The sequence below is a fragment of the Lentzea sp. NPDC004789 genome (assembly GCF_053601075.1).
This window is the reverse complement of the sequence record NZ_JBSGBE010000022.1, coordinates 1-170,528: the sequence shown is the minus strand read 5'-3', so window position 1 is coordinate 170,528 and position 170,528 is coordinate 1. Positions and strand designations below refer to the sequence as shown.

The following is a 170,528-nucleotide window of genomic DNA, read 5'->3' as shown; positions in this document are numbered from 1 at the left end:
GACGACGGCAAGGACTCCGACGCCGACCCGGCCACCGGATGCACCCACGTCGTCAAACTCGGCAAGGACAAACGCGTCGACCTCACCCTCGACGCCGGTCTGCTGCCCCAGCCACCGGCACCGCCGCTGGCCTGGACCGGTGCGTCGGTGTGGGCCTGGCTGGCCACGGGTCTGGCCATGTTGCTCGGTGGCGCGTTCCTGTTCCTGACGGGACGACGCCGCAGGGCCTGAGTTGAGTGACGAGGGGAGCTTTCCTCCGCTGTGGAGGGAGGCTCCCCTCGTCGTTGGGCCGTGAAGGCTTGACGTACGAGAGTCGAAGCGCTTCGATTCCGATGGCATGAGCACGTTCCGGGAAGTGCCCCGCGGCATCGAGTGGCGAGACGGTCACCAGGTCGTCCTGGTCGAGGCGTGGGGCGAGAGCAGCGTCCGCGTCCGGGTCGGTCTGAACGGCGTCCGGGATGACGTGCGGGGCGCGTTGCTCGACCCTCCGGTCGACGTGACGGAGTGCGAGCTCGGCGTGGACAGGGCGGTGCTGGTCAACGGGAACCTGCGGGTCGAGCTGGGCGGCGGCGTCGTGCGGTTCGTCCGCGACGACACCGGAGAGGAGCTGCTTGCCGAGGAGCCGATCCACTTCTGGTGGCCCGGGCCGCGGTTGTTCACCTCGACCGGCAACGGCTACCACCGCGTCGAGCAGAACTTCCGCGCCTACGAGGGCGAACGTCTCTTCGGGCTCGGCCAGCACCAGCACGGCCTGCTGGACCAGAAGGGCTCCGTCGTGGAACTGGTGCAGCGCAACGCCGAGGTGAGCATTCCGCTGCTCGTCTCGAACCGCGGCTACGCCCTGCTCTGGAACTCGCCCGCGGTCGGCCGGGTGGAGCTGGGCCGCACCGCGACCCGCTGGGTGTCCGACAGCGCGCGGCAGATCGACTACTGGTTCAGCGCGGGGGAGCCGGCCGCGTTGTTGTCGCGCTATGCCGACGTGACCGGCCACGCACCGGAGTTCCCGGAGTGGGCGGCCGGGTTCTGGCAGAGCAAGCTGCGCTACCGGTCCCAGGAGGAACTGCTGGAGGTGGCGCGCGAGTACCGGCGGCGTGGGCTGCCGCTGTCGGTGATCGTGTGCGACTTCTTCCACTGGACCCATCTGGGCGAGTGGCGGTTCGACCCGCAGGAGTGGCCCGATCCGGCCGCGGCGGTGCGGGAGCTCGACGAGCTCGGCGTGAAGCTGATGGTCTCCGTGTGGCCGTCGGTCAGCCCGTTGTCCGAGCACTACCGCACGATGCTGGAACGCGGTCTGTTCATCGCGACCGAGCAGGGACCGCCGGTGCACGCCGACTGGCCGGACAAGGGCGTGGCCGCCGAGATCGGGGTGTCGTTCTACGACGCCGCCAACCCCGAGGCCCGCGCGTTCGTCTGGCAGCAGGTGCGCGAGAACTACTACCGCCACGGCATCCGCGTCTGGTGGCTGGACGCGTGCGAGCCGGAGATCAGGCCCGGCACGTTCGCGAACCTGCTGACGCACGACGGGCCCGGCCTGGAAGTGATCAACGCTTATCCCGCCGACCACGCCCGCGCCTTCTACGACGGCATGCGGCAGGAGGGCGAGACCGAGATCATCTCGCTGTGCCGCTCGGCGTGGGCGGGCAGCCAGCGCTACGGCGCCGCCCTGTGGTCCGGTGACATCGACTCGACGTTCGACGCGCTGGGCCGCCAGATCCGCGCCGGCCTGAACGTCGCGCTGAGCGGCATTCCCTGGTGGACCACGGACATCGGCGGTTTCACCGGTGGCGACCCCGACTCGCCGGAGTTCCGCGAGCTGATGGTGCGGTGGTTCCAGTACGGCGCTTTCTGCCCGTTGTTCCGCCTGCACGGCACCCGCCTGCCCTGGATGCCGTTCACGCCCGCGAAGACCGGCGGTCCCAACGAGGTCTGGTCGTACGGCGACGAGGCCTACGAGCACATCACCGCGATGCTGCGGCTGCGGGAGAGGCTGCGCCCGTACGTGCTGGCGCAGATGCGGGTCGCGAGCCGGAGCGGGATCCCGCCGATGCGGCCGCTGTTCGTCGACTTCCCGGACGACGAGAGCGCCTGGGAAGCCGACGACCAGTTCCTGTTCGGGCCGGACCTGCTGGTCGCGCCGGTGTACGCGTACGGCGCGAGGCAACGTCAGGTGCGGCTGCCCAGCGGTCCGCAGTGGACCGACGCGTGGACCGGCCAGGTGCACGAGGGCGGCCGGACGGTCACCGTCGCGGCGCCGCTCAGCCGCATTCCCGTGTTCCTGCGCGAGGGCGCGGACCTGCCTGCGGACTGCTGGGTCAACGCGCGCTGAGCAGGTTCTCGACGCGTTCGGCGTCGGCGGTGCGGCGCTGCGAGCGGAACAGCTCCAGCGCCGCCAGCCACGCCCTGCGCGCCCCGGCGAGATCACCCGAAGCGGCGAGGGCGCTGCCCAGCGCTTCCTGAGGTTCGGCGCACAGGCCCGGTGAGCCGAGTTCCTCGTACAGCTCAACCGATTCCTCGTAGTAGCGCACGCACGCCGGCAGGTCGCCCAGTTCCATCGCGATGAAGCCGAGACTGTCCAACGAGGACGCGGCACCGGGCCGGCAGTCGATCGCCCGGTGCTCGGCCAGCGACGCCTCGCAGTGCTCCCGTGCCCCGGCGAGGTCGCCGGTGCGGGCCAGGCACCAGCCCAGCGCGTTCTTCGCGTGCGCCCGCTCCACCGGCAGGTCGAGTCCCTCGTAGGCGCGCAACGTCTCCCGCGCGTGCCGCAACGCGGACTCGCGGTCGTCGAGCACGTCGTAGCTCTGCGTCAGCGCGTAGTGCGAGTGCGCGACGTCGATGGTCTCGGTGGCCAGCGCGAGCGCCTGGTGCAGGTGCGAAATGGCGTCCTGGTGGGACTTCAGCTGCGCGAGCGTCAGGCCCAGGTAGCGGTGCGCCATCGACCGCGCGGACCGGCTGCCGGAGGCGTTCGCCGCGACGAGGCCCAGCTGCCAGGTGTCGTGGTTCTCGTGGAAACTGCCCGTCTTGCGGTGGAAGTTGTGCATCACCCACGCGAGCTGCCAGGCGTGGTCGTACATCCCGTGGTCGACCGCACCGCGTTGGGCGGCGTGGAGGTTCGGCAGCTCGTCGGTGAACCACCTGATCGCGGCCGCCTCGTCCGGCAGCACGCTCGGCACGCAGTCCGGTTCCGGCACGAGCCGCGTGATCGTCGGCCGGTGCGCGTCCAGCAACCGGTCCGCACCGAACGCCGTGTGCAGGTAGAAGTCCACCAGCCGGCGCACCGCCGCCACCGCTTCCGCTCGCGGCGTCTGCTCCTGGCAGTACAACCGGATCAGGTCGTGCACCCGGTACCGGCCGGGCAGCTCCTGCCGCACGAGGTGCGCCGACTCCACCACGCGCAACCGGGTGCGCACCTCGCGCACCGGCAGCGCGGTGAGGTTCGCGGCCGCGTCCAGCGTGATGTCCGGGCCGCAGACGCCGAGCAACCGGAACACGAACGCGGTCTCGGCGGGCAGCGCGTGGTGCGACGAGTCGAACACCGCACGCAGATCCGCGGTCATGTCACCGGTCTCCAGCACGTCCAGCCGCGCCGAGGCGTCCCGCAGCTCGCCGGCGAGCTCCGTGAGGTCGTGCGACGAACCGGTCAGCACACGGGCGGCCAGGATGCTGACGGCCAGCGGCAGCCCGCACGCGTGGTGCGCCACCACGGCCGCCGCGTGCGGCTCGGCGGTGACGAGCTGCTGCCCGAGCGCGCTCGCCAGCAGCTCACCCGACGACGTCGCGTCGAGCAGCCCGACCGGCACCGGCCGCGCGTGGTGCGTGGTGACCAGCCCCGCGAGCCGGTCGCGGCTGGTGATCAGCACCGCCACCGACGGCGTGCCCGGCACCAGGTCGGCGACCTGCGCCGAGTCACGTGCGTTGTCCAGCACCACGAGCATCCGGCGGTCGGCGATGGTCGACCGGTACAGCGCCACCTGGCCGTCCAGGTCGGCGGGCACGGCGCGGCCGGTGATGCCGAGGCCCTGCAGCAACGCGCGCAGCACCGACGACGGCGTGGCCGGCTGCTCGCCCTTGGTGTAGCCGCGCAGGTTCACGTACAGCTGCCCGTCCGGGAACCGCGCCACGTGGTCGTGCGCCCAGCGCAACGCGAGCCACGTCTTGCCCACGCCACCGGGCCCGACGACGGTGCCGATGAACACGCCGTCGTCGTGCCGGTCGAACGCCTCGGTCAGCCCGTCCAGCTCGTCCGACCGGCCGACGAACCCGCTCGGCGCGGGCGGCAGCTGCCGCGGCACGACACGCGGCGGTTCCTGCGCCGGTTCGGTCCGCAGAATCCGCTGGTGCACGCCGGTGAGCTCGGCGCAGGGATCGACGCCCAGCTCCTCGCGCAGCAGCCGCCTGATCCGTTCGTAGCCGCGCAACGCCTCGGCCTGCCTGCCGCTGCGGTACAGCGCGAGCAGGTGCTGGGCGGCCAGGCGTTCGTCCAGCGGGTGTTCCTCGACCAGCGCGGCGAGGCCGGGCAGCAGCTCGGTGTGCTTGCCCCGGCGCAGCTGCACGTCGTGGTGGTCGAGCCGGGCGGCGAGGTGCTCGGCGTGCAACGACTGCCGCAGCGCCTCGCTCCACTCGGTGTCCAAACCGGACAGCGGCTCGCCGCGCCACAGCGCGAACGCCTCGCCGAACAGCCGGGCGGCCTGCTCGTCGTCCGCCGCGCGGGCCGACGCGACCAGCTCGCGGAACAGGTGGACGTCCACACCGGACTGATCGGTGATCAGCACGTACCCGGCCGACCGGTGCTCGATGGACCAGCCGTCGGCGTCGCGCAACGCGACGCGCAGCCTGGCCAGGTACGTGCGCAGGGTGTTCCCCGCGCGCAACGGCGGCCGGTCACCCCACACGCGGGTGCGCAGCTGTCCGGCGGGCACCACCTCGTTCACGTTCATCAGCAGCGCCCCGAGCACGGCCCGCTGCCGCGCCGGTCCCAGATCCAGCGCCGATCCGTTCATCCGGGCGTCGACCGCGCCCAGCACACCAAACGAGACCATCCCCAGTGACCCCCTAAGTCATCAGAGGTATACCGCCTCTGACCTGCGGATTCAACGCTTTCGCAACGTTTGGTGGGCGGAGGTGTGTGAAGGATTGCCCGGTCCGTGTTCAGCTGGGGGAAACATGCTGAGAAGACCAGCCCTGACAGTGCTGGCGTTGCTCGCCGGTGTGCTCGTTCCGGTGCCGGCCGCGCAGGCGGCTCCGGCCGAGCTGCCGACGGAGACCGCCGCGCTCGCCGCGGCCAAGCGGTTCGGCAGGCCGGTCGAGGTGGCCGGCCTGCGTTCCGAGACGACCGAGGTGGTCGCGAACCCGTCCGGCACGCTCACCGCCAAGATCAACTCGCAACCGGTGCGCATGCGGGTCAACGGCGAATGGCGCGCCATCGACACCACGCTGCGGCGCACCGACAAGGGCGTCGAGCCGGTCGCCGTGCCCAAGGCCACGCGGCTGTCCGCGGGCGGCGACGGCCCGCTCTACGCCGTCGGTGCCACGTTGCTGAACGCGCCCGGGACGCTGCCGGAGCCGGTGCTCAGCGGTGACACCGCCACCTACCGCGACGTGCGGCCCGGCGTCGACCTGATCGCCAAGGTCGGCCCGGAAGGCGTCAGCACCACCTACGTGCCGACCTCTCCGGCCGGTGAGAAGGCGTTGACCAGCGGCGAGGTCGCGGTCATGGCCGCGCCGCCCGGCACCGACGTCGGCCCGGCGAACTGGACGATGATCAACGAGCGGCACGTCACCACGCCGTACTGGACCCGCGACCGCGACCAGGGCGCCAAGGTGGGCTACGTCGAGGACTCGAACGACGGCTGGGAGCGGTACCGGTCGATGTTCACCTTCCAGCTGGGCCAGTTCCGCGGCAAGCACATCCTGCGGTCGTGGTTCAGCAGCTACCTCAAGCACACCTACTCGTGCTCGGCGAGCTGGACCGACCTGTACGTGGTGGGCGCGGTCGACGCCGGCACCACCTGGCAGAACCACTCGGGCAGCTGGAACCGCTACCTCGCGGGCGTCAACAACAGCGACTGCCGCAACACCGGCGTCTACGGCGAGTGGAACAACGACGCCGTCGCGGTCGCGGCCCGTGAGGGCGCGAGCTCCGGCACGCTGACGCTCGGGCTGCGGGCCAACGGCGACGGCGAGCGGCTCATCAACACCGCCTGGAAGAAGTTCGACGAGAAGCGCACGGCGCTGACCGTCGAGTACAACTCCATCCCCGAGGTGCCTGACGAGCTCAGCGTCGAGGGCAAGGCGTGCAACGGGCAGACGCAGTACATCGGCACGGCGACGCCGACTCTGCGGGCCCGGCCGCGTGACGCCGACGGTCACGTGCACAAGGTCTGGTTCGGCTACGGCGAGCGCTGGTCGCCCGGTGGCGAGTTCAAGTCGTGGAACTGGGTGAACGTGCCGAACATCCCGTCGGGTGCGATTGCGCAGTACGACGTGCCGCAAGCGCTTGCCGAGGGTGCGCCGCTCGCGTTCCACAGCCAGTCGGAGGATCCGTGGGACACCGGCGGCAAGTCGGCGTTCTGCGAGTTCGTCGTCGACCTGACCAAACCGGTGCCGCCCGCCATCCGCACCGAGGACGGCCGGTACCCGGCGGACGGGCAGATCCACGGCGGTGTCGGCATCTCCGGTTCCTTCACGTTCGCCGACGCTGACGCGGATGTCGTCGGCTACTACTACGGTGTCGCGAATCCACCCGCGGACTTCGTGCCCGCCAATGCGGTCGGTGGTACCGCCACGGCCGGTGTGACGCCGGAATCGCGGGGCAGCAACACCGTCTACGTCCAGGCGGTCGACCGCGCGGGCAACCGGTCCGAGGTGGCGCACTACGACTTCCGCGCCGGTTCGGGCCTGCCGCCCGCCGGCGTGTGGAAGCTCGACGAGAAGTCCGGCCCCGATTTCCACAGCTCGGTGGGGCACTGGGACGGAAGTGTCCACAACGGAACGTTCGGCAGTGCGGGTCGCATCTACGACGGCCCCACCGCGCTCAGCCTCACCGGTGCGCAGGACTCCGAAGCGGTGATCTCCTCGGTGATCAACACCGCGGAGAGCTTCAGCGTGTCCGCGTGGGTCAAGAAGACGGCGCAGGGCGGCACCGCCACCGCGGTCGCGCACGAGGGCACGCGGGTCGGCGGGTTCGCGCTCGGCTACGACGCGGGCCGATGGGCGTTCAGCATGCCGCAGAGCGACACGGACAACGCGCCGGTGACGCTCGTGACCGCGCCCGACGAGCCGAGGATGCAGGTGTGGACGCACCTCGCGGGCACCTACGACGCGGCGACGCACAAGCTCTCGTTGTACGTCAACGGACGGCTGGCGGGGGAGAAGACCGCGCCGAACGCGCCGTGGACGGCCGCGCGCTGGCTGGTGTTCGGCCGCAACAAGTGGAACGGCGTCAACGCGCAGAACTGGGCCGGCGAGATCGCCGACGTCCAGGTGTGGAACCGCCGCGTCTACCTCAGTGAGGTCACGGAGCTCGCGAACCAGCTCACCATGGTGGGGGAGTACACGTTCGACGAGCCGTCCGGCAGCACGATGACGGACACCACGGACTTCCACCGAGACGTCACGTTCGGCGCGGGACAGTGGCAGCGCACCACGCGCGGGTCCGGCGGTGCGCTCAACGCCAACGGTTCCTTCGGCACGACGACGGGACCGGCGGTGCGCACCACGACGGGCTTCGCAGTGTCGGCGTGGGTGCGCATGGACCAGGCGAGTTGGATCTGGCAGGCGGCCGTGACGCAGGAGGCCGATCGCAGCAGTCCCTTCTGGCTCCAGTACGCCGGTGACCGGAACAAGTGGGCGTTCGCGGTGATGGACTCCGACCGGGACGTGCCACCGCAGTACCGCACGTTCTCGCAGAACGAGGTGGCACTGGGGCAGTGGACGCACCTCGTCGGCGTGTACGACCCCGGCGCGAAACAGGTGCGGCTCTACGTGAACGGCCAGCTGGAGTCCACGGCCAGCGCGCCGATGACGTTCGAGTCGGTCAAGCCGCTCGTGATCGGCCGCGGCAAGTGGGTCGGTGAGAACTACGACTTCTTCAGCGGCGGGATCGACGACGTCCGCGTCTTCGCCGGGGTGCCGACCGATCTCGACGTGGCAGCGCTCTACCAGAACTGATCGAGAACAGGGGAACTCGATGTCCAGATGGAAACTCGCCCTGGCACTCGGCCTCGTGCCGGTGCTCATGGCAGGCACGGCTGCGGCCTCGTCCGCGGCACCGGGCTATCAACGTCAGACCGCACAACAACACCCGCTCGTGCAGGGCAGGGACGCGACGCCGTTGCCGTTCAAGGACGGCGCGGATGACGAAGCCGCGCGGACGGCCGTGCCGGCGCCGGTGTGGCCGGGCACGGAGGCGGTGACCGCGCGGGCCGGTCTCGTGCCGGTCGGCGCGCAGGTGCTGGGGCGCAGGGGAAGCTTCCCGCTGGTGGTGAAACTGGGCGCCGCCAAGGAGAAGACCTCCACCGTCACGCTCGACTACGCCAAGTTCCGCACGGCGTTCGGCGCCGACTACGGCAACCGGCTGCGCCTGGTGTCGCTGCCTGACTGCGCACTGTCCACTCCGGACAAGGCGGAGTGCGCCGCGGTGCCGCTGGCCTCGTCCAACGACGGCACGCGCGTCACCGGTGAGGCGCCGTCCGGTGCCATGGTCGCGCTGGCGTCCGCGCCAGAGGGCGGCACGGGTGACTTCAAGGCCACGGACGTGAAGGCGTCGAGCAAGTGGGAGGCGGGTGGCTCGTCCGGCGACTTCACCTGGAGCTACCCGTTGCGCGTGCCGCCGTCGATCGAGGGACCGGCGCCGTCGCTGGCGCTGGGCTACTCGGCGCAGTCCGTGGACGGGATGACCGCGGCGACGAACAACCAGCCGTCGTGGATCGGCGAGGGCTTCGACCTGTCCACCGGTTACATCGAGCGTTCGTACCGCACGTGCGCCGACGACATGGGCAACGGTGCGCTGAACACCACCAAGAGCAGCGATCTCTGCTGGTTCTCCGACAACGCGGTGTTGTCGCTGGGCGGCAGGACGACCGAGCTGATCAAGGACGCGCAGGGCGGCTACCACGCCAAGTCCGAGTCCGGCATGCGGATCGAGAAGAAGACCGGTGCCGCGAACGGCGACGACAACGGCGAGCACTGGGTCGTCACCGACCAGGACGGCGTGCAGCACTGGTTCGGCCGCCAGCGCATCCCCGGCTGGACGGAGGGCAAGCCGGAGACGCAGTCGGTGTTCACCGTGCCGGTGTACGGCAACCACGCGGACGAACCGTGCCGGCAGGCGACCTGGGCCGCGTCCTCGTGCAACCAGGCGTGGCGGTGGAACTTCGACTACGTGGTCGACCCGCACGGCAACTCGATGTCCCTGTGGTACACCAAGGAGACCAACAAGTACGCCAAGAGCAACGACGTCAACAACGCCGTCGACTACGTGCGCGCCGGTTACCTCACGCGCATCGACTACGGCACGCGCACCGAGTCGGAGTTCGGCGCGGTGCCGGCGCAGGTGACGTTCGAGACCGCGGACCGCTGCGACGCGAACTGCGGCACGAAGGACGCCACCACGTGGAAGGACGTGCCGTGGGACCTGGAGTGCACCAAGACCCCGTGTCTCGTGGGCGCGCCGACGTTCTGGGGCACCAAGCGCCTCGGCCGGGTCACCACGCTCTCCGGTGGCCGCAAGGTCGACGAGTGGACGTTGCAGCACAGCTACCCGGTGCCCGGTGACAACACGCGGGCGGGCCTGTGGCTGGAGCGGATCAAGCACGCCGGCCTGCTCGGCGACCGGGTCGACCTGCCGGACGTGCGGTTCTCCGGTGTCGCGATGCCGAACCGGGTGGCGGGCTTCGACTCGTCCGCGCCGCTGATGAAGTGGTTCCGGGTCAACGACATCCGCACCGAGCTGGGCGGCGAGATCTCGGTGACCTACTCCGACCCGGAGTGCGTGGCCGGCTCGAAGATGCCGGGCGCGCCGGAGAACAACACCCTGCGCTGCCACCCCGCGTACTGGACCAGGGCGGGCCAGACCGAGCCGGCGATCGACTACTTCCACAAGTACGTCGCGACGGCGGTGTCCGAAGTGGACCACACCGGCCTCGCGCCGGTGAAGACCACGACCTACGACTACCTCGGTCCCGGTGCCTGGCACTTCGCCGAGGACGACGGCCTCGCGCCGGAGAAGTACAAGACGTGGAGCTCGTGGCGCGGCTACGAGAAGGTGCGTGCGACCGAGGGCACCGGCGAGAGCGCGCGGTACAGCGAGACCACGTACTTCCGCGGTATGGACGGCGACCGGCTGCCCGGTGACAACAAGCGCACGGGCGTCGTGATCACCGACGCCACCGGTGGCAAGGTCGCCGACACCGCGGGCCTGGAAGGCATCGCGCGGGAGAAGCGCACGCTGACCGGACCGGGCGGTACGGAGATCTCCGCCGAGCTGTTCGAACCGTGGCAGTCGAACCCGACCGCCTCGCGCACGGTGAAGGGCATCACGACGAACGCGGCGTTCGTGGCCGAAGGCGTCGTCCGGCACCGCGTCGCGCTCGACGGCGGCCGCGGCTACCAGCGCACGTTGCGCAGGACCGAGTACGACGACAAGACCGGCGTGACGCTGCTGCAGAACGACCTCGGCGACGAGGCCAGGACCGACGACGACCAGTGCACGCGCTGGGAGCACGTGAGCAACACCGGCGTGTGGCTGATCGGCCTGGAGGCACGCGAGCGCGTCTACTCGTTGTCCTGCGACAAGGAGCCGACCAGCGAGGACGAGATCGTCAGCGACGTGCGTACGTACTACGACGACGGCACACCGACCAAGGGTGACGTGACGCGCACGGAGGAGATCTCCGCGTTCAAGGGCGGCGTCTACAGCTACGAGACGATCGAACGCGCCACTTACGACGCGCACGGCAGGGAGAAGGAGGCCTGGGACGCCCGCGGCGCCAAGACGACCACCGCCTACAGCCCGGAGGTCGGCGGCCCGGTCACGAAGGTGACCGAGACGAACGCGCTGGGCCACACCACGGCCACGGCGCTGGAACCGGCGTGGGCCGGCGCCGAACTGTCCACAACGGACGCCAACGGCAAGGTCACCTCGCAGGCCTACGACGGGCTCGGCAGGCTGACGGCGGTGTGGAAGCCGGGCCGGGAGAAGGGCAAGGCCGATCCGCACGCGAGGTTCGGCTACCAGATCCGCGAGGGCGCGCCGGTCGCCGTGACCAGCGAGTCACTGCACCCCGACGACGTCCGGTACGTGACGACGACCGCGTTGTTCGACGGCTTCGCGCGGCCGCGGCAGACGCAGCAGCCGGGCCCGACCGGCGTGCGGATCATCGGCGACACCATCTACGACGACGCCGGACGCGTGACCAAGCAGAACCCCGGCTACCCGGTCAGCGGCGCGCCGAACACCAGCCTGTTCGTGGCGTTGGCGGACAACAGCATCATCAACCAGAAGGTGACGACGTTCGACGCGGCCGACCGCCCGGTGGTGCAGATCGTGAACACCTACGGCAAGGAGCAGTCCCGCACCACGACGCGCTACGGCGGCGACCGGGTCGACGTGACGCCGCCCAAGGGTGGCATCGCGACCTCCACGGTCACCGACAACCGCGACCGCAAGGTCGAGCTCCGCCAGTACAAGGGCGGCCAGCCGACCGGTGCCTACGAGAGCACCAAGTACACCTACACCAAGAAGAACCAGCAGGAGACCGTGGTCGACCCGGCGGGCAACACCTGGCGCTACGGCTACGACGTGCGCGGCCGCCGGACGTCCGAGACCGACCCGGACTCGGGCACGACCGTCGTGACGTACAACAACGCCGCCGACAAGACCTCGGTGACCGACTCGCTGGGCCGCAAGCTGGTCCACACCTACGACGAGCTCGGCCGCAAGAAGGGCGTCTTCGAGGGCAGCGAGACCGGACCGCAGCGCTCGGCGGTCACCTACGACACCGTCGCCAACGGCCAGGTCGCGAGCACCACGCGGTTCCAGGACGGCAAGGCGTTCAAGACCGAGATCACCGGGTACGACGGCCGGTACCAGCCGACCGGAACCAAGATCACGGTTCCGGAGACGCCGGCCACCCCGCTGGGCAAGCTCGCGGGCACCTACGAGTTCAAGAACACGTACAAGTCCAACGGCAGCCTCGCCACCAGCACCTACCCGAAGGCCGGCAAGCTCGACACCGAGGTGATCGAGTACGGCTACGACGACCAGGGTCAGCCGAAGGTGCTCAAGTCGAAGATCGGTCTCACCGGCGGCGAGACCACCTACGTCGCGGGCACCCAGTACACGAACCTCGGACAGCCGGGCGTGTACACGATGGCGACGAGCGACACCGCCAAGATGGTGGAGACCGGCTTCACCTACGCCGACGACGGCAGGCTCTCGGTCACCAAGACCACCAAGGAGACCGGTGATCCGCTGGTGTCGCAGGTGCGCAACTCGTTCGACGCGGCGGGCAACGTCACCAAGACCCAGGACGGCGCCGACACGCAGTGCTTCCAGTACGACCACCTGCAGCGGATGACCGAGGCGTGGACGCCGAAGTCCGGCGACTGCACCACCGCGGTCAGCGCCGCCGTGCTCGGTGGACCGGCGCCGTACTGGCAGTCGTTCGGCTACGACCCGGTGGGCAACCGCACGTCCCGCGTGCAGCACGCCACGACGAAGGGCGACGTGAAGACGACGTACGCCTATCCGTTGCCGGGCAAGGAGAAGCCGCACGCGTTGACGTCCACCACGACGGAGGACGACACCGGCAAGCGCACGGCGTCGTACTCCTACGACGGCGTGGGCAACACGAAGACCAGGCCTGGTGCGCAGGGCGAGCAGACGCTCACCTACGACGTCGAGGGCAACCTCGCCGCGTCCGCCGACACCGCCGGAACCTCGTCCTTCGTGGACGACGCGGACGGCAACCGGCTCGTCAGCGCGGACGCCGCCGGCACGACGCTGCACCTGTCGAACATGCAGCTGCGGTTCGTCAAGGCGACGGGCACGGTCGAGCCGGTGCGGTTCTACAGCTACGGCGGTTCCGTTGTCGCGCAACGCAACCTCGGCGGCGTCACGTGGCTCGTCACCGACGAGCAGGGCACCGCGAACGTGGCGATCACCGAGTCCGACCAGTCCGTCACCCAACGGCGGCAGACCCCGTTCGGCGAGGTGCGGTCGGCGTCGGCGACGTGGCCGAACAACCAGGGCTTCCTGTTCGGCGCGCAGACCACCACCGGTCTGACCGACGTCGGCGTGCGGCAGTACGACGCGGACGCCGGCCGGTTCACCACGGTCGACCCGATCGTGAACCCCGACGAGCCGCAGGCGTTGAACGCCTACGCCTACGCCAACAACAGCCCGGTCAGCTTCACCGACCCGACGGGCCTGTCGTGGAACCCGATGGGCGACGAGGGCGACGCGCAGCAGGCTGCGATCCAGCGTGCGGCGCAGCTCAAGGCGCAGGCCAGGGTTCGTGCCGCGGCGGCGAAGGCGGCCATGCAGCGGATGATCGCGGCCAAGGCGCGGGCGGAGGCGGCGAAGAACCGGGCGATCGCGGCGGCCAAGGCGGCCCGTGCGCGGGCGATCCAGGCCATGCAGGACAGGCTCGCGGCCGCGAAGAAGGCCGCCGCGCAGGCCAGGGCCATGGCGGCGAAGATCTCGATGGCGAGGACCCGGCGCCCGTTCGCGTCACTGGACGAGATGCGGCGCAACCCGGACTTCAACACGTACGTCAACGACGTGGGCGAGACGTTCGGTTCGTACCTCTTCGGCCACACCCTCGCGGGATGCCTGGAGGTTCCGATCATGGGTGTGGGGTGCGCGATCCTCTCGGAGATGACGCACCGCGGGAAGGAGTACAAGGTCTACGTCCGCGAGCAGTTCGTCAGGTTCGGCCAATGGGCCTCGCACCGGGTGGTCCTGCCGGTGGCGTACGGCATCGCGAAGGGGCTTTACGACCTGGCCGGGGTGCCGCAGGACTTCTACGCCATGGCCCCGTTGCACAAGCCGTTCAACGACGCGGTGAACACGATCCAGGACTTCGGCCACTGGCTGGGCGGCATCCCCGACCGGCTCGGCCTGCCACCGGGTCTCGGCGGGAGGTGTCACAGCAGAGACGCCTGCTGACCCGTTCTTCGCCCGGCCAGGAGCCGCCCCGCACCTCTCGCGCGGGGCGGCTCCGCCGTTGGGATCAGACCTTGGTCCACTTCTGGTTGGTCTGGCCGTTGCAGTCCCAGATCACGACCTTGGCGCCGTTGGTGGTGCCGTTGGCGTCGAGGCACTTGCCCGCTCCGACGGCCCGGACCGTGCCATCGGTGTTGACGGTGAACTGCTGGTTCGAACCGCCGTTGCAGTCCCAGATCTCGACCGCGGTGCCGTTGGCGGTGGCGGCGCCGGTGACGTCGAGGCACTTGGTGTTGTTGTAGACGCGCAGCTCGCCGGAGGAGGTGCTGGTGAACGTCTGGTTGGCTTGGCCGTGGCAGTCCCAGATCTCGGCGAGGGTGCCGCTGGTCTGCGCCGCGCCGGTGATGTCCAGGCACCGGTTGGACGCCGTGCCGCGCAGGCTGAAGGTCGACCCGCCGGGGTTGCCGCTGCCGCCGCTGACCACGTACATCGCCGCGCCGTGTGCGGGGACGGAGGCGCTGATCGTGCCGGTGGTGCTGCCGGTGGTGTGCGCCCACAGGTCGCGCACCGAGTAGCTGCTCGCGGAGCCCAGGCCGATCTGCGACGCCGTGGTCGACACGGTCGCGGCGGAGGAGTTGCGGTTGAGCAGGACGACCGCGACCGAACCGTTGGCCATGGGCTTGGTCCACACCTCGGTGTTGCCGTTGTCCACGATCCGGTTGCCCTGGCGGCCTCCCCAGTCCTGGTTGACCGCGATGACCTCGGTGTTGGTCAGAACGGCCTTCGTGGCCGCGCTCATGGTGCGCAGGTCGTTGCCTGCGATCAACGGCGCGTTGAGCAGCGCCCACAGGCTGAAGTGCGCCTGCGATTCCGTGTCGCTCAGGCCGTGGCCGACCTCCAGCATGTCCGGGTCGTTCCAGGCGCCGGGCCGGGAGGCGCCCGCCCAGCCGGGCTGGAGGTCCAGGATGCTCATCACCGAGTTCCAGTTCCCCTGGATGTCACCGGTGGTGCGCCAGGAGTTGCCGGTCGCGGCGCCCCACTGCTGGACGTTGTCGTTGCCCCAGTTGCAGATCGCGAAGAAGATCTGCCGGCCGGTCTTCGCCAGCGCGTCGCGCATCGCGATGTAGCGGTTCTGGCCGCTGATGCCCCGGTGGTCGCCGCAGTTGTCGTACTTGAGGTAGTCGATCCCCCACGAGGCCCACAGGTCGGCGTCGCGCTGCTCGTTGCCGAGGCTCGCCGGGTACCCGGCGCAGGTGGTGGTGCCGGCCGAGGAGTAGATGCCGAGCTTCAGGCCCTTGCCGTGAACGTAGTCGGCGACCGCCTTGATGCCGTTGGGGAACTTGGTCCGCGACGGGACCAGGTTTCCGCTGCCGTCACGGGACATCTCCGACCAGCAGTCGTCGATGTTGACGTAGGTGTAGCCGGCGGCGGCCATACCGCTGCTCACCATCGTGTCGGCGGTCTGCCGGACCAGGCTGTCGTTGACGTTGCAGCCGAAGCTGTTCCAGTCGTTCCAGCCCAGCTGCGGAGTGCGGCCCAGGCCGTTGTCGAGGGCCTGGGCCGAGGGAGCCAGCGACAGCACGACGGGTGTGACCGCGGCGATGAGCACCGCTGACAGCGCTGTTCGCAGTGTTCTCTTCACAGGGATCTCCTTACCGACTTTCGCGGATGTCGGAGCAGCGGCGGACTTCTGCGGCTTGCTTCTGTGCCTGCTGTTTTTTTATGTTGGAAGTTGCTCGAACTTGTCATACGCATTACCAGGGTGTCAACGGTGCGCCTGACTCCTGGCAACTCTTGGAGATGGGCTTTTTCCTGCACCTCTGGAGCATGCGTTCGACATTTACGGGCTGAGGAATGCTCGCCTTTCGCGAATCGGTCTGTCGAATCTTGCCTCTTTGTGTTCGATTGGCCATCGACTGGCACGATCTACTATCGGCCATAGTAGATACGGATGGGATGGTGCTGATGTCAGTGCACGCTCGTCGGCTCCGGGAGCTGGTTCTTCAGCTCGACCTTCAGGATCTCGCCCCGCCGGACCCGGATCTCCCGGCCCGGCAACTGACCGCCGTAGGTCCACGTGTGCGCCTGGACGCCACCGAGGTCCACCTGGGCGGTGACCGCGTTGAGCGTGACCGACGTGCTGCGGGCGGCCGAGAGCCGCCGCGTTCGCTCGGCATCGCGCTGCGCAACGACATGGACGGCGTGCCCGGGCTCACCCAGGACGGCGTCCGAGCCGACGGGCCGCGCAAGGACACCGTGCTGGTGTTGCCGGGCCGCTCGGTCGAGGTGGACTTCCGCGCGGACAACCCCGGCCAGTGGCTGGCCCACTGCCACAACGTCTACCACGGTGAAGAGGGCATGATGAGCGTTGTGTCCTATGTGGAGCGACGTGCTCACATGGGGATCGGGCCGCCCACATGGTACTAGCGGCGATAGTAGGTTCTAGCCGGACGGGCAGGCCAGCAGCATCAGTGCCGTCAACGCGCCGGCGGCCGCGAGGGCGGGCAGAACCATGGCCGCGGCGCCTGCGAGGCCGCACGACAACAGCCGTCGAACCGTGCTCGGGGCACTGTGCCGCTGCAGGCGCGCCAGCCTCGTCTCCACCGCGTCCCTGCTCATCGCCAGCGCCGCGCCAGGGGCGCCGTGCCCGGCCACCCGCAGCAACGCGGCTCGCACGTTCTCCGCGCCGTGTGCGCGCACGGCGGCGGTGTCGGCCGCCATCTCGACGAGCTCCCGGACCGCGACCGCCGCGCGCTTGAACAGCGGCAGGAACGGCAGCGTGGCCGCGACGACGTCGCCGATGGTCACCAGGAGGTGGTGGTGCCCGTCGAGGTGTGCCCGCTCATGGGTCAGCACGGCCTCGACCTGGGGCGGGGTCAGGTGGCGGTGCAGGCCGTCCGTGGCGACGACCACGCCGGGCCTGCCCGCGAGGCTGAAGGCGAGCGGACGGTCGTGCTCCAGCCAGAGCGTCGGGTGAGGACCTGCTTCGCGGCGTGCCGCGATCCGCAGGACGTCCAGGTGCCGCAGGCCCTCCTGCGCGCGCTGACGTGCGGTGCGGCGGCCCACGACGGCGACGCGGACGAGCAGGGCCGTGAGCAGGGCGGCGCCCGTCAGACCGCTGGCCGCCTCGACCGCCGGAGTCGTGCCGTGCTGCAGCGAGTGCCAGCAGTGGTGCACCGCCTCCACCACACCGAGTCCGTGATCGGGCAGGATCAGCAGGAAGCTGGCGCCGGCCACTGTGGCGATCACGGCGACGACGGAGGTCAGCCACGCGACCAGTGCCACCACGGGATCCGCGAGCCGCACCAGCCGGCGTGGTGCCAGCCAGCCGACCAGCGCGGATCCCAGCAACAGCGCCAGGGCCACGGTCATTTCCGCGAGCCCTTCCTCCGCAACGCCTTGCGCAGCAGGTCGGACTCCTCTTCCGAGGCCGTCCGGGCGAAGTGCAGGAGGGCGGCCTGCGGGTCACCGGAGGCGCTGAGGATCTCGCGCACGGCGTTCGCGGCGGCCTCGGCACGGGTCACCGTCGCCTCGTAGAGGTAGGCCTTGCCGTCCAGCTCCCGGGTCAGCCAGTTCTTGCGGTGCAGGTTGTCCATCACCGTCATCACGGTGGTGTAGGCGAGAGCCTTGCCGGTGTCCAGGCGTTCGAGCACCTGTCGCACCCGCAGCGGCTCGCCGGCGTGCCACAGCACGTCCATCACCGCTGCTTCCAGTTCACCCAGTCCGCGCATCGCCCACCCTTTCAGCAGGTCAAGGGTACGGGATGGGCGTAGTCGGCCTGCCGGGGCGACATGGCGGCCGGGTGGACGTCGTGCTCGGTCGCCCACCCCGCCGCCGCTCACCGGGTCAGACCGCCTTCAGCAGGCCCTGCATCTCGGTGATCTCCTTCTGCTGGGCGTCGATGATGGCCTGGGCCAGCTTCTTGGCGTCGGCACTGCCGCCCTTCTGCAGCTCGGTCTTCGCCATCGCGACCGCACCCTCGTGGTGCTTGATCATCATGTCGAGCCACATCTTGTCGAACGCCGCGCCCTTGGACTGGTCGAGCATCTTCATGTCCTCGGCGCTCATCATGCCCGACATGCCCGGCATCGAGCCGTGGTCCATGCCCGGCATCGAGGTGGACGCGCCCCACTCCTCCAGCCACCCGTTCATCTTCTTGATCTCGGGGTCCTGCGCGCCCTCGATCCGCTTGGCGAGGTCGAGCACCTTCGCGTTGGTGCTGCGCGACGGCACGAGCTTCGCCATGTCCAGCGCCTGCTGGTGGTGCGGCACCATGCCCTGCGCGAACGCCACGTCGTCGGCGTTGTTGCCCGCGGCCTTGCCGCTGCCCGTCGGCGCGGGAGCGGTGGGCGACGAGCTGTGGTCCATGGCGGTCATGTCCTTCCCGCCGCCGCAGCCGGCGACGAGTGCGACGACGGCGGCCCCGGCGGCGGCGATCCCGATCAAGGACTTCTTCATGCCCGATGTTCCTTCTCTGTGCTTTGTGGACTGTGATCGCGCGGAACCGGGCGGATCACAACCTCAACACGCAGACGGAGCTGAGCAACGCACGGCCGCCAACGGGTGGCGGATGGACGGGTGCGCGTGACCACGCCGACGAGCCCAGGGCTCTGCCGGTGCGCGGAGGCGTTGTGCGAACCAGCAACCAGGCCAGCAGAAGCAGGGACACGACCGCGCAGAGCACCGCGACGCACAGATGCAGCACGTCGTGCTCGGGGGAGGGCGTGGGCTCCTCGGGTGAGCGCTCGTGGTGTGCGGTCACCCGGGTCATGTTGTCGACGGAGGCCATCTCGCCGCTCGTGGCGACGTGATGCATGCCGACCACGCCCAGGAACAGCGCGCACAGCAGCAGCCACTGCGTGACTGCGCGACGCGTGCTGCCGGTCATGCAACTACCGTACCTAGTAGGTTTCATCACCGTGTTCTACGGGTGCGCGACCCGGATCGGTTCAATTCAGTGATCTACTAATCATCATAGTAGACAGTGCCATCGGGGCCGGGACCGACGTGGCCATCGAGACCGCCGACGTGGTGCTGATGCGCTCCGACCCGCTCGACGTCCCGATCGCACTGCGCATCGGCCGCGGCACCCTGCGCAAGATGCGGCAGAACCTCGGCTGGGCGATCGGCTACAACGCCATCGCGCTGCCGATCGCGGCCGGGGTGTTCGAACCCGCGTTCGGACTCGTGCTCCGGCCTGAGATCGCCGCTCTGCCGACGTCCGGGTCGAGCGTCGTCGTCGCCCTCAACGCACTCGCCCTCAAGCGACTGCGGCTGCCGGCCGGCTGAGCGAGGCCACCACCCGTGTGACTGAGGAAATCGTCAGAAACTCTTGACTGACGACCGACTCGGAAGTGACGATATCGTCAATTACACGGGAGGGGCGATGATCGATCACCACGATCCCCACGCTGACCTGCACAGCGAGCAGGGTGCGTTACCCGGCGAACACCGGGGGAGGGCGGCCGACCCGGTCATCAAGGTGCACGACCTGGCGTGGCTGGAGTTCGAGAAGCCGGACCTGCGCAAGGCCGAGCTGTTCGCGCACGCCTTCGGTTTCACCACGTCGTTGCGCACCGCGGACGAACTGCAGCTGCGCGGCACCGACCCCGGCGCGCCCTGCGTCCTGATCCGCCGCGGCCGGCGCTCGCGGTTCACCGGACCGGCGTTCCTGGCCGCCGACCCGGCGGACGTGCTCCGCCTGGCGGACGCCACCGGGCATCGGGTCGCCCGCCTGCCGGAGAGCCTCGGCGGCGTGACCGCGGACCTGCACGACCCGAGCGGTGCCCGCGTGCGCGTCGTGTCCGGCACGCACGTGCTCCCGGCGTTGCCGGGGCAGGAGCCGTTGCCGCTGAACTTCGGGCACGACGTCGCGCGGGTGAACGCCACCCAGCGGCCGCGGCGGGAGCCGGTCAAGGTGCAGCGGCTCGGCCACGTCGTGCTGCAGACCACGAAGTACCGCGAAACGCTCGACTGGTACCTCGGCCACCTGGGCCTGATCGTGAGCGACTTCCTCTACTACCCCGGTCAGCGCGGACGGGGCCCGGTGATGAGCTTCATCCGCTGCGACCGCGGCGACACCCCGGCCGACCACCACACCCTCGCGCTGGTGCTCGGACCGGCGAACCGGTACGTGCACTCGGCCTACCAGGTGCCCGACCTCGACTCGCTCGCCGCCGGTGGCGAGTACCTGCTCGACCAGGGCTACCGGCGGTCGTGGGGGATCGGCAGGCACGTCCAGGGCAGCCAATTGTTCGACTACTGGCGCGACCCCGACGGGTTCCTCGTCGAGCACTTCAGCGACGGCGACCTGTTCGACTGCTCGCTCGAACCGGGATGGGCGCCCATGACCGCGTCGGGCCTGGCCCAGTGGGGCCCGCCCGCCACCAAGGACTTCCTCGGCGTCAAACCCGGCCGGGAGGCGTTCGGCGAGCTGCGCGCCATCATCGGCGGGCTGCGCGAGGAGAACGAGTTCGACTTCGACCGCCTTCGCGGCCTGTTGAAAGCAGCTGTGTCATGAGCATTTCCGTCCTGCGCACCGCCGACGCCTGGTGGGTGGTCACCCCGGCCGGTGCGGCCGAGGTCGCCACCCGTGCCACGACCACCGCACAACTGCTGGCCGACCGCCAGGCCCTCGACCTGGCGGCGGCGAGCGGGCACACGGTCGCCGTGGAGACCCTTGAGCTCGTCTCGCCGGTCACCGCGCCGTGCCGGCTGGTCGCTCAGATGACCAACTTCGCCTCGCACGTCAGGGACACCGGCGGGAACCCGGACACCGTGCCGCTGACGTTCTTCCGCAAGTCGTCCGGCTCGATCAGCGGTCCGCACGACGACGTGGTGCGGCCCGCCCACGTGCGGCTGCTGGACTACGAGGTCGAGATCGGTCTCGTCATCGGCGCGGAGATCCCGGTCGGCACGGAGATCGGTGACGACGTCTCCGGGTACGTCGCGGGTCTCGTGGTGACCAACGACATCTCCGCGCGCGACCTCCAGCTGCCGCAGACCCAGTTCTACGAGGCCAAGTCCTATCCGACGTTCACCCCCACCGGGCCCGCGCTGGTCCTGCTCGACGCCGACGAGCTCAAGCGGTTCACCGACCTGCGGCTGACGCTGACCGTCAACGGCGAAACCCGCCAGGACCGGTCGGTCGCCGACATGATCTACCGGCCCGCCGAAGCCCTCCGGGCCCTCGCGCGTTTCCAGCGGCTCGATCCGGGCGACCTCGTCCTGACCGGTACCCCCGTCGGCACGGCGTTGTCCGCACCGCCGAAGCCGATGGAGATCATCGGTTCCCTCCTGCCGCCGGCGCTCAAGTGGAAGCTGTTCTTCCGCGGCCAGGAGCGGAATCCCCGGTACCTCCAGGACGGCGACGTCATCGAGGCCGCTGTGTCCACTCGCGACGGTGCGATCGACCTGGGCACCCAGCGCACGGTGGTGAGGCACGCCCGATGACCGAGAACCTGTTGTGGCCGGAGTACTCCGCCCCCTCCGACATCGCCGCGATCGAAGCCGTGCCGCTGGCGGCACGCGGCCTTCCCGCGTCCACCTACGCCCTCCTGGCCCGCGCCGCCACCACATGGCCGGACCGCACCGCGATCACCGTGCTGCCGGAGGCCGCGCGCTGGCGCGAACCCGAACAGCGCACCTTCGCCGGACTGCTCGGTGACGTGCACCGGTACGCGAATCTGCTGCACGAGCTCGGGGTCCGCCGGCGGGACGCGGTTGCGCTGATGTCGCCCAACACCTCCGAGCTGGTGCCCGCCACCCTGGCCGCGCAGCTCGCCGGGATCGCGGCGCCTCTCAACGGTGGCCTGTCGCACCGGCACCTCGCCGAGCTCCTGCGTCGGTGCGGCGCAAGGGTTCTCGTCACCGCCGGTCCCGAGCTGTCCCCGGCCGTCTGGGAGGCCGCGCAGGCCCTCGCCCAGGACGGGCGGCTCGACACCCTCCTGGTGTTGCGGCCCACCGGCGCCGCCGAGCCGGCCCCGGAGCTGCCGAGCCTGCCCGGAACGCGCGTCGGCTACCTGAGCGAACTGGCGGCTGGACAGGACTCGTCGGCGTTCGCCGGTGAACCGCCCCGCCCGGAGGACCTGGCGGCGCTCTTCCCGACCGGCGGCACCACCGGCGCGCCGAAACTGGCCGCGCACAGGCATGCCGCCGAGGTCGCCGACGCCTGGATGCTGGCCGCCAACTCGTTGCTCGACGAGCACGCCACCCTCTTCGCCGCGCTGCCGTTGTTCCACGTCAACGCGCTGATCGTCACCCTGCTCGCGCCGCTGTTCAAGGGGCAGCACGTGGTGTGGGCCGGGCCGCTGGGCTATCGCGACCTCTCGCTCTACGGCGAGTTCTGGAAGATCGTCGAGCACCACCGGATCTCCTCGATGAGCGCGGTTCCCACCGTGTACGCGGTGCTCGCGCAGTGCCCGGTCGACGCGGACATCAGCAGCCTGCGCTTCGCGATGGTGGGGGCCTCTCCGCTGCCGGCCGCCGTTCGCGAGAACTTCCAGTCCCACACCGGCATCACGCTCGTCGAGGGCTACGGCCTGACCGAGGCGACCTGTGCCAGCGCGCGCAGCTTCCCCGACGCACCCCGGCCCGGCTCGGTCGGCCAGCGGTTGCCGTACCAGCGGATGAAAACCGTCCGCGTCGGCGAGGACGGCACGTGGGAAGACCTCCCGCCCGGTCACACCGGCGTGCTCGCGATCAGCGGCCCCACCGTGTTCTCCGGTTACGTCACCGGCCAGAACGAGCACGGTCACGTCCTCGACGGCCTGGGCAAGCTCGTCGACGGCTGGCTGGACACCGGCGACCTCGCCCGCCTCGACCACGACGGGTTCGTGCACCTCGCCGGCCGTGCCAAGGACCTCATCATCCGCGGTGGCCACAACATCGACCCCGCGCTCGTCGAGGACACCCTGCTCGCCCACCCGGCGGTGACCGCCGCCGGCGTGGTGGGCCGGCCGGACGCCCACTCCGGCGAGGTGCCCGTCGCCTACGTGACGCTCGCTGCCGGCTCCGCGGTCACCGAGCGGGAACTGTGCGAGTGGGCAAGCGAGCACGCCCCCGAGTCCGCGGCCGCGCCGAAGACCGTCACGGTGCTCGACGCCCTGCCGCTCACCGACCTCGGCAAGCCGTACAAACCCGCCCTGCGCGCCGACGCCACCCGTCGTGAGCTCACCGAAGCCCTCGCGGACCTGTCCGGCGTGCTCGACGTCGACGCCGAGGTCGACGACGGCTCGGTCATCGCGGTGGTGCGGACCTCGAACGACGCCGACGAGCCCGCGGTCAAGGCGGTCCTCGGCCGTTACGCGCTCGGCTGGCGCCTGGCAGGTGCCCCGTGACCGACGTCCCCGTGGTGATCATCGGCGCGGGCCCCACCGGCCTCACCGCCGCCACCCTGCTGGCCCAGCACGGCATCGAGTCCCTCGTCCTCGACCGGTGGGAGACGATCTACCCCCAGCCCCGCGCCGTCCACCTCGACGACGAGATCTGCCGCATCCTCGGCCGGCTCGGCCTCTTCGCGGAGTTCTCGGAGATCTCCTGGCGCTGCAACGGTTTGCGGCTCGTGGACCGGAACATGCGCGTGCTGGCGGAGTTCGAGCGCGACGCCGCGCACGGCAGGCACGGCTACCCCGAGGCCAGCATGTTCGACCAGCCCGAGCTGGAAGCGCTGCTGCGCTCGGGGCTCGAACGGCACCGCGCGGCCACGATGCGCGGTGGCGTGGAGGTCACCTCTCTCGCCCAGGAGGCCGACGGCGTGCGGGTCGCGTTCACCGACTCGACCGGGCCGAACTCGGTGCGCGCGCGGTACGTGCTCGGCTGCGACGGGGCGAACAGCCTGACCCGCACCTCGATCGGCGCCGTCATGCGCGACCTCGGGTTCACCCAGCGCTGGCTCGTGGCCGACCTCCGCACCGACGCCGACCTCGGCGCCTGGGAAGGGGTGCACCAGGTCTCCGACCCGTCCCGGGCCGCCACCTACATGCGCGTCGGCGAGAACCGCTACCGCTGGGAGTTCCAGCTGGCCGACGGCGAAAGGGCGGACGACTACCGCGAACCGGCCGCACTGCTCCCGTTGATCAGGCCGTGGACCGGCGCGACACCGGCCGAGGAGTTCGAGATCGTCCGCGTCGCCGGCTACACCTTCCGCGCCCAGGTCGCCGACCGCTGGCGCGACCGGCGGATCTTCCTCCTCGGCGACGCCGCCCACCTCACCCCGCCGTTCATCGGCCAGGGCATGGGCGCCGGCATGCGCGATGCCGCGAACCTCGCCTGGAAGCTCGCCGGCGTGCTCGGCGGAACACTCGCCGAAACCGTCCTCGGCAGCTACGAGACGGAACGCAAACCCCACGCCACCACCATGATCCGGCTCGCCAAGCTGATGGGCACCGTCATGACCGAAGGCGGCGAGCTCGGCAACCTCCTCCGCCGCGTCGCCGCACCCCGCCTGCACCTCGTGCCCGGACTGCGCGAGCGCGTGCTCGCAACCGAAACCCCGGCCCTGCACCGCTCCGCTCTGGTGGTGCGCCCGCGCCTGCGGCCTTCACTGGCCGGCCGCCAGTGCCCCAACGCACCGGTCGACGGCGGCCGACGCCTCGACGACGTGACCGCCGGCCGGTTCGCCGTCATCACCACCGCCGAGCCGCCGCCCGCACAGCGCGCGGAGGTCGAACGACGCGGAGCGGTGCTCGTGGTGGCCCGGCCGGGAAGCCCGCTGCACCACTGGCTGCGCCGCGGCCGGGCCCGCGCCGCCGTCGTCCGTCCTGATGCGACAGTCCACAGCGCGGGCCGCGACCTGGCCGCCCTCTGCGCGGCGATACCCGAGCACCGGGCAAGGAAATCTCCGTGAGTCTTGGCCGCGTCCTCCCAGAGGGGCCAGTCAGAGGCGATCTGCGCCGTGTGTCATGTCGAGGAGGGCGTCGTGCAGGACACCGTTGGTGGCCAGCACGACGTCCTCGGTGATCGTGACGCGCCCGCCCGCCTCCTCCACGAGCACCGGCAGGCACGCGAGGTCGAACTCGTCCAGCCGCGCGCTGACGACCAGCACCGCGTCCACCTCGCCGGTCACCAGCTTCAGCACCGAGGCGTCGTTCTCCACCACCACGCAACCGTCCAGCGCCGGTTCGCCCTTGCCGTGCAGGCACACTCGCGCGCCGACCACTGAATGCTTTGTGGACACCCGTGCGACGGGATCGCGCCCTCCGCCGAACACCCGGCACCCCGCACCGCGCTCCGCCGCCATCGTGAGACCGAGCGACGGCAGCGCCGACACCGCGAGCACCGGGCCGTGCTCGTCCGTCATCGCCAGGTCCACCGAGTAGGTCGGGCGTCCCCGGACGAAGTCCGCGGTGCCGCTGATCGGGTCGACGAGCCACCGCCTGCCCGACGTCCCGTGCCGCTCCGGCCGTTCCTCGCCGGCGACCCCGTCGTCCGGGACGGCCTCGGCCAGCCTCCTCCGCACGAGGTCCTCGATCGCGAGGTCGACGGCGGTGACCTCGCTGCCGTCCGCCTTGTGCCGCACGAGCAGCGTGTCGGAGTTGAACGCGGCCACGGCCAGTTCCGCGGCCTCGCGCACGATTCGCAGTGCCAGGTCCAGGTGCATGGCGTGAAGGTTGTCGGGCCCCTTCGCCATGCGTAACTGATGTAGCGTTCTGCTACATGATTGAGTTCGTGCTCGGCGAGTCCGACCTCGCGGACGTGCGGTTCGCCGTGTCACCGCTGAACGAACTCACGCTCAGCCTGCGCGTGCTGAAGGACCCCGCCAAGTACCCGCTGCACCTGCCGTGGGTGCGCCGGATCCGCGGCGTCGACACCGAGGTGCTGCTGGCCCTGTCCAACGACCGCGGCTGGACCCCGGACTTCCTGAGCCCGCGCCCGGCGGGCCCGTTCACGCGGATCGAGGACGAGCTCGCCGCACTCCAGGAGGTCTCCACCCGCACCATGCGACGCGACCTGCGCGCGGTGCTCGGCGAGGTGCCCGCGGTCCTGCGCGACCGCGGCAGGACGCTCGCGGCGCTCGAGTCCTACTGGCAGGTCGCGCTGGCCGGGCACTGGGACCGGATGCGCGCGGTGCTCGAAGCGGACATCGCCCACCGGGGCCGGGAGACGGCCCAGCGCGGCCTCGCGGCCATGTTCTCCGGCATCTCCGAGCGAATCACGTTCGCGAGCCCCGTCGTCCGGGTGCGGATCGCGGGCGTGCCACCGCGGCGGATCGAGACGGGCGGGCAGGGGCTCACCCTGGTGCCCAGCGTGTTCGCCCGGCGCACCGCGGTGCCCGTCGACACCGACGCGCCTCCGTCGTTGATCTACGCGGCTCGCGGCACCGGCACCGTGTGGGAGACCGGCCGGACCGCCGGACCCGCCGCACTGGCCGGCGTGCTCGGTCAGGTGCGCGCCGACCTGCTGACCGGCCTGGCGGAACCGCGATCGTCCACCGACGTCGCTCGCCGCACCGGCGTCACGACCTCGGCGGTGAACCAGCACCTGCGGGCACTGCGCGACGCCGGTCTGCTGGCCTCGCAACGGCACGGCCGCAGCGTCGTGTACGCGCGCACCGAACTCGGCGACGCCCTGGTGTCCCACTCCTCGGCACAGGGGAGCTAGGCCGTGGTCAGCCGGCGGACGACCACCCCGCGCACCTCGCGCGCGTCGAACGGGCCGGCCTGCCGGGAGTCGTAGCTCATGTCCTCGTTGTCGCCGGTGACCACGATCTCGTCCGCGGAGAGGACCGCCGAGCCGCCCGGCAGCGGATCGCCGGGCACCGCCACCGCACGCTTGATCATCAGCGTGCGTTCCTCGTTCGTCGCGCCCGCCATGAAGTCGGCGGGCGCGACGCCGCGGCCGGGCATCCTCGGCCCCAGGAGCACGACGATGTCGCCGCGCCGCACCGAGCCGGCCGCGCAGCGGCGCACCAGCACCCGGTCGCCGTCGCGCAGGGCGGGGGCCATGCTCGGGCCGGCCACCGTGACCACCATGAACCGCCTGGCCAGTGCGACCACGCCGAACACGCACGCCAGCACGACCCCCGCCAGCACCGCCACGGCGGTCACCGCGCCGCCCTGGGCACGAGGATCTCGGCGACATCGTCGAACCTGATCACCACGGCGGCGGCGAAGACCGCCGTCACCGCGCCGACCAGGACGTCGACGAACCCCTGCGGCGCGGTGCCGACCCCGGCCAGCCCGACGACGGCCACGGCCGCCAGAAGACCGTTGCGCACCAGGTGCCTGCGGTTCAACAGGTCCGCCGACGCACCGAAACACGGGCAGGCCACGCGGATGTCCCTGCGCACCGACGACTCGATGACCGCGCAGAACAGCACGCACAGCAGGATCACCAGCGTGAAGCCGGCGACCGCGACGCGGGCCGGCAGCAGGAGCAGGCCGGCGGCCGCCGCTTCCGCCGCGACGACCAGCCGGGCGACCGGTCGCGGCCACGCGTCGGGCACCAGGCGCAGCGCGCGGATCGCGGCCGCGAAACCGCCGAAGTCGCCCAGCTTCCCGATGGCGGACGCCGCGAACACCAGCACCAGCACGCCACGGCACGCCAAGTCCACTGTGGACACGATTCGCTCCCTTCAGCCGACCGCGGTCGGTTCCTGATATCCCTTGGCCTGCAACGCGAACAGCCGGGCGTACGCGCCACCGGCCGCGACGAGCGAGGCGTGCGAGCCCTCTTCCGACACCACGCCGTCCTCGATGACGAACACGTGGTCGGCGTCCCTGGTCGCCCCGAGCCGGTGCGAGATCAGCACTCTGGTCGTGCCGGCGGCGTACGACCGCAGCGTCTCGTGCACCTCGTGCTCGGCCTCCGGGTCGAGGCCCGAGCTCGGCTCGTCGAGGATGAGCAGGTCCCGCCTGCCGCGGAACAGGCCGCGCGCCAGTGCGAGCCGCTGCCACTGCCCGGTCGACAGCGTGACCCCGACGCTCGACCCGTCGTCGCCGTTCAGCCAGGCGAGAGCGGCCGACTCGGCCGACGCCGAACCGGAGGCGCTGAACGTCCGGCTCAGCAGCGTGTCGTACCCGGCGGGCAGCCGCGCCAGCGTCTTGTGCACGCCGGCCAGCCGCGCCGCCTCCTCGACCCGGGACCGGTCATCGCGCCACTCGGCGTCGCCGACCCCGACGTTCTCGGCGGCGGTCAGGTCGTACTCCATGAAGTCCTGGAACACCGCGCCGATCCGCGCCCGCAGGTCGGCGGGCGCCATGTCACGCAGGTCGACGCCGTCCCACAGCACCGAGCCGCGGGTCGGGTCGTAGAACCGGCACAGCAGCTTCACGATCGTGCTCTTGCCCGCGCCGTTGCGCCCGACGATCGCCACCGCCCGGCCGACCGGGATGGTCATGTTCACCCCGCGCAGCACCCACGGATGCGCTGGGGAGTAACGGAACCACACGTCGCGGAGCTCGATGCAGCCGCGCAGCTCGGGCACCACCGCCGGCGACGTCGCGACCGGCAGGTCGGAGTCCGACCGCAGCAGGGCGAGGTAGTGCTCGAACGTCACCAGCGACCTGCTGGCCATCGCGTACGAGCTGACCAGCATCGACAGCGACGTCTGCACCCCGGCGACGGCCGCGACGAACATCGACACGTCGCCGACGGAGAGCTGCCCCCGGCTCGCCGCCACGATCGCCGCGACGAGACCCCCGCCGGCCACCACCGAGGACAGCAACGCCAACCCGCCCTGCACGCGCAGCTCGTTCCGGTCGACCCGGCGTTCCGCCGCGTTGGCCGTCACGCGTTCGGCCAGCATCCGCTGCCGGAAGAACCCGCCGATCCCGAACAACCGCACCTCCTTGGCGGCGCGGACATCGGTGAGCAGCCGCGCGTAGAACAGCTCGCGCCGGATCGACGGGCTCATCTCGAGGAACACCGCCGCGCGCCGGCGGGCGAGCGCGCGCTCGGCCAGCACCGCCGGCACCCCCGCCGCCAGCACCACCACCGTGATCAGCGGATCGAGCACGGCGAGCGAGCCGATGAACCCCGCGACCGTCACCAGCGCCCGGCCGACCCCGACGAACCCGTTGACGACGTTGCTCGGCGCGGACCGCCCGGACTCCTGCGCCACCCGCAACGTGTCCTGGAAGTCGGGGTCCTCGAACCGGCTGAGCCCGACGAACCGCTCGGTCGCGCCGTAGAGCCGGTCCTCGCTCAGCAACGCGACCCGCCGGTCCGCCTCGACCCGCACGTACTCCTTCACCTGCGGCACGACACCCGCGACGACCCCCACCACCGCGAGGATGCCGACCAGCCACAGCAGCGGGTACAGCGGCGTGCCGCGCAGGACGGCGTCGAGGATGAGCTTGACCAGCCACGCGGAGGCCACCGGGACGGCCGCGCCGAGCACGTTCAGGGGCACGTACACGGAGAACAGCCCCGGTGCGGCCCGCCACGCCAGGCCGACCGCCGCGACCGCACCCGCGAACCGCGAGCTCACTTGACGACCGCCGCCATCGGGCCGAGCAGCTGGTCGATCTCGTACGACGTCGCGGCCACCGTCCCGTCTCCCTTCAGGACGAAGATGACCGGCATCGCGGTCACCTTGAACGCCGCGGCCAGCGGCCCGTTCAGGTGCTCGACCACGACCTGCGCGACCGGCTCCAGCCGGGCGGCCATCGGCCTCGACTCGACCTCCTCGCCCATCACCACCGCGATGACCTGCCGCCTGCCCTCCGGCATCACGCCGACGTGCTCGACGAAGTTCGACAGGTTGGCGACACACGATTTGCAGTGCGGCGACATGAACGCCACCACCGTGCCGTCGACCAGGTCGTCCAACGACACCAAGCCGCCGTCGGTCGTCGTCGCGGTGAACGGGTCCGGCCGCGAACCCTGCATGAGCGAACTCGCCAGGTTGTCCGGCACGTTGTAGTCGGGGGCCTTCTCCAGGCGGGCCTCGTGTTCGCGAAGCCGCCTGAGCACGCCCAGCGTGAGCAAAAGGTCGAACAGGCAGAGAAAACACAGCACCATCACGGAAACGACCAGCACCGCCACCGCGAAACCTCCTGTCTTCCGGTAGTGGACCAGCGCCCCGGCGGGCGGACCGCCGGGGACGCCAGGTCAAATCAGCAGGACACGCACCGGGTGCTGCAGACGGCCGTGTTCGGGCCGGTCTGGCAACAGCGGAACGCCCACGCCCCCGTGCACTGGTCGCACCAGCACCCCGGCGGCGGCACGGCCGCCGCCGTCGCCTTCGGCACCACTCGTGCCAGCACCCGGTCACCGAGCTTCTCGATCAGACGGACCATTTGACACATTCCCTTCTGCTGGAACAGAAACCAGGGCGTGCTCCACGGTCACGCCGTGGCCGCCGACCACCTTTCCGGCCGCCGTTCACAGCTCGATGACATCTCGATGACCTCGGGTAGGCTCGCTGTCGGGGGTCACATTGTCCGAAGGGTGGAGCTTCCGGCTGCTCGGCGAGCTGGCCGCGATCAACGGGACGACGCCGGTGCCGCTGGGCAGCGGTCGGCTGCGGGTGGTGCTCGCGACGCTGTTGTTGCGTGCCGGGCAGACCGTCTCGCGGGACGAGCTCATCGACCGGTTGTGGGGAGACGCGCCGCCGGGCCGTGCCAGGTCCACCGTGCCGACCCACGTCATGCGCCTGCGGCAGGCACTGGGCGACCCGGACCTGATCACGACCCGGCCGAGCGGCTACCGGATCGACATCGCACCCGACCGGCTCGACCTGACCCGGTTCCGCGCCGTGGTGGAGCGTGCGGGGCAGCTGGACCCGGTCGCCGCGGTGGCGGAGCTGCGGCAGGCGTTGGCGCTCTGGCGTGGCCCGGCGCTGGCCGACGTGCCGTCGGAGTCGTTGCGGCGCGACGAGGCGCCCCGGCTCGACGAGGAGCGGTGGCAGGCGCTGGAGCGGCGCACCGAGCTGGAGCTGGAGCTCGGCGGCCACGGCGACCTGATCGGCGAGCTCACCGCGCTGACCGCGCAGCACCCGTACCGCGAGCGGTTCTGGCACCAGCTGATGCGGGCGTTGTCGGGAGCCGGGCGGCAGGCCGACGCGTTGGCGGCCTACCAGGAGATCCGCACGCGCCTCGACGAGGACCTCGGCGTCCAGCCGGGAGCCGCGTTGCGCCGGCTGCACGCCGCGATCCTCAGCAACGACGAACAGGTGCTTCCCGTGCGCCGGCCCGCGCCGGCGGCCTCGCCGGTGCCCCGGCAGCTGCCCGCCGACGCGGCGTCCCTGACCGGACGGGACACCGACCTCGCCGAGCTGGACAAGATCACGGCCAACCGTGGCAGCGTGGTGGCGGTGATCCACGGCACCGCGGGCGTCGGCAAGACCGCGCTGGCCGTGCACTGGTCCCACCAGGCAGCCGAGCGGTTCCCGGACGGCCAGCTCTACGTCGACCTCCACGGCTTCGACCCCGACCGCGCGCCGACCGATCCCGGCACGGTCCTCGCGCGGTTGCTGCGCTCGCTCGACGTCGAGGCGGGGCGCATTCCCGTTGACAACGAGGAGAAAGCCGCGCTCTACCGGTCGGTGACCGCGGACCGGCGGCTGCTCGTGCTGCTGGACAACGCGGCGGACGAGGAGCAGGTCCGGCCGCTGTTGCCGGGCACGCCCTCGTGCCTGGCGCTGGTGACCAGCCGCAACCAGCTCACCGGTCTCGTCGCCGTCGACGGCGCGCACAGCCTGCGCCTCGACGTGCTCGACCGGCCGGAGGCCTTGCTGCTGCTGGCGAACGTCCTCGGCCACGAGCGGGTCGCGGCGCAGGCGCGGGCGGCGGACGAGCTCGTCGGCCTGTGCGGGCGGCTTCCGCTCGCGCTGCGGCTCGCGGCGGGGAAGCTGCGGATGAGCGCGGGCCAGAGCATCGCGTCGGTCGTCGCGGACCTGCGCGCCGCCGGTCCGATCACGGCGCTGGAGGTGACGGGGGACTCGCGTGCCGCCGTCCGGCCCGCCTTCGCCGTGTCCTGCGGCGCGTTGCGGCCCGACGAACGCCGCCTCTTCCGGCACCTCGGTCTCCTTCCCGGCCCGGACTTCACGCCGGCCGCCGTGGCCGCGCTCCTCGGCGCGCCCGAGGCGGACGTGACCCGGCTGCTCGACGGCATCGTCCGGTCGAACCTCGTGGAGTCGCCCGAACCCGGCCGGTACCGGCTGCACGACCTCGTCCTGCTCTACGCCCGCGAAGTGTCCGAAGTGGACAGTCGGGAACCGTTGCGGCGCCTGTACGACTGGTACGTGACGGTGGCCGAGACCGCCGCGCGGGTGCTCTACCCGCACGTGCCGATGCTGTCCGGCCCGGCGACCCAGGAGGTGTTCGCGGACGCCGCGAGCGCGTGGACCTGGCTGGAGAACGAGCTGTCCAACCTCGGCGCGATCATCGAGAGCGCGCCCGCGCACGGCATGCCGGCGGTGGCGTGGCGGCTGGCGGACGCGACCCGCGGGTTCTTCCTCGCCCGCACCTACCACAACGACATGTGGTGGGCGTTCGCGCGAGGCGGCCTGTCCGCCGCGGCAGCGGAGGGCGACCGGCAGGCCCAGGCCGCGATGCACACCAACCTGGCCGCGGCGTCCTGGAGCGTCGGCGACAACCAGGGATTTCTGGACCACAGCGAGAAAGCGGCGACGCTCGCCCACGACATCGGCTGGCGCGCCGGCGAGGCCAAGGCACTGGGCAACGCGGCCCACGCACTCGTCGGCCTCGGCCGCCGGCGCGAAGCGCTCGGGTACAGCGAGCGGTCCATCCAGATGTGGCGTGCCGAAGGGGCGCCGGAGGGGATGGTCCACGCGTTGCGGATTCTGGCCCACATGCACAACGAGTCGGGCGACCTCGGCGCGGCGGAGCGCAACTTCGGCGAGGCACTCGACCTCGCCAGGCGCAACGGCTCGGTCCTCGGCGAACTGGACGCGCTCGCCGGCCTCGCATGGGCCGCCTGGCTGCGCGGTGACCTGCACGACGCGAAGAACCTGTACAGCCAGACCCTCGCGATGGCGCGGAAACTGGGCTCGCGCTTCCGCGAGGCCCAGGGTCTCGGCAAGCTGGCCGAGATCGCGTCCGCCGAGGGCCACCCGGCGCGGGCAGCGGACCTCGGACAGCAGGCACTGGCACTCGTGCGCACCGCGGGCCGCGCCCAGAACGAGGTCGACATCCTCAACGCGGTAGGCCGCATCGCCGTCCACTCGCGACAGCCGAGGGCGGCGGTCCCGCACCACCGCCAGGCGACCGACCTGGCCGACGGCCCGAACCCGTACCACTACGGCCTCACCGACGCACTGGTAGGACTGGCCGACGCACACCTCGCACTGGCCGAACACGACGAGGCCACGCTGGCGGCGAAGCGCGCGTACGACCGGGCACGGGGACTCGGCTACCGGATCCAGCAGGGCAAGGCGGCGATCATCCTCGCCGAGGCCGAACTGGCGCGGGACGACCACGCGCGGGCCGCGGCGTATGCGGGCGAGGCACTCGAACTCCACCAGGCGACCGGCCACCGCCCAGGCGCCGAACGCGCGTCGAGGACGGCACGCGCCATCGCGACCCGGATGTTCAACCCGCAGACCGGTGCGATTGATCGAGCAGCGAACGGCTTCGGTGTTGTTCAATCGCCGCCGTGGGTGGAACGACCTTGAGCGTCTTGACGCCGTACACGGCCGAGCACGTCGAGCCGGTGGTGGCGGCGGCGATGACGGCAGAAGGCTTGAACCGGGATGCCGCCAACCCGGGCGATTGGTACTCCGCCGACGGCCTGCCGTACGGCTACACCCTCGACCGGCCGGACAACGAGACCGACCCGGCGGAACTCGAGCTCGTCGAGCGGGCGGCCGGCAAGCCGATGCGCTGCGACATCGGGCTCCACATCTTCGTCAGCACTCCCGCGGGCCGACCGGTGCTGGGCCGGTTGGCACAGCGCGTCGCCGAGCAGGTCGAAGGCCAGGTCCTCGTCGAGTTCCAGGCTCCGCCTTCCGCGGACCTGCTGAGCCACCTGGAGAACGCGGGCCGCTGCATCACCGTCGGCGGCTACCTCTACCTCGACGCACCGGCGATGGCGGCGTGGTACGCCCACCCGGACTTCCACGTGATCAAGTAGATGCCGCGGCTATCGGCGAACCCAGCGGTGATAGGCGTCCAGGTCCACGTTGCCGCCGCAGATCACGGTGACGATGTGCCGACCGGCGAAACGGTCGCGGTCCTCCAGAACGGCAGCGACGCCGAGGGCGGCTGACGGCTCGACGACCTGGCCCGTGTGCTCCAGCAGCAGCTGCATGCCCGTGACGATCGACGACTCGCGGACGAGGACGGCGTCGTCGGCCACCGCGAGGAGGTCGTCCAGGACCTCGGGGATGGGGAATCGTCCGGCGACACCGTCGGCGATCGTGTCGGCCGATTCGGTGGTGATGACGCGGCGTTCGTGCCAGGAGCGGGTCAACGCCGGCGCACCCGCGGGCTGCACGCAGATCACCTCGGTTCCGGGTGCCGAGGTCTTCACGACGTAGCCCACGCCGGTGGCCATCGCACCGCCACCGAGGGCGATCAGAACAGCGTCGAACGTCGATTCCCCGCCCGCCAGCTCGAGACCGATCGTCGCCGCGCCCTCACAGGTCTCGATGTCCAGACTGTCCTCGAGCAGCCGGATGCCGCGCTCCCGCGCGATGCGCACCGCTCGCTCACGGGCCAGTTCGAAGTCGCCGTCCACCAGTTCCAGTTCCGCGCCCAGCGCGCGGATCCGATCGAGCTTGGCGACAGGTGCCCGCACCGACGCCACCACCGTCACGTCGAGGCCACGACGGCGACCTGACCACGCCAGCGCCTGGCCGAGATTGCCGGCGCTGGCGCACACCACGGCGGTCCGGCCCTGCTGGGTCAGCAGGTCAGCGACGAGCTCGGTGCCCCGGGCCTTGAAGCTGCGCACCGGGTTCGCGGTTTCGAGCTTGATGCTCACGGTGCAGCCGAGCCTGCGTCCCAGCGCATCGCACCGGTACATCGGGGTGTTCAGGTACACGGGGTCGATCACACGGCGGGCCGCCTGGATCCGGCCGAGATCAAGACGGGTCCTGAGCACGGCCAGATGATATCCAGCGGATTCAGGCCCAACGGTCCCCGACTCGACCAGGCCGGAGCCGGCTGCGGGAAACCGGTTCAGCCGCCGCGGTGACGCGGAGTCATCGGGCCGCCACGGATTTCGTACACTGCTCGCGTGGGCAGGGGGCGAGTCGTGGCCGGTCGTTACCGGTTGGAGGAGGAGCTCGGCCGCGGTGGCATGGGCGTCGTCTGGCGGGCGGTCGATCTCGAGCTCGGCAGACAGGTGACGCTCAAGCGGGCGCTGGGCGAGGACTCCGGGCAGATCCGGCGTGAGGCGCGGATCGGTGCCGGGCTGCTGCACTCGAACGTCGTCACGGTGTTCGACACGGTCGCCGACGGGGATGTGCAGTGGCTCGTCACGGAGTACCTGGCCGCCCGGAGCCTCGAGGAGCTCGTCGACGACGGCGGGCCGATGCCCGAGGAGCGGGTCCGGCGGATCGGCGCGCAGCTCGCCTCGGCGCTCGCGGACATGCACTCGCGCGGCATCGTCCACCGCGACATCAAGCCGGGCAACGTCCTGGTGACCGCGGACGACGTCGCCAAGCTGACCGATCTGGGCATCGCCCGCTGGACCGAGGTGACCCGCACCGGAGGCGCCCAGCTCACCGGCACGCTCGGGTACGTCGCACCGGAGGTGGCCGACGGTGCCGAAGCCGGGCCCGCCTCGGACGTCTTCTCGCTGGGGGCCACCCTCTACGCCGCGATCGAGGGCCGGTCGCCGTGGGGCTCGGGTGAGGACGGCCCGTTCGCGCAGATGCGCCGCGCCGCTGCCGGGCAGCTCGTGCCCGCCGAGCGCGCCGGACGGTTCGCACCGGTGCTCGCCGCGCTGATGGCCCGGCACCCGGCCGACCGGCCCGGCGCCGCAGAGGCGGTCACGCTGCTCGCGGCGGACGCTCCGGTGCCGCGACGGCCACTGCGGCGTCTGCGCCGCCGGCTGCTCGCCGGCGCCGTGGTGGCGGTGGTGGCCGCGCTGGTGGCCGGGTTCTACCTGGCCTGGCCGTTCTCGGCCGACCAGGCCGCGGGCGGGCCGAACACCCTGGGCCCGGACCCGGCCGCGGTCGACCCGTGCGCGGCGATCTCGACCGACTCGCTCGTCCCGTACGGAGAGCCGTTCGTGGACCCGGAGGTGATGAACTTCAACGGCTGCGTGGTCACGACCACCCTTTCCGGCAAGGCCGGGCAGGCGCAGAGCACCCTCGTGCTGACCGGCCGGTTGCGGTACCCGGCCCGGCCGGTCGTGCCCGGCAAGATGGGTGAGGTCGAGCGGACCGAGGTCCGCAACGGTGCGTGCGAGCGCGCCATCTCCCTCGCTGACACCAACCGGGTCGTCATCTCCACGCGCGCGCTCGACGGCGCACGGGACGTGCCGCTGTGCGCGATGTCGGAGTCGGTGATGTCCGGTGTCCTGCAAAAGCTCGCCAACGGGTCCCTGCCCCGGCGAGAGCGGCCGTTCCCGGAGTGGTCCCTGGCCCGCGTCGACGCCTGCGGCCTGCTCGACGACGCCACGACGACCGGTGTGCTGGGCCGGGCCAAGCCTGCGGACCGCGCGTTCGGCGGCTGGGGCTGCACCTGGGAGCACGACCCCCGCACGATCTCCGTCGAGTACAGCCGGGAATGGCCGATCGAGAACGACCAGGACGTGGCGGGCGACCGGATCCGCGTGGGTGACCGCAACGCCGTCGTGGCACCGGTACCCGGCGGGCACCCGGAGTGCGCCGTGAAGATCGTGCACCACTCCTACACGCCGGTCCTGCCGGTGTTGCGCGGCACCGAGCCGAACCGGGAGGAGATCGCCGTGGTGTCCGTCGAGGACACCACGGCAGCCGACGGGAACGCGCTGTGCGCGACCGCACGCTCGCTGGCGGAGGTCGCCGTCCGGCGGCTGCCGTGAACCCGGGACCGGTCCCCGGCGCCCCCGGCTAGAAAGAGCGGGGCTGAGAACGGCCGGAGGAGACGGGACGAGAAATGGTGACACCGGTACTGGCCGGCGTGGCTCTTCTGGCTGCGGCCACTGCCGGTCCGGCGGCGCAGGGGGCCGCCGGACCGGCGCCGCAGACCCTGCGCGTCGGACCACACGGGGAATACGCCACCGTTCAGGCCGCGGCCGACGCGGCGCGCCCCGGGGACACGGTCGCGATCGAGGCCGGCACCTATCCGGGTGGGTTGACCGTCCGCCGCGACGGCGCGCCGGGCAGCCCGATCAGGTTCACCGGCATCGGCGGCACCGCTGTGCTGACCGACGGCGGTCTGGCGGTGGGCGGACACGGCTGGCTGGAGTTCACCGACGTGACGGTGGCCGGCGCGCCCGGCTTCGGCGTGTACGCAGAGGGCGCGCACGACCTCGTGTTCGACCGCTTCGGCGTCGACGGCTCCCGCGACGGCGGACTCGTGCTGGTCGGCACCACGCGGGTGCGGATCACCGGCTGCGACATCCGCGGCACCAACGCCCGCGGCACCGCGGCCGACCACGAAGCGCTGACCATCGCCTCCGGCTCGTCGGACGTCGAGGTGTCCGGCTGCCGCGTGCACGGCAACGGCGAGGAAGGCATCGACGTCAAGTACGACGACACCGCACGCGTGAAGATCCACCACAACGTCGTGACCGGCAACCGCGGCCCGAACATCTACGTCGACTCCTCGTCCGACGTGGACGTCTACGCCAACGTCGTCGGCGGTGCGCGTCAGGCGACCAAGGCCGGGATCGGGCTCGCCGTCGAGGACTACTCGGAAACCCGGCTGCTGTCGGACGTGCGGGTCTTCGACAACCTGTCCACCGGCAACGCGCAGGCCGGGCTGAGCCTGTGGGTCGAGTCGACCGGGACCATGCAGAACCTGGAGATCGTCAACAACACCTTCGCCGGCAACGCCCGCGGCTCGCTGTGGATCGACGCCGACCGGTTCAGCGGCACGAACATCTTGCGCAACAACGTCTTCGGGGACGGACCGGTCGCCGCCGGGCCGTTCGTCTCCGATCACAACTTCGCCGGGGACCCGGGATTCGCCGATCCGGCCCGCGGCGACTACCACCTCTCCGCATGCTCCGCCGCGGTCGACGCGGGCAGCCCCGAGCACGCGCCCGCGTTCGACCTCGACGCCGTTCCCCGGCCCACCGGCGCGGGCTTCGACATCGGCGCCTACGAGTGGAGGACCCCGTGACCGCCGGACGCCTCGACCCGTACCGCCAGCGCAGCCTGCGCCACGGCGTCGCCGACGCCGTGGCGGGCACGTTGAGCGCGCTCACCGTCACCGGCGGCGTCGCGGTGCCGCCGTCGCCCGGCAGGCGGGTCACCTTCGGGCGCAACCGGCTGGAGGTCGACGTCTGCGTCGGCGAGGAGGACCTGCGGATCAGCCGGATCCACGGGCAACTCGTGCGCGAGCGCGACCGCTGGTGGCTCAGCAACACCGGCCGCTCGCCGATCCGCCTGTCCAACAGCGTCCTGCTCCACGTCGACAGCGAACCGCTGCCGCTGGCCGAGGGCTACACCGCGCTGTTCCTGCGCGGCGTCCGCGAGCACGTGCTGGAGCTGCTGGTCTCCGACGGCGAGGCCGGCATCACCACGCGCCGGCCAACGCACCCGACAGCGCCGCCGAAACGCTGGCGGCTGTCCCAGGCGGAGCACCTCGCACTGGCCGTGCTGGGGCAGCGCTACCTCGGCTACGACCCCCAGCCGCTGCCGCTGTCCCGGCAGCAGGCGGCCGCCGAGCTCGCCGAGCGGCGACCGCACGAGAACTGGACCGCCAAGCGCGTCGAACACCTCGTTTCCCAAGTCCGCCAACGGCTTTCCGACGCCGGGGTGCACGGGCTGCGACGGGAGGAGGTCGGGGAGCCGGTGGGGCTGACGCTGACCGTGAACCTGCTGCGGGAACTGGTGTTGTCGACGACGCTGGTGCCAATGGACCTGGAGTGGCTGGAGCTTCCCGAGCCACCCGCGCCCCTCGAATGACGGTGGTCGTCCTTTGTGGACTCACGGCTGCCGCGGGCCCGTGACGGCTCAGCGCTGAGCAGCGGCCGGGAGGGGTCCCGTGCGGCCGGTGGGATCGTCCTTTCTGGTTGGTCTTGTGCCTCGGAGTACGGGGAGGTTCCGGTGGAGTTCCGACTGCTGGGCGGACTTGAGCTGCGTGACGGCGACCGCGTTCATCACCTGGGTGGTCCGATGCAACGTGCCTTGCTGGTCCACCTGTTGCTGACCGCCGGACGCGCTGTGCCGGCCAACGAGCTGATCGACCGATTGTGGGGTGGGGCGGCTTCCGAGGGGTCGCGCAGCACGTTGCACGTGCACGTGCTGCGCGTGCGGCGCCTGCTGGCCGAGACCGGGTGCTCGGCGCGGATCGAGACCGTAGCGGGCGCGTACCGACTGGAACTCGGCACTGACGAACTCGACGCGATGGCGTTCCGGCATCTGACGGGCGAGGCCGTGAAGGCGCGCGAGGTCGGTGACGCGTTCGGGGAGCTCGCGTTGCTGGACCGCGCGTTGAAGCTGTGGCAGGGGGACGTGCTGAGCGGCGTGTGCGGCGACTGGCCGCGGTTCCCCGAGGTGCGGGCGCTCACCGAGGCGCGATCGGCTGCCCGTGAACAACGCGCGCTCGTTCTGCTCGCACTGCACAGGCCCGCCGAGGCGGTCGACGACCTGCGCCTGCTCGTCGCCGAGCACCCGGATCGCGAGTCCGTGCGGCTGCAGCTGATGCTCGCGCTGCACCGGTGCGGGCGGCGCGCGGAAGCGCTTGCCTGCTACGAGGACGCCTACCGCTACGCCTCCGAGCGGCTCGGGCTGGAACCTGGCGAGGACATGCGCGAGCTGCACAGCGAGGTCCTGCGCGGCGAGGTCCGCGTCGAGCCGGCGAGTCCCAGCCCGCGCACGTTGCCCGCTCGGCCCGCGACGTTCGTCGGCCGGTTCCTCGAACTCGCCGCGTTGACCGGCGGGGGTGTCCGCGTGATCACGGGCCTGCCCGGCTCCGGCAAGACGGCGCTGGCGCTCCGGCTCGCGCACGAGTTGCGCGACGACCACCCGGACGGCCAGCTGTACGCGAGCCTCGGCACGTCCGCTGATCCTTCCGGCGTGCTCGGGCGGTTCCTGCGGCTGCTCGGCGTGCGGGCCGTCCCGTCGGACGAGGTGGAGCGCGCCGAGATGTTCCGTGCGTGCACACGCGGAAAGCGTTTGCTCGTGCTGCTCGACGACGCCGTGTCGACGAGCCAGGTGCGGGCGCTGACACCCGGTGAGGGACCGGCCGCGGTGATCGTGACCGGCCGGGGTTCGCTCGGCACGCTCGACGGCACGCGCTGCCGGCTCGGTCCGCTCACCCAGGACGAGTCCGTGGCCTTGCTCGCCGGTGTCGCCGGCGCCCGTCGGGTCGGCATGGAACCGGACGCGGCCGTTGCCGTCGCGCGGCTCTGCGGCCACCTGCCGCTCGCGTTGCGCATCGCGGCCGGGCGTTTGGTGGCGCGTCCGGAGTGGCCGTTGGCCTCGCTCGCCGCGTTCCTGGCGGACGAGCGGACTCGGCTGGACCGCCTCGTCTGCGACGACAGCTCCGTGCGCGCGTCCTTCGACGCGGCGTGCGCGGTGTTGAGCCAGGACGAGCTCGCGGCGTTCCACCGGCTCGGCGATCTCGGCCCAGGTCCGTTCCGCGCCGCCGCGATCGGCACGTGGGAGCAGGCCGAAGCGTTGGTGGACGCGGGTCTGATCAGCGCGGCCCCGGACGGCTACCGGGTCCACGACCTGATCGTGCTGCACGCACGGAGCAAGCGAACCCATCTCGACCCCGTTCACGCACAGGGAGGAACGCATGGCACGCGAGTACGACAGCCAGTTGCTCGAATCGGTCGCGGTGCGCAGGCGCAGAGTGCGTGACTCCTTGCTGTGGGGTGGGCTGCGGCAGCAACGGTCCACTTCGGACAACATCGGGCGGTTCGTCGCGGGTTGCGTGCTGGCGGCCGTGGTGTGCGCGGGATGCGTGGGCTGGGCGTTCCTGTCGGACGTGCTGGTGCAGCAGAAGCAGAAGGTGTCGACGCGATGACCGGTCAGACGCGGGTGACCCTGATCGGGGCCCGCAGGCGGCTCGACGTGGTGGTGCCGTCGGCAGAGCCGCTCGGCGTGCTGCTGCCGGAGTTCCTGCACATGACCGGAGAACCGCGTGGAACCCCACCGGGCGGGTACCGCCTCGTGACCACCGACGGCACCACGCTCGCCCCCGACCGCAGCCTGGACGACGCGGAGGTGTCCGACGGCGCGATGGTCCGCCTGCTGCGCCGGGAGGACGCGCCGTCCGACCCGGTGGTGCACGACGTGGCCGACGCGGTCACCGACGACCTCGGCAAGCGTCCGTGGCGGTGGAACGACACGGCGAAACGCTGGTCCCGCATGGTTCCATGTCGTGGAAGTCCTGCACCGCGGTCTGGGTGCGGCTGACGACACCTCCCACGCCGGGGAGGTCGAGATCCCACTTCACGGTGTCACCCGATGGAAGCGACGGCGTTCGCCGCCCGTCCCTGCGCGGAGGTGGCGCTCTCGTCGTTGCGCGTCATCGTCTGCTTGACCAGGTCGATGATCGCCCGCACCTCGGTGGCCGCGCGGTTCCAGCGCACCTCGACGTGCCGGTACTCCTCCGAGACGCCGTCGGCCTGGAAGTCGGCCATCGCCTGCGCGACCTGGTGATCCCGCTGCGAGATCAACGTCTCCAGCCGCCCGATGATCCCCATCAGGTCGCCCTGCACCTGCTGCGACACCGACGTGTCGAAGCTCCTGCGATCGGTGCTCCCCATGACAATCCCCCGGTCAGGCCACGCTGCGGGCGCCGAAGTTGGCGGAACCCTGCGTCGTGGTGGCGTTGTCCGCCATCTCCTCGTCGCCCTGCACGAACGCCATGTCCATGCCGCTCTGTCCGGTGACGATCGCGCCGAGCGCGGCGTTGAGGTCGGCCGCGACCTGGTCCGACCGGGACTTGAAGTGGTCGAACATCGACCGGCCGTTGCCGTTGAACGTGCCTTCGAGCGGCGCGGCGGCCGCGATGAGCTGCCGGATCACGCCCGCCAGGTCGTCACTCGATCCCTGGCTTTGCTGGGTGAGCGTGGACAGGGTCGTCCACCCCATGTCGAACTTCATGCGCTTGTCCCTCTCCGTCGAGATGGAAAGAGAGTCGCGAGAACACGCCTGCTGACCGCTTCAGGTGAGGTAAGCGCGCGGGCGGGACGCTCGAGTTCGTCGACGCCGGGTTGGCCGGTTGGAGCACGGTCTGGGGCGTGATCTTGTTAGTCTCTTTGCGTGACACTCAAAACGCGCACGGTAGTCGCCAACGGGGTGGAGTTCGGCATCATCGAGGCGGGGGAGGGGCCGCTGGCGCTGTGTTTGCACGGCTTTCCCGACACGGCGCACACCTGGCGGCACCTGCTGCCGGTGCTGGCGGAGCGCGGGTTTCGGGCGGTGGCACCGTTTCAGCGGGGGTATGCGCCGACGGCTGTGCCCGCGGACGGGAGTTATCAGACCGGGGCGCTGGCTTCGGACGTGGTGGCGTTGCACGAGGCGTTGGGTGGGCGGGACGACGCGGTGCTGATCGGGCACGACTGGGGTGCGGTCGCCGCGTACGGGGCGTCGGCGCTGGCGCCGGAGAGGTGGCGGCGGATGGTCGCTGTCTCGGTGCCGCCGGCCACCCTGCAGATCGCGGACTACGAGCAGTACAAGCGCTGGTTCTACATGTACCTGTTTCAGACGCCGTTGGCCGAGCGGGTGGTCGCGGCGGACAAGATGGCTTTTCTCGACGGCTTGTGGCGGGACTGGGCGCCTGGCTACGACGCTTCCGAGGATCTCGCGCACGTGAAGGAGGCGCTGGGCGATCCGAAACGGCTCGGCGCCGCCATCGGGTACTACCGGGCGTTGTTCGACCCGGCGAGGCACGTGCGGCAGTACGCGGCGGCGCAGTCGGCTGTGCTGCGCAAGGCTTCCACGCCGACGCTGTACCTGCACGGTGATGAGGACGGGTGTCTGCGGTTGCCCGACGTGGGAGCCGTCGTGCCGCATTTGGCTGACGGCTCCCACGCGGTGATGCTCACGGGTGTTGGGCACTTTCCCCAGCTGGAGGCTCCGGACGAGGTCGCGAAGCTGGTGTCCGACTGGATCGGCTGATCACAACAGCTCGGCGAGCCTGGCGGGCGTCCTGCGTTCGAACAGGTCCCTGATCGTCACGGTCAGTTCGAGTGAGGACAGTTCCCGCACGCACAGCCCGGCGGTGAGGGAGTCGCCCCCGAGGGCGAAGAAGTCGTCCTCGGGGAGCACCGTCGTGCGCAGTGATCGCGAGAACACCTCCATCACCACGGCGAGCGGGGTCTGCTCGGCCGTCTGCGCGGTGGTGCGCCGGTGGTTCGTCGCGCCGACGCGGCGTGGGCGGGCCAGCCGGGCCGTGTCCACCTTGCCGCCCGCGTTCCTGGGCAGCTCGGGCACGAACACCACGTCGGCAGGCACCATGTAGTCCGGCAGCGCGCGGCGGACGCCTTCGGTGAGCCGATCCTCCAAAGTGGACTGCAGCAGTGGTGGGAACAGGGGGTCGGCGGTCGCCTTGCCCGCTGTGCCGCTGGTGATCGGCTCGGCCAGCTCGTAGTGCGTGCTCTCGGGGGCGAACGAGACGTCGACCGCTCCCGAGTCGTCACCGGTCCAGCTGATCCTGGTCTGCCAGCCGTAGCGGGTTCCCAGGCGCCACAACGCTTCCAGGTCCAGCGCGGTGGCGCGGCTGGTCGCGTTCGACGGTGTGCAGCCGTATTCGTCGCGCAGGCTGAGCGCCTCGGTGAGGCGTGCGTTGCCCACCCCGCGGTAGCCGAACGGCGCGTCGGCCGTGGCCAGCCGGCGTTCGATCACGCCTGGCGTGAGCTGGTCGTCGTGCTCCCAGCGCGTCGGATCGGCTTCGACCGGGCAGCCGACGTGCAGCACCACGTCGTAGCGGAACAGCGTCATCTCGTTGCCGAACTCGCCGCGCCGCGGGCTGATCTCGACCGCGGTGATCGCCGGGAACCGGTCGAGCAGCCGGCGCACCGCGACGGGGTCGACGCTCAGCTCGCCGTCGGCCCGCAGCTCGCGCGTGATCAGCTCGACCAGCCGGGCCCGGTCGGCGCCCGCGTGCAGCACGTGGTGCTTCAACGCCGCGAACGCCTCGATCAACGCCGCGTTGCGCAGGTCGCCCAGGAAGACGTGACCACCGGGGGACACGACGTCCAGCGCTTTCTCGATCGTTCGCACGAGGTAGGACATCGACGGGAAGTACTGCGCGACGGAGTTGATCACGACGGTGTCGTGCGAGCCGGGGAACAGGCCCGGCGCGTGCACCGCCTCGGCCTGACCGACCAGCACGTCGGCCCTGGTGCCGATCTCGTCGAGCGTCCTGCGCAGCACGTCGAGCACGGGCCCGGAGAAGTCCGTCGCGACGTAACGCTCGATGTTCGTGCGCTCCAGCAACGGTTTCATCAGCAGACCGGTGCCCGCGCCGATCTCCAGCACCCGCCGCGGCCGCAGGCGCAGGATCCGATCGATCGTGGTGTCCACCCACTCGCGCATCTGCGGAGCGGGGATCGCCTTGCCGCTGAAGCTGTCCGTCCAGCCGAGGATCGCGGCGTCCGCGCTGTCCGAGGCGTTGACGGCCTCATGGGCGTCCTCGAACACGGTCTGCCACGACGCCACGAGGTCCGCGCGCAGCTCGGAGTCGTCGAAGCCCTCGTCCACGACCACGTGCGCCACGAGCCGCGACCGGTCCTGCTCGGTCACCGCGCTGACCACGGCGTCGCGCACGTGCGGCTGGCTCAGCAGCACGGACTCGATCTCGCCGGGCTCGATCCGGTACCCGCGGACCTTCAGCTGCCGGTCGGCGCGGCCGAGGAACTCCACGGCGCCGTCCGCGGTGAACCTGCCGAGGTCACCGGTGCGGTACAGCCGGTCGTGGCCGCCGGACGGGTCCGGGACGAACCGCCGCGCCGTCAGGTCCGGGTCGTCCAGGTAGCCCCTCGCCAGGTGCGGGCCGCCGAGGTGGATCTCGCCGACGACACCCGGTGGCACCGGCCGCATCGCGCGGTCCAGCACGCGGACCGACGTGTTCGGAATCGGCGTGCCCACCACCGGCCGTTCGCTGTCGCGCAGCCGGGCGATCAACGCGTCCACCGTGCACTCGGTCGGGCCGTAGCAGTTGATCGCCTCGATGCCGGGTTCGGCCCGCAGCCGTGCCCACAGCGACGGGCGGACCGCCTCGCCGCCGAGCACCAGGAACGACGGCCGGCCGTCGCCCTGCTCCAGCAGTCCGTCGTGGACGAGCTGCTCCATGAACGACGGTGTCGTGTTGAGGACGTCGATCCGTTGCTCCGCGAGCAACGCCACCAACGCCGTGCTGTCCTTGCGGACGTCGTCGTCCACCACGTGCAGCTCGTGGCCGGCGATCATCCACAGGATCTGGTCCCACGCCGCATCGAACGCGATCGAGCTGGTGTGCGCCACCTTGAGCCGCGGCTTTCCCGCCGCCGCGATCGCGGCGGGGTACTGGGTTTCCCGGTGGCCGAGCACCAGGTTCGCCAGCCCGCGGTGCTCGACGAGCACGCCCTTGGGCGTGCCGGTGGAGCCCGAGGTGAACACGACGTAGGCGAGGTCGGCACCGGTCGGTGCGGCACCGTCGAACGACGCGGCGGGCAGCACCGTGACGTCGAGCGCGGGCAGCCCGAACTCGTCGGCCAGCCCCGCGGTCGTGCCGTCCACGACCAGGCAGACCGGCTTGGCCGCGGCGAGCACGGCGCGCAGCCGGTCGACCGGCTGGCCGTGGTCGAGCGGCACGAGCACGGCGCCGGCCCGCAGCACGCCCAGCACGCCCGCGACGAGCATCGGGGTGCGGGCGGCGGCGAGTGCGACGTGGTCACCGTGCCGCACGCCCCGGCGGCGCAACTGCGCGGCGATCAGGTTCGCCCGCTCGTCCAGCTCCGCGAAGGTGAGCCGATCGTCGCGTCCGGACACCGCGATCGCGTCCGGACGGGCGGCGACCTGCTCCGCGAAGAGGTCGAGGATCGTCTCGATCCCGTTGGCGGGCACCGAGATCCCGTCGCCGAGCCGCAGCAGCGACTCGTGCTCGCGTTCGGCGGCGAGCGGCAGCTCGGACACGTGGCGACGCGCGTTGCCCGCGATCTCGGCCAGGAGCGTCTGGTAGCTCTGGGCGATCCGGTCCGCGGCCTGCTGGCTGAGCAGGTCGCGGCGGAAGTACAGCGAGCAGTGCATGCCCTCGCCGACGCGGTACAGGTCGAGCGAGAGGTCGAACCGCGCGGTGTCGTTGAACGCGGGGAAGTACTCCGACGTCGTGCCGTCCAGGTCGAGACCGGTGATCAGCTCGTCCTCGAACAGCTGGCAGGTCGCCTGCACCAGCGGGTTGCTGCCGAGCACGCGCTCCGGGTTGACCGCCTCGACCAGCCGCTCGAACGGCAGCTCCTGGTGCGCGAAGCCCATCAGCACGCCGTCGCGGGTCCGGCCGACCAGGTCGGTGAACACGGGGTCGTCGCCGAGGTCCGAGCGGATCGGCAGGGTGTTGATGAAGAACCCCACCACGTCCTCGACCTCGGGCCGGGTACGTCCCCCTACCGGTACACCGACCAGCAGGTCCGGTTCCCCGGTCAGCCTCGACAGCAGGACCTGGAACGCCGACAGCACCACCATGAACAACGTGGCGTCGCAGCCGGAGGCGAGGTCGCGCAACCGGCCGACGAGATCGGGATCGAGGTCGAACCCGGCCGCGCCGCCCTCGGTGCTCGGGGTCTCGACCGGCGGCTGGTCCGACGGCAGCCGCAGCACCTGCGGAGCGCCCGCAACGTGCTCGGTCCAGTACGCGAGGTGCCGGTCGAGCAGCTCGCCTTGCAGCACGTTCCGCTGCCACGCCGCGAAGTCCGCGTAACGCACCGGCAGCTCGGGCAGTTCGGCGCGGGCACCGGTCAGTGCCGCGTTGTAGAACGCCGAGAGGTCGGACAGCAACACGGTCATCGATCGGCCGTCGCTCAGGATGTGGTGCATCGACAGCGTCAGCAGGTGATCGTCGTCGGCGATCCGCAGCACGTCGGCCTGGAACAGCGGACCGCGTTCGAGGTCGAACGGCCGGTCGATCAGTTCCTCCAGCCACGGCCGGATCTCCTGGCCGGACGCGAACTCCACGCGGCCGCTCCACTCGTCGTCGACCACCTGGCAGAGCACGCCGTCCACCTCGGTGAACCGGGTGCGCAGCGCTTCGTGCCTGCGGGCCAGCCGGTCGACGGCGGTCAGCAGCGCCGCCCGGTCCAGCCGGCCGTGCACCCGGATCGGCGAGTACATGTTGTAGGCGGTGCTCTCGGATTCCAGCTGCTGCATGAACCACAGCCGCTGCTGGGCGAACGAGACGGGAGCGGGGTCCGGCGCCAGTCCCGCCCGCAGTGGCGGCGTCGTCAGCTGGGCGGCTTCGGCCACGGCCGCGGCGAGCGTGTCGACGGTGGGATTCTCGAACACCGTCAGCACGTTCACCTCGACCTGCAGCACGGACTGCAGGCGGGCGGCCAGCTGCACCGCGCGCAGCGAATGCCCGCCCAGCACGAAGAAGTCGTCGAACCGGCCGACCTGGCCGGCTCCGAGCACCTCGCCCATGATCCCGGCCACCACCTGCTCGGCGGGGCCGAGCGGCGCGGCGAACTCGTCGCGCACCGGCCGGCGCACACCCGTGGCCACCGGTGCCGTCACGACGTGCGCGAAGTCGACCGGGAACGCCGAGACCGGGCGATCCGGGCCGGAGAGCACCGCGATCAGCAGCTCGCGGTAGCAGTCGGCGATCCGTTGCGCGGTCGCGTGGGTGAACATGTCCGTGCGGTAGTACAGGCTTCCGCTGAGTCCCTGCCCGATCCGGAACAGGTCCAGCGCCAGGTCGAAGCGCGCCGTCCGGTTGAACGCCTCGACCGGCTCGCACTCGGCCCCCGGCAGCCGCAGGCCCCCGGTGAGGTCGTCCTCGAACAGGTGGAAAGTCACCTGCACCAGCGGGTTCGTGCCGACCACGCGCTCGGGGTTGACCGCCTCGACCAGCCGCTCGAACGGCAGTTCCTGGTGGGCGAAGCCGGCGAGCACCCGGTCCCTGGTCTCCTCGACCAGCTCGGTGAAGGTCGGGTCGGCCCGCAGGTCCGCGCGCACCGCGAGCGTGTTGACGAAGAAGCCGATCAGATCTTCCAGCTCCGGCTGCGTGCGACCGGCGACCGGGACGCCGACGAGGAAGTTCGGCTGCCCGCTGATCCTCGCCAGCAGCACCTCGAACGCGGCGAGCGTCAGCATGAACAGAGTCGCGCCCTGCCCGCGGGCACGCTCGCGCAACCTCGCCGTCACCTCGGCCGGCAGCTCGAACCGCGCGACGCCGCCCTCGATGCTCGGCGGACCGTCCGGTGCGTGGTCGGCGGGCAACGGCAGCCGGTGCGGTGCGTCGCCGATCTGGTTGGTCCAGTACGACAGCTGGGCGTCCAGCAGCTCGTCGCGCAGGACGTCGCGCTGCCACGTCGCGTAGTCGGCGTAACGGACCGGGAGCACGGGCAGCTGGGGCTCGGCGCCGGTGAGGGCCGCGTCGTAGAGCTTCGCGAGGTCCGACATCAGCACGGTGATCGAGTGCCCGTCGCTCACGATGTGGTGCATCGACGGCGCGAACAGGTGGTCCTCCGGCCCGATCCGGAACAGGTTCGCCCGGAACAGCGGCCCGTGGACGAGGTCGAACGGGGTGTCTACGAGCTCGGCCAGCCGCCGCCGCGCGTGGCCGGCGTCCTCGACGTCCTCGATCTCGAGCGCGCCTGCCCAGGTGTCGTCGACGACCTGCAGCAGCTCGCCGCCGTCCTCGGTGAACCGGGTGCGCAACGACTCGTGCCTGGCCACGAGCTGCTCGACGGCGGCGGCGAGCGCGGTGACGTCGAGCGATCCGGTGATCCGCACCGGCTCGTACATGTTGTAGGCGGTGCTCGTCGTGTCGAGCTGGTGGATGAACCAGAGCCGCTGCTGCGCGAACGAGACGGGCGCGCGTTCGGGGGCCTGGCCGGCCCTCGGCGGCGAAGCGGGCAGGTGCGCGGTCTCGGCGAGTGCGGCGGCGAGGCCGGCGACGGTCGGGTTCTCGAACACCATCCGCACCGAGATGTCGGCCTGCAGCATCGACCGGAGCCGGGCGACGAGCTGCATGGCGAGCACCGAGTGGCCACCGCGTTCGAAGAAGTGGTCGTGGCGGCTCAGCTGGTCGCGGCCGAGCACGTGCCCCATGACCGCGGCGACGAGGTGTTCCGCACCGCCGCGGGGAGCGGCGAACTCGGTCTCGCTCGAATCGCTCGGGTGGTCCGTGGCGGTGAGCAGGTGGACGGTGCCGGCCGGGGTCAGGCGCGCCCGTGCTCCGGTGTGCACCAGTCGCTTGGGCGACAACGGATCCGGGCGGAAGCGGGCGGCGGTCAGCGCGGTGTCGCCCAGGTAGCCGAGCGCGATGTGGTCGCCGCCCACCCAGAGGTCGCCCGCCACGCCGGCGGGGACCGGCTGGCCTGCCGGGTCGAGGACGCGGACGGTGACGCCGGCGGCCGGTACCGCGTGGTGCGGATCGCCGTCGGGACGGACGAGGGCGTGGCCGAGGCATTCGGCCGGGCCGTAGCGGGCCGGGAACTCGGCCGGCGCGGTGACGGTGCGGAGGTTGGCGGCGGCGGACTCGTGCACGTCCACTTCGGACGGTCCCGCACCGGGCGACTCGGTGGCCGTCGGCAGGTGCACCTCGGAGCCGGACAGCAGCCACACCAGCGCGCGCCACGGCGCGACGTCCCAGATGTCCTCGGCGAGGAACACGCGCGGTTCCCCTGCCACCTCACGATGTGCCGCCAGCAGCGCGGCGAACGCGCCGTGCGTCACGACGGCGTTGGCCGAGTCGCCGGGCACGAGCAGTGCCGGCGCTTCGGCACGTGGTGCCTGCACGGCGGGCGGCTCGCTGTCGGGGATCTCGCCGCTGAACACCAGATCGGCTTCGGTGTGGCCGGCCGTCAGCACGACCGCCCCCGCCGACCACGCGCCCAGCACGCCGGTCAGCGCGTGGTACGACAGCGGGCCGGGCACACCGACCACCGCGTCGTGCGGCAGCGTGCCCGCCACCGCCCGCACGTCCCGGCGCAGCTGTGCCGCGGTCCACCTGTGTTCGCCGTGCACCAGCACGACGTGATCCGCGTCCAGCTCGGCGAGCCGGTCGAGTGCGAGCACCGCTTCCGCGGTCACGGGGAGGGCGGCGGGCTGCTCGGCGGCGGGCAGGGACAGCATGGACACGGGGGTGTCCGGCGAGGTCACCGCCGCGCGCAGCACCGCGAGGAAGATGCTGATGATCTGGTCGGCCATCTGCTCGTCGAACGCCGCCTGGCGGTGGTACAGCACGCCGCGCAGCCGGCCCTCGACGTGGTACAGGTCGACGGAGAGGTCGAACGGCACCTCGCGCACCGGTACCGGCAGCGCGACGGCGTCGAGGCCGGCCAGGGACAGTTCCGTGCCGACGGCTTCCTCGAAGAGCTGGAAGGTGGCCTGGATCAACGGGTTCACGCCGACCTGGCGCGGCGGGTTGACCGCCTCCACGATGCGGTCGATCGGCACGTCCTGGTTCATGAACGCTTCCAGCGCGCTGGTGCGCACCGCGGTGACCAGCTCGGTGAACGCGGGATCGGCGCGCAGGTCGGCGCGGATCGGGAGGGTGTTGACGAAGAAGCCGACGACGTCCTCGCTGCCGGGGGCCGTCCTGCCCGCGATCGGCATGCCCACCAACAGGTCCTGCTCGCCGCTGAGCCGCGACAGCAGCACCTGGTACGCGGCGAACGCCACCATGTGCAAAGTGGCCGAGCTCGCCCTCGCGAAGGTCTTCAGCTCGTTCGTGAGGTCGTCGGGGACGTCGAAGTCGACGTAGCGCCCGAGGAACGACTCGTCGCCGCGCACGGCGTCACGGGTCGGCAGCGGCAACACCGTCGGGGCACCGTCGATGTGCTCCAGCCAGTGGTCGAGATCCCCGTCCTCCGCGACGAGGTCCGTGTACTGGGTGGTGACCTCGTCGAGCTCGCCTCCGCCGTACAGCGTGGCCAGGTCGCGCAGCACGATGTTGGCCGACACGCCGTCGGTGACGATGTGGTGCGCGGTGATCGCGAGCACGTGCCGGTCGGCGGACTCGCGGAGGACGTCCACCCGCAGCAGCGGACCTGCCGACAGGTCGAACGGGCGGATGAAGACCGCGCGCACGAACTCGTCGGCGGATCCCTGCCCGGTCACGACGACCTCGCCCCGCCACACCGGGTCGACGATCTGCACCGGCACGCCGTCGCGTTCGGCGAACCTGGTGCGCAGGCCGCGATGCCGGTCCGCGAGGGCGATCACCGCCTTCTCCAGCGCGGGCAGGTCGAGCGGCCCGGTCAGCCGGAAGACGTGGCCGAGCGTGTAGGCACAGCTCTCCGGGTGCAGCTGCTGCGTGAACCACAGCCGCCGCTGGGCGGAGGAAACCGGGTAGACGTTCTCCGTGGCCGACATGTCAGCCCGTCACCTCCACTGGCAGGTGCTTGATCCCGAGCATGAAGTTGGAGCGCAACCGCTCCGGTGGACCGGCGGCCACGAGGCGCTTGCCGGTGGTGCGCAACGCGTGCAGGAGCTCGGTCAGCTCCGGTCGTGCGGTGCCTGCGCCGATGCAGTGGTGCACGCCGCTGCCGAACGAGATGTGCTGGTTGGGTTTGCGCGCGACGTCGAACCGGTGTGCCTGCGGGAACTTCTCCTCGTCGCGGTTCGCGGAAGCGTTCCACAGCAGGACCAGATCGCCCTCGGCCAGTGACACGCCGTGCATCTCGACCGGCTTCGTCACGACGCGCTGCACGTAGGCGTTGGTGGACGTCCACCGCAGCACCTCGTCGACCGCGGTCGGCACGACCTCCGGATCCGCCATCAGCCGATCCCACTGGCCGGGGTTCTCCATCAACGCGTGCAAGCCGCCGCTGGCGCTGTGCGGGGTCGTCTCGTTGCCGCCCACCGCGAGGTTCATCAGGTTGAACAGCAACGTTTCCTCGTCGAGCGGCCGCTCACCCGGCTCGTGGGCCATCAGGACGCTCACGGCGTCCTCGCCCGGGGCACCCGCGCGGCGGGCCACGAGGTCGGTGAAGAAGTCGAAGACGTCGGCCTGCGCCGCCGCGAGACGCAGCGCGGTGTTCTCGATGCCGCCGGTGTGCGCCGGATCGCGGTAGCCGATCATGGCCCTGGTCAGGCCGAGCAGCTCCATCGCCTCGTCCTGGTCGATGCCGAACATCGCCATCAGGGCGCCGCGCGGCAGTTCCAGCGCCACGTCGGTCGCGAAGTCGCCACCTCCTGCCGTCACGAGCGCGCGCAGTGCGCCGTCGATCCGGATCCGCACCTGAGCGCGCACCCGCTCGACCATCGCGGTGGCGAACACGCGCTGCATGCGCTTGCGCAGCAGGCGGTGCTGCGGCGGGTCGGCGGCGACCAGCATGCGCCCGGAGGCGGTGTCCACGCCGCTGCGGTAGGAGCCGCCCAGGATCGCGCCGTGCGCGGAGCTGAACGTGGTGTGGTCGCGGTAGGCGGCCATCACGTCGGCGTACCTGGTCAGCGACCAGAACCCGCCGTCCTCGGTGGGGTTGAAGTACACCGGCGCTTCGCGGCGCAGCAGGGCCCACGCCGCGTGCGGGTCGCCGGTGACGAAGAGCTCGGTGTCGGTCAGGTCGACGCTCAGCACGGCGGTCATGACACGGACTCCACGACCTCGGCACGGGCACGGTCCATCGTGGACGCGAGCTCGCTCAGCACGGTGGCTTCGAGCATGTCCTCCAGCCCGATCGTGATGCCGAGCTCGCGCTGGATCCGCTTGCGCACGCGAAAGGCGAGCATCGAGTGCCCGCCCAGGGCGAAGAAGTCGTCGTCCGCACCGACGTTCTCCATGCCCAGCAACGACTCCCACAGCTTGGTGAGGTACCGCTCGCTGTCGGTCGCCGGTTCGCGGAACGTGCCGCGCCTGCGTTCACGGTCGGCGAGCACGCCGAGCAGCCGGGCGTTGTCGCGCTTGCCGTGACTGGTCGCCGGGATCTCCGGCACGACCACGATCTCGGCGGGCACCTGGTAGTCCGGCATCGTCCGTTCCGCGTGGGCGCGCACCTCGTGCGGACCGGTCGCGGGGCCGGCCACCACGAACGCGACCAGCCTGCGGTCCTGCCCGTCGCCGACGGCGAGCACCGCGACCTCGAGCACGCCCGTGCAGCCCAGCAGCGTGCGCTCCACCTCGCGTGGCTCCACCCGGTAGCCGCGGATCTTCACCTGGTCGTCCGCGCGGCCGAGGTACTCGAGCGCGCCGTCACCGCGGTCGCGCACGAGGTCGCCGGTGGCGTACATGACCGCGCCGCCGCCCGCGAACGGGTCGGGCAGGAAACGTTCTGCCGTGCGCGCGGGATCGCGCAGATATCCGCGTGCCACACCGGTTCCGCCGATGTGCAGCTCACCCGGCTGTCCGGCGGGCACCGGCTCCAGCAGGTCGTCGAGGACGTACAGCGAGGCGCCCGCGACGGCCGAGCCGATCGGCACGCTCACCGCCTCGTCCGTCACCTCGACGATCTCGTGCACGGTCACCGCGGTGGCCGCTTCGGTTGGGCCGTAAAGGTTGCACAGCGTGCCGTCGAACCCCGCGGCGAGCAGGTCGCGGCACGCGGACGGGCGCACCACGTCGCCGCCGGTGTGCAGCACGCGCACCCCGCCGAAGGCGTCCGGGTCCTCGCTGATGATGTGGTTGAACGCCATCGTCGGCGCCAGCATCGCGGTGATCCGCCGGCGGCGCAGTTCCCGGCGCAGGTCGGACTGCACGAGATCGGGCAGCGACGGCATGACGACGAGCTCGGCGCCGACGCCCAGCGCACCCCACATCTCGAAGTGCACGGCGTCGAACGAGACGTTCGCGATCTGCGCGACCCGGTCCGCGGGCAGCAGCCGGGGCAGTGCGGGGTTCACCGCGAACGCCGCCACGTTGCGGTGCTCCAGCACCACTCCCTTGGGCGTGCCGGTCGACCCGGAGGTGAACAGGACGCAGGCCGCGTCCTGCGGTGAGGGTTCGGGGAGTTCGGCCGCGACGATCTCCGCGGGCTCTTCGGAACTCCACCCGAGCGTCTCGCACACGCCGTCGAGGCGGTCGGTCCAGTCGGGGTCCACCACCGCGAGCCGGCAGCCGGCGGCGGTCAGCATCAGGTCGCGCCGGGCGTCGAGGTAGCGGTCGTCGACGGCGACGTAGGCGGCGCCCGCACGCAGCACCGCGAGCACGGACACGACGAAGTCCACGCCACGGCGCCGATACACGCCGACGCGGTCTTCACGCCGCACACCGGAACCCACCAGCACCCCGGCGAGCCGCGTGGCGGCCTCGTCCAGTTCCGCGTAGGTCATCCGCAACCCGGTCTCGTCGGTGACCGCGACCCGGTCGCCGAACTCGGCGACCGAGCGGGCGACCAGACCGGTCAGGGTCTGCACCCGCACGTCGGCCGGGGAAACATCGATGATCGTCATCGCACGCTCGCTTCCAGTGTCAGTTCGGCCTCGAGCAGGCGGTGCAGCCGCTCCGGCATGGCCCTGAAGGAGAACTCGTCGCCGTCCAGCACCACGTGCCGGATCTCGCCGTAAGGCCCCCACTCCGTCATGGCACCGGGATCGACGTCGGTGTCGCCGGTCCAGCCGATGGTCGTGATGGCGAGCGGATCCCCGGCCGGTCCGGGCGGGGCGTAACCGCAGGACAGCTCGACGTCCACGCGCAGCACCCGGACGGCCAGCGCCAGCAGCTCGTCCGGCGGTACGACCTCGCCCCGGCGCTCGCAGCCGCGGCGCAGTTCCGCGAGGTACTCGTCGTCGGTCATCTCCGGCAGGAACGGCCCGAACCGCCCGCCCTGGTGCGGCGCCAGGCAGGACGACGCGAACAACCGCTGCGGCGGTGGCGCGCCCCGTTCGGCCAGGGCGACGGCCAGCGCGTAGCCCAGCCTGCCGCCGAGGCAGTGGCCGAACAGCGCGTAGGGCCGGTCGAGCACGGGCAGCAGCTCGTCGGCGGCTGCGGCGGCGAACTCCGCCATGGTGGTGTGCGGGCGTTCCCTCGTGCGGTTCTCCCTGCCGGGAGGCTGAACCGGGACCACGTCGGTGGTTCCGATGTGCGCCGGCCAGTCGCGATAGGTCGTGGCGCCCAGCCCGGAGACGGGGAGGCAGAGCAGCAGCCGTTCGGCCGCGGGGTCGGGTGCGCGCAGCAGCCAGCGGGTGCTCATCGGTGCGCCGCCCCCACCCCGGCCGGCCGTTCGTCGGTCCAGCGCTCGGCGATCCAGGCGAGGCACTCCGACCTGTCGCCCGTGCGGCCCGCCGCCGTCCAGCCGTCCGGGACCTGCCTGGTGGCCGGCCAGACGCTGTACCGGCCGGACCGGGTGCTCACCACCTGCCAGCGCGGCTGCGCCGTTGTGTCGATCACGTCTTCTCCTCGGGAACTAGAGCCGGCGCCGGCTCTTCGGCGCCGTTCGGTGCTTTCCTGCTCGCACGCATAAGGGTCGGCATTGCGACGACCGCCGCGAGCGCGACCGCACCCGCGGAGCAGGCGAAGGCGAGTACCGGTCCGGCCAGCCCGGCGACGATGCCGCCCGCGGCGAGACCGGCTGTCTGACCGGCGGTGTTGGCGACGGTGCCCCAGCCCTGCGTCTGCATCCACGCCGACGGCGGCGCGAGCCGGTCGAGCGTCTGACTGGCGAGGCTCGCCAGCGGCGACAGGAACAGGCCCGCCACCGCGATCACGACGTAGAAGACGCCGAACGCGGGCAACGTGGTCAGCACCGCGAGCAGGGCGGCGTTGCCGGTGGCGAGCAGCACGTACTGCGTCGCCAGCGGGCTCTTCCACTTCAGCGCGCCGAAGACCAGCCCGCCGGTCAGGCTGCCGATGCTCATCGCGGAGAACGCGATGCCGACCGGTTCCAGTGATCCCTGCCGGACGGTGGCCAGCTCCGTGATGCCGAGCGAGAGGAACCCGGACGACGTCGAGACGAACGCCATCGCGAGCAGGAACACCGCGATGTACAACGTGGGCCGTGCGTGATCACTCTGAGCGTCCACAGTGGACTTGACCGGTTTCGGTGCCGGCACCAGCAGGTCCGGCGCCGCGGTCCGCAGGAAGATCCCGGTACCGACCAGAATGCAGACGGCACAACCGAACAGCGCGGGCGAGGGTCCGAACAGCGAAGTCACCACTGCCGCCGCGGAAGGGCCGATCACGAACAGGAACTGCAGGACGACGGTGTCCAGGGTGAACGCGGCCGGCAGTTCGTCCTCCGTCACGACCGACCGCATCAGCCACCGCGTCGTCGCGGTCAGCGAAGGCACCGAAAGCCCGAACAGCAGGGCCAGTCCGGCCAGCAGCACCAGCGGAGCCTTGGCCGACGTGGCGACGGCGAGCAGGCACAGCGCCACGATCTGCACGCAGGCGAACGACGCGAGAACCGCCTTGCGCGGCAACCTGTCCAGCATCCTGCCCTGCACGACCGCGCCGGCCGCCACACCGACGGTCGCCGCCGCCGTGACGATCCCGGACGCCTCCGTCGATCCGGTCGCGGCCTGCACGCCGAGCAGCAGCGCGACCGTCGCCACCCCGAGCGGGACGCGGCCGATCAGTGAACCGAGCAGGGGGAGCCGGATCTGCGGGTGCCGCAGCACCAGTCCGGCGGAACCGAGTTTCATCCTGTGACCGTCCTCAACCTGGTCTCCTGCACCGCTTCCAGCCGCGACGCGATGTCGTCGATCAAAGCAAAGGCGGAGGTCTGGTAGAAGAAGTGGTCACCGGGAATGGTGATCTGCTCGCTCCAGGCGGTGGTGTGCCGCTCCCACGTGTGGCCGGGGAGCTGCTCCTGCGTGCCGAAGTAGGACAGGATCGGGCACGACAGCGGCTCGGCGGGGGCCGTCCACACGTTGGCCAGCGCGATGTCCCCCTGCATGATCGGCACGCACGCCGTGGCCAGCTGCTCGGCGATGCCGGGATCGGTGATCCCGTTGGCGATCATCAGTGCCTTGGTGAACTCGTGGTCGTCCTCGTGGGTCGACACGATCCGCGGAATCGGCTCGCCGGGCGTCGGCGCGTAGGCGCCGGCGGTGACCAGCGCCACGGGGTTCAGCTTCGCCGCGGCCTCCAGCGCCCAGAACGCGCCCAGGCTGTGTCCGAAGAGGACGGTCGGGGCGGTGATCCGCCGCTGGATCTCGGTGACCACCTCGTCGATCAACGGCGCGGGGTCGGTGCCGATCGGGTCGCCGAACCTGGTGCCGCGGCCGGGAAAGCACACCGCGTGCAGGCGCCAGCGCAGGGGCAGCAGGGTCCGCCAGCACGCGACGGACGCGGGGCCCGCGCCCGCGCCGGGGAACACCACCACGTCGAGGTCGGGATCATCGGTACCCGCCATGCGGGTCAACACGTTCTCGGTCATCGTTCCTCACTCCCCCACGCAGAAACGGCCGCACTCCGGGCCGTGCACGTGCAGCGCCTGCTTCGCCCGCCTGGCCAGCTCGACGCGGTCGAACTTGCCGTTGGCCGTCACCGGGATGTGCCGCAACGGGATCAGCGAGCTCGGAATCATGTACTCCGGCAACAGCTTCGCGACGTGTGCGCGCAGTTCGCCCGGTGCGACGGCGCCCGTCCGGCAGGCGTAGTAGCCGACCAGTCCGCGTGCACCGGCCACGTCGACCGCGACCACCGCCGCGGCGCCGACCGCGGGGTGGGTGGCCAGCGCGGCCTGCACGTCACCGAGCTCGATGCGGTAGCCGCGCACCTTCACCTGGTCGTCCAGCCTGCCCAGGAACTCGAGGTTGCCGTCCGGCAGCCAGCGGGCGCGGTCCCCGGTGTGGTACATCCGGCCGCCGGGCAGCGGGGAGTGCGGATCCGGCAGGAACTTGGCCGCGGTGAGCGCGCGGTCGCCGAAGTAACCCTCGGACAGGCACTCCCCGGCGATGTAGAGGTCTCCCGGTTCGCCGATCGGCTGGTGGTCGTAGTTCTCGTCCAGCACGTAGTAGCGGGAGTTCTGCAGCGGTGTGCCGTACGGGATGCTCGGCCAGCCGGGATCCACCTCGCGGATCCGGTAGAAGTTCGACCAGATCGTCGCTTCGGTCGCCCCTCCGGCGGAGACCACCTCGGCGCGCGGGAAGCGCTCGCGGATCGCGTCGGGCATGCTCACCGGAATCCAGTCGCCGCCGGTCAGCACCAGCCGCAGCGACGGCGCCGGCCCACCGGCCCGCGGTCCGGCACTGGACAGGATCAGCGACATCGCGGCCGGGCCCGCGGTCAGGCAGGTGATCTCCTCGGTGTCCAGGATCCTGGCCAGCACACCGGGGTTCACGAGGTCGTCGTCGGGGACGGTGCGCACGGACCCGCCGGCGCTCAGCACCCCCATGGTGTCGTGCACGGACAGGTCGAAGGCCCACGACGTCACCAGCAGCTGACGGTCCGACGCGGTCACCGCGAACTCGCGGTTGACCCACTCGAAGGCGTTCACGACGGTGCGGTGCCGGACCATGACGCCCTTGGGCTGGCCGGTGGAGCCGGAGGTGAAGATGACGTACGCGAGGTCTTCCGGTCCACAGCCCACCGCGGCGTGCGGCAGCGGCTCGGCCGCGTCGGCGGCATCGGTGCCCCACACGTGCGCGCCCGGCACGTCGGTGGACGGGCCGTCCAGGCACACCAGCTGGTGCAGCGTCGGAACGCGCGAAACGAGCTCCGCGGCACGGGCGAGGTTCGCCCGGTCGACGAGCAGCCGGTCGCACCCGACCTGGTTCAGCACCCGTGCCATCCGGTCGGCCGGCCAGCGCGGATCGACCGGCACGTAGGCGGCTCCCGCCCGCAGCGTCCCGATGATGCCGCGCACGGCCTCGGGGTGGTGATCGGACAGCAGGCCGACCAAGCTGCCGGGTCCCGCGCCGAGCTCACGCAGCAGGGTGGCCGTCCGTCCGGTCGCCGCGAACAGCTCGGCGTGCGTGTACGCCGTGCCCTGTGCCGTCACGAGAGCCGGGCGCGTGCCGTGCCGTTGTGCGGCCTCCGCGAGCAGCTCGGGCACCACCACGTCCCGGCGCCACGGTCGTGCCGTGTCGAACCATTCCTCGGGTGGCCGGGCGAGCCCGGTGACAACTGCCGTCATCGTTCGTTCCTCACGTCGCCGAGTTCCGCAATGTGTGCGAGGCAGTGCTCGCGAGTTCCGCTGAATCCGTGGTCGTGCCATCCCGGTGCCTGCGCACGTGCGGCCGGCCAGACGGAGATGTGTCCGAACTCGTTGCGCACCACCTTGAACCCGGTTTCTCCGCTCACCTGCGACACACCCCTGTCGTCGTCGAAACCCGATGCCGGAAACGCTAGATGGCAGCGCATCGGGTCGCACTGGGCGCTTGTTGCCATGACAGTTCCCTGCCACCCCTGGAACCGGTGCGGATGCGGTTGTGCGGATCTACGCTCGGCGGCAGGAGACAACGCGTACACCGACCGGAAAGAGAATTCACGCAATGAGCTCAGCCGCACAGATCCACGCGCTGATCGAGTCGCACGCAGCCGGCTCGTTCACGGATTCGACCACACTCGTCGACGCCGGGGTGGTGTCGCTCTCGATTTTCCGCATGATCGCCGAACTGCGCCCGGACCCCGGTGCCGAGCTGGACATCGAGGGCCTGGCGCACGTGCACACCGTCGCGGACCTCAAGCGGTGGCTCGGTGCCATCGCCGGTGCGTCGGCGCAGCTGGGGAGGGTGAGCTGATGACGCTGGCACCGGCGCTCGACCTGCCCTCCGCGCCCGGACTCCCGTCCGCGCCGGGTGATCGGCACGCACCGCCGCGGCGGAGGGAGTGCGCGGCGCCGGTGGCGTGGCCGGGAGCGTCCAGCCACGCGGTGGCCGTGGCGGCCTTCGCGGAGGTGCTGCACGCGTGGAGCAGGAGCCCGCGGTTCTCCGTCCGGCTGCCCGGCGGCACCGCGCTCGTCTTCGACGACGGGGGTGACTTCGCCGAGCGGCTCGCCTCCGTGCACGCCCAGCTGGAGCTCGGTGCGCGGCCGGCAGCGGGCGGAGATCTTCCGGTCGCGGTCACGTTCGAGGCCGGCTCGGTGCCCGACGCCGATCTCGAACTGCGGCTCGTCGGCGACCGCTGCGAGTGGCACTCGCGCGACACGGCGTTCCCGGCCGGCATGGTCGACGACATGTTCGAGGCGTTCGACCGGCTGCTGGCCGAGCTGCGCGACCCCGGCGACGTCGCGTCCCGCACCCGGTTCGACCTGCTGCCGCAGTGGCAGCTCGACCGGCGGGCCGAGGTCAACGACACGGCCGCGCCCGCGCCGGAAGGCCTGCTGCACACCGCGGTCGCCGAGCACGCGCGGCTGCGTCCCGACGCGCCCGCCGTCATCACCGCGCACCGGCAGATCACCTATCGCGAGTTCACCAGCAGGGTGAACCAGGTCGGCAGGAAGCTGCGTGAGCTGGGCGTGCGGCCGAACCAGCTGGTGGCCGTCGCGATGGAGAAGGGCTGGGAGCAGATCGTCGCGGTGCACGGCGTGCTCGCGGCCGGCGCCGCCTACCTGCCGGTCGACGTCACGCTCCCCACCGAACGCATGCACGTGGTGCTGGAACGCGGTGAGGTCTCGCACGTGCTCACCCAGGCGGTCGTCGACGAGCGGCTGCACTGGCCGGAGCAGGTGAACCGGCTGCGGGTCGACACCGACTTCGACGGGCTCGACGACACGCCGCTGGAGCCGGTCGCGACGCCGGCCGACCTCGCCTACGTGATCTTCACGTCCGGCTCGACCGGGGTGCCGAAGGGCGTGATGGTCGACCACCGCGGCGCCCTCAACACCATCGCCGACATCAACCGCCGCTTCGGCATCGGGGCAGGCGACCGCGTGATCGCGATGTCCGGCCTGCAGTTCGACCTGTCCGTGCTCGACTCGTTCGGCCTGCTCTCCGTGGGCGCCGCGGTCGTGGTGCCGGACCCCTCACCCAAGCCGGACCCCGCGCACTGGGCCGAGCTCGTCGCCGACCACGGCGTGACGTTCTGGCACTCGGTGCCCGCGCTGCTGGAAATGCTGGTGCTCTACACGGAGGTGACCCGCCGCCCCGACCGGCTGCGGTCGCTGCGGCTCGCGCTCATCGGCGGCGACTGGATCCCGGTCGCGCTGCCCGGCCGCCTGCGCGCGCTCAACGGCGACGTCGAGGTGGTGTCCGGCGGTGGACCGGCGGAGGCGTGCGTGTGGTCGACCCTGTACGCGATCGGCGAGGTCGACCCCGGCTGGCCGAGCATCCCCTACGGAACCGCGCTCACCAACCAGCAGGTGCACGTGCTGGACGAGGAGCTGCGCCCGTGCCCGGTCTGGGTGCCGGGGGAGATGTACCTGGTCAGCGACATCGGGCTGGCGCACGGCTACTGGCGCGACGCCGAACGCACGGCGCGGCAGTTCGTCGTGCTGCCCTCCGGCCGGCGCGCCTACGCCACCGGCGACCTCGGCCGGTTCCTGCCGGACGGCAACGTCGAACTGCTGGGGCGCAAGGACTTCCAGGTGAAGATCCAGGGCGTGCGGATCGAGCTGGGCGACATCGAGTCCGCGATCACCGCGCACCCCGCCGTGCACGCCGCCGTGGTGGTCGCCGCACGGACCGGGCAGGGCATCCCGGTGCTGCGCGGGTACCTGGTCGCGCGGGACGGCGGGGTCGACACCGGGCGGCTGCGGGAGTTCCTGGAGGCGAAGCTGCCGAAGTACATGGTGCCTGCGGGGTTCACCGTGCTGGACGAACTGCCGTTGACCGGCAACGGGAAAGTCGACCGCCGTGCGCTGATGGAGGCGGGCTGACCGGCACGGGCTGACCGGGTCGCGTGGGGGAGTTCGCCCGCGCGACCTGGGGCAACGTCGCCGGCTCGCGTGGTGGTGGGCCGCTTCGACGCTGGTGTGGGATCGGTTTGGTGCTGCGAGATCCGCGGCGCTTCTCCGCGACGTGGTTAGTTCGTGTGGTCCTGCTGTGCGGGGGCGCTTCGACGCTGGTGTGGGATCGGTTTGGTGCTGCGAGATCCGCGGCGTTCCTCCGCGACGTGGTCAGTTCGTGTGGTCCTGCTGTGCGGGGTCGCTTCCACGCCGGTGTGGGATCGGCTTGGTGCCGCGAGACCCGCGGCGCTTCTCCGCGACGTGGTCAGCTCGCGTGGTCCCGCTGTGCCGCGTCGAGCCAGCCGCGCCGGGTCGCCTCGACCCCGGCCTGGAACCGGCTCTGCGCTCCCAGCCGCGCCGCGAGACCCGCGACGATCCGCCGGCCGGTGCGCACCGACACGCCGAGTTTGCGCGCCACCGCCTCGTCGGTGTTGCCCTGGGCCAGCAGCCTGAGCACCGCCAGTTCCTGCGGGGTCAACCCGTCGTCGGTGGACCCGGCCGCCACGCCCAGCGGCGTGGCCGAGGCCCACACCTGCTCGAACAGCTCGCACAGCGCCGTGACGACGCCCGCCCCGCGCAGCAGCACGGCACCGGCCGTGCTGCTCTCCGGGTCCATCGGCAGCATCGCCACCTGGCGGTCGTAGATGATCATCCGCAGTGGCAGCACCGGCATCGAGCGGATTTCGCCGCCCTGCTCCACCAGCCACTGGGCGTAGGACATGGAGAGACTGTCCTTGGTGATGCTGTTCAGGTAGATCGTGCGCAGCCGCACGCCGCGACGCATGATCTCGGCGTCCAGCGGCTTGCTGGCCGCCATGTTCTCCGGGGTCTGCGCACCTTCCGGCGCGAAACCCATGATCTCCGACCGGGCCTCGTGCGCGAGCGCCTCGATCCTGCCCCTGATCGAGTCGATGCCGAGCAGCTGCTCCACGCCCTCGTACTGCTGGCGCCGCTGGACCTCGGCGTACTCCTCGATGGCGTGCTCGAGCGCGACCTTGCTGGCGGTGACCTGGCCCTGGCGCTCGCGCAGCTCGGCCTCCTGGCGCGAGAGCAGCGCGGCCAGCCCCACCTGGGGCGCCACCGCCTGGTACTTGCCGGGAACCTCCCACGACGGGCGGACGAGCGACAGCCTGCTCAGCTCGTCCAGCGCCTGCCGGACCTGGTCGACGTGCCAACCCAGCCGGCCGGCCACCTCCGGCACTCCGGCGGCCGGATCCCGCAACATCGTGCGGTAGACCGCGTCCGCATCAGCGCCCAGGCCGAACAGAGTCAGCACTTCCACAGAGCCCCCCGGGTGCTCACAGTACGCACGTACTTGCTGTCGGTGAGGCTACCTCGCGCCCCGCGACGTGGACCAGCTTCTCCGCAAACCAGCTGCGGGCTACCGGAGTCGTGGCACACACCTGCCATGACAGCTCCCTGAAGCCCCATCAGTGATGACAAGCCCGCTTGGCGCGGAAAGAATCGAGTCATCGCAGCAAGGCGCCTCACCGGGACGACCCGGAGGTCGCGCACTGATTCTTCTGGAACTGGGGAGCACATTCATGTACACGACGACTTCGGCTGCCGCCAAGAAGTTCTCGACGATTGCCTGCATTGCGATGTTCGCGATTGCGGGTGCATTGACTCTCACTCCGGCCGCAACCGCCTCGACGGCATTCACGACGATCGGTGTCAATTCCGACAACAACGGCTGGCAGTGAGCTGATCCGTTTCCCTCGACGTTGGGGTAAATGTTGTGCACGGCGTCCGGCTCACCTTCGAACACGATTCCGGCTGTCTGCCTCCGTCACTGGAGGTGCTGAGGCAGACCGTGCTGGACGCCGCGGCGGACGCCGCGATATCCGTGGAGCACATCTGGCTCGGCACGGAGGCCCCGCTGTCGCACGTCGTCGTTTTCCTCGCGGGTCCTTCCAACGATCACGCGCTGTCGGCCAGTCTGCGGATCGGCCACTACGTCGAGGGCGAAAGCAAGGCCCTCCGGTTCACCGGTTGCACCCCGTTGCAGCCGTGACCTCCGGTCCCTCACCCCCGCACTCAGGAGGCAGGCAGTGCCATGCCCGATTTCGGATCGGTACCGATGACCGGCCCGCTGGCGGTGGTCAGCGGCGGTACCCGCGGCATCGGCCGCGCGCTCAGCGAACGGCTGCTCAAGCTCGGTCACCGCGTTGTCGCGCTGTACCACGCGAACGAGGAGGAAGCCGCGGCCGCGCGGTCCGCGCTCGGCCCCGGCTTCACCGCCCTCGCGTGCGACGTGTCGGCGAGCGCGGAGGTGACGGCGGCCGTGCGAACGCTGGCCGCGAACCACGGGCCGGTGCGGGTGCTGGTGAACAACGCCGGCCTCAACGTCGACAAGCCGTTCCTCGACCTGACCGACGACGACTGGCACACCGTGCTCGGCACCAACCTCACCGGAGCGTTCCTGCTCACCAGGGCGCTCGTGCCGCACATGCGCGCGCAGCCGGACCCGGTCATCGTCAACATCGGTGCCACGACGGGCATCCGGCCGCGCGTCAACGGTGCGAACTACTGCGCCAGCAAGGCCGGGTTGATGCAGCTGACCAAGTGCCTCGCTCTCGAACTGGCGCCGGACATCCGGGTCAACTGCCTGGTGCCCGGCATGATCGAGACCGAGGAACTGGTCACGCGTTTCCACCTGCGCGACCCGGTTGCGCGCGAGCGCGTCGTCGAGGAGATCCCGCAGCGCAGGCTCGGGCACACCGACGACATCGCGGCCGCACTCGAATTCCTAGTCAGCTCAGCAGGTTCGTACGTCAACGGTCAGCGCCTGATCGTCGACGGCGGCCAGTTCATGTGGTAGGAGCCCCGTTGACTGACCAGATGCTCGAACAGGTGCGCGCCGCACTGCGGACCGCACCGCCGATCGGTTCCGCCGCGTACCTGCGGTACTGCGACGAGCTCGCCGGCGCACTACGGCGCGAGTGGAAGACCGTCCGCGAGGCCAACGACGCCGACCTGCGCGCGATGCGCGCCCAGGGGCAGCCGGACGTGCTCGTCGAGCGGGTCCGGCTGGCCGATCCCCAGCTCGACGCGGTGCTCGCGCTGATCGACTCCGTGCGCCAGGCCCTGATTGAACCTCATGAGAGCGCGGAGGTGGGCCCGTTGCGCGCCCGCCGGATCCGCAAGCCGCTCGGCGTGGTTTTCATGATCTACGAGGCGCGGCCGACCGTGACCGTCGAGGGCGCGCTGCTGCCGGTGGTCATGGGCAACGCGGTGATCCTGCGCGGTGGCAAGGAGATCAGCGCGACCAACCGCGCGCTGGCACCGGTCGTGGCGGACGCGTTGCGCGCTGCCGGTCTGCCCGAGTCGATGGTGACGATCCTCGACGACATCGACCGCGCCCAGCTGCGTGCGCTGCTCAAGCGGCCGGACGCCATCGACGTGGTGCTGCCGCGCGGCGGCCCGAGTCTCGTCGACTTCTGCCGCCGCGGCTCGACCATCCCGGTCATCGCGAGCGGCGGTGGGGTCAACCACCTCTACGTGCACGCCAGCGCGGACGTCCGGCTGGCCGCCCGGATCGTGCTGGACAGCAAGCTGCCGGAGCCGACCGCGTGCAACACGCTGGAGACGGTGCTGTGCGACGACCGGATTCTGTCCGCGGTGGTCGCTTCGGTGATCGCGGAGGCGACGGCCCAGCGGCAGCCGTGCACCCTCAAGCTGCCCGCCGCGAACCTGGTGCCCGGCACCGAGTTCGTCACCCTCACCGCGCTCACCGAGCACGACCGCGGCCGGGAGTTCCTGGACCGGACCGTCGCGATCCGGCCGGTCGCCGGTCTCGACGAGGCCGTGGACTTCGTGCGTGCCAACGGTTCCGGCCACACCGAGGGTGTGGTCGCCACCGACCGCGAGGTGGTCGGGCAGTTCTGTTCGCGCGTGGACGCGGCGGCGATCGTCTGCAACGGATCGCTGCGCCTGCACGACGGTCCGACGATGGGGCTCGGACCGGAGATCTCCATCAGCACCGGCCGGTTGCACGTGCGCGGGCCGGTCGCGCTCGACGCTCTCACCACCAGCGCCTGGGTGATCGAAGCGGACGGCGCGTTGCGTGAGAAGCCCGGCCATCAGGGGAGGAACTGACCGATGCCTGCCACCGACATCGACGACACCGCGGTCGCGACCGCGGTGAAGGAGATGCTCATCGCCGAGTCCAGGCTCACCATGAGCCCCGGCGAGCTGTCCGACGACGAGCCGCTGAACGGCGAGGTGCTGCGGGTCAGCTCGCTCGGGTTCCTCGGCATGCTGATCCGGCTGGAGGACGCGCTCGACGTCACCCTGCCCGACGACCTGTTCACCGGCAAGCGGTTCCACGTGGTGTCCGACGTCGTGGACGTGGTGCTGCGAGGCTGCCGATGAGCTCGCTCGTGAAGCAGTGGCACAGCGTCCTGCCACACCTGGGTCACGACCTTCCGGCCGACCAGCCGCCCGCGGCGGGCACAGCGGGCGGCGTGGCGGTGAACCTGCCGCTGCAGCTGGCCCGGCAGAGCCTGTCCCGCCAGGAGTTCTGGGACATCCCCGAACCCGTCCTCGACCAGTACCGCCGCTACCGGCCCACGCCGCTGTGGCACGCCAAGGACTTCGGCGAGGCGATCGGCGCGAAGGTGCCGATCTACGTCAAGTACGAGGGCGGCAACGTCTCAGGCAGTCACAAGCTCAACACCGCTCTCGCTCAGGCGCACTACTACCGGCAGGCGGGTGTGCGTGAGCTGGTGACCGGCACCGGCGCGGGGCAGTGGGGTACCGCGCTCGCCGCCGCCTGTGCCGTGTTCTCCTTGCGCTGCACGGTGTTCATGGTCGGCGACAGCCTCACCCGCAAGCCCTACCGCGGCACCCTCATGCGCATGCTCGGCGCCGAGCTGCACGCGAGCCCGAGCGGCCGGACGGCCATCGGGTCGCGCCCGGCCGGCGATGGCAACAGCCTCGCGCTCGCCATCGGCGAGGCGGTGGAGTACGCGCGGGACGCCGACGGCCGGGCGTTCGCCATCGGCAGCGGGGAGACCTACAGCATCCTGCACCAGTCCGTGATCGGCGTTGAGGCCGCCGAGCAGCTCGGTGACCTGGAAGCCGAGGTCGACGCGGTCGTGGGCTGCGTCGGCGCGGGTTCCAACTTCGGCGGCATCGCGTTGCCGATGTTCGCCGCCGCCGCGAACGCCGCGCGGCCCCAGCCGCTGCTGCTGGCGGCCGAGTCCACGGCCACCCCGAAGCTCACAAAGGGTGTGTACGCCTACGACCGGACCGACGCCACCGGCTTCGGCCCCAGTGAAGCGATGTACACGGTGGGCAGCGACTTCACCATTCCCGGCTCGCACTCGGCGGGTCTGCGCTTCCACGGTTCCGCCAAGCTGCTCTCCGCCATGCGCCACCACGGCCAGATCGCCGCCACCGCGGTGGGTCAGCAGGAGGCGCTCACGGCCGCGCGCACTTTCGTCCAGCACGAAGGCGTGTTGCCCGCGCCGGAGTCAGGGCACGCGCTGGCCGCCGCCGCCCGGCTCGCCACGACCGGTGTGACCGACCGCGGGGAGCACCTCGGTGCGCGCGACGGAATCCTGGTCTGCGTCAGCGGTCACGGCTACCTCGACCTCGGGGCCTACGAACAGCACCTCGCCGGGCAGCTGCACGACGAGCACGCGGACGACGATCTGATCGAGCTGGCCACCGCCACCCTCCGGCCGGTGGGAGGCAAGCCGTGACACCGGAAGACGTCCTCTCCGGCATCCACGCCGAGGCGATGGACTGCCTGCAGGTCAACCTGGCCGTGCTCGCCGACACCGCGCACGGCCCCGGCACCCATCTGCGGCTCGGCGCCACCACGTGTTTCGCTCCGAAGTGGATGGATCCGCCAACGGTCTCCTCCACAGTGGACGAACGGCTGGGTGAGGCGGAGTCCCTGCTGGGACTGGTCGTCACCGAACGGCACCACGACACCGACCGGCTGCTGGCGGACCGGCGCACGCACTACGTGGTGGCCGACGCGTACACGTTGCCGTGGACGCCGTACTTCCGGCAGCGCCACATGGATCACAGCTTCCTGGTGGCCGCCGGCGCGGACGAGGTCGTGGTGACCGACGCCTACCACAACGACACCTCGTGGGGCGCGGCCCGGCCGGCGGTCCTGACGCTGCGCCGGGACGAACTGCGCGCGATCCTGGCCGATCAGCGAGTCACCTGTCTGCTGGTGCGACCGGGTCCGTTGCCGAGTGCCGTGCCGGATCCGGTTCCCGCCGACCCCGAGGTGGTGCGCCGGTACGTCGCGGCCTACCGCGAACTGCCCGACCGGGCGGAGGCCTGGGATCGGCTGACGCTGGAGACCTGGCTGCTGGCCAGGCAGCACCTGCTGCACGCCGTCGCGACGGGTGCCCCCGAAGCGGCCGATCCCTGGCGGCGACTCGCGCAACAGGCCTTCGTCGGCGGCCGGCGGCTCGCGGCCGGGCGTGCGGAACCGGTCGAGCTGTTCACCACCCTGGAAGAACTCCTGCTCGGTCGCGAACGCGCACAGTCCACCCGGCAGTCCACTGTGGACAGGGCGTTGCGCGACCAGGTCGTCGCGACGCTCGCGAACGTGCTGCGGCTGCCGCGGGAGGTGGTGTCGGGCTCGGCCCGGCTCGCCGACCTGCCCCAGTTCAACTCGTTCCGGCTGGTCGACGTGCTCGGCAGGCTGGAAGCCACGACCGGTGTCGTCGTGCCCGGCACCGAGCTGACCGCCGAAACCCTGACCAGTGTCGAGTCACTCACCGCGCTGCTCGCCCGGTGCACCGAGCGTGAGGTTTCCCATGCCTGAACCGAAGTTCCTGCACGACCTCGCGGACACCGCCGCCGAGCGGTTCGGCTCCGCCCCGGCGATCTCGCACGGCGCCGCCACCACGACGCACCGGCAGGTGGCGGAGGAGAGCAGGAGGCTCGCCGGGTGGTTGCTGGGCCGAGGGCTGGTGCGCGGCGACCGGCTGGTGCTGCACGCGTCCACCCACCTGAGCGTCCCGTCGCTGGTGTACGCGGCGTCCAGGGCCGGCGTGGTCGTGGCGATCGTGCACGACCAGGTGCGCGACCACGCGCTGCGCCACGTGCTGACCGACTGCACGCCGAAGCTGGTGATCACCTCGGACCTGGCGCACGTGGCGCCGATCGCCGAGAGCGCCGGCGTCGCCGCCGTGGACTTCGACGCCTGCGCGACCGGTGGCGACGCCGTGCACGGCCCGGCCGGCACCGCGGCGGACGCCTGCTGCCTGATCTACACCTCCGGCAGCACGTCGATGCCGAAGGCCGTGGTCTGCACGCACCAGCAGATGGTCTTCGCGGCGAGCGCCGTGCAGGCCGAGCTGGCCTACCAGGCGGACGACCGGGTGTTCACGCCGTTGCCGCTGTCCTTCGACTACGGCCTCTACCAGGTCCTTCTCGGCGCGCTCAGCGGTGCCGAGGTGCACATGGGCACCGCGGCGGAGGCGAGCGCGGGACTGCTCGCCGCCCTGCACCGCACCGGTGCCACCGTGCTGGCGGGCGTGCCGTCCGTCGCGGAGACGCTGATCCGGCTGGTCCGGCGCAAGCCGGGGGAGACGCCGCGGCTGAGGCTGATCACGAACACCGGTGCCGCGCTGTCCGAGGCGACGGTCGCGGACCTGCGCGCCGCCGTGCCGTCGGCGCGGCTGCAGCTCATGTTCGGTCTCACCGAGTGCAAGCGGGTCTCGATCATGCCACCGGACGGTGACCTGCTGCGTCCCGGCAGCTGCGGACGTCCGTTGCCGGGCACCGAGGTCGTCGTGCTGGACGACGAGGGCCGCGCGCTGGCGCCCGGCGAGGTCGGCGAGTTCGTCGTCCGCGGGCCGCACGTGATGGCCGGCTACTGGCGCCGGCCGGAGCTCACCGGGCAGCGGTTCCCGCGCCGGGACGGCCTGTTCCCCGAGCTGCGCACCGGTGACTACGGCTGGCTGGACGAGGACGGCTACCTGTACTTCGCCGGTCGCCGGGACGACATCTACAAGGAACGCGGGTTCCGGGTGAGCGGGACCGAGGTCGAGGCGGCCGCCCGCCGGGTGGCCGGTGTCGGCGAGGCGGTGCTGCTGGCGCCGGCCGCCGGACGTGAGCAGGCGGTGCTCTTCGCCGTCACCACGCTGACCCCGGCGGGCGTGCTCACCGCGATGAAGGGCCAGATCGAGGAGTTCAAGATCCCGGCGCGCTGCGTCGTGCTGGAGCGGTTGCCGTTGACCCAGCACGGAAAGCCCGATCGCAACGCCCTGGCCGCGCACCTCGTGCCCGCACCGAGCGGAGGCGGCCGTGCGAGCTGATGAGGTGCCGACTCCGGCGTACGTCTACGACCTCGCCGAGATCAGGCGCAGTCACGCGCTGCTCGCCGCCGCGTTGCCCGCGCCGTCGGTGGTGCACTACTCGCTCAAGGCGAACCCTCATCCCGACGTGCTCACGGCGTTGCGCGGGCTCGGCGTGCGGGCCGAGGTGTGCTCGACCGGTGAGCTCGACGCCGCGCTGGCCGCGGGATGGGCGCCGGACGAGATCATCTGCGGCGGTCCCGGCAAGCAGGACACCGAGATCGGGCAAGCGCTTGCGCGCGGCGTCCGGGAGTTCTCCGTGGACTCGCCGGCCGCGATCGACCAGCTCGACCGCACCGGTACCCGGACGCGGTGCCTGCTGCGGGTCAACGACGACCAGCCGGTGCCCGGCCAGGGTCTCGTGATGACCGGGGTGACGTCGCAGTTCGGTGCCGACCTCGGCTGGATCGAGTCGCGGCCGGACCTGTTCGCGTCCAGGGAGCACGCGCGGGTCACCGGGCTGCACCTGTACATGGGCACGAACATCGGGGACACCGAGGCGTTGCTCGGTCAGTTCGCGCAGGCGCTCGACACCGCGGTGCGCCTGCGCAAGGTGCTGCGCACCGAGTTCGAGGTCCTCGACCTCGGCGGTGGCTTCGGCGCGCCGTTCGCCCGCGACGGCGACCTGCCGCACTTCACCGGTCTGGCCGAAGGACTCGCCGCGCTGCTGGACGACTCGTTCCCGGGCTGGCGGGAAGGCGGTCCCCGCATCGTCTTCGAGTCCGGCCGCTATCTGACCGCCACGTGCGGACAGCTGCTCGTGCGCGTGCTCGACGTCAAGGAGTCGCACGGGAAACGCGTCGTGGTGCTGGAGTCCGGGATCAACCACCTCGGCGGCATGTCCGGGTTGCGCCGGCTGCCCGTGATCACTCCCGCGCTGCGCTCCTCTGCCGCCGGGCCGGTGTCACCCGCGCTGGTGACGGGTCCACTTTGCACTCCGCTCGACGTGTGGGCGCGTGGTGCGGAGATCCCGCCCGTCGCGCCCGGTGACGTGCTGACCGTGCCCAACGTCGGGGCGTACGGGCTCACCGCGAGCCTCGTCGCCTTCCTCGGTCACGACCTGCCCACCGAGGTCGTCGTGGACGACGGCCAGTTCCGTTCGGCGTCCCGGCTGGCCCTGCACCGCCGGCCGGTGACCATCTCATGAGGAAGGACACCGCAGTGGAAACCGCGTTCACCGACATTCTCCGCCCGTTCCTGAAGTTCGCGGGCGACGGCGAGCTCACCGCGCAGTCGCGGCTGCGCGAGCTGGGCCTCGACTCGATGCAGGCCATCCAGCTGCTGTTCGCGATCGAGGACAACTTCGACGTCTCGTTGCCCGACGAGCTGCTCTCCGACGCCACCTTCGAGACCGCGGGCAGTCTCTGGGAGGCCGTCACGCAGCTCACCGCGGGGGTGCGGTCGTGACCGCGCTCGCCGAGCCGCTGCTCCTGCTCGACGCGGCCGTGGACGAGGTCGCCGCGGTGACCCGTGAGCACGCGCGGGCCACCGACGACGCCGCCGCGTTCCCGGTGGCGGCGCTGGAAGCCATGCGCCGCACCGGTTTGCTGGGTCTGCTGGTGCCGCGCTCGTACGGCGGCCGCGGCGGAGGCCTCCGCGACCTCGTGGCGGTGAGCGAACGGATCGCCCGCGAGGACATGTCCGCCGCGATGATCTTCGCGATGCACTGCCAGCAGGTCGCCGCCGTGATCAGCCACGCGGGCCCGGCCTTGCGCGAGTCGTTGTTGCCGAGGATCGCCCGCGGCGAGGTCTACCTCGCGTCGGTCACCACCGAGCGCGGCAAGGGCGGTCACCTGCTGACGTCGGACTCGGCCCTGGACACCGCGGGCGACCGGCTGGTGGTCGACCGGGACGCCCCGATCGTGACCGGAGGCGAGCACGCGGACGGGTTCCTGATCACCATGCGCGCACTCGGCGCGACCTCGCCGACGCAGGTGTCGCTGGTGTACGCCGACCGCGCGGACCTCGACGTGACCGCCACCGGCAGCTGGAACCCGCTGGGCATGCGCGCGAGCCACAGCCTGCCGGTGCGGCTGACCGGAACCGTGCCCGGCCACCACGTCGTCGGTGCGCACGGCGGCTTCCACGAGCTGACCGTGCAGGTGTTCGCGCCGCTCGCGCACATCGGTTGGTCGGCGTGCTGGCTGGGAGCCGCGACGGGCGCGTTGTCCCGCGTGGTGACGAAGCTGCGCAGCCCGTCCGGCCGCAAGTCCGCCGACCTCGGCTCCGAGCTGTTGCTGAGCCGGCTCGGCCGGGTGCGCAACCGGCTGGAGCTGGTCGACGCGAGCCTGCGCCAGTGCGTCGCGCTGGTGTCCGGCGGCGGCGACCTGTCGGTCCCGTCGGCCCAGCTGCGGTTGAACGCGCTCAAGACCGAGGCCGCCGAGCAGTGCTTCGCCGCGGTGAACGACCTCGTCGAGCTGACCGGTCTGCGCGACGGCTACATGCGCGACTCGCCGCTGCGCCTGGAACGCACCCTGCGCGACCTCAGGTCGGCGTCGCTGAACTACAGCAACGACCGCTTGCTGCTGGCCAACGGCCGGCTGGCCCTGCTCGACCCCGAGGTGCGCCTTGGCAGGACATGACCTCTGGCGCGAGCTGGGCGCCACCGGCGTGATCGCCGGCCTGTACCCGGAACCGGGCGCCGCGCCCTCGCCGCGCAGGCTCCGTGCGCTGGTCGAGGAGCTCGACCACCCGCTCGGCGACGTGCTGTCGTTGTGCCCGCAGCTCGCGGTCGTGATCCCGGTGCTGGCCACGGACGAGTCCGTGCGCACGGTCTGGCAGGACGCTCTGCACGGCCGCGCGGTGGTGGCCCTGGCGGCAACCGACGCGGGCGCCGCCGGCTCCGATCTCACCGCCATGACGACCTCCGTGCGCATCGCCGACGACGAGGTGGTCGTGCGCGGCGGCAAACGCTGGATCACCGCGGCCTGCTTCGCCGACCACGCCCTGGTCCTGGCCCGGCACCGCGAGGGCACGCACTTCACCAGCTTCACGTGGGTGCTCGTGCCGACCTGTGCTGATGGCGTGTCCGTCGAGCCTGCGCGGACACCGTTCTTCGAGGGCGCGGGCCTCGGTCACTTCACGTTCGACGACGTCCGGCTGCCGCGGACGCACGTCGTGGGCCGCGTCGGATTCGGCATGGCGGGATTCGCCCGGCACATCACCACCGAGCGTTTCCTCTCCGGCGCGTGGGCGAATGCGTTGTGCCGCAAGGCTATTGGTGACGCATCCGCCCGTCTGGCCGGCACCGCGCTGTGGGAGAGCGACGCGGTACGGCAGCGGCTCGCGGAGTGCCTGGTCGACCAGCTCGCGCTGGACGCGTTGTGCGCGCGTACGGCGGAGGGCTTGACGCCGGCCAGCGCGATGGTGCTCAAGGCGGCGGCCGCGCGGACCCTCGACCGGGTGCTCGCGTGCTGCGGGCAGCTGCACGGGGCGGACGGGTTCGCCGAGAACGGTCCGCAGGCGTTGCGGGCGGCCGCCGGGATGTTCGGGATCGCGGGCGGGCCCACCGAGATGTTGCTGGGGTTGATCGCGGACGAGTTGCCGGTTCCGCGGGACGGGCGGGTGGCGGCATGATTTCGCTGCTCCGGCAGCCGGTTGCGAGCGTTGGCCGGGCCGCCCCATGACCACCATCGAGGTTTCCCCCGGTGTGGTGTGCGCGGTGCGCCGCACGGACCGGGTTCTCGCCGACCTGCCCGTGGCCGCGTCCGACCGCGCCGCCGCGTCCGGCCTGCCGCCGTGGCGCGCCGAGGAGTACCTGGCCGCGCGGACCTTGCTGCGGACCCTGCTCGCGGACACCGGACGGCCGCACGACGGCCCGATCGCGCACCACGGGTCCGGGCGGCCGTGGCTTCCGGGGCTGCCCGGTGTCGGCGTCAGCCTGTCGCACTCCGCCGGGTGGGTGGCGGCCGCGGTGAGTCCCGGCCGGGCGGTCGGGGTGGACGTGCAGGTGCCGGTCGGGGTGTCGGCGCAGGTGATCGCGCGGTGTTGTGCCGCCGCGGACGCCGCCGGGCTCGCGGCGCTGCCCGAGGACGTCCGCGCACTGGAGTTCGCCTGGGTCTGGTCGGCGCAGGAGGCGTGCGTCAAGGCGACGGGCGAGGGACTCGGCGGTCTGCCGTGGACGGTCCCGGTCGCGCCGGGCCAGCCGGGCGGCAGCTGGAACCAGGTGGACTGGGTCGCGTTGCGGGAGCACTCGGCGGTCCCGTTCAGCTGTGCCTTCACCGAACCGGGACAGGAAGATCGATGACCGCTGAACTGAGCTGCTACACCGCCAACCTCGCCGCCTACCTGGCCGGTGACCACCCCGACGTGCGCGCCCACATCGCCCGGTCCGTGCGGCTGGCGGTGCGGGTGGACACGGCGCGGCCCGAGTTCTCGCACCACGGCCGTTCGCTGGCGCTCCTGTCCGACGGCACGTCGCTCGGCTACCGGTCCAGCGGTGCGCCCGGCGAGGCGCTCGCGGCGGTGGAAACCGAGCTGCGACGGCACGGCCGGGTGCTGGTGGTCGGTGCCGGCTCGCACTGGATCCTCCTGGACGGGCGGGAAACCGGGAGGTGGCACGTCGTCGACCGGTTCGCGGCGTTGCTGCCGTGTGGGGAGAAGCTCCCGTTCACCGGCTGGATCACCGACGACGCTCTGATCACCGCCATGCGCACGCCCGCCGACCCGACTCCGGCGCAACTGCTGCGCGACGCGTACGTGTTCGGCGACCGCGTCGAACCACCGCCCCACACGCACCTGCGCTGGCTGACCCGGCAGAGCACGCGCGAGGCCACCACGCCGGGGGAGTGGGTGACCGGCACGGCGGCGCTGGCGCACCTCAGGGACTGGTTCACCGCCGACCCCGCCGAGGCCGCGGCGAACCACGAGGACGTGTGGGCCGCCGCCCGGCACCAGGACCACCGGCTGCGCTGGCTCGCCGCGACGGGCCAGGCGACCGCCGGCGAGGCCGGTGAGGCGGCGGAGGCTTGGTGGCAGCTGGTCAAGTCGTTGCGCTTCGCCGTCGAGTCGTTCGAGCGAGGCCGACCACGTCCGTCCCTTGTGGACAACAGTTTCGCCGTCGCCATCGAGCTGCTGACCCCGTTGCAGGAGGCGTCATGACACCGGACACGTTGTACTCGTGGTTCGACCGCTCGGTCCGCGCGTGCCCGGACGCGCCCGCGCTCGAGGTGGCGGGCGAGGTCCACAGCTACGCGCGGCTGAGCCGGCGAGCCGAGTCACTGGCCGCACGGCTGGTGGAAGCCGGCGCTCCCACCGTCGTCGGTCTGCTGGCCGCGCGCACCGCTGACGCGTGCGCCGGCTACCTCGCCGCGCTCCGGCTCGGAGCGACGGTCGTGCCGTTGAACCCGGCTCATCCCGTCGAACGCAACCTCCGGGTGTGCGCGGCGGCGGGCGTCGAGGTCGTGCTCACCGAGGGCCACGACCTGCCCGGCGCGCTCGACATGTCCACCGTGACGACCGAAGGCACGACCGAGGTGCGGCAGCCTCCCGCCGACCGGCCCGCCTACCTGCTGTTCACCTCCGGATCCACCGGTGAGCCCAAGGGGGTCGCGATCCGGCACCACGCCGTGTCCGCCTTCCTGCGGCACGTGATCGGCGCGATCGAGCTCGGGCCGGGCTGTCGCATGCCCAGCACCGCCGACCTCACCTTCGACATCTCGGTGCTGGAGATGTTCGCCACCTGGGGCGCGGGGGCGACGCTCGTGCCGCCGCGCTCGCCGATGGAGCTGCTCAACCCGGTGCGGTACGCCGCCGAGCTCCGCCTGACGCACTGGTGTTCCGTGCCGTCCGCGGTCTCGGTCGCCGAGCGGCTGCGGATGCTCACTCCCGGCGCGCTGCCGTTGTTGCGGCACAGCGTGTTCCTCGGCGAGCAACTGACCGTCGCGCAGGCCCGTGCCTGGTCCGTCGCGGCGCCGGCGAGCCGGATCAGCAACCTCTACGGCCCCACCGAGGCGACGGTGGCGTGCACCGGGTACCGGCTGCCGGAGGACCCGGCGGACTGGCCGGGCACGAGCAACCACTCCGTGCCGATCGGCTCCGCGTTCCCCGGCGCGCGCGTCCTGGTCGTCGACGCCGCGAGCCTCCCCGCCACCGAAGGCGAGCTCCTCGTCAGCGGTCCCCAGGTGTTCGACGGCTACCTCGACAGCTCGCGCGACGAGGGCCGCTTCGCCGTCGTCGACGGGCAGCGCTGGTACCGCACGGGCGACCGGGTCCGGTTCGAGGACGGCGTGCTCGTGCACCTCGACCGGCTGGACAACCAGGTGAAGATCCGCGGTTACCGGGTCGAACCGGGCGAGGTGGAGGCCGTGCTGCGCGGCCACCCCGGCGTCGGCGAGGTGGTCGTGCTGCCCGCGACGGCCGGCAGCGGTGAGGTGGAGCTCGTCGTCATGTTCACCGGTGACGTCGCCGAACCGGACCTCGCGGCGCTCGCCGCGGCCAGGCTGCCGGTGTACATGCACCCGCGGCACTACCTGCCGGTGCGCGAGTTCCCCCGCAACAGCAACGGAAAGATCGACCGCCGGCGGCTCGCCGACACCGCGGCCGGCTCAGTGAGGAGCGACTCGTGACCACCGTCGTCAGCAGGCCTGCCGCCGTGGGCGCGCTTCCGATCACCGCCTCACAGCTGGGTCTGCTGGTGCTGGACCAGCAGATCCCCGCACGGCACCTGTACAACCTGACCTACGAGATCGAACTGACCCGGCCGCTCGCGCCGGAGCTGCTGCGGGAGGCGTTGCGCAAGACCACGTGGACGCAACCGGCGCTGCGCACGCTCTTCCGCGAAGCGCCCGCGCCGCACGCGGTGCTCGTCGATCCGCCCGAGGACGCCGGCTTCCCGTTCGAGTGCAGGGAGTTCGTCGCGGACCAGGTGCGCGCCGTCGTCGACGAGGTGGGCGCCGTCCACTTCGATCCGTACGCGGGACCGCTCTACCGGGCCGTCTACCTGTACTCGCCGGAACGGGCCGTGCTCGTGTTCGGCGTCCACCACATCGTGTTCTGCCACTTCTCCCTGCTGCCGGTTCTCGAGGACCTGCACCGGATTCTCGCCGGCGACCCGGCGCCGGAAGAGCTCGCCGAGCTGCGGCTGACCAGGGACGCGCAGTACGCGGCCGAGTTCGCCGCGCACGAGCGCATCGCGAGCTCACCGGAGACCGCCGCGCAGGCCGACGAGCTGGCCGAGCGCCTGCGGCACGCCGCACAGGTGACCCTGCACCCGCATCCACAGCGACCGGTCGAGACGCGGTTCCTGGGGGAGCGGCTGACCTGCGAGGTCGGCGGCGAGGCGATTCGCCTTGTCTGCCGGCAACACGGCATCACGCCCTACGAGTTCTTCATGTCGGTGCTGAGCGCCGCGGTGGGCAGGCACAGCGCGAGCGAGGACGTGACCATCGCGAACGTCTTCTACAACCGCCGCACCTTCGGCGCGATCGGCCTCGCCGGTTTCTTCGTCAACACCTTGCCGGTGCGCGTCGGGCTGGACTGGGAGGCCGGGTTCGGAGACTTCGCCCGGTCCGCGGTGCGCCAGGAGGTGGAGTTCACCAGGGAGCGCGGCAAGGTCGCCTTCAACCAGGTGGTCGAGCGCCTCAACCCGGAGCGGGTCGGCAACCGGAACCCCGTGTTCAACGCCCTGTTCGCCCTGTACGACGTGCCTGCCTGGCCGGAAGAAGTGCGCTCGGTGCGCTCCCACGGCAACCACACCGCCAAGTTCGACCTGTGGGTCGGTGTCACCGCCCTCGACGACGGGTGGCGGATCGAGCTGGAGTACGACCGGGAACTGGTCGGGGCGGGGGCGGGGCACGCGGTGCTGGCGTCGCTGCGGACCGCGGTCGACCGGGCGGCCGCAGACCCGGCCGTCGCGCTGGCCGGCCTGTTCGAGGACGCGTCCCGGCAGGAGTCGGTGACCGCGGACGGGTACTGGCGGGAGCCGGCGACGCACTCGCTCGTCGACTGGATCCGCGAGGTGACGGCACGGCAGCCGGAGCGGATCGCGATCGAGGAAGCGGGTGAGCGGATCAGCTACGCCGAGCTGGACGCCAGGGCCGGCCGCGCGGCCGCCGCGTTGCGCGAGCTCGGGGTGCGCTCCGGCGACGTCGTCGGGCTGAACCTCGACACCCTCGCCGACACCACGACCGCGATGCTCGCCGTGATGCGCACCGGAGCCGCCTACCTGCCGCTGGACGGCGCGCTGCCCGCGGATCGCCTGGAATACATGGCCACCACCGCGGGATGCCGCGTGCTGATCGGTGCCATCACGTTGCCCGGTGTGCGTTCCGTGGCGGTGGCGGACCTGCTGCCGTCGTCGCACGGCAGCGCGGTCACCACCGACGCGGAGGCGACGTACGTCATGTTCACCTCGGGGTCGACGGGCAGGCCCAAGGGCATCCACATGGCGCAGAGCGCGTTGCGCAACCTCACCGCCTGGCAGCTGGCCGCGCTGGACATGGGACCGGAAACCCGGTTCATGCAGTACGCGCCACTGGGATTCGACGTGTCGTTCCAGGAGATCGTCCCGACGTTGTGCGGAGGCGGCACGATCGTCTCGCGGGATTCGGTGCGGCGCCAGGACTTCACCGCACTGGTCGAGCACGTCCGGCAGGCCCGCGTCACCCACCTGTACCTGCCGGTGGCCGCGTTGCGCCCGCTCGCCCAGGCGGTCGCGGACGCGGCCGTCCGGCTGGAACACCTGACGCACCTGTGCGTGTCCGGCGAGCAGTTGATCATCGACCAGGACATCCGCGAGCTCTTCGACGCGCACCCGCACTGCACCCTCATCAACCTTTACGGCCCGACGGAGACGCACGCGGTGACCACCGCGCGGTTCACCGCACCCGGCACGGACTGGCCGGACCACGCGCCCATCGGCGATCCGCTCACCGGCGTGACCGCGTACGTCGTCGATGTGACCGGCCACCTCGCCCCCACCGGCGTCGCGGGCGAGCTGTACCTCGGCGGCGCGTGCCCGGCGCTCGGCTACATCAACGACGAGACGCGGACCGCCAAGGCGTTCCTGCCGGACCGCTTCCGCGGCGACGGCGGGACGATGTACCGCACCGGCGACCAGGTGCTGCGTGACGAGACCGGGACGCTGGTCTTCCTCGGCCGCGACGACGACCAGGTCAAGATCCGCGGTTTCCGGGTGGAGCTCGGCGAGGTCGAGAGCGTCGCCCGCGCGATACCAGGTGTGCGCGCGGCCGTGGCCGCCGTGCGGGATGTCAACGGCGGCAAGGAGATCGTCCTGTTCGCGGTCACCGAGGACATCGAGGGTTCCCGCTTGCGGGACACCCTGCGCGCCGGGCTGCCGGACTACGTGGTGCCGGCGCACGTCCTGCTGGTGGACCGGATTCCCACCACCGGCAACGGCAAGTTCGACCGCGTCGCCCTGCTGCGCGACGCGCGGTTCGATCAGTCCGCTGTGGACTCACCCGCCGAGTGTGCGAACGAGCTGGAGGCCGAGCTCGCGGGAATGTGGGCCCAGTTGCTGAACGTGGCGCGGGTCGACCCCGGCCGCTCACTGCTCGACTACGGGGCACACTCGATCATGATGTTCACCAGCGTGCGTCAGATCAACAAGAGGTACGGCGTCAAGCTGTCCATCACCGACCTCTTCGACGCGCTCACCGTCGCCAAGCTCGCCGCGCGGATCGAGCAGCTCATGGTGGCGTGAAGGCGTCGGCACGCGCGTGGCACGGCACGGCGGTACCGGCCGCGGGCACCGGACGGCGAGGGGCCCGCGGACGGTGTGCTGCGCGGCGTCGCGGACGGCCTCGACGCGGTTCGGCCGATTGGCCGACTGCGGGAGCGACACGGGACCCCTGGTTGTGCCGGTGGGGCGGCAGGTCTACCGTCACCGAAACGGAACTATCACGTCTAGTAAGTTTCGGGAGAAGTGGATGAGACGTTGGTGGAGACCAATGCTCACCGCGGTGGCACTCGTTGCGGCGGGCGCGCTGGTGTACCGGTCGCTGCCGAAGATGTCCGACCTGGTGCCGGTCATCCGGACGGCCGACGCCGGCTGGCTGCTGGTGGCGCTGGTGGCCGAACTGGTCTCGATGAGGATGTTCGCCCGCCAGCAGTGGTGGCTCCTGCGGGGTTTCGGCGTGTCGCTGAGGATCTGGCGGTCGATCGCCGTGACGTACGGACGTTCGGCCATCGCCATCAGCATGCCTGCGGGGTCGGCGGTCTCGGCGGGGTTCGCCTTCAAGGCGTTCCGCAAGGCGGGGGCCAGCACCGAGGTCGCGGCGACCGTGCTCCTGCTGTCCGGAGTGTTGTCGACGGCGGGTCTGGCACTGCTGTGCCTGTTCGGATTCCTCATCCTGCTGGCGGCGCACCCGCGGGACACCTGGCAGACGCACCCGGTCGCCTCGGTGGTCGCGGTGGCCGTCCTGGTCGTCCTGCTGCTGTTCGCGGTGTGGGAAGCGATCTGCCGGCGCGGGCCTGACTCGCAGGACGTCCCCGGATCCGAGGACGACTGGACGTCGAGCGGCTGGCGGGCGAGCGCGCGGCACGCGGTGACGGCGATGGTGACCCTGCCGACGCGCTACCGGCGCGGCGCACTCCTCTTCGCGATGGTCAACTGGCTGGCCGACATGTGCTGCCTGGCCGCTGTCGCGCAGGCGTTCCACCTGCCGCTGACCTTCTTCGAGGTGGGCACGGCGTACGTGGTCGTCCAACTGGTGCGTCAGGTGCCGCTGACGCCCGGTGGGATGGGCATGATCGAGGCGAGCCTGCTCACCGGGCTGATCGCGGCGGGTGCGCACGAGGCTCCTGCCGCGGCCGTCGTCCTCGGCTACCGGCTGTTCTCCTGCTGGCTGATCATCCCGGCGGGACTGTTCGCCCTCGCCCTGCTGCGCGCCAAGGCTGCTCGGCACTCAACGGCGCTGAACGGCGGCTAGCACACCGACGTTGCGTGGCCTACAGTGAGCGGTGGGGGGATGGCTACTGGGGGCCGGATTTGACTGGGGTTTGGCGTTATTTGGCATGCGCGCTTTGCGCTGCCGCAACGGTTTCTGTTGTTCCTACGGGCGTTTCGCCGGCGGCGTACGCCGATCAGCGGGTGGTGAGCGCGTCTCCGCGTGACGCGCAGCCTTCCGACGACTGGATATGGGTGCGCTACCTGGCGAGCGCGCACCCCTACAGCACGGTTCGCACGGCGGCGTGGTCGGCGCTGGTCAGCAGCGCACCTGAGCAGGCCATCGCGGAGTTCATCGCTACCGGCTACGACTACGCGGTACGCCGTGCGGAGGAACGTCGCAACCGGAATCTCGATTTCATCCGGCGGGTTTACGACACGACCACCGCCGAGTACTCGCCCGAGGTGCACGCGGAGGCCAAACGCCTGCTGGGCGCGGGTGTCGCGGATTCCGAGCGGGAGACCTTCGTGCGCAGCGGTTACGAGGCCGCCAGGGCTCGTGACCGGGTCTACCGCGACACGGTGGGTGAGCAGAAACGGGCGTTGCTCCAGCGCGACCGCGACTTCGTGCGCACACTGTCCACAAGCGACCCTGGTGCGCAGGTCAGGCTAAGTGCGTCGTACGCCGTGCGAGACGGTTCGACCGATGACGACATGGCCGAGTTCTTCGCCTACGGCTGGGCGACGGGTGCCCGGTTGGACCTGGAAGTGTTCCGGCAGAGCCTGATCGTCGACAACATGAACTGGCGGGCCACCATCGTCCGGCTGGTCGCCGACGCCGAAGCGGCCGAGAAGGCCGCCCTGGAGGCGTCCGGCGAGACCAGGGAACAGGCGAAGGCCGCGGCCGTTCGCGCGTGGCAGCAGGTGGGTTCGCAGACCGCGCCGGCCCGGTCCAGTTGGTCCGAGGCCCAGGAGTTCGCTCACCGTCAGGCTGAGAACTGGCACGCGGTGCTGCTCGCGGCGCAGGCCGCACAGGGTCCGAACTGGACGTCGATCATCGATCCGGCCACGGTGTCCGAGGCCGCCTGGCAGGCCGAACGCACGAGCGCGGGGCAGCAGGCGGCGTACTGGAACGCTTTGCTGCAAGACGCCCTCGCCGGCGAACAGCGCGTCGAGAACAACCGCTGACATCCTCATCGATGAAGAGGGGTACTGGGGAATGCGTGTCCGAAGAGTCCAAAGTAGACGGTTGACCACCACCGGTCTCGTCGCCGGCTTCGTCGCGATGAGCCTGCTGGCGCCGATGACCGCTCACGCGGACCAGCCGAACGACAAGATCCCGCCGCAGTCCACCGCGCAGAACCTGCCGACCGGCCAGGTGATGGCCGTCCCGCAGGAGAATCCGGATCCGAAGGCGACGGCGGTGCCGGAGTCCTCCGAGGTGGAGAAGGTTCGCGCGGTTCGCGCGATCGAGGTCGGCGAGGCGAGTGACGAGTGGCTGGTGTTGTCCGACAAGAACTTCGTGTTCAAGGTGTACGACAAGATCAACCCGGACAAGTACCCGCTGACCAGGGCTGAGGCCTACCGGGTCTACCGGATCGTGGTGGACGCGCCGGACGCGCCGGACGCGACCGCGTTCATCCGCACCGGGATCCACGATTTCGTCGACCGGGATCACCTCGAGTACGCCCGCCGGCAGGAGGAGTTCCGTCAGGCCCGCGAGGCGCGGCAGAAGGCGGCCGCTTTCGCGGAGATCCCGGCGGACGCGGCGATGCTGGACGGCAACGACCAGAACTTCGTCTACCAGGTGTGGCGCCGCTCGACCGGCCCGAAGGTGAAGGCCGGTGCCGGCGAGGCGTGGGGTGGGGATGCTGGCGTCTGGAAGACGTTCATCACCACCACGATCTACACCCTGCACGTCGAGGACCAGCGCGACGCCATCGAGAAGGCCAAGCAGGAGAGCGAGGAGAAGGCTCGCGCACTGGCGGCACAGCTGGCCAAGAAGAACGCCGCCGCGGTGCTGCCGGTCATCGCACCGGAGAGCTGGCTGACGCTGACCGACGACAACTTCATCCGTCAGCTGCTGACCACGCCGGAACTCGCTCAGCCGCGGCACGTCGAGATCACCAACGCGGCCAACACGGCACTGCGCAGCAGCAACCCGGCCGACTGGAAGGCGTTCATCGACACCGGCATCTACCAGGCCGACGCGCGGGACGCCGCACGGGAGAAGGCCGCGCGGGAGGAAGCGGACCGGCAGAAGGTGCGCGAGATCAAGGCCGCCGCCGAGGCGAGCCGGTTGCGTCCACGGCTGGTCGCGGCGGCCAACGCGGCACTTGCCGGCACACCGGCGGACGTCACGAAGTTCCTGTCCGAGACGCAGTACGCCGTGCTGACCCAGTCGTTGATGGCCACCACGAAGGAAACCCTCGCGAAGGGTTGGTTCGTGCGCACCGGCGGCGGTGACTCCTGGATCACCCCGGGCACGCCGAGCACCACGGCCGGGGACGCCCCACTGGGGGAGGCGAGCTGGAAGGTCGTCGCCGGGCTGGCGGATCCGGCCTGCTTCTCGTTCGAGTCCGGCGCACACGTCGGCAGCTACCTGCGTCAGCAGGACTACCGCGTGAAGCTGCACGCCAGTGACGGCTCGGACCAGTTCAAGCGGGACGCCACCTGGTGCGCCAAGCCGGGTCTGAACGGTTCGGGGGTCTCGCTGGAGTCCAAAGCGCTGCCCGGCCGGTACATGCGGCACATCGACGCGGCGATCTGGGCCGCCAACGACAGCGGTCAGTTCGCGTGGGACCAGCCGAGCCTGTTCAAGCCGGACGCCACCTGGAACGCGTCCGACCCGGACCCGGTCATCACCACGCAGATCATGCTGCGCTGGTACAACGACGATCCGTGGCGCAACGTCGTCGGCAGCCCCAAGGCCGGTGAGGTCCTGGACGGCGGCGTCCGGTACCGCGATTTCGACAAGTCGCGGGCCTACTGGAGCTCCAGCACCGGTGTGCACAACGTCTCGGCCCCGATCCTGCCCAAGTACCTCGCGTCCGGTGGCCACACGATGGCACCGCCGGTGAAGGACACGACCGGCACACCGGACGGAATCGGCATCTACAACCACTTCGACCGCGGCATCTCGATCTACTGGAGTCCGAGCACGGGCGCGCATCTCGTGTACGGCGCGATCCGGGACTACTGGGCCTCGCTCGGCTGGGAGACAGCGGTCGACCTCGGCTATCCGACCACCGACGAGTTCCAGGCGGGCAACCTGCGCCGCAGCACGTTCCAGCGCGGCAACATCGACTTCGACCCGGCCACCGGCCGGACGTGGCACTACAGGTTCTGACCAGCCGAAGCTGACCCGTTGCTGGGCCCGGCACTCGGTTTTCGGGTGCCGGGCCCCGATACTGCTGGGGGACTGTCAAGATGAGACTCATCCGAAGAGCACTGGCGGCGTCGGTGACGCTCGCCGTGTTCGCCGGGCTGGTACATCCGGCCTCGGCCAGCACGTCGATGAACACGCGGCAACAGCTGTCACAACTGCTGGCGGCCGCTGCCGAGGATCCGGCGCCACCACGGCCGATGCCGCCGGATCCGTACCGGGAATGGGACGGCCAGGCCGGTGTTCCGGACACCGGTGACCCACGACTGCGGCAACTGGTGGCCGACAACGCCGAGCTGGCCGAGGACGCCGAAGTCCGCGACGCGGCCAAGGACGCGCTGGCCGCCGGTCGGCCGGGGATCATGGCGTTTCTCAACGGCGGCCTGACCGTCGCCAAGAAGAAAGCCGACGACCGCAAGGCGGAGGAGGCGCGGCGCAATCGTGCCGCGATCGAACCGTTGCGCGGCACCGGCGGGCCGTATCTGCGGGCCGAAGTGGACCGCGTGCTGGCCGGTACCGATCTGGACCGCCTCCAGTTCCTGACGTACGGCAAGGCCATCGCCGAACAGCGGGACGCCGCGAGCCTCCAGAGCACGCAGGACCGGGCGAACGAGAACCGGGCACGCGTGCAGATGCTGGTCGGTGTGGCCGGGCCGGAGGTCAAGCGCGCGGCACAGGTCGCGCTCGACGCCGGTGACGCGGCGATCGAGCAGTTCCTCGCGACGGGTTACCTCGACGCGGCCAGGAAGGACGCCGAGGCGCGGGAGAAGCTCCTGGCCGACGAGGAAGCCCGGCAGAAGGCCGCTGAGGCGCTTTCGGAGCTGGCCAAGCGGTCGGCACGGGCCAACGAGGCACGCCGGGTGCTGCTGGTGGAGCACGGCAACGGGATTCGCGCGCTGCAACGGTCGTCGAACGCGTTGATCCTGGCCGGCAACGAGGCCCGCAAGGCCGAGCAGATCCTGGCCGCGAACGAGGCCGGCGGCCAGCACCCGGTGGACGCGTTCAACGGCGTCAAAGCCGAGGTGACCCGACAGCTGGCCGACGCGACCGCGGCGGCTCAGGACGCCCAGCAGGCCGCGACCAAGGCTCAGGTCCAGGCCGGCGTGCTGGTCGAGGTCGGCTTGCCCTACGGCTCGCAGTGGGCACAAATGGCGCTGGGCATGGCACAGGCGGCTCAGGCGGCCGTGCTGGCCGCGGAAACCGCCACGCACTCGATCGACGCGGCGGCGTTCACCGACCAGGCCCGCAACGCTCAGGAGAAGGCCGAGCGGCACGCCGAGCAGGCCAAGAAGTGGCGTGAGCACGCCGAGCAACACGCCCGCGCCGCGGCCCAGATCGCGGAAGCCGCACGGGTGCAGGCCGAGGCGGCGAAGGACGCGGCGGCCCGGACCAGGGCAGCTCGGGAGGCGGCCGAAGCCGCGGAGGCACAGGCCTGGGCCGCGGCCGAGCGAACCCGGCAGCAACGGATCATCGCCGAACGCGAGGCCGCCAACGCGGCCGCGGCGCGTGCTGTCGCCGAACGCGAGCGGGCCAATGCGGCGGCGGCTCGGTCTCGCGCGGAGCAGCAAGCTGCGGTCGCACGGGCGATGCGCGGTGAAGCCGAGCGGCAGGCCGGCGTCGCGGCCGCCGCACGGCAGCGGGCCGAAACGCAGGACGGCATTGCCGCGCAAGCGGAATCCAACGCCCACGGCGAAGAACGCAATGCCGCTGCGGCACGGGACCGCGCGTATCAGGCCGAACGGGACCAACGTGCGGCTGAAGCACGTGCCGCGGCGATGGAGGCGATGGCAGCCGCCGGTCGCGGCACCCAGAACGAGGCAGCCGCACTGCAGGCAGCCCTGCAAGCACGTGGTGAGGCGAACACGGCTGCCGGCGCGGCGGGTGCGGCACGTGGCGCCGCGAATGCCGCGACAGGTGCGGCCGCGGGTGCCCGTGGCGCCGCGACCGAAGCCACTCGAGCAGCCGCACGTGCGCGCGCGGCGGCACAGGCCGCGCAAGCCGCAGCGGCACGGGCGAACGCGGCGGCGGGTCAAGCCGAAGCCGAAGCGGCCGCCACGCACGCGGCGGCGTTGCGGGCGAACTCGGCCGCGGCGGACGCGACCGCCAACGAGGCCAAGTCCGCGGAAGCCGCGCAGAACGCGGTGAACCTGGCCAACCAGGCCGCGGACGAGGCGATGCAGGCGCAGATGTCCGCCGAGCGCACCAAAGCCGAGGCGGACGCCGCCGCGGCCGAGTCGGTGTCCGCCGCCACCCAGGCGAGCCTGGCGGTGCGGGCTGCGTCGGCGGCCAAGGCGTCGTCGCAGGCGATCACCGATCCGGCGAACACCGCGATCACCGTGGTCACGCCGTTCACCGGCCAGGACATCGACGCGGACTTCGTCGTCCTGGTGGCCCAGCAGGCCAAGACCGTTGGTGCCGAACAGGCCGCGGCGGCGGAACGCCGTGCCGCGGAAGCCCTCGAGGCGGCCAGGCTGGCACAGCAGGCGGCGGAACGAGCGGCGGCCGAAGTCAAGCCGGCCTTCGAAGCCGCCGCCGCGGCGGCGACGTCGTCGGCTGCGGCGGCACGCTCCGCCGCCGACGCCCAGAAGGCCGCGGCCGAAGCGGCTGCGGACGGTGCGGCGGCCCGTGCTTCGGCGGCACGGGCCAACCAGGCCGACGCCCAGGCGCACGAGGACGCGCGCAAAGCAAGAGTCGCGGCCAACGCGGCAGCCAACGACGCGGCGATCGCCGGTCGGAACGCCGCTGCCGCAGAACGTGACGCCGCGGCGGCGCGTTCCGCGGCCTCTCGCGCCGAAGCCGACGCGGAGGCGGCTCGCGGCGCCGCCTCCCGTGCCGAAGCCGACGCGGTGGCGGCGAACGCGGCCGCCGACAGCGCCGCTGAGCACGCCGTCAGGGCCTCCGATGCCGCCAAGAACGCCTACAACAGCGCGGTCGAGGCGGGCAAAGCGGCCGACCGCGCCGAAGAAGCGGCCCGCAAGGCCGAACAGGCGCGCCAGAAGGAAGCCGCGGAGAAGTCGGGCGAGGGCGACAACCGGCCGGCGCTGACCACTGAGGAGGAAGAGGCCCTCCGCGACGCGTGTGGCCAGGATTGCGTCGAGGAATACCGCAACGCCATGGACACGGCGAAGAAGGGACTCCTCGACTGGATCGTGGAGAACGGCGGGCAGGTGCTGCTCGACGTCATCGGCTACACCGACGCGAAGAAGTGCTTCGGTGAGGGCGATGTCGCGGCGTGCCTGTGGACAGTGGTCAACGTCGCCTCGCTGATCCTGTTGATCGCCAAACTGCCCGCGGTGGCCTCCGCCATCGGCAAGATCGCGGGCGGGCTCGCCAGGTTCCTGGAGAGTTCCCAGCTGGCGCAGAAGATCCTCGGCAAGGGCGACTCGATCCTCGCCGACATCATCAAGCTCTGCAACTGCTTCCCCGCGGGTACCTCGGTGTCCACAGAGGACGGGCAGAGACCGATCGAGCAGATCGCCGTCGGTGACCGGGTGTGGGCTCGCGACCTGCAGTCGGGGCAGTCTCGTCTGCGTCGGGTGACCGCGCTGTTCAACAAGCAGGCCAACGAGATCCTGACCGTGAGCACGGCCGGCGCCGCGCTTCAGGTCACGCCGCAGCACCCGTTCTGGGTGGTCGGCCGCGGCTGGACCGACGCGGGCCGGCTCAAGATCGGCGACCCGCTGATCGACCGGGCGGGCAACGCCCGTCCGATCACCGGGATCAGCTCCATGGCCGGCGTGACGACCGTCTACAACTTCGAGGTCGAGGGCGACCACAACTACTACATCACCGACGCCCAGCTGCTCGTGCACAACTGCTTGGTGTTCCCCAAGCATCTGATCCCGCCGGGCATGACACCCAACGTCTATGGAAACCTGGTGTGGGGCGTCAACGAGGCGGGCGCGCGGGCGCTGATCGGCACCCGGACCGCAGCGCAGTTGCGTGAGCTCGGCCTGACCGTGGACGCGGCCAAGGAGTGGAAGGCCTTCTACAAGAAGGTGTACGAGGACAGCGTCGGGCGCGGTCGGCCGAACAAGGCGGCGGGAGCCAGGGTGGACCTGATGGACCACATCATCGAGGTGCTCGGAGGATGAGCGATGGATGAGACCGGCGAGAAGGAGGTCCGGTTGCAGGTGGGGCCCTACTCGGCCGCCAGCCTGACGGTGAGCTTCGAACCGACTGGAATGGCTTACGAACTGGCCGCCGGCGAGTTCTTCTCGGTGGTGATGCGCGGTCCCGGGTCCGGCATCGTCGACATCGGCCACACCGCGGACACGCTGGTCGTCGGTGCGTGGGCCGAAGCGGAGACGCTGGTCTGGACCAAGGACGGCACCAGGCTGTACGTCTGACCGTCCGAACCGGATGGCCTCCCGCGCGAACCGCCGGGAGGCCATCCGGCCTCGGCGCCGTTGCCGGTCAGGAGCCGGGGGTGCGCGCCCCGAGGATCCCGTCCAGCATGGTGTCGATGATCCACGCGCTTCGATCTTCATGACTGCCTCGGACGAAGATCGCCGAGCCGAGTTGCTTGAGCGTGGGATGCCGTGCCGGATCGGCTGACTCGAGCGTGCTCACGAGGTCGCTGAGCTCCTGCTCGCCGTTCTCCCGCCGGCCGTCCCACTCCGCCGCGGCGGCGGTGGCCTGTTGCAGCAGCAGGTCGGTCGCCCTGGCCGCCGCTTCCGGCTGGACGCCCGCCGTCGTCAGCAGGCGCATCAGCAGTTCGATCAGGTCGAGGTAGTGCGGTCCGTCGGGCCACACGAACAACGCGGACCGCGCGATGCCCGCGTGGGCCGCCAGCATCGTCGAGTAGTCCGCGAGCACGCGGTGCAGGCGTTCGCGCCACGGCTCGGTCCCGTCCCAGGACAGGTCCAGCGACGCGATCAGCCGGTCGATCAACAGCGAGTTCAGGTCGGTGGCGTTGCGCACGTACACGTAGAGCGACGCAGGGCCGGTGTCCAGCGCCGCCGCGACTTTGCGCATCGTCACGGCTTGAGCGCCGTCTGACGCGAGGATCGCCATCGCGGCGTCCACGATGCCGTCACGGGTCAACGCGGGTTTTGCCGGCCGCTCGCGGCGGCTGACCGGCATCTCTCGGGCCATGTGATCAGCGTAGCAACCCTCGAACTGGATCGTGACGAACATGTTCGTTACGATCGCGTTCGACACGCTGCTTCAACCGAGGACGAACCTTGATGACCACCACCTCCACAGCTCCGCCGCCTGCCAGGGCGGCAAAACGAACGATGGCGATGACGCTCGTTGTCGTCCTGCTCGCCGATGCCATGGATCTGATCGACGCCACCATCGCCAACGTCGCGGCGCCGTCACTGGTCGCGGACCTCGGTGCCGGGCCGAGCCTGATCAAGTGGCTCGGCGCGTCCTACGCCCTGGCCCTGGGCGCCCTTCTGGTCGTCGGCGGCCGCATCGGCGACCGCTTCGGGCAGCGCCGGACCTTCCTGATCGGCCTGACCGGGTTCGTCCTGGCCTCAGCACTGGTCGGCCTCGCCGTCGGCCCGGGCATGCTCATCGGCGCACGGGTCGCCCAGGGGACCTTCGGCGCACTGCTCATCCCGCAGGGCATGGCGATCATCACCGCGACCTTCCCGAAAGACGCACTGCGCAAGGCTTTCGGGCTGTTCGCCCCGATGCTCGGCGTCTTCGCGGTCGCCGGCCCGTTGCTCGGCGGCATCCTCATCGACGCCAACGTCTTCGGCCTGCAGTGGCGCCCCATCTTCCTGATCAACGTCGTGGTCGGTGGCGTGGCACTGGTGCTGGCCTTCCGCTTCCTGCCCGCCGTCGAACCCGACCGCACCGCTCGGGTCGACCTGACCGCGAGCGCGCTGCTCGCCGTCTCGCTCTTCGGCTTCCTCTTCGGCCTGATCACCGGTTCCGAGGACGGCTGGGGAACGGCCGCGATCGGCACCACCGCGACCGGAGTCGCCCTCTTCGCCGCCTTCTGCCGCGTTCAAGCCCGCAGTGACCGGCCGCTCCTGGCGCGCTCGTTGCTGCGCAACCGCGGCTTCACCTCGGGACTGGTCATGGGACTTCTGCTGTTCGCGGCGTTCAGCGGCCTGATGTACGTCATCTCGCTGTTCTTCCAGCTGGGCCTCGGCTACTCACCGACCACGACGTCGATCAACCTCATCCCGCTCACCGCGGGCATCATGGGCGGTTCGGGGATCAGCACCGCACTGGTGCCCAGGTTCGGCCGCAAGCTCGTCTTCGCAGGACTGCTCACCGCCCTCGCGGGCACGGGGATCCTGCTGCTCGTTGTGAGCGCGGTCGGCAGCAACGCGACGTGGTGGCACAACGCCGCCGCGACTGTCGTCATAGGACTGGGCGCCGGAATCTGCTTCAGCACCATCTTCACCTTCGCGCTGGGAGACGTGGCAGCGCACGAAGCCGGTGCGGCCAGCGGGTCGCTCAGCGCCGTGCAGCAGGTCGCCAACGGCATCGGCTCCGCAACGGTCACCAGCGTCTTCCTCGCACAAGCGACCAGCGGCGGCATCACCGCTGCCATGACCACGACGCTCCTAGTCGTCAGTGGCGTCATCATCGCCTGCCTGGCGGTCGTGCCACTGCTGCCCCGCACCGCGGCCAACCCAGAGCACTGACCGGACTCCTGCGAGGAAACGCCATGAGCAAGATCGTTGTCTTCGGCGCCAACGGCGCCACCGGCCGCGCCATCGTCAAAGCGGCCCTCAGCACCGGCCACAGCGTCCGCACCGTAGTCCGCGATCCAGACGTCTTCCGCTCGGCATCGGGAGAACTCACGCCCGAACTGGAGATCGTCAAGGGCGACGTGCTCAACCACGACGACGTGCACACCGCGATACGCGGCCAGGACGCCGTAATCTCCGCGATCGGCCCGTCCGGGCACCAGGCCAACGGCCTGTACTCCCGCAGCGCCCGCCACTTCGTGGCCGCGATGACCGCAGAGCACGTCGACCGCATCGTCGTGCTCTCCTCCAGCGGCGTTCGATGCGACGACCCCAACCACCCGCTGTGGTACCGAGCCATCGCACGCACCCTCATGCGCGAGCTCTACGCCGACATGCAAGCCATGGAAGACGTCCTGGAACTGAGCAAGCTGAAGTGGACCGCCGTCCGCCCCGCACGGATCGTCGACGCACCGCCGGCCCCGGACTACCGGGTCGGCGACGCCGAGAACCCGCGGGGCGGCACCGCCATCAACCGCGACAGCCTCGCCCAGTTCGTCGTGGAGGCCACCACCGGCGAGCGGTGGTCACGGCGGCGCCCCACACTGGCGCACTGAAGTCGGCCAGTCCGGTGAACAGCGGCCCAAGCGCAAAGACGTCGACGACTACTCGCATGTGACCGACGTCGTGATCGCCAGGATGCTGGCGGCTCTGCAGCGCCGGCGGGAACCGGCTGTGGGTGGAGCCGGGACCGGCCGAGTGAGCGGAAAGTGGCGTGACGACCTGGGTGTTGGGAATGTGGCCTCGACGCCGTGCTCCCGATCTGCTCCCGCGGCAACGCAAACGGCCTGCCGATGAGATCATCGACAGGCCGTTTGACCAGGTAAAACACACTGTGGGCGATACTGGGATCGAACCAGTGACCTCTTCGGTGTGAACTATGGACCGGGTAGCGCTGACCTGGGAAAACAAGCATCTTGCAGGTTGGCGCGGTTCCGTTGCCGCACCAGCTACGCGCAGGTCTTCGTCTACGCGGCCATGGCGCTGGTGCTGTCATCGTCGCGATTGTGGCGGTGAACCTGGCAATGAAGTCCGCCGTACCGCGGTGACCCGGCCGGCGCGCCCGCGTCGCACCTTGAACGGCGATGGTCGCACCGGCGCAGTCCGAGCACCGCTCCGTCGGTGTCCATCGTGATCACTCCGCCGCATTCCACCTCGGCCTCGTGGCGTCGGTCCGCCCACACAGCCTGCACGCCGGGAAGCGCCGACTGACAGCCCTGAAGATCCTTCTCCGCGAGAAGCTGACGTAGGCCGACCAGCACTCCCGAGACGGCTTCCATCCGCTGCGAGCCGAATCGGAAAACGTGGTCGGTGCCGATGAACCTCATGCCGCTGAGCGCGACGCCGGTGTCGAAGACCGCATCGGTTCCGGGAAGCGTGTACTCGGACCCGACACGGGTCTGTTGACGGAGCGTCAACAAGCCTCTCGCAGGCGAGCGCTGGGCACGCTGCGGCAGGTCGGTGCGCGTGGGTGGACGTTCCTTGCGATCTATCGTTCCGCTACGGCGAGCATGAGCCCATCAGGCCGACTCACCAACGAGTGCAGACACTCCGCATGAGGGTACGGCGACGACTTTTCAAGCGGCACGGACTTCTCGCAAGGCGAGTGACTCGAGGCATGTACGCGAACCCTCGACCAGCCGCATGCCCCCCCCCGTACCGACCGGACTTTCGTCCACGATGCGTGCCGGCGCCCCGTCACGCAGAGGTGCTCGACCAGCTCGCCGAACAAGGACGGACGGTTCGGCGATCAAGCGATGCGGTCGTCGGGCAGTTCGAGCAGTTCCTCGATCACGCGGCACGCGGGGCCGGTGCGCTGCCACGAGTACCTGGTCGGCACCAGGACGTTGACCTCGTCTGCAGGCATCCGCGTCGCGATCGCATCGTTCTCGTCGTGCAGACGGACGATGTCGATGACGTTGTCATGGGCTCGGATGCCTACGACGGCGGTGAGCTCACCTGTGTGGTTGCGTGGGTGGAGGAACTGGAATCCACGCAAGATCAGTGCGTTGAGGCGCACCGTGGTGTTCGTCGTGGCGTCACGCGACGAAGTCATCGAACTCGCCTTCCTTCGCACCCGCCAAGAAGGCCGCGACCTCGGCGCGGGTGAGTACCAGTGCGGGCCCCTCCGGGAAGCGGGAGTTCCGCACGGCGATGTGGCCGCCGTCGAGGCGGGCGAGTTCCATGCAGTTGCCCGACGCGCCGCTGTGCCTGCTTTTGCGCCACGTTGCCCCGCTCAGCAGGGCGGCGGACATCCCGCTGTGGATTGCATCCCTCATCGCCACACCACCTTCCCGAACGAGTGCATCTGCACGTGCATTGGACCGTGCACACGGTAGCAGCTGCGCTCGCCCCGGTAAATGCACGTGCATTTGCACGCGTGATGGGTGTGGCGTTACAGCTCGGCGAGACGCTTGGTCAGCACCTGACGCGTGCGGTCCGGCGTATGGGCGTTGACCGTCAACTGGTCGAACGTCCGGCCGTACAACTCGAGCTCTTTGCTCCGGTCGAGATACAGGGCGCCGCCGCCGTGCTCGATGTAGGTGATGTCCGGCAGTTCCGGCTCGTCGAACCGCAGCATGGAGAACGAGTTCTCGGCCGCGTAGCCGCTCAACGAGTACGGCAGGACCTGCAGGGTGATGTGCTTCTGCTTTGTGACTGCCAGCAGGTGTTCGAGCTGATCGCGCAATACGGCCGAGCCGCCGATCGGCCGGTAGAGCACCGACTCGTCGATCACCGCCCACAGGCGAGGTGCGCCTGGCCGGGCCAGGATCTTCTGCCTGTGCATGCGCAGCCTGACGAACTGCTCGACGGTCTGGTCCGCGAGCTCCGGCCGGCCGCGGCTCGCGATCGCCCTGGCGTAGTCCTCGGTTTGCAACAGGCCGGGCACGAACTGCAGCTCGTAGGTGAGGATTCTCGACGCGGCCTCTTCGAGACCGACGTAGTCGTGGAACCAGTCCGGCATCAGATCGGTGTAGCGATGCCACCAGCCGGGCTCGTTCGAACGGGCGACCATCTCGAGGAAGGTGTCCCGATCCGCCTGGTCGGTGACCCCGTACATGGTGAGCAGGTCGGCGACGTCGCGCTCCTTCAGCCCGACGCGACCGAGTTCCAGCCTGCTGATCTTCGACTCGGACCCTCGGATGGCAAAGCCCGCTTCGCTGCGCGAGATGTCCGCGGCCTCGCGAAGCCTGCGCAGCTGAGCGCCGAGCACGATGCGCAGTGCCGTCGGGCCACCAGGCCGGACGTTCGCCGTGGAGTCGGAGTCAGCAGTCGCCATCAGGGCTCCTCTTTAGCGTTCCGGCCCTCGCTCCGCCAGTGCGGGCAGGAGAATCCACCCGATGAGCGGTTGTCTCAGGTCCAGCGACCCGAGATTGATCACTGTACGTGAAACGGAGGGCATTCACGCATTCGGCCCATATGCATGCGCCGGGCGCAGTGTGATCTGATGCATAGACGCCATGCCGTGTCTACGCTTGAGAGGTTCGTGATGTCCGAAACCGATGTGCCCGTCTACATCGACACCACGAAGGCGAGCATCGCCAGGGTTTACGACGCCTTCCTCAACGGCAAGGACAACTACGAGATCGACCGCGAGGTGCTGCGACGGGTGCAGCAGGTCGCGCCGGAAGCGCAGACCCTCGCGTTCGACAACCGCAACTTCCTGATCCGCGCCGCGCGCTTCATCGCCAGCCAGACGGGCATCACCCAGTACCTCGACTGCGGGTCGGGTCTCCCCACCGCGGAGAACACCCACCAGGTGGTGCAACGGATTCAGCCGGAAGCGCGCGTCGTGTACGTCGACAACGACCCTGTAGTGCTCGCGCACGGCCGGGCGCTCCTCGAGGAGAATGACCAGACGCACTTCTCGGCCGCGAACATCTTCAACCCCAAAGAGATCCTCGAGGACCCGATCGTGCGCAAGCACATCGACTTCTCAGAGCCGATCGCATTCTTCCAGCTCGGCACGCTGCACCACTACGACGGTGCGATCAGCCCGCAGGAGATCATGCGCGAGTACATCGACGCGCTGCCGTCCGGTTCCTACGTTGCGCTCAGCCACTTCCTCGATCCGCAGACCGAGGAGCACAGCGATCTCGCTCGCCGCATGGAGGAAACGTTCCTGCACAGCCCGATGGGCACCGGCCGGTTCCGCACCCGCGACGAGATCGAGGGCATGATGGCCGGACTCGAACTTGTCGATCCCGGTCTCACGCTGTGCGCCGACTGGTGGCCCGACGGTCCCCGCATCAAGCCACTTCCCCCTGTGTCGTACTGCATCGCGGGCGCTGTGGGCCGCAAACCCTGACCGCGCAGCAGCCGCTGGCGGTGGCCGGCCAAACACCTGCCGGATCTCCTCGATCGGCAGGTCGATTCACCGCAGTTCACGGATGAGGTGGGCCGCCCGGATCTGGTCGCTCCCGTAACGGCGGTAGCCGGCCTGCTGATCCGTCGAGGCCGCGGCGGACCTGTTCTACTCGCAAGGCATCCGCACGGTCAGCGCGGAGATCATCGCGCCGCCGGGATCACCAACGAGGTGTCCCGCATCACGTAAGGTGATCACGGCAGCACCCGGTCCTGCCGGACGCTCGGCGTTGGGTCAGCGGTTGGTGTTGATCGTCCTCTGGATCCAGCCGGTGTACGCGGTCGCGTTGGTGTACAGGCCCGGACCGTTCGCGCAGGGCACGTCCTCGTCACCAGGGCCGGAGGTGACGCCGATCAGTTCCCACCGTCCCCACTTCCCGCGCTGCACCTGCGGGCCGCCGGAGTCGCCCGAGCACGCCATGGCGCCTGCCGTCCGGCTCACCGTGCACAACCTGGTCCGATCCGCGAAGCCGGGCGCGCACTCGGAATCAGCGCCGCGACGGGTGTCGAGCTGCTGGAGCCGCTCGGCGAACTTCCAGTCGTCGGGGCTTGCTCCCTCGACCGTGGTGCCGAACCCCAGCAGCCGGGTCGGGGTTCCGGGCGCGCCCGCCCGGTCGGCGATCCGGATCGGCTGCTGGGCGACCGGGCGGTCCAGGCGCATCAGCGCGATGTCGTTGCGGTTGGGCTGCACGCCCGGCATCACCTCGTAGCCGGGGTGGCGCACCACGCGGTCGATTGCCCGGACGGTGCCGCCGGAAGTCCGCCGGTCGCTGCCGATGCGCACGGTCCCGTCCAGCACCGCACCGCCCTCTCCCTGACCGACGCAGTGCGCCGCCGTCAGCACCCACCGCGGGTGGATCAGTGATGCCCCGCAGACGCCCTTGATGTTGCCCGCGCTGGGCACGGTCAACGGGATCGAGGTCATGAACTCGTAGCGCTCGGTGGAGTCCTTCCCGTTGATGATGGCACCGGCGGTGCCGGTCACCGCCGTGGCGGCGAACGCACCCGCCAGCAGGACGGCGGCCACTCGTACCGCTCCACGGCGCACGGACTTCAGTCTCGACATGCTCTTCCTTCGCAACGGAAATGACGAACGAGACCAATCCTGTCCGTTCACTTTGGACGAGACCATGCAGGCAACTCGTCTGTCGGCGGCGAGACCGCTCGACCATCAGTGGTGGAGCCTGCACCACCGGAAGCCGGTTCTCGGACAGGTTGCCGCGTGGAACAACCCGCTTTCTAATTGGAGCCACCCCAGCGGGTCTGTTGTGACGCCCGCCACAACGACGGGACGCGAATGGCCCTTGCGGACAAGTAGTGGTGTGACCAGGCCCAAGGAGCGCATCGTCGACGACACCAGACCGAACCTCACCGGGGAGGATCCGGCTGCCGCCTTCGCCGCTCTCTTCGACAGCCACGCCTCGGCCCTGCGCGGCTATCTGGCCGGCCGAGTCGGTGTGGACACCGCGGACGACCTCGTGGCGGAGACCTTCCTCATCGCCCTGCGCAAGCGGACGGACTACGACCCGGCTACCGCCTCGGTGAGAGGGTGGCTTTACGGCATCGCCACGAACCTGCTTCGCAACCACACACGCACCGAACTCCGCAAGTACCGCGCGACCGAGCGGCTGAGCGCCGAGGCGGTGCAGAGCCATGATGCGCGTGTGGCTGCTCAAGTGGACGCCCAGCGGCAGCTCGCCAGGGCGCTGCCGCGGTTGTCGGAGCAAGAGCGGGATCTGCTGTTGCTGACGTCGTGGGCGGGACTGGACCCGTCCGAGATCGCGACCGCGCTGAACCTGTCTGCCAGCACGGTCCGCTCGCGGCTGCACCGCGTGCGGGAGAAGTTGCAGACGATGATTGGAGAACAGCGATGACCAATTTGGACGAAATGCTGAACCTCTTGCACCACGAGGACAGGACGAGCAGCAGGCCGCTCGATGACGTGCGAACCAGGGTGCTCGAAGCCGCCTCCACGAATGTCGTCCCGTTGCGCCGCAGGCGTTTCATGCCGGTCACGGTGGCCGCCGCCGCGGCAGCACTCGTCGCCACCGGTGTCCTCGCGGTGAAGGCCAACGACGCGCCCTCGCAGGCACCTCCCGTGGCTGCCGACTCAGCAGTGCGGCCGGAGGTTCGACTGGTGTCCGCCGCGGGCGCGCTCGAGGACGCCGCAAGCAAGATCAACACGGTGGACCGGCCGCTGGCGCCCGGCCAGTACCGTCTGATCACGGAGCACGGCACGTACGCCCGCGGCATGATCGTCGGGCCGTCGACGGACAAGGGAGGCACCTGGGCCGTCGAACTGACGTCGAAGACCTGGATCCCGGCCGACGTCACGAAGGAGTGGCTGAACCGCCGCACGAAGGACGGAGAGGTGAAGTGGCTGGGCGGCAACGTGCCGCAGTCAGAGGTGCCGTTCAGGCTCGACGACACCGACACCGGCGAGCGCAGGGGCGCCTGCGGCGACTTCTTCCCCAACGCCAGGCCGAAGAAGGTGTGCGGAAGCACGACCGACTGGGATTCCCCCGCTTTCTACGCCTCTTTGCCGCGCGACCCAGCAGCCCTCTACGACTGGCTGCGCTCCAGCACCAGCCAGCGCGGTTCGGCGCCGGTGTCGATGTTCGCCCTGGCCACCGAGATCCTGCGGGCAGGTCAGATGCCCGCCGATCTGAGGGCCGCGTGGTACCGGGCCATCGCGAAGATCGACGGTGTCGTGCTCACTTCGGAGAAGGTCACTGTGGACGGCCGCACCGGTGTCGGGATCACCATGATGGACAAGCGCGAACGCCTCGAGTTGGTCATCTCACCGGAAACGGGTGACTTCATCGGGGAACGCAACGTTGCCGGCCCGGAGCACAGCAACCCCTGGATTCCCGAGGGCACCGTCCTGAAGGCGGTGTCGATCACCACCACTGTCGTCGACAGCATCGGTTGATCTGCACGGTGAGCGAGCAGGTCGCGGTGCTCTCACCGCGGCCCGCTTCGCCGTTTCCGTTCCGGAACTACGTTCGTGCAGGTCGGCGACCAGGGCTTCTGGTCGCGGGCAACGCTTCCAGGAGAAGTGGTGGTCAGTCTTGGCGTCGGAACCTGCACAGGTCGTTGTGTTGGCGATCGCGGGCCTGGGACCTGTCGGCCCAGCCGACCTCGAGACAGCCGCGACGCGGACATGTCGAATTGAGGCCAACGATCAGATCGTCGAAGACCCGCTGGCAACTCCACCGTCGGACGAGGTCCGGGGCAGGCTTCGTCGAGCGGCATGTGACAGCGAAGGGTTCGACGCCCGCACGCCTCCGGCCAACGGCACCGTGCCGACACCCGCCACCACCACCCGTTGAGGGACTAGCTTGAGTTTCAACCTCCGGATGACCGGCAGGCACCCTGGTTGATCATGAGCGAAGCCCTTGGTTGATCATTCCTCTTGCGACAGATGAAAGGACGGGCCGTGCGGTCGGTCGTGGAGCTCTCGCTCGCGGCTGACCATCGCCACGGGCATGGCGGCGGCTGTGCCGCACTGGCCCAAGGCCTGGCGGACACTTGGCCGACCGGCCTCCTGAACGAAACGCGGCAGGCAGATCAGTCGGCTGCCCTCCGGCGCTCCAGCATCACGGTGTCGCGCCACACGCCGTGGTGCTGGGCGACGCGTTCGCGGACCCCGAGCGTGCGGAAGCCGGCGGAGTGGTGGAGCGCGAGGCTCGCGCGGTTCTCCGGGAAGATCGACGTCTGGAGAGTCCACAGGCCGCCCGCATCGGCTGCGGTGACCTGCTGGTGCAGCAGAGACTTTCCGACACCACGTCCGCGGAAGTTCGCGCCGACGTACACAGACGTTTCGGCGACACCTGCGTAGCAGTCGCGGGTGGAGACACGGGTCGCCGCGGCCCAGCCCGCGACCACGCCGTCGATCTCCGCGACCCAGCGGTGGTCGGGTAGCCATTTGGCCTCCAGGGCCTTGCGGGACGGGGCTTCCGTCTCGAACGTGGCGTCGTTGGTCGCGATGCCCTCCTGGTAGATCCGCCGTACCGCGGTCCAGTCGCCCGGTTCGAGGGCACGGACCGTGACGTCGGCGGGTAGTTCAGCGGGGCAGCACGGCTGCGGTGCGAGCACGCCCATGACCGCGTCAGCGGCTTGGGGGAGGCCGGTGCAGCAGGACGGGTTCACCGACACGAGGGTGGTCGTGCCTTCCCTGCGAAGCAGCACGAAGCGAACTTCGGCGAGTTTGCGCAGGTGGTGCGAGCACGTGGACTGGCTGATGCCGAGCAGGTCGGTCAGCTCCCCGACGGTTACCGGGCGGCCTGCGGTTGCGACGGCGTGGAGCAGGCGGACGCGGGTCGGCTCGGCGAGGCAGGCGAACCAGTCGGCGTAGGTGGTCGCGTCCTCGGTGTGCAGCAGGCCCATCGGTGTCATGGATGGGAGTATCGATCGTGGTCGATGGTTGCGTCAATCGATCCCGGTCGATACAGTCCGGGGTAGCTGAATTGATAGCCATCTATTTAAGGAGCTTCCAGTGACCGGGTTGCCTGTGGTTGTGGTGGGAGCCGGGCCTGCGGGTCTGTCCGCGGCGGCGTATCTGCTGGAACGTGACTTGGAGCCACTGGTCCTGGAAGCGGGTGAACGGGCTGGTGCCGCGGTGGAGCAGTGGCACCACGTTCGGCTGTTCTCCAGGTGGGCTGAGCTCATCGATCCGGCTGCAGGCCGTCTGCTCGACAGCGTTGGGTGGCAACGGCCCGACGACGATGCTTACCCGACCGGTGCGGAGTGGGCCGAGCGGTACCTGCGTCCGCTGGCGGCGGCGCTGGGTGACCGGGTTCGGGTCGGCGCTCGCGTTGTCGGTGTCGCGCGGCGTGGTCGTGACCGGGTGGTCACCGACGGGCGGGAGACCGAGCCGTTCACGGTCCACGTCGAGACCGCCGCGGGGGAGGACCGGATCACCGCGCGGGCCGTGGTCGACGCTTCCGGCACGTGGGGGTCGCCGAACCCGCTCGGTGGAGATGGCCTGCCTGCGGTCGGCGAGGGCGCTGTGGCGGATCAGATCAGCTATCGGGTTCCGGACTTGACCGTTCCCGAGGTGCGGTCGCGGTACGCGGGCAAGCGTGTTGTGGTCGCGGGCAGTGGGCACTCGGCGCTGACCGCCCTGGTGGCGCTTGCCGGACTCGCGGAGGAGAGCGGGACGCGGATCACCTGGCTGCTGCGCCGCGGTGCTACCGGCGACGTGTTCGGTGGGGGTGCCGCGGACCAGCTCCCCGAGCGCGGTGCGCTTGGGTTGCGGGCCAAGGCTGCGGCTGATGCCGGGCACGTGCAGACGGTGACCGGGTTCCGCACGGCGTCCGTGTCGCGCGCTGACGACGGGTCGCTGGTGCTGGAGTCGTTCGAGGGCCAGGTGCTGGACGGGGTGGACGAGGTCGTGGTGCTGACCGGGTTCCGGCCTGACCTGTCCTGGCTGTCCGAGATCCGGCTCGAACTCGACCCGGTGCTGCAGGCGCCGACCAAGCTCGCGCCGTTGATCGACCCGAACGTGCACTCCTGCGGCACGGTGTACCCGCACGGCGAAGCTGAGCTTCGCCACCCGGAGCCGGGTTTCTACCTGGTCGGTATGAAGAGTTACGGCCGGGCGCCGACCTTCCTGTCGCTGACCGGTTACGAGCAGGTCCGGTCCGTTGTGGCGGCGATCGCCGGTGACCGGGAGGCCGCGGAGCGGGTCGAGCTGGTGCTGCCCGAGACCGGTGTGTGCGGTGGTGCGGGTGTGTTCGACGAGCCCGCTCCGGCCGACGCCGGGTCCAGCTGCTGCGGTGCGCCTTCCGGGCCGGTCGAGGTGTCGATCGGCATCGGGGCCAGTGAGCGTTGACGAAGTCGTGGCGGAGCCCAGCAGCCGCTCTGGGCTCCGTCGGGTGCTGGTCGTGTTGTGCACCACCGAGATCACCAGCTGGGGCGTGCTCTACTACGCCTTTCCGGTGCTCGCGCCGTCGATCAGCGTTTCGACGGGATGGTCGCTCACACGGCTGATGCTGGGCTTCTCGATCGGACAGGTCGTCGCGGCGATCGTGGGTGTCCTCGTAGGACGGTGGCTCGACCGGGTCGGGCCCAGGCTGGTCATGACGGTCGGTTCGGTCTTGGCGGTGGTCGCGGTGGTCGCCACCGCCGCGATGCGGTCGCCGGGTTGGTTCTTCGCGGCATGCGTCGTCACCGGTGTGGCGAAGGCGGGAGTCCTCTACCAGCCCGCGTTCGCCGCGTTGACGCGCTGGTACGGGTCGAATCGCGTGTCCGCGTTGACGATGCTCACGCTGGTGGGCGGGTTGGCCAGCACCGTGTTCGCGCCGATCACCGCGGTCCTCGACGAGCACTTCGGCTGGCGCCAGACCTACGCCGTGCTCGCGATTCTGCTCGGTGTCGTCACGATTCCCTTGCACGCCTGGGGTTTGCGCCTCGCATGGCCGCCGGTGGAGCACCGCGGTGTCGAGCCGCCGAACGTGGTCGCGCGCAGCCGTGCCTTCGTGATGCTGACGATCGCCATGACGTTGGCGGCATTCGCCGCTTACGCGGTCGTCGTCAACCTCGTGCCACTGCTGACCGAGCGTGGGATGTCCACGAGCGCGGCAGCGTTGGCGCTCGGGCTCGGCGGCGCGGGCCAGGTTCTCGGCAGACTCGGGTACGGCAAGCTGGCCGCTCGTACGACTGTGCGCAGCCGCACCGTGCTTGTGCTCGTCGCCTCGGCCTCGACGACGGCTGTGCTGGGGCTGGTGCCAGGCCCGGCGATGCTGCTCGTGGCAGGAGCGGTGCTGGCCGGCGTCGCCCGCGGAGTTTTCACGCTCGTGCAGGCGACCGCCGTCACCGACCGGTGGGGGCCGGTTCACTACGGCAGGCTCAGCGGCCTGATCGGTGTGCCGATCACCATCGCTGCCGCGATCGCTCCGTGGGCGGGCAGCGCGATGGCCACCTGGTTCGGTGGCTACGCTCCCGGATTCCTCGTTCTGGCGGCCGTCGGCGCCGTGGCGGCGCTGCTGTCCCTCCGCGGCACCTGACTCAGGCGACGAGCTCGTAGCCGGCCTCGGCGATCGCCTCCCGCAGGAGTTGCTCGTCGACCGGGCCGTCGCTGATCATCGCCACTTTGCCCGACTCCAGGTCCACGTCGACCTTCTGCACACCTTCGAGCGCGCTCACCTCCTCGGTGACGGCGTTGACGCAGTGTCCGCAGGTCATGCCCTTCACGGTGAACGTGGTCTCGGTCATGGGGTGTTTCTCCTCAACTAACAGCGACAGGTCAGGAACGGACGAGTCGGGCGATTGCGGCGCTGGCCTCGGCCAGCTTGCGGTCGGCGTCGGCACCGTCCTCGGACAGGGCCTCTCCAACGCAGCGCTTGACGTGGTTCTCGAGCAGATCCAGAGACACGGATCGCAGAGTGCGGCAGATCTTCGCGGTCAGGTCGAGGACGTCGATGCAGTAGGCGTCCTCGCGCACCATGCGTTCCACGTCCCGTACTTGGTCCTCCGCTCGGCGCAGCGCAGCGAGGTGCCTGGCCGGCGCGTCGTCGTGCATTCCCCGCCCCCGTACCGGTCAGATGACGCCGCAGGTGTCTATTCGGCCATTTGACTCGACAGATGTCAATATAGAGGCATCTCGAATCAGCATCGGCACATACGGTTTGGGAGGGTTGCCCGCTTGGGGTAAGTCCAATGTGGACAGATGGCTTGCTTAGATGGAATTGCACCTAGACAGCTATCTAACCAGCTCGTACGCTTCCCGGCGTTGACTGTGTCGAGGGGCTGAGGGGGCCGGTCATGACTGCACAAGAAGGCATGTCCCGTCGAGGTTTTGTGCAGGGAGCCGCTCTCACCAGTGCCGCTCTCGTCGTCGGCGGTCCGGGCTCGGCGATGGCCGCGCAGGAGGGCTCGGTGCAGGAGTCAGCTGTCTCGGACGGCAGAGCAGGCGCGGAGCTCGGTTTCACCAAGGACTCGGCCGCGCTCCAGGTGGACAAGACGATCACGTCGGCCTGTCAGTTCTGCAACGCCAACTGCCGGCTGCACGTCGGTCTGCGCGCCAACCGGATCATCAGCGTCGAGGGTGACCACGATGATCCGGTGCAGCGCGGCAACATCTGCGTGAAGGCGCCCATGATGGCCCAACTGGTCTACAACCAGTTGCGCCTGACGACGCCGCTGGTGCGAACCGGTGGTGAGAAGGGCTCGCCGGGTTCCACGTTCAGGCCGGCGTCGTGGGACGAAGCACTCGACATCGTCGCCAAGCGGCTGCTTCACCTGCGGGACAGCGGAAAAGCCCACGCGATCGCCAACCGGACCACCGGCAGGCTCCCTCGTGGCGTCGGCTCGCTGGTCGCGAGGCTGTTCGCGCTGCTGGGAAGCCCCAACAACACGGACGTCGGCCCGGTCTGCAACGACGCGGGTGGTAACGCGCTCAAGGCGTCGTTCGGCCTCGGCAACTTCACCAACGGCTACGGCGTCGACGGGGCCACGGGCAAGGACGACCTCGGCTCAGCGCGCTACCTGCTGTTCTTCGGCACCAACCAGGCGGAGACTCACCCGGTCACGTTCGACTACCTGCTCAGAGGTCGTAAGCGCACCGGTGCGAAGCTCGTCGTCATCGACCCGCGGCGCACGCCGACCGGCGCAGAGGCGGACGAGTGGCTGGCCGTCAAGCCGCACACCGACCTCGCGTTCGTTCTCGGCATGCTGCACCACATCGTCACGAACGACCTGCACGACCGGAAGTTCGTCGAACAGTGGGTGCTCGGCTTCTCCGAACTGCGCGACCATCTGAGGAAGTCCGGCTACACCGTCGACTGGGCCGCGAAGATCACCGGAATCCCGGCCAAGACCATTCGCCGGGTCGCCGAGGACTACGCGGGCGCGAAGCCCGCCGCGATCTTCTGCAACGCCGGCATCTCGCACCAGCTCGGCGCCTTCGACACCTACCGCGTCCTCACCTTCCTGGCCGCGGTCACCGGGAACATCGGCAGGCTCGGCGGTGGGTGCAACTTCATGCACAACACCTGGCCGGGCGATCTCGTGCTGCCGCCGCTCACGGTGAAGACACCGGACCTGACGCAGGCGCTTCCAGTCGGGCCCGACTACTTCGCCGAGTCGATCCTCACCGGCAAGCCCTACCGCCTCGAAGCGGTCATCACCGAGGGCAACCCGCTGATCTCCTCGGCGAACACCAACAAGGTGAAGCAGGCCTACAAGGAACTGGACTTCTACGTCTACACGGGCCTGTTCATGGAGGAGGCCGCGTACTACGCGGACGTCATCCTGCCCGTCTGCAGCGCCTTCGAGTTCGAGGGCGTCTACATGCGGCGTGACGACCGCGCCATCAGGTGGCAGCATCAGGTCGTGCCGCGGGTCGGGCAGTCCAAGCCGGACTGGGAGATCTGGATCGACCTCGCCGCGGCCCTGGGACGAAACGACCGCGAGAACCCGGCCTCGTACTGGACGGACGCCTTCCCCCAGCAGTGGAAGGACTACTCCGTGCTGTGGCAGGAGTTCGTGTCCCGAACGCCCGCCATGGCAGGCATGACCAAGAAGCGGATGGAGGCGCGCTCCGAACCTCTTCGGTGGCCGTGCCCGTCCGTGAAACACCCCGGCGCGAGCGTGCTCTTCCAGGACCACCCCTCGTGGTACGAGGTCACCGAAGCTCTTGGTGCCAAGGGCAAGAGGTTCCTCACCCCGAGCGGAAAAGTCGAGATCTTCACGCCGGAACTCGACAAGGCGCTCGCACCGTCCGGTCACACCGCACTGCCGATCTTCTACACCCACCCCGAGGTGACCGGGGCGTTGCCGACGCTGTCGTACCAGTCCGGTTTCGTCGTGAACCCGGTCAACCCGCAGGCGGTCACCAAGGCCGTGAAGCTCGGCGTCCCCGGCAGTGACGACGTCCACCGCGAGTTCCCGCTCATGGGGACGACCGGCAGGCCGAGCGTCGTCCACTTCGCCTCGGTGACGCACTGGACCCACACAGGTGAGCAGCTCAACGGCATCCGCCTCGTGCAGATCCACCCGGACACCGCGCGCCGCTACGGCATCGCAGACCGGGACAGCATCATCGTGCGGAGCCCGCGCGGCGAGGTGACCGGAACGGCGCTGTACTGGCCCGCCATCCGGGAGGACACGATCTTCGTCCCGAACACCTTCGGCCCGATGCAGCAGGTCGGTGACCAGTTCGGGGACCCGCGCTACGAGGCGGCCAACACGCTGGTCGACGACGGCCTGTACGACAACCTCTCCGGCCAGCAGGCGTACAAGGTCTTCGCCTGCAGCGTGCGGAAGGCTCCTTCGTGACGGCACAGCTGACGTAGGCTGTGGCATGTGACCTCGTCGAACGCCCCAGGGCTCCCGGTGATCACGGACGAGTGCGTCCGCGTCAGCCTCATCGCGGAGCCCTTGGGGCGTCCGGACGCCGAACGGCTGGCCAAGCTGCTCAAGGCCGTCGCCGACCCGGCACGCCTTCAGCTGCTGAGCCTGATCCACGCCGCCGCCGAAGGCGAGGCCTGCGTGTGCGACCTGACCGAGCCGCTGGGGCTGAGCCAGCCGACGGTGAGCCACCACCTGAAGATCCTCACCGAAGTCGGCGTGCTGACCAGGGAGCGGCGGGGCACCTGGGCCTACTACCGCCTGGTCCCGGAACGCTGGCGTGACCTTCGTGACCTCTTCGGCTGACCTTCCTTGCACGCAAAATAGATGGATGTCAAGATAGTGGTATGGCCAAGCTGAAGTCGGTTAAGGGATCGTCGTCTTCGGAGCCGTGCTGTGAGCCGGTGCTGTCGACGCCGCTGGAGCCTGAGCGCGCGACCGACGTGGCCAAGATGTTCAAGGCGATGGGCGACCCGATCCGGCTGCGCCTGCTCTCGCTCATCGCGGCGTCGTCGGCGACCCCCGAGGGTGAGTGCTGCGTCTGCGATCTCACGGACTCGTTCGACCTGACCGGCCCCACGATCTCCTACCACCTGAAGATCCTGCGCGAGGCGGGTCTGGTGGAGTCCGACCGCCGCGGCACCTGGGTCTACTACCGGCCGGTCCAGGAGAACTTCGCCAGGATGTCAGCTCTGCTGGCGATTCCCGGGGTGCCCGCCGTGGCCGCCGCCTGTTCCTGACGTTTTCCTACGAGGCGTGGTGTTCCGCCACGCGAGCGTGGGGCATCAGTTCCGCGATCGTGTCACCGCAGCACTTCTCCCGCTGGTAGGCTTTCTGGTCCGGCTGCAGCCAGCTGCGCGCGACCGCGTTCGCGCCCGCCTCGAAGCGGCTGCGCGCGTCGAGCTTGGTCATGAGATCCGCGACCATGCGTCGCACGGTGCGCAGCCCGAGGCCCAGCTTCTTGCACACCGCTTCGTCGGTGAGACCTTGGCCCAGCAGGCGAAGCAGTTCGCGCTCCATGTTGGACGGTCCGTCCGCGGCGCAAGGCGTCGAGGCGAAGGGGACGGCTGACGCCCACACCTGTTCGAAGAGTCCCACCAGAGCGGTGATGAACCCTGCTCCGGTCACCTGGAACGCGCTGCAATTGCCCAGTTCGGGATCGACGGGCAGCAACGCGGTAGTGCGGTCGAACAGCATCATCCACGTCGGCAAAGTCGGCGTCGTGCGGACCTGACCGCCGGTTGCTGTGAGCCACTCGGCGTACCGCAGCGTTTGCCGATTGTTGCAAGCACTGTCCTGATAGACGGTCCACACCGCCGCGCCGTTGCGGAGCAGGTCTTCGTCAATTGCCTTGCGCAGGTCCAGATTGCCGACGGACTGCTGCCCCGCGGGGAGAAGCGTGAGGCACTCGATTCGTGTTTGCCGTGCCAGTACGCCCACACGTGCCTGCACGGTCATGATGCCGTCGAGGCGCTCCCACTCGTTGCGGACGCCGGCGCCGCAGACTTCGTCGTACTCCGCGATGAAGCGGCCGACCGCGGCCTTGGTCGCGGCGAACTCATGTTGCTTCCGCAACAGTTCCGCGTGTTGACGGTCGAGCAGTGACTGCAGGGCGATGCTGGGGCTTCCAGGGATCAGCGAATCGGAAGTTCTTCGCAGAACACATAACTCGACCAGCCGATCAACGATCGCGAGCACCTCGTCCGCCGGGATGTCCAGCGTTTCAACGACTTCCTTGATCGTGCAACCTTCACGACCGAGTATGAAACGGTAGACGGACTGGGCTGACTGGTCCAACCCGAACGGCGGCATGTACCCCCCTAGGGTATGTGCGACAGGAAACCCTGTCGTGACCCCGAATTGCTCACCCCATGTCTTGCATTGAGAGACATCAATATAGCACCCCGGTCGGGTGGTGGGGCGTTTTCGGTGAACTGCGGGCATACAGAGGATGAATGGGCGGTGTTGGCGCCACTGACTCCATTGGCCCCCAGGCAACAACCTGCCAGGCACCTTGCTGCCTGCCGGTATCGCTTCCCCGGCCAGTCCTCGAAAAGCAGGCTGTCACCGCCCGGCTGACCGGCGCCCGAGGCGCACTCGGCGGCCGCTGAACGCAGGACGACGTCTAGGGGAGACCAATGACCACAACGGTTCAGGATCCGCGCATGGAAGCGACCGAGTTGACGGTGCGCACCCTGCCCACCTTCGAGCGTGTGGTGAACGTGCTGGGTTCGAAGAGCTACTCCAACCGGTACCTCGCGATCGCCTCGCTCGCCGCGGTGCAGGGCCAGGAGACGACGATCGAAGGCGCGCTGGTCTCCGACGACACCGTCCTGCTGGCGAAGGCGATCGAGCAGTTCGGCCACGCGACCGTCACGATCGACACCGAGAACTCCCGGTTCCACGTCGTCCCGACCGGGCAGCCCATGCGCGCTCCTGAAGAAGACATCTACGTCGGCGCCGCCGGAACCCCGTTGCGCTTCCTCATCTCCATGGCCGGCCACGCTCCGGGCACGAGCATCATCACCGGCACCAAGCGCATGCAGGAACGGCCGATGGGGTCGTTGCTGGACGCGCTGCCCGCACTCGGTGTCGACGCCACTGCCGTGCGCGGCAACGGAAGTCCGCCCATCAAGGTCGTCGGCGGCACCTTCCGCGGCGGTGCGACCCGCATCAGCGGCGCGGTCAGCAGCCAGTTCACCTCCAGCCTCCTGATCAACGCGACCCTCGCCGAGCAGGACGTCGAGGTCACGATCATCGACGACCTCATCTCCAAGCCGTACGTCAACATGACCGTCGCGGCACTGGCGGAAATGGGCGTCCAGGTGGAGCGTGACGGCTTCACCAGCTTCACGGTCCGCGCGGGACAGAAGATCCGCGGCGGCTCGGTCACCGTCGAACCCGACGCGTCGGGAATGTCCTACTTCCTCGCAGCGGCAGCGGTCCTCGGCGGCCGGATCACGATCCCCGGCATCGGTTCCGGCTCGCACCAGGGCGACGTCGGTCTGGTGGAGGCGTTCGTGCGCATGGGTTGTACGGCCGACGTCACCGAGGACTCGATCACCCTGCAGGGCGGCGATCTCCACGGCATCGACATCGACATGGAGGCCATGCCCGACGTCGTGCCGACCCTCGCGGTTGTCGCCGCGTTCGCGCAGGGCACCACCCGCATCACCAACATCGCCAGCCTCCGCGTCAAGGAGTGCGACCGCATCGCCGCCGTCACGACCGAGCTCCGCAAGATGGGCATCGAGGTCGACGAGGAACCGGACGCGATGACCATCACCGGCGGCACGCCCACCGGCGCCGTGATCGACACCTACGACGACCACCGCATCGCCATGTGCTTCGCCATCGCGGGCCTGCGCACCGAGGGTGTCGTCATCCGCGACCCCGGCTGCGTGGCGAAGTCGTTCCCGACGTTCTGGCAGACCCTGGACCAGCTGGCGACGGACGGTTCGAGCACCCTATGAGCAGCGGCATCCTCCTCGTTCTGGACGGCTGGGGGCACGCGCCCGCCGCCGAGGACAACGCCATCACCACCGCCGAGACGCCCGTGCTCGACGAGCTGATCTCCACCTGCCCCTCGCTGCTGGCCGACGCGTCCGGTACCGCGGTCGGCCTGCTGCCGGGCACGGTGGGCAACTCGGAGATCGGTCACATGGTGATCGGTGCCGGACGCCCGGTGCCGTACGACAGCGTGCTGGTGCAGCAACAGATCGACAGCGGCGAGTTCGCGTCGAACCCGTTGCTGTGCGAGGTGTTCGGCGAGCTCGCCTCGACGGGTGCGGCGCTGCACCTCATCGGGTTGGCGTCCGACGGTGCGATCCACGCTCACGTGGATCACCTGCGCCCGATCCTGCTCGCTGCCGCCGAGCAGGGGGTCGGCCAGGTCTGGCTCCATGCGATCACCGACGGCAGAGACGTGTCCGACGGCACCGCGGCCGACTACCTCGGAAAGATCGAGAAGTTCGGTGCGGAAGCCGGTGTCGGCACGCTCGTCACCGTGGTCGGACGCGGGTACGCGCTCGACAAGAGCGGGAACCTCGACCTGACCCGCGAGGCGGGCCTGGCCATCGCGGACGGTGCCGGCACGCCGGTAACTCGGCTGCTGGACGCCGTCGAAGCCTCCGACCGCGGTGACGAGTGGGTGGCGCCGAGCGTCCTGACCGACGACGGCGTTCCGGTCGGCCGGATCGCGGAGGGCGACGCGGTGCTGTTCACCAACTTCCGCAGCGACCGCATCCAGCAGCTGGCGGACTTTCTCGTCGGGCACCTGGCCGGGCGCTCGGTCAGGACCGTCAGCCTCGCCCAGTACGACACCGTCGCGGAGATTCCGCCGCTCGTGGGCCGAGCGGAAACCGGTGGCGGGCTGGCCGATGTTCTGCAGGAGCACGGGTTGCGCTCGGTGCGGATCGCGGAGACCGAGAAGTTCGAACACGTCACCTACTACGTCAACGGCCGCGACTCGGCTGTCCGCGACGGCGAAGAGCACGTGAAGGTCACGGCGGAGACCAAGCCGGACTACCGGGCACGGCCCGAGATGACCCTCGGCAAGGTCGTCGGGGAAATCGAGGCGGCAGCTCGAAGGTCCGATGTGGACCTCGTGGTCGCCAACCTCGCGAACATCGACGTCGTGGGGCACACCGGCGATTTCGACGCCACCGTGCTGGCGACCGCGCACACCGATCGGGCCGTCGCCCGGATCGTCGAGGTGGCCAGGGAAACCTCGCGCTGGGTGTTGCTGGTCGGCGACCACGGCAACGCGGAGCAGATGAAGAAGAACGGCCCGGACGGCACGCCGCGTCCGTACGGCGGGCACACGACGAACCCGGTCCCCGTCGTCCTCGTGCCCGCACCCGGTCAGGAGGTGGCGAGCGGCGAGCACGACAGCGTCTCGCTGGCCGACATCGCACCGACGGTGCTCGGGCTGCTGGGGCGGCCGCCCGGCGAGGTCATGACGGGGAAGCGGTTGTGGTGACGGGACAACTGGTGCAACCACAGCCCGTGCGGTGCACCGACGACTTCTTCGACTCACTCCGGTTGTCGCTGTCCGGCATCTCGCCGGGCGCCGAGCTGAAGCACGACTGCCTGAGCAGATCGGCCGTGGTCTCCATGTTCGAGGAGGGGGCCACCGCGTGCGCGGTGGATCTCGGGCCGGGTCTGTGGGCAGTCGTGCGGTCAACCGCGGACGGGCTCAACCGCGTGTTGTGCGTGCACAACGCGACACAAGAACGGCAGGTCTTCGAGCCTGCAACGCATCTGGGAGACGGCGAGCTCGTCTTCCTCGGTGGTGAAACCACTTCCAGCGCGAACGAGGGGCGCCTGGAGTGCGAGCTCGGCCCGCACGGCTTCGTGTGGATCGGCCGGCTCGGCGGCAACACAGCACGAACAAGTGAGTAGACGGGTTCACAGGGGAGGACCACGCAAATGGCACGATCGGCAGTGGCTCGGGGGGACCGGGCGCGACTCGCTCTGGTGGGTGACCGCAGCGATCGTCAGGCGGCGCACGGGCGGCTCGACGCCCTGATCCCGCACCTGGACGTTCAGGTCGACTGGGTGCCCAGCACCTCGGTCACGGAAGAGATCGCGGACTACGACGGCATCTGGGTGGTTCCCGGATCGCCTTACGCGGACAAGGAAGCGGTGCTGCTGGCCATCCGGCTGGCGCGGGAGACCGGCATTCCCTACCTGGGCACGTGCGGTGGGTTCCAGCACGCGCTCATGGAGTACGGCCAGTCGGTGCTCGGGTTCGCCGACGCCGACGACGTCCAGTACGACCCGGACGCCCGCACTCCGTTCATCGTCCCGCTGGAGTGCTCGTTGGCGGGAGAGCAGGCCTCGCTGTACCTCGCGGAGGGCAGCGGCCTCGCGGCGATCTACGGCCACGTCGAGAGCACGACCGAGACCTACCACTGCAAGTACGGACTGAACCCCGACTACGTCGACACGTTCATGCACAGCGCGCTGCGCATCTGCGCCTGGGACGCGGAGAAGGCGCCGCGCGCCGTCGAGCTTCCTGACCACCCGTTCTTCGTCGGGACGCTCTACCAGCCCGAGCTCTCGTCGACGCCCGGCAACGTCCACCCCCTGATCAAGGCCTTCCTGGCCGCAATGGAACTGCGGGCACGGACCGTGGCAGCTGAGTACTGAGAAGGAGATCCGCCAATGGAAGTTCTGGTACTGGTACTGGTGTTGGCGCTAGCCGCGGCGAACGGCGCGAACGACGTTCCCAAGGGCGTGGCCACCCTGTCCGCGGCAGGCGTCGCGAAGATCCGCACCGCGGTCGTCTGGGGAACGATCACCACTGCCATCGGCTGTCTGGTCTCGCTGACCTTCGCGGCGAAGATGACCGCGTTGTTCTCCAAGGGAATCGTGTCGGCCGCGCCGACTCCGGGCTTCGCCGTAGCGGTGCTGACCGGAACTTCGGCGTGGGTCGCGTTCGCCACCTGGCGCAGGCTGCCGGTCTCGACCACGCACGCCCTCGTCGGTTCGCTCCTGGGTGCCGGCGTCCTGTTCGCCAGCAGCGCGGTGAACTGGGGAGTGCTGCTGAACAAGGTCGTGGGCCCGCTGCTGCTCAGCGTGCTCTGCGCGTACGTCGTCTCGATCATCTTGACCTTCGTCGGCCGCTACACGGCGGGCAAGGCGACCAAGCGCTCGACCTCGGCTTCCGGTGAGAAGCCGGAGGTCGTCGACTCCAGTGGCGGTGCGAGCAGTGCGGCCACCGCGGTGGCGACCGAGAGCGCGTCGCAGGAGTCGGTCAAGCCCAAGATGACTCCTGTCATCCTGCTGCACTGGGTGACCAGCGGCTTCACCAGCTTCGCCCGCGGCATGAACGACGCCCCCAAGATCGTGGCGATCGGGTCCTTCGCCCTGGTCGGCGGCATGACGACGACCGGCCTGCTCTTCGGCGTCACGCTCGCCATGGCCATCGGCGGGCTCATCGCGGGTTCCCGGATCGCCAAGAGGCTGTCGGTCTGCGTCGAGAACATGACGCACGTCGAGGGCTTCACCGCGAACCTGACGACTGCCGCGCTGGTCGGCCTCGGTGCCTTCCAGGGTCTCCCGATGTCCACGACCCAGGTCTCGGTGGGCGCCATCGCCGGTACCGCGGGGACCGACTTCAAGCGCATCAAGGGCAAGTCGTTCCGCGACTTCGGCATCGCCTGGCTGGTCACTCCTCCGTTCGCCGCAGCGGTGGCGGCGCTGACCTACCTCATCACCGGCTGAAGCTGTTGACAGCCCGTCTTGGATCGATAGGCTTGTATCTAGAAGAACTTCGAAACAAGGCGGGCTGAGCTTCCGTTCGGAAGGGGCTGGGTTTCATGGCTGGCGAAGAGAAGACCGAGCAGGCCGGAGGGTTCGTCACCCTGCCTGTCGTCACCGGTTCCGCCACGAGCGGCGGCTGTTGCGGTGAGCCCGCGGACAGCTCGGGCGCCGTGGTCGGCGGCCAGGGCGACGGCTGCTGCGGCGAGCCGAACTCCTGATTTCTCAACTGTTCTCCGAGGGGGTGGAATGACGGGGTCCGAACAGGTCGTCGCCGACGACGACCTGCTGGCGCTGGCCGGCGCGATCGACGCGACACGCATGCTGTCCGATTTGGAATCGTTGTGTGCGCCGGAGTTCGCCGGTCGCGGAGTGGGTAGCGCAGGCCACGATCTCGCCACCGACTGGCTGACGGAGAAGTTCACGGACTTCGGCCTCCGGCCGGAGAAGCAGGTGTTCGACATCGCGGAGACGTTCAGACTCACCGCGGCCCCCGTGTTCCGCGTGGCCGGCCCCGATCCGGCCACGCTGGAACACCGCGTGGACTACGCCGAGCACCCGCGGTCGGGCCCGATGCCCGTGGCGGCCGAGGGAGTCGCGCGATCGCTGGACTCCGGGCCTCGCGCGGGCGAATGGGTTGTGCTGGACAAAGTTCCCCAGGGTGAGGCGTTCGCAGAACTCGCCGCGCAAGTACGCGCAGCGGGTGGAATCGGCTTGCTGACGCCGCAGAACCCCGACGGGTCGGGCTTCCTGACCAAGCGGGTGATGGGCGCCAAGCCCGTCGACCTCCCCGTGATCGCCGTGCGAACAGAACTCCTGGCGCAGATCGACGGCAGCGTCGTGCACGCCCGGGTCCAACTCGACCGCGGCCCCGTGACGGGGATCAACGTCGTGGCCGGCGTCGCCGGAACCGATCCCGATCTCGCTGACCGGCCCGTGCTGATCAGCGCGCACTACGACGGCGTTGGAGCGGATCCCGAGCGGCACTTCCAGTGCGCCGGGGACAACGGCAGCGGCGTCGCGGTGTTGCTGGAGATCGTTCGCGTCATCACGGAACGCGGCATCAAGCTGCCCCGCCCTCTTCTGTTCGCGGTGCTCGACGCCGAGGAGATCGGCGCGCTCGGCTCACGGCACCACGCCCGCCTGCTCGTGGACGCGGGCATCCGTCCCGACGTGATCAACGTGGACATGGCGGGCAAGTTCAACGGAGCCGTGGCCGCCGAGGTCGGCAAGGACACCGAGGCACTCATCGGCGTGCTGGACCGAGCCGGTCGCGCGTTGCGCATTCCCCTCGCCGGCGGCGCGGTCGCCTCGGACAACCGCAGCTATGCCGCGCGTGGGCTGTCGGCGGTGGGACTCGGCCTGGGCGCCGCGCACTACCACTCGCCACTGGACTCACTCGACCGGATCGACCCCGAGGCCCTGCGCATGGCCGGGCGGCTGATCGTGCTGAGTGCCGCCTACCTGGCACACGACATCCAGAACATCGTCAAGGAGTAGAACTATGGCCCCCGCAGCGCCTTCCGTGTCAGCACAGCTCATCCAGCTGGCGCCGGAGATCCGGGACAGCCACGCGAACCTCGTGTCGGCCAAGCAGGACTTCTTCAAGGCCGCGTTCGACGGCGGCGCGCTCGAGCCCAAGACCCGCGGTGCCGTCGCGCTCGCGGCCGCGCTGGTGCAGGGCAACGAGGAGACCGTCCGGTCGTTCCTCGCCGTCGCGAAGCAGCTCGGTCTCAACAACGAGGAGGTCGGCCAGGTCGCGGGCATCGTCGCCGCGCTCACCGGTGACGAGGCGCAGCGACCGTCGGCACAGGCGGCCGCCGCGACGACGGCGGCCCCGGCGAAGAAGACCAACACCTGCTGCTAGTCCGAGCGAACGCGGACGGGAAAGGAACGCCGGTGACTGAGCACGGCACATCCCCGGAGGGGACGGTCGTCCTGATCGGTGGACGGGCGGAGCGCGAGTTCGAGGTGCTGCGCGATCTCGGCTACCGGATCCTCTACCTCGACAAGCGCGTGCCGTTGCAGATCATGGGCTGGGTCGACGTGCCGATCGACGTGGACGTCGACAACTGGGACCTCGTGGCCTCGGCGATCACCGCTCATCTCGGGGCCGAGGCCCCGGTGGCCGTGCTCACCCACATCGAGCCGCGCATCCCGTTGATGACGCACCTGGCCGAGCGTCTGCTGCCGAAGCCCGCAGGGCTGACGCCGGAGGCGGCCAGGAACTGCCGGGACAAGTGGCGCACGCGGTCCGTTCTCGAAGAAGCCGGACTTCCCGTGCCCCGTTTCGGCCTGGCGGCCGACACCCGCGACGCGTCCCGGATCGCCAGGGAGATCGGCTTCCCGGTGGTGGTCAAACCACGAGACGGTGCCGGCGGCTTCGGAGTTCGTCGCTGCGGCTCCGTCGAGGAGGTGCGTGCGGCGACGAAGGCGATCCTCGAGGAGGCGGCCCCTGAGGCGTTGCCGGGCGTCCTCGTGGAGGAGTACCTGGACGGACCCGAGTACGCCGTCCAGACGCTCTCTCAGAGCGGTGTGACGCGGGTGCTGAGCGTCCTGCGCCAGCACATGACCGAACCACCCGTCTTCGTCGAGCTGGGCTACGACTACCCGTCCGGGCTTGCCGAGGCCGAGCTGGATCAGCTGGGGTCGATGGTCACCTCGGCGCTGGCCGTCCTGGGCATTCACGACTGGATCAGCCACACCCAGGTCCGCAGGTGTGCGGACGGGTTCCGCATCGTCGAGGTCAACGCCCGCCGTCCGGGCGGGCGGCTGGTCGAGATGACCGAGGCGGTGTCCGGTGTGGACATGATCGAGGCGGTCACCTCGATCGCATTGGGCCTGCCGGTCGGTGCCCGTGACCCGTACGCGAACCGGGCCAAGTACCGGAGCATCGTCTTCGATCAGGCGGGCACGCTGCTCTACCGCGTGCCCTCGCGCGTTCCCGCGGCGGTTCCGCCGATCGTCGAGATCGAGGTCCCGTCCGGGGACTCGGTCCTGCCCGTCGACCATCCCGAGGGTGGCGTGTACGGCCGCGTCGTCGTGTTCGGCGATACCGCGGAAGAGGTCGATGCGATCGAGGCCGCCGTGCGCGCGGAGCTGGACATCCAGGTGATCCAGGTCGACGAGCTCAACCTCGTGGGGGCGGACAGCCGCGAGTTCAAGTCGTGTTGCTGAGGTGACCGGATGACGATGGTGACTGAACCCGCCGAGACAGTCGGCGGGTATCGCGTCGAAGTGGTGCGTGGCGTCGCTGATGTCGACCGGCACGAGTGGAACGAGGTGGTGCGCGCCGGTGGCGGCACCATCTTCCACGCCTGGGAGTGGTTGGCGGCGTTCGAGGAAGCGCCGCCAGGTGTCTTCGAACCGTTGCACGTGCTCGCCTACGACGGTGAGCGCCTGGTGGGCGTCTGTCCCGCCTATCTCGTGCACCGGTGTCCTCGGCTGGACCACGTGGCCGGGCTCGCGGAGATCGACTTCGGCGGCCCTGTCCTGCTCGCACACAGCCTGGCCGCCTTCGCGGGCGGGCCCTTGGCGTCACCGGCGAGCCGCGGCGCGCTCGACGCGCTGGTCAGTGCAGTGGAACAGGCTGCTCAACGTCATGACGCGTGGGCGTGGGGATTCGCGAATCTCCCCGGCGGTCCCCTCGTGGGGAGGCTGCTGGGCAGGGGCTACGCGGCCGGCCAGCTGAGCACCACCTACGTCGTCGACACCCGGCACGCCTCGGCGCAGGACTACTGGGGCACCATCCGGGGCCGGCACCGGCGCGAGCTCGCACGCGAACGCAAAGGCTTGGCGCACAAAGGCTTCACCATCTCCCGCAGCACACCTACCGCGGAAGATCACGTGCGGCTGGTGCAGGCGCTCGTCGCCGACCACGGCACGCCGTTGGAACTGCTTCCGCAGAACTTCCTGCAGGCTCTGCACCGCAACCTCGCACCGTACGACCGGACGTTCGTGACCACGGACCAGGCCGGTGCAGTCGCGGCGGTGTTCGGCGGCTACGAGTTCGGCGCGGAGCAGTCGATGTGGCTGGCCGGACTGGACGTCGGCAGGTTCAGCTCCTTCGAGTTCTACCGGCCGATGCTCGCCGAGGTGATCGAGTCGGCCATCGGCTCGGGCACCGGCCTGGTGAACCTCGGACGCGCCAACCCGGCACCGAAGCGTCGTGTGGGCGCGGTGGCCGTCCCGTTGTACCTGGCGCTGAGCTCGTCGGACCGCAAACGCATGGCGATGCTGCATGCCGCGTGCGCTCTCCTTGAGTCACGGGTCCACCGCGGAACCGATGGCCTCGACGTCGTGAGCAGGTGTTGTTGATGACCTCTGCCGGTATCGACGAGCGGGAGAGCGTCGCGTGCATCTCGGGCCGGCGTGTGGTGGACGTGCTCGCGAGCATGGACGTGCGCACCGTGCTGCTGGGTGACCCGAACCCGCTCGATCTGGCCTGCATCGCGGACGTTCCCCTGGACGTCGACCTCGACGACTGGAAATCCACCGAGGTTGTGCTGCGCGCACTGCACGGCGCGCGCCCGTTGACCGCGGTCTTCAGCGTCTACGACGCGTACCTGCCGTTGGCCGCCTACCTCGCCATGCGACTGGGGATCCGAGGTCTGTCCATGCCCGCCGCGCTGAGTGCCGGCAACAAGGCGCGGATGCGCTTGGCCCTGGAAGGCGCGGGCATCGGGGGCCCGGACTACCTCGTCGTCGCCGACCCCGACGACGTCGAACCGGCGGCCCGGCGGCTCGGCTACCCGGTGGTGCTGAAGAAGATGGTCAATGCGCGAGGCCGTGGCGCGTTGTTGTGCCACGACGACCAGGAACTGGCGTGGGCGGTGGCCACGTTGGGCCGCTCCGCCTTCGTCGTCGAGAAGTACGTGTCCGGCCCCGAGTACGCGATCCAGACCATCACGGTCGACGGTGTGACCGAAGTGGTCAACGTGCTCGCACAGCAGACGGCACCCGGTCCGCGGCAGGCCGAGACGGGCTACGACTTCCCGAGCGGGCTCGGTGAGACAGGAGATCGAGCGCTCGGTCGGTTCGTCGCGGAAGCGTTGAGCGCGCTGGGTTTCGACAACGGCGTCGCACACGTGCAGGTCCGCATCGGCCCGTCCGGACCGGCGCTGATCAACGTCGCGGCCCGTCCGCCCGGCGGTCAGCTGTGCGACCTCACCGAACGCGTGTCCGGAGTGGACATGACGCGGGCCGCCGTCGACGTCGCCCTCGGTCGTCCTGTCACCCGGACCACACCGGTGGCGGCGCGCGCCTTGTACCGATGCGTCTCCTTCGACCGGGCGGGCGTTCTCGACTACGACGTGTCCGCCCTCGGCCGCCCCGGCGTCTTCCTGGACGCCGAGCCGGGTGAACGGGTGCACGCCGCGACCGACCTCCGCGGTGGAAGTTACGGCCGCATCGTCGTCTACGGCGACGAATCCGCCCAGATGGAAGCGGATTACGAACAGATCCTCGACTCCCTTCGCCCGACGGTGAAGCCCGAGCCCTGAAACCGGATGTGGTGATCACTGATGCCCAACGACACGCGCCCGCCCAGAGTGCTGGTGCTGAGCGGACAGCGCACGGTCAGGATGCTCAAGGAGCGCACCGGCTACGAGGTCGTGTACGCGGACGAGGCGATGACCCTGGAGCAGCTCCTCCTCTCCGACTTCCCGCTTGAGGTGGATTTCGACGACTGGGATGGCGTGGTGGCCAAGGTCGGCCAAGTACACGCGGGCAAACCGCTCGACGCCGTGGTCACCGGCGTGGACCGGCTGGTTCCGCTCGCGGGACGGCTGGCCGAGAGCCTGGGACTGTCCACCGGCATCACCGAGGAGGCGGCCCGCAACTGCAACGACAAGGCGGCCACCGAGCGGCTGTTGCAGCAAGCGGGCGTACCGGTTCCCGAACACCGGGTCGTCCGATCCACCGCGGAAGGAGTCGCGGCGGCGGGGGAGATCGGCCTGCCCGTTGTCGTCAAGCCGCGTGACGGCACAAGCGCGTCCGGACTCATGTACTGCGAGACCCCGGACGACGTGGCCGACGCGGTCGCCGACATCCTCGACGAGGGCAAGGACTCCGCTCTGATCGAGGAGTTCATGGTCGGAGCCGAGTTCGGTGTCTTCGCCAGCAGGGTGAACGGCCGGACCACGGTCATGTACGTGGTGGAAGGCGACGTCGGCCCGCCGCCGAAGTTCGTCAAGGTGGGCGCGTGGTTCCCGAGCACGCTCGGGGAGGAGCAGCTCGCCGAGCTCGAACGGCTCACCGATCAGGCGCTCACCGCCGTAGGCCTGGACAACTGGGTCGCGTCACTGCAGTTCTGGTTCACCGAGGCGGGACCGAAGGCCGGCGAGATCAACCCCAGGGTGGCGGGTGGTCAGGGAGTCGAGCTGATCGCCGCCACGTCCGGCTACGAACCCACGCTCGTCGCCGTCGAGGCCGCCCTGGGCCGCCAGATGTCACCGGAGAAGCCGCGGGCCGCCGCAGGTCTTTATCGCAGCATCGTGTTCTCCGAGGCCGGTCGGCTGCGCTACGACGAGGACGCCCTGGCAGGCGTCGAAGGGCTCGAATCGCCCATCCCGCCCTTCATCGAGCTCGACGTCAAGCCGGGCGATCCGGTGGTGCCGATCAACCATCCGCGCGGAGGCGCGTTCGGCCGGATAGTCCTGGCGGGCAGGAATGGTGAGGAGCTCGACCGGGATCTTCAGCGCATTCTGGACAAGCTGGACCTTCAGGTGGAGTCGTCGACCGCTGCGGAACCGCAGGTCGAGCGCGCTCACACCTCTTGCTGCTGAAGGCAGCCGGCAGTTGGCGCAGTTGTCTTGACGGCTCTCGAAGCAGCTGTTTAGATAACTTTGAAATCATCTAATCAAGGCCCCTGGGAGGTGAACATGGCTGACGACATGATCGGGTCCGGCTGCTGCGAGACCAGCGGCATGGAGGATGTCGCGGAGGATGGCACCGAGTGCGGTTGCGCGTGTGCCTGCTGCGACTAGGAAACCGAGATTTCAGATGATCTCAAGCGGTCCGCGTCCTCAGGGCGCGGCCCGCCCTCGCTGGTCACAAGTCGTGCAATCCCAAGAAGAAGAGGGCTCGACGTGAAGGAGTCGCTCCGCGCGCTGCGCTTCATGTACAGCTACCCGTTGCGCTACCGCGGCGCGATGACGCTGGCCACCGGTGTCATGCTCGTCGGTCTGCTGGGCAACATCGCCATCCCGCTGCTCATGCGCATCGCGATCGACGTCGGCGTGCTCGGTGGTGACACCCAGCTGCTTCTGGTGATCGCACTGGGCGTGCTGGCCGCAGGCGCGGCGACCACCGCGTTGCTGCACTGGGGCAAGAGGATCAGGTTCGGCATCGCGAGCCGTGCGGTCACCGATCTGAGGCACGACCTGTTCAGCCAGCTGCTGCGGCTCGGTCCGGCCGACACGGCCGAGGTGTCCGGTGGCCGCGCGCTGACCCGCCTCATCTCCGACGCGGTCGCCGTGCGCGGTCTCACCAACGGCGGTCTGCTCGAACTGTTCAACCAGATCATGGTGACCGGCGCGATGCTGGTGGCAGCGCTGGTGATCGACTGGCGGGTCACCCTGATCTCGGTCATCCCCATGGCTTTCGTGATCCTCGGCAACATGACGGTCCAGCTGCGGTTGCAGAAGTCCTTCGTGGAACTGAAGGGTCAGTTCACCAAGCTGCTCGCCGGAGTCGGCGAATCGCTGGCGAACATCAACATGGTCAAGTCCTTCGGCCGTGAGGGCGCCGCGTCCGGCAAGCTGCACAAGATCAACGAAGACCACGCGGCCCGCGACGGCAAGATGAAGACGACCTACAGCCGCTGGGAGGCGTTCCTCAACGTCATCGGCGGACTGCCGACGCCGATCGCGCTGTGGGTCGGTGGCAACGCCGTCGTCGACGGCACCCTGACCGTCGGCAGTCTGGTCGCGATCGTCGCGCTGATCATGATGTTCCAGATGAGCATCCACATGCTCTCGATGAACGTGAACGGAGCGTTCCGCTCCACCATCACCGCACAACGGCTGCTGCAGGTGATGGACGCGCAGTCGGTGGTGAACGAGCGGCCCGACCCGCGGCCGATGCCCGAGCTGCGCGGTGCGGTCAGCACGGAAGGCGTCGTCGTGGAGATCGGCGGCCGCCGCGTTCTCGACGACGTCGATGTCACCATCGAACCCGGCGAAAGCGTCGCGCTGGTCGGTCCGACCGGAAGCGGCAAGAGCACCCTGCTCCACGTGCTGGCGCGGCTGCGCGACCCGGAAGAGGGCACGGTCCGCTACGACGGTGTCGATGTGCGGGAGTACAACTCGCACGACGTGCGCAAGCGGGTCGTCTGCCTTCCGCAGCGCCAGTGGGTGTTCGAGGGCACGCTGGCGGAGAATGTCGCGTTCGCCCGACCTGACGCCACGGGGAAGGAAGTCGCCGCCGCGGTGTCCGCCGCAGGCCTCGGCCACCTCCCTCTGGACCGGGAGTTCGGCGCCACCACGATGGACCTCTCGGCCGGCGAGCGGCAACGCATCGGCCTCGCCCGAGCCCTCCTGGTCGACCCGGACGTACTGCTCCTCGACAACCCCACGGCGAACCTCGACGCGGAGACCGAGGTCGCGCTGCTCGAGACCATCGTCTCCGTGCGCGGAAAGCGCACGTTGATCATCGCGACCCAGCAGGACTCCGTGGCTCGCTACGCCGACCGCGCGATCACCCTGCGGGCCGGCGCCGTCGAGACCGGCGAAGCCGTGCGGCTCGCCCACGCCGGAACGTCCGAAGGAGCCAAGGTCAATGGCTGACCCGACCACGGCCGCTCCGGCCAAGACCAGCGTGGCGGACATGGACGCCCGCGCCGCGCGCAAGATCCTCTGGAGCGCTGTGAAGCGCTTCCTGCCCTACATGAAGCCGCACCTGGGATGGATGTCCATCGCGACCTTGATGGCCGTGCTGTCGTCGATCACCACGATCGCCGTGATGTACACGGTGATGGCCGGAATCGGTCACATCGTTCTCGGTGACATGGAGGCGATCCGCAGCACTGCGATCAACCTCATGGTGCTGGTGCTCGTCGAGAACGTCATCCGCATCATCTACAACTCCGCGATGATCAGGGTCAACGAGCGCCTGACCGTGACCATTCGCAACGACCTCGTGGAGCGACTGCACAAGGTGCAGCTGTCGAGGCACGTCGCCCAGGCGAGCGGAGAGTGGGTCACCCGCGTTCTGTTCGAGGCCAACAGGTTCCGCAGCTTCCTCACCAAGTCGGTGATGGAGGTCGTGAACAGCGTTGTGTGGTTCATCGCCTTCTCGGTCTTCCTGCTCGCGCTGAGCCCGGCCGTCGCTCTGCCCACCCTGGTCTCGATTCCGCTGATGGTCTACATCGCGTTGTGGTGGACGAACCGGCTGCGTGGCGACACCCGGCGGCAGCGCCGGGAGTGGGACAAGATGGTCGGCTACCTCAACCAGCGCATCGACGGCATCGGCGACATCCGCGCGTTCGGCCAGGAGCAGTCGCTGCTCGACGACCTCAGCGCGCGTTCGGAGCGGTACAACGTCGTCCACAACCGGTTGTCGCGCAAGCGTCTCTGGCTTTCCTCACACCTCGCGTTCAGCGTCCACTTCGCACTCGCACTGCTGATCTTCTTCGGTGGCCTGCAGATCATCCAGGGACGTGCCCTCGGCTCTGGGTTCTTCTTCTCCCTGGCCTCAGGCATGATGCCGATGACGTGGATGCTGCTCGGCACCGACACGATGATGGCCTCGATGGGCATGGCCCAGGGTGCGGCGCTCGCCGCGGGCACGCTGGCCGCGTTCGCGTTGTTCGTCAAGAAGATGCTCAACCCGGTGCGCGACCTGGCCCACCAGCTCGGTGAGGCGTCCGACGTCGCGGTGTCCGCGCAGCGCGTCCTCGAAGTGCTCGACCTGCCGGAGGAAGACGACTCCGGCGAGGTGTTGCCGCCCGTGCGTGGTGAGCTCGTGGTCGACGACGTCCGCTTCGGCTACCCCGGTGGCGAGGAAGTGCTGCACGGCTTGAGCTTCTCGGCCCAGCCCGGCGAGCACGTCGGCGTCATCGGTTCCAGTGGTGCCGGCAAGAGCACGTTGATGCAGCTGCTCGTCCGGCTCTACACGCCGACTTCCGGAACGATCAGCGTTGACGGCCACGATCTCGCCGCGGTGAGCAAGTCCTCGGTGCGTGACCAGATCCTGCTCGTCACACAGGAAGCACAGCTCTTCGACGGCACCGTGTCGGAGAACATCCGCTTCGGTCGTCCGGACGCCACCGATGAGGAAGTCGTCGCGGCGGCCGAGTCGGTCGGCGCCGACGAGGTGATCCGCCAGCTCGGCCAGGGCTACAGCACCCGAGTGGGTGAGCGCGGCTCCCGGCTGTCCGTCGGTGAACGACAGCTCGTCGCGCTCGCCCGCGCGATGCTCGCCGACCCCAGGGTGATCATCCTGGACGAGGCGGTGTCCAGTGTGGACCCGGAGCGGCAGCTCATCGTGCTGGCGGCCATCCGGCGCCTGCTCGACGGGCGCACCGCCGTGGTGGTCGCCCACTGGCTCGCCCTCGTCGAAGACCTGGACAAGGTGTTCGTGCTGGAAGACGGCCGGATCGTCGAGTCCGGCAGCCCCGTGGAACTGCTCACCGCACACGGCCGGCTCGCCGAGCTGCTGAACGTGCAGACCAGTCAGAACAAGGAAAAGACCGGAAGGAACGTCAATGTCTAGCGAGACCAACGTCAGCGACATGTTCACCGCCGCGCTCGGCGGCGAGGCACCCGCGGCCAAGCCCGCCGCGAAGTCCTCGTGCTGCGGGCCCAAGGTCGAGGTCAAGATCGAAACTGCCGAGGCGGCTGCGCCGAAGACGTCGTCCTGCTGCGGCCCGAAGCCGGAGGCGACCGCGGAGGCACCGGCGGCCAAGAGCTCCTGCTGCGGCTAGAAGTTCGGCACCACTGAGGAGATTTCATGACCAGGACGCGAGTCGCCTCGCTCGTCACGGTGGTGGCGGCGCTCGCCGTCGCCACCGCGGGGTGCGGGGCACGCCAGGCAGACGCCGGCGCACCGACGCAGACCTGCACCGACACCAAGACCGGCTCGGGTCTGACCATCGACCTCACGACCCCTTGCCCGATCAGAGGCGGGAGATCTGCGGACGCTCGCATCACGGTCAAGGACGAAAAGGGGCAGAAGGTCACCGACGCCACGGTGAAGGTCACGCCTGACATGCCCGCGATGAACATGCACAGCGGCGAGCAGAACGCCACCCTCAACGGTGACGGCTACGACGCGAAGCTCGTTCTGGGCATGGGTGGCGACTGGACCGTCAAGGTCGTCGTGACCCGCGGCTCGGGGTCTCCTGCCGACGTGAGCTTCACGCTCAACGCCAAGTAGGGGGCCGAGATGCTGAACCGCCGCGCGGCCATGGTGCCGCCGTCGAGCACGGCGTCACTGGACGCCTACGTGAAGCAGCTGGTGGCCGACGGGGTCGACGTCGTCAACCTGACTGGCGGCGAGGTCGACTTCCCGACACCGGACAAGGCCTGCCGCGGCGGTGTCGACGCGATCAAGCACGGTCTGACCCGCTACACGGCGGTGGCGGGAATCCCGGCGTTGCGCGCGGCCATTTCCGATCGCTTGGAGTCGGTGTGGAAGTGCTCGTACCCGGCCGACCAGATCCTGGTGACCAACGGGGCGAAGCAGGCGTTGGCCAACGCGTTCGCGGTGCTGCTGGATCCCGGTGACGAGGTGCTGATCCAGGCCCCGCACTGGGTCAGCTTCCCGCACATGGTGACGCTGGCCGGCGGCGAACCGGTGGTGATCCCCACCGGGGCGAGCACGGGCTTCAAACTCACACCGGCCATGGTCGAGGACCGGATCACCAGCCGCACCAAGGTGTTGTTGCTCAACAGCCCGTCGAACCCGACCGGTGTCGTCTACGACCGTGACGAGCTCGAAGCGCTCGCCGCGGTAGCGCTCAAGCACGAGCTGGTCATCATCAGCGACGAGATCTACGGCGATCTGGTGTACGCCGACGCGACGTTCACCAGCGTGGCGTCGCTCAGCGAGGAGATCAGGTCGCGGACCATCACGGTCGCCGGCTTCTCCAAGACCTTCGCCATGACCGGCTGGAGGGTCGGTTTCGCCGCCGGACCCAAGCCGGTGATCTCCGCGATGGCCGCGGTGCAGGGGCACACCACCTCCGCACCCTCGACCATCTCCCAGTACGCGGCGCTCGCCGCCCTCCTGGACGAGCCGGTGGCGGAACTGGCTCGCCGCAAGGAAGATCTGGACTTCCGCCGAGGGATGATGCGCGGTGGCTTGAGCGCGATTCCCGGCATCAGGCTGGCAGTCGAGCCGCGTGGGGCGTTCTTCGCGTTCGCCGACGTGACCGGCTTCTACGGCCACAACGGGATCACCGATGCCGCGACCTTCGCCGAACGGCTGCTCGCGGACGCGCAGGTCGCGGTCATGCCCGGAGCCGACTTCGGAGCACCCGATCACGTCCGGCTGTCCTACGCCGTGAGCGCTGACTCGATCACCACCGCGCTGGAGCGGATGCGCGACTTCGCGCGAGAAACCCTCTTAGAGAAAGAGACAACGCGATGACCACCACCACCTACTCCGTCACGGGAATGACGTGCGGTGGATGCGCGAAGCGCGTCCGCACGGCCATCGAAGAGGGCGTGCCCGGGCTGTCGGAGATCAAGATCGATCCGGCCGCGGGCCGGGTGGAGATCACCTCCGAAGGTCCCATCTCCGACGACGCCGTTCAGGCCGCCGTCGAGACGACCAAGTACAAGTTCGCCGGCGTGCTCGCGTGAGCGTCCCGGTCAAGCTGGCCGGCTTCGCGGCCGTTCTCGTCGTGGTCTTCGCGTTGGCGTACGTGGCCGGCACACACGCGCCGATCTTGTGGTGAACGAAATCCGGTAGGGGAGGGCAGGGGAGATGGCTGGACCGGCCACGACGGCCGCGCCACAAGCGGTGGTCACGCTCAACATCGGCGGCATGACCTGCGGGTCCTGTTCGGCCCGCATCGAGCGCAAGCTCAACCGCGTGGAGGGCGTCCAAGCGGAGGTCAACTTCGCGCTGGAGCAGGCGCACGTCGCACACGACCCCAGCGTGAAGGTCGAGGACCTGATCGCCCTGGTGGAGTCCATCGGCTACACCGCCGCACTCCCGGTCGAAGAGGTCGTGGAGGTCGACGACGGCGCACCGAACGCCGAGGACCTGGCCGAGGAGCAAGCCCTCGCGGCGATGCGTCGCAAGCTCCTGCTGTGCCTCGCCCTGACGATCCCCGTCGTCGCGATGGCGATGATCCCGCCCCTGCAGTTCACCTACTGGCAGTGGTTGTCCCTGACGCTCGCGGCACCGGTCGCCACCTGGGGCGCGGCGCAGTTCCACGTCGCCGCGTGGAAGAACCTGCGTCACGCCTCGGGCACCATGGACACGCTGATCTCCCTCGGCGTCCTCGCCGCGTTCGGGTGGTCCCTCTACACGTTGTTCTTCGGCTACGCCGGCGTCCCCGACATGAAGATGCCGTTCGTCATGCTGCCGGTGTCCGGTCAGGGCCTGCACCACATCTACCTCGAAGTCGCCGCCACCCTGACGGTCTTCATCCTGGCCGGTCGCTACGCAGAGCACCGCTCCAAGCGACGTGCCGGTGCCGCGCTTCGCGCACTGCTCGAACTCGGCGCCAAGGACGTCACGGTGCTGCGCGCCGGGCAGGAAGTCACCATCCCGATCAAGCAGCTGCGCGTCGGCGAGCTCTTCGTCGTCCGGCCGGGGGAGAAGATCGCGACCGACGGCATCGTCGTCGAGGGCAGCTCGGCGGTCGACGCGTCGATGCTCACTGGCGAGAGCGTGCCGGTCGAGGTGTCCGTGGACGACTCGGTCACCGGTGCCACCGTCAACGCCAACGGACGCCTTGTGGTGCGTGCCGAGCGCGTCGGCTCCGACACGGAGCTGGCGCACATCGCGAAGCTGGTGAGCGAGGCGCAGGCGGGCAAGGCATCGGTCCAGCGGCTGGCGGACCGCGTGGCAGCGGTGTTCGTGCCGGTGGTCATCGGACTGGCCGTCGCGGCGTTCGGCTTCTGGCTCGGCAACGGCGCCGATGTGGCCACGGCCCTCGTCGCCGCGGTCTCGGTGCTCGTCGTGGCCTGCCCGTGCTCGCTGGGCTTGGCCACCCCGACCGCATTGCTGGTCGGCACGGGCCGCGGTGCGCAGCTCGGCATCCTGATCCGCGGTCCAGAGGTGCTGGAGTCGACCAAGCGGATCGACACGGTGGTGCTCGACAAGACCGGCACGGTGACCACCGGCGCCATGCGCCTGGTCGACGTCGTTCCGGCCGACGGAGAGGACGAGGAGGAGATCCTCCGCCTGGCCGGCGCGCTGGAGAACGCCTCGGAGCACCCGATCGCCAAGGCGATCGCCTCAGCGGCCAAAGAGCGTTTCCAGTCCCTTGCGGTGGTCGCGGACTTCGAGGCCACCGCGGGCCTGGGCGTGAGCGGTGTGGTCGACGGCAAGACCGTTCTCGTCGGCCGGGCCGCCTGGCTCGGCGACCGGCTGTCGACACCTGACGCGCTCATGGACGCGCTCACCCGTGCACAGGAGCGAGGACAGACGCCGGTGCTGGTCGGCTGGGACGGCCAGGTGCGTGGCGTGCTGACGATCGCGGACACCACCAAGCCGTCCAGTGCCGAAGCGGTGGCCCAGCTGCGGCGCCTCGGCCTGCACCCCGTCCTGCTCACCGGCGACAACGAGCGTGCCGCGCGCACCATCGCCAAGCAGGTGGGCATCGACGACGTCGAGGCCGATGTGCTGCCCGCGGACAAGGTCGCGGTGGTCAAGCGGTTGCAGGCCGAAGGTCGTACCGTCGCCATGGTCGGCGACGGGGTCAACGACGCGGCCGCGCTCGCCCAGGCCGATCTCGGCATCGCGATGGGCACCGGGACGGACGCGGCGATCGAGGCCAGCGACATCACGCTCGTACGCGGCGATCTGCGCAGCGCACCGGACGCGGTCCGGCTGGCACGTCGCACCCTCGGCACGATCAAGGGCAACCTGTTCTGGGCGTTCGCCTACAACGTCGCCGCGATCCCGCTGGCCGCGATGGGCTGGCTCAACCCGATGATCGCCGGTGCCGCGATGGCCCTGTCGAGCATCTTCGTCCTGTCGAACAGCCTGCGGCTGCGCAGGTTCCGCGGTGAGACCAGTCCTGCCGACCTGACCGAACCTGCGGGACCGGCCGCGTCCAGGTCCGCAGAGCTGACCTCGGTGGGCTGAGAGTTGAGAACGGTGGCACTGGGCGTGCCGATGGCGGTGATCGACGCCGACGACGCGTTGTCCGGCGCCTGGCGCGCCTTCAGTGCCGACGTCGACGTCGTGCGGGTCCAGGACCCGCCGGCACACCTCTGGCGTGAGCTGGCCGCGGCCGGCTTCCATCCCAAGCCTCAGGTGCTCACCTGGCGGGCCGCGCCGCTGGGAAGCGAGGAGGAGTTCGTCGCGCGACTGTCCGGAAAGGACCGGCAGAACCTCCGGACGGCACGACGGCACGCCGCGGGGCTGTCGGTCCGGACCGAGCCGGTCGACGCCGATCTGCTCGACGAGTTCCTGCCGATCTACGAGGCGGGCATCGCGCGGATGAAGCACGGCTGGGCGGTCGCCAAGGAGCAGAAGGACAAGGTGCTCGCCGACGCTGATCGCTACTTCGCGGTGTGCATGCGCTCGAACGGCACTCTGGTCGGCGCCAGCATCAACGAGGAGTCGCACGTCCGCGGCGAAGTCCGTGCGCGGTTCTCCGCGACGTTGCCCGACCAGCGGCAGTCGAGCCTCGCGAAGGTGCTCTACCTCGAAGTGATCGAGGTGGCGAGGCAGCGCGGGTTCTCGTGGGTGAGTCTGGGCAGCGATCCGAACCTCTACGGCCACCTCGCCAAGCCTGGCTTGTTCGGGTTCAAGAACCGGCTGGGTTTCGCGGCGGTGCCCTCGCACGTCGTCGATCCCGGTTCCGGCTCGGACCAGGCGGACCGCGTCGTGGGCCTCAGCGCCTTGTCCGATCCGACGTTCCTGCTCGCGTACGCGCACGACGAATCCGGTACGCCGAAGCGGGATTCCTTGCTGCGCCTGGAGCTCTTCGCCGGCGATCCCGCGGTCGACGTGCGCCCGTACACCGCCGACTACCTCGACGGCGTGCAGATCAACCCGGTGGGCGGCCCGCCATGACGGTGACCCGCCTGCCCACGCGTGCGCCGTCCTCGCTCCTCGCGCTCGTCCTCGCCGCCGGGTGCGTGTGCGGCGTGCTGGCCGGTCTTGCAATGAGCGTGTTCTCCACTGCCCCAGGCCTGATCGAGCCGACCCTCACCGTCCGGATCGGGCTCCCCATGGCTCGGATGACGATCATGCTCGCCGCCGTGGTCGTGGTCGGTGCGGCGCTCCTGCCGCTCCTGCTGGGTTCACGGCGGCAGGCCGCGTCCCAGGTCGCCGTCATCGCCTCGGCCGTCTGGGCGGTGGCCGCCCTCGCCTGCCTCGTCTTCGACATCGCGACCGTCCACGTAGGACACCAGGTCACGAGCCAAATGATCGTCGGGCACGTCACGGGCTTCCGCACGGGAACCGCACTCGCGCTCGTCATGGCGGGAGCCGTGGGCAATCTCGTGGTGGCGGCGGTGGCTGTGCGCCGCGATGTTCCTGTTCTGCTGCCGCTGACAATGGCTGTGCTCACCGTGCTGCCGTTACCACCCAGCGGCCACTCCTTCGACGCCCCCGAAGGCGTTCTCGCACTCGGCGTGGTGGGCCTGGAGCTGCACGTGCTCGCGGTGACGGCGTGGACCGGTGGTCTGCTCGCGGTGGCCACCGCGGCCGGCGCGCACCGCGAGCTCCTGGCAGACGCTTTGCCGAGGTTCTCCCGGCTGGCCACCGTCTGCGTCTTCGTCGCGGCGATCGCCGGTGTGGTGTCAGGTCTGCTGCACCTCGTCGTGGCGCCGGAGGTGCAGTGGTTCTCCGCTCTCTTCACGACCGGCTACGGGCGGATCCTCCTGTTCAAGGGTGTGCTCCTGGCCGCGGCGGGGTTGCTGGGTGCTCACATCCGCTTCCGCCTGCTGCCGTCGATCCGGGCACAGCGCCGGACCGCTTTCGTACGCTGGGCGGCACTGGAACTGGCGGTGATGGGGCTGGCCTTCGGGCTGGCGGCCGTGCTCGCGCGCAGTCCCGTTGACGCGGTGTGATCGGAATGCCGGAGGACGAGTGACCGACGTCGTCGTGATCGGCGGGGGCCAATCAGGCCTCGCCGCGGGCTACTACCTGCGCAGGGCCGGGCTGAGCTTCGTGATCCTCGACGCCCAGCCCGAGCCGGGCGGTGCCTGGCAGCACGGCTGGGACTCGTTGCGGCTCTTCTCGATCGCGCGGCACAGCTCGCTGCCGGGATGGCCCATGCCGCCGTTCCTGGACGGGTACCCGACCGCCGCGCACGTGATCGACTACCTCTCCGCCTACGAGAAGCGCTACGCCCTGCCGATTCACCGACCGGTCGAGGTGCAGGCCGTCCAGCGCCGCGGTGACCAGCTGGTCGTGGAGACCGACACCGGCGAATGGACCGCCAAGGCAGTCATCAGCGCCACCGGAACCTGGTGGCGTCCGTTCGTGCCGACGACGCCCGGACGGTTCGCCGGCCGCCAGCTGCACACCACCGGCTACCGCAACGCCGAGCAGTTCGCCGGTCGACGGGTCGTCGTGGTGGGCGGTGGCAACTCCGGTGCCCAGATCGCGGCCGACCTCGTCGGACACGTCGACCTGACCTGGGTCACCCTGCGCCCGCCGCGCTACCTGCCGGACGAGATCGACGGCAAGGCGCTGTTCGACATCGCCAGCGCTCAAGCCGGTGGCATCGCCAACCTCGGCGACATCGTCGCTGTACCGACCGTGCGCGCGGCGCGTGACGCGGGACGTCTTGTGGCGCAACCGATGTTCGACCACTTCGACGGGAACGACGTGGTGTGGCCTGGTGGTTCGCGGCAGGAAGTCGACGTGATCATCTGGTGCACCGGCTTCCGTCCGGCGCTGAACCACCTGGCGCCGCTCGGCCTGCGCACGTCCGAGGGCCGGATACCCGTGGCCGGAACGCGCGCGGAGGAAGAACCCCGGCTGCACCTGCTCGGCTACGGCAACTGGACGGGGACGGCCTCCGCGACGCTGATCGGCGTCGGCCGCACCGCGCGGGCCGCCGTCGCGGAGATCAAAAGCCTCGTCGAGTGAGCGGCGGCACGAGCAACACCGCCACGACGCCGAGCATGAAGCCGCACAGCGCGGCGACCCACCAGGCTTCGCCGACGAGCCGGACGATCACGACTCCCACGGCGCCGGCGGCACTGCCCCACTCCACGGGCCGAGTGGAAGCCCAGCCCCGGAACCGCAGGTAGTGCACGAGCAGGACGAGATGGAACGGCAGTTCGTCGGTGGTGCGATCCATGATCGTGTCCTCACGACGCTTGCATTGAAGTTCGTCCATGCAGTCAAACAAGCTGCATCGATACTCGTCAATATGCGCTGATGGGAACGTCAGTCGAACAGTTCGTGAACGAGCTGCCGCACTCGCCGGTCGATCTCGTCGCGAATCGGCCGGACGGCTTCGACACCCTTGCCCGCCGGGTCGTCGAGCTTCCAGTCCAGGTACCGCTTGCCGGGAAACACGGGGCAGGTGTCGCCGCAGCCCATGGTGATCACGACGTCCGAGGCCTCGACGTCGTCGTAGGTCAGCTTGGTCGGCACCTCGGCGGTGATGTCGAGGCCCCACTCGGCGAGCGCCTCGGCGGCCGCGGGGTTGACCTTCTCGGCGGGCTCGGAGCCGGCGGAGCGCACGGCGACCCGGCCGAGCCCGTGGTGCTGCAGCAGTGCGGCCGCCATCTGGGACCGGCCCGCGTTGTGCACGCAGACGAACAGCACTTCGGGCTTCTCGGTCACGGGCGGTACTCCTCACGGGTGATGCCCTCATGGTGCATCGCGGCAGGCGTTGGAGCGACTTTCGTCGATGCAGATCACATCGCCTGCCCCCTGTGCTGATCACTGTCAACGGGTCAGGACGCGCTGCCGGACGCCGATCGACTGTCCTTTCTGGATCGGATGCTGCCGGTGTGGATTGGTCTGACGATGTCCGGCCTGAACTGCGAACGCACCACCGGCCTTGTCGGGTTCATCGACTGGTGGTGGGGCGCCGCAGCTCGCTCGTCGATTGGGTACGAGCAGCGCCGTGGTGATCGGGCTGGGGTCGATGATCGGTGCCGGGGTGTTCGCCGCGTTCGCGCCCGCTGCCCGTGCGGCCGGAGCCGGCTTGCTGATCGGCTTGGCGATCGCTGCGGTCGTTGCTCGGTGTCTCACGCACCACGTTGGCCATGGCACGTGACGGGCACCTACCGCGCGCTCTGAGTGCGGTCCACCCCAAGTTCCAGGTGCCTCACCACGCCGAGGTCACCGTCGGAGTCGCGGTCGCCATTCTCGTGAGCGTGGTCGACCTGCGCGGCGCAATCGGCTTCTCCTCGTTCGCGGTGCTCGTCTACTACGCCATCGCCAACGCTTCAGCGTGGACGTTGACGCGCGACGAAGGCCGTCCACCCCGGATCGTCCCCGTCGTGGGCCTGCTCGGCTGTCTCGTACTGGCTTTCACGCTGCCGGGAAGTTCCGTGCCGGCCGGGTCGCTGGTCCTGGTACTGGGCGCCGCGATCTGGGCCGTCCGCCGGATCAGGTCGGCTCGGCGCTGACCACCAGGTGCACACTGGGAGTCGTGGACAGGCAGGCCGTTCACGAGGACTTCGAACGCGCGAGGGCGACATTTCGCGCGTTGCTCGACGGCGCGACGGATTGCCGGCTGCGCCGCCGGTCCAACGGCACGCGGTGGAACAACCGCCAGCTGCTGTTCCACATGCTGCTCGGCTTCCTGATCATGCGTGCGTTGCTGACATTGGCCCGGATCATGGCGCGGCTGCCGAACTGGGTGGGGCGTGCCTGGGCAAGTGCGCTCAACGCGGGCACGAAGCCCTTCGACGTGGTCAACTTCCTCGGCTCGTGGCTCGGTGGCACCGTCATGCCCCGGAAAGCGATGGTGGTGCTGTGCGACCGCACCATCGCGGCGCTGCATCAGCGCCTTGATCGTGAGAACGAACGCAGTCTCGCGCAAGGGATGCCGTATCCGACCCGATGGGATCCCTTCTTCCGCGAGTTCATGACGGTGGCTGACCTCTACCGCTTCCCGGTCCAGCACTTCGACTTCCACCGCGACCAGCTCTCGCTCACCTGAACAGGCGCGGCCGAGATCACCCAGCAACGGGCCACAGCGCCGTGCGACCAGAGCGAAGAGATCCCCGACCTCCGAAACGCGATGGTGGTCTTGGCGGGGTTGTTGGCGTTGATCGGCCGTAGTCGACACGGTTGCGGTCAACAGAGAAGCGACCAAGAGGCCCCTTACCGTGCTCCATAAGCATGTACGGCGCCAACGGGTTCCTCGTATTTTTCGCACGACAACCCCACCTGAATGTGCATGACAAATAGCAACGACCGGGTGGCCCGGTCGCTGGGCAGCGAGCACTGCGTCTGAATCAAGGCGGCGCAACGTGGCGCGAGGTGACTTGCCCCCAATGAATGAACGCTTCAGTCGCTTGATCACCCGACTTGCCGCGCGTACATGTTGTATCGGCGCGCAATTTGCTGTCGAATGCTTTCATTCGACAAACTATTGGAGAACCTGATGAATCGCATTCGATTCGGTGGGTGCAAGTCGGGTCCTTGTTCCCTGTTTGCGTAACAAGTCGCAGACGACGCTTCGGTGGACCCTGTCTCAACCAGTGGAGCGAGGCCACATGCGCTATATGCCATTTCGTGACGAATGCCGTGGTAGACGAACGCTGATTTTCGCGATCAGCGTGCTCGTGGCGGGCACGTTGTCGGCGCCGGCAGTCAGCAGTGCGGCGCCGGTCCGCATCAACGGCACGTAGACCCGTGCTGTGGCGGCAGGAGCACGTGTCACCGCGGCGGTGTCGGACCAGCCGCGCAGCTACACCGCGGCGCAGGCCGCCGAACTCGCTGCGCGCAAGGAGACGAAGGACAACCACACCGCCCACCTCGGCAAGCAGGGGCCGGAGCCGCGGCACGGCGCCTTGGGACCGGAGATGGCGGTGCCCGGCGGGATCAGCACCGCGAGCGCGAGCGTGCTGCGCAACTCGACGATCCCGGCCAGCGGGATCTCCGGTGGTGCGTCGTTCTCGTCGTTCGTGCAGGAGCCGAGCACGGATGCCAACGGCGGCAACATCTTCCAGACCGGCAACTGGTACGCGACCCGGTCGACGAACAACGGGGCGAGCTGGAGCTACCTGGATCCGTTCACGTTGTTCGGCAGCGGGTTCTGCTGCGACCAGGTGACCCAGTACGACGCCGCGACGGGCCGCCAGTTCTGGTTGCTGCAGTTCGACGACCACCTGGTGCTCGCCAACGCCTCCGCGGCCGGTGCGGGTGCGTTCACCAGCTGGTGCTACTGGAACATCGACGCCACGTGGTTCGGCCTGGCGGCCGGCACCGAGCTGGACTACAACGACATCACGATCACCAACAGCTTCGTGGTCATCGCGAGCAACTTCTTCCCCACCTCCGGAGGTCAGGGCTCGGCGATCGTCCGGCTGCCGAAGGTCCCGATGAGCACCTGCAGCGGATTCAGCTACAGCCGCCTCAGCCGCACCGACAGCTTCACCTTCAAGCTCGTCCCCGGCTCCACCGACACCATCTTCTGGGGCAGCAACTGGGGCCAGACCAACGGCTCGTCGTTCCGCATCTACGCCTGGCCGGAGAGCTCCGGCAGCTATTCCTTCTGGGACCGCACCGTGGCGTCTTACGGCTTCTTCACCCGCAACAGCGGGCAGAACTGCGCCAGCACGGACGGCGTGGTGAAGAACTGGTGCCAGTTCGCCGACTCCCGCACGCTCGGCGCGTACCGGGCGAGCGGTGTCCTGGGATTCTCCTTCAACGCCAAGCAGGACGGCTCACATCCGTTCCCGTACACGAGGATCGTGTGGTTCAACGAGTCGACCAAGGCCTACATCGGTGCCGGTGATCAGTGGGGCACCTGGGGTGCGATCCAGTTCATGTCCATGGCGCCCAACAGCGCGGGCCGGGTCGGCAGCACGTTCGCGTGGGGCGGCGGCACGGGCACGACGCACTACTACCCAGGTGCGGCGGTGAACAACTCACCGGCGAGCGCGATCGACACCTCCCCGAACTACTACCTGTTCGGTTCTGGGAACACCTGCACGTCCAGCGGCGGGCTCTACCGGTGGGGTGACTACCTCACGGTGCGCACCTACAAGGCGAACCCGGCCCAGTGGGTCGCCGCCGGGTACGCGATCGCCGGCGGGAACTGCGGTGCCGCAGGCGCCTACTCCGAACCGCACAACGTGCTCTTCTCCTGACAAGCTGACGGGGGTGGGCCGGCCTCGGCCCGCCCCCGTCCCGATGTCGCGGTGGTGTTGCCGATGAAGGTCCTGATCGCGGTGCTGGTGCTGCTGGCCGCCGGTTGCGGACAGCGACCGGCGGCACCACAGGACTCCGGCATCGAAGGGACCACGATGGTGGACGGCGGCTGCCCGCCGTCCCGTGACGCGCCACCCTGCCCGGACAAGCCGCTGCCCGCCAAGCTCAAGGTGACTCGGGCAGGCTCGGACGAAGCCGTCGCCACGGTCACCAGCGGAGAGGACGGACGGTTCCGCATCGCCCTGGCGCCGGGCGACTACACCCTGCATCCCGCGAACCTCGCCGGAACACCGCTGCCGATCGCGCAACCCGTCGATGTGCACGTTGATGCGAATCGGTTCGCCACCGTGGAGGTGTCCTTCGACTCCGGCGTGCGTGAGGCGCCGGCCCCGCCGACCTGAACCGGCCTGTCGCATGCGCAACGATCCGGCCCGCGACGACGATTCACCCATGAGGGGGGAAGCGGACATGCGGAGGTACCCACATGCATGCGACCAGACGGCTCACCGCAGCCGCCGCAGTTGTCCCTCTGGTTCTCTTCAGCTCGGCACCGGCGTCGGCAGCGCCCTTCTCCGCCGGAGCTGACGTCCTGGTGAGCGGCGCTTCGACGCTGACGGCCTGTCCGTTCGGCGCCTCAGCCGACTTCGCCGCGGCCTACGACAACACCGAGGTCGAGCCTCAGGTGGCGGTCAACCCGACCAATCCGGCCGAGATGATCGGCGCGTCCCAGCAGGACCGCTGGCCCGACGGCGGCGCACGCGGCCTGTCCTCGTGGATCACCCACAACGGCGGCGTGTCGTGGAGCAAGCTGCCGGACGTGCCGTGGAGCGCCTGCCAGGGCGGCCCGGTCCGGTTCGGCCGCGTCACCGACCCGTGGGTGACCTACGACAAGGTGGGCAACGCCTACTTCATCGGCCAGCCGATCGACTCGTCCGAGCTGGGCCTGTCCGCCGTCGCGGTGACCAGCCTCGACCGGACCACCGGCACCTGGCGCGCGCCGCAGATCATCCAGGAGGACAACGGCGATCGGGGCGTCTTCAACGACAAGGTCTCCATCACCGGCGATCCCACGCGAGCCGGCTACGCCTATGCGACGTGGATCCGCGGGACCTACCCCAACGACGGCCGGCAGCACCCGATCGCGGACCTGCACTCGTTCGCCTACCGCGGCAAGCCGATGTTCTCCCGCACCACCGACGGCGGGCTGACCTGGTCCACACCGGTGCCGATGCGCGACTCGAACTCCTACTTCCAGGGCAACCAGATCGCCGTCGGCCCCGACGGCACGCTCTACAACGTCGCCGCCAACCTGTACACCGGCGCCGGCAACAACGACAAGGGCGTCTACATGGGCGTCATGACTTCCCGCGACGCCGGCCTGCACTGGTCGGCCCCCGCCCAGATCGCGCCGATCCAGTTCGCCCAGCTGTTCGTGCCCGACGACAACTTCCCGATCCGCGGGGAGGACTACCTGCCCGACATCGCGGTCGACATGACCAGCGGTGCGATCTACGTCGTGTGGGCCGACAGCCTCGGCACCACCCTGAACAAGGTGGTACTGGCCAAGTCCGTTGACGGCGGACGGCACTGGAGCGGCCCCACCGCGGTCGCCACCGGCGGGCCCGGCGTGCAGTCCTACAACCACGCGATCGACGTCTCGGCCACCGGCATGGTCACCCTGACCTACTGGGACGACCGCAACAACATCCTCGGTGATGGCATCGCCACCACCGACATCTGGCTCCGCCACTCGCACACCGGCACCCAGACCTGGGAACCCGAACAGCACCTGCACGGACCGTTCAACCTCTACACCGCACCGATCTCGTACTTCGCGCCCGGCGACCCGCGAGGCCTGTTCCTCGGCGACTACATGGGCCTGGAGACGATCTCGGGCAACAACACCATCGCCTTCTTCACGTCAACCATCGCCGACGGGGCAGACGTCCACGCCGTGCGGCTGAACCACAGCTGACACCACGAGGTGTGCGGGCCGGAGGGCCGGCCCGCACACGGGATCATCCGTGAGCCAACGACCTACGGCCATGGTCGACGACAACACCGTCCTCCACACCCCGCACTAGCGAGGGTCTCCCGTGCGTCCGCACATGATGCGTCCGACCGCACCGCCGGAAGTGCCCCGAGGCGGCAAGGCCGCATCACAACCGGGCAGAGCAACAGCTTGATGGTCTTCTTCGCGTACATGGGTGCCGTGCCGCAACCTCGAAACCACCGGTCGCGTCTCCGCCATGACGACTTAGACGTCACCGCGAAGCCGTGCACGGTTTTGTTCGATCGGCGAGCACCAGCAGAAGCGAAGGCGGACGACCGGCGAGGCCAAGACGTTCTAGGTGTCCGCGCGCGAGGACGACCTGTTCTACTCGGCCTACGTCCTGGTGATCGGCATGGCGATGCGGAAGGGCGAAGTTCTTGGCTTGCCCACCGACGCCGCGGACGAGGTCGAGCAGGTTCTCGACATCAGCTACCAGTTGCAGCGGGTCGGAGGGAAGCTTCCGCACCGGGAGACCGAGACGGCGACGTCCGACGACGTGCTGCCGATACCTCCGATCGCGGCGACAGCGATCCGGCTTCGGCGCAAGCAGCGCGACGTCGACCGCAAGGAGGCGGACGTGTCGTGGCAGGAGAGCGGCCTGCTCTTCACGACGAGGCACGGCACCCCGATCGAGCCGCGGAACTTCAACCGGTCATGGGACCGCCGTTGTGAGAAGGGGGTGTTCCGAAGATCACTGTTCACGACGGCCGGCGGAGGTGTGCCTCACAAGGCCTGGAACCGGATTCGGTTCCAGGCCTTTGACCTGCAATGGGCGATACTGGGATCGAACCAGTGACCTCTTCGGTGTGAACTATAGTGCCGAGAACGCGCTGACCTGCGGAAACAAGACTCCTGCAGGTCGGCGCGGTTCCGTTCAGGTCCATTGAGGACCGTTCAGGCATGTTCAACGCGCGGAGTTGCTCCCAATCTGCTTCCACTCCGTGCTCCCAAGGCCCATCGGCCTCTAGCTCGTCTGTGGCCGGGTGCACGCTCGGCGGCAAAAGAGTGCGTTGAGGGATCGCGAGGCACTCGCCCCCGACCGTCCCGGTAGAGCCATGTGACTCGGGTGGAACCAGGAACGGCCGTGGTGGCAAAGAAGGGACATGACACCCTTGCGCTCCGTGGGAGCGAGCGATCCACCGATGGCCGATCCGACACTGTCGGACGCGGAGTTGATCGCGGGCGACGCCGAGCAGTTCGGTGTGCTGTTCGACCGGCATGTGGGCCCGTTGCACCGATACTGTGCGAGCCGGGTCGGGCCGAACACGGCCGAGGACGTGGTCGCCGACGTGTTCTGCGTCGCGTTCAAGCAGCGTGACCGTTACGACGCGGACCGGCAGAACGCCCTGCCCTGGTTGTACGGCATCGCCACCAACCTCCTGCGGCGGCGGTGGCGGCAGGAGGTCGCGCAGTACCGCGCGATGGCGAGAGTGAACCTGTCCTTGGCCGGAGCCGACGAGCCGGCGCAGCGGGCGATCGAGCGCACCGACGCCACCGGGTATGTGCGGCTGATCACCTCGACTCTCGAACAGATGCCGCGCAGACAACGAGACGTGCTCATGCTCTACGCGTTGGCGGACCTGGACTACGTCGAGATCGCCACCGCGCTCGGCATCCCGGTCGGCACGGTGCGGTCGACGTTGCACCGGGCCAGGAAACGGCTGCGCGACGCCCTTCCTCCCCACGCCAACGCCTCCCAGGAGATGACCTCATGAACACCCAGCAAGCACCGGACGAGCGTCACGACATCGATCTGCTCCGGTCCGTCTTCGTCACCCCTCCGCCCACCGACGACAGCCTCGCCCGGATGCGCGCCAAGGCTCTCCGCTCGATGCAGACCCCGTCCGCACCCCGGCACCGAGGGCGCGTGGTGCTCGTCGCCGCGTCGGTCGCGCTGGTCGCCGGCCTGGGCATCGCCATCGCGGTGCAGCCGACGAACAGCGACGTCCCCTCGACCGCGCTTCCCACCAGCGGCGGCCCGGCCCGTCCCAAGAACCCCACGCCGCTCGTCGGCGCGGACACCCCGGCACGCGAGGCCCTGATCACGCTCGCCGCGCACACCAGCGACCTCCAGCCACTGGCGGTCCGGCCCGGCCAGTTCGTGTACTCGCACGTGCGCGGTCAGGTCGTGAACGGGATCCCGGTCGGCGTGGACGGCGAGGCCAAGGTGCTCTCGGAGACGGAGACCAAGGCGTGGTTCGCGGCGGACGGGCTGCGGATGGTGCGCATCGAGATGACGAGCAACGTCAATGCGCGGCCGTTGACGGACGAGGACGCACGCAAGCTCGCCGCCAACGGCAAGTCCGTGCCGCAGCCGTTCACCCAGGTGGCCCCGAACCCGAACGGCAACCCGAAGGAACAGCTGCCGGTCGGCCAACCGGCGGAACCGGGCGTCGACAACCCCACGCTGTCCTGGGTGGCGAGCCTGCCCACCGACCCGGAGCAGCTGCTGGCGGTGTTCCGGGCCGCCGCGGGCCCGAGCACCAAGCACGACGACGACTACCTGACCTTCAAGACTGCCGCCAGCTTCGCCGCCCGTGCCGACGCGCTGCTCACGCCCGCGGTCCGCACGGCGTTGTACCAGGCCATCGCCCTGCTGCCGGGCATCGAGCGGGTACCGGGCCAGGTCGACCTGTCCGGCCGCGCCGGCGTGGCCATCGGACGGAACGCGGAAGGCCTCCGCTCCGAGATCATCCTCGACCCGCAGACCTCCAGGGTGATCGGCAGCAGGATGGTCGCGACGGCCAGGGACGACGTGCCGGCCGGGACCGTGATCGCCTGGTCCAGCACCGACAAGATGGTCGTCGACTCGGTGGGTGCGACCTCGTGACACGTCTGACCGAACGACGCCTCGGCCACGCGGCACTGGCCGTCGTCGCGGCGCTGGCCGTCGTGGTCTCACCACCGGCCGTGTCCGCGAACGGCATCGCCGCCGCCGCACCGGCCCAAGCCGCCAGGCGAACCGTCACCCTCGTGACCGGGGACCGGGTGACGCTCACCGGCCGGGACGAGGTGCGGGTGAGGCCCGCGCCGGGCCGCGAGAACGTCGGTTTCGAGCAGCGGATCGACGAGAACGGTCACAGTGTCGTGGTGCCTCGCGACGTCACGGAACTCGTCGCAACAGGAAAGCTCGACCAACGGCTGTTCGACGTCTCGTTGCTGGTCGAGTCCGGGTACCACGACGAGGCCCGGCGTGACCTGCCGCTGGTGGTGACCCACGCCGGCGGCGGCCTGCGTGCCGGACTCGCGGCCGAGGGCCGCGAACTGCCCAGCATCGGAGCCACCGCCATCCGTGCGGACAAGGGCGAGATGTCCTCGGTGTGGGCGGCACTGGACGCCGGGGGCGCGACGCTGTCGCCCGGTGTGAAGCGGGTGGCGCTCGATGGTCCGGTCCGGATGGACCTTGACCACAGCGTGCCGCAGATCGGTGCGCCGCAGGCCTGGCAGGCCGGGTACACCGGCGGCGGCACGACCGTCGCCGTCCTCGACACCGGCATCGACAGCACCCACCCGGACCTCGCCGACGCGGTGGTCGAGGCCAGGGACTTCACCGGAAGCCCCAGCGGCAGCGACGACCGGGTCGGGCACGGCACACATGTCGCGTCGATCATCACCGGCAGCGGGGCCGCATCGGCGAACCGGTACCAGGGCGTCGCTCCCAACACCCGGCTCCTCGTCGGGAAGGTGCTCGACGACACCGGTGGCGGCACCGAGTCCTCGGTCGTCGCGGGCATGGAGTGGGCGGCCGCGCAGGGAGCGGACGTCATCTCCATGAGCCTCGGCGGTCCGGTCTCCTCCGGCAAGGACCCGAGCGTGGATGTCCTGTCGGAGGCGGTGAACCGGCTCACCGCGCAGTCGGGTGCGCTGTTCGTGGTCTCCGCCGGGAACAGGGGTCCGCGGAGCGGATCGGTCGGCAGCCCCGGAGTCGCGGACGCCGCGCTGACGGTCGGGGCGGTGGACGGCCACGACGCGCTGGCCGAGTTCTCCAGCCGCGGCCCGCGCACCGGCGACGGCGCCATCAAACCGGACATCACCGCGCCGGGAGTGGGCATCGTCGCCGCCCGCGCCCGGAACGGGCACGCGGGGACGCCCGTCGACGACGAGTACGCAGCCATGTCCGGCACGTCCATGTCGACACCGCATGTCGCCGGCGCGGCGGCGATTCTCGCCGGGATGCACCCGGACTGGGACTCGGCGCGGCTGAAGTCCGCGCTGATGGGCAGTGCCGCGCCCGCTGCCGGGTTGTCGGTGTACGAGCAGGGCGCCGGACGGGTCGACGTCGCGAGGGCGGTCAGCCAGCCTGTGCTGGCCACCCCGGCGAGCATCTCCCTCAAGCAGGCGCGGTGGCCACACCAGGACGACGAACCGATCACGACGGTCCTCACCTACCAGAACACCGGCGCCACCCCGGTCGTCCTGGACCTGGCCGTGGACGTGCGTGACGCGGCAGCGAAACCGGCACCGGCCGGGATGTTCACCGTGGCGCCGCGCACCCTCGAGGTACCCGCGGGCGGGCAGGCCACCGCGGCGCTGACCTCGGACACCTCGGTCGACGGACCGGACGGCACCTACGGCGGCACGGTCGTCGCAACCGGTGACGGGAACGTGGTCCGCACCCCGCTCGGCGTCCAGCGGGAGGCTGAGAGCTACGACGTCAAGCTCGACTTCCTCGACTGGCAGGGAAAAACCGCGGGGCGCGCCGAGTATCGCTTCGTCGGCCTCGACCAGCCCTCGGCGTACCTGGCCCCTGTGACGACCGGCTCGACCGTCGTCCGGCTGCCACCTGGCCGGTACTTCTTCCACGCCACCGTCCTGGGCAGGAACGCCGGCAACGAGCTGATCAGGGCGCTGTTCGCCGAACCGGAGATCACCGTCACCGGGGACACCAGGATGGTCATCGACGCCCGGGACGCCAAACCCGTCGGCATGAAGGTCGACCGGCCGAACGCCGGCGACTCCGAGACGATCCAGTCGTTCCTGCGCACGACGTCTCACGGCGAGACGGGCTTCCGTGACTTCGGTTCGTTCGACAAGGTGTGGGTGCGGCCCTCGGCCACGAGCACACCGGAGTTCACGTACACCGTGGAGGGTCTGCTCGCCGAACATGACGGTCAGGGCGGGTTCACCAGCAGCCCCTACCTCTACCACCTCCGCTGGGCGGAGCAGGGCAGCGTGCCCACCGAGCTCGTGCGGCACTTCGCCGATCGCGACCTCGCCACCGTGCGGTCCGCGCACGCCGCGAGCGGCAGCGGGGAGATCGGCGAACGCGACTACACGGTGCGGGCACCTCTTCCGTTCACACTCCAGGAGTACTACAGCCCCAACACGCCCTGGGAGCGCTTCTTCGGCAAGCCTGCGGGAAAGCCGCTGTACGACTGGTACACGCAGACCGTGCCCAGGACGTTCCAGCGGGGCGAATCCGTTGTCGAACACTGGAACACCGGGGTGTTCGGGCCGTCTTTCCCACGGTATCCGGGGTCGCCGGCGGAATGGGCGGGCCGGACCGGTGACACGGTGTACTTCGACCTGTGGCCGTTCAGCGACCCGACGTCCGGCCATTATGGACAGTCGGTGACCGGCTCCGCCGAAACCGTGCTGTACCGGGGAGACAAGCGGATCGGCACACAGCCGTGGACGGGCTACAGCGAGTTCGACGTGCCGCCCGAGGAGAGCACGTACCGGTTGCACAGCGAGGCGGTGCGGAGTGGCTCGGCCGAGCTGTCCACGAAGGTCACCGCCGACTGGACGTTCCGCTCAGGCACCGTGCCGGGAGCGGACATCCGGCCGATCCCCATGATGGCGGTGCGGTTCACCCCGCGGCTGGACGACCACAACCGCGCGCCGCGAGGTGTCCCGTTCCTCGTTCCGGTGCGGGTGGAGCACACCGACCAGGACGCCGGCATCACCTCGCTGACGGTGCAGGTGTCCTATGACGACGGTGGCACTTGGCAGGCCGCGCCCGTGTACCGCCGCGACGGCCAGTGGCTCGCCGGCCTGCGGCACCCCGCAGGGGCCACGTTCGTGTCGTTGCGAGCAACCGCGACAGACAGTGAGGGGAACACCGTCGATCAGACGATCATCCGGGGGTATCGACTGAAATAGCGCGGTTTTGGGCGCCTACCTCCAGCGAGCCGGCCGGTACGTCCGCGCGCGAGAGGTCTGGGAGGAGGCGCTGCGCTTTTCAGCGCCTGCATGGGTCCGACGCGGCCCGGCTTCGGTTGAACCTCACCAGCCTTGGGGAGTGACGGTGAACCGAGGACCTCACGTTGTGCACGCCCGGATCAAGTTGAGCTGAGCAAGCAAACGGCACCTGGGGAGCCGAGCGCCGTCGGCAACTGATCGGCAAAGACCGAGAACATCGTGACGCAGGGCAAGGCTGTGGGGCTGTGCTGAACGTACCCGGAGAAGACTGCCGACAGAACAATCCCAGGGCGACGGGCGAACTGCTTGGAGGTGACCTCTTAGGTGGCGGCGAAGAGGTCACCGGCGATCCAAGAGGCCTCGATTCGCTGACCTGCGGGTTCGCGAATCTGGGTTACCAGACCTTTCGTGGATCTGGCGAGTTGAGGGAGGACTTCTGCTCCCAATCTGCTCCCACACAACGCAAACAGGGTATCGATGGTTATCATCGATACCCTGTTTGACCTGGTAAATGAGGTTCCCCCGGTAGCTCGGAGACTTTCAAGCATGGTCCGATAGGACCTGAAGGGTGTCATCCGTGGCAGCACCGAAGAAGTACCCCGACGAGCTGAGGGCTCAAGCGGTCCGGCTGTACCGGGAGTCGGATCCCAAACCGGTGATCCGCCAGCTGGCCGAACAGCTCGGGGTGCATCACGAAGCACTGCGCAACTGGATCCGGCAGGACGAGGCCGACCGCGGCGAGCGGGACGACCGGCCCACGACCAGCGAGTCCGACGAGCTGCGCCGTTGTGCGGAGGGCCGGACCTCGGGCGGGAGTACCAAAGGATGGGAACAGGGATGACCAGCAGTTTTATGCTGGCAGCCTGATGGTGGAGTCGTCGTTCAGCCTATCCGCGCTCGAGTAGCAGGCTGGGGACGGGCCGCTTGGACGCGTCCCCATCGGAAGGAAGATCCGCTGGACGGGCCCGGCTTCCACAGCCGCGGTAAGCCGGGTGTTGTGTCGATGGCGTAGCCCGGTCCCGCCAGCGACTACCTCGCGGTTGCCAAAGCGGCTCGAACGCCGGACATGACCGTGACGCCCGCATGGGTGCGCGAGGTGACGCAGTGCTCACGTGGCCCTGTCGTCGAGGCTGGCCTCGGCACTGAACGCCGAGGCGCGGCCATGAACGGCGACGCTACCGTCCACGGATGCCGACGCCCCAGCGACGTGACCATCGGCCCCAGCCGAATCGACGACGTCCGCCGCCACCGCACCTAACGCCACGAAGACATCAGCGAGAACGGACACACCCCTCGACCACGTCGTTGACGCGCTCGGCGCAGGACCGATACAACCGCACGGCTCAACCCTTCGACTGGACCTTCACACGCGACGACCTGCTGTCGCGACGTCTCACGCGCAGCGCGGGCGTTCGGCGTTCGTCGTCCGGTCGTGCAACGGCCCTGCGGTGTGCGTGAGGCGCAGGCCCGCGCGGTCCGTCTGGAGAGCGATGATCTCCGCGGCGATGGACACCGCGGTCTCCTCCGGGGTGCGCGCTCCCAGGTCGAGCCCGATCGGGGAGGAGAGGGTGGCCAGCTCGTCCTCGGTGAGTCCGGCGGCGCGCAGCCGGGTCAGCCGGTCGTCGTGGGTGCGGCGCGAACCCATCGCGCCCACGTAGCCGAGATCGGCCCGCAGGGCGATTTCCAGCACGGGAACGTCGAACTTCGCGTCGTGGGTCAGGACGGCCACGACGGTGCGGGCGTCCACCCTGCCCGCTGCGACCTCGGCGGCCAGGTAGCGGTGTGGCCAGTCGACGACGACTTCGTCGGCTTCCGGGAACCGGGCGCTGGTGGCGAACACCGGACGGGCGTCGCACACGGTCACGCGGTAGCCGAGGAACGCGCCGAGCTGTGCGGTCGCGCGAGCGAAGTCGATCGCGCCGAACACCAGCATCCGCGGGGGTGGCTGGAAGGTGTGGACGAACTCCCTCGTTCCGGTGGCTACCTGGAATTCCGTTGTGTCGGGCCAGATCACGCGATGAGTTCCCACCTGCGTCGCATCCGGGTGCTCGATGACGGTGGCCAGTGCGACGGACCGGTTGTCGTGCACGGCGTCGACCAGGGCGCCGAACTCGGGCAGGCTGGCGCGTGAGATCCGGCTGACGAGGACTTCGATGGTCCCGCCGCAGGTCAGGCCTACGGCGAAGGCGTCGGAGTCGGCGATGCCGAACCGTTGCCGCACAGGCACTCCGTCGGCGAGTGTCTGCAGGGCCAACTCGTACACGGCCGCCTCGACGCATCCGCCCGAGATGCTGCCGGAGACTGTTCCGTCCGCGGCGACGATCATCGTGGTGCCGGGTGGGCGGGGAGCCGAGGACGAGGTGGCGATCACGGTCGCGACACCGACCTCCTCGCCTCGGCTCCATCGTTCGTACAGGTCGTCGAGGACGTCACGCATAGCTGCTCAACTCGCGGGCGACCACGCGGTTGCGGAGCTCGCCGAGGCCGCTCACCTCGGTGACCACCTCGTCGCCCGGCTGGAGGAACACCTGGGGCTCACGGGCGTTGCCGATGCCGCTCGGGGTGCCGGTGAGGATCACGTCGCCGGCCCGCAGGGTCATGCCCCAGCTCAGCTCGGCGATGATCCGCTCGAACCGGAACGCGACCTGTGCGGTGGAGGCCTCCTGAAGCACGTCCCCGTTGAGCAGGCATCGCAAGGTGAGGGCGTACGGGTCGTCGATCTCGTCGCGAGTGGTGATCCACGGGCCGAGCGGCATGGTCGCGTCGATGCTCTTGCCCTTGAGCCACTGGCCGCCGTGCCTGCGTTGGAGGTCGCGCTGGGACACGTCGTTGGCGACGCAGAAGCCGAACACATGCTCCCAGGCCCGCTCTTCGGGGATGGACCGGCCGTCCTTGCCGATGACGAGCGCGACCTCGGCCTCGTAGTCCCACTTCGCGGAGATGGCCGGATCGAAGGCGATGGGGTCGTGCGGGCCGATGACGGTGTCGGGGCCCTTGGTGAAGAACGTGGGGTGCCGGGGCCGTTCCGCCGGGTCCTGGCCTTCGCGCTTGCCGCTGGACTCCTCGAAGTGGTCCCAGTAGTTCCAGCCGGTGCACAGGATGTCGCGGCGGAACCTGCGCAGCGGCGCCACGAGCTGCACAGAGCTCAGCGGGACGACATCGCCGAGGTCGTGCCGGATCGCGGCGAGCGCTTCGGGACCGCCGCAGACGACGTCGTCCAGCGTCGGGGCCGACGCCGGGAGAACCGCGACACCGTGGTCGTACACCGCTGCGAGGTGTTCCTTGCCGTCCACCAGGACGGTGGCCAGCCTCACCGCTGCACGTCCTCGGGCAGCACGGCGATGGCGTTGATCTCGATCAGGTAGTCCTTGTTCACGAACTTGGAGACCTCGACCATGGTGGAGGCCGGTGCCACGCCGGTGAAGTACTGCCGGCGCACCGCGTGGATCGCGTCGAAGTCCTCCATGTTGCGCACGTACACGTCGACGCGTGCGATGTCGTCGAGCGTGCCGCCCGCTGCCTTCACCGCGGCCTCGAGGTTCTGGCACACCTGGTGGGTCTGCGCGGTGATGTCACCGACACCGGTGACGCCGCCGGCGGCGTTGCGGGCGGTCATGCCGGAGATGAACAGCAGACGGCCCTGTGCCGCAGCGACGGTGGCCTGCGCGAAGTGTCCGTTCGGGACGGCGAGGTCGGGTGAGATGACTTGCTGCTTGGGCATGGAGTGCTCCTTCAGCGGGCGTCCGCCGGGTCGCTGTACCAGTCGGGCTGGGTGGGGTAGTGCGGTCCGTCGTAGATCTCGAGCAGCACGGAGTCCTCTTCGGCGACGGTCGGGCCGTGCGCGGCTCCCTTGGGGTTCCAGTAGAAGGCGCCCTCGGTGAGGGTGATGCCGGTCGGTACGTAGGTGTAGCGGCCGCTCAGGCAGTACATGAACTGGTTCGAGGCGTGGGCGTGCCGGGACGGAATGCCCGATCCCCGCTGGAAGCGCACGAGTGCGATGGACGCGCCGGTTTCGTCGTCACGCCACAACATCTTGTGCGACAGGCCGGCGAGCGTCTTGTCGATCCACTCGAGGTCGCCTGTCTGCAGCAGGATTTCCTGGAAGCGGCTGAGCGCGCCTTCTTGCTGCGGCACGCGGGCGCGGTCGGCGGCCTCTCCCGAGTACGCCGCGGGCGCCGAGAGGTTCGTCGTCATCGGTTCTCTCCCAGGTATTTCAGTTCGATCAGGCGACTGCGGTAGCGGGTGCTTCCCGTGTTGACGAACGGTTCGACGTCACCGGGCTCGCCGTAGTGAACGGAGCCGGCCTCGTCGCCGTCGAGCGTGATGACCACGTGCGGGTTGCGGCGCTGGTGGCGGGGGAACGACGCGCCGGGGTCGAGCACGATCTCCCACGCACGCACCAGGTCCGTCTCGAACACGACGTGGTGGCCGGCCGGGTCCCCGCCCGCGGGCGCGGGCTTCGGGACGAGCACGGGTACCACGTCGCCGACCGCGTGCTCGCCGATGTCGAGCAGCTCGACCAGGCGGTTGCGGTAGTACGTCGCGCCGACGTTGGTGAGCATGTGCACCGGCGAGGTCGGCCGGAAGATCACGCCGCCGACGTACTCGTTCACGTAACGCGGTGGTGCGCCGTCGAGCCAGTCCATCCGGCCGGGGGAGGCCTCGAGGTTCACCACGAGGTACGGGTTGTGGTGCAGGTGCCACGGCTGCGACTCCCCTGGTGCGAGCGCCACCTCCCACACCCGCACCCGGTCGTTGACCAGCAGCTCGGTCTGGCCGATGTCGGCGAGCACGACCGGTGTCCCGTCCGGGGCGTGCACGGTGGTTCCCGCTGTCACGTCAGCACTCCTTCCACCGGCGCCCGGCCGGTGATCCGCGTGTACGCCTCGCCGATCGGGTCGTGACCGGCGTCGGCGGGGTCGAACGGCACGATCGCCGCGACGTGCCCGTCCGGACGGACCAGCACGGCGGTGTTCGGCACGACACCGAGCCGCCGGGTCGCCAACTCGCCGGGATCGAACAACGCGCGGTCGCGCAGACCGGAATCCATGGGCGCGTCCCAGCGGCTGACCAGGTGTCGCCGCAACGCGGGAGAGCCCGCGGGCAGCTGCGGGGTGCGGCGTGCGTCGGCGAAGTACAGTGCCACGAACGCGTCGGCGCACAGGTCGTGGACGTGCACGGCGCCGTCCGGGCCGAAGAGCCGCACGTCCGGCAGCCGGTCTCCGGCCCGGACCTGGCCCGGTGAGTCGCCGGTGGCGATCATCGACCAGTCGTCCGTGCCGCCGACGTCGAGCCGGACACCCAGCAACGACCGGGTCATCGCGACGCCCCAGCCGCCACCGGCCATCGCGGACACGCCGTCGTGCCGGCGGTCCATGTAGGCGCGTGCGGCCTCGGCCATCTCGCCCGAGCCCCGGATCGCGACCGGGGACTGCTCCCGCTCGTATCCGTCCAAAATAGACTGGTCGGCCCAGCCTCTCAGCACCCACGCCAGGCGCCACGGCAGGTTCGACGCGTCGAGCACGCCGGTGTTGAGTCCCAGCGCCCACATCGGGGTGATCAGGTGAGCGGCGTCGCCCAGCAGGAACACCCGGCCGTCGCGCCAGCGATCGGCCACCCGGTGGTGCACGGGGTAGATGTTGGTGCCCAGGACGCGCAGACCGTCGACGTCACCGATGAACCGCTTCGCCTTCGCCACGAGCTCGGCGCGGTCCGGTTCCGGCTTGCCGGGTTCCAGCGGGTAGAGGAACCGCCAGCAGTGCGGCTGCCGCACCAGGATCATCCACTCGGCGGGGTCGCCGAAGTAGGCCAGGTACGGGTAGTCGCGCGGGTTGGCCACGTCGAGATCCACTTCGAGGTCGACCAACATGTACCGCTGGTCGAGCGTGTGCCCCTCGACCGTGATGCCGAGCGCCTCGCGTGTCTGGGACCTGCCGCCGTCGCAGGCCAGCAGGTACTGCGCGGCGAACCGCCGTTCCCCGTCGGGTGTGTCGAGGCGGAGTTCGACGTGGTCGGCGTGCTGCTCGAATCCCGTCATCCGGTGTCGCATGTGGACGACACCGGGCGCCAGCTCCTCCAGCCTGCGCCGCAGCACGGGTTCCAGGTGGTGCTGCGGAATGTTGACCACGAAGGGAAAACGGGTGTCCCCGGCCAGCAAGCCGGTGCGCACGCTCTCCCGCGCTTGACCGGTCGCGCGGTCGAGGTCGCCGATCTCGTCGATGCGCAGCGATTCACGCAGCACCGCGTCGACGGCGTCGTACCGGTGGAGCACCTCCAGCGTGCGGGTGAGCACGGTGCCGGCTTTGGTGTCCAGCGAGAGCGTCTCGTCCTCTTCGAACACCATGACCGGGATTCCGTGGTGCACCAGCCCGAGTGCGGTGATGAGGCCGACGGGACCACCGCCGACCACGGCGACGGGCAGGCTCATGCCACCTCCTGGGCGAACGAACGTTCCCTGGTCAGCACCGAGCCGGTCATCGTGGCCGCGTCGGACAGCAGGAACAGCAGGCAGTCCACGACGTCCTGCGGCGAGCCGATCCCCGTGGTCGCGGCCCAGTGCTCGCGTTCGCCGCCGGTGGGGTTCGCCGCGCGGAACTGCGGCGTGTCGATCACGCCGGGGAAGACCACGTTGACGCGCACCCGGTAGTCGGCCACCTCGGCGGCCAGCGACTTCGCGAATGGGATCAGCGCACCCTTGCTCGCCGCGTAGGCCGACGCCTGGGCCCGGCCCGCGTGGGCGAGGCCGGAGGAGAACACGACGATGCTGCCGGACCGCTGGGCGATCATGCCGGGCAACACCGCCTGGGCGCACCACACGACGCCGTCCAGGTTCACCGCGAGCACCCGCCGCCAGACGTCGGGATCCATGCCCACGACGTCGCTGCGCGGCTGCACCGCGGCACCCGCCACCAACGCGTCGATCCGGCCGTACCTGCGCAGGACCTCGTCGACGGCGAACACGACCGCATCCCGGTCGGACACGTCGACGCGGTGCTGCTCGACACCGGAGATGCCGTCGAGCTCCTCGGCGTGGGCGACGTCGAACACCACCGCGGTTCCGCCGCGTTCGGCGAACGCGCGGGCGGTGGCCGCGCCGATGCCGTTCGCGCCACCGGTCACCACCAGGACCTCGCCCTGGGCGTCGAATGTGGATTTCATCGGTTCTCCTCGAGTTCGAGTCAGCCGAGCAGGCGCTGCGCCACCAGATGTCCTGAGGCGCCGCCGAGACCGGGGCCGGGGTGCGTGGACGCGCCGATGTGCCAGAGACCGGGCACGGCGCCCCTGGGACCTGGCCGCCAGAGGAAGCTCTGGTCGAGCTCACCGGAGCCGCCGTACGGGTCGCCGTGGACGGCGTTCACGTTGTGGGCGGCCAGATCGACCGGCGTGACCACGTCGACCGCGCGGATGGTGGCGGCGAGGCCGGGAGCGTGCGCGGCGACCCGGTCGAGCACCCGCGTCGCGTAGGCATCGGCCAGCTCGCGGGTCCATCCGTTGCTCGTGTCGAGCTCACCGGCGGCGTCACCGGCCGGGGCGAACGGCACCTCCTGCAGCTGTAGCCACAGCGCGGCGGCGCCGGGGGGAACGCGCGACGGGTCGAGCACGTGTTGCTGTCCCACGACAACGGTCGGCTTGGCAGGCAACAGTCCCGCTTCGGCCTGTGCGCAGGCGATGCCGGTGCTCCCCGATCCGTCCGACAGGTGGATGAGCGGGACCTGGCCGAGCAGGGCGTCACTCCACGCGGGCGGCTCGGACAGTGCGACGTGGATCTGCATGGCCGCGCGCCCGTAGCGGAACCGTTCGGCCCGCTCGGCGAAGCGCGCTTCGACGGCGTCACGGGGCAGCAGATCCCGCACGAGCGCGGTCGGCGTGCACGACGTGAGCACCGCCCGCCTGGCCTTGATCCGCCGTCCCGCCGCGACCACGCCGACGGCCCGCCCGCCTTCGACGACGACGCGTTCGACGTGGGTCCCGGTGTGCACCTGTACACCCAGCTCGGCGAACAGCTTGCCGAACGCCTCGATCAGCCCGGCCGACCCGCCCGCGACGACGGGCAACCCGAAGCCGTGCATCGTCACCGCCAGCACCGGGATCATCAACCCTCCCGCGGCGTGGTCGGGGGAGAGGCCCGCGTGCAGCAGCCACGGCGACCACAGATGGTCGACCTCGTCGCCGCGGAATTCCCGGCGGCAGTAGGCGCGTCCGCTGGTGACGGTGTCGCGCAACAGGCGGGTACCGGCCGCACGAGCGAGCTTGAGTCCTTTGAGGACAGCTGACGGCGTGCGGAGTTCCGAGCCGAGCAGTGCGCCGAACGGTTCGGCGATCTTGAGGAATCCGTTGACCGCGGCCAGGTACGCCTCGCCGTCCCGGCTGTCGGCGAACAGCCCTGCGGTGCGTTCGGGGTCGCGGTAGGCCAGGGTCGTCCGTCCGTCGTCGGCGACGCTGGCGGTCACCAGGTGGTCGGTGTTGCGGTATTCGAGGCCGTGCCGGTGCAGGTCGTCGCCGAGCGCGGCGTAGGCGGGCCCGGAGACGAACAGCGGATGCCAGGACGAGTAGGTGTCGTGCAGGTAGCCGGGCAGCGTGCGTTCCTCGGTGGCGATGAACCCGCCGAGCGAGTCGTTGCGCTCCAGCAGGGCGACCGACCAGCCGGCGTTGGCGAGCTCGGCGGCGGCGACGAGACCGTTGATGCCGGAACCGATGACGACGACGTCGACCTGGTCGCTCATCGTCCACCGCCCGCCAGGACGAGCTCGACACCGAGCTCACGCGCGGTTTCCGCGAGGGCGGCGCGCACCGCGGGTTCCAGCCGGACACCTTCGGCACGAGCCTTCTCGTGGCGCAGCGCCTCCAGTTCCCCTGGCAGGTACACCCGTTCCACACCCGGTGCAGTCGGTGAGGTGGTGATCGCTTCGGCGAAGTCGCGCATGCGGTCCGCGAAACCGGCGCCGAAGGAGGCCGGGTCGAGCGCCAGGAAGAAGTGGGCGCAGTCGTTGGGCACCGCGGTGTCGGCGTAAAGCCCGGCCACGGACGCGCCGAACGCTCCGCCGGACAGCACCCCGGTGAGCACGTCGACCAGCACAGCGAGCCCGTATCCCTTGGGACCACCGGAAGGGAGCAGCATTCCCGCGAGTGCGGCGGCGGGATCCGTGGTGGGAACGCCGTGGCCGTCGGTGGCCCAGGTGGCCGGGATGTCCCTGTCCTCCGCAGCCGCGATGCGGATCTTGCCGAGCGCGGCCTCGGACAGCGCCATGTCGAGCACGATCGGGGCGCGGCCCGCGACCGGTGCCGCCAGTGCCAGCGGGTTGTTGCCGACGACCGGCGACGCTCCACCCGGAGCCGGCATCAGCGGCCGGGTGTTGGCGGCGGCGAGCCCGATGAAACCCTGCTCGGCGGCGGCGAGCACGTAGCGGAAGGCACCACCGAAGTGGAACGCGTGCCGGACGGTGACGGCGCCGATGCCGAACTGCCGCGCCTTGGTCACGGCCAGCCGCATCGCCTGGTCGCCGGTCAGCTGGCCGAGCGCGTTGCCGCCGTCCAGCGTCGCCACCGCACCCAGGTCGGCCACGGTGGCGGCGATCTCCGCGGTGCTGACCGAGCCGCGGCGGATGCGGTCCACGTACATCGGGACGAGCATCGTGCCGTGGGACGGAATTCCGCGGCAGTCAGCGTCCACAAGGGACTTCGCGACGGTCTGCGCGGCCCGGTCGGCGAGTCCCGCCGCGGCGAAGATCCGGCGGATCGTCGCGGTGAGCTCGGCGATCGGAACCGTGTCCTGCTCGTCCACCTGGCACCTCGCTGCGTCGTCGGTCGGCGATGTCGGGCAACCGTAGGAGTGGGCGCGGTGAGCGGCTATCCGTTCCGCGCGGCCACTGTCCACTCGTCAGGCGACGAGCCGCAGTGGGGTCCGGTCCCGCCGCGCGGCGTTGATGCTCGCCCGGCAGGACCGGAGGATCTGGCGGTTCGCGGCGGTGTCCGGGAACCGGAAGCAGCGCCGGCAGGTCAACCGGATCGAGCCGGTCAGCTCGTCGAACGCGACGTCGAGCGGGATGTCGCAGCGGCGGCACCAGCGGTGGCCGGTCAGCTGGATCGCGTGCGCGGGGGACGAGACGCAGTGGTGCAGCCAGCGGCGGTGCAGCGGGCAGGTCAGGCGTTCGTGCGGGGACAGGCCGAGCTGTTCCACCGCGGAGTCCTCGGCGGACAGCGTTGCCGCCAGGGAGGAGTCGGGGTTCACGTTGTCCATGAGCCGACGTTAGGTGGCCCAGGTCACACGAGATATCCGGGGAACGTCGCGGCTGTCCTCATCGCGAGCGCGTGCCGCGCAACGTCGCGGACGGCGACTCCCCGAACCGTTCCCGGTACTGCACGGCGAACCGGCCGGCGTGCAGGAAACCCCACCGTGTCGCGACGTCCGTGACGCTGACCCTGGTGGGGTCGGCCAGCTCCAGCTCGGCCCGCACCTGGCGCAGCCGCACCTCGCGCAGGTAGTTCATCGGCGTGGTGTCGAGGAACCGCCGGAACCCCTCCTGCAACGCGCGGACGCCGAGGCCGACCGCCTCCGCGACGTCTTCCACCGTGAGTGGCTCACTGGCGTGCGCCTCGATCAGGTCCACCGCCTGCTTGATGACCTTCGGTGTGCCGGTCATCGGGTCGTGGTGCAGCTGGGCGCTGTAGTTGTTCGGCTGGGCGAGCAGGAGCTGGCTGAACAGCAGCCGTTGCAGCTCGGTCATCGCCAGCGGCTCGGCGGGGATCCGGCCGCCCGAGTCGACTTCGGTGCGCAGCAGGTCGACCACGTTGCGCCAGGAACGCGCGGCTTGCACGGTCAGGTCCATGCCGAGGTCGAACCGCAGCGGCCGGGGCAGCGGTTTGCCGAGCATCCTGCTCAGGTGCTGTTCGAGCGCGACGCGTTCGATCCAGACGATCAGCTGAGGATTGTCCGCGCCCCAGCGCATCACCAGTTCCTCGTCGGGCGACGGCACGGAGGCCATCAACGGGTCGGAGAGCAGTCGCTCCCGGCCGCAGGTGATCTCGGCGCGGCCGGCCAGCGGCATCTGCACGAGGAAGAAGTCCTGCAACCGGCCGGGGGCGATTCGGACCTCGGCGCCGTAGTCGAGGTAGTGCAGGCCGATCTCACCCAGCCGCACCGAGTGGAACCGTGCGTCGAGCGAACGCGCACCGACCGGGGCGAGCTGGTGCGTGCAGAAGGCACGGGCCACCAGCTCACGGGCCTCGTCCACGTCACGTGTGTGGAGGTGCTCTCCGTGAGCGAGGGGGAGTGTGTCCCCGTGCTCTGTCATGCAGGTCACTATCCGCCAAATCCGCTCGGGACGCGACAGCCCTCCGCGCAAAACGCACAGTCACCGCGCGCGACGGATAGCTGAGGCCCCGATCACAGACCTACCGTCCCCCACCAACCCGAGACACCGGGAGGTGCGATGCAGGGAAAGACCGCAGTCGTGACCGGCGGCGCGACGATCATCGGCCAGGCCGTGGTCCGCGCGCTGTACACGGCCGGGGCCAACGTGGTCATCGCCGACATCGACGACGTCGGTGCGAAGACCGTCGCCGCGGAGCTCGGCCCGAGCGTGCTGGCTGAGCACACCGACATCACCGACGACGAGGCGATCGCGCGGTGCGTCGCCACCGCGGCAGGCCGGTTCGGCGGGATCGACGTCCTGGTCAACCTGGCCTGCGCCTATGTGGACGACGGCGCGGAGTCCACTCGCGACCAGTGGACGCGGGCGCTCGACGTGAATCTGGTGAGTGCGGCGATGTTCACCAAGGCCGTTCGCCCGCATCTGGCTGCCCGCGGTGGTGGCGCGATCGTGAACTTCACGTCCATCTCGGCGAAGGTCGCGCAGACCGGCCGCTGGGTCTACCCGGTGAGCAAGGCCGCGATGGTGCAGCTGACCCGCAACATGGCACTCGACCTGGCCTCCGACGGCATCCGCGTCAACTCGGTCAGCCCGGGGTGGACGTGGTCGAAGGTGATGGACGAGCTCAGCGGTTCCGACCGGGCGCGCACCGACCGGGTCGCCGCGCCGTTCCACCTGCTCGGCCGGGTCGGCGACGCCGAGGAGGTCGCCGCCGTTGTGGCGTTCCTCTGCTCCGACGCCGCCTCCTTCGTGACCGGGGCCGACTGGGCCGTCGACGGCGGCTACTCCGCCATGGGCCCCGAACAGGCCGTCCCCGCCATCCCGCAGCTCAGCGACCCCCGGAGGTAACCCCCATGCGCTCCATCACCATCGTCGGCGCGGGCCAGGCGGGCCTGCAGCTCGGCATCGGCCTGCTCGACCACGGCTACGACGTCACGATCGTCTCCAACCGGACGCCGGACGAGATCCGGACCGGCAAGGTCATGTCCAGCCAGTGCATGTTCGGCGGCGCGCTGGCCCGCGAGCGCACGCTGGGCCTGAACCTGTGGGACGACGCGTGTCCGCCCGTCGAGGGCATCTCGGTCACCGTGCCCGACGGCGCGGGCGGGAAGGCCATCTCCTGGGCGTCGCGGCTGGACGTGCCCGCGCAGTCGGTGGACCAGCGGGTGAAGATGCCCGCCTGGATGAACGAGTTCGAGCTGCGCGGCGGCAAGCTGGACTACACGGACGCGGGCGTCGAGCACCTGGAGTCGTACACGCGGTCGTCGGATCTGGTGATCGTGGCCGCCGGCAAGGGTGAGATCGCCCGGCTCTTCGAACGCGACGCGGAACGCAGCACCTACGACGCGCCGCAGCGGGCGCTCGCACTGACCTACGTCACCGGCATGCGACCGCGCGAAGAGCACTCGGCGGTGTCGTTCAACCTCATTCCCGGTGTGGGGGAGTACTTCGCGTTCCCCGCCCTCACCACGACCGGCCCGTGCGAGATCATGGTCTTCGAAGGTGTGCCGGGCGGTCCGCTGGACTGCTGGGGTGAGGTCCGCTCGCCGCAGGAGCACCTGGAGAACTCGTTGCGCATCCTGCGGCAGTTCCTGCCGTGGGAGGCCGAGCGCTGCGGTGACATCGCGCTGACCGACGACAACGGTGTGCTCGCCGGCCGGTTCCCGCCGACCGTGCGCAAGCCCGTCGGCGTGCTGCCGTCCGGCGCCACCGTGCTGGGCCTCGCGGACGTGGTGCTGCTCAACGACCCGATCACCGGGCAGGGCTCCAACAACGCCAGCAAGTGCGCCGCCTCCTACCTGTCGAGCATCCTCGAGCACGGCGACCGGCCGTTCGACGGCGCGTTCATGCAGGAGACCTTCGAGCGGTACTGGGACTATGCGCAGTACGTGGCCGCGTGGACCAACGCGCTGCTGGCCCCGCCTCCGCCGCACGTGCTCGACCTGATCGGCGCAGCCGGCACGCATCCGCGCATCGCCCGCCGGTTCGTCAACGGCTTCGACGATCCGCGCGACTTCTTCCACTGGTTCATGGACCCCGCTTCCGCGCAGCGCTACCTCTCCACCGTTGGAGGACAGGCATGACCACACTCACGGAGCAGCCGTTGCGCGCCTTCGGTCCACGTGACTTCCGGGCCGCGCTGGGCCGCTACGCCACCGGCGTCACGGTGATCACGACCCGCACCCCTGATGGGCGGCTCATCGGCGTCACCGCCAACTCGTTCACCTCGGTGTCCCTGGAGCCGCCGCTGGTGTCGTGGTGCCCGGCCAAGCGCGCGCCCAGCCTGCCCGACCTGCAGCGCGCCACGCACTTCGCCGTCAACGTGCTCGCCGCGGACCAGCACCACCTCTCCGGGCAGTTCGCCACGCCCGCGCCGGACAAGTTCGCCGGCGTGCCGATCACCGATGGCCTGCACGGCGTGCCCCTGCTCGACGGCGCGCTCGCCCGCTTCGAGTGCCGGACCGTGCGCTGGGTGGACGCGGGCGACCACGTGATCTGCCTCGGCGAGGTCGAGCGCTTCGACACCGCCGACGGCGAACCGCTGGTGTTCCACGCCGGTGCGTACCACGTGGCGGCACGTCACCCCGAGTGCTGAGGCGGACCGCCGTGATCCTGCCTCCGATCCAGTACCTGCGTCCCGCCACGCCGGCCGATGCCGTCGCGACTCTGTCCGAGGTGGACGGAAGTGTCGTGCTGGCAGGCGGCCAGACGCTGCTCAACGTGCTCAAGCTCGACCTCGCGCATCCGGCCGCGCTGGTCGACGTGCACCGCATCGACGCCCTGCGCGGTGTCCGGCACACCGAGGACGGCACGCTCGTCATCGGTGCCGCCACGACCTACGCCGAGCTGGCCTCGTCGCCGGACGTGCGGCGGACCCACCCCGACGTGGCCGACATGGCAGCAGGCCTGGTCGACCGCCAGGTCCGCAACCGCGGCACCATCGGCGGCAACTGCTGCCTCAACGACCCGACGAACAACTTCCCTCCGTTGCTGGTGGCACTCGACGCCCGCTTCCGGATCCTCGGCGTCGCGGGAGAGCGGGTGCTGCGTGCCGACGAGTTCTTCCTCGGCACCCTGACCACGGCGGTGGGCAGGGCGGAGCTGCTCACCGCGATCGAGATCCCGGCGCTGCCACACGGTTCCGTGGTGGCGCACGAACATCTGCAGGTGGGCGCCGACTCGTGGGCACTGGCCCGTGCCGTCGTGCGGCTCGACGTGACCGACCGTGTGGTCACCGACGCCCGTGTCGTGCTCGGGGCCGTTTACGGATCACCGCTGCGACTGTCCGAAGTGGAGCGGACGCTCGTCGGTTCGGCGCCGGGCGATCTGCGCGAGGTGGAGCTCGACTTGGACACGGCGGACGACGTGCACGGATCGGCGGCCTATCGCCGCGAGATGGCGGAAGTCCAGCTGCGGCGCGCCGTGCGTGCCGCGGTGGAGAGGAGCGGGCGATGACCGAGATCAACGTGACCGTCGACGGCAAGCAGGAGACCGGCGCGGTGCAGGACCGGACGCTGCTCGTGCACTGGCTGCGCGATGCTCTCGACAAGCGCGGCCCGAAGATCGGGTGTGACACCGGCAACTGCGGCGCGTGCACCGTGCGGTGGGACGGTCAGCTGGTCAAGTCCTGCATGGTGCTGGCAGTGCAGGCTGACGGCGGCACCGTCGAGACTGCCGCCTCATTGTCCGAAGAGGACGGATCGCTCAACCGTCTCCAGCAGTGCTTCAAGGACCACCACGCGCTGCAGTGCGGTTACTGCACCTCCGGGATGCTCATGACCGCGACCGACTTCCTGTGCTCCGGTGAGCTGGTGACCGAGGAGACCACTCGCCGTGCCCTCAAGGGCAACGTCTGCCGGTGCACCGGCTACCACAACATCGTGCGGGCCATCCGCGCCGCCGCCGAGGAGACGCCGTGACCTCAGACCAGATCACGCGCCCGGCGGTGCGGTTCACCGGGAAACCGATGCCCCGCAAGGAGGACGACCGGCTGCTCAAGGCGCAGGGGGAGTTCGGTGACGACACTCCCGTCGCCCGTCTCGCCTATGTCGTCTTCGTACGATCCCCGTACGCACACGCCCGCATCGCCTCGATCGCCGTGTCCGCCGCAGAGCGGGTCGACGGCTACCTCGGCTGCCTTCTGCCCGACGAGGTCGAGCAGCTGACCGAGCCGTACATGGAGCTGCAGGGACCGCCCGCCGACGTGGAGGTCGACCGCTGCCTCGCCTCCGGTGGTGTCGTGCGCTTCTCCGGCGAGCCGGTGGTCGCGGTGGCGGCCTCCTCGCGGGAGGCGGCGCGGGACGCGGCGGCGGCTGTCGTCGTCGACTACACACCTCTGCCGCACGTGGTCGACGCCAGGAGCGCTGTGCTGCCCGACGCGCCACAGGTGCACGAGCAGATCGGTTCGAACGTGGCGTTCGACGCGCTCTACGACTGGGGCGACATCGATTTCGCCCTGGAGAACGCCGACCACGTGATCGAGGTCGACGAGCTGCACTTCCACCGGTTCTCCTCGACGCCGCTGGAGTGCGGCGTGGTCACCGTCGAGTACGACGCCGGCGTCGACACGTTCACCTTCACCGGAGGGTTCGCCACGCCGCAGCTCGCGACGTTCAACCTGGCGGTGGCGCTGCGGCACCCCGCGAACCGGTTGCGCGTGCTGAGCAAGGACTTCGGCGGCTCGTTCGGCGTCAAGCTCAACACCCACATCCCCGCCACCGCGGCGGCTCTGCTGGCCCGCAAGCTCGGCCGGCCGATGCGCTGGACCGAGACCCGCAGCGAACACCACCTCATGGGTGGGCACGGCAACGAGAGGTGGTTCCGCGACGTCAAGATGGCCGTGCAGTCCGACGGCACCGTGCTCGGCCTGACCTACGACGCGCTGGACGACGTCGGCGCCTACACCCGGTACGAGCCGCTCGGTGGCGTGATCTGGACCCAGGTCGCCAACGCCTGCTACCAGCTCAAGCACCTCAAGGTGCGCTACCGGTCCATCTACACCAACAAGGGTCCGGTGCACCCCAACCGCGGGTACTCCCGCATGCAGCACATGTGGCTCGTGGAGCGGATGATGGACATCGCCGCGCACAAGCTCGGGTTCGACCCGGTCGAGTTCCGCCTGCGCAACTACGTCCAGCCCGACCAGTACCCCTACACGACGGTCAACGGCTGCGTCTACGACTCGGGTGACCTGCCGCTGTCGTTGCGCAAGGCCCTCGACCTCATCGACTACCCCGGCGCGCGTCGGCTGCAACGCGAGCTGGCGGGCACCGGTAAGCGGGTCGGCATCGGCATCGGGTCCACTTTGGACTCGGGGACGAACAACTTCGCCCAGGCCCGGCTGGTCAACGCGCACCTGCCGTTCGGCGGCAACACCGAGGGTGCCCTGGTCCGGCTGGGTGCCGACGGCTCGGTCTACGCGACCACCGGCGGGGTTGCGTTCGGGCAGGGACACGAGACCACGGTCGCCCAGGTCGTCGCGGACATGCTCGGCGTGGCTTACGACGACGTGCACGTGCAGCGCGGCAGTGATTCGTCGTTGTCCGCGCAGACCGGATTCTCCGGCTCCTACGCGTCCCAGTTCGCCGTCACGGGCATCGGCGCGATGATCAACGCGACCAAGCGGCTGATCCGGGAGATCTCGCTGGTCGCTGCGGCGACGCTGAAGTGCGAGCCCGAGGAGATCGAGCTCGCCGACGGCACCGCGCGGGTGCGGACCGACCCGGAGCGGGCACTGCCGCTGGCCGCGGTCGCCGGCATCGTGCACTTCTCGCCGATCGACCTGCCCCCCGAGGTGGCCGAGGAGGTCGGACTCGTGGCCAGATCGGTGTACCGCGCCCCGTTCGAGCTGCCCGACCTGAACCGCAAGTACGGCAACCTCACCCTCACCTACGCGACCCAGATCCACGCCTGCGTGGTGGAGATCGACGAGGAGACCGGGCACACGAAGCTGCTGCGCTACGCGATGGTCGACGACTGTGGCACACCGATCAACCCCATGGTGATCGAGGGCCAGGTGCACGGCGCGACCGTGCACGGCATCTCCGCGGCCCTGTTCGAGCACTTCGCCTACGACGAGCACGGACAGCTGGCGGCCGGCAACTTCTACGACTACCACGCTGCGACGGCGCTGGACCTGCCGAGCTTCGGCTACGACAGCGTCGTGAGCCCCTCCCCGTTCACCCCGATCGGCGCCAAGGGCATGGGGGAGGGCGGCGGTGCTCCGTTGCACGCTTTGAGCGCCGCGATCCAGGACGCCATCGGCACTCGCGGCATGGTGCTCATGTCGTTCAACCCACCGGAGCGGGTGCTCCAGCTGCTGCGCGGTCTCGACGCCGAGAAGGTGCAGGTGCTCCGATGATGCTGACCGGCCGCTTCGAGACGTCGGCCGCCGCGACGGCGCTGCTCGCGTTGCACGGAGGCGTGGACGCGCTCGCCGCGGTGCCCACGCTGCGGGACGTCCGGCTCGACGGCTCAGGCAACGTGCGCGCGGTTTTCACACCGCGCAGCACGTTCGTGCCCATGCCGTTCTCGATCACCGTGGCAGTCCAACAGGCAGGCGCCGAGGGTGCGGTCCTGTCGGTGCACGGCACGCGGGGGCCCACGGCGGTCGATGTCGTGCTCGTGCTCGGTTTCACGCCGTGTCCACAGGGGACGTACGTCTCCTGGGCAGCGGACGTCGCCGTCCGCGGGCCCGCGGCCACCGTCGGACAACGCGTGGTCCGCGACCTCGTGTCGTCCGCGCTCGAAGAAATCCTCCACGACACCGCCGCCGTTGCCTGAAGGAGAACCGGTGCCCTCGATCGACCTGCACGTACATCTCGCTCCCGCGCTGGACGGCGTCGCCGAGACAGGACCACCTGCCCTGCACCGGCCGGACGAAGCCGAGGCGTACCTCGATCGGGCCGGCCTCGACCTCGCTGTCGTGTCCGTCCCACCGCCGTTCTTCCGCCAACCCGCTCCTGAGGACTGGGTGCGCGCACTGAACGACGGTCTCCTGCGCGCGGTGGAAGGACGTCCCCGCCTGCGTCCGCTGGCCTATCTGCCGCTCGAGGACCCGGACCTCGCCAGGCGGGAGCTCGACCGCGTCGCGGCCGATCCGCGGTTCGCGGGTGTTTGCGGGGCCGCGGGCGGCGCGTCGGTGAGCCTGGCCGATCCGCGGTTCGAACCGTTGTGGAGCGCGCTGTCCGGCCGCCTGTTGCTCCTGCATCCGGGTGCCTCGCCCGACGACCGGCTCGAGGACTTCTACCTGCACAACCTGCTCGGCAACCCGGTCGAGACCGCGGTCGCGGCGGCGCAACTGGTGTTCGGTGACGTCCTGGCCCGGCACCCGGACCTGCGTGTGCTGCTCGTGCACTGCGGCGGATGTGTGCCCGCGGTGGCCGGTCGCTGGCAACGCGGGCTCGTCACCTCCCGCCCAGGTGTGCCGAAGACCGTCGAGCCACCGCTGACCGCGTTGCGGCGCATGTACGTCGACTGCCTGGCACACGACCCCGGACTCGTGGACCAGGCGGTGGAGGTGTTCGGCGAGGACCGCCTCGTCCTCGGCAGCGACTGGCCGTTCGCGATGGGTGCCGACGATCCTCGCCTGCAGATCGTCCGCCGCGGACCCGCTTTCGTCGACCGGGTGTCCACGACGAACGCCATGCGGGCGCTGGGCTCGCACATCGGACAGGTGCCGCGTTTGCCGCATGTCGCCTGTGACGGCTGACACCTAGCGTCGTCGTCACCAGCAATTCCACCTCCGAGCAGGCGGTGATCCTCATGTTCGAGACGACGGACCTCAGCTGCCGGGCAGTGGCAGTCCTTCGGGCGATCCGATGCGGACGCGTCCAGGTGAGCCTGAGCAGCGAGCCGGATTTCCTGGTCGACGGGCTGGCGTTCTGCGACCAGCCCTCGGCACGCGCCCTGGTCCACGCCGGTCTGGTGCGTCCGGCGCGTCCCGGCCGGATCGGCGACTTCGTGGCGGCGACGCTGACCGACACCGGTCACGTCGTGCTCGCGGATGCGGACCGGAGCCTGCGCGGTTCCGTCGCGTGAGTGCGGTCGGTCGGAAGCTTGCGGCGCCGGCTCGAAGTGCGGATGGGCTGAGATTGGACGGTGCAGCAGGCAGGAATCTGGTCGCTGGGCTCGGAGCGCGGATGGAGTCTCTACGCGGTACGAGCCCGGTGAGCTGATCGCGGTGTCGCACCGGAGCGGTGTGGAAGCAGGCCGTACGACCCTCCGCTCGGCCGGCGCTGCGCGGTTGCGGCTGCGGGCCGAGACGACGGAGCCGCAGGGACCCGACGACCTGGCCTACATGTGGGTCGAGCTCGCCGACGAAGACGATGGCGTCGACTTCGGCACCGACGACGACATCGTCGTGGAGCTGTCAGGCCCCGGCACTCTCGCAGCCTTCGGCAGCGCGGCCCCTTCCACGACCGAGACATACACCGACAACGTCCGCAGCACCTACCGCGGCCGTGCCATCGCGATCATCCGCGGTACGGACCACAGCGGCGAGGTCGACATCCGCGCCACATCCAAGCGACACGGCGAAGCGTCGCCAACGCTGACTTCCACCGGCGCCGAGCACACCGCGACCGGCGGCGTCGCGCACTCCCGAAGCGACTCGTAACGACCGCGGCAGAGCCGAAGAACGCCGGCAGCGTCCCTGCCGCTCGAACCCGCCACGTTCGGCTCCATCGCCGTCATCGGGCAGCTCGCGGACAGCAAACGGGACCTGCTCGGACCGTGGGTGTTCGACGGACGACACCGCAGAGATCGTCACCGTCCTCGAAGGACTGCGATCCAGATGAAGATCGAAGTCGACCAGCTGTCCGACGAACTGGCCCGCGCCCTGTCCGAAACCCTCCGGCCGGAGATCCGCTGCAACCGCGACACCGGCCACCGGTGCTGAAACCGGAGGGTCCGCCCGTCGACGCGCTCGGAACTCATCAGCTGTCGTCCCCACTCCGCATGTTTGGTCGATTAAGCGTACCAGTCGGTTGTCCTAACCGACTGGTACTGCTACTTTTGTATGCACCGAAGCCGGAAGCCTCCGCATCGGTCGAGAGCCCCCTGAAGGACGACGATGACTGACACGACAACGTCACTGATGACTGACGACGAGATGGCAGTCCGCGCCGCGTCCGCGGCCTTCGCCCAGGCGATGGGGGCGATGGATCTCGAGGCGATGAAAGATCTGTGGGACGACGGCTACGAGCACCTGGTCTACCAGCCGGAGGAGATCGAAGCCGCCTTGACGACGTGGGACGCGATCGTCGACTACTGGCGCCGGCTGCCGGGATTCGTCGACCGGGTCGAAGGGCGTGAGTTCAGCAGCGAGGTCGCTGTGCTCGGCGATGTCGCGCTCGTCTACTGGCGGGGCCACACCACGGTCGAGTTCAAGCACTCCAGCGAGTCGCTCGCCGGCGACTCACGGCTCTCGGCCGCTCTGCGCCGGACTGACGCTGGTTGGCGATTCATCCACTGGCACGAGTCGCGCCAGCTCGTCACCGGGTGAGGGCACGACCATGAGCACGGGAGTTCCGCAGCTGTCCCGCGGGGACGCGGGTTTCGCTGAGCGCCTGCACGGGCTGGCGTTCACCAAGCTGCGGTTCGACCGCGCACCCGACCTCGTCTCGCCACGGACCGAAACAACCCGTCGAGCAGCTGGTAGGGCTTCGCGACCTGGCTGCGCTCGCTCGCCGGAGGTGCGAAGGCAGTCCCGTCGCCCGCGACGGCCGGACCGGCCGTCGCGCAGGAGCTGGCGGGCAACTCCTACCAGGCGATCTGGTGCGAGGACTGGAAGTGGCGGGTCGGCGGGTACCGCGAGCTGCGGGCGTTGCGCGACCAGGCCGCCGCGCTCGCCCCGCACACGAAGCTCAGCCCGTTCTGGAACGACGTCGCCGCCTGCCTCGGCTGGCCGGCCGAGGTGAGCAATCCGCAGCACCGCCTGGCGATCTCGAACGCGCCGAAGATCCTGATCATGACGTCCGCCGCCGACGCCGGGGCGCCGAGGGCGTGGAACGTCGCCGTGTCACAGCAGATCAGCAACTCCGTGCTGCTGAACACCGACGGTGGCGGTCATGGCCCGTACACGCTCAGCAGCTGCGTACGGACGTACTTCACCAGGTACCTGATCGACCTCGTCATGCCCACACGCGGCACCCACTGCGCCGCGGAATACCCGACGGCCCCGCCCGCGAGCGCCGTGTCCGCCCAACGCTCTCTCATCTGACGGAGGAACTGTGTTCAGGCGTTTGTTCGTTTCGGCGCTGGTGTCGGTGGTTGCGACATCGACGCTCACCGGCACCGGCCAGGCCGCGGCCCAGCCGTACGTCCCGGCGCTCACCTGGGCCCCGTGCCAGGAAGGCAAGCCGGGCGAGTGCGCCACCGTGCAGGTGCCGGTCGACTGGAACAACCCGAAGGGCGAGAAGGTCGGCGTCGTCATCGGGCGGGTGAAGGCCAAGGAGCCGGAGCACCGGATCGGCGTGCTGTTCCTCGCCCCCGGCGGTCCAGGCCAGTCCGGGATCGACATCTTCACGCTGAGCCGCAGCCGGTTGAGCACCGGCGAGCTGAGCAAGCGGTTCGACATCGTCACCTGGGACCAGCGCGGTGTCGGCCGCAGCAACGAGATCAAGTGCAGCCTGGACCTGCTCAACCAGTGGCCGGCGGACTACCCGTCCAGTGAGCAGGCCTAGCAGGACCTGCTGGCGTACAACGCGAAGCTCGGCGCCGACTGCCGCAAGCACACCGGCCCGGTCTTCGACCACGTGGACACGCTCAGCGCCATGCGCGACCTGGACGCCATCCGCGCCGCGCTGGGTGAGGAGAAGATCAGTCTGCACGGCACCTCGTACGGCACCCAGGTGGGACAGCAGTACGCCGAGCTGTACCCCGATCGCCTTCGTGCCATGGCGCTCGACTCGAACATGGACCACAGCATCACCTCGGCCGAGCGCTACCTCACCACTGCCAGCGCGGATCTGGAAGCTTCGTTCAACGCCTTCGCGGACTGGTGCGCCCGCACGGCGAACTGCCCGCTGCACGGACAGGACGTCCGTGCCCGCTGGGACGCACGCCAAGGCTGAGGCGGGCACACTGACCGACCCCGGCACCGGACAGGCGATTTCCGCGGGTGCGCTGCGCAACGAGCTGTTCAGGGCGATGTACGGCCCGTCGACCAGTTGGTACGGCATCGCCACTCGGCTGCGCTCGCTGTCCGAAGGCAGCGGCGCCGCGACCGTCCCGGTGCGCCGGGCAGCGGCCACGGGCGAGCTGGCGGGCAACCCCTACCAGCCGATCTGGTGCGGGGACTGGAAGTGGAAGATCAACGGGTACCGCGATCTGCGGGCGTTGCGCGAGCAGGCCGCCGCGGTCGCCCCGCACACGAAACTCATCGGGTACTGGTCCGACGTCGTCGCGTGCCTCGGCTGGCCCGGCAAGGTGAACAACCCGCAGCACCGGCTGTCGATCCGCAACACGCCGAAGATCCTCATCCTGAAGTCCGCCGCCGACGTCGGGACGCCGTCGGCGTGGAACTTCGCCGTGGCCAGTCAGATCCGTAACTCCGTGCTGCTGAGCTACGACGGCATCGGCCACGCCCAGTACTGGCAGAGCCCCTGCATGCAGTCCCACACCGACAGGTACCTGATCGATCTCGTCACGCCCGCGCCCGGTACCCATTGTGCTGCGGTCTACCCGACGGAGCTTCCGGCGACCGTCAGCGCCGCGGAAGCCGCACCGGCAGCGGCAGCGGCCCCGCGGCACCGGGCGTGAGGTCGTGATCGACTGCCGAATCGAGTCGATCACGGCTCAACCCTGTTGCGGCACAAGAGTAACCTCTGACGATCTCGGCTAAGCACCTGGCCACAAGCCCCGTCCGTTACACAGCCGCCCGAACGCAGCGTGCCGGTGCTCGATGAAGGGCGCATTCATCCACAGGTGGACAAATGCGCCGTTCATCGACGGCGAGCGCGCCACGCGTCAGAGCCCAGGTTTCGAACAAGACCTGTGGCCAACTGCTCAGCATCCGAAGATCGGCTCGGCCCACGGAGGTTTCCCGATGACGGTCCTTACCCGCGGGTGCTGTTCGGTGCTGCCTATTACCACGAGTACCAGCAGTACGACCGGCTCGGGACCGACCTGAACCTGATGGCACAGGCGCGTTTCACCGTCATCAGGGTCGGCGAGTCGGTGTGGTGTGCGCAGGGCCGGACTTTGGGGAGGGCGCCACGCAGACCTGCGCACAGCTCCTGTCGGGCGTCTGACCGGAAAGCTGGTGCTTGAAACCACCTTTGAGCTGGGCGAACGGCGGTGCCCGATGATCGGGCGGGTTGTTGCCGAGTCTGGCGAGCGGATCGTCCGCACGGTTACCGCGATCATGTCCGCGGTTGTGGGGCTGAGCTTCTTGTTCGGCTTCGGCAACGTGCTGAACCTCGCCTTGAGGCTGGGCGTGCCGGCTTGGGTGGCCCCGCTCGTCGCGCCCGCCGTCGATCTGACCATTCTCGGGTGTTGCTTGGCATGAGGTACCTGGCGTTGCACGGCACGGGCCGTGAGCTTCAGCGCCCTGCGCGAAGGCTTCTGCTGTTCGCGAGCATCGTCACGTTGGCGCTGAACGTCGCCGAGCCGATGTTGAACGGCGAGTTTGGCAGAGCCGCCTTCGACTCGATTGGTCCGCTGCTGCTGATCGGATGGGCTGAGGTCGGCCCCAACTTGCTACAAGCGATGGCGAGCGTGCGTCTTACGTCGTCGGCGGAACAGCCGTCCGTTAGCAACGATGACGGCCGGGTGTTCCGCGCGATCGACCCGCGCCACGACGATAGTGCTGTGGAGACGGGCGAAGTCGAAGGTTCGACCACATCTAGCGAGCTGCTTGCGAAGGCACGCCGCGCCGATGTTCAGCACTGGCTCGACCACAAACGGCCGATCTCGGCCGAGAGGGTCTGCTGCACGAGTAGGTGACAGTTGTAGTCACGCAGCCTGGCTGGCTGGCGTGGTCATAATTGCTTCGTATTCGACGGGGGTCAACCGGCCGAGGCCGGTCTGGCGTCGGCGGCGGTGGTAGGTGCGCTCGATCCAGGTGACGATCGCGATCCGCAGTTCGTCACGGGCCGACCAGGCGCGCCGGTCGAGAACGTTGTTCTGCAGCAGCGCGAAGAAGCTTTCCATGGCGGCGTTGTCCCCGGCTGCGCCGACCCGCCCCATCGAACCGGTCAGGCCCTGGGACGCGAGAGCGCGGACGAACTTTCTTGATCGGAATTGCGATCCGCGGTCGGTGTGCACCACGCAGCCGGCGACGTCACCGCGGTGGGCGAGGGCGTTGGTGAGCGCGGTGACGGCGAGGCGGGACTTCATCCGGGAGTCGATGGAGTAGCCGACGATCCGGTTGGAATAGACGTCCTTGATCGCGCAGAGATACAGCTTTCCTTCCGCGGTGCGGTGTTCGGTGATGTCGGCCAGCCACAGCCGGTTCGGTGCGGTGGCGGTGAAGTCGCGGCGGACCAGGTCGTCGTGCACGGGTGGGCCGGCCTTCTTGCCGTTGCGGCCGCGTCTCTTGCCGAACGCGCTCCACCAGCCCATGGACGAACAGATCCGCCACGCAGTCCGGTCCGCCATCGACCAGCCGGCGTCGCGGGCTTCGTCGGCCAGGAACCGGTAGCCGAACTCAGGGTCGTCGCGGTGCGCGTCGAACAACGCGTTCACCCGATGAGCCCGCTCGAGTTCGGTGGCGGTGACCGGGCGGGCACGCCACCGGTAGTACGGCTGTCGAGCGATGTTCAAGACCCGGCACGTCACCGCGACGGGAATCCCGTCCGCGGCGACCTCGTTCACGAGCGGGTAGAGCCTTTTCCCGGCAGGTTCGCCTGCGACAGATACGCCGTCGCCCGGCGCAGGACCTCGTTCTCCTGCTCGAGCAGCTTGATCCGCTTGCGGGCCTCGCGCAGCTCAGCCGAGTCGTTCCTGGTCACGCCTGGCTTGGCGCCCTCGTCGATCTCGGCCTGGCGCAGCCACTTGAACAGCGTCATCGGGTGGACCCCGAAGTCCTTCGCGATCTGCTCGACCGTCACGCCGGGCTCGCGGTCACGGGCGACCCGCACGACGTCGTCGCGGAACTCCTGGGGGTAGGGCTTGGGCACAGCGACATCCTCCCAGGCCAGCCTCGCGGCTAGCCATCTCAGATGTCACCAATCCGTGCAGCAGACCCAGACGCTGCGCCAACAGCTTGAAGTCAGTGCTGATCGTGCCCGCGAGCTTGTGTCGACAGTCCGCGCCGAGCTGGCAGACCGTATGAGATCTACCTGCTGACGTTGAACCCTCTCTGTGTGTGGCTTGATGGTCAATCTGCAGCGGATCGACCTGCATGGTTGGTTGAGAACCCGCTGATTAAGAGTCCTCGGGTGACCCGCCGTGGTGGTGCCAGGTGATGTCTGCTGATGCCGTTTCTGCACCTCAGGTCCATGGAGCAGGGGAGCGGCCTGTCGTTTCGTGTCGCCCGGTGTTGTCCCAGATCAAATGGCTCGGGCCCGCTTCGGGCTCGCAATCGGGTCTGCTGCAGGACGTGACGAGGGCAGTCACCGTGATCATCGCGACGGTTGTCGGCCTGACCTTCCTGTTCGGTTTCGGGAACGTACTCAGCCTGGCGCTGCGGCTCGGGGTACCGGTGTGGGTGGCTCCGCTCGTAGCTCCAGCAGTCGATCTGTCGATCCTCGGCCTGCTTCTGGCGACGAGGCACCTCGCGCTGCACGGAGTGGCCGTGGATGATCTCCGACCGTTGCGGAGGTTTACGTTGTTCGTGAGTGCCGTGTCGTTGGCCCTCAACGTTGCCGAACCGCTGCTGGCTGGGAAGTACGGCAAGGCGGCCTTCGACGCTGTCGGGCCGGTTTTGTTGGTCGGCTGGGCTGAGATCGGCCCGCAGGTCTTGCAAACGCTCGGTCGGACGCGGTCGGCTTTTGGCAGGGCGACCTCTGCGCCGTCAGTATTCGACGAACGAGCTGAGCCTGCTGCGGAGCCCACCTCAGTGCCTGCCGACGACTTGGCCCGTGTGGGCCTGACCCGTTTTGACGGACATCTGAGATCAGGGGTTTGCCCCTGGAAGGATGTCCTTATGAAGACCACGGGCTCGGACAAGCCCCGG

At 69.9% G+C, this 170,528-nt stretch carries 151 protein-coding genes and 2 pseudogenes; 103 read left to right on the top strand and 50 right to left on the bottom strand.

Annotated elements, in window-relative coordinates:
• Together ACWEIJ_RS37825 and ACWEIJ_RS37820 are read left to right on the top strand one after the other, a co-directional pair.
• Nucleotides 1-231: hypothetical protein (locus ACWEIJ_RS37825; RefSeq protein ID WP_449842075.1), on the top strand; the 231-nt coding region annotated here is incomplete at its 5' end.
• Nucleotides 232-337: 106 nt separating this feature from the next.
• On the top strand, nt 338-2,326 hold the full coding sequence (locus ACWEIJ_RS37820) for a glycoside hydrolase family 31 protein (RefSeq protein ID WP_449842074.1): 1,989 nt from the start codon (nt 338-340) through the stop codon (nt 2,324-2,326).
• On the opposite strand, the gene ACWEIJ_RS37815 is transcribed toward ACWEIJ_RS37820, so the two are convergent.
• A complete protein-coding gene (locus tag ACWEIJ_RS37815) occupies nt 2,313-5,036 on the bottom strand; it encodes a BTAD domain-containing putative transcriptional regulator (RefSeq protein ID WP_449842073.1) in 2,724 nt (907 codons plus the stop codon). The two genes, ACWEIJ_RS37820 and ACWEIJ_RS37815, sit on opposite strands and share 14 nt — an antisense overlap.
• A gap of 124 nt (nt 5,037-5,160) precedes the next feature.
• Here ACWEIJ_RS37815 and ACWEIJ_RS37810 point away from each other — a divergent pair, with 124 nt between their 5' ends.
• Together ACWEIJ_RS37810 and ACWEIJ_RS37805 are read left to right on the top strand one after the other, a co-directional pair.
• Nucleotides 5,161-8,166 (top strand): LamG domain-containing protein, encoded by a 3,006-nt coding sequence (locus ACWEIJ_RS37810; protein ID WP_449842072.1) that lies wholly within the window; start codon nt 5,161-5,163, stop codon nt 8,164-8,166.
• A gap of 19 nt (nt 8,167-8,185) precedes the next feature.
• Nucleotides 8,186-14,167, top strand: coding sequence for an RHS repeat-associated core domain-containing protein (locus ACWEIJ_RS37805; RefSeq protein WP_449842071.1), 5,982 nt, complete (start codon nt 8,186-8,188; stop codon nt 14,165-14,167).
• A 64-nt stretch (nt 14,168-14,231) separates the two neighbouring features.
• Here the strand turns inward: ACWEIJ_RS37805 and ACWEIJ_RS37800 are convergent, their stop codons facing one another.
• Nucleotides 14,232-15,806 (bottom strand): ricin-type beta-trefoil lectin domain protein, encoded by a 1,575-nt coding sequence (locus ACWEIJ_RS37800; protein ID WP_449842070.1) that lies wholly within the window; start codon nt 15,804-15,806, stop codon nt 14,232-14,234.
• Nucleotides 15,807-16,132: 326 nt separating this feature from the next.
• A complete protein-coding gene (locus ACWEIJ_RS37795; protein ID WP_449842069.1) occupies nt 16,133-16,270 on the bottom strand; it encodes a multicopper oxidase domain-containing protein in 138 nt (45 codons plus the stop codon).
• Between the two features lie 87 nt (nt 16,271-16,357).
• On the opposite strand from ACWEIJ_RS37795, the gene ACWEIJ_RS37790 reads away from it, so the two are divergent.
• Nucleotides 16,358-16,591 (top strand): multicopper oxidase domain-containing protein, encoded by a 234-nt coding sequence (locus ACWEIJ_RS37790; protein ID WP_449842078.1) that lies wholly within the window; start codon nt 16,358-16,360, stop codon nt 16,589-16,591.
• Nucleotides 16,592-16,606: 15 nt separating this feature from the next.
• On the opposite strand, the gene ACWEIJ_RS37785 is transcribed toward ACWEIJ_RS37790, so the two are convergent.
• From ACWEIJ_RS37785 to ACWEIJ_RS37770, 4 genes are all read right to left on the bottom strand, one after another.
• The gene (locus tag ACWEIJ_RS37785; RefSeq protein WP_449842068.1) at nt 16,607-17,536 is read right to left on the bottom strand and encodes a M56 family metallopeptidase; all 930 of its coding nucleotides are present in this window, start codon (nt 17,534-17,536) and stop codon (nt 16,607-16,609) included.
• Nucleotides 17,533-17,895, bottom strand: a complete 363-nt coding sequence (locus ACWEIJ_RS37780) for a BlaI/MecI/CopY family transcriptional regulator (protein WP_449842067.1) — start codon at nt 17,893-17,895, stop codon at nt 17,533-17,535. Before ACWEIJ_RS37780 ends, ACWEIJ_RS37785 begins: the two co-directional genes overlap by 4 nt.
• A gap of 115 nt (nt 17,896-18,010) precedes the next feature.
• A complete protein-coding gene (locus tag ACWEIJ_RS37775; protein WP_449842066.1) occupies nt 18,011-18,622 on the bottom strand; it encodes a DUF305 domain-containing protein in 612 nt (203 codons plus the stop codon).
• A 55-nt stretch (nt 18,623-18,677) separates the two neighbouring features.
• A complete protein-coding gene (locus tag ACWEIJ_RS37770) occupies nt 18,678-19,052 on the bottom strand; it encodes a DUF6153 family protein (protein WP_449842065.1) in 375 nt (124 codons plus the stop codon).
• Nucleotides 19,053-19,171: 119 nt separating this feature from the next.
• Between ACWEIJ_RS37770 and ACWEIJ_RS37765 the strand changes: the two genes are divergently transcribed.
• From ACWEIJ_RS37765 to mhpA, 5 genes are all read left to right on the top strand, one after another.
• Complete coding sequence (locus ACWEIJ_RS37765; protein WP_449842064.1) at nt 19,172-19,453, top strand: hypothetical protein; 282 nt, start codon at nt 19,172-19,174, stop codon at nt 19,451-19,453.
• A gap of 97 nt (nt 19,454-19,550) precedes the next feature.
• Nucleotides 19,551-20,684 carry a VOC family protein gene (locus ACWEIJ_RS37760; RefSeq protein WP_449842063.1) on the top strand — a complete coding sequence of 378 codons (1,134 nt, stop codon included), beginning with the start codon at nt 19,551-19,553 and terminating at the stop codon, nt 20,682-20,684.
• Nucleotides 20,681-21,616 (top strand): fumarylacetoacetate hydrolase family protein, encoded by a 936-nt coding sequence (locus tag ACWEIJ_RS37755; RefSeq protein WP_449842062.1) that lies wholly within the window; start codon nt 20,681-20,683, stop codon nt 21,614-21,616. Before ACWEIJ_RS37760 ends, ACWEIJ_RS37755 begins: the two co-directional genes overlap by 4 nt.
• A complete protein-coding gene (locus tag ACWEIJ_RS37750; protein WP_449842061.1) occupies nt 21,613-23,502 on the top strand; it encodes an acyl-CoA synthetase in 1,890 nt (629 codons plus the stop codon). The genes ACWEIJ_RS37755 and ACWEIJ_RS37750 overlap by 4 nt, the downstream gene beginning before the upstream one ends.
• Nucleotides 23,499-25,010, top strand: coding sequence for a bifunctional 3-(3-hydroxy-phenyl)propionate/3-hydroxycinnamic acid hydroxylase MhpA (gene mhpA, locus ACWEIJ_RS37745; RefSeq protein ID WP_449842060.1), 1,512 nt, complete (start codon nt 23,499-23,501; stop codon nt 25,008-25,010). Before ACWEIJ_RS37750 ends, mhpA begins: the two co-directional genes overlap by 4 nt.
• 30 nt (nt 25,011-25,040) lie before the next feature.
• Here mhpA and ACWEIJ_RS37740 read toward each other — a convergent pair whose 3' ends face one another.
• Nucleotides 25,041-25,763: an inositol monophosphatase family protein gene (locus ACWEIJ_RS37740; protein ID WP_449842059.1), complete on the bottom strand. Its 723-nt coding sequence runs from the start codon at nt 25,761-25,763 to the stop codon at nt 25,041-25,043.
• Nucleotides 25,764-25,819: 56 nt separating this feature from the next.
• On the opposite strand from ACWEIJ_RS37740, the gene ACWEIJ_RS37735 reads away from it, so the two are divergent.
• Entirely contained in the window at nt 25,820-26,764 is a 945-nt protein-coding gene (locus tag ACWEIJ_RS37735; protein ID WP_449842058.1) for a DUF5937 family protein, read from the top strand.
• On the opposite strand, the gene ACWEIJ_RS37730 is transcribed toward ACWEIJ_RS37735, so the two are convergent.
• The 5 genes from ACWEIJ_RS37730 to ACWEIJ_RS37710 all read right to left on the bottom strand — a co-directional run bounded on the left by ACWEIJ_RS37730 (nt 26,761) and on the right by ACWEIJ_RS37710 (nt 30,405).
• Nucleotides 26,761-27,210 (bottom strand): S26 family signal peptidase, encoded by a 450-nt coding sequence (locus ACWEIJ_RS37730; protein WP_449842057.1) that lies wholly within the window; start codon nt 27,208-27,210, stop codon nt 26,761-26,763. The two genes, ACWEIJ_RS37735 and ACWEIJ_RS37730, sit on opposite strands and share 4 nt — an antisense overlap.
• Entirely contained in the window at nt 27,207-27,725 is a 519-nt protein-coding gene (locus ACWEIJ_RS37725) for a MauE/DoxX family redox-associated membrane protein (protein ID WP_449842056.1), read from the bottom strand. Before ACWEIJ_RS37725 ends, ACWEIJ_RS37730 begins: the two co-directional genes overlap by 4 nt.
• A 12-nt stretch (nt 27,726-27,737) precedes the next feature.
• Complete coding sequence (locus ACWEIJ_RS37720) at nt 27,738-29,594, bottom strand: ABC transporter ATP-binding protein (RefSeq protein WP_449842055.1); 1,857 nt, start codon at nt 29,592-29,594, stop codon at nt 27,738-27,740.
• Entirely contained in the window at nt 29,591-30,151 is a 561-nt protein-coding gene (locus ACWEIJ_RS37715) for a peroxiredoxin family protein (protein ID WP_449842054.1), read from the bottom strand. Before ACWEIJ_RS37715 ends, ACWEIJ_RS37720 begins: the two co-directional genes overlap by 4 nt.
• Before the next feature lie 71 nt (nt 30,152-30,222).
• Nucleotides 30,223-30,405, bottom strand: coding sequence for a hypothetical protein (locus ACWEIJ_RS37710; protein WP_449842053.1), 183 nt, complete (start codon nt 30,403-30,405; stop codon nt 30,223-30,225).
• Nucleotides 30,406-30,545: 140 nt separating this feature from the next.
• Here ACWEIJ_RS37710 and ACWEIJ_RS37705 point away from each other — a divergent pair, with 140 nt between their 5' ends.
• The gene (locus tag ACWEIJ_RS37705) at nt 30,546-33,743 is read left to right on the top strand and encodes a BTAD domain-containing putative transcriptional regulator (protein WP_449842052.1); all 3,198 of its coding nucleotides are present in this window, start codon (nt 30,546-30,548) and stop codon (nt 33,741-33,743) included.
• Entirely contained in the window at nt 33,740-34,201 is a 462-nt protein-coding gene (locus ACWEIJ_RS37700) for a hypothetical protein (RefSeq protein WP_449842051.1), read from the top strand. Before ACWEIJ_RS37705 ends, ACWEIJ_RS37700 begins: the two co-directional genes overlap by 4 nt.
• A 9-nt stretch (nt 34,202-34,210) precedes the next feature.
• On the opposite strand, the gene ACWEIJ_RS37695 is transcribed toward ACWEIJ_RS37700, so the two are convergent.
• The gene (locus ACWEIJ_RS37695) at nt 34,211-35,173 is read right to left on the bottom strand and encodes a threonine ammonia-lyase (RefSeq protein ID WP_449842050.1); all 963 of its coding nucleotides are present in this window, start codon (nt 35,171-35,173) and stop codon (nt 34,211-34,213) included.
• Nucleotides 35,174-35,308: 135 nt separating this feature from the next.
• Between ACWEIJ_RS37695 and ACWEIJ_RS37690 the strand changes: the two genes are divergently transcribed.
• From ACWEIJ_RS37690 to ACWEIJ_RS37665, 6 genes are all read left to right on the top strand, one after another.
• Nucleotides 35,309-37,084, top strand: coding sequence for a serine/threonine-protein kinase (locus tag ACWEIJ_RS37690; RefSeq protein ID WP_449842049.1), 1,776 nt, complete (start codon nt 35,309-35,311; stop codon nt 37,082-37,084).
• Between the two features lie 74 nt (nt 37,085-37,158).
• A complete protein-coding gene (locus ACWEIJ_RS37685; protein WP_449842048.1) occupies nt 37,159-38,349 on the top strand; it encodes a right-handed parallel beta-helix repeat-containing protein in 1,191 nt (396 codons plus the stop codon).
• The gene (locus tag ACWEIJ_RS37680) at nt 38,346-39,137 is read left to right on the top strand and encodes an FHA domain-containing protein (protein ID WP_449842047.1); all 792 of its coding nucleotides are present in this window, start codon (nt 38,346-38,348) and stop codon (nt 39,135-39,137) included. Before ACWEIJ_RS37685 ends, ACWEIJ_RS37680 begins: the two co-directional genes overlap by 4 nt.
• Before the next feature lie 141 nt (nt 39,138-39,278).
• Nucleotides 39,279-41,039, top strand: coding sequence for a BTAD domain-containing putative transcriptional regulator (locus tag ACWEIJ_RS37675; protein WP_449842046.1), 1,761 nt, complete (start codon nt 39,279-39,281; stop codon nt 41,037-41,039).
• A complete protein-coding gene (locus ACWEIJ_RS37670; protein ID WP_449842045.1) occupies nt 41,032-41,205 on the top strand; it encodes a hypothetical protein in 174 nt (57 codons plus the stop codon). Before ACWEIJ_RS37675 ends, ACWEIJ_RS37670 begins: the two co-directional genes overlap by 8 nt.
• Nucleotides 41,202-41,597, top strand: coding sequence for an EsaB/YukD family protein (locus ACWEIJ_RS37665; protein WP_449842044.1), 396 nt, complete (start codon nt 41,202-41,204; stop codon nt 41,595-41,597). The genes ACWEIJ_RS37670 and ACWEIJ_RS37665 overlap by 4 nt, the downstream gene beginning before the upstream one ends.
• Before the next feature lie 44 nt (nt 41,598-41,641).
• On the opposite strand, the gene ACWEIJ_RS37660 is transcribed toward ACWEIJ_RS37665, so the two are convergent.
• Together ACWEIJ_RS37660 and ACWEIJ_RS37655 are read right to left on the bottom strand one after the other, a co-directional pair.
• Nucleotides 41,642-41,950 carry a pore-forming ESAT-6 family protein gene (locus ACWEIJ_RS37660; protein WP_449842043.1) on the bottom strand — a complete coding sequence of 103 codons (309 nt, stop codon included), beginning with the start codon at nt 41,948-41,950 and terminating at the stop codon, nt 41,642-41,644.
• Nucleotides 41,951-41,963: 13 nt separating this feature from the next.
• Entirely contained in the window at nt 41,964-42,290 is a 327-nt protein-coding gene (locus tag ACWEIJ_RS37655; RefSeq protein ID WP_449842042.1) for a hypothetical protein, read from the bottom strand.
• A gap of 159 nt (nt 42,291-42,449) precedes the next feature.
• Between ACWEIJ_RS37655 and ACWEIJ_RS37650 the strand changes: the two genes are divergently transcribed.
• Nucleotides 42,450-43,307, top strand: a complete 858-nt coding sequence (locus ACWEIJ_RS37650; protein ID WP_449842041.1) for an alpha/beta fold hydrolase — start codon at nt 42,450-42,452, stop codon at nt 43,305-43,307.
• On the opposite strand, the gene ACWEIJ_RS37645 is transcribed toward ACWEIJ_RS37650, so the two are convergent.
• From ACWEIJ_RS37645 to ACWEIJ_RS37605, 9 genes are read right to left on the bottom strand one after another with little or no spacing between them, the layout of a single operon-like run.
• The gene (locus ACWEIJ_RS37645) at nt 43,308-51,701 is read right to left on the bottom strand and encodes an amino acid adenylation domain-containing protein (RefSeq protein ID WP_449842040.1); all 8,394 of its coding nucleotides are present in this window, start codon (nt 51,699-51,701) and stop codon (nt 43,308-43,310) included.
• 1 nt (nt 51,702) lies between these two features.
• Complete coding sequence (locus ACWEIJ_RS37640) at nt 51,703-52,917, bottom strand: cytochrome P450 (RefSeq protein WP_449842039.1); 1,215 nt, start codon at nt 52,915-52,917, stop codon at nt 51,703-51,705.
• A complete protein-coding gene (locus ACWEIJ_RS37635) occupies nt 52,914-54,716 on the bottom strand; it encodes a non-ribosomal peptide synthetase (RefSeq protein WP_449842038.1) in 1,803 nt (600 codons plus the stop codon). The genes ACWEIJ_RS37640 and ACWEIJ_RS37635 overlap by 4 nt, the downstream gene beginning before the upstream one ends.
• Nucleotides 54,713-55,456, bottom strand: coding sequence for a thioesterase II family protein (locus tag ACWEIJ_RS37630; RefSeq protein WP_449842037.1), 744 nt, complete (start codon nt 55,454-55,456; stop codon nt 54,713-54,715). Before ACWEIJ_RS37630 ends, ACWEIJ_RS37635 begins: the two co-directional genes overlap by 4 nt.
• Nucleotides 55,453-55,653 carry an MbtH family NRPS accessory protein gene (locus ACWEIJ_RS37625; protein ID WP_449842036.1) on the bottom strand — a complete coding sequence of 67 codons (201 nt, stop codon included), beginning with the start codon at nt 55,651-55,653 and terminating at the stop codon, nt 55,453-55,455. Before ACWEIJ_RS37625 ends, ACWEIJ_RS37630 begins: the two co-directional genes overlap by 4 nt.
• Complete coding sequence (locus tag ACWEIJ_RS37620; RefSeq protein ID WP_449842035.1) at nt 55,650-56,906, bottom strand: MFS transporter; 1,257 nt, start codon at nt 56,904-56,906, stop codon at nt 55,650-55,652. The genes ACWEIJ_RS37625 and ACWEIJ_RS37620 overlap by 4 nt, the downstream gene beginning before the upstream one ends.
• Nucleotides 56,903-57,643: a thioesterase II family protein gene (locus ACWEIJ_RS37615; protein ID WP_449842034.1), complete on the bottom strand. Its 741-nt coding sequence runs from the start codon at nt 57,641-57,643 to the stop codon at nt 56,903-56,905. Before ACWEIJ_RS37615 ends, ACWEIJ_RS37620 begins: the two co-directional genes overlap by 4 nt.
• A 6-nt stretch (nt 57,644-57,649) precedes the next feature.
• Nucleotides 57,650-59,344 carry an amino acid adenylation domain-containing protein gene (locus tag ACWEIJ_RS37610; RefSeq protein WP_449842033.1) on the bottom strand — a complete coding sequence of 565 codons (1,695 nt, stop codon included), beginning with the start codon at nt 59,342-59,344 and terminating at the stop codon, nt 57,650-57,652.
• On the bottom strand, nt 59,341-59,571 hold the full coding sequence (locus tag ACWEIJ_RS37605) for an MbtH family NRPS accessory protein (protein ID WP_449842077.1): 231 nt from the start codon (nt 59,569-59,571) through the stop codon (nt 59,341-59,343). The genes ACWEIJ_RS37610 and ACWEIJ_RS37605 overlap by 4 nt, the downstream gene beginning before the upstream one ends.
• Nucleotides 59,572-59,702: 131 nt before the next feature.
• On the opposite strand from ACWEIJ_RS37605, the gene ACWEIJ_RS37600 reads away from it, so the two are divergent.
• Together ACWEIJ_RS37600 and ACWEIJ_RS37595 are read left to right on the top strand one after the other, a co-directional pair.
• Nucleotides 59,703-59,951: a hypothetical protein gene (locus tag ACWEIJ_RS37600; RefSeq protein WP_449842032.1), complete on the top strand. Its 249-nt coding sequence runs from the start codon at nt 59,703-59,705 to the stop codon at nt 59,949-59,951.
• Nucleotides 59,951-62,026: an amino acid adenylation domain-containing protein gene (locus ACWEIJ_RS37595; protein WP_449842031.1), complete on the top strand. Its 2,076-nt coding sequence runs from the start codon at nt 59,951-59,953 to the stop codon at nt 62,024-62,026. Before ACWEIJ_RS37600 ends, ACWEIJ_RS37595 begins: the two co-directional genes overlap by 1 nt.
• 334 nt (nt 62,027-62,360) lie before the next feature.
• On the opposite strand, the gene ACWEIJ_RS37590 is transcribed toward ACWEIJ_RS37595, so the two are convergent.
• Nucleotides 62,361-63,377 carry a helix-turn-helix transcriptional regulator gene (locus tag ACWEIJ_RS37590; protein WP_449842030.1) on the bottom strand — a complete coding sequence of 339 codons (1,017 nt, stop codon included), beginning with the start codon at nt 63,375-63,377 and terminating at the stop codon, nt 62,361-62,363.
• 262 nt (nt 63,378-63,639) lie between these two features.
• Here ACWEIJ_RS37590 and ACWEIJ_RS37585 point away from each other — a divergent pair, with 262 nt between their 5' ends.
• The 21 genes from ACWEIJ_RS37585 (at nt 63,640) to ACWEIJ_RS37485 (ending at nt 89,008) form a co-directional block, all read left to right on the top strand.
• Nucleotides 63,640-63,798, top strand: coding sequence for a hypothetical protein (locus ACWEIJ_RS37585; RefSeq protein ID WP_449842029.1), 159 nt, complete (start codon nt 63,640-63,642; stop codon nt 63,796-63,798).
• Between the two features lie 95 nt (nt 63,799-63,893).
• Entirely contained in the window at nt 63,894-64,109 is a 216-nt protein-coding gene (locus ACWEIJ_RS37580) for a hypothetical protein (protein WP_449842028.1), read from the top strand.
• Nucleotides 64,110-64,151: 42 nt separating this feature from the next.
• Nucleotides 64,152-64,916, top strand: a complete 765-nt coding sequence (locus ACWEIJ_RS37575; protein ID WP_449842027.1) for an SDR family NAD(P)-dependent oxidoreductase — start codon at nt 64,152-64,154, stop codon at nt 64,914-64,916.
• An 8-nt stretch (nt 64,917-64,924) separates the two neighbouring features.
• The gene (locus tag ACWEIJ_RS37570) at nt 64,925-66,193 is read left to right on the top strand and encodes a glutamate-5-semialdehyde dehydrogenase (protein WP_449842026.1); all 1,269 of its coding nucleotides are present in this window, start codon (nt 64,925-64,927) and stop codon (nt 66,191-66,193) included.
• Between the two features lie 3 nt (nt 66,194-66,196).
• Nucleotides 66,197-66,469 (top strand): acyl carrier protein, encoded by a 273-nt coding sequence (locus tag ACWEIJ_RS37565; protein ID WP_449842025.1) that lies wholly within the window; start codon nt 66,197-66,199, stop codon nt 66,467-66,469.
• Nucleotides 66,466-67,803, top strand: coding sequence for a TrpB-like pyridoxal phosphate-dependent enzyme (locus tag ACWEIJ_RS37560; RefSeq protein ID WP_449842024.1), 1,338 nt, complete (start codon nt 66,466-66,468; stop codon nt 67,801-67,803). Before ACWEIJ_RS37565 ends, ACWEIJ_RS37560 begins: the two co-directional genes overlap by 4 nt.
• On the top strand, nt 67,800-68,891 hold the full coding sequence (locus ACWEIJ_RS37555) for an acyl carrier protein (protein ID WP_449842023.1): 1,092 nt from the start codon (nt 67,800-67,802) through the stop codon (nt 68,889-68,891). Before ACWEIJ_RS37560 ends, ACWEIJ_RS37555 begins: the two co-directional genes overlap by 4 nt.
• A complete protein-coding gene (locus ACWEIJ_RS37550) occupies nt 68,884-70,389 on the top strand; it encodes a class I adenylate-forming enzyme family protein (RefSeq protein ID WP_449842022.1) in 1,506 nt (501 codons plus the stop codon). Before ACWEIJ_RS37555 ends, ACWEIJ_RS37550 begins: the two co-directional genes overlap by 8 nt.
• On the top strand, nt 70,379-71,575 hold the full coding sequence (locus tag ACWEIJ_RS37545) for a type III PLP-dependent enzyme (RefSeq protein WP_449842021.1): 1,197 nt from the start codon (nt 70,379-70,381) through the stop codon (nt 71,573-71,575). Before ACWEIJ_RS37550 ends, ACWEIJ_RS37545 begins: the two co-directional genes overlap by 11 nt.
• Nucleotides 71,572-71,835: a phosphopantetheine-binding protein gene (locus tag ACWEIJ_RS37540; RefSeq protein ID WP_449842020.1), complete on the top strand. Its 264-nt coding sequence runs from the start codon at nt 71,572-71,574 to the stop codon at nt 71,833-71,835. The genes ACWEIJ_RS37545 and ACWEIJ_RS37540 overlap by 4 nt, the downstream gene beginning before the upstream one ends.
• Nucleotides 71,832-73,010 carry an acyl-CoA dehydrogenase family protein gene (locus ACWEIJ_RS37535; protein ID WP_449842019.1) on the top strand — a complete coding sequence of 393 codons (1,179 nt, stop codon included), beginning with the start codon at nt 71,832-71,834 and terminating at the stop codon, nt 73,008-73,010. The genes ACWEIJ_RS37540 and ACWEIJ_RS37535 overlap by 4 nt, the downstream gene beginning before the upstream one ends.
• Nucleotides 72,997-74,004 (top strand): acyl-CoA dehydrogenase family protein, encoded by a 1,008-nt coding sequence (locus ACWEIJ_RS37530; protein ID WP_449842018.1) that lies wholly within the window; start codon nt 72,997-72,999, stop codon nt 74,002-74,004. Before ACWEIJ_RS37535 ends, ACWEIJ_RS37530 begins: the two co-directional genes overlap by 14 nt.
• A gap of 46 nt (nt 74,005-74,050) precedes the next feature.
• Complete coding sequence (locus tag ACWEIJ_RS37525) at nt 74,051-74,674, top strand: 4'-phosphopantetheinyl transferase family protein (RefSeq protein WP_449842017.1); 624 nt, start codon at nt 74,051-74,053, stop codon at nt 74,672-74,674.
• A complete protein-coding gene (locus tag ACWEIJ_RS37520) occupies nt 74,671-75,528 on the top strand; it encodes a hypothetical protein (protein WP_449842016.1) in 858 nt (285 codons plus the stop codon). Before ACWEIJ_RS37525 ends, ACWEIJ_RS37520 begins: the two co-directional genes overlap by 4 nt.
• Nucleotides 75,525-76,994 (top strand): AMP-binding protein, encoded by a 1,470-nt coding sequence (locus tag ACWEIJ_RS37515; RefSeq protein WP_449842015.1) that lies wholly within the window; start codon nt 75,525-75,527, stop codon nt 76,992-76,994. Before ACWEIJ_RS37520 ends, ACWEIJ_RS37515 begins: the two co-directional genes overlap by 4 nt.
• A complete protein-coding gene (locus ACWEIJ_RS37510) occupies nt 76,991-80,089 on the top strand; it encodes a non-ribosomal peptide synthetase (RefSeq protein WP_449842014.1) in 3,099 nt (1,032 codons plus the stop codon). The genes ACWEIJ_RS37515 and ACWEIJ_RS37510 overlap by 4 nt, the downstream gene beginning before the upstream one ends.
• Before the next feature lie 259 nt (nt 80,090-80,348).
• Nucleotides 80,349-81,317: a lysylphosphatidylglycerol synthase transmembrane domain-containing protein gene (locus ACWEIJ_RS37505; protein WP_449842013.1), complete on the top strand. Its 969-nt coding sequence runs from the start codon at nt 80,349-80,351 to the stop codon at nt 81,315-81,317.
• A gap of 164 nt (nt 81,318-81,481) precedes the next feature.
• The gene (locus ACWEIJ_RS37500; protein ID WP_449842012.1) at nt 81,482-82,462 is read left to right on the top strand and encodes a hypothetical protein; all 981 of its coding nucleotides are present in this window, start codon (nt 81,482-81,484) and stop codon (nt 82,460-82,462) included.
• Nucleotides 82,463-82,523: 61 nt separating this feature from the next.
• A complete protein-coding gene (locus ACWEIJ_RS37495) occupies nt 82,524-84,623 on the top strand; it encodes an AbfB domain-containing protein (protein ID WP_449842011.1) in 2,100 nt (699 codons plus the stop codon).
• Nucleotides 84,624-84,703: 80 nt separating this feature from the next.
• The gene (locus tag ACWEIJ_RS37490; protein ID WP_449842010.1) at nt 84,704-88,753 is read left to right on the top strand and encodes a polymorphic toxin-type HINT domain-containing protein; all 4,050 of its coding nucleotides are present in this window, start codon (nt 84,704-84,706) and stop codon (nt 88,751-88,753) included.
• Nucleotides 88,754-88,756: 3 nt separating this feature from the next.
• Entirely contained in the window at nt 88,757-89,008 is a 252-nt protein-coding gene (locus ACWEIJ_RS37485; RefSeq protein ID WP_449842009.1) for a hypothetical protein, read from the top strand.
• A gap of 67 nt (nt 89,009-89,075) precedes the next feature.
• Here the strand turns inward: ACWEIJ_RS37485 and ACWEIJ_RS37480 are convergent, their stop codons facing one another.
• Entirely contained in the window at nt 89,076-89,756 is a 681-nt protein-coding gene (locus ACWEIJ_RS37480) for a TetR/AcrR family transcriptional regulator (protein WP_449842008.1), read from the bottom strand.
• Between the two features lie 149 nt (nt 89,757-89,905).
• Between ACWEIJ_RS37480 and ACWEIJ_RS37475 the strand changes: the two genes are divergently transcribed.
• A complete protein-coding gene (locus tag ACWEIJ_RS37475) occupies nt 89,906-91,270 on the top strand; it encodes an MFS transporter (protein WP_449842007.1) in 1,365 nt (454 codons plus the stop codon).
• A gap of 23 nt (nt 91,271-91,293) precedes the next feature.
• Entirely contained in the window at nt 91,294-91,932 is a 639-nt protein-coding gene (locus tag ACWEIJ_RS37470) for an NAD(P)-dependent oxidoreductase (protein ID WP_449842006.1), read from the top strand.
• Nucleotides 91,933-92,343: 411 nt separating this feature from the next.
• On the opposite strand, the gene ACWEIJ_RS37465 is transcribed toward ACWEIJ_RS37470, so the two are convergent.
• From ACWEIJ_RS37465 to ACWEIJ_RS37450, 4 genes are all read right to left on the bottom strand, one after another.
• Entirely contained in the window at nt 92,344-92,796 is a 453-nt protein-coding gene (locus tag ACWEIJ_RS37465; protein WP_449842005.1) for a hypothetical protein, read from the bottom strand.
• A gap of 329 nt (nt 92,797-93,125) precedes the next feature.
• Entirely contained in the window at nt 93,126-93,431 is a 306-nt protein-coding gene (locus ACWEIJ_RS37460) for a hypothetical protein (protein WP_449842004.1), read from the bottom strand.
• Nucleotides 93,415-93,654 carry a DUF397 domain-containing protein gene (locus tag ACWEIJ_RS37455; protein WP_449842003.1) on the bottom strand — a complete coding sequence of 80 codons (240 nt, stop codon included), beginning with the start codon at nt 93,652-93,654 and terminating at the stop codon, nt 93,415-93,417. Before ACWEIJ_RS37455 ends, ACWEIJ_RS37460 begins: the two co-directional genes overlap by 17 nt.
• Before the next feature lie 116 nt (nt 93,655-93,770).
• The gene (locus tag ACWEIJ_RS37450) at nt 93,771-94,655 is read right to left on the bottom strand and encodes a helix-turn-helix domain-containing protein (RefSeq protein ID WP_449842002.1); all 885 of its coding nucleotides are present in this window, start codon (nt 94,653-94,655) and stop codon (nt 93,771-93,773) included.
• Between the two features lie 210 nt (nt 94,656-94,865).
• Between ACWEIJ_RS37450 and ACWEIJ_RS37445 the strand changes: the two genes are divergently transcribed.
• Nucleotides 94,866-95,684: an SAM-dependent methyltransferase gene (locus ACWEIJ_RS37445; protein ID WP_449842001.1), complete on the top strand. Its 819-nt coding sequence runs from the start codon at nt 94,866-94,868 to the stop codon at nt 95,682-95,684.
• Nucleotides 95,685-95,975: 291 nt separating this feature from the next.
• Here the strand turns inward: ACWEIJ_RS37445 and ACWEIJ_RS37440 are convergent, their stop codons facing one another.
• Nucleotides 95,976-96,806 carry a S1 family peptidase gene (locus tag ACWEIJ_RS37440; RefSeq protein ID WP_449842000.1) on the bottom strand — a complete coding sequence of 277 codons (831 nt, stop codon included), beginning with the start codon at nt 96,804-96,806 and terminating at the stop codon, nt 95,976-95,978.
• Here ACWEIJ_RS37440 and ACWEIJ_RS37435 point away from each other — a divergent pair.
• Both ACWEIJ_RS37435 and ACWEIJ_RS37430 read left to right on the top strand, forming a co-directional pair.
• A complete protein-coding gene (locus tag ACWEIJ_RS37435) occupies nt 96,805-97,614 on the top strand; it encodes an RNA polymerase sigma factor (RefSeq protein WP_449841999.1) in 810 nt (269 codons plus the stop codon). The two genes, ACWEIJ_RS37440 and ACWEIJ_RS37435, sit on opposite strands and share 2 nt — an antisense overlap.
• Before the next feature lie 14 nt (nt 97,615-97,628).
• Nucleotides 97,629-98,672, top strand: coding sequence for a CU044_5270 family protein (locus tag ACWEIJ_RS37430; RefSeq protein ID WP_449841998.1), 1,044 nt, complete (start codon nt 97,629-97,631; stop codon nt 98,670-98,672).
• Nucleotides 98,673-99,310: 638 nt separating this feature from the next.
• On the opposite strand, the gene ACWEIJ_RS37425 is transcribed toward ACWEIJ_RS37430, so the two are convergent.
• Nucleotides 99,311-100,129, bottom strand: a complete 819-nt coding sequence (locus ACWEIJ_RS37425; RefSeq protein ID WP_449842076.1) for a helix-turn-helix domain-containing GNAT family N-acetyltransferase — start codon at nt 100,127-100,129, stop codon at nt 99,311-99,313.
• A 109-nt stretch (nt 100,130-100,238) separates the two neighbouring features.
• On the opposite strand from ACWEIJ_RS37425, the gene ACWEIJ_RS37420 reads away from it, so the two are divergent.
• Both ACWEIJ_RS37420 and ACWEIJ_RS37415 read left to right on the top strand, forming a co-directional pair.
• Entirely contained in the window at nt 100,239-101,576 is a 1,338-nt protein-coding gene (locus ACWEIJ_RS37420; protein ID WP_449841997.1) for an NAD(P)-binding domain-containing protein, read from the top strand.
• Between the two features lie 43 nt (nt 101,577-101,619).
• Entirely contained in the window at nt 101,620-102,750 is a 1,131-nt protein-coding gene (locus tag ACWEIJ_RS37415) for an MFS transporter (protein ID WP_449841996.1), read from the top strand.
• 1 nt (nt 102,751) lies between these two features.
• Here the strand turns inward: ACWEIJ_RS37415 and ACWEIJ_RS37410 are convergent, their stop codons facing one another.
• Together ACWEIJ_RS37410 and ACWEIJ_RS37405 are read right to left on the bottom strand one after the other, a co-directional pair.
• Nucleotides 102,752-102,958: a heavy-metal-associated domain-containing protein gene (locus ACWEIJ_RS37410; protein ID WP_449841995.1), complete on the bottom strand. Its 207-nt coding sequence runs from the start codon at nt 102,956-102,958 to the stop codon at nt 102,752-102,754.
• A 31-nt stretch (nt 102,959-102,989) separates the two neighbouring features.
• The gene (locus tag ACWEIJ_RS37405; protein WP_449841994.1) at nt 102,990-103,265 is read right to left on the bottom strand and encodes a metal-sensitive transcriptional regulator; all 276 of its coding nucleotides are present in this window, start codon (nt 103,263-103,265) and stop codon (nt 102,990-102,992) included.
• A gap of 242 nt (nt 103,266-103,507) precedes the next feature.
• Between ACWEIJ_RS37405 and ACWEIJ_RS37400 the strand changes: the two genes are divergently transcribed.
• The 3 genes from ACWEIJ_RS37400 to ACWEIJ_RS37390 are packed head-to-tail and all read left to right on the top strand — an operon-like array spanning nt 103,508 to nt 106,833.
• Complete coding sequence (locus tag ACWEIJ_RS37400; RefSeq protein ID WP_449841993.1) at nt 103,508-106,021, top strand: molybdopterin-containing oxidoreductase family protein; 2,514 nt, start codon at nt 103,508-103,510, stop codon at nt 106,019-106,021.
• 27 nt (nt 106,022-106,048) lie between these two features.
• Nucleotides 106,049-106,399, top strand: a complete 351-nt coding sequence (locus ACWEIJ_RS37395) for an ArsR/SmtB family transcription factor (RefSeq protein WP_449841992.1) — start codon at nt 106,049-106,051, stop codon at nt 106,397-106,399.
• A 41-nt stretch (nt 106,400-106,440) separates the two neighbouring features.
• Nucleotides 106,441-106,833 (top strand): ArsR/SmtB family transcription factor, encoded by a 393-nt coding sequence (locus tag ACWEIJ_RS37390; RefSeq protein WP_449841991.1) that lies wholly within the window; start codon nt 106,441-106,443, stop codon nt 106,831-106,833.
• A gap of 7 nt (nt 106,834-106,840) precedes the next feature.
• Here ACWEIJ_RS37390 and ACWEIJ_RS37385 read toward each other — a convergent pair whose 3' ends face one another.
• Entirely contained in the window at nt 106,841-107,905 is a 1,065-nt protein-coding gene (locus tag ACWEIJ_RS37385) for a LuxR C-terminal-related transcriptional regulator (protein ID WP_449841990.1), read from the bottom strand.
• A gap of 353 nt (nt 107,906-108,258) precedes the next feature.
• Here ACWEIJ_RS37385 and aroA point away from each other — a divergent pair, with 353 nt between their 5' ends.
• From aroA to ACWEIJ_RS37275, 22 genes are all read left to right on the top strand, one after another.
• Nucleotides 108,259-109,566 carry a 3-phosphoshikimate 1-carboxyvinyltransferase gene (aroA, locus tag ACWEIJ_RS37380; RefSeq protein WP_449841989.1) on the top strand — a complete coding sequence of 436 codons (1,308 nt, stop codon included), beginning with the start codon at nt 108,259-108,261 and terminating at the stop codon, nt 109,564-109,566.
• Complete coding sequence (gene gpmI / locus ACWEIJ_RS37375; RefSeq protein ID WP_449841988.1) at nt 109,563-111,074, top strand: 2,3-bisphosphoglycerate-independent phosphoglycerate mutase; 1,512 nt, start codon at nt 109,563-109,565, stop codon at nt 111,072-111,074. Before aroA ends, gpmI begins: the two co-directional genes overlap by 4 nt.
• Nucleotides 111,071-111,496: a hypothetical protein gene (locus tag ACWEIJ_RS37370; protein WP_449841987.1), complete on the top strand. Its 426-nt coding sequence runs from the start codon at nt 111,071-111,073 to the stop codon at nt 111,494-111,496. The genes gpmI and ACWEIJ_RS37370 overlap by 4 nt, the downstream gene beginning before the upstream one ends.
• A 75-nt stretch (nt 111,497-111,571) precedes the next feature.
• The gene (locus tag ACWEIJ_RS37365) at nt 111,572-112,246 is read left to right on the top strand and encodes a glutamine amidotransferase-related protein (RefSeq protein ID WP_449841986.1); all 675 of its coding nucleotides are present in this window, start codon (nt 111,572-111,574) and stop codon (nt 112,244-112,246) included.
• A gap of 15 nt (nt 112,247-112,261) precedes the next feature.
• Complete coding sequence (locus ACWEIJ_RS37360; protein ID WP_449841985.1) at nt 112,262-113,323, top strand: inorganic phosphate transporter; 1,062 nt, start codon at nt 112,262-112,264, stop codon at nt 113,321-113,323.
• A gap of 95 nt (nt 113,324-113,418) precedes the next feature.
• The gene (locus ACWEIJ_RS37355; RefSeq protein WP_449841984.1) at nt 113,419-113,580 is read left to right on the top strand and encodes a hypothetical protein; all 162 of its coding nucleotides are present in this window, start codon (nt 113,419-113,421) and stop codon (nt 113,578-113,580) included.
• A 28-nt stretch (nt 113,581-113,608) separates the two neighbouring features.
• Nucleotides 113,609-114,859: a M28 family metallopeptidase gene (locus ACWEIJ_RS37350; protein ID WP_449841983.1), complete on the top strand. Its 1,251-nt coding sequence runs from the start codon at nt 113,609-113,611 to the stop codon at nt 114,857-114,859.
• A gap of 4 nt (nt 114,860-114,863) precedes the next feature.
• Nucleotides 114,864-115,226 carry a carboxymuconolactone decarboxylase family protein gene (locus ACWEIJ_RS37345; protein ID WP_449841982.1) on the top strand — a complete coding sequence of 121 codons (363 nt, stop codon included), beginning with the start codon at nt 114,864-114,866 and terminating at the stop codon, nt 115,224-115,226.
• A gap of 32 nt (nt 115,227-115,258) precedes the next feature.
• Nucleotides 115,259-116,536: an ATP-grasp domain-containing protein gene (locus tag ACWEIJ_RS37340; RefSeq protein WP_449841981.1), complete on the top strand. Its 1,278-nt coding sequence runs from the start codon at nt 115,259-115,261 to the stop codon at nt 116,534-116,536.
• 9 nt (nt 116,537-116,545) lie between these two features.
• Entirely contained in the window at nt 116,546-117,676 is a 1,131-nt protein-coding gene (locus ACWEIJ_RS37335; protein ID WP_449841980.1) for a GNAT family N-acetyltransferase, read from the top strand.
• Entirely contained in the window at nt 117,676-118,860 is a 1,185-nt protein-coding gene (locus ACWEIJ_RS37330; RefSeq protein WP_449841979.1) for an ATP-grasp domain-containing protein, read from the top strand. The genes ACWEIJ_RS37335 and ACWEIJ_RS37330 overlap by 1 nt, the downstream gene beginning before the upstream one ends.
• Before the next feature lie 21 nt (nt 118,861-118,881).
• On the top strand, nt 118,882-120,144 hold the full coding sequence (locus ACWEIJ_RS37325; RefSeq protein ID WP_449841978.1) for an ATP-grasp domain-containing protein: 1,263 nt from the start codon (nt 118,882-118,884) through the stop codon (nt 120,142-120,144).
• 303 nt (nt 120,145-120,447) lie between these two features.
• Nucleotides 120,448-122,145: an ABC transporter ATP-binding protein gene (locus tag ACWEIJ_RS37320; protein WP_449841977.1), complete on the top strand. Its 1,698-nt coding sequence runs from the start codon at nt 120,448-120,450 to the stop codon at nt 122,143-122,145.
• A complete protein-coding gene (locus ACWEIJ_RS37315; protein WP_449841976.1) occupies nt 122,138-124,072 on the top strand; it encodes an ABC transporter ATP-binding protein in 1,935 nt (644 codons plus the stop codon). The genes ACWEIJ_RS37320 and ACWEIJ_RS37315 overlap by 8 nt, the downstream gene beginning before the upstream one ends.
• Complete coding sequence (locus tag ACWEIJ_RS37310; RefSeq protein WP_449841975.1) at nt 124,065-124,283, top strand: hypothetical protein; 219 nt, start codon at nt 124,065-124,067, stop codon at nt 124,281-124,283. Before ACWEIJ_RS37315 ends, ACWEIJ_RS37310 begins: the two co-directional genes overlap by 8 nt.
• Nucleotides 124,284-124,309: 26 nt before the next feature.
• Nucleotides 124,310-124,735, top strand: coding sequence for a FixH family protein (locus ACWEIJ_RS37305; protein WP_449841974.1), 426 nt, complete (start codon nt 124,310-124,312; stop codon nt 124,733-124,735).
• Between the two features lie 9 nt (nt 124,736-124,744).
• The gene (locus tag ACWEIJ_RS37300; RefSeq protein WP_449841973.1) at nt 124,745-125,950 is read left to right on the top strand and encodes a pyridoxal phosphate-dependent aminotransferase; all 1,206 of its coding nucleotides are present in this window, start codon (nt 124,745-124,747) and stop codon (nt 125,948-125,950) included.
• Nucleotides 125,947-126,165 (top strand): heavy-metal-associated domain-containing protein, encoded by a 219-nt coding sequence (locus ACWEIJ_RS37295; protein ID WP_449841972.1) that lies wholly within the window; start codon nt 125,947-125,949, stop codon nt 126,163-126,165. The genes ACWEIJ_RS37300 and ACWEIJ_RS37295 overlap by 4 nt, the downstream gene beginning before the upstream one ends.
• A gap of 124 nt (nt 126,166-126,289) precedes the next feature.
• Nucleotides 126,290-128,626: a heavy metal translocating P-type ATPase gene (locus ACWEIJ_RS37290; protein ID WP_449841971.1), complete on the top strand. Its 2,337-nt coding sequence runs from the start codon at nt 126,290-126,292 to the stop codon at nt 128,624-128,626.
• Between the two features lie 12 nt (nt 128,627-128,638).
• Entirely contained in the window at nt 128,639-129,562 is a 924-nt protein-coding gene (locus ACWEIJ_RS37285; protein ID WP_449841970.1) for a GNAT family N-acetyltransferase, read from the top strand.
• Complete coding sequence (locus ACWEIJ_RS37280) at nt 129,559-130,563, top strand: copper resistance D family protein (protein ID WP_449841969.1); 1,005 nt, start codon at nt 129,559-129,561, stop codon at nt 130,561-130,563. Before ACWEIJ_RS37285 ends, ACWEIJ_RS37280 begins: the two co-directional genes overlap by 4 nt.
• Nucleotides 130,564-130,582: 19 nt before the next feature.
• Nucleotides 130,583-131,590: an ArsO family NAD(P)H-dependent flavin-containing monooxygenase gene (locus tag ACWEIJ_RS37275; RefSeq protein ID WP_449841968.1), complete on the top strand. Its 1,008-nt coding sequence runs from the start codon at nt 130,583-130,585 to the stop codon at nt 131,588-131,590.
• On the opposite strand, the gene ACWEIJ_RS37270 is transcribed toward ACWEIJ_RS37275, so the two are convergent.
• On the bottom strand, nt 131,571-131,804 hold the full coding sequence (locus ACWEIJ_RS37270) for a hypothetical protein (protein ID WP_449841967.1): 234 nt from the start codon (nt 131,802-131,804) through the stop codon (nt 131,571-131,573). The two genes, ACWEIJ_RS37275 and ACWEIJ_RS37270, sit on opposite strands and share 20 nt — an antisense overlap.
• A gap of 89 nt (nt 131,805-131,893) precedes the next feature.
• On the bottom strand, nt 131,894-132,295 hold the full coding sequence (locus ACWEIJ_RS37265) for an arsenate reductase ArsC (RefSeq protein WP_449841966.1): 402 nt from the start codon (nt 132,293-132,295) through the stop codon (nt 131,894-131,896).
• A 389-nt stretch (nt 132,296-132,684) separates the two neighbouring features.
• On the opposite strand from ACWEIJ_RS37265, the pseudogene ACWEIJ_RS37260 reads away from it, so the two are divergent.
• The 10 genes and pseudogenes from ACWEIJ_RS37260 to ACWEIJ_RS37215 all read left to right on the top strand — a co-directional run.
• Nucleotides 132,685-133,089, top strand: a pseudogene (locus tag ACWEIJ_RS37260) (APC family permease); the annotation flags it as partial.
• A gap of 23 nt (nt 133,090-133,112) precedes the next feature.
• Nucleotides 133,113-133,625, top strand: a complete 513-nt coding sequence (locus ACWEIJ_RS37255) for a DinB family protein (protein ID WP_449841965.1) — start codon at nt 133,113-133,115, stop codon at nt 133,623-133,625.
• 703 nt (nt 133,626-134,328) lie between these two features.
• Nucleotides 134,329-135,783: a hypothetical protein gene (locus tag ACWEIJ_RS37250; RefSeq protein WP_449841964.1), complete on the top strand. Its 1,455-nt coding sequence runs from the start codon at nt 134,329-134,331 to the stop codon at nt 135,781-135,783.
• Between the two features lie 63 nt (nt 135,784-135,846).
• Entirely contained in the window at nt 135,847-136,245 is a 399-nt protein-coding gene (locus tag ACWEIJ_RS37245) for a hypothetical protein (protein WP_449841963.1), read from the top strand.
• A gap of 191 nt (nt 136,246-136,436) precedes the next feature.
• On the top strand, nt 136,437-137,819 hold the full coding sequence (locus ACWEIJ_RS37240) for a sialidase family protein (protein ID WP_449841962.1): 1,383 nt from the start codon (nt 136,437-136,439) through the stop codon (nt 137,817-137,819).
• 421 nt (nt 137,820-138,240) lie between these two features.
• Nucleotides 138,241-138,693, top strand: coding sequence for a hypothetical protein (locus ACWEIJ_RS37235; RefSeq protein ID WP_449841961.1), 453 nt, complete (start codon nt 138,241-138,243; stop codon nt 138,691-138,693).
• A gap of 346 nt (nt 138,694-139,039) precedes the next feature.
• Entirely contained in the window at nt 139,040-139,612 is a 573-nt protein-coding gene (locus tag ACWEIJ_RS37230; protein ID WP_449841960.1) for an RNA polymerase sigma factor, read from the top strand.
• Nucleotides 139,609-140,727, top strand: coding sequence for a CU044_5270 family protein (locus tag ACWEIJ_RS37225; RefSeq protein ID WP_449841959.1), 1,119 nt, complete (start codon nt 139,609-139,611; stop codon nt 140,725-140,727). The genes ACWEIJ_RS37230 and ACWEIJ_RS37225 overlap by 4 nt, the downstream gene beginning before the upstream one ends.
• Nucleotides 140,724-143,999 carry a S8 family serine peptidase gene (locus ACWEIJ_RS37220; protein WP_449841958.1) on the top strand — a complete coding sequence of 1,092 codons (3,276 nt, stop codon included), beginning with the start codon at nt 140,724-140,726 and terminating at the stop codon, nt 143,997-143,999. Before ACWEIJ_RS37225 ends, ACWEIJ_RS37220 begins: the two co-directional genes overlap by 4 nt.
• Nucleotides 144,000-144,615: 616 nt before the next feature.
• Complete coding sequence (locus tag ACWEIJ_RS37215) at nt 144,616-144,879, top strand: transposase (RefSeq protein ID WP_449841957.1); 264 nt, start codon at nt 144,616-144,618, stop codon at nt 144,877-144,879.
• 552 nt (nt 144,880-145,431) lie between these two features.
• Here the strand turns inward: ACWEIJ_RS37215 and ACWEIJ_RS37210 are convergent.
• The 11 genes from ACWEIJ_RS37210 to ACWEIJ_RS37160 form a co-directional block, all read right to left on the bottom strand.
• On the bottom strand, nt 145,432-146,475 hold the full coding sequence (locus ACWEIJ_RS37210; RefSeq protein ID WP_449841956.1) for an XdhC family protein: 1,044 nt from the start codon (nt 146,473-146,475) through the stop codon (nt 145,432-145,434).
• Nucleotides 146,468-147,352 (bottom strand): fumarylacetoacetate hydrolase family protein, encoded by an 885-nt coding sequence (locus ACWEIJ_RS37205; protein ID WP_449841955.1) that lies wholly within the window; start codon nt 147,350-147,352, stop codon nt 146,468-146,470. Before ACWEIJ_RS37205 ends, ACWEIJ_RS37210 begins: the two co-directional genes overlap by 8 nt.
• The gene (locus ACWEIJ_RS37200; protein ID WP_449841954.1) at nt 147,349-147,759 is read right to left on the bottom strand and encodes a RidA family protein; all 411 of its coding nucleotides are present in this window, start codon (nt 147,757-147,759) and stop codon (nt 147,349-147,351) included. The genes ACWEIJ_RS37205 and ACWEIJ_RS37200 overlap by 4 nt, the downstream gene beginning before the upstream one ends.
• An 11-nt stretch (nt 147,760-147,770) precedes the next feature.
• On the bottom strand, nt 147,771-148,232 hold the full coding sequence (locus tag ACWEIJ_RS37195; RefSeq protein WP_449841953.1) for a cupin domain-containing protein: 462 nt from the start codon (nt 148,230-148,232) through the stop codon (nt 147,771-147,773).
• Entirely contained in the window at nt 148,229-148,876 is a 648-nt protein-coding gene (locus ACWEIJ_RS37190) for a hypothetical protein (protein ID WP_449841952.1), read from the bottom strand. Before ACWEIJ_RS37190 ends, ACWEIJ_RS37195 begins: the two co-directional genes overlap by 4 nt.
• Nucleotides 148,873-150,465: an FAD-dependent monooxygenase gene (locus ACWEIJ_RS37185; RefSeq protein WP_449841951.1), complete on the bottom strand. Its 1,593-nt coding sequence runs from the start codon at nt 150,463-150,465 to the stop codon at nt 148,873-148,875. Before ACWEIJ_RS37185 ends, ACWEIJ_RS37190 begins: the two co-directional genes overlap by 4 nt.
• Entirely contained in the window at nt 150,462-151,196 is a 735-nt protein-coding gene (locus tag ACWEIJ_RS37180; RefSeq protein WP_449841950.1) for an SDR family NAD(P)-dependent oxidoreductase, read from the bottom strand. Before ACWEIJ_RS37180 ends, ACWEIJ_RS37185 begins: the two co-directional genes overlap by 4 nt.
• A 20-nt stretch (nt 151,197-151,216) precedes the next feature.
• Nucleotides 151,217-152,761 (bottom strand): phytoene desaturase family protein, encoded by a 1,545-nt coding sequence (locus tag ACWEIJ_RS37175; protein WP_449841949.1) that lies wholly within the window; start codon nt 152,759-152,761, stop codon nt 151,217-151,219.
• A complete protein-coding gene (locus ACWEIJ_RS37170) occupies nt 152,758-153,819 on the bottom strand; it encodes an Ldh family oxidoreductase (RefSeq protein WP_449841948.1) in 1,062 nt (353 codons plus the stop codon). The genes ACWEIJ_RS37175 and ACWEIJ_RS37170 overlap by 4 nt, the downstream gene beginning before the upstream one ends.
• A 96-nt stretch (nt 153,820-153,915) precedes the next feature.
• Nucleotides 153,916-154,275 (bottom strand): hypothetical protein, encoded by a 360-nt coding sequence (locus ACWEIJ_RS37165; RefSeq protein WP_449841947.1) that lies wholly within the window; start codon nt 154,273-154,275, stop codon nt 153,916-153,918.
• A 58-nt stretch (nt 154,276-154,333) separates the two neighbouring features.
• Nucleotides 154,334-155,269, bottom strand: a complete 936-nt coding sequence (locus tag ACWEIJ_RS37160; RefSeq protein WP_449841946.1) for an AraC family transcriptional regulator — start codon at nt 155,267-155,269, stop codon at nt 154,334-154,336.
• Nucleotides 155,270-155,467: 198 nt separating this feature from the next.
• On the opposite strand from ACWEIJ_RS37160, the gene ACWEIJ_RS37155 reads away from it, so the two are divergent.
• The 17 genes from ACWEIJ_RS37155 to ACWEIJ_RS37075 all read left to right on the top strand — a co-directional run bounded on the left by ACWEIJ_RS37155 (nt 155,468) and on the right by ACWEIJ_RS37075 (nt 168,355).
• Nucleotides 155,468-156,256 carry an SDR family oxidoreductase gene (locus ACWEIJ_RS37155; protein WP_449841945.1) on the top strand — a complete coding sequence of 263 codons (789 nt, stop codon included), beginning with the start codon at nt 155,468-155,470 and terminating at the stop codon, nt 156,254-156,256.
• 5 nt (nt 156,257-156,261) lie between these two features.
• Complete coding sequence (locus tag ACWEIJ_RS37150; RefSeq protein WP_449841944.1) at nt 156,262-157,491, top strand: styrene monooxygenase/indole monooxygenase family protein; 1,230 nt, start codon at nt 156,262-156,264, stop codon at nt 157,489-157,491.
• Nucleotides 157,488-158,003: a flavin reductase family protein gene (locus tag ACWEIJ_RS37145; protein WP_449841943.1), complete on the top strand. Its 516-nt coding sequence runs from the start codon at nt 157,488-157,490 to the stop codon at nt 158,001-158,003. The genes ACWEIJ_RS37150 and ACWEIJ_RS37145 overlap by 4 nt, the downstream gene beginning before the upstream one ends.
• A gap of 11 nt (nt 158,004-158,014) precedes the next feature.
• Nucleotides 158,015-158,863 carry an FAD binding domain-containing protein gene (locus ACWEIJ_RS37140; protein ID WP_449841942.1) on the top strand — a complete coding sequence of 283 codons (849 nt, stop codon included), beginning with the start codon at nt 158,015-158,017 and terminating at the stop codon, nt 158,861-158,863.
• The gene (locus ACWEIJ_RS37135) at nt 158,860-159,327 is read left to right on the top strand and encodes a (2Fe-2S)-binding protein (RefSeq protein ID WP_449841941.1); all 468 of its coding nucleotides are present in this window, start codon (nt 158,860-158,862) and stop codon (nt 159,325-159,327) included. Before ACWEIJ_RS37140 ends, ACWEIJ_RS37135 begins: the two co-directional genes overlap by 4 nt.
• On the top strand, nt 159,324-161,768 hold the full coding sequence (locus ACWEIJ_RS37130) for a xanthine dehydrogenase family protein molybdopterin-binding subunit (protein WP_449841940.1): 2,445 nt from the start codon (nt 159,324-159,326) through the stop codon (nt 161,766-161,768). Before ACWEIJ_RS37135 ends, ACWEIJ_RS37130 begins: the two co-directional genes overlap by 4 nt.
• Entirely contained in the window at nt 161,765-162,190 is a 426-nt protein-coding gene (locus ACWEIJ_RS37125) for an SRPBCC domain-containing protein (RefSeq protein ID WP_449841939.1), read from the top strand. The genes ACWEIJ_RS37130 and ACWEIJ_RS37125 overlap by 4 nt, the downstream gene beginning before the upstream one ends.
• A gap of 10 nt (nt 162,191-162,200) precedes the next feature.
• Entirely contained in the window at nt 162,201-163,118 is a 918-nt protein-coding gene (locus ACWEIJ_RS37120) for an amidohydrolase family protein (RefSeq protein WP_449841938.1), read from the top strand.
• A gap of 125 nt (nt 163,119-163,243) precedes the next feature.
• Nucleotides 163,244-163,447: a hypothetical protein gene (locus ACWEIJ_RS37115; RefSeq protein ID WP_449841937.1), complete on the top strand. Its 204-nt coding sequence runs from the start codon at nt 163,244-163,246 to the stop codon at nt 163,445-163,447.
• Between the two features lie 142 nt (nt 163,448-163,589).
• Entirely contained in the window at nt 163,590-164,024 is a 435-nt protein-coding gene (locus ACWEIJ_RS37110) for a hypothetical protein (protein ID WP_449841936.1), read from the top strand.
• A 480-nt stretch (nt 164,025-164,504) separates the two neighbouring features.
• Nucleotides 164,505-164,912: a nuclear transport factor 2 family protein gene (locus tag ACWEIJ_RS37105; protein ID WP_449841935.1), complete on the top strand. Its 408-nt coding sequence runs from the start codon at nt 164,505-164,507 to the stop codon at nt 164,910-164,912.
• A gap of 321 nt (nt 164,913-165,233) precedes the next feature.
• The gene (locus ACWEIJ_RS37100) at nt 165,234-165,629 is read left to right on the top strand and encodes an alpha/beta hydrolase (RefSeq protein WP_449841934.1); all 396 of its coding nucleotides are present in this window, start codon (nt 165,234-165,236) and stop codon (nt 165,627-165,629) included.
• Nucleotides 165,630-165,639: 10 nt separating this feature from the next.
• Complete coding sequence (locus ACWEIJ_RS37095; protein WP_449841933.1) at nt 165,640-166,092, top strand: hypothetical protein; 453 nt, start codon at nt 165,640-165,642, stop codon at nt 166,090-166,092.
• 72 nt (nt 166,093-166,164) lie between these two features.
• Nucleotides 166,165-166,482 carry an alpha/beta fold hydrolase gene (locus ACWEIJ_RS37090; RefSeq protein ID WP_449841932.1) on the top strand — a complete coding sequence of 106 codons (318 nt, stop codon included), beginning with the start codon at nt 166,165-166,167 and terminating at the stop codon, nt 166,480-166,482.
• Complete coding sequence (locus tag ACWEIJ_RS37085) at nt 166,454-167,170, top strand: alpha/beta hydrolase (protein WP_449841931.1); 717 nt, start codon at nt 166,454-166,456, stop codon at nt 167,168-167,170. The genes ACWEIJ_RS37090 and ACWEIJ_RS37085 overlap by 29 nt, the downstream gene beginning before the upstream one ends.
• 502 nt (nt 167,171-167,672) lie before the next feature.
• On the top strand, nt 167,673-167,918 hold the full coding sequence (locus ACWEIJ_RS37080) for a hypothetical protein (RefSeq protein WP_449841930.1): 246 nt from the start codon (nt 167,673-167,675) through the stop codon (nt 167,916-167,918).
• Nucleotides 167,915-168,355, top strand: a complete 441-nt coding sequence (locus ACWEIJ_RS37075; RefSeq protein ID WP_449841929.1) for a hypothetical protein — start codon at nt 167,915-167,917, stop codon at nt 168,353-168,355. The genes ACWEIJ_RS37080 and ACWEIJ_RS37075 overlap by 4 nt, the downstream gene beginning before the upstream one ends.
• 9 nt (nt 168,356-168,364) lie before the next feature.
• Here ACWEIJ_RS37075 and ACWEIJ_RS37070 read toward each other — a convergent pair.
• Nucleotides 168,365-169,530 (bottom strand): IS3 family transposase gene (locus tag ACWEIJ_RS37070; protein WP_449841928.1). Its coding sequence is split into 2 segments (ribosomal slippage): nt 168,365-169,243 and nt 169,246-169,530, totalling 1,164 coding nucleotides; the frame shifts between segments, so codons are not numbered across the junction.
• A gap of 359 nt (nt 169,531-169,889) precedes the next feature.
• Between ACWEIJ_RS37070 and ACWEIJ_RS37065 the strand changes: the two are divergent.
• Nucleotides 169,890-170,528, top strand: a pseudogene (locus ACWEIJ_RS37065) (hypothetical protein); the annotation flags it as partial.

Excerpts from the sequence above, each read along its gene's own strand:
- ACWEIJ_RS37820 (WP_449842074.1), top strand. The coding sequence starts at position 338 with ATGAGCACGTTCCGGGAAGTGCCCCGCGGCATCGAGTGGCGAGACGGT.
- ACWEIJ_RS37815 (WP_449842073.1), bottom strand. The coding sequence starts at position 5,036 with ATGGTCTCGTTTGGTGTGCTGGGCGCGGTCGACGCCCGGATGAACGGA.
- ACWEIJ_RS37810 (WP_449842072.1), top strand. The coding sequence starts at position 5,161 with ATGCTGAGAAGACCAGCCCTGACAGTGCTGGCGTTGCTCGCCGGTGTG.
- ACWEIJ_RS37805 (WP_449842071.1), top strand. The coding sequence starts at position 8,186 with ATGTCCAGATGGAAACTCGCCCTGGCACTCGGCCTCGTGCCGGTGCTC.
- ACWEIJ_RS37790 (WP_449842078.1), top strand. The coding sequence starts at position 16,358 with ATGGACGGCGTGCCCGGGCTCACCCAGGACGGCGTCCGAGCCGACGGG.
- ACWEIJ_RS37785 (WP_449842068.1), bottom strand. The coding sequence starts at position 17,536 with ATGACCGTGGCCCTGGCGCTGTTGCTGGGATCCGCGCTGGTCGGCTGG.
- ACWEIJ_RS37780 (WP_449842067.1), bottom strand. The coding sequence starts at position 17,895 with ATGCGCGGACTGGGTGAACTGGAAGCAGCGGTGATGGACGTGCTGTGG.
- ACWEIJ_RS37775 (WP_449842066.1), bottom strand. The coding sequence starts at position 18,622 with ATGAAGAAGTCCTTGATCGGGATCGCCGCCGCCGGGGCCGCCGTCGTC.
- ACWEIJ_RS37770 (WP_449842065.1), bottom strand. The coding sequence starts at position 19,052 with ATGACCGGCAGCACGCGTCGCGCAGTCACGCAGTGGCTGCTGCTGTGC.
- ACWEIJ_RS37760 (WP_449842063.1), top strand. The coding sequence starts at position 19,551 with ATGATCGATCACCACGATCCCCACGCTGACCTGCACAGCGAGCAGGGT.
- ACWEIJ_RS37755 (WP_449842062.1), top strand. The coding sequence starts at position 20,681 with ATGAGCATTTCCGTCCTGCGCACCGCCGACGCCTGGTGGGTGGTCACC.
- ACWEIJ_RS37750 (WP_449842061.1), top strand. The coding sequence starts at position 21,613 with ATGACCGAGAACCTGTTGTGGCCGGAGTACTCCGCCCCCTCCGACATC.
- ACWEIJ_RS37740 (WP_449842059.1), bottom strand. The coding sequence starts at position 25,763 with ATGCACCTGGACCTGGCACTGCGAATCGTGCGCGAGGCCGCGGAACTG.
- ACWEIJ_RS37735 (WP_449842058.1), top strand. The coding sequence starts at position 25,820 with ATGATTGAGTTCGTGCTCGGCGAGTCCGACCTCGCGGACGTGCGGTTC.
- ACWEIJ_RS37710 (WP_449842053.1), bottom strand. The coding sequence starts at position 30,405 with ATGGTCCGTCTGATCGAGAAGCTCGGTGACCGGGTGCTGGCACGAGTG.
- ACWEIJ_RS37685 (WP_449842048.1), top strand. The coding sequence starts at position 37,159 with ATGGTGACACCGGTACTGGCCGGCGTGGCTCTTCTGGCTGCGGCCACT.
- ACWEIJ_RS37665 (WP_449842044.1), top strand. The coding sequence starts at position 41,202 with ATGACCGGTCAGACGCGGGTGACCCTGATCGGGGCCCGCAGGCGGCTC.
- ACWEIJ_RS37660 (WP_449842043.1), bottom strand. The coding sequence starts at position 41,950 with ATGGGGAGCACCGATCGCAGGAGCTTCGACACGTCGGTGTCGCAGCAG.
- ACWEIJ_RS37655 (WP_449842042.1), bottom strand. The coding sequence starts at position 42,290 with ATGAAGTTCGACATGGGGTGGACGACCCTGTCCACGCTCACCCAGCAA.
- ACWEIJ_RS37645 (WP_449842040.1), bottom strand. The coding sequence starts at position 51,701 with ATGTCGGCCACGGAGAACGTCTACCCGGTTTCCTCCGCCCAGCGGCGG.
- ACWEIJ_RS37640 (WP_449842039.1), bottom strand. The coding sequence starts at position 52,917 with ATGACCGCCGTGCTGAGCGTCGACCTGACCGACACCGAGCTCTTCGTC.
- ACWEIJ_RS37635 (WP_449842038.1), bottom strand. The coding sequence starts at position 54,716 with ATGACGATCATCGATGTTTCCCCGGCCGACGTGCGGGTGCAGACCCTG.
- ACWEIJ_RS37630 (WP_449842037.1), bottom strand. The coding sequence starts at position 55,456 with ATGAGCACCCGCTGGCTGCTGCGCGCACCCGACCCCGCGGCCGAACGG.
- ACWEIJ_RS37620 (WP_449842035.1), bottom strand. The coding sequence starts at position 56,906 with ATGAAACTCGGTTCCGCCGGACTGGTGCTGCGGCACCCGCAGATCCGG.
- ACWEIJ_RS37615 (WP_449842034.1), bottom strand. The coding sequence starts at position 57,643 with ATGACCGAGAACGTGTTGACCCGCATGGCGGGTACCGATGATCCCGAC.
- ACWEIJ_RS37610 (WP_449842033.1), bottom strand. The coding sequence starts at position 59,344 with ATGACGGCAGTTGTCACCGGGCTCGCCCGGCCACCCGAGGAATGGTTC.
- ACWEIJ_RS37605 (WP_449842077.1), bottom strand. The coding sequence starts at position 59,571 with ATGCGCTGCCATCTAGCGTTTCCGGCATCGGGTTTCGACGACGACAGG.
- ACWEIJ_RS37600 (WP_449842032.1), top strand. The coding sequence starts at position 59,703 with ATGAGCTCAGCCGCACAGATCCACGCGCTGATCGAGTCGCACGCAGCC.
- ACWEIJ_RS37595 (WP_449842031.1), top strand. The coding sequence starts at position 59,951 with ATGACGCTGGCACCGGCGCTCGACCTGCCCTCCGCGCCCGGACTCCCG.
- ACWEIJ_RS37585 (WP_449842029.1), top strand. The coding sequence starts at position 63,640 with ATGTACACGACGACTTCGGCTGCCGCCAAGAAGTTCTCGACGATTGCC.
- ACWEIJ_RS37575 (WP_449842027.1), top strand. The coding sequence starts at position 64,152 with ATGCCCGATTTCGGATCGGTACCGATGACCGGCCCGCTGGCGGTGGTC.
- ACWEIJ_RS37565 (WP_449842025.1), top strand. The coding sequence starts at position 66,197 with ATGCCTGCCACCGACATCGACGACACCGCGGTCGCGACCGCGGTGAAG.
- ACWEIJ_RS37560 (WP_449842024.1), top strand. The coding sequence starts at position 66,466 with ATGAGCTCGCTCGTGAAGCAGTGGCACAGCGTCCTGCCACACCTGGGT.
- ACWEIJ_RS37550 (WP_449842022.1), top strand. The coding sequence starts at position 68,884 with ATGCCTGAACCGAAGTTCCTGCACGACCTCGCGGACACCGCCGCCGAG.
- ACWEIJ_RS37540 (WP_449842020.1), top strand. The coding sequence starts at position 71,572 with ATGAGGAAGGACACCGCAGTGGAAACCGCGTTCACCGACATTCTCCGC.
- ACWEIJ_RS37525 (WP_449842017.1), top strand. The coding sequence starts at position 74,051 with ATGACCACCATCGAGGTTTCCCCCGGTGTGGTGTGCGCGGTGCGCCGC.
- ACWEIJ_RS37520 (WP_449842016.1), top strand. The coding sequence starts at position 74,671 with ATGACCGCTGAACTGAGCTGCTACACCGCCAACCTCGCCGCCTACCTG.
- ACWEIJ_RS37515 (WP_449842015.1), top strand. The coding sequence starts at position 75,525 with ATGACACCGGACACGTTGTACTCGTGGTTCGACCGCTCGGTCCGCGCG.
- ACWEIJ_RS37490 (WP_449842010.1), top strand. The coding sequence starts at position 84,704 with ATGAGACTCATCCGAAGAGCACTGGCGGCGTCGGTGACGCTCGCCGTG.
- ACWEIJ_RS37485 (WP_449842009.1), top strand. The coding sequence starts at position 88,757 with ATGGATGAGACCGGCGAGAAGGAGGTCCGGTTGCAGGTGGGGCCCTAC.
- ACWEIJ_RS37480 (WP_449842008.1), bottom strand. The coding sequence starts at position 89,756 with ATGGCCCGAGAGATGCCGGTCAGCCGCCGCGAGCGGCCGGCAAAACCC.
- ACWEIJ_RS37475 (WP_449842007.1), top strand. The coding sequence starts at position 89,906 with ATGACGCTCGTTGTCGTCCTGCTCGCCGATGCCATGGATCTGATCGAC.
- ACWEIJ_RS37470 (WP_449842006.1), top strand. The coding sequence starts at position 91,294 with ATGAGCAAGATCGTTGTCTTCGGCGCCAACGGCGCCACCGGCCGCGCC.
- ACWEIJ_RS37460 (WP_449842004.1), bottom strand. The coding sequence starts at position 93,431 with ATGACTTCGTCGCGTGACGCCACGACGAACACCACGGTGCGCCTCAAC.
- ACWEIJ_RS37455 (WP_449842003.1), bottom strand. The coding sequence starts at position 93,654 with ATGAGGGATGCAATCCACAGCGGGATGTCCGCCGCCCTGCTGAGCGGG.
- ACWEIJ_RS37450 (WP_449842002.1), bottom strand. The coding sequence starts at position 94,655 with ATGGCGACTGCTGACTCCGACTCCACGGCGAACGTCCGGCCTGGTGGC.
- ACWEIJ_RS37445 (WP_449842001.1), top strand. The coding sequence starts at position 94,866 with ATGTCCGAAACCGATGTGCCCGTCTACATCGACACCACGAAGGCGAGC.
- ACWEIJ_RS37435 (WP_449841999.1), top strand. The coding sequence starts at position 96,805 with ATGCTCTTCCTTCGCAACGGAAATGACGAACGAGACCAATCCTGTCCG.
- ACWEIJ_RS37440 (WP_449842000.1), bottom strand. The coding sequence starts at position 96,806 with ATGTCGAGACTGAAGTCCGTGCGCCGTGGAGCGGTACGAGTGGCCGCC.
- ACWEIJ_RS37430 (WP_449841998.1), top strand. The coding sequence starts at position 97,629 with ATGCTGAACCTCTTGCACCACGAGGACAGGACGAGCAGCAGGCCGCTC.
- ACWEIJ_RS37425 (WP_449842076.1), bottom strand. The coding sequence starts at position 100,129 with ATGGGCCTGCTGCACACCGAGGACGCGACCACCTACGCCGACTGGTTC.
- ACWEIJ_RS37410 (WP_449841995.1), bottom strand. The coding sequence starts at position 102,958 with ATGACCGAGACCACGTTCACCGTGAAGGGCATGACCTGCGGACACTGC.
- ACWEIJ_RS37405 (WP_449841994.1), bottom strand. The coding sequence starts at position 103,265 with ATGCACGACGACGCGCCGGCCAGGCACCTCGCTGCGCTGCGCCGAGCG.
- ACWEIJ_RS37400 (WP_449841993.1), top strand. The coding sequence starts at position 103,508 with ATGACTGCACAAGAAGGCATGTCCCGTCGAGGTTTTGTGCAGGGAGCC.
- ACWEIJ_RS37390 (WP_449841991.1), top strand. The coding sequence starts at position 106,441 with ATGGCCAAGCTGAAGTCGGTTAAGGGATCGTCGTCTTCGGAGCCGTGC.
- ACWEIJ_RS37385 (WP_449841990.1), bottom strand. The coding sequence starts at position 107,905 with ATGCCGCCGTTCGGGTTGGACCAGTCAGCCCAGTCCGTCTACCGTTTC.
- aroA (WP_449841989.1), top strand. The coding sequence starts at position 108,259 with ATGGAAGCGACCGAGTTGACGGTGCGCACCCTGCCCACCTTCGAGCGT.
- gpmI (WP_449841988.1), top strand. The coding sequence starts at position 109,563 with ATGAGCAGCGGCATCCTCCTCGTTCTGGACGGCTGGGGGCACGCGCCC.
- ACWEIJ_RS37360 (WP_449841985.1), top strand. The coding sequence starts at position 112,262 with ATGGAAGTTCTGGTACTGGTACTGGTGTTGGCGCTAGCCGCGGCGAAC.
- ACWEIJ_RS37355 (WP_449841984.1), top strand. The coding sequence starts at position 113,419 with ATGGCTGGCGAAGAGAAGACCGAGCAGGCCGGAGGGTTCGTCACCCTG.
- ACWEIJ_RS37350 (WP_449841983.1), top strand. The coding sequence starts at position 113,609 with ATGACGGGGTCCGAACAGGTCGTCGCCGACGACGACCTGCTGGCGCTG.
- ACWEIJ_RS37345 (WP_449841982.1), top strand. The coding sequence starts at position 114,864 with ATGGCCCCCGCAGCGCCTTCCGTGTCAGCACAGCTCATCCAGCTGGCG.
- ACWEIJ_RS37335 (WP_449841980.1), top strand. The coding sequence starts at position 116,546 with ATGACGATGGTGACTGAACCCGCCGAGACAGTCGGCGGGTATCGCGTC.
- ACWEIJ_RS37330 (WP_449841979.1), top strand. The coding sequence starts at position 117,676 with ATGACCTCTGCCGGTATCGACGAGCGGGAGAGCGTCGCGTGCATCTCG.
- ACWEIJ_RS37325 (WP_449841978.1), top strand. The coding sequence starts at position 118,882 with ATGCCCAACGACACGCGCCCGCCCAGAGTGCTGGTGCTGAGCGGACAG.
- ACWEIJ_RS37315 (WP_449841976.1), top strand. The coding sequence starts at position 122,138 with ATGGCTGACCCGACCACGGCCGCTCCGGCCAAGACCAGCGTGGCGGAC.
- ACWEIJ_RS37310 (WP_449841975.1), top strand. The coding sequence starts at position 124,065 with ATGTCTAGCGAGACCAACGTCAGCGACATGTTCACCGCCGCGCTCGGC.
- ACWEIJ_RS37305 (WP_449841974.1), top strand. The coding sequence starts at position 124,310 with ATGACCAGGACGCGAGTCGCCTCGCTCGTCACGGTGGTGGCGGCGCTC.
- ACWEIJ_RS37300 (WP_449841973.1), top strand. The coding sequence starts at position 124,745 with ATGCTGAACCGCCGCGCGGCCATGGTGCCGCCGTCGAGCACGGCGTCA.
- ACWEIJ_RS37295 (WP_449841972.1), top strand. The coding sequence starts at position 125,947 with ATGACCACCACCACCTACTCCGTCACGGGAATGACGTGCGGTGGATGC.
- ACWEIJ_RS37290 (WP_449841971.1), top strand. The coding sequence starts at position 126,290 with ATGGCTGGACCGGCCACGACGGCCGCGCCACAAGCGGTGGTCACGCTC.
- ACWEIJ_RS37280 (WP_449841969.1), top strand. The coding sequence starts at position 129,559 with ATGACGGTGACCCGCCTGCCCACGCGTGCGCCGTCCTCGCTCCTCGCG.
- ACWEIJ_RS37270 (WP_449841967.1), bottom strand. The coding sequence starts at position 131,804 with ATGGATCGCACCACCGACGAACTGCCGTTCCATCTCGTCCTGCTCGTG.
- ACWEIJ_RS37245 (WP_449841963.1), top strand. The coding sequence starts at position 135,847 with ATGAAGGTCCTGATCGCGGTGCTGGTGCTGCTGGCCGCCGGTTGCGGA.
- ACWEIJ_RS37230 (WP_449841960.1), top strand. The coding sequence starts at position 139,040 with ATGGCCGATCCGACACTGTCGGACGCGGAGTTGATCGCGGGCGACGCC.
- ACWEIJ_RS37225 (WP_449841959.1), top strand. The coding sequence starts at position 139,609 with ATGAACACCCAGCAAGCACCGGACGAGCGTCACGACATCGATCTGCTC.
- ACWEIJ_RS37210 (WP_449841956.1), bottom strand. The coding sequence starts at position 146,475 with ATGCGTGACGTCCTCGACGACCTGTACGAACGATGGAGCCGAGGCGAG.
- ACWEIJ_RS37200 (WP_449841954.1), bottom strand. The coding sequence starts at position 147,759 with ATGCCCAAGCAGCAAGTCATCTCACCCGACCTCGCCGTCCCGAACGGA.
- ACWEIJ_RS37195 (WP_449841953.1), bottom strand. The coding sequence starts at position 148,232 with ATGACGACGAACCTCTCGGCGCCCGCGGCGTACTCGGGAGAGGCCGCC.
- ACWEIJ_RS37185 (WP_449841951.1), bottom strand. The coding sequence starts at position 150,465 with ATGAGCCTGCCCGTCGCCGTGGTCGGCGGTGGTCCCGTCGGCCTCATC.
- ACWEIJ_RS37180 (WP_449841950.1), bottom strand. The coding sequence starts at position 151,196 with ATGAAATCCACATTCGACGCCCAGGGCGAGGTCCTGGTGGTGACCGGT.
- ACWEIJ_RS37175 (WP_449841949.1), bottom strand. The coding sequence starts at position 152,761 with ATGAGCGACCAGGTCGACGTCGTCGTCATCGGTTCCGGCATCAACGGT.
- ACWEIJ_RS37165 (WP_449841947.1), bottom strand. The coding sequence starts at position 154,275 with ATGGACAACGTGAACCCCGACTCCTCCCTGGCGGCAACGCTGTCCGCC.
- ACWEIJ_RS37155 (WP_449841945.1), top strand. The coding sequence starts at position 155,468 with ATGCAGGGAAAGACCGCAGTCGTGACCGGCGGCGCGACGATCATCGGC.
- ACWEIJ_RS37150 (WP_449841944.1), top strand. The coding sequence starts at position 156,262 with ATGCGCTCCATCACCATCGTCGGCGCGGGCCAGGCGGGCCTGCAGCTC.
- ACWEIJ_RS37145 (WP_449841943.1), top strand. The coding sequence starts at position 157,488 with ATGACCACACTCACGGAGCAGCCGTTGCGCGCCTTCGGTCCACGTGAC.
- ACWEIJ_RS37135 (WP_449841941.1), top strand. The coding sequence starts at position 158,860 with ATGACCGAGATCAACGTGACCGTCGACGGCAAGCAGGAGACCGGCGCG.
- ACWEIJ_RS37125 (WP_449841939.1), top strand. The coding sequence starts at position 161,765 with ATGATGCTGACCGGCCGCTTCGAGACGTCGGCCGCCGCGACGGCGCTG.
- ACWEIJ_RS37105 (WP_449841935.1), top strand. The coding sequence starts at position 164,505 with ATGACTGACGACGAGATGGCAGTCCGCGCCGCGTCCGCGGCCTTCGCC.
- ACWEIJ_RS37075 (WP_449841929.1), top strand. The coding sequence starts at position 167,915 with ATGAGGTACCTGGCGTTGCACGGCACGGGCCGTGAGCTTCAGCGCCCT.